Genomic DNA, 168,209 nt, shown 5'->3' on the forward strand with positions numbered 1-168,209 from the left:
GCCTGGCGGCTTTAGCGCGGTGGTCCCACCTGACCCCATGCCGAACTCAGAAGTGAAACGCCGTAGCGCCGATGGTAGTGTGGGGTCTCCCCATGTGAGAGTAGGGAACTGCCAGGCATCAAACAAGTGAAGAGGCCATCCGAAAGGATGGCCTTTTTGCGTTTCTGCGCTGCACAAACAGATCCCCCAACGCCCTGCTTATACGGTAAACTACCTGCGTTTTTGCATCAGGATAGCGTCTATGAACCACTCCCTTAAGCCCTGGAATACCTTTGGCATTCAACGCAATGCTAATCAAATTGTACGTGCCGATACTGCACAGCAACTGCTGGATGCATGGCAAAGCGCAACAGAAAATAACGAACCCGTACTGATTTTGGGCGAAGGAAGTAATGTCCTGTTTCTCGACGATTTTGCGGGAACGGTGATTATTAACCGCATCATGGGAATTGATGTGGAAGAGCATGCCGATAGCTGGCATCTGCACGTGGGTGCCGGAGAAAACTGGCATCACCTGGTGCAATTTACCCTCGCAAAAGAGATTCCGGGTCTGGAAAACCTTGCGCTTATTCCAGGCTGCGCCGGCTCGTCACCCATTCAAAACATCGGCGCCTACGGCATCGAACTGAAGCACGTCTGTGACTATGTCGACTGCATCGAACTGGCGACCGGAACGGCCACGCGTTTAACGGCAGAACAGTGCCGTTTTGGCTATCGTGACAGTATCTTCAAGCATGAATATCAGGATCGCTACGTGATTGTCGCCGTGGGCCTGCGTCTGTCTAAGAACTGGCAGCCCGTATTGACCTACGGGGATTTAACGCGTCTCGATCCGGCTACCGTTACCGCCCGCGACGTTTTTGACTCGGTTTGCCATATGCGGATGACCAAGCTTCCCGATCCCAAACTTAACGGAAATGCAGGAAGCTTCTTCAAAAACCCGGTGATCGGCGGCGAAAATGCCCGACGTTTTCTGGAGGAGTGGCCAACCGCGCCACATTACCCTCAGGCGGATGGCAGCGTGAAGCTGGCAGCAGGATGGCTTATCGATCAATGCCAGCTAAAAGGCACTTCAGTCGGCGGGGCAGCCGTTCACCGACAGCAGGCTCTGGTGCTGATTAACCAGCGCGATGCAACCAGCGACGATGTGGTACAGCTGGCTCATTATGTTCGTCAGCGTGTGGGCGAAAAATTTAACGTCTGGCTGGAGCCAGAAGTCCGCTTCATTGGTCGCACAGGTGAAGTCAACGCCGTGGAGACTATCGCATGAAGGACAATACGGTCCCGTTAACCCTGATTGGTATCCTGGCGGATGGTGAATTCCATTCCGGCGAGCAGCTGGGTGAACAGCTTGGCATGAGCCGCGCCGCCATTAATAAACATATCCAGACGCTTCGCGACTGGGGGGTTGATGTGTTCACGGTTCCTGGAAAAGGGTACAGCCTGCCGGAGCCGATACAATTATTGAATGAAGACACGATCCGCAGCCAGATTGGATACGGTAATGTGGCGGTGCTGCCGGTGATTGATTCGACGAACCAGTATCTGCTGGATCGTCTGCCTGAGCTGAAATCCGGCGATGCCTGCGTTGCTGAGTATCAGCAGGCCGGTCGCGGCCGTCGTGGCCGCAAGTGGTTTTCCCCCTTTGGTGCCAACCTCTATCTGTCTATGTACTGGCGACTCGATCAGGGCCCGGCCGCTGCCATTGGCCTGAGTCTGGTCATCGGTATCGTTATGGCGGAGGTGCTTCACGATCTGGGGGCGGATCAAGTGCGTGTTAAATGGCCTAACGATCTGTACCTCAACGATCGTAAACTTGCCGGCATTCTGGTCGAACTGACGGGCAAAACGGGCGATGCGGCGCAAATCGTCATTGGCGCGGGCCTCAATATGGTGATGCGCAATGTCCAGAATGATGTGGTGAATCAGGCCTGGACTAACCTCCAGGAGGCGGGGATCGTCATCGATCGTAACACCCTTGCCGTACGTATGATTAAAGAGCTGCGCAGCTCGCTCACGCTTTTTGAGCAGGAAGGGCTGGCACCGTTCCTGTCTCGTTGGGAAAAACTGGATAACTTCATCAACCGCCCGGTGAAATTGCTGATTGGGGATAAAGAAATCTACGGCATTTCCCGCGGTATTGACGCTCAGGGCGCGCTGCTCCTGGAGCAAGATGGTGTGATCAAACCCTGGATGGGCGGTGAGATTTCCCTGCGGAGTGCCGAATAACCGGATGGAGTGAATGATGCGAAAAACCGTCTGCGCGACGCTGGCCGTCATGATGAGCGTGTTGTTCTCACCCCTCTCTCAGGCGGGTCAGGCCTGGGAGAGTTATAAGGCACGCTTTTTCAAACCGGAAGGCCGCATTGTCGATACCGGCAATGGCGGCGTGTCGCATACGGAAGGTCAGGGATTTGCCATGCTGATGGCAGTGGCCAACGACGATAAGGCCACGTTCGATAAGCTCTGGCAATGGACAAACCGTGAGCTGAAGAACAAAGAGAACGGTCTGTTTTACTGGCGCTATAACCCCGCAGAGTCCAACCCGGTCGCTGACAAAAACAATGCCGCCGATGGCGATGTGCTGATTGCCTGGGCGCTGCTTAAAGCCGATGCCCGCTGGCACGAAAAACGCTACGGTGCCGCATCGGATGCCATTACAAAAGCGCTGGTTGCCCATAGCGTCATCCGCTATGCGGGTTACCGCGTGATGCTGCCCGGCGTCCAGGGATTTAAGCTTGACGGTGAAGCGATCCTTAACCCTTCCTACTTCGTGTTTCCGGCCTGGCAGGCCTTCGCCGGACGCAGTCATTTACCGGTCTGGCGCGATTTGATTAAGGACGGGAAGCGCCTGCTGGGAAAAATGGGCTCGGGTAAAGCGGATCTGCCCGCTGACTGGGTCTCGCTGGCATCAGATGGCAAGCTGGAACCTGCCAAAAGCTGGCCGCCGCGGATGAGCTATGACGCGATTCGTATTCCGCTGTATCTTGCCTGGTCTGATAAGCAAAGCCCGCTGCTGGCGCCGTGGAAAGCCTGGTTTGGGCAATTCCCCCGGGAACAAACGCCCGCCTGGGTTAACGTCATGACCAACGAATATGCGCCCTACATGATGGAAGGCGGCCTGTTGGCTGTACGCGATTTAACGATGGGACAGTCTTCCGGAGAACCCGAAATCACCTCTAAAGACGACTACTATTCGGCAAGTCTGAAAATGCTGGTGTGGATTTCGGCGCAATAACAACGCACTGACTATCCCCTCTCCCTAATGGGGAGAGGGTTAGGGGTAAATCAGTTACTGCGGATACGGTACCCAATCCCCGCCGTTCAGGCGAACGTACGGTTTGTTCTGATACTGAATGACGACCGCGTTGGCGTTCTCAGAGACTTCTGCCGTTTGCGGCAGGTTGCTGGTGAGCTGATCCCAGTTCACGCTATCTTCCACAAACAGCTTCCCGTCAACGGCACGGGCAACCAGTTCAGAGATCGCCAGATAGCTGGTCGGCTGGGTGATTTCAATCGGTGCGCCCTGATGGGGTGCTTTCATACCAAAGAATTTAATGCCAGCAGGCACGTTGGTGATGGACGGGCTTGGGATATCACGCAGACCCGACACCTGCATTCTGTCGCCTTTCAGCGCGCCGCCGTGCTCAGGTACCACAACCACCATCACTTTACGGCCTGATTTTTCCAGCTCCGTGAAGAACGCGTCCAGCTCGTCGAAGAACTTCTGCGCACGCACTTTATAATCTGCCGTTTTGCTCACGCCCGGGAAATGGTTACCGTCGTGGAGCGGCAGGGTGTTAAAGAAGGTCGCACTGCGCGGATTACTGTCTTTCTCGATGGTCTGAAGCCAGCGCTGCAGCACGGCGGTATCGTCATAAACCGGCGAGCCGTCGAAGCCCAGCAGAGTAACGGGAAGACCAGTTTGATCCATCAACGGTGCCTGCATACCACCCTGTTCACGCACCTCTTTCAGGACGTTACCGAACTGGCCGTTATGTCCCAGCATCAGATGCTGCGTAAAGCCCAGTTTGGCGAGGTTATCAAACAGATAACACTGATTGCCGGCAGGCTGATACAGATTCTTATGCGATGCCTGACCGCAGCTTGCACGCAGCAGGCGGATTGCTGCCGGGCCGCTGTACGAGGTGGCAGAGTTAAAATCTTTAAACTGAATGTCGAAATGCGACCACAGCGGATGGGACATCAAACCGGCTGCATCCACGTCGGCCCATGAGAGAGAGCAGATGTTGATCACCAGCAATTCAAACGGCTGAGCATCCGCCGGCAGCGCGTCCGGGAATTTGGTCTGTCGCTTGTCTTCCGCAGTGTAGAAGCTGGAGAGCCAGGCGTTCAGATTTGTGGAGGTCGGCGGTGCGGTCTGGGTTGGGATATCGCCCACTACAGGCGTATCGCCAGCCGTGGTAACGGTTGCTGCTGCGCTTCCCCCTGTGGTGGTCACCGTGGTGGTCGGTTGACCAGCAGGCCACAGCGAAAAGCCCGGACCAGCCAGCGTCAGCACGTTCAGCCAGATCATAATCGCGACGACAAACACCGTGATACGGATCCACTGTGACAGGAACAGCCAGGCTACCAGCAGCACAAATACCGCGCCAATCATCTGCCAGTTAATAAACCGCTCGGTCAGATCGAGAACATAGCTGGCGCTAAAGCCCGCCACCTGCGACCCCTGGCTCATAATGCTATCCGGCCCCGGTAGCCAGGTATCATGCCAGAACAGCGCAAAGCCGACAGGGATGGCTATCCAGTGACGCAAGCGATGCAGCCTGATATTCGGCAGGGGCATCAGCAGGAAGGCCATAAACACCAGGTTGAGAAGGGGATGGAAATTCAGATAGCCTGCCCACAGCAGACCAAACTTCACGAGAAAGTAGAAGTTCCAGCCGGAAAGGCCGCGCCAGTATTGCCAGAGCGGCGAGGGTGACGAAGCGGTATAGGTAGAATTAGTCATGTTTTCGGTCTGCCTTGACGTGTGATGCCCGTGTCAGTGTTCCGGCTGGTTTTACATAGCGAGGTTTTATAAACAGCACTCTGGCCGTATCACGGATACGACGTATGGAATGGCGTGCATAGTAGCCAAGCGGGAAAAAAATCAGCGCACAGAATATAACCAGTTGGATGATATCGCTGATATTCATGATGGTGCGTTCTCCGCGTTGTCCGTTAATAAGCGAAGGGGCTCCGGAACCCGGCGCCAGATATGGCCATCATGTCTGGCATTGAGGATCGGTTTCGCATCGCTCTTAATTGCGAGCGGTTTAGCCCATTGTTCAGGCTGGAGCGCACGCATCTGTACCAGCTCCGCGCTGATCGTATTATCTTCGAACCAAATCATACGGTTCGAGAAAATATCCCCGGTAGGCAGGGGGAAGATATGGTTTAGCGCCGTATCGAGATCGTTGACCCGGCAGAAGGACAAAAACAGTACCAGGCGATTGTCGCCAATGGTCATGATATCTCCCGTACGGTTGGGGCGACACAAGGTGAGCGCCTGTTCAACGCGGATACCCGGTACAGGACGCAGGGCAACCATAACCCCTTTTCCGTCTGCAGGAAGAAGCGTATTGCTCATCATGTTGCCGACGGCGTCGCAGAAGGTATCCCATTTTTGATATCCACGCAGCTTCATCGGCTGCGTCATAGAGAGCAGCGTGGAAATGTCTTCCGGTACATGGCGGCTAAACTGCTGGCCCTGAACGCTTTCGATCAGCGTCAGGCAGCGTGACAGCGGCGCATTCCACGGAATAACCATATTTGCCCCGCAGCCAAGAAGCAGGCGCTCATCGGTGGCGCGCAGGCTGGTATTGTTTTCGCGCACGATGATTTTTAACGCGCTTCCGCGCTGGCGGCGCAGGGTGTGGATTTGCCTTGCCAGCGTCTCAATCTGGTTATTCTGCATCAATGAGAAAATTAGGGTCGCCGCCTGGGTTGTGCGGGCTTCGTGGAAAAGGTCTTCGTTAGATTCAAACAGCGACCAGTTTTCCGACAGGGCCGGTGCTCCCTCTAAAACCGCGATATGGCTCAGGATACGTTTTTCATCACTGCGCGGTTGCACCACGGTTTCTTCCTGCTGTGCCAGGTGCCACTTACCCTCGATATGTTTCAGCGTAAGTTGTTGTCTGGCGCTCACACCTTTTTCATTACACCAGAATGCAATATCGTAGAGATAGCTGCCCACCTGGTCACGAACGCTTGCCAGACCGAACAGAGAACGATATTCACCCATTAAAAGTGAGAACAACTTGTCATTATTACTGCCGGGATTGACTATCAGTAGCGTGCAATTTTGAAATTTTGCCCATTTATTGATTTTTTCCAGCCAGGGCAGCAGTTTTTCAGCAGGGATATTTTGCAGGACGTTATTTGCACATTTAAGAATCACTAAATAGTGATCCGGATCAATAGTGCACTGAACGTCGCGGGACAAAAAGTATAGACTATCGGCTTCCGATGTCATGGAAAATAATCGCACCGTCTGAGGGCCGCGATCGTTTTCCAGCGTGATAATTTTCTGCGGATCTTCGCCCATGCTAATGACAGCCACGCGGGAATCCTTATCCTGGGCAGCAATTGTCTGGTTTACCAGACTGATAGCATCTTCATTACGGTCCGTATTAATCCACCAGACTCCTCCGACTGGCATGTGGCTCAATTCGTCCCATAATGACTGGATGCCAATAGAAAATATGGAGTCCACGGTGTCCCTCTTTTCGTCTAATTTATCTGTATCTCAGTTTACTAGCGAAAGCGTAGAAATAAACCTAACATTGAAATTAAAGAACATCAGATTTAGCATGTAAATGAAATTTCATAGGGCAGGATGCCTCGCTACTTCTGAACTGGCGATTTTACGCAAAGGGATGGAAAAAGAATGGATAATAACGAACCCGGAACCCCAGTCGACTCGACCCTGGGTTACACATTCCAAAACGATTTTCTGGCGCTGACGCAGGCCTTTTCTTTACCTGAAATAGATTACACCGATATTTCCCAGCGGGAACAGTTGGCTGCGGCTATTAAACGCTGGCCGTTATTAGCTGAATTCGCCCATCAACAATAAGGGAGCCATTGATGGCCATACTCGGATTACAGGGTGTCCGTGGGGGTGTGGGTACCACATCTGTTACCGCGGCGCTGGCGTGGTCATTACAGCTTTTAGGTGAATCGGTGCTGGTTATTGACGCCTGCGCCGATAATTTGCTGCGTATGTCGTTTAACGTCGACTTTACTCGCGAAGAGGGCTGGGCCCGCGCGCTGCTTGACGATAAAGACTGGCAGGATGCAGGTATGCGCTATACCTCCCTTCTTGACCTGCTGCCGTTTGGTCAACTGACCACTACGGAACGCGAGAATGAAGCCGCGTACCAGCGCCTGTTTTCACAATTCACGCTGGCACTGCAGAGCCTGAGGGAAAAGGGGCACTACAAGTGGATCTTGCTGGATCTGCCGCACGGTGCCGGCACGCTGACACGACAGCTTATTGCCCAGTGCGATCATGTCCTCTCGATCGTTAACGTCGATGCGAACTGCCATATCCGCCTGCACCAGCAGGGACTGCCTCAAAATGGCCATATCCTGATTAACGATTTGCGCATTGGCAGCCAGATCCAGGACGATCTCTATCAGGTCTGGCTGCAAAGCCAGCGCCGCCTGCTTCCGATTGTCATCCATCGTGATGAGGGAATGGCGGAATGCCTTGCGTCTAAGCAACCGCTCGGTGAATACCGCAGCGATTCACTGGCGGCAGAAGAGATCCTGACGCTGGCTAACTGGTGTCTGCTGAACTTCGCCAACAGGGCGGAGCATGCAGGGAGTGCTGTATGAGTCGTCTCGCCAGCTGGTTACTCATCCCACCGGTCAGTTCGCGTTTGAGCGAACATTACCGGCATTTTCGCCGTCACGGTGCGTCGGCATTTAGCGCCGCGCTCGGCTGTTTCTGGATGATTCTGGCCTGGATGTTTATACCGCTTGAACACCCGCGCTGGCAGCGCATACGTGCACGGCACAGCGAGCTATATCCGCACATTAATCCTGACCGGCCGCGTCCACTGGATCCGGCGCGCTATCTCATTCAGGCCATCTGGCTGGTGGCAACCTCCTCCCGCGCGGAGACAAAAACGCCGCACTGGCGGAGCTTCTCCCGCGTGCAGCAGTTACGTGAACGCTACCATCAGTGGCTGGACAGACTGCCCGACAGCGTGAGCGATAAGACCAGCCATCTGGATAACCATAAAGAGCTCGGGCATCTCCACCCGGGCTTGCGGCGTTTTATCCTCGGCGTAATCGTCGTGTTCTCGCTCATTCTGGCGCTGGTCTGCATTACGCAGCCTTTCAACCCTCTGGCGCAGTTCACTTTCCTGATCCTGCTGTGGGGCGTGGCGCTGCTGGTGCGCCGAATTCCGGGTCGCTTCTCGGCGCTGATGCTGATCGTGTTGTCGCTGACCGTCTCCTGCCGCTACATCTGGTGGCGTTATACCTCGACGCTGAACTGGGACGACCCGGTGAGTCTGGTGTGCGGCCTGGTGCTGCTGTTTGCTGAAACCTATGCCTGGATTGTGCTGGTGCTGGGCTATTTCCAGGTGATTTGGCCGCTCAACCGCCAGCCGGTTCCGCTGCCAAAGGACACGACCCAGTGGCCAACCGTCGATCTCTTCGTGCCGACCTACAACGAAGACCTGAGCGTGGTGAAAAACACGATTTATGCTGCGCTGGGCATCGACTGGCCGAAAGACAAGCTCAAGGTCTGGATCCTGGATGACGGCAACCGCCCGGCGTTCCGCCAGTTCGCGGAGGAGGTCGGCGTCGAATACATCGCCCGTCCGACGCACGAACACGCTAAGGCGGGGAACATCAACAACGCGTTGAAGTATGCCACCGGGGAGTTTGTTTCGATTTTTGACTGCGACCACGTGCCGACGCGCTCGTTCCTGCAGATGACCATGGGCTGGTTCCTGAAGGAGAAAGAGCTGGCGATGATGCAGACGCCGCACCACTTCTTCTCGCCGGACCCGTTTGAACGTAACCTTGGCCGCTTCCGCAAAACTCCGAACGAAGGCACGCTGTTCTATGGCCTGGTACAGGACGGAAACGACATGTGGGACGCCACCTTCTTCTGCGGCTCATGCGCGGTTATCCGCCGTAAACCGCTGGATGAAATTGGCGGTATCGCCGTCGAAACGGTCACTGAAGATGCGCACACCTCACTGCGCCTGCACCGTCGTGGCTATACCTCTGCCTATATGCGTATCCCGCAGGCGGCCGGTCTGGCAACCGAGTCACTGTCGGCGCACATTGGTCAGCGTATTCGCTGGGCGCGCGGCATGGTGCAGATCTTCCGTCTTGATAACCCCCTGATCGGGAAAGGACTCAAGCTGGCGCAACGTCTTTGCTACGTCAATGCCATGTTCCACTTCTTGTCCGGCATTCCGCGGCTGATCTTCCTGACCGCGCCGCTGGCGTTCCTGCTTCTTCACGCTTATATCATCTACGCTCCCGCGCTGATGATTGCGCTGTTCGTTCTGCCGCACATGATCCACGCGAGCCTGACGAACTCGAAGATTCAGGGGAAATACCGCCACTCCTTCTGGAGTGAAATCTACGAAACGGTGCTGGCCTGGTACATCGCGCCGCCGACGATGGTGGCGCTGATTAACCCGCACAAAGGTAAATTCAACGTCACCGCGAAGGGCGGGCTGGTGGAGGAGGAGTACGTCGACTGGGTGATCTCCCGGCCGTATATCTTCCTGGTGCTGCTGAATATCGTGGGCGTCATTGCGGGTATCTGGCGCTACTTCTACGGCCCGGAAAACGAAATCCTGACCGTCTTCGTGAGTATGGCGTGGGTCTTCTACAACCTGATTATCCTCGGCGGCGCGGTGGCGGTGTCGGTGGAGAGCAAACAGGTTCGTCGCGCGCATCGCGTGGAAATCTGCATGCCAGCGGCGATCGCCCGTGAAGATGGCCATCTCTTCTCCTGTACCGTGCACGACTTCTCTGACGGCGGTCTGGGGATCAAAATCAACGGCCAGGCGAAGGTGCTGGAAGGGCAAAAAGTTAACCTGCTGCTTAAGCGCGGCCAACAGGAGTATGTCTTCCCGACGCAGGTCGTTCGCGTGGTGGGCAATGAAGTCGGCCTGCAGCTGATGCCGTTGACCAAAAAGCAACATATCGATTTTGTGCAGTGTACGTTTGCCCGCGCGGATACGTGGGCTCTCTGGCAGGACAGCTTCCCGGAGGATAAGCCTCTGGAAAGCCTGCTGGATATTCTGAAGCTGGGGTTCCGTGGCTATCGTCACCTTGCAGAATTTGCCCCGTCGTCGGTGAAATTAATTTTCCGGTCACTTACTTCGCTGGTTTCCTGGGTCGTGTCGTTCATTCCTCGTCGTCCTGAGCGGGATGAGGCGAAGCAGGCGGACCCGGTTATGGCTCAACAATGATGATAACGCGATGAAAACAAAACTTTCCTGGTTATGTGCAGTGGCAATGGGGATGAATGCGATCCCCGCAACAATGGCTAACGCAGCCCCGGGTAACGCAGCGGCAACGCCTGCGCCAACCGTACCTGTCGTCGCGCAAGCAACCGATCCGGTTGTCACCGCGGCACCGGGTCAAACTGAAAACATCATGCCGAACCAGCCAACGGAGGGGAACACCCTGCCGGGAGACGGCCAGGTCATCGGGCAGGTGATGCCGGGCGTCCGGGGGGCCAATGCGCCCGTCGTTGCGGACAATGCGCCGTCGCGTGACGTGAAGCTGACCTTCGCGCAAATTGCGCCGCCTCCGGGCAGCATGGTGCTGCGCGGCATCAACCCTAACGGCGGCATTGAATTTGGCATGCGCAGCGACGAGGTCGTCTCTAATGCGGTGCTGAATCTCGAATACACGCCGTCGCCATCACTGCTGCCGACCCAGTCTCAGCTGAAGGTCTATCTGAATGACGAGCTGATGGACGTTCTGCCGGTCACGAAAGAGCAGCTCGGCAAGAAAACGCAGGCGCAGGTGCCGATCAACCCGCTGTTTATCACCGACTTTAACCGTATCCGCCTGGAGTTTGTCGGCCACTACCGCGATGTCTGCGAAAACCCGGCCAGCAACACGCTGTGGATGGACGTCGGGCGTAACTCCTCGCTGCAGATGACCTACCAGTCGCTGGCGCTGAAAAACGATCTCTCGGCCTTCCCGGTTCCGTTCTTCGATCCGCGTGATAACCGTCCGCTCACGCTGCCGATGGTATTTGCCTCGTCCCCGGACGTGACCGAGCAGCTGGCGGCGACCATTGTGGCCTCCTGGTTTGGTTCACGTGCGGGCTGGCGCGGCCAGAGCTTCCCGGCGATGTATGACAAACTGCCGGACAGAAATGCCATTGTGTTTGCCACCAATGCGAAACGTCCGGCCTTCCTGCGCGATCATCCGGACGTCAACGCGCCGACCGTTGAGATGATAAGCCACCCGGAAAACCCGTACGTGAAGCTGCTGGTGGTCTTTGGTCGTGATGATAAAGATCTGGTTCAGGCAGCAAAAGCCATTGCCCAGGGCAACGTCCTTTTCCGCGGCAACAGCGTCGTGATAGATGAGGTCAAACCGCTGCTGGCGCGTAAACCTTATGATGCGCCAAACTGGGTACGTACCGACCGTGCGGTCACCTTTGGCGAGCTGAAAACCTATGAAGAACAGCTGCAGGCGACGGGGCTTGAGCCAGCGCCGATTAGCCTGTCGCTGAATCTGCCGCCGGATCTGTACCTGCTGCGTACCAACGGCATTGATATCAATCTGAACTACCGCTATACCGCGCCAGCCACTAAAGACAGCTCGCGCATGGATATCAGCCTGAACAACCAGTTCCTGCAATCCTTCAGCCTGCAAAGCACGCAGGATACGAACCGCCTGATGCTTCGCCTGCCGGTGCTGCAGGGGCTGCTGGACGGTAAAACGGATGTTTCTATTCCGGCACTGAAGCTGGGTGCGATAAACCAGCTGCGCTTTGATTTCCAGTACATGAACCCAATGCCTGGCGGCTCGGCGGAAAACTGCATCACCTTCCAGCCGGTGCAGAACCACGTGGTGATTGGCGATGAGTCGACCATCGACTTCTCGAAGTACTATCACTTCCTGGCGATGCCGGACCTGCGCGCCTTTGCTAACGCGGGCTTCCCGTTCAGCCGTATGGCCGATCTCTCTGAGTCCATTGTGGTAATGCCAAAAGCGCCAAACGAAGGTCAGGTTACGACCCTGCTCGACACCATGGCGACCGTTGGAGGACAAACAGGATTACCGGCCATTAACGTCACGTTAACGGACGATGGCAGCCAGATTCAGAACAAAGATGCTGACATCATGGTGATCGGGACCATCCCGGATAAGCTGAAGGATGACAAACGTATCGATCTGCTGGTGAAAGCGGCCCAGTCCTGGGTTAATACGCCGCTGCGACAGACCGAGTTCCCGAGCATTATGCCGGATGTGAACGATCGTCAGGCCAGCGCGCAGACGACGGTAACGTCTCAGGGGGCGATGGCCGCGGTGGTGGGCTTCCAGTCGCCTTACAACGAACAGCGCAGCGTGGTGGCTCTCCTCGCGGACAGCCCGCGCGGGTATGAACTGCTCAATACGGCCATGAACGACAGCGGTAAACGTGCCGCGATGTTTGGTTCCGTGTCGGTGATCCGTGAGTCCGGCGTCAATAGCCTGCGCGTGGGGGATGTGTACTACGTGGGCCATCTGCCGTGGTTCGAACGCCTGTGGTATGCGCTGGCTAACCATCCGGTTCTGCTCGCTATCCTGGCTGCGGTCAGCGTGGTCTTGCTGGCATGGGTGCTGTGGCGTCTGCTGCGAATCATCAGCCGTCGTCGTCTGAACCCGGATGAGTAAGATGTGATGAAAGCCTTTCGCTGGTGTGTATTAGCAGCGGTGATGCTGGCGGCGCTTCCTCTTCGCGCCGCCTGTACCTGGCCTGCCTGGGAGCAGTTTAAAAAGGACTACATCAGTGAAGGCGGGCGCGTCATTGATCCCAGTGACACGCGCAAAATTACGACCTCGGAAGGGCAAAGCTACGCCCTGTTCTTTGCCCTGGCGGCGAACGATCGCAAAGCCTTTGACCTGCTGCTGACGTGGACGCGCGATAATCTCGCCAGCGGCGATCTCAACGCCCATCTGCCTGCCTGGCTATGGGGTCAGAAAGATAAAGACGCCTGGGCGGTGATTGATAACAACTCCGCCTCAGATGCCGATGTCTGGATCGCCTGGTCACTGCTCGAAGCGGGTCGGCTGTGGAAAGATCGGGACTATACCCGCACGGGTAAGGCGCTGCTGAAACGCATTGTCAGCGAGGAAGTGGTCAACGTCCCGGGGCTCGGCGCAATGCTGCTTCCTGGTAAAGTCGGTTTTGCCGATGAGAACGCCTGGCGTTTTAACCCCAGCTATCTTCCTCCGCAGCTAGCGGCTTATTTCACGCGCTTTGGTTCCCCGTGGACCCAGCTTCGTGAAACTAACCTGCGCCTGCTGCTGGAGAGTGCGCCGAAAGGTTTTTCGCCGGACTGGGTGCAGTATCAGAAAAACAAAGGCTGGCGGTTACAGCAGGAGAAAGCGCTGGTGGGCGGCTACGACGCCATCCGCGTGTATCTCTGGGTGGGCATGATGAGTGATAAAGATCCTCAGAAAGCCCGGCTCCTGACGCGCTTCCAGCCGATGGCGGCAAAGACCATGAAACGGGGTGTGCCGCCGGAGAAAGTGGATGTGGCGACGGGGAAACGTACCGGTGACGGCCCGGTCGGTTTCTCTGCCGCTATGCTGCCGTTTTTACAACAACGTGATGCCCAGGCGGTTCAGCGCCAGCGCGTTGCAGACCATTTTCCCGATAACAATGCCTATTACAGCTATGTGCTGACGCTTTTTGGGCAAGGATGGGATCAGCATCGTTTTCGCTTCACCGCAAAAGGTGAATTAATACCGGATTGGGGCCAGGAATGCGCAAGTTCACAGTAAATCTACTCAGTTTATCGCTTGGCCTGGCGCTTATGCCGTGGGCACAGGCCGCCAACTCTCCGCAGCAGAAACAGCTGCTGGAGCAGGTCAGGCTGGGCGAATCGACACAGCGTGAGGATTTGGTTCGTCAGTCGCTCTATCGCCTTGAGCTGATTGACCCCAACAACCCTGACGTCATTGCCGCCCGCTTTCGCTACCTGCTGCGTCAGGGCGATAACGCCGGCGCGCAAAAAGAGCTGGATCGTCTGAAAGGGATCGCCCCGGATTCGAGCGCTTACCAGTCCTCACGCAACACCATGCTGCTTTCTACTCCGGATGGCCGACAGCAGCTCCAGCAGGCGCGACTGCTCGCCACTACGGGGCACACGCAGGAAGCGATTGCCGCCTATGACAAGCTGTTTGACGGCAACCCGCCGGGTGGCGACGTGGCGACGGAATACTGGAACGTCGTGGCGAAAGATCCAGCTCGCCGCGGGGCGGCCATTAACCAGCTGAAAAAAATTAACAGCAGCAGCCCCGGGAATACGCAGCTGCAGACAACGCTGGCCCAGCTTCTGTTCCAGAGCGGACGACGTGATGAAGGCTTTGCGGTATTGCAGGAGATGGCCAAATCCACCAATGGCCGCAGCCAGGCGTCTGATATGTGGTATGACCAAATCAAAGACCAGCCTGCCAGCAGCGCCAGCGTCAGCGCGCTGCAAAAATATCTGAGCGTATTCAGCGACGGGGATAGCGTCGCTGCGGCGCGTGCCCAGCTTGAAGCGCAGCAAAAACAGCTCGCCGATCCGGCGTTCCGCGCGAAAGCGGAAGGGCTCGCGGCGGTGGACGCCGGGCAGGGCAGTAAGGCGGTGGCCGAACTGCAAAAAGCCGTCAGCGCCAACCATGCCGACAGTGAAGCGGTGGGTGCCCTGGGGCAGGCGTATTCCCAGAAGGGCGACCGTGCCCGCGCGGTAGCGCAGTTTGAAAAGGCGATTGCCCTCGATCCGCAGAGCGATAATCGGGGTAAGTGGGATAGTCTTCTGAAGGTTAACCGCTACTGGCTGCTGATCCAGCAGGGCGATGCGGCGCTGAAGGCGAATAACCCGGCGCAGGCAGAGCGTTACTATCAGCAGGCGCGTAACATCGACAATACCGACAGCTACGCGGTGCTGGGGCTGGGCGACGCCGCCGCGGCGCGTAAAGATAACGACGCGGCGGAGCGTTATTACCGTCAGGCGCTGCGAATGGACAGCGGCAACAGCAACGCGGTTCGCGGCCTGGCCAATATTTACCGCGCGCAGTCCCCGGAGAAAGCCTCGCAGTTTATCCAGTCGCTTTCCGCCAGCCAGCGTCGGAGCATTGATGATATCGAGCGTAGTCTGACCAACGAGCAGCTCTCTGCCCAGGCCGAACAGCTGGGAAAATCAGGGGAAATACGCCCAGGCAGCAGAAATCCAGCGTCGTCGTCTGGCGCTCTCTCCCGGCGACGTGTGGATAACCTATCGTCTTTCGCGCGATCTCTACAGCGCGGGTCAGCGCAGCCAGGCGGACACCCTGATGCGTCAGCTTGCCCACCAGAAACCGTCCGACCCGGATCAGGTCTATGCCAGCGGGCTCTACCTTTCCGGAAACGATCAGGACCGTGCCGCGCTGGCGCATCTGGACACGCTGCCGCGCAGCCAGTGGAACAGCAATATTCAGGAACTTGCCGACCGCCTGCAAAGCAATCAGGTGCTGGAAACCGCCAACCGCCTGCGGGACAGCGGTAAAGAGCAGGAGGCGGAGAATCTTCTTCGCCAGCAGCCAACCTCCACCCGCATCGACCTGACGCTGGCGGACTGGGCACAGCAGCGTGGCGATCTGAACTCCGCGAAAACGACGTACAACGCCGTCCTGCAGCGTGAGCCGCAGAACGAAGACGCGATCCTCGGCCTGACCGAGATTTACAGCGCCCAGGGTAACAAAGATGCCGCGCGCGCGGAGCTGGCGAAGCTGCCCGCCGCGCAGAACGGCCAGCCGCTGTCGCTCAATATGCAGCGCCGCATCGCGATGGCGCAGGCGGGGCTGGGTGATTCCGCCGCGGCAGAACAGACCTTCAGTAAAATCATCCCGCAGGCTAAATCGCAGCCCGGATCCATGGAAAACGCGCTGGTGCTGCGTGATGCCGCGCGTTTCCAGGCGCAGAACGGGCAGCCTCAGCAGGCGCTGGAAACCTATAAAGATGCGATGGTATCGACGGGTATCACCACGACGCGTCCGGCTGATAACGACAGTTTCACCCGTCTGACGCGTAACGATGAAAAAGACGACTGGCTGAAGCGCGGCGTGCGCAGTGATGCCGGTGAGTTGTACCGCCAGCAGGATGTTAACGTCACGCTGCAGCACGATTACTGGGGCTCCAGCGGCACGGGCGGCTATTCCGATCTGAAAGCGCATACCACCATGCTGCAGGTGGATGCGCCGCTCTCTGACGGGCGCATGTTCTTCAGAAGCGATCTGGTCAATATGGACGTCGGATCATTCGATACCAGGAACGGGACTTACGACCCTAAATGGGGAACCTGCTACGAAACGCCGTGTAGCGGTAACACCCATCAGTCAGACAATGGCGCAAGCGTCGCTGTCGGCTGGCAGAATAAAACCTGGGCGATGGATATTGGCACCACGCCGATGGGCTTTGACGTCGTCGACGTGGTGGGCGGCATCAGCTACAGCAGCGATCTGGGGCCCATCGGCTATACCGTTAACGCCCATCGTCGGCCAATCTCCAGCTCTCTGCTGGCCTTCGGCGGGCAAAAAGACACCAACACCGGCACCACCTGGGGCGGCGTACGCGCGACCGGTGGCGGCGTGAGCATCAGCTATGACAAAGGGGAAGCGAACGGCGTCTGGTCAAGCCTGAACGCGGAAACGCTGACGGGTAAAAATGTGGAGGATAACTGGCGCGTCCGCTGGATGACGGGTTACTACTACAAGCTCATTAATAAAAACAATGAGCGCCTGACGGTCGGCGTCTCCAACATGCTCTGGCACTACGACAAAGACCTGAGCGGTTATACCCTGGGTCAGGGCGGCTATTACAGCCCGCAGGAGTATGTCTCCTTCGCCTTGCCGGTGACCTGGCGTAAGCGCACGGAAAACTGGTCCTGGGAGCTGGGGGGCTCGGTCTCCTGGTCTCACTCCAAAACCAAAGACGAACTGCGCTACCCGATCCAGAATCTGATCCCGACCGATGAGCCAGACCGCTATACCGACCGGGGCGCGATGGAAACCGGCAGCAGCTCCTCAGGCACGGGTTATACCGCGCGGGCCATTATTGAGCGCCGGGTTACGTCCAACTGGTTTGTTGGCATGGGCGTGGACATTCAGGAAGCGAAAGACTATACCCCAAGCCATGCGCTGATCTATGTGCGCTACTCTGCTGCAGGCTGGCAGGGCGATATGGACTTACCGCCGCAACCGCTCATCCCTTACGCGGACTGGTAATCGGATTTTCCTTAATCCATTTGTAAGTCTCTCTTAACAGCGCAGCAATCGGGTATACTCAGGCGCGCCAGGTTTACACCCTGGCGCGCCCTGCGCTTCGAGTTTTGTGGAGAGTCATTTTGCGTGTCAGCCGTTCCTTAACAATCAAACAGATGGCGATGGTCTCTGCCGTCACCATGCTGTTTGTCCTGCTCTTCTGCGTAATTTTGCTGTTTCATTCCGTACAGCAGAATCGCTATAACACGGCTTCGCAATTAGAAAGTATCGCCCGCTCGGTACGCGGCCCGCTGTCTGCCTCCATTCTGAAAGGGGATATCCCCGAAGCGGAAACCATTCTAAAACGTATTCAGCCGGCCGGTGTTGTGAGCCGGGCGGACGTCGTGCTACCCAATCAGTTTCAGGCGCTGCGGATGAGCTTTATCCCGGAGCGTCCCGTCCCGATGATGGTGATGCGCCTGTTTGAACTGCCGGTGCAAATTTCGCTTCCCGTCTATTCGCTTGAGCGCCCTGCGAATCCACAGCCTCTGGCCTACCTGGTGTTACAGGCAGACTCCTACCGCATGTATAAATTCGTCATGAGTTGGGTGGTTACGTTAGTGACCACTTGCTTACTTATGACGCTTATTCTCAGCGTTGCGCTGACATGGTGCATTAACCGGCTGATTGTCCATCCCCTGCGCCGTATCGCCCGCGAGCTGAACACGCTTGCGCCGCAGGATCAGATGGGACATCAGCTTGAGCTGCCGCGTCTGCATCATGACGATGAGATCGGCATGCTGGTGCGCAGCTACAACCTCAACCAGCAGCGCATCCAGCGTCAGCAGGATGAGATGAACAGTAGCGCCACCCGTTTTCCGGTATCGGAGCTTCCCAATAAAGCGTTCCTGATGGCGATGCTGGAGCAAACCGTTGAGCGCCAGCAAACCACCGCGCTGATGGTCATTGCCTGTGAAACCCTGCAGGACACTGCTGGCGTGCTTCAGGAGAGCCAGCGAGAGATGCTGCTGCTCACCCTGGTGGAAAAGATCAAATCTGTCCTTGCCCCGCGCATGGTGCTGACCCAGGTCAGCGGTTACGACCTGGTGGTGATTGCCAACGGCGTAAAAGAACCCTGGCATGCGATCACGTTAGGTCAGCAAGTACTCACTGTCATTAATGAGCGGCTGCCGATTCAGGGTATCCAGCTTCGCCCGAGTGCCAGTATCGGGATTGCCATGTTCTATGGCGACCTGACCGCGGAACAGCTTTATCGCCGCGCCTTCTCGGCGGCCTTTACCGCCCGGCGCAAAGGGAAAAATCAAATCCAGTTCTTCGACCCGGCGCAGATGGAAAAGGCGCAGCAGCGCCTGACGGAAGAGAGCGACATCCTGACCGCGCTGGATAACCGCCAGTTTGCCCTCTGGCTGCAGCCGCAGGTGGATCTGCGGACGGGAGAGGTAAAAAGCGCCGAGGCCCTGCTGCGTCTGCAGCAGCCGGATGGCACATGGGAGCTGCCGGAAGGGCTGATTGAGCGCATCGAGTCCTGCGGCCTGATGGTCACCGTCGGCTACTGGGTGCTCGAAGAGTCCTGTCGTCAGCTTGCCGCCTGGCAGGAGCGCGGCGTAACGCTGCCGCTGTCGGTCAATTTGTCTGCCATGCAGCTTATGCACCCGACCATGGTTTCTGAGATGCTGGAGCTGATCCATCGTTACCGGATCAAGCCCGATACGCTGACGCTGGAAGTGACGGAGAGCCGACGCATTGACGATCCTAACGACGCGGTTGCCATCCTGAAGCCGCTGCGCAATGCCGGCATTCGCATTGCCCTGGACGATTTTGGCATGGGCTACGCCGGGCTGCGCCAGCTTCAGCACATGAAGACGCTTCCGGTGGATGTACTGAAAATTGACAAAGCGTTTGTCGACGGTCTGCCGGACGACAGCAGCATGGTGCAGGCGATTATCCAGATGGCGCGCAGCCTCGACCTGCATCTTATTGCCGAGGGAATTGAAACCGACGCGCAACGCGCCTGGCTGGCAGAGGCGGGCGTGGAGAGCGGGCAGGGTTTCCTGTTTGCCCCCGCAGTGCCTTCGGATGTCTTTGAAGAACGATACCTTTCTGGTGCTGACAATAACGCAAAAGTGTAATTTTGTTGCTGGCTTGTGCGAGCCAGCTCAAATTTCTTAACATTTGTGTTTCAAATTTGAACTGAGTTTATTTCTGTCCTGTTATGCGGGTGTTATTTTAAAGCCGCAGGTTAACCATAACCTTACAAAGCCTGTGGTTTTTCTTCCCAAGGACACCCTATGAAAACCTCACTCTTCAAAAGTCTTTATTTCCAGGTCCTGACAGCCATCGCCATCGGTATTCTGCTGGGTCACTATTACCCTGAACTGGGCGCGCAAATGAAACCGCTTGGCGACGCGTTCGTTAAGCTCATCAAAATGGTCATCGCGCCGGTGATCTTCTGTACGGTCGTCACGGGCATCGCTGGCATGGAAAGCATGAAGGCGGTTGGCCGTACCGGTGCAGTGGCGCTTCTCTATTTTGAAGTGGTCAGTACCCTTGCGCTGATTATTGGTCTGGTCATCGTTAACGTGGTGCAGCCAGGTGCGGGGATGAACGTCGATCCCTCGACGCTGGATGCCAAAGCGGTTGCGGTCTATGCCGAACAGGCGAAGGATCAGGGCGTGGTGGCCTTCCTGCTGGACGTCATTCCTGGCAGCGTCATTGGCGCGTTCGCCAGCGGAAACATCCTCCAGGTGCTGCTGTTCGCCGTGATGTTTGGCTTTGCCCTGCACCGCCTGGGGAGCAAAGGCCAGCTTATCTTTAACGTGATCGAAAGCTTCTCGCAGGTCATCTTCGGCATCATCAATATGATCATGCGCCTGGCGCCCATCGGTGCCTTCGGTGCGATGGCCTTCACCATCGGTAAGTATGGCGTCGGTACGCTGGTCCAGTTGGGTCAGCTGATTATCTGTTTCTATATCACCTGTATTCTTTTCGTGGTGGTGGTGCTGGGCTCCATCGCCCGCGCGACCGGTTTCAGCATCTTCAAATTTATCCGTTACATCCGCGAAGAGCTGCTGATTGTTCTGGGAACCTCCTCGTCAGAATCGGCGCTGCCGCGCATGCTCGATAAGATGGAGAAACTCGGGTGTCGTAAATCGGTGGTGGGGCTGGTGATCCCGACGGGCTACTCCTTCAACCTGGACGGCACCTCGATATACCTGACGATGGCGGCGGTGTTTATCGCACAGGCCACCAACAGCCATATGGATATTTTCCATCAGATCACCCTGCTGGTGGTGCTCCTGCTCTCCTCTAAAGGCGCGGCGGGCGTAACGGGCAGCGGCTTTATCGTGCTGGCTGCCACTATCTCTGCAGTGGGGCACCTGCCGGTGGCGGGCCTGGCGTTGATTCTCGGTATTGACCGCTTTATGTCAGAGGCGCGTGCGTTAACCAACCTGGTGGGTAACGGCGTGGCAACGGTAGTGGTCGCGAAATGGGTGAAAGAGCTGGATCACAAAAAGCTCGACGATACTCTGAATAATCGTTCAACTGACAGCAAAAATCCTGGCTTATCCTCTTAATCTTGTCACAAATGCCCGTATTCCCTTGTGGGGATGCGGGCTCCTGCGCATAATAACTGTTCATACCTGTCATAATTCGACAAGATTTTTTTTGGGTATATTTCACTTCGGACCGTGACGTTTTGCCGAACGCGCGGTCTAATCGACGTGTTTTCATCGTCATCTTTAAGAGTGAAGCGCGTCGCGAGGCACTCTTTTTTTACCAGGAATGTTGATCAGGGGTTCACATGCAGGGCACAAAAATTCGACTCTTAACCGGCGGTTTGCTGATGATGGCAGCAGCCAGTTATGTGCAGGCAGATGCGCTCCAGCCAGACCCGGCCTGGCAACAAGGGACACTAGCGAACGGTTTTCAGTGGCAGGTGTTAGCCACGCCGCAACGTCCCAGTGACCGTATTGAAATCCGTCTGTCTGTTAATACCGGTTCTCTTACGGAAAGCACCCAGCAAACCGGTTTCAGCCACTTTATTCCCCGGCTGGCGCTCACGCAGAGCGGCAGCCTGCAAGCGGTTCAGGTGCGTTCGCTCTGGCAACAGGCCATCGATCCGAAACGCCCGCTTCCTCCGGCTGTGGTCTCGTATGACTACACCATGTTTAACCTGAGCCTGCCTAATAACCGCAACGATCTGCTTAAAGAAGCCCTGACGTATCTCTCCGATGCCTCCGGCAATCTGGCGATTACGCCGGACACCGTCAACTATGCGTTGAGCAACAGCGACATGGTGGCGACCTGGCCTGGTGATACCAAAGAGGGCTGGTGGCGTTACCGCCTGAAAGGCTCGACGTTGCTGGGACATGACCCTGCCGAGCCGCTAAAACAGCCGGTGGACGCCGAACAGGTGAAATCGTTCTACCAGAAGTGGTACACCCCGGACGCGATGACGCTGATCGTGGTGGGTAATGTGGACAGCCGCGCGGTGGTGGAGCAGATCAACAAAGCGTTTGGCGATCTGAAAGGCAAGCGTGAATCGCCTGCCCCTGTTCCGACACTCTCCCCGCTGCGTGCAGAGCCTGTCAGCATTATGACGGACACCGTGCGTCAGGACCGACTCTCCGTGATGTGGGATAACGCCTGGCAGCCCATCCGTGAGTCCGCGGCGCTGTTGCGCTACTGGCGTGCCGACCTGGCGCGTGAAGCGCTGTTCTGGCACGTTCAGCAGACGCTCAGTAAGAATAACGTGAAGAATATCGGTCTTGGCTTTGACTGCCGCGTGCTGTTCCAGCGTGCGCAATGCGCCATTAACGTTGAATCACCGGGCGATAAGCTGAATGCCAATCTGGGTGTCGTCGCGAAAGAGTTGGCAAAAGTGCGTAAAGAGGGGCTTTCCGAAGAGGAATTCAACGCGCTTGTGGCGCAGAAAAAACTCGAGCTGCAGAAGCTGTTTGCGACCTACGCGCGCGCCGATACCGATATTCTGATCAGCCAGCGTATTCGCTCTTTGCAGAATCAGGTGGTGGACATTGCGCCGGAACAGTACCAGAAGCTTCGTCAGGATTTCCTGAACGGTCTGACCGTCGAAATGCTCAACCAGGATCTCCGTCAGCAGCTGTCGCAGGAGATGGCGTTGATCCTTCTGCAGCCGAAGGGCGAACCGGAATATGACATGAAGGAACTTCAGAAGACCTGGGATTCCATCATGGCGACCGCGCCGCAGCCGACGCAGGCCGCGACGGCTGATGATTTACACCCGGACGCGACGGATATCCCGCAAGGGCAGTAAGACGTAGACATTCCCTCTCCCTGTGGGAGAGGGTTAGGGTGCGGGCATCAGCCCGCACCCTACTTAAACAGGCATTGCCTCACGCGGAATAATCGCCCCGCGATACTGAATCACCGTGCTGGCCGTCAGATGTCCACGCTGTGCCGCCGCTTCCGGCGTTCCGCCCGTCAGGCGTACTGCCAGATAGCCCGCGCTGAATGAATCACCCGCCGCCGTGGTATCAATCACTTTCTCTTTGGCAAGCTTCACCGCCGGGACCTCAATCGCCGCTTCACCCGTAATCGCGACCAGGCACGACTCCGCACCGCGCTTAATCACCACTTCGCTCACGCCAGCCGCTTGCGTGCGTGCAATCACGTCCTCTACCGGTTTCTCCCCCCAGAGGGCGTCTTCATCATCGAGCGTCAGGAAGGCGATGTCGGTGCATTGCAGCATCTGCTGATAGACCTGCTGCGTCTCTTCACGGCTGGCCCACAGGCGCGGGCGGTAGTTGTTATCGAAAATGACCTTGCCGCCGTTGGCACGGCATTCGCGCAGCAGCGAGAGCAGCTTTTCACGGCTGGTGGGGCTCAGGATCGCCAGGCTGATCCCGCTCAGATAGAGATAGTCGAAGGTCGACAGCGCTTCGCAGATGGCCGCGGCGGCCTCGCTCTCCAGCCAGAATTTGGCCGCGGCTTCGTTACGCCAGTAATAAAACGTGCGTTCGCCGGTATCGTCGGTCTCAATGTAATACAAACCCGGCAGGCGGTTTTCCATACGCTGGATCAGCGAGGTATCAATATGTTCACTTTGCCAGGCCTCAAGCATCTGCTGGCTGAAGCTGTCCGTCCCCAGGGCGGTAACGTAGTTCACGGTGAGCGCCTCAGGCGCAACCTGGCGGGCAATATAAACGGAGGTGTTTAACGTATCGCCACCAAATCCGCGGCTCACTTCCGCGCCTTTTTGTGACAGCTCAATCATGCATTCGCCAATCACGGCAATTTTTTTAGACATAATCGTGAACCTGAACAGAAGAATGATCAGCAGTGTGCGCTGAGTGAATTAACAGGTCAACTATATTAAAACAACGTTCCATTATTTTATTTGAGCCAGCGCGTGTTCCTGCGCATTTCTGTCATCTTAATTTCATTTTCCCGGTGAATTGAACATAAAGTTCTCAATTGTCGCGCCGATAATCCTGTGACGAGTCCAGAAAGGCCATCCCAACAACAGGACATCTGAAATGAAGTCAGAGCAGGTTATCCAGCGGCTGAGCACCACGCCTGAGGCAAGTATTGAGAACTTGCAGGAGCATCGCTACTGGCTGCAATGTGAGCGTGCGTATACCTATCAGCCGATATACCGAACAGACGGTCGACTGATGGCCATTGAAATTTTGACCGTCGTGACGCATCCCTCAAACCCTACCCAGCGTATCGCACCGGATCGCTATTTTGCCGAAGTGGCCGTTCGCCAGCGTCTTGACGTGCTGGAAGAGCAGCTCCGTATGCTTGCAACGAAGCAGGCCTTTTTCGAACAGCACGATATCCTCGCCTCAGTGAATGTCGATGGCCCCACTCTGCTGGCGCTGCGTCAGAACGCGAAATTGCAGGCGCTGATCGCCACTCTGCCGTGGGTGCGCTTTGAGCTGGTGGAGCATGTCCGCCTGCCGCAGGACTCCTCGTTTGCCTCCATATGCGAATACGGCCCGCTATGGCTGGATGACTTTGGCACCGGCATGGCGAACTTTTCGGCTCTGAGTGAAGTGCGTTATGACTACATTAAAGTGGCCCGCGATCTGTTCATTATGCTGCGTCAGACCCCGGAAGGGCGGAACCTGTTTACGCTGTTATTACAGCTGATGAACCGCTATTGCCAGGGCGTGATTGTTGAAGGTGTGGAAACGCTGGAAGAGTGGCGTGATGTGCAAAGCTCGCCTGCCGCGGCGGCGCAAGGCTATTTCCTCTCCCGACCGGTACCCATGGATCGCCTCGATAGCGTGATAACTACCCTCTGATAAGCCCGCTTCCCTTTGTCTGGACTATAGTTTTACAGGACAGGTCATCAGGAAAGGGGATAAAAATGACAAGAACAACCAGGGTAATCTCCTGGACAGCAGGGATTTTCTTGTTGTTGTTCGTGGTCGTCGCCATCATTATCGCGACGTTTGACTGGAACCGTCTTAAGCCGACCATCAACCAGAAAGTCTCAACCGAACTAAACCGCCCCTTCGCCATACGCGGTGATTTAGGGGTCGTGTGGGAGCGTCAGAAAGAGGAGCCCGGCTGGCGAAGCTGGATCCCCTGGCCGCACGTCCACGCCGACGACATCATTCTCGGTAACCCGCCGGATATCCCGGACGTCACCATGATCCACCTGCCGCGCGTTGAGGCCACGCTGGCCCCGCTCGCGCTGCTGACCAAAACGGTCTATCTGCCGTGGATCAAACTTCTGCAGCCCGATGCGCGCCTGATCCGCCTCTCTGAAAAAAACAATAACTGGACGTTTAACCTTGCCAGCGACGGCGAAAAGGATCCGAATGCCCAGCCCTCTTCGTGGTCATTCCGTCTGGACAATATTCTTTTCGATCGCGGGCGGATCGCCATCGACGATAAGGTCAGCAAGGCCGACGTGGAGATCCTGGTCGATCCGCTGGGCAAGCCGCTGCCGTTTAGCGAGGTCACGGGGACGAAAGCCAAAGGTGACACGGCAAGCGTGGGCGACTATGTCTTCGGCCTGACGGCAAAAGGACGCTACAACGACCAGCCGCTCAGCGGTAAAGGGAAAATAGGCGGCATGCTGGCGCTCCGGAGCGAAGGCACGCCGTTCCCGGTGCAGGCGGACTTCCGCTCCGGTAACACCCGCGTGGCGTTCGTGGGAACGGTCAACGACCCGATGAACATGGGCGGCGTCGATCTTCAGCTTAAATTTGCCGGTGATTCGCTGGGCGAGCTGTATGAGCTGACCGGCGTGCTGCTGCCGGATACCCCGCCGTTCGAAACGGACGGGCATCTGGTCGCCAAAATCGACAGCGAAAAATCGTCGGTTTTTGACTACCGTGATTTTAACGGCCGCATCGGCGACAGCGATATCCACGGCTCGCTGACCTACACCACCGGAAAACCGAGACCGAAGCTGGAAGGGGACGTTGAGTCCCGCCAGCTGCGTCTGGCCGATCTCGGCCCGCTGATCGGCGTGGATTCCGGTAAAGGTACGAAGTCAAAAGAGGTGAAAAAGGACATTCAACCTGCGGGAAAAGTGCTGCCTTACGATCGCTTTGAAACCGATAAGTGGAACGTGATGGATGCGGATGTGCGCTTCAAAGGGCGTAAGATTGAGCATGGCAGCACGTTGCCGCTGAGCGATCTGTCGACGCATATCATCCTGAAAAATGCCGATCTGCGCCTGCAGCCGCTGAAGTTTGGCATGGCGGGCGGGACGATTTCCTCCAACATTCACCTGGAAGGCGATAAAAAGCCGATGCAGGGGCGCGCGGAGATTCAGGCCCGCAGGCTTAAGCTGAAAGCGCTGATGCCGAACGTCGAGCTGATGCAGAAGACCCTCGGCGAGATGAACGGCGATGCCGACATTCGCGGCGTGGGGAACTCCGTGGCGGCGCTGCTGGGCAGCGGTAATGGCAACCTGAAGCTGCTGATGAACGACGGGCTGGTGAGCCGCAACCTGATGGAAATCTTGGGCCTGAACGTCGGGAACTATATCATCGGGCAAATCTTCGGTGATGATGAGGTGCGGGTGAACTGCGCGGCGGCCAATCTGGATCTGGTTAACGGCGTGGCGCGTCCGCAGATTTTTGCCTTCGACACGGAAAATGCGGTGATTAACGTGACCGGTACCGCCAGTATGGCGTCCGAACAGCTGGATTTGACCATCGATCCGGAAAGTAAGGGGATCCGTATCATCACGCTGCGCTCGCCGCTGTACGTGCGCGGAACCTTCAAAAATCCGCAGGCGGGCGTGAAGCCCGGACCGCTGATTGCGCGTGGTGCGGTGGCTGCGGCGCTTGCGACGCTGGTTACCCCCGCCGCAGCGCTGCTGGCGTTGATATCGCCGTCAGAGGGCGAGGCGAATCAGTGCCGGACCATTTTGTCACAGATGAAGAAGTAAGGTGCGGCCTGTTTTTGCCGGGTGGCGCTGCGCTTACCCGGCCTACATTTGAATCGTAGGCCGGGTAAGGCGTAGCCGCCACCCGGTATTAGCTTACAGAGCCTGGTGCTTCGTCTCGTGCGTCAGCAGCAGCGCAATCAGCGTCAGTGCCGCCATGGCAGCCAGATAAACGCCCACATAGAACAGGCCGTAGTTTGCCTGCAGCCAGGTGGCGATATACGGCGCAACGGAGGCGCCCAGAATAGACGAGACGTTGTAGGAGAACGACGCGCCGGTATAACGCACTTCCGTCGGGAACAGCTCTGGCAGCAACGCCCCCATCGGGCCGAAGGTCAACCCCATCAGGCTCAGGCCAATCAGCAGGTAGGCCATCACCAGCGCCGGGCTACCTGAACCCAGCAGCGGCGGGAAGACGAACAGAGCAAACAGAACGATCAGCGTGGTGATGGTGATCATGCTTGCGCGACGACCGAACTTATCCGCGAGCAGGCCCGCAATCGGCACCATCACGCCAAACCCGATCACCGCCATCATCAGCATCCACAGCACTTCGTTACGCGGCAGACCCAGCCCAACCGGCGCGGCGGCGGTACTGAAGGTCATGGAGTAAACGGTCATGATGTAGAACAGCGTGTAGGTGGCCAGCATGATAAACGTGCCCAGTACGGTCACGCGGACGTGCTTGGTCAGCAGCGTGCCCAGCGGCACTTTCACCTGCTTGTTCGCCGCGGCCACTTTCGCGAAAACAGGGGTCTCATGCAGAGAAACTCGCACGTACAGGCCAATCAGCACCAGCACGGCTGAGAAGACAAACGGGATACGCCAGCCCCAGCTCATGAACTGTTCATCCGTCAGCAGCCAGGAGAGCAGCAGGAACGTCCCGTTGGCGAAGAAGAAGCCAATCGGTGCGCCAAGCTGCGGGAAGGAACCATACAGCGCGCGCTTGCGCGCCGGGGCGTTTTCGGTGGCCAGCAGCGCCGCGCCACCCCATTCACCACCCAAGCCCAGACCCTGACCAAAACGCGCCAGCGCCAGCAGGACCGGCGCCAGAATGCCGATGGTCTCATACGTCGGCAGCAGGCCGATGGCCACGGTGGAGATCCCCATCGTCAGCAGCGAGGCCACCAGCGTCACTTTGCGTCCGATGCGATCGCCAAAGTGTCCAAACAGCGCGGAGCCAATCGGACGCGCAACAAACGCGATAGCAAAGGTCGCCAGGGACTGCAGCGTGGCCGCCGTCGGATCGCCCTGCGGGAAGAAAATGTGCGGGAAGACGATGACCGCCGCGGTGGCGTAAATGTAAAAGTCGAAGAACTCGATGGCGGTGCCAATCAGCGAGGCGACGACAACTTTATTTCGCGAATTTACCGGAACGTTTTCCGTTTCTGAGTCGAGTGTGGTGGCGGTTGCTTGCATAATATTTTCTTATTTTTGTCGAACGAAAGGCCATATTACGCACAGCAAAAGCGACATTTCAATCTGTAACAAAGCCGCGACCTGGTGATAAAAGCAACAAAAAGCGGATAATTTTCAGGCCAGCCAAAACACGTCTATGAAATGCTTCACAGATTTTAAATATCAGTCAATAAAACTGGTTTTCGGTTAAATAAAAGTTACGGACTGGATTTATATGCTGAAATGATGAATCGGGCTGAAATTTCAGCCCGGGAGAGGGGTTAACGGTGCGTTTTGCCCGGCATTCGCGGGTCGTCTTTGTACTCGGCAGTGGCGATCCACGCTGCGCAGAACAGGGTTAAACGTGCGAAGAAGTAGAAGAACGCCATTAACCCCAGCACCGAGCCGAACGCCGCGCCGGAAGGGGATTTCACCAGCGACGGCAGGGTGTAGGTCATCACGATTTTGATCACCTCAAAGCCGATCGCCGCGATCAACGTGCCGCGGATCAGCGCCTTCTTGCGGGGACGATGACGGGGCAAGCGCCAGAAGATCCAGAAGAACAGCAGGTAGTTGGCGAAGATGGAAATGGCCAGCCCAATGCTGCGCCAGGCGGGCTTCAGCCATTCGATGTAATCAAGGTAGAGCGCGGAGATGATCATCTGCTGCGCGGAGCCCGCCACGGAGGTAATGGACAGCGTCACGATGAGCGCGACGAGCAGGCCAATCAGCGAAACAAAGTCGCGGAGATACTTCACCCAAATCTTCTCCTGATCCTGCGGCTTACGCTCCCAGACATCGCGCGACTGGGCGCGAATGGCCTCGCGCAGGTTGCCCATCCAGTTAACGCCGGAGTAAAGGGCAATCAGCAAACCGACGATACCGACGGTGGTGCGCTGCTGGACGGCGGTATTGATGGTGCTTTTGAGCGTGCTGGCAAGGGTTGGATCACTGACGTTATTCAGGATTTTGTTAAAGATATCCTGCAGCAGCGTCGGGTGCGACGCGAGCACAAAACCGGCCGCCGCAAACGACACCATCAGGATCGGGATCATCGACAGGAAGGAGAAATAGGTGATAGCGGCACCAAACTGGTTTCCCATGCGGTCATTAAAGCGTTCGGTCGCACGTATCAGATGCGCAATCATGGGAAACTGCTGAATTCTGGCGATAATGCCGGTGACGGTCCCCAGCGCTTTGCTGGCGGTACCTGGAGACCTGGTCTCTTCCGGCTCGGTCTCCATCTTCTTGATGGGTTCATACTCTAAATGTTGGGTGGGTCGTTGCGGGTTATTTTCCGGCGTCACGCGTCTTTTCCTTTTCGTTTGGCTGGATGTTACTGAATTATAGCTTGCGACTAGTCCACGTAAGCTTTTGTGAGTTCGGTCAGCCACTCCATGAACAGATGTACCCGGCGGGAGAGGTTGCGCCGGTGGGGATAAATCAGGGAGACAGGCATTGGTTCGGCCCGGTATTGCGGGAGAATTTCAATCAGTTTCTTCGCGCGCAGTAAATCTCGCACCCCAACCCGCGGAACCTGAATGATGCCCAGCCCGGCGAGGCAGGCAGCCTGGTAAGTTTCGGTGCTGTTAACAGTTAACACCCCTCCCGTTTTTATCCACTGCGTCGTACTGCCGTTATAAAACTCAAAGCCCTGTGGGCGAGTTCCCAGCGTAGCGGTGTAGTGAATGACGGCGTGCGAGCCTAAATCGTCCAGCGTTTCCGGGTAGCCAAAACGCGCCAGATAATCCGGGCTGGCGCAGTTAATCACCGACAGCTTGCCCAACGGTCGGGCAATAAGCCCTGAATCTTTCAGGGTGCCGACGCGTACCACGCAGTCAAACCCTTCGCGGATCACATCCACCAGACGATCGCTGCTGCTGAGCTCCAGCTCGATGCCCGGATAATGCTGCAGAAAAGCAGGCAGTTTGGGGATGACTAAATTTCGAGCTACGGCGACGGGCATATCCACGCGGAGCCGTCCGCTGATGCTGGAGGGATCGTGCAAAAACATACCGTCCAGCTCATCGAGGTTTGCCAGCAGATCTTTTGCCCGTTCGTAATAGACCATACCGTCCTGCGTCAGGCTGACGCGGCGGGTGGTGCGGTGCAATAGCTGGGTGCCAAGCCGGTTTTCGAGGGCCTGAATCTGTCGTGACACGCTGCCTTTCGGCAACGTTAATGTTTCTGCCGCGCGGGAAAAACTCTCCAGTTCCGCGACGCGAACAAACAGCTGCATTGCGTGAATTTTATCCATAGATATAGCTCATTGTTGTTTGTGCTGAAACAGTGAAGCGTTTTAACTCATCTTTATTGATTTTCTATCACCTAATAAGCTCTTACTCAATCTCCATAACAGCCAAAACGAGGTTTATGATGACTGAACGTATCGCATTAGTGACGGGTGGTAGCCGTGGTTTGGGTAAAAACGCTGCCTTAAAGCTGGCGGCAGACGGCACGGGAATTGTGCTGACCTACAACCGCAGCCAGCAGGAAGCGCTGGACGTTGTGCATGAAATTCAGGAAAAAGGCGTCAACGCGGCGGCATTGCAGCTCAACGTCGGGGATATCACGAGCTTTGAGCATTTTGCCCAACAGCTTCAGGAAACCCTTAAGAGCGTCTGGCAGCGTGAAACGTTTGACTATTTATTGAACAATGCCGGGACGGGTTTATATGCGCCTTATACCGACACGACGGAAGCCCAGTTTGACGAGGCGCTGAACGTTCATTTCAAAGGACCTTTCTTCCTGACGCAGCGCCTGCTGCCGCTGCTTAACGACGGCGGACGGATCCTCAACGTCTCCAGCGGGCTGGCCCGTTTTACCCAGCCGGGATCGGCGACCTACGCGGCGATGAAAGGAGCAATGGAAGTGTTGACGCGTTATCAGGCGAAAGAGCTGGGCGCGCGCGGCATCTCCGTCAATATCATTGCGCCTGGTGCGATAGAAACCGACTTTGGCGGCGGACACGTGCGCGACAACGCGGAGCTCAACCAGATGCTGGCGTCCCAGACGGCGCTGGGGCGGGTGGGGCTACCTGACGATATCGGCGATGCCATTGCGGCACTGCTCAGCGACAAACTGGGCTGGATGAATGCGCAACGTATTGAAGTATCAGGCGGTATGTTCCTGTGAGGTACGCGCTTGAGTAAATCCTTAAGATAAATGTGTCTAAATACTGACAGATATAAAGAACACCGGGGATTTGTAACGTATCCATTCGTTGAGTTTTTTCTTAAATAATGCCTCTGTAGAATCCCCCTTCGCTATTCTCAGAGGGGAAAAAACGATGCGAGTAATCATGTTTGACAGGCAGTCACTCTTTATTCACGGAGCGATACACAGTCTTCAGAGGTTGATTCCGGAAATAAATATAACTGGGACCTGTCAGGCAGAAGATTTATGGACTCAGATTTCTGCTTCACCGTCGGCTATCGTCATGATTGATGGGAATTTAATTCAGGACGAAGGGAGCACTTTGCTGGAAGCGATCCTGCATCGCTTTCCGGCGATACGTGTGATTCTGATTTTGGCGAAAAAAGAGGCCAAATGTGCTGAGCAGCTGCGGCAGCGAAACGTCATGGCCATTGTTCCCCGAAACGCCAATCCCGAACGGTTTTCCGCCGTACTGGATTCGGTATCCAGAGGGATGGTCTGTTTTCCCGGAGAATGGGTCAGAGAGCCGACGTCGCCTCAGGCATTATTATCCTTGAGCGAGCGCCAGCGCGAAGTCTTGAAATTGCTGGCGGCGGGGGAGTCGAATAAAGAGATTGGCCGCAATCTGAACATCAGTGCGGCCACGGTAAAAGCGCACCTCGAGGCGCTTTTCCGGCGGCTGGACGTGAAAAACAGAACGCAGGCAGCCATGTATTATACCCGGGCGACGGCCTGAAAAAGCGCGTTTGGGAGCGACGTTATCTCTCCGAAACTGAATATCATCATCACCAGCGCATCATGCTGCTGTTGGGTTAATGGACGTGTCATATTTTCCCGCAGCAGCGCTTCACACAACCGGATATCTTCGCGCAGCAAAGTCTCAGCCTCCAGAGGTGTGACAGGGCCGTGAAAATGCTCCTGATCGCGGATAACGTGGCCATAGCCGATAACCCATAATCCTTTTTCGTCACGATATTTTTCCAGAGAAAGACCCTGATGTTTCTTTATTAACGCGATGGCGGCAGAAGATATTTTCAGCGCATGCTCTTTCATATTCATTTCCTCTTAATGGCGACACTGTAGAGGAAATGAGGTACGAGAAATATCCGCCAAATGGCTATTGATCAGGGATTGTTATTCAGATATTCCTGCCGCAATAAACCAAATAACCAGTCATTATGCCAACGTCCCGCAAGGTAATAGCTCTCGCGTAATTCGCCCTCCAGGCAAAAGCGGGCTTTTTCCAGCAGACGTCGTGAGGCGACATTCCCGGCGGTGACGGTGGCGGTAAGTCGACGTATACCGCCCTGATGAAAAGCGTAATCGCAAAGCGCTTTCAGGGATTCAAAGCCGTAACCTTTCCCCTGCGCCTCGGGAGCGAAAAGAAAACCGACCTCAGCGCAATCCTCCTCCCGATGAATATACCCGGTGACGCCCAACGGAGCCCTGGAAGCGGCGTCACGCACGACGAGGCACAGCCAGTGCGCGCTCCCTGGCGTCCAGGGCGTCAGGCGCGAATCAAACGCCTCGCGGATCGCCGCGACGGGGCGGTCTTCCGCCACAAAGCGCATGACGTCGGGATGCTGCTGTAGCGCCAGAAAAAAGGGCCAGTCTTCTTCTCGTAAAGGCGAGCAGTTCAGGCGAGGGGTAATTAAAACCGGCATTCAGATTCTCCTGAAACATTTTAAATGATTTTAGGGTTGTCACTTTATTTCAACAGAAAGTCAGGTATGGTTAACCGCGTATAAATAAAAAGAAAAAAGGCCGTTACGTGCCAATCCGGATGTCTTCGTTGTCGCTTAAGGAAAACAATGACTCTCAGCACATCACATCATATTCGCGAACAGTTCGAACACTGTCTGGCGGTCATTCGCCATGCGTCGGTGGAAATTTTGCTTCTTCTGAATGTACATGCTTCTGAGGGCAAAGATCCACGCTGGTTTCTGGAACAACTGGACAGCGCGCGATTAGCCCTGGGCGGCTGGGGAGCCGTGGCGAAAAAACTCAACCTGAATGATGCCGAGATGTCGGAATTTACGCTCCAGCTGCGCCTGCTGCAGCAGCGCGTGCCGCAGTATGAAAGCGGACAGGATGTGAGTGAAAACCAGCTGATTGCGGCGATGCGCTTTGTCACCGCGCTGGAGCACCTTCGCCTGCAGCAGCCGCTGTTGACCTACAGCACGGAGCTGACTCCGGGCAGCGAACTTCAGCAGCAGCAGGCGCATAAGCAGGTGCGGGCGATAGAGCTCATGATAAAAGGGCTCATCCAGCAGGCCTGGCCCGATCAGGTAAGGCTGAATAACCATCTCAAGACTTTGTTTAACGCCGACCGCGTACGGCGCTGGCTGAAGTTGGGCGAGATCAACGATGTCCTGAGCGGCATGATGTTCAGCGAACTGGCGCAAATGCTGGTGGATAAAAAAGAGTTCAGCCGCTATTACGCTTCGCTGTTCAGCGACCCGTCCATGCTGACGCTGCTGGTTGAACCGCGTAAAACGCTGCAAACCTTCCTCGATGACATTCGGCAAATTCGCAACAACATCACCGTCCAGAAAACGTTAAGCTCGGCGCAAATCCAGCTGCTGGATAACTACTATGCGCAGATCGCGCGGCCCGTTCAACGCGCGTTTGAAGAGGGGAGAACGCGCGTCAATCCGGCGGGATTCATGGCGGTAGATGCCAGCGAACTGCATACCTTCTGGGAAAAGGCGCAGAAAATGGATCGGGTCACCGGTGGGGATCTGTTTGAAGTCCGTGACACCATTGAAAAGCCGACCCAGCGCGCGCCGCGCACCCCCGAACAACGCGAGCAGCTCATTTCCGGTGCGTTATGGGGGGCGGTTGGCGTTATGGTGATTGCCATCGTGGCGGGAGGCTTCTGGCTGGTGACCAGCAGTAAACCGCAGCCTGCGGCCGTCAGCGCGGCTGAAGCGGCGCCGCCACAGGAAATGCGTGAGACACCTTCCTCGCGCGAAACGCTCACGCGCTTGGGAGTGACCTGGGACGAGAATAATTTCCGCTCGGCCATTAACCGCAACGACACCCGCGTGACCCAGCTCTTTTTGCAGGGCGGTATGGACTGGAAGCTGTCCTGGACCGAAGAGGCGATGTCGGCAGGCTATGACGACGTGCTGGAGCTGATGCTACGCTACCGGCAAAACATGGTGGAGGAGAAGCCGTGTCGGCGCTTCATCAACACGCTCAGCCACGCGATGTCGAACGGCGAGTCTCTGACCTCGGTACGTAAAGAGTACCTCAAAGCTTTCTGCACCGTGCCAGCGGTGGTGAAACGCCAGCAGCACGATCTCGACATGGCCACACGCCGTGCGAAGTCACAGCCGGATGCCACCACCAAAAAATGGCAGTCTATTCAGAGCGCCATTTATGAGGTGATTCGCTGATCTCTCCTCCCTCTCCCCGTGGGAGAGGGCCGGGGTGAGGGCACCAGACCGCACCCTATTCAAGGCTCCCCATACAACCCAATCAGCCGCCGCACCACGCCGTTCGTCCAGCCGAAACCATCCTGCAGCGGATACTCACCCCCGCCCCCTTCGCGTGGCGTGCTGCTGGCGATGTGGTACTTCTCAATCAGCTTATGATGCGTCTGATAAAAATGGTTCACCGTATGCAGCCAGCTCCAGGCGATTTCATCCCCCAGCGAGTCGTTGCCGTACTGCTTGAACCCCTGGATCGCCATCCACTGCAGCGGCGCCCAGCCGTTGGGTTTATCCCACTGCTCGCCGGTTTCGTACTCGGTCGCCAGAATCCCGCCCGGCGTCAGCAGTCGCGCTTTGACCGCATCAGACAGGCGCTCGGCCTGCTCATGGGTCGCCATGCCGACATACAGCGGCACAATGCTGGCGGCAGAAAACAGCGCCAGCTCTTCGCGTCGCCAGTCGTAATCTCGGTAACAGCCGCTCTCCTCGTCCCACAGATAGCGGTTCACCGCCTCGCGGCGATCGCTGGCTTTCTGGCGGAACAGGTCGGCCGTCTCTTTATCCCCTTTCGACGCCGAGATGTTGGCGATTGCGCTTTCCAGCTTGAACAGGAAGGCGTTCAGATCGATGGGGATAAACTGCGTCGTGCGGATGCTGGCGAGCCGCGACGGATCGCGCAGCCAGCGGGAGGAATAGTCCCAGCCGGACGCCGCCCCGGCGCGCAGGTCGCGATACACCTCGTTTGGCGGACGGCCCGAATGGCGGGCAGTTTCCACGTCCTCAATCCACGATTCATCGCGCGGGGTATCACGGTCATCCCAGTAGCGGTTGAGCAACGAGCCGTCCGGCATACGCACGGCGCTGCGGTAGGCCTGGTTAAGCAGGAGCGACTCCGCGCCGTCCATCCAGAAGGCGTACTCCATTTTGAGGTGTTCCAGATAGCGTTTCGCACCGCGCACGCCGTCCTCCTCAAACAGCTCCACCATCAGCGCAAAGACCGGCGGCTGGGAGCGGCTGAGATAATAGGTACGGTTGCCGTTGGGAATATGCCCGTAGCGTTCAATCAGCCAGGCGAAGTTATCCGCCATACATTTCAGCAGATCGTTACGACCGCTCTCCGCCAGCCCCAGCATGGAGAAATAGGAATCCCAGTAGTAGGTCTCGCTGAATCGTCCGCCGGGAACGATATAGGCTTGGGGCAGCGCCAGCAGGGAAGACCAGGGAATATGATCTTGCGGCTCGCGCGTCAGCACCGGCCACAGGCTGTCAATGTGCTCTTTGAGGGACAGACCGGGGTCGGAGACATATTCCGTACTGTAGGTCTCCGGCAGCCAGAAGTGGTTTTCCACAAACTGGCGCAGGTCGAAATCCCGGTGGCGTCTGACCTTGCGATAGCGGATCAGGATATCCAGCGGATCCATCTTCGGCGCGCAGTCGGGAAAGGTTTTGCTGTCCGTGAACAGGCGCGAGGACTGCACGTGCTCAAACAGTTCAAGATAGCGGTCTGCGGGCGTCAGTGCATCGGAGGCGGGTAGCCCCTCGATCATCTCGGGTTCCGGCTCCGCCTCAATCATTTCATCCAGTTTCAACTCGCAGGGATCGGTCTCGTAGCGCAGCTCTTCTGCAATCTCGAATTCGATGTTCTCGGTAGCCTGTAGTTTCTGGTTGAACATGGTGATAGGGACCTCCGGTTGTGTGTTCAAAAGACAGGTTTATCCGGGCGTCTTATAAGCGTAGACATTCGCTTCGGTAGATGTGGAGGGATATGTGCGGTAGATCACTCTTTTCGGAGCATTCGTTTTGCAACGATTTATGAATGTGAATAAAAAAAGCCCCTCCGGAGAGGGGCTTATGCATTAACGCATGGTGACAAACTCTTCGGCGGCCGTTGGGTGGATCGCCACGGTATTGTCGAAATCTTTCTTGGTCGCGCCCATCTTCAGCGCTACCGCAAAGCCCTGCAGGATCTCATCCATGCCGAAGCCAATGCCGTGGATACCGACAATCTTCTCTTCCGGGCCGACGCAGACCAGCTTCATGCGGCACGGCTGACGGTGGGAGGTAACGGCGGTATACATCGCGGTAAACGCGGATTTATACACTTTCACCTGGTCGTCGCCATACTGCTCGCGCGCCTGCGGCTCGGTTAAGCCGACGGTGCCGATTGGCGGGTGGCTGAAGACCACGGTCGGGATGTTGCTGTAGTCCAGATGCTCGTCCGGCTTGTTATTGAACAGGCGCTCGGAGAGACGGCGGCCCGCCGCAACGGCAACCGGGGTAAGCTCAACGGCACCGGTGTTATCGCCGACCGCATAAATGCCCGGTACGCTGGTGTTCTGGAATTTATCGACGACGATATAGCCTTTTTCGTTGGTTTTCACGCCGGTCACGCCCAGGTTGAAATTATCGTTCGCCGGTTCACGGCCAATCGCCCAGATCAGGCAATCGACGGTCTGGCTGCGACCATCCTCCAGCTCCAGGGTCAGGCTGCCGTCTGCATTTTTCACCACCGCTTTTGGCACGGCGTTGGTATGCAGGGTTGGGCCTTCGGTGTTCATCACTTCAACCAGCGTATCAACGATCAGCGGATCGAAGCTGCGCAGCGGCGCGTGTTTACGCACGAACAGGTGCGCTTCGGCGCCCAGACCGTTAATCACGCCAGCCAGCTCCACCGCGATGTAACCCGCGCCCACCACGGCAACGCGCTTAGGCAGGGCAGGCAGTTCGAAGAAACCGTCAGAGTCGATGCCGTATTCCACGCCCGGGATGTTCGGGTGGCTCGGACGGCCGCCGGTGGCGATCAGGATGTGATCGGCGGTGATCGTCTCACCGTTCACTTCGATCGTTTTCGCGTCCATAAAGCGGGCGAAACCGTGGATAACGTCGACGTTATTTTTACCCAGCACGTTGTCGTACGAGGTGTGAATACGGTCGATGTAGGCGGTACGGCTGGCGATCAGTTTGTCCCAGTCGAAGTGGTTGATGGTGGTGTCAAAGCCGTAGTCCGGGCCATACATATGGATAGCTTCACGGATTTGCGCCGCATGCCACATCACCTTTTTCGGTACACAACCCACGTTCACGCAGGTGCCGCCCAGCGCTTTGGCTTCAATCAGCGCACACTTCTGGCCGTACATGGCCGCGCGGTTGATGGAGGCGATGCCGCCGCTGCCACCGCCGATGGCGATGTAGTCATAATGCTTAGTCATAGCTTTTGTCCTTAATCGTGAATTGCCGCGATTGTATACCTGAAATCAATAGTTTCCACCGATGGCTGCGATTACTCCGGCACGATCCAACTGACGGAGGTATGACCCGTACCGGCTGGCACCAGCGTTTTGTGCAGCCACGGCAGCACGTTGTTCATCTGCGCTTCGAGCTTCCACGGCGGGTTAATGACGATCATGCCCGAGGCGGTCATGCCGCGCTGGTCGCTGTCCGGACGCACGGCCAGCTCGATCTGCAGGATTTTGCGGATGCCGGTGGCTTCCAGGTCTTTGATCATGCGCTTGATTTGCGCGCGCAGCACCACCGGATACCACAGGGCGTATGTTCCGGTGGCGAAGCGTTTGTAGCCTTCGTGAATACCCGTCACCACCGCCTGATAGTCGGTTTTGATTTCGTACGGCGGGTCGATCAGTACCAGGCCGCGACGGGAAACCGGCGGCAGCTTGGCTTTCAGCTGCTGATAGCCGTCGGCTTTTTCCACGCGGGCGCGGCTGTCTTTCTGGAATTCAGAACGCAGCAGCGGGAAGTCGCTCGGATGCAGCTCGGTCAGCTGGATGCTGTCCTGCTCGCGCAGCAGCTGGCGGGCAATCAGCGGGGATCCCGGGTAGTAGCGCAGCTGGCCGTTGCGGTTGAAGTGATTCACCACGCCGATATACGGCTCCAGCTCGGCAGGCAGGTCGTCCTGCTGCCAGATGCGGGCGATCCCTTCCAGGTATTCACCGGTACGCTCGGCATGCTCACCGCTCAGCTGATAACGGCCCGCGCCCGCGTGGGTGTCCAGATAGAGAAACGGCTTCTCTTTCTCTTTGAGCGATTCGATGATCAGGCTCTGAACAGTGTGTTTAAGGACGTCGGCGTGGTTGCCTGCGTGGAAGCTGTGGCGATAACTGAGCATGGGTAATGATATTCCGCTGAATTGACGATTTGCCACAGTTTACAGCAGAACGGCGCAGATTACCCGTAGGCCCGGTAAGCGCAGCGCCACCGGGCTCTTTTCGACAACGTCTGGCATTGAAATCCTCTACACTTAACCCCATTCTAGATCGCATATGCACAGCGCCGGATGCGCGCTTCATTCATCTTATTCAACAGGACAGCGTTTATGACCAATCCATTACTGACGCCTTTTTCGTTGCCGCCGTTTTCTAAAATCCTCCCCGAGCATGTGGTTCCAGCGGTTACGCAATCGCTGGACAACTGCCGCGCGGCGGTAGAAAGCGTGGTCGCGCAGGGCGGGCCGTACACCTGGGAAAATCTGTGTCAGCCGCTGGCCGAAGTGGACGACGTGCTGGGGCGTATCTTCTCCCCGGTGAGCCACCTGAACTCGGTAAAAAACAGCCCGGAACTGCGTGAAGCCTACGAGCAAACCCTGCCGCTGCTCTCTGAGTACAGCACCTGGGTCGGCCAGCACGAAGGGCTCTACAAAGCCTACCGCGACCTGCGCGACGGCGATCACTACGCCGAGCTGAACACCGCCCAGAAAAAATCGGTCGATAACGCCCTGCGTGATTTTGAGCTGTCCGGGATTGGCCTGCCAAAAGAGAAGCAGACCCGCTACGGTGAAATCGCCGCGCGCCTGTCCGAGCTGGGCAACCAGTACAGCAACAACGTCCTTGACGCCACCATGGGCTGGACGAAGCTGATTACCGACGAAGCTATGCTTTCCGGCATGCCGGAAAGCGCCCTGGCGGCGGCAAAAGCGCAGGCCGAAGCGAAAGAGCAGGACGGCTACCTGTTAACCCTGGATATCCCAAGCTATCTGCCGGTGATGACCTACTGCGAAAACCAGGCGCTTCGCGAAGAGATGTACCGCGCCTACAGCACCCGCGCTTCCGATCAGGGGCCGAATGCCGGTAAGTGGGACAACAGCCCGGTGATGGCGGAAATCCTCGCCCTGCGCCACGAGCTGGCTCAGCTGCTGGGCTTTGAAAACTATGCTGATAAATCCCTCGCCACCAAAATGGCGGAAAATCCGCAGCAGGTGCTCGACTTCCTGACCGATCTGGCGAAACGCGCCCGTCCGCAGGGTGAAAAAGAGCTGGCCCAGCTGCGCGCCTTCGCGAAAGCGGAGTTCGGCGTGGACGAGCTGCAGCCGTGGGACATTGCTTACTACAGCGAAAAACAGAAGCAGCACCTCTACAGCATCAGCGACGAGCAGCTGCGCCCGTACTTCCCGGAAAACAAAGCCGTTAACGGCCTGTTTGAAGTGGTGAAGCGCATCTATGGCATCACCGCCAAAGAGCGTACCGATATCGACGTCTGGCATCCGGACGTGCGCTTCTTCGAGCTGTATGACGAGAAAAACGAACTGCGCGGCAGCTTCTACCTCGATCTCTACGCGCGTGAGAACAAGCGCGGCGGGGCGTGGATGGACGACTGCGTGGGCCAGATGCGTAAAGCAGACGGTTCCCTGCAGAAGCCGGTCGCCTACCTGACCTGTAACTTCAACCGTCCGGTGAACGGCAAACCTGCGCTCTTTACCCACGACGAAGTGATCACCCTGTTCCACGAGTTCGGTCACGGTCTGCACCATATGCTGACCCGCATCGAAACCGCAGGCGTGGCAGGCATCAGCGGTGTACCGTGGGATGCGGTCGAGCTGCCAAGCCAGTTTATGGAAAACTGGTGCTGGGAGCCGGACGCGCTGGCGTTTATCTCCGGCCACTACGAGACCGGCGAACCGCTGCCGAAAGAACTGCTGGATAAAATGCTGGCGGCGAAGAACTACCAGGCGGCGATGTTTATCCTGCGCCAGCTGGAGTTCGGCCTGTTCGACTTCCGCCTGCACGCCGAGTTCAGCCCGGAGCAGGGGGCGAAAATCCTTGAAACCCTGGCCGAGATTAAAAAGCAGGTCGCGGTTATTCCAGGGCCAACCTGGGGCCGCTTCCCGCACGCGTTCAGCCACATCTTCGCGGGCGGCTATGCGGCAGGTTATTACAGCTACCTGTGGGCCGACGTGCTGGCGGCGGATGCCTTCTCTCGTTTCGAAGAAGAGGGGATTTTCAACCGCGAAACCGGCCAGTCGTTCCTCGACAACATCCTGACCCGCGGCGGTTCCGAAGAGCCAATGGTGCTGTTCAAACGCTTCCGTGGGCGCGAGCCGCAGCTGGACGCGATGCTTGAGCATTACGGGATCAAAGGCTGATTGTTACGTGAATATCTGCTTAGTGGATGAAACAGGCGCCGGAGACGGCGCCTTATCTGTTCTGGCCGCCCGCTGGGGGCTGGAGCACGATGAAGATAACCTGATGGCGCTGGTGATGACACCAGAACATCTCGAATTACGTAAGCGCGACGAACCGAAGCTCGGCGGGATTTTTGTCGATTTTGTCGGCGGGGCCATGGCGCACCGGCGCAAGTTCGGCGGCGGTCGCGGCGAAGCGGTGGCGAAAGCGGTTGGGATTAAAGGAAGCTATCTGCCGGACGTGGTGGATGCCACGGCGGGGCTGGGGCGCGATGCGTTTGTGCTGGCGTCTGTCGGCTGTCATGTGCGGATGCTGGAGCGCAATCCGGTGGTGGCAGCCCTGCTCGACGACGGTCTGAGCCGTGGCTACGCGGACCCGGAAATCGGGCCGTGGTTGCAGGAGCGTTTGCAGCTGATCCATGCCTCGAGCCTGACGGCGCTGACCGATATCACCCCGCGCCCGCAGGTCGTCTATCTCGACCCGATGTTCCCGCACAAGCAGAAAAGCGCGCTGGTGAAGAAAGAGATGCGGGTGTTTCAGTCTCTGGTGGGGCCTGATCTGGATGCGGATGGCCTGCTGGAACCGGCTCGTCAGCTCGCGACGAAGCGGGTGGTGGTGAAGCGCCCTGACTATGCGCCGCCCCTGGCGGACGTTGCCACGACCAATGCGGTGACCACCAAAGGGCACCGGTTTGATATTTATTCGGGGACACCGGAATAAAAAAAGCCGGGTGGCGGCTTCGCCTTACCCGGCCTACATTTCGGGCCGCCTGTAGGCCCGGTAAGCGTTAGCGCCACCGGGCTTTTTTGCGCTTACTCGTCTTCTTCGTCACGCAGCGGAACAATCAGCATATCCACGTGAACGGTATTAATCAGCTGGCGAGCGGAAGACATCAGCTTGCTCCAGAAGTCCTGATGGTGACCGCACACCACCAGATCCATGTCGTATTTCTTGATCGCATCAACCAATACCTGGCCCAGGTCGCCGCTGCCGCTCAGGGTTTCGGTAATCGGGTAGCCCGCGTTGGTGGACAGTTCGCTCAGGGCGTGGTGCGTCTCTTCGGAGATACGCTTCTGCATATCGCCCAGATTGACGTCGATCAGACCGGTGTAGAGGTCGGAGTAATTCACATCAACGTGAATCAGCGAAACTTTCGCGTTGTAGGGACGTGCCATGGATACCGCTTTATCAACCAGCACTTTGCTCTCCGGGGAGAGGTCTACCGCGATGAGAATGTGTTTGTAAGCCATAGTGTTACTCCTTCCTTAAGTTATCGATGACTAAATGGGAAAGCCGTCGTCTGATGCTTTCATTACGGCCCAGTTAAACATATTTTTCAAGCTTTGGTGTTGATAACGATTAACCTTGTGGCAAAAAAATTAACGGATCTCCTACACTATTAAATGAGCCGTTCGGATATTAAAACGCGAACCGGATCGACTTTTGGTCATTCTTTCACTGAACTGTCTGTCAGGGCATTGGGGTGCGGTAGCTCAGAAGCCTTGCTTCGTGGGCGGACGCCGGGGAGGATGTATGATTAGCACCGTCGCATTGTTTTGGGCGTTATGCGTAGTTTGCATAGTGAATATGGCGCGCTACTTCTCATCGTTACGTGCGCTGTTAGTGGTACTTCGTGGTTGCGATCCGTTGCTTTATCAGTATGTGGACGGTGGAGGGTTCTTCACCTCGCATGGACAGCCCAGCAAACAGATGCGTCTGGTGGGATATATTTACTACCAGCGCTACCGCGATCATCACGATGAAGAGTTTATCCGTCGCTGCGAGCGCCTGCGTCGTCAGTTCATTTTAACCAGCGCCCTGTGTGGCCTGGTCGTGGTCAGCATGATTGCATTGATGATTTGGCACTGAGCATAAAAAAAGCGGGTCAGTTTCCTGACCCGCTTTTTTGTCGCCTTTAACCGATTAAATCAGCTTCAGCGAAATCCAGTACAGCCCGCCAGACAGCAGGATGGACGCCGGAAGGGTGAACACCCAGGCCATCAGAATGTTGGTCACGGTTTTGCGCTGCAGACCGCCACCGTCAACAATCATGGTACCTGCCACGGACGAGGAGAGTACGTGGGTGGTCGATACCGGCATACCGGTATAGCTCGCCAGACCGATAGACACTGCCGCCGTCATCTGCGCGGACATACCCTGCGCATAGGTCATGCCTTTCTTACCGATCTTCTCGCCGATGGTGGTCGCCACGCGGCGCCAGCCAATCATCGTACCGATACCGAGTGCCAGCGCGACCGCCATGATGATCCAGATTGGCGCGTACTCAATGGTGTTGAGCATATCGCCTTTCAGTTTCTTCAGGAGACGCTGGTCGTCAGCATTCACGTCTGGCAGCTTCGCCACTTTATCCGTCACATCAGAGATGCACAGCATAATGCGACGCAACTGACCACGCTGCTCAACGGTCAGTTTGTCATAGCTTTCGATATTGCCCAGCATGCCTTTCGCACGTTCCAGCGCGTTAATCGCGTTTGCCGGATGGCAGTGGAACTCGCCTGGCGCAGTCGTGGCACCCGCTTCCGGAGACGGGATTAACTGGTCAACGCCGGTCGCTTTTTTCAGCAGTTCAGGGTGCTGCTGGAAATAAGTTTCAACGTTGTTGACCGCATCGCGGGTACGGGTGATTTCGTAGCCGGAGGCGTTCATGTTAACCACGAAGCCTGCCGGAGCAACACCGATCAGTACCAGCATCACCAGACCAATGCCTTTCTGACCATCGTTCGCGCCGTGTGAGAAAGCCACGCCGATAGCGGAAATGATCAGGGCAATACGCGTCCAGAATGGCGGCTTTTTCTTGCCGTCTTTCTTTTCACGCTCTGCCGGCGTCAGGTGAATACGGGAGCGTTTTTTGGTATTGCTCCAGTAACGACGCAGGATGAAGATCAGCCCGCCCGCCACCACCAGACCCACGATAGGGGAGACGATGAGAGAGGCAAAGATCCCCAGTACTTTCGGGATATTTAACGCATCAACAACCGATGTACCGGTCATGAGGGCGTTGGTTAACCCGATACCGATAATCGCGCCGATGAGGGTGTGAGAACTGGATGCAGGCAGGCCGAAATACCAGGTACCGAGGTTCCAGATAATTGCAGCAAGCAGCATTGAGAACACCATAGCGAGGCCATGGCCAGAACTTACGTTAAGCAGCAGATCTGTTGGCAGCATATGCACAATCGCATACGCAACGCTCAGTCCGCCCAGGAGGACACCAAAAAAGTTAAATACCGCCGCCATAACAACCGCAAGCTGCGATCGCATTGCGCGAGTGTAGATAACCGTCGCTACTGCGTTTGCAGTGTCGTGGAAGCCGTTGATCGCTTCGTAAAACAGTACAAAAACCAGAGCAAGCAAGAGTAAAAGCCCGGTATGTAAATCCAGGCCGGCAAACAAATGTAGCATAGGACGTTACGCCATTTTGAGGACATGAACGCGGCGCATTATCCAGGACAAATGCGCAACGGGCAAAGTGAAATATAGACTTTTTTTGACATACCACCTGAATTGAGAAAAGTGCCTGAAAGGATATTCTTTAAATTTCAATGGAATGGCTTTGTAATATCTTTTTACGCTGGTGTGACCACAGAGGAAACTTTACAATCCGCGGCAGTTAACAAAGAGGGTTTTGACGTGGAAAGGTTTGATGCCGTGGTAATTGGCGCCGGTGCGGCGGGTATGTTTTGTGCGGCAATGGCCGGACAGGCGGGTCGTCGCGTGCTGCTGCTGGATAACGGTAAAAAGCCAGGCCGCAAGATCCTGATGTCCGGCGGCGGGCGCTGCAACTTTACTAACCTGTATGTTGAACCCGCGGCCTATTTGAGCCAAAACCGTCATTTTTGTAAATCTGCGCTGGCGCGTTATACCCAGTGGGACTTTATCGACCTGGTGGGTAAGCACGGTATCGCATGGCATGAGAAGACGCTGGGCCAGCTGTTCTGCGACGACTCCGCGCAGCAGATTGTCGATATGCTGGTGGCCGAGTGCGAGAAGGGCGGCGTGGTCATGCGCCTGCGCACCGAAGTGCTGGACGTTTCCCGCGATGACCAGGGCTACACGCTGCAGCTCAACGGTGAAACCGTCAGCGCCGATAATCTGGTGATTGCCAGCGGCGGCCTGTCTATGCCGGGGCTGGGCGCTTCCCCGTTCGGCTATAAAATCGCCGAGCAGTTTGGCCTGAAAGTCCTGCCTACGCGCGCCGGGCTGGTGCCGTTCACGCTGCATAAACCGCTTCTGGAACAGCTTCAGACGCTGTCTGGCGTGTCCGTTCCCGCCGTTATCACCGCCGAAGACGGCACGGTGTTTCGCGAAAACCTGCTCTTTACCCATCGCGGCCTCTCCGGCCCGGCGGTCCTGCAAATCTCGAGCTACTGGCAGCCGGGAGAGTTTGTCACGGTTAACCTGCTCCCGGACTGCGATCTCGATGCCTTCCTCAACGAGCAGCGTACCGCGCACCCGAATCAAAGCCTGAAAAACACCCTCGCAATGCAGCTGCCGAAGCGTCTGGTGGAATGTTTGCAGGTGCTGGGGCAGATCCCCGACGTGTCGCTCAAGCAGCTTAACAGCCGCGAGCAGGAAACGCTGGTCGAGACGCTAACAAACTGGCGCGTGCAGCCAAACGGCACGGAAGGCTACCGCACGGCGGAAGTCACGCTGGGCGGAGTCGACACGAATGAACTCTCTTCCCGTACCATGGAAGCGCGCAACGTGCCGGGGCTCTACTTCATCGGTGAAGTGATGGACGTGACCGGCTGGCTCGGCGGGTATAACTTCCAGTGGGCCTGGGCAAGTGCCTGGGCGTGTGCTCAGGCGCTGGCAGAAGACAAGTGACATCAGCGCGCTGCCACTCGTCACGCTTGGCTTTACGGGCTGACGGTGGTGGCATCCGTCACGGCCAGAATATTGCCCGCGGCCACGGTCCCCATCTTGATGTATGACGCGGCGGTAACGCCGCCAATATGCGGTGAAATCACCACGTTTTCTACGGACTGCCAGAGGTGCGGCGCCGTCAGCGGCTCCTGGGTAAAGCTGTCCAGCGCTGCGCTGTGCAGCGTGCCATCCCGGAGCGCCGCCAGTAACGATTCACTGTGGATCAGTCCACCGCGTGCCGTATTGACCAGAATGGCGTTCCGTTTGCAGTGTGCGAGCGCCTCGCTATTGATCATTCCCCGATTCTCATCGGTTAGCGGACAGTGCAAAGAGATGACATCGGAACGGGAAAGAAGTCCGATCAGCGTCTCTGCGCGTTCGCACAGGGCAGGCATGGACTTCGCATAAGGATCGTAAGCCAGCACCTTCATACCGAAGGCATGACCAATAGTTGCCACGCGCGAGCCGATAGCGCCCAATCCGATTAGCCCCAGGGTTAATCCCTCCAGCTCAATGGATTTATGCGTTGCCTTATCCCAGTGCCCGTCTCGTAACCGCTTGTCCAGAGGCACTACAGACTTTGCGCAGGCGAGGATCAGCGCCCAGGTATGTTCAGCCACTGCCGCCGCGTTTGCGCCTGGGGCCGCGCGGACGGCGATATTGCGCTCGGCCGCTGCCGTCTGGTCTATCACATCGATCCCGCTTCCGTGCTTGGAAATAACCTGCAGAGCCGGGGCGGCATCCATGACTTTCGCGGTGATCCGGCCGTAACGAACCAGAATCGCCACGGGATTGTGTCGTTTACACAGCGCGATCAGGTCATCTTCTGTCGGCTGGCGGCCCGCAAACACCACCTCAAAGCCCTGCAGCATCACCATGGCCTGCTCCGCCAGGTCGCTTCCGGTAACCAGAATTACGTCTTTGCCCCCCATCACAGCGTCTCCCCGTCAGCTAACATACCTGCCTTACGAAGCGCGTCATCTAGCCAGTGTGGACGCAAATCGCCTTCACGGATGGCGGCAAGACGCCGGGTCTCCATCTCCAGCTTTTCTTTTGCCAGCGCGATGACCTGCTGAACCTCATCACGCGGGATGACGACCACGCCGTCGATATCCGCGACAACCAGATCCCCGGCCTGAACCGTCGCCCCGGCGACTGAAATGGGATGATTAACCCGGCCAGAAATTAACTTTGTCGGGCCGCAGGGGTTCAGACCGGCAGAAAAGACAGGGTAGTGACCTTTGCTCAGGGAATCGGCGTCACGTACAGCGCCGTCAATAATGATGCCCGCAATGCCGCTCGCCTGAGCCTGAGTGGCCATGATTTCGCCCAGCAGCGCGCAGCTCAGGTCGCCTTTGCCGTCGACGACCAGGACATCGCCGGGTTGCGCAACCGCCATCGCGGCATGAATCGCCAGATTATCACCCGGACGGACTTCCACGGTGATGGCCGGACCCGCAACGGACATGTGAGGAGCCAGCGGTTTGATGCGGCCGTGAAGCGTACCGCGGCGACCGGCGACGTCGGCCAGAATGGCGGCCTGATACTCGGCAGCCCGACGAACGTCCTCGGCAGAAACGCGTTCGAACTGGCGATTAATCGGTTTTTTTTCAGAAACGGACATGAATGCCTCCATATTGTTTTACTGAGTACAATGTAGGTGTACAGAACAAAACAACTATAGCGGTGTTGCTTTCCTTTTAGCCAGACCCGAGGTGGCGTTTGTGATGTAAACACGAAGTGACTCACAAAATTTGAGGTACACTCACTGCCGGGCTAACAAGGAGATAATGATGGGGAATGAAGGCGTTGTAGCGGTTGAAAAAGCGCTGGCTTTACTGGATTGCTTCCGTCCTGGGGATGAGAGCCTGACGCTGACCGCGCTGGCACAGCTGTCGGGTTATCACAAAACCACGGTTTACCGCTTGATGAATTCTCTTGAACGGATGAATTACGTCGTCAGGCATGAAGACGGCAATTATGCGCTTGGCCCACGTCTGCTTTACCTCGGCAAGCTGTATGAACAATCTTTCCATCTTTCGCGGGTGGTTCAGCCAGAGCTTCAGGCCTTATCCCTGGCGTCTCAGGAGAGCGCCAGCTGGTATGTGCTGGAGGGCGGGCAGCGCCTTTGCCTGTTTCGCGCTGAAGCGTCGCACGGCCTGCGACACAGTAATCTTCCCGGCAGCCAGTTCCCGCTTGATAGTTCGGCCATCAGTAAGGTCTTGCGCCACTGGGGGCTCAATGAGAGCCTGCCGGAGGGCGATGCTGAACTCCCTTTCTACACGTCAGGCGCACGCGATCCCCATACCGCTGCGTTTGCGATGCCTGTCTTCGGCGATCACGACAAGCTGGTTGCGGCGTTAGCCCTGACCGGCCCCATCTCACGGCTGACGGAAGATCGTCGTGAGAAGGAGATAGGCCCGTTGATGAAGGCGGCGGCCAGCCGTCTGTCGCAGAAAATGGGAGCCAGTAAGCCCTTCTGTCAGCAGTTCTTTGGTGAAACGAGCGACGCGGCGGAAGAAAATCTTTAAACGCAGAAGCGGGACATGTGTCCCGCTTCTGTCATCACGAATGTGTGACCTGTTTTTCGTGTAGCTGAGCGTTGCGTGCCTGCCGTCCCATAATGAGTACCGCGATACCCCCGGCCAGGCACAGCACGGCCAGCGGGAGCATAGCCAGCGTGTAGCTGCCCGTTTGCTCGCTGATCATGCCGTAGGCATTTACCATGACCGCCCCGCCAATCAGGTTCGCGATGGCACCAATCGCGGCCAGCCCTGCCGCCGCCGAGGAGCTGCTCATCCAGCCGGACGCCAGCGCCCAGAAAGGCCCTTTCATTGAATACGCGCCCGTCAGGATAATGCTCAGGATCGCGAGAGTGGCAAAGAGCGAGACGCTGACAAAGGCAGCGAACACACCGGCGGCAATCATGAACAGCGTCAGCGCAGTATGCCAGCGGCGTTCATTGGTGCGATCGGAGTGTCGTCCCCAGACAATCATCAGAACCGATGCCAGACCGTAAGGAATGGCGTTAAACAGACCGGTTTGCAGATTATCAAGATGGAAGGATTTCAGCAGCTGAGGAGACCAGACGCTAATAGTGGTGCCCGCGGACGATGCGCCCGCGTAAATCAGCGCCATCAGCCAGATTTGGCGATGCTTCAGCAGCTGCCACGTCGTCTGGTGTCCAATGTTCTTTTGCTGGCTACGCTCGGTCTCAAGGGTGGTTTCCAGCCACTTTTTCTGTTCATCGCTGAGCCATTTCGCCTGATGAGGGCGATCCCGGAGAATAAACCAGGCCGCAATACCCAGCAGCACCGCAGGTAAGCCTTCAATGATGAACAGTAGATGCCAGCCGCGAAGACCCAGCCAGCCATCCAGCGACAGTATCAATCCGGAAAGAGGGGAGCCGATGAAGTTAGCGAGCGGGATGGCAACCATAAAGGACGCAATAATGGGCGCGCGGTAGCGGGCAGGGATCCACCAGGTCAGATACAGCACGACGCCCGGGAAGAAGCCTGCTTCCGCTGCTCCGAGAAGAAAACGGACGATATAGAGCGACGTGGTATTTTGAACCAGCGCCATGCCCATGGAGACGATGCCCCAGCTGATCATAATGCGCGGTATCCACAGCCGGGCGCCGACTTTCTGCATGGCCAGGTTGCTCGGCACCTCAAACAGGAAATAGGCCACGAAGTAGAGGCTGCTGGCGAAGCCAAACGCCGCTTTGCTGAGGCCAAGGTCCTCATTCATCTGCAGCGAAGCCATGCCGATATTCCCGCGATCGATAATGGAGACCAGGTAACTGACAATCAGAAACGGAAGAATACGCCAGATCACCTTCCGCATCGTCTCTCTTTCTATGTCCTCGGTGGCGGTCGCGCCGTTACGTAAATGTTCTGTCATTGTATCCTCGCAGGGTGTGTTCTTTGTTTTATTAGGTACAACTTAGTTTTATTAAACAAAACCACTATAGCGACGGCGCGTTCTTTTTATCCAGTTAATGGAAGGTTTAAATGATGTAAATAAGAGGTGACTCACAGATAGTGCGCTGCGGATATCGCTCAAGGCTGCTGGCCAGCCGCAAGCAGGACGTGCTGGCAGAGAAATAATCACGTAGCGCAATTATTGCACCAACTTTTCCTCTCCCTTCGACTAAGCTTCGACCAGATGCCCCGCCGCGCTCGCGGGGCCATACTCCTTTTGGTCAGAGCACGTACCATGCAGCTACTCAGCATTATTATTTTGCTTACCCTAACCGTGGTCATTCATTCGCTGTGGATGTTTGGCGTTTTAAAATTCATCACGTTAGACGTCGATTCTGCGGTACGCATTGTTTTACGCAATGTCGGTATCGTTATCTCTATGATTTTCGCCCATCTCCTGGAGGCCGGGCTGTTTGCTGCCTTTTATTTTGTCATCGACGCGTTTAATGACTGGAACACCAGCTTCTATTTTTCACTGGTCAGCTACGCGACGGTAGGGTACGGCGACGTCACGTTACCCCAGCACTGGCGGCTCATCGGCGGGGTGGAAGGACTGGTGGGCGCATTGATGGTAGGTTGGTCTGTGGCGGTTCTGGTCGCAGTGCTGCAGCGTTTGCGTGGCATGAGCGCCTAAACGGTAGATGTGCAATCCCCATCTGGTAAGGTAAAGTACACCCCTTACGCGGCCGTCGCGCTGCGGTTTTGAGGGTGGATGTGATAAACAGCCCACCCTTTTTCTCTGCTGGTTTACGCCAGCCTGCATGGTGCTGTGCTTTGCCTCTATAAAAGGGTTATGTATGTCTGCTGCTCATCTCGGTTTCCCGACGGAAACCGTTGTTGTCTTTGTGGTGATGGCCGTTGGGGCGATGTTTATCGACCTCTTTATGCACCGTCACGATAAACCGATCTCGCTGAAAAGCGCCGCAATGTGGTCCCTCTTCTGGGTCATGATGGCGATGGCCTTCGCCGGGTTCCTGTACGTTCACCACGGCGCCGAGATGGCGAGCCTGTTCCTCACCGGTTATGCGCTGGAGGAGGTGCTCTCCGTCGATAACCTGTTTGTGATGATGGCGATCTTCGCCTGGTTCGGCGTGCCGGATAAGTACCGTCACCGCGTGCTCTACTGGGGCGTGCTGGGGGCGATTGTCTTCCGCGGTATTTTCGTGGCTATCGGCACCAGCCTGTTAAGTCTGGGGCCTTACGTCGAGGTGATTTTCGCGCTGGTCGTCGGCTGGACGGCGGTAATGATGCTCCGACGCAATGAAGAGAGTGACGAAGTGGAAGATTACTCGGGTCATCTCGCCTATCGCCTGGTGAAACGCTTCTATCCGGTCTGGCCGAAAATCAGCAGCAACGCCTTTATTCTGACGCAGAAAGAGGTGGATGCGGAGCTTGAAAAGCCGGAAAACCAGGACGTGATGGTCGGACGCGTGAAGAAGGCGAAGCGCTATGCGACCCCGCTGCTGCTCTGCGTGGCGGTGGTGGAACTCTCAGACGTGATGTTCGCGTTTGACTCCGTGCCGGCCATTATCGCCGTCAGCCGCGAGCCGCTGATTATCTACAGCGCCATGATGTTCGCTATCCTCGGCCTGCGTACCCTTTACTTCGTGCTGGAAGCGCTGAAGCAGTATCTGGTGCATCTCGAGAAAGCGGTGGTGCTGCTGCTGTTCTTCGTGGCGTTCAAGCTGGGGTTAAATGCCACCGATCACTTCTGGCATCACGGTTACAGCATTGGCGCGACCGCCAGCCTGTTTGTGGTATTGGGCGTGCTGGCGCTGGGAATTATTGCGAGCGTGATGTTCCCGGGGAAACGAGAAGCCTGATGTACCGCCCGGTGGCGCTTCGCTTACCGGGCCTACAGTTCGAATGTAGGCCGGGTAAGGCGCAGCCGCCACCCGGCAAAAAGGCTACTTGATGGGTGAATTGCGGCGCTTGCGCGGCGGGTGGAAGTGCCGCCAGTGCGGATCCTGCGCCGCCGCCAGCAGCTCGTGGTCGCCGCGGGTGTCCCCCCAGGCGCGCAGGTGATAGGCGTTCAGATCGCCATACACTTTTTCCAGCCTGGCCACCTTCTGGGCGCAGCGGCAGTTATGGCCCGTGATGCGCCCCGTCAGCTTGCCGTCTTTCACTTCCAGCTGCGTGCCAATCAGCTTAATGCCCAGTTTGTCAGCCCACGGCTGAAGCACCAGCGCCGGAGACGCGGAACAGATGGTCACCTCCGCACCGGAATTCACCTCTGCCGCCACGGCCAGAACCCCTTCGGGGCGCATCAGCTTGCTCCAGTATTTTTCGCAAAACGCTTCCGCCTGCTGGCGCAACCAGTGTTCATCCACGCCCGTCAGGAACGTTTTGATCAGCACTTCCTTTAGCTCATCGCGCGTCAGCTTGCGACGCACGCAGTGGAGCGTGGGCAGCGCCATACGCACCAGACGGCCCGCGAAGTAGCGTTTCCCGAAGGCAAAGCGCAGGAAAGGAATAAAGCTGTCGTGGTGTGTTAACGTCCCATCAAAGTCAAAGACAGAGAGCACGCTGGATTTCGCCACCGTCTCGTCGGCAATCATATTGGTCATAAATACGTCTTAGCTGAAATACACATTCTGTGGATCAGTTTACCTGCTTTACCAGGACAGTCCTTACATCACCACCATTTTTTTCTCGATCTTGCGATCTCAAAGTGAGTCCATTTTTGGCCTCAATAAGAATTGGTGAAAAAACGATCTGTCTATATTATCGCCACATCGCACGATATTCAGGGGAACCCTTTGGCCCCACAGGTAAGGAAAAACTCACTCACTACTGCTTTCTTGATATGACTCTTAGATCGTTTATTTCAATCCTGACGTTAAGTTTTGCTTCGTTTTCTGCATTCAGTTTTCAACTCCCCGCGTCGATGCTATCGATGAACAGTGACCTGGCCGTCTCGCCAGCGAAATCTGCACTGATGCAACAGGATACGGGCCCGCTGCGCGCGCGCATCCTTGATCAATACCAAAAGTGGAAGGGGACCCAGTATCAGTGGGGCGGAACCACGCGCCGCGGGGTGGACTGCTCCGCGCTGATGCAGCACCTGTTCAGCGATGTAGCGCATCTTAACTTACCGCGCACGACCGGCGAGCAGATCCACCGCGGGGTGCAGGTGACGCAATACCGCCTGAGGCCCGGAGATCTGGTGTTCTTCCAGACGGGTCCGAACCGCAGGCATGTCGGCGTGTATATTGGCAATAGCCAGTTTATTCATGCCTCAAGCAGCCAGGGCGTCACGGTCTCAACCCTGACGGATGCTTACTGGCAGGCGCACTACATTACTGCCCGTCGGGTTGCAGGCAGTGCGGCCTGACAGCCTCAGATGATGTCATCTACCACGCCGCCATCGACGCGCAGCGCCGCGCCCGAGGTGGCGGAAGCCTGGGGCGAACAGACATAAATCACCATATTGGCCACCTCTTCTACCGTGGCCGCGCGCTGGATCACCGAGCTGGGGCGGTTGGCCATCACAAACTCTTTCGCCAGCTGCTCCAGCGATTTACCGGTTTTTTCGATTTCATCCTTCATCATCTCTGCGAAACCGTCCGACATCGTTGGCCCCGGCAAGACGCTGTTGACCGTCACGCCGCTTCCCGCCACGAACTTCGCCAGCCCGCGCGCCAGGGAGAGCTGCGCCGTTTTGGTCACGCCGTAGTGGATCATATCCGCCGGGATATTGCAGGCCGACTCGGAGGAGATAAACACCACCCGTCCCCAGCCCTTTTGCACCATGCCCGGCAGGAGGGCGCGGGAAAGACGCACGCCGGACATCACGTTGGTCTGCCAGTAACGCTCCCAGGTCTCATCGTCGATGCCATAGAAATCCTGCGGGCCGTAAATCCCGGCGTTGTTAACCAGAATATCAACGTTATTCGCCACCTTCAGCAGCGACTCGACCCCTTCCGCCGTGCTGAGATCGGCAATCGCGGCGCGCACCTGCACGCCCGGCACCACCTGCTGCAGCTGCTGAATGCCTTTATTCACCGATTCCGTGCTGCGGCCATTAACGATCACCTCGGCACCGCTTTCTGCCAGCCCTCTGGCAATGGCGAACCCGATCCCGCCGGTTGAGGCGGTCACCAGCGCCACTTTCCCCGTAAAGTCGATTTTCATCATCCGCTCCTTATCATTTTAACGTTCGGACCTTAAAGCGTAGCAGGTGAGGATGACGGCTCCTGGCTAAAAAGGCGCAGCAGCGTCTCCACCTGCTCGTCAAGCGGGGCGAGGGAGCGCTTAACAATCAGGTGAAGCGGCGTCGCTCTGCGTGCACCGTGGCTCAGCGGCAGGCGTTTCAGGATGCCTTGATCCAGCTGGGTCTGGATGCGTTCCTCCGGCAGCCAGCCGTAGCCGACCTGAGAGAGGACGGCCTCAATGGCGGCATCGATGGTGGAGAAGGTCCATGACTCACCGGCCGCGCGCGCGGCGGGCTGACTGTCCGCAATCTGAATGAGCGGCCACGGGCGTAGCATGTCGTCGTTAAGCGGCGCGTCGAGGTGAAAGAGAGGATGCTGATGGTGGGCCACGGCAACAAAGTCGATATTCATCAGCCATTCGCCGAGCCCGGTCATGTCCTGGCGGCGGGTGAGAACCATCGCATCGGCTTCGTCGTTAATGGCATCGTCCCGGGTGTTTTCCAGCACCTCGGTGAGGCGTACCTGGGTTTGCGGATACTGCTGCTGGAACTGGCGCAGAATGGCAAACAGGCGGCGGCGGGGGAAAATGGAATCCACCACCAGATCCAGCCGCGTGCGCATTCCGTTGCGAAGGGTCGCTGCGCGCGTCTCAACGTACGAAAAGGCTTTCAGCAGCGGTTTAACCTGGTTGAGCAGCAGTTCTCCTGCCGGCGTTAACACCGCCCGTCGTCCTTCCGGCACCAGGAGGGCCACGCCCAGCCGCTCCTGCAGCAGCGACAGGTTATAGCTCACCGAGGACTGGCTGCGGTGGGTTTCTTCTGCGGCTTTGGCAAAGCTGCCCGCCTCGACCACTCTTTCCAGTAAAGACCATTGTTCCAGCGTCGTCTTATGCATAATTTATCTAAAATTTGGATGAATTTGATTAAAAAATAGCGTTATTCATTCATTTTTTGAAGGGGTACGATCGTCTCATCAAAACAAAGGAGACATCTTATGAACACCTTCGACAAACACGACTTAAGCGGCTTCGTTGGCAAACACCTTGTTTACACCTACGACAACGGCTGGAACTACGAGATTTACGTCAAAAACGAGACGACCCTGGATTACCGTATTCACAGCGGTCTGGTGGCAAACCGTTGGGTGAAAGATCAGCAGGCTTACATCGTGCGGGTAGGGGAGAGCATCTATAAAATTTCCTGGACCGAGCCAACCGGCACCGACGTCAGCCTGATTGTGAACCTGGGCGACAAACTGTTCCACGGCACCATCTTCTTCCCGCGCTGGGTCATGAACAACCCGGAAAAAACCGTCTGCTTCCAGAACGATCATATTCCGCTGATGAACAGCTACCGAGATGCGGGCCCGGCGTATCCAACCGAAGTGATTGATGAATTTGCCACAATCACCTTTGTACGCGACTGCGGTGCCAATAATGAAAGCGTGATCGCCTGTGCGGCCAGTGAATTACCGAAAAACTTTCCAGATAACCTGTAATAAGCGCGACAATTAACTAAATAGAAAAGTTCCCGGCTATTTCATATTATTTTGAAATGGCCGGGATTTTTTTTGTTTGTTGAGGATTGGTTTAAATGTTTCCATTTCAAAATGTTGCGGAAGATCACATCAAAAATATTTAATATAAAATTAACTTGTTGTTTTTCAATTGGCTGCTAGTTGTCTTATAACGTTGTAAACGTTGTCTTAATTTTTCCCTAAGGAAAGAGAGCTACTTTGATATGAGTTTATGGTTCGTTGAAATAAGCGGGCTGGCATTTGGTTAATATCAAAAACATGCCATTTTGATTGCAAGGAAATTAATAATGAGTGATTTTCTGCCTTTTTCGCGGCCGTCGATGGGCGCTGAGGAAATTGCGGCGCTTCAGGACGTTTTGATGTCGGGCTGGATCACCACAGGGCCTAAGAATCAGCAACTTGAAGAGGCATTCTGTCAACTTACCGGGAATCAGCATGCGATTGCCCTCTGTTCCGCCACCGCGGGCATGCACGTTACGCTGATGGCGCTGGATATTGGCCCGGGCGATGAAGTTATTACCCCTTCCCAGACCTGGGTCTCCACGCTGAATATGATCGTATTGCTGGGCGCCACGCCGGTCATGATTGATGTGGATAAAGATACATTAATGGTGGCGCCAGAAGCCGTGGAAGCCGCTATTACCCCGCGCACTAAAGCCATTATTCCCGTTCACTATGCCGGCGCGCCGTGTGATATCGACGCAATTCATGCCATCGGTGAACGTCACGGTATTCCGGTGATTGAAGATGCGGCCCATGCCGCCGGAACGTATTACAAAAACCGTCACGTGGGCTGGAAAGGAACGGCAATTTTCTCCTTCCACGCCATTAAAAACATGACCTGCGCGGAAGGCGGCCTGGTGGTCACCGATAACGCGCAGCTGGCACAGCGGATCCGCAGTCTGAAATTCCATGGCCTGGGCGTAGATGCCTATGATCGCCAGACGCACGGTCGCGCGCCGCAGGCGGAAGTGATCGCGCCGGGCTATAAATACAACCTGGCGGACATCAACGCCGCTCTGGCGCTGGTGCAGCTAGGCAAACTGAAAGAGGCCAACAGGCGCCGTGAGGAAATAGCACAACGCTACCTGCGGGAGCTTGCCGATACGCCGTTCCAGCCGCTCACTATTCCGTCATGGCCGCATGTTCACGCCTGGCACCTGTTTATTATTCGCGTGGATGAAGCGCGCTGCGGGATCTCACGCGACAACCTGATGGCGGCGCTGAAAGAGAAAGGTATCGGTACCGGCCTCCATTTCCGCGCGGCCCACACGCAAAAATACTACCGCGAGCGTTTTCCTGATGTATCGCTCCCGAATTCTGAATGGAATAGCGCACGTATTTGTTCTCTCCCTCTTTTCCCGGACATGACTCATGACGACACAACCCGCGTCATTACCGCACTCCATCAGCTTGCAGGACATTGATATGTTCAGTGCACCGCCTGTACAAAAAGTATCCGTGGTCATCCCGGTTTATAACGAGCAGGAGAGCCTGCCCGAACTGATCCGCCGTACAACGGCCGCCTGTGACACGATGGGCAAGGCCTACGAAATTCTGCTGGTGGATGATGGCAGTAGCGATAATTCCGCGCTGATGATGACCGAAGCCGCGCAGGCCGAAGGCAGCCACATCGTTGCCGTGCTGCTCAACCGTAACTACGGCCAGCACTCGGCGATTATGGCGGGGTTTAGCCACGTCACGGGCGATCTGATTATCACCCTGGACGCGGACCTGCAAAACCCGCCGGAAGAGATCCCGCGCCTGGTGGCCAAAGCCGACGAAGGCTATGACGTGGTCGGCACGGTACGTCAGAACCGCCAGGACAGCCTGTTCCGCAAGCTGGCCTCGCGCACCATCAACCGTCTGATCCAGCGCACGACAGGTAAAGCGATGGGCGATTACGGCTGCATGCTGCGCGCCTACCGCCGCCATATCGTCGACGCCATGCTGCATTGCCACGAGCGCAGCACCTTCATTCCGATTCTGGCGAATACCTTTGCCCGTAAGGCAACGGAAATCCCGGTCCTGCACGCCGAGCGCGAGCACGGGGAGTCGAAGTACAGCTTTATGCGCCTCATCAACCTGATGTACGACCTCATCACCTGCCTGACCACCACGCCGCTGCGTCTGCTGAGCGTGTTCGGCAGCATCATCGCCGTGGCCGGTTTCGCGCTGTCCGTTCTGCTGGTGGTGCTGCGACTGGTCTTTGGCCCACAGTGGGCGGCGGAAGGGGTCTTCATGCTCTTTGCCGTGCTGTTTATGTTCATCGGCGCCCAGTTTGTCGGGATGGGGCTCCTCGGTGAATACATTGGCCGAATCTATAACGACGTTCGCGCGCGTCCGCGCTACTTTATTCAACGTGTTGTCCGTCAGGAACACAAAGCATCTCAAGAGGAAATTCACCCATGAAAGCTGTTGTATTTGCCTATCACGATATGGGGTGCACGGGCACGCAGGCCCTGCTGGAAGCGGGCTATGACATTGCGGCAATCTTTACCCATCCGGACACGGCTGGAGAGAATAACTTTTTCGGCTCCGTGGCGCGTATCGCCGCCGAGCGCGGTATCCCGGTTTATGCGCCAGACGACGTCAACCACCCGCTGTGGGTGGAGCGCATCCGCGCCCTCGCGCCTGACGTCATCTTCTCGTTTTACTATCGCAACCTGCTCTCCGACGAGATCTTAGGCCTGGCTGCAAAAGGCGCCTTTAATCTTCATGGTTCTCTGCTGCCTGCCTACCGTGGCCGCGCCCCGCTGAACTGGGTGCTGGTGAACGGTGAAACGGAAACGGGCGTGACGCTGCACCGCATGGTGCGCCGTGCGGATGCGGGCGCTATCGTGGCGCAGCAGAAGGTCGCTATTGATGCGGACGATACCGCGCTGCAGCTGCATCAAAAGCTGAACGCGACGGCACAGACGCTGCTGCGCGATGCGCTGCCGGGCATCCTTAACGGCACCTTCAGCGAGACCGCGCAGGACGAGAGCAAGGCAAGCTGCTTTGGCCGCCGCGCACCGGAAGATGGTCGTCTGGACTGGAACAAACCGGCCCGCCAGCTGCACAACCTGGTGCGCGCCGTGACCGACCCGTGGCCGGGCGCCTACAGCTTTGCGGGCGTCAGCAAGTTCATCGTCTGGAAATCCCGCGTGCGTGACGACATTCCGGCGGCAAAACCGGGCACCGTCGTCTCCGTCTCCCCGCTGATTGTGAGCTGCGGCGAGCAGGCGCTGGAGATCGTTACCGGCCAAACCGACAACGGCCTGTACGTTCAGGGCACCCAGCTGGCGCAGTCGCTGGGGCTGGTGGCCGGGGCGCTGATCACCAGCGCGCCGGTGGTGGCCATCAAACGCCGTACCCGCGTGCTGATCCTCGGCGTGAACGGTTTTATCGGTAACCACCTGACCGAACGTCTGCTCAAAGACGATAACTACGAAATCTACGGCCTGGATATTGGCGCGGATGCGATCAGCCGTTTCCTCGACAACCCGCGCTTCCACTTCGTGGAAGGGGATATCAGCATCCACTCCGAGTGGATTGAATACCACATTAAAAAATGCGACGTGGTGCTGCCGCTGGTCGCTATTGCCACGCCAATCGAGTACACCCGTAACCCGCTGCGCGTGTTTGAGCTGGACTTCGAAGAGAACCTGAAGATCATCCGCGACTGCGTGAAATACGACAAGCGCATCATCTTCCCGTCCACCTCTGAAGTGTACGGCATGTGTACCGATAAGAATTTCGATGAAGACACCTCCAACCTGGTGGTCGGGCCGATCAACAAGCAGCGCTGGATTTACTCCGTCTCCAAACAGCTGCTGGACCGCGTGATTTGGGCCTACGGTGAGAAAGAGGGCCTGCGCTTTACCCTGTTCCGTCCGTTCAACTGGATGGGTCCGCGTCTGGATAACCTGAACGCGGCGCGTATCGGCAGCTCCCGTGCGATCACCCAGCTGATCCTGAACCTGGTGGAAGGCTCGCCAATCAAGCTTATCGAAGGCGGGAAACAGAAACGCTGCTTTACGGATATCAGCGACGGTATCGAAGCGCTGTTCCGCATCATCGAAAACAAAGATAATCGCTGCAACGGTGAAATCATCAATATCGGCAACCCGGACAACGAAGCGAGCATTCGCGAACTGGCCGAGATGCTGCTGGCCAGCTTTGAGCGCCACCCGCTGCGCGATAAATTCCCGCCGTTTGCCGGCTTCCGCGAAGTGGAAAGCAGCAGCTACTACGGTAAAGGGTATCAGGACGTTGAGCACCGTAAGCCAAGCATTCGCAATGCGAAGCGCTGCCTGAACTGGACGCCGACGGTGAAGATGGAACAAACCATTGATGAAACGCTTGATTTCTTCCTGCGCACCGTGGAGCTGTCGGAACAGGTCTCATGAAAAAAGTCGGTTTACGCATTGATGTCGACACCTTCAGGGGAACGCGTGACGGCGTACCCAAACTGCTGGAACTGCTGAGCAAGCACGGCGTGCGCTCCAGCATTTTCTTCAGCGTGGGGCCTGACAACATGGGACGCCATTTATGGCGTCTGGTTAAACCGGCATTTCTGTTCAAAATGCTGCGCTCGCGCGCAGCATCCCTCTACGGCTGGGATATTTTGCTGGCCGGCACCGCCTGGCCCGGCAGACGCATCGGCGCGGGTAATGAAGCGGTTATCCGTGAAGCGGCGCAGCATCATGAGGTGGGTCTGCACGCCTGGGATCACCATGCCTGGCAAGCCTGGGCGGGCGTCTGGGATATCCCGCGCCTGTCCCGTGAGGTCGAGCGTGGGATGCTGGAGCTGGAGGCCATTATCGGTCAGCCCGTGTGCTGCTCCGCCGTGGCGGGATGGCGTGCGGATCAGCGCGTCGTGAAGGCCAAAGAAGCCTTTGCGTTTCGCTACAACAGCGATTGCCGCGGAACCGGGCCCTTTTTGCCGCTGTTGGGCGAAAATCGCTACGGTACGGTGCAAATTCCGGTCACGCTTCCCACCTGGGATGAAGTGGTCGGGCGCGAGGTCAAAGCTGATGAGTTCAATCGCTACATCCTGGACCGCATTCATCGTGACGCCGGTACGCCGGTGTATACCATCCATGCCGAAGTGGAAGGGATTGCGTATCAGCATGATTTCGACGAACTGCTGACGATGGCCGCTCAGGAGGGCATTGCGTTTTGCCCGTTAAGCGAGCTGCTGCCAGACGACCTCAGCACCCTCCCCGTGGGCAAAGTGGTCCGCAATGAACTGGCTGGCCGGGAAGGCTGGCTTGGCTATCAACAAACCGTGAGTCCGGTCCAATGAAAACAGCCCGTTATGGCTTAGCGCTTCTCGCACTGTTTATCGTTTACTACCTCATCCCGGTTGATATCCGCCTGCTTTGGCAGCCTGATGAAACGCGCTATGCGGAAATCAGCCGCGAAATGCTGGCCTCCGGAGACTGGGTTGTCCCGCATTTTTTGGGGCTGCGTTACTTTGAAAAGCCGATTGCCGGCTACTGGATCAACAGCATCGGGCAGATGCTGTTCGGGCACACGAACCTCGCCGTGCGCGCCGGGTCTATCTTCTCCACCGGTTTAGCGGCGCTGCTGGTCATCTGGATGGCCTGGCGTCTCTGGCGGGATAAGCGGACAGCCCTTTTCTCCGGCCTGATCTTCCTGACCCTGTTCCTGGTGTATGGCATCGGCACGTATGCGGTGCTGGATCCCATCATCACCCTGTGGCTGGTGGCGGCGATGTGCAGCTTCTGGCTGGCGTCACAGGCCAAAACCGTTGCCGGAAAAGCGGGGGGCTATGTGCTGCTTGGGCTGGCCTGCGGGATGGGGGTGATGACCAAAGGCTTCCTGGCGCTGGCGGTACCGGTGATTGGCGTGCTGCCGTGGGTGATCGTCCAGAAGCGCTGGAAAGAGGTGCTGATTTTTGGCTGGCTCGCGATCCTGAGCTGCGTGCTGATTGTTCTGCCATGGGGGCTGGCGATTGCGCAGCGTGAGCCTGACTTCTGGCGTTACTTCTTCTGGGTTGAGCATATTCAGCGTTTCGCCCAGAGCGACGCGCAGCACAAAGCCCCGTTCTGGTACTACGTGCCGTTCCTGATCGCGGGTAGCCTGCCGTGGCTGGCGCTGCTGCCCGGCGCGTTCCGTCTCGGCTGGCGTGACAGACAAAACGCGGGCGGCGGATTCTATCTGCTGGGATGGGTGATAATGCCGCTGCTGTTCTTCAGCATCGCCAAAGGCAAGCTGCCGACCTATATCCTGCCGTGCTTTGCCCCGCTGGCGATCCTGATGGCGCGCTATGCCTGCCTCGCGGCGGAGAAGGGCGCCAGAGCGTTACGCATTAACGGCGGGATCAACCTGGCGTTTGGCGTTATTGGCATGGTGGCGGCGCTGGTGGTCTCTCCGTGGGGGCTGGCTAAGCATCCGGTCTGGTCCTCGGTTGAACTGTATAAAGTGTTCTGCGCGGTGGTCGCGTTCCTCATCTGGGCCGCGGTCGGCTGGTTTACGTTCAGGCAGAGTCAGCAGCGCTGGTGGCTTGCGGCGCTCTGTCCTGCGGGCCTGGCGCTGCTGATCGGTTTTGCCATTCCTAACCTGGTGGTGGATTCCAAACAGCCGCAGTCGCTGGTCGACACCGTGCGCGAGCCGCTTCAGGACAGCCGATTTGTCTTGGCCAATAACGTGGGCCTGGCCGCTGGCCTGGCGTGGGAGCTGAAGCGCAATGACATCACGCTGTTTGGTCAGAGTGGCGAACTGCGCTACGGGCTGGATTATCCTGATGTGAAAGATCGTTTTGTCGGTAAAGATGACTTCGCGCAGTGGCTGGCTGAGCACCGTCAGCAGGGACGCGTATCGCTGGTTATCCTGCTGTCAAAACGCGATGACCTTTCGCGGGCGGATCTGCCAGAACCGGACAGCCTGTATATCCAGGGCCGTCTGGCCTACCTGCAGTATCTGCCGAAGTGATGACCTGGATCTGGCTGATACTGGCAAGCCTGCTCAGCTGTGCAGGACAGCTGTGCCAGAAACAGGCTACCCGTCCGGCGAAAGCCGGGCGGCGTGGCGTGCATATCGCGCTGTGGCTTGGCCTGGCTCTGCTGGCGCTGGGCAGCGGGATGCTGGTCTGGCTGGTGGTGCTGCAGCGCCTGCCTGTCGGCATTGCCTACCCCATGCTGAGCCTCAATTTTGTCTGGGTGACGCTGGCGGCGAAGGTATTCTGGCGTGAAAACGTCGCCTTGCATCACTGGCTGGGGGTGGGGTTGATCATCATTGGGATTGTTATCCTGGGAGGGAGCCTGTGAAAGGGGCGTTCTGGGCCTTATGCAGCGTGCTGTTAGTCAGCGCCGCGCAGCTGTTGCTGCGCGAGGCCATGCAGGCTCTGCCTCCGGTCAGCGAGCTTCTGACGTTTATTTCCGCGCTGTGGCACGTCTCGTCCGGCACGGGCGCGCTGCTGCTGGGGTTGATGGGGTATGTGGCTTCTATGGGCTGCTGGTACCTGGCGCTGCATCGCATGGCGCTCAGCAAAGCGTATGCCTTGCTGAGTCTTAGCTATATCCTGGTGTGGGGCGCCGCGATCCTGCTGCCGGGCTGGGGAGAAAGCTTCTCCTGGCACGGGCTGGTCGGCGTCGTGTTTATTATGTTGGGTGTACTGGTGATTTTCCTGCCCCGACGTGGATAATCGACTCGGTGGTCAGGGTGTAAGGGGTCGACGTACAAACGGCCAGGCTGAGTGAGCCGATCTGCACCTGGCTGACCGAGTGCGACGATGCCGTGCTGTCAATGCTGACAATCTGCCAGGCGCTACCGCCACGCTGTTTGATGATTGCCTCTTTTCGCGTCCAGATACGCCAGAAGGCGGCAAGCCGTTCCTCTGGCGCTTCGCGCTCAAGCTCATCATGCTCCGTCATGCTGAAGACGGCATTCGCCAACGCCTGCCAGTTCTTCCTGGGGCGAATCACTTCGATATCACAGCCGACTTCGCCTTCATCGCTCATCAGCAAGGCGATATCGTCACCGCTGTGGCTCAGGTTGAACCACAGCGGATGGCCCTCCGCAAAGGCCGGTTTCCCCTGCTCGCCGTAAATAATGTCGGGGAGCGGATGAGGGGATAACGCTCTGGCGAGCAGCATCCTGCCAGCCAGCCATGAGGCATTGCGAGCACCCTGAGGTGCGCTGTCTGCGAGCGTTGACGCCAGCGGGTCCGCGCAAAGGGTGGATATTTTTCCCAGTACAAACTGGTACATAGTTACGCCCAGCGTTTAATGATAATCGAGGTGTTGATGCCGCCAAACGCGAAGTTATTGCTCTGCAGGTACTCGCAATCGATCTGGCGGGCTTCTCCCATAATATAATCTAAAGCACCACATTGCTCATCCGGTTGCCTTAAATTGAGTGTCGGGGCAAACCAGCCTTCACGCATCATCTGTAAACTCATCCATGCTTCCAGCGCGCCGCAGGCTCCGAGCGTGTGGCCAAAATAGCTCTTCAGCGATGAAATCGGCACGTTGTCACCATAGATGGCGGCAGTGGCCTGGCTTTCAGCAATATCACCGCGATCGGTGGCAGTACCGTGTGCGGAGATATACCCCATATCCAGGGCGCTTAATCCCGCCATGGCCAGCGACTGCTCCATACAAATCTGCATGGTTTCACGCTGAGGCTGGGTGATATGGGCCGCATCACAGTTAGTGGCAAAGCCCACGATTTCGCCGTAGATAGTGGCCCCGCGCGCTTTGGCATGCTCCAGCTCTTCGAGTATCAGGGTGCCCGCGCCTTCCCCAATCACCAGACCATCGCGCTGCGTATCAAATGGCGAAGGGGTGGTTTTGGGTTCATCGTTACGCTGGCTGGTGGCAAACAGCGTGTCAAACACCGCCGCTTCAGACGGACACAGCTCCTCAGCGCCCCCCGCAACCATAACGGTCTGATAGCCGTGACGAATCGCCTCCCAGGCGTAGCCAATTGCCTGGCTGCCGGACGTACAGGCGCTTGAGGTCGGGATGACGCGGCCACGTAATCCAAAGAACAGTCCGGTATTCACCGCGGTGGTGTGCGGCATCATCTGCACGTAGGTTGTGCCGGTGATGTTATTGGTGTGCTTTTCGGTGAGCATAGTGGCGAATTCGCTGACGGGCCCGGTACTGCCTGTGGATGAGCCATACGCGATACCCGTTTGCCCATTGGTGAGCACCGCCTCGCCAATCAGCCCCGCCTGCTCCAGCGCCAGCTCGGTGGCGCGGGTCGACATCAACGACACGCGGCCCATGGCGCGGATCCGTTTGCGGGTATAATGTTCCGGCAGCGTGAAGTCATCAATCGGCGCGCCCAGCAGGGTGTGCAGGCCATCATAGACCTGCCATTCCGGCATTTTACGCACCGCGTTTTCATACGCCAGCAGCCTGCTGGACACGGATTGCCAGTTTTCGCCAAAGGCGGTCACGCCGCCCATGCCCGTAATCACCACGCGACGCGTCATAGCATTCCTCCGTTAATGGAAATGACCTGGCGGGTGACGTAACCCGCAATATCTGACATCAGATAGCTTGCGAGCCCGGCGACCTCCTCAGCCTGGCCCATGCGTTTCATTGGAATGATGGACATCGCTTCTTTCAGCGCGGCCTCTTCCATTTCAATCATTCCGGTATCAATCAGCCCCGGTGCAATGCAGTTCACGGTGATTTTGCGTTTTGCCAGCTCAATCGCCAGCGCTTTGGTGGCACCGATAATGCCCGCTTTTGCCGCGCTGTAGTTCACCTGCCCGCGGTTACCCATCACGCCGGACACGGACGATAGGGTGATAATGCGTCCCCCTTTACGGGTGCCAATCATCGGCATAATGCAGGGGTGAATGACGTTATAAAAACTGTCGAGATTGGTGTGGATCACGCTGTCCCAGTCGTCTTCACTCAATGCCGGAAAGGCGCCATCGCGGGTGATACCCGCGTTGCTGACCACGCCATACCATGCGCCATGGGCTTCAATGTCCTGTTCCAGCACCTCGCGGCACTGCTCGCGGTTGCCCACATCAAACGAGAGTAAACGGCCGTTGCCGCCCGCCTGCGTGATGGCGTCCAGCGTCTCCTGCGCGCCTGCAGCATCACGATGGTAATGCACGCCTACGGTAAACCCGTCGGCGGCAAGCTGGCGGGCGATGGCGCGCCCTATGCCTTTGCTGGCCCCGGTGACCAGTACGGAACGACTCATGCGTTAGATCCCTGATTAAAAAGCGAGGTTAATTCTTCTGCGCTTGGCTGGAAGGTGTTGACCCGGCCCGTGGCCAGCGTCTCTTCATTAGCGGAAATTGCGCATTCAAAACTGCCGAAGCGTTCGTCCTGCATCAGCAGCTTAACGGTGATGTCCAGCGTCAAGCCTGCGGCGAAACGCCCGCTGGCGCAGATCAGTTCACGCGCGCCGAGCACCATGCCCAGCGCAATATGCTCCTGCCCCTGCTGCTGGCGATGCCAGCCGGACCAGACGCCGACGGTCTGCGCCATCAGCTCGAGCGCGTACCAGCCCGGCAGGTCGCCATCGGCATTCAGAAAGGGTGCCAGCACGCTTTGTCTGTCTATCGCGACGCGGCATACCGCCATGTCGTCCGTCACATTCTCAACGGACTCCAGCAACATCATGGGCGCATCGTGCGGCAAATAGGCTTCGGGTGATAAGTAGCTCATGACGCTCTCCCCAGCAGAATACTGGCGTTGTTGCCGCCAAACGCGAACGAGTTAGACAGAATGACCGGCTTTGTCAGCGCTGTGCGCTGGTGCAGCAGACCGCACGGCGCCAGCGTGTCGTCCGGTGCGTAGCGGGTGAAGTCCTGCGGCGGTAAGGGCAGATCGCGCGTCAGAATCAGCCAGCTCAGGGCCGCTTCGGTGATACCGGCAGCGCCCAGCGTATGGCCGGTAAGGTGTTTGGTAGAGCTACAGGGCACGCTCTCCCCAAAGAGATCGTGTACCACCTGCGATTCAATCTGATCGTTAAGCGGCGTGGCCGTGCCGTGCAGGTTGATGTAGCCGATATCCTCCGGCTGCATACCCGCTTCGTTGAGCGCCTGCGTGATGGCCCTGATCGCCCCTTCGCCCTGCGGATGCGGAGCGGAAATATGGTACGCATCGCTGGATTCACCCGTCCCGAGCAGCGCCACGTCCGCGGGCTCACGGCTAAGCACCATCAGCGCGGCGGCTTCACCGATGGTGATCCCCCGACGGTCGCGACCAAAAGGCTCGCAGAGCGTAGGGGAGAAGGATTCAAGGCTGTTAAACCCGTTGACGGGCATCCGGCTCAGGGTATCTGCTCCGCCAACAATGGCAATGTCCACCAGCCCGGCTTCAATCAGACGTTTGCCGCCGATCATCGCCCGCGCGCTGGAAGAGCAGGCTGTCGAGATCGTATAGGCCGGGCCTTCGAGCTGAAGCCAGTTGGCGAGGAAGCGGGACGGATCGCCGAGCTCCTGCTGCGGGTACTGCCAGTGCGTGCTCGCTGCGCCATGGGTCATGCGCTGCACGTGCTCATCGCCTTCATCCAGCCCAGAGGTGCTGGTCCCCAGCACCACGGCCACGCGATCGCGGCCGACGCGGGCGATAGCCTCGTCGACGGTCGACTGAATCTGCGCCAGCGCGGCCAGCAGAAGCTGGTTGTTGCGGGTGCGGTGAGCGGACAGCGTTTCCGGGATGGGCGGCAGTTCGCCTTCCACACCGCCCAGCACGGCGTCGGGTGAACCCTGTAACCAGCCGGTTCGGGCATGCATACCCGGCGCTACGCCCGTCACCAGGTTAGCAGCGATTTCATCATGCGAGTTGCCCAGCGCGTTGACCATGCCAACAGCGGAAATATAAATCATCTCAGTCACCCAGATATTGAATGGTGATGTGGTATTTAAAAACGTGTTGCTCGATGCTGATCGGCTCGCGCTTGCCTTTACGCTGCAGGTAGACAATCTCCGTCACCAGCTTGCCGCTGGCGTTACGCAGTTCGCGCCGATCGCCCGTGTCAGTCAGCGTCCAGCCCTTCGGCAACTGCGGCTGCCAGGCGCTAATCGGCCAGTGGCTGAGCATCACGTCGGCCAGCACCTGGCTGGCGGGCGGCAACTGCGGCACAACGATCGACTGCTCGGTATGAATACCGGTCTCATCGTACGTCGCCAGGAACAGACGAATGCCCACGGAAGAGAGCCCGGCCAGCGTCACTTTATGCGCATCCGCGTTGAGCATCACCAGCAGGGACTGCGTTTGCCCGTTAAAGCTGCCGGTCAGCAGCTGCTGGGAGCTTACCGCCGGGCTAATGCCGGGCGGTGGGAGCGTAACGCGGGTTCCCGGCTGGAGCCAGGCCTGGGGACGCGTCTCTTGGGTATCGGTCGAATGGCTGCAGCCTGCCAGCAGCAGCGCCGCGGTTAGCGCGACGGCGCGGTAAAAAGCGTTCATTTACGTTTTCTCTCTTTCTTATCCGGCATCGCCAGCGGCGCCAGCAGGAAGGCGGTAAAAATACCGCTCACCAGCACGATACCAAAGCTGCTGATGGCCTGCGTGGCGCTGAAGACGAGCATGCCCAGCGTCAGCAGCGTGGTCATCATCGCCAGCGTAATCGCCAGCATCGAGGTCAGCGGCGTGCCGCGCGGGTTGCTGAAAAACAGCGTGTAGTTAATGCCAATGCCGAGCACCAGCACCAGCGCCAGCAGTGAAAACAGGTTTACCGGGTGGCCCGTTGCGGCCAGTACTGCCAGCCCGCAGCTCAGCGAGAGCACGGACGGCACCAGGCTTATCAGCCCCTTACGCCAGCCGAGGCGCACCATCGCCCCGCAGGCAATCACCCCCAGCGCGGCAAACAGGAGCCCCGTCAGCAGCGTGCGGTAGAGGGCAAACAGGGTGTCAAAACTGGCTTTGCGATCGACCCAGACGACGCCGTCATGGCGCGCGGCCAGCTCGCCGAGGGCCGCGCTGTTTTTTGCGCCGTCCACCGGTACGAGCACGCCGCTTTGACCGTCGGGCAGGGTCAGCCAGAGCAGACGCCAGCCTTCGCTGGCCGGGCTTTTAAGCCACGCGTCCACGCTGACCGGCATGGCGTCCAGATTCGGGGAGACGGCGTTGAGCCCTGCGCTTTTCAGCACGTTCGTTACCGCAGGCGCGGCGTTTTGCAGCAGCGTAAGATCGCTTTTCTGACGGGCCAGTGAGTTCAGCGGCAGGGTGCGCCAGCGGGTAATTTCTCCCGCTTTCTGCGCCTCTGCCAGCGCCGGGGTAAAGGCTTCCAGCCGCTCCAGCGTTTGCTGAGGCGAAGCGCCATGAACCACAAACCATTTCTGATCCACGCTCTGTCCGGTCAGGGCGGTAATGGCCTTCTCCTGCGCCAGAATATCTTTCGGCAGCGCCTGCAGCTGGGCGATGTCGTCGTCCACCTTCAGCGTGCTTATTCCCACGGCGGAGAGCAGCGCCAGCGCGATGGGAAGACCAATTGACAGTTTTTTACTGCGTCGCCAGGCGGCCAGCCAGCGCAACAGCAGGACCATAAAGGGAACCGGGCGCACCGGCAAACCCCGGCACAACCACGGATGCCAGAAAATCACCGTCAGGCAGGAGGCGCTGAGTCCCACGGCAGCGAACACCGCCATCTGGCGGATCCCGGGGAAGGGGGCCAGCATCATAATCAGGTAGGCGGCGACGGTCGTCAGCAGCGCCAGCAGCAGCGCATTGCGAACTTTGGCCAGGCTTTGCCAGGGAGTATGCTCCGCGCCGTGTACCATCCGTTCGGTCAGGTAGTAAAGCGTGTAGTCTGCCGAAATTCCGATGATGCTCATGCTCATCACCAGCGTCATCAGGTGCAGCTCGCCAAAGAGCAGCAGCGTCACCACCGTCCCCGCCAGCGCGCCGATGGCAATGGAGAGCACGCTCAGCAGCAGCGGGCGCAGAGAGCGGAACACCGCCACGATGAGCAGGAACACGCCAAGCAGGGTGGCGATACCCAGCGTCGAAACATCACGTTTGGCCTGCTGGCTGGCGTAATCGCTGTAGAACACGGTCCCGCGGGAAAGCAGCTGTGCCTGAGGGTAGCGGGCTTTCAGCGTCTCCTGCAGCACGTTAAGCGTCGTCACAAGCCGGTGGGTCTGCTGCATATCAAATGATGAGCCCGCCAGCTCGCCGTGGAGCAGATACCAGTAGTTTCCCGCCTCATCTTTTGCGACCAGCCAGCCGTCCATCAGCCGCAGCTTCTGGCCGTTTTGCGCCAGAGCGAGCTGCGAGCCGCGCATCAGCATCAGGGGATCGTTTTGCAGCTCTTTGCCGCTGACGCCGGAAAAGGCCGAATAGAGCTGAGATAAAATCCACTGCGCCTGCGCTTCTCCGCCGTTTTGCAGGCGGGCGCGGGTGGCGGGGTCAATCAGGCCATTTCGGTGCTGCCAGAAGAACTCTCCCCAGGCCTTTTGCCCGGCGGCGTCCATCGGGCCTTTGACCTCGCTGAGCGAATCAGTGCTTTGCAGCAGCGCCAGCCACTGCTGTGCCACGCGCGGATCCGGCTCTTTGCCGGGGCTGACCAGCCAGACCAGCTGGCGGTCGAGACGCTGCATAAACCCGTCGTTGAGCGCCGGCGGGATAGCCCCCAGCGTCTGCTTCGGCAGCATGGCCAGCACGCTGCTGTTCAGTCGCGCGCCGGGCAGCAGCGACAGCAACACGCCCAGCAGAATCAGGCATAGCGTGGCCCACAGCAGCGCCGGGCGCAGGGATTTACGGTGCGGCAAAGCGTTGGCGTTCGTCATCGGTCAGGCTGGCGGGCGTCAGTTGGTGGCGAGAAAGGGCGATATCGGTACGGTCGCCCTGTTTGTCGTTGAGGCGAATCGTTTCCAGATAGGTCGCGCCCCCCAGATCGAGGGTGGCGAAAATCTTGTCCAGCGGCGTCGTTTTTGGCGTAAGCACCAGCGACCAGCGGCCCGCTCCCAGGTCTTTAAAATCGATGCGGAAGTTCTCTTCCAGCACCTTGCGGTCCGCCTGGAACAGGGCGCGCAGAAGATGGTTGAACTGGAACATCTGCGGATTATTGTCGGCAGTGATGGTTTGCGGCGGCTGGCCGTTAATCGCCTGAACCATCCGCTTGTCGTCCAGCAGGAGCGTCATCGGAAACGGCGCTTTTTGATCCCACAGCAGGCCGCTGTCGCGGGCGATCAGCATTTCGCCCTGCGAGCGCAGCGGCTGCGGCATATCTTTTATCGTGCGAACCTGTTCGAAATGCGCGCGCACCACGGGCTGCTCGGTGAAGCGCTGCTGCAGCTCATCCAGCGTCACGGCGCTGACCAGCGGGCTGACGATCAGCGCCAGTAAAGGCAACCATTTCATGGTGTTACTCCCATACGTTCAAACAGTATTGCCGGGCTTACAAAGCACATTTCGCGGGTCGCTTCTTCCACCGCCACCTGAATGGTGTAACCGGTGGTCGTGCGTTTGCCGGTCTGCGCATCGAAAATTTGATAGGCAATGCGCAGGCGGTTTTCATACTCTTCAATGTGCGCGCGGACGCGAATACGCTGCTCAAAGGTCACCGCATCGCGGTATTTCACCCGGGTGTCGACGACGGGCCAGACGTAGCCGGAGGCCTTCATCTGGCGATAGCCATAATCAAACTGATTGAGCAGCGCCTCGCGGGCGATCTCAAAGTAGCGGAAATAGTTACCGTGCCAGACCACGCCCATCATATCGACGTCGTGGAACGGAACGGTGATCTCGACTTCAGTCGTAAAGCGGGGATCGGTCAGCACCCTTTACTCCTTCTCACTGGACTCTGGCAGATGCCAGAAATCGAAAAAATTAAACCAGTCGAGCGGCGACATGAGGGCGTAATGTTCCAGCCGCTGCGCATAGCGATCGACGGTATCTTGCAGTGCCTGCTGGCGTTCACCGCGCGGCAGGCGCAGCGGGTCGGCAAACGGCTCGCAGTGCAGGACGAGCTTACCCTGCTGGCGCAGGGCGAAAATCAGCACCACCGGGCAGCGGAGGATGGAGGCCAGGATAAACGGCCCCTGTGGGAACGGTGCAGGCTGGCCCATGAATCGGCTCCAGATCACGCGCCATTCGCCGCCGCGCTGCGGATTCACCGCGATGCGATCCCCCACAATCGCGACCCATTCACCGCGCTCAAGCTTCTCTTTGATGGCAATGGCGGTGTCCGGGCCGATGTCGGTGACCGACATCAAATTCACGCCAGCTTCGGGCGCCATTTCGCTCATGATTTGCTTAAAGCGCTGGGCGTTCTCGCTGAAAACCAGGGCGTTGATGATTTTACTGCCTTCCAGCTGAGCCAGGGCCCGGCAGGCCTCTACGTCGCCAAGGTGCGAGGCCAGCAGCAGTTTGCCCTGTGGAGCCGCGATGTTTAACGCTTCGCTCGCGCCGGGGGCAAAGACAATATCGCGATGAAGCTTCAGCTCGCCGCGCCAGCTGGCGACTTTATCCAGCATCGCGTTGCCGAAGCGCATGAAATGGAAAAAGCTGTTAAGCCGTGAGGGAACAGGCATGCTCCGCTGACGCAGTTCTTGCTTCACTCTCGCCATCCACTGCCGCGAGGCCTGCCGCGCCGGACGCGCGATAAGCCAGTACACGCCGATAACCGGCCACAACAGCACGGTAAAGGCCCGCCGACCCAGCCGTTCCCAGACGCGCAGCATCAGGCGCATCCCCCACAGACCCTTGACCTCGTCCTGCTGCGCCCAGTGCTGGCGGCGTCGACGGAAAAGCAGGCCGGGCATGCGGGGCAGCATGCCGAAGAAGAGCCGGGTATGCATCAGGGAGATCCGCACGTTATCTTTTAGCGCGTCGAAGTGGGACAAACCGTCCTGCGGATAGGTCACGCGCGTGGGCAGAAAGACGCTGGTGTTGCCCTGCCAGTAGAGACGAACCATCACTTCGGTGTCAAAGTCCATCCGCTTGCCGAGCGGTTCGCGCGCGGCCAGCCGCAGCGTGGGTGAAACCGGATAGACCCGAAAGCCGCACATGCTGTCTTTAAGCTGCAGCGATAAGGTTTCAATCCACACCCAAACGTGGGTGATCCAGCGTCCGTAAAGTCGGGAGCGCGGAATAGAGTCATCGTAAATGGGCTGGCCGGAAATCAGCGCGTCCGGGTGGCGCTCCGCCAGCGCCAGCAGTTTGGGGATATCTTCAATGGCGTGTTGACCGTCCGCATCCACCTGCACGGCGTGGGTGTAACCCGTCCGCGCGCACTCCTCCAGCCCTCTGATGACCGCGGCACCTTTTCCGGCGTTTTGCGCCAGACGAACCAGCGTCATCTGTGGCTCCGCCGCCGCCAGGCGCTCAAGCTCCTGACGGGTGACTGCGTCGCTGCCGTCATCCACCACCAGGCACGGCAGGCCGAACGGCGCGAGACGTGACAATACGCTGGCAATCATCGCGCCGTGGTTGTAGCACGGGATCAGCACGCAGGGACGAAAGATTACTGACATAGACGAATTTTCCCGCTGCTGGCGGTGTGGCGCTCAGCCCCGGCATGGCGTTGATAGCTGAAGGTCAGCATCTGACGTTCGGCATGCCACTCAAGCATCAGCGTCACCGTGGTTTCCGGCAGCAGGGGTGCCTGAAACTTCACGTTTTGAATGCTGTGAAAGCGATAGCCCGGTGCCAGTAACGTCGTGGCGTAGTGCATCACCCAGTCAAGCTGCGCAACGCCGGGCAGCAGCGGTTGTACGGCGAAATGGCCCTGAAACCAGAACAGCGTTGCGTCGAGATGCAAAACGATCTCCAGCTTCTCCGGCTGTGTCTGGTGGCGCTCAATTTCATGAATTTTCATGAAATAACTCCTCTAACTGCGCATAGACACGCTTGTTCATACTGTTTACCGGCATTTCATCAACGATGCGCCAGTAGCGCGGCACCGCGACAGGTTCAAGCCACGGCAGTAGGGCGCGACGCCAGGCGAACTCCTGCGCTTTTTTATCCTGCACATACCCGCGCTGACGGGCCGTTTCATCCAGAACCAGCAGGGCGCCAATCCCCTGACGACCCCCGCGCGTGACCGGCAGTGCGGCCGCTTCGCAAATACCGTCGAGCTCCAGCAGGCGGCGTTCGATCTCGTTAAGCGAGATGCGTTTTTCTTCAATTTTGACCACCCGCCCGCGGCGACCGGCGATGCTGAAAAGCCCCTCGCTGTCGAAGTGCAGGATATCGTCGAGCTGGAGCCCCTCTGGCTCATGGATCAGTGGCGACGTAACGCGACAGGCGTCATCTTCCTGATGGAAGATCACGCCGGGGAACGGTAGCCAGGGCACGTTATCCTCCTGACGATGGCGCCAGGCGAGGATCCCGGTTTCGGTACTGCCATAAATTTCATCCGGCCAAAGGTTAAGCCAGCCGGAGGTGGTCGAGACGTCACGCCAGGGCAGCATTCCACCTGCTGAAATCAGCATCCTGACGGGCGGCGCGGCAAGCTCGGTATCCAGGCGCTTCAGGAACGCCGGGCTGCTGATGAACAGGTATTGCCTGTCAGGAGGCAGAGCGGCCAGCTGTTCTGCGTAATAGAGCATCGCGGCATGCAGCGGCAGGCCCAGCGCCATCGGCAAGACGATACGGAATGTCAGGCCATACAGATGTTGCGGTACGACCGAGGCCACAATGCTGCATCCGGCCAGACGCTCACCAAAGCGGTTAGCCAGCAGGCGGGCTTCGCGATCCAGACTGACGATGTGCTTAACCACCCGGCGCGGCGTGCCCGTGGAGCCTGAGGTGAACAGTTCAACGAAGCGGTTTTCGTCAATGGCCGGCAGAGGCACCCAGTGGCTGGCTGTCTGGTGGCTGGAGGCCACCACAATCTGTTTCCCATGAAAACCAAGCGTTCGATCGCTCAGAACGCCGCTAAACAAAGATTGCTGTTCTTCAAGCTGCGAGACGCGGCTATGGCCGGGAATGACCGGTGTTTTACCGGCATGCAGCGAGGCCAGCAGCGCAACAATAAACAGGTAGCTGTTTTCAAAGCACAGCGCCCAGCGCTCGCCTTCCTGCTGACGCAGGGTCTCGACCAGTAAGGTTACATCGTGGCGCAACTGGCCCAGCGTCCAGGTACGATCGTCAAGCCAGGCAACAGGCGTGTCGTCAGGGCGCGGCGCATTTAACCACTGGCCCAGCGGAAGGGGGTTAGTCATTGTGCATCTCTTTTTTTATCACCCGCTGGCGCACCAGCCACTCTGCTGCCATCAGCATCCCCATCAGGATGTAAGCCACCATACCGTTCCATAGCGTCCACATATGCATGTCGCCGTGGAGGACGGTAAACAGCGCCATCGTGCCGTTGCCGACGAAAAAACCGCACCAGACGAGGGTCACCTTACGGGTATAGCGCACGCCCTCCGGGGGCAAGTTTGGCTCGCGCAAGCGCGCCAGTCGTTCGACAAGCGGCATCGCTGTCCACAGCGAACCGCCAAACACGGCCAGCATGACAAGGTTGACGACCACCGGGTAGAGCAGCAGCCACTGGTGGGCTTTCAGCAGGTAGCTTGCCGTGCAGAGGGCGATCCCCGCCAGCGCCACGCACTGCACCACATACCGCATCGGGCTTGTGTTCCGCTGCGCCTGACGCAGCCGCAGCAGTAACACCAGAGCCATCACGGGTAATAGCCACTGCAGGCTGTTATGCGCCAGCCCAAATCCAATCAGGAAGGGCCACGCCAGCAGCATCAACCCCGTCAGAAGTGGGATGATCGGGAATGTCCGTCCGCCGCGCACGACGTCTTACTCTTCGCGCAGAAGCTGTTCGACGGCGTCTACCACATCCTGAACGGTACGAACCGATTTGAAGGTTTCCGGCTTGATTTTCTTGCCCGTTTTCTTCTGCAGATGAACAATCATGTCCACCGCATCAATGCTGTCCAGCTCCAGGTCTTCGTAAAGACGGGCTTCAGGGGTAATATCCTGCGGGTCGATTTCAAACAGTCGGGTCAGAAGGCCACAGACTTCCTGATAAATGGTTTCTTGTTCGGTCATCGTGATCACATCTCAGGCGCGTTGAGCGTTGATAAAGGACGCCAGCGTGGCGACGGAAAAGAAGTGCTGGCGCATCTCTTCGCTTTCAGCGGAAAGCACCACGCCATACTGGTTTTTCACGGCCAGACCCAGTTCCAGCGCGTCGATAGAGTCGAGACCCAGCCCATCGCCAAACAGCGCGGCATCGGTATCAATATCCTCTGCGGTAAGCTCGTCCAGATTCAGCGTGGTGATAATGAGATTCTTAATTTCAAGATAAAGCGCTTGCATCATTAATTCCTGACAAAGATTGAAGGCCTGATGTTAATCGATGCTGTAGATGCCGGTTTAACTGCCTTGCCGCCAGCGCCGGTTCTTGTTCATTTGCATCGTAAAATTCGTCGATGTTCACGCGGTCGCGGACATCCACGGTGAAGACAGGTTTTTCTGGCGGCACATCATACCAGCGACTTTTTTTATCCAGCAGATGTTCGCTACAGTGGATCAGCACCACCCGCAGATCGCTGTTACAGCGCACGGCGATATTTGCTGCGCCGCGCTGGAGGGAAATAGCTTCGCCAGACCGGGTACGTGTGCCTTCCGGGAAGATTAACAGCGTGTCGCCCTGAGCCAGCCGCTGCTGGCTTGCAGCCAGCAGAGGCTCGGCTTCGCTGTTAATCAGGTAATCCGCCGCGCGGATGACGCCGCTGACAAACGGATTGCGCAGCAGCGCGCTTTTCACCAGACAGTCGGTTTCTGGCATCACCGATGCCAGAATCACGTAGTCAATTAACGTGGGGTGGTTAGCCACCACCAGACAACCCCGATCGTTGCGCAGGGCGTCAAGATTGTGAATGCGATAGTCCAGTACCCCGAGGCCACGGGCAACGGTCAGGAAGAAGCGGAAGCTGGCCGCAATGCTGCGCCGCGCAAGGCGACGGCGGTTGGTGCGGTCGCGTTGGACGATCAGCAGCAGGTTGAACCATACCAGTGACAGCAGCAGCCCGCCCACGCCAAACAGCACGAAGCAGAATCCGGTCATCACCAGACGCCATAACCAGTTAATTCGGGCAGTCAGGCGGTTCATGCGCGCGTCCATTGCCACAGCAAACGTTCGCCGGGTACCACAAACTGGCGTGCCTCGCTGAGATAGCGTTGCAGGAACACCAGGCTTTGCGGAAGGGCGGGTTCATCCCCCGTGCTGCCGCTGCGGGTTTCACACTGCAATTCCTTGCCGGATTCAATCACCAGCGCCAGCGCGTAGGGCCAGTTGGGCATCTGGTGCGGTAACGCTGGGTGGTAAAATTCCGGCAGTGCGCCGTCAAAATCGACCAGCAAGACGCGGGAGTAGCCCGCCTGCAGCAGGCTCAGGACTTCACATAATGCCTGCTGGAAGGTGTCCAGCCCGGCAGAAATGGATGACGAGACGATTGCCTGGCGTGCGGTAATCGTGAGATTGCCCACCGCCGAGTTGTGCACGGACATGGCGAAGTCGGTAGGCGATACGGATTGCCCCGTCGCCAGAGCATGCAGAATACGGTAGTTGCGCTCCAGCTCGCCGTGGCGGCTGGAATAGACGACGGCATCAATGGCGTGGTGTTGCAGCATAGCGAGACCAATGTCCACCGCCAGCTTACTGCCTGAATTGAGGCGGCGCGCGGTCATCATGGGTAAAGCGGTCAGCCGGGGAAGCGGGGCCGCTGGATCGACGGGCAGCTGCAGGCGTGACCACGCCTGCCACTCTGTGGCATCGCTGAGTCCTGGGGCTCTCGCCTGCCAGTCGATAATGTTCAGTGAAAATTTCATCTACGCGCGTCCGCGAAAAAAAACCGTATTCAAAGGGCAGACCTGGCCACCCGGGCAGCTAAGCTGCTCTATTGTTCACGTTTGGTGCATATCAGCAGGGTATGACCGACCCCAAGGTTATCCAGACGCTGTTCAACGCTGAAACCTGCGCTCTCCAGGTAACGATAAAACGCCTCTACGCTGTAAAACCGGCTATTGCCATTCGCCATACAGGTGAAATAGAGCGAGGTGGCATTCAGGCTGAAAGAGGCCGCTTCAAACTTCTGGGCATCCCAGAAAAGCTCCATGATGCACAAACGTGCGCCTGGCTTCATGACCTGTGCGACGCGCGTCAGCATGGCGACAATCTGATCCGGAGAGAAACAATCCAGAAACTGGCTCATCCACCAGACGTCGGCCTCACCCGGCAAGGCTGCTGGGCTAAGCATATCGACAGCATGGAATCCAATACGATGAGAAAAACCTGCTTTTGCGATGTTTTCCTGCGCCAGCGCTATCTGCTGCGGCAGGTCGAGGATCGTCACGGCAACATTTTCGTCATAGCGGCAGCAGCGTAACGCCCATTTACCCGTATTTCCGCCCACATCGTACAATTTTGTCGGCGAGCTTGCGAATATATATGGCAAAGCGGCGTCAAACGCGGCGTCGGAATAGTAATGATCAAAGGCGAACCAGCTCTCTTTCGCCTGAGCCGGTAATTGGGATAATGCCGGATAGATGGTTGGCCAGTTGCCAAACACCGCTAATCCCGCAGGTTTTTCTTCCTTCAGGGCGTCCGCCAGGTGAAATAGCCCTTTGTAACAAACGTCCTGAGTGAAATCCATATTTACGCGGGTCATTTCATCGTGCAGTAAAAAGTGGCCCACTTTCGCCAGAAAATAACGTCCATGCTGTTGGGTAACGATCCGCCCGCTTAATCCCATATCCAGCAGTACGCTGACGGCATAGCTGCCGAGCGTGCTGTGTTCGGTTATTTCCTCGAGGCTGGCACCCTCTTTACCTTGTTTATCGAGCCAGGCGAGAATGCCTGAGTTACGCAGACAAAGCGCGGTCTGAAATAACATCGGAGCAAAAGCGATGCGTTGCGCTTCGGTAATGGCATCCAGTGCGCTGAGCGTATCCTTTTCGTACATTGCTGCGTAACCTTTCAGGGCAAGAAATAAGGGTTATCGGGCCATATGCGGCCCGACTTTAGAAAAATATTACAGTGCGGCGCCCGCGGAGAGGTTCAGCTGAATATCGTGGTCGAGGTTATTCACCCAACGGTTATAATTTTTGTGAATTTTACCGTCAGCCGCTTTCAGGTTCATACTGCTTTCGTAGTTAATGGAATAGCTTGTTGCGGAATAAGGAATACGAACGTCGACCGAGTGGTCGCGCGCCTGCAGACGACCTTTGATAACGCCCGGACCGGCTTCCGTCATGATCCAGTCACGTTTTTGTCCTGCTTTCAAAATCGCGGTTTTTACCTGGTCGGCGGTATGACCCGCGCTCACAGTAGAGTGAACCTGAGCGATTGGGGCAGTACGCGCACAGCCTGCCAGTGCGCCAACGAATACGGCGGCAGCACACCATTTAACGATCTTTTTCATCAACAACTCCATATCAATAATAACAATTAAAGGTAGTGGTTTTTACAAATAATATTTATCCGGCGTTTCTTATGTGCCAGATGTTTTTTTAATCAATATTAAGGTTTGCATTACGTTGACGCGAAGGCGGGCATAATAACATGGAAAATAATTAACAATTTCATTTTTTTTAATTTGCGTTAAATCATGATTTGCGTTTCAACGTAATGCGACCGACGTAAACAAAAACAGAATTAATATTTCCTTAACGCAAATAAAAATACCGCGTCAGGTAATGAACGCGGTAATTTAAGGCGGATTATTGGCGGTTTAAACCTACCTATAAAGGTAGGTCAGCTACCCAGGCAACCGGCTTTTCGGCCTTCCCGGCCCGAGCAAAATGGCCAGCTTGCTGCCGCCTTTGGTGGTCTCCATCCAGATCTTACACACGCTGGTCAGGGGGACCGAGAGCAGCATACCGACCGGGCCCAGCAGCCATCCCCAAACCAGTAAGGATAAAAAGACGACCAGCGTCGACATGCCGAGCCGGTGCCCCATCATGCGTGGTTCGAGAATATTGCCCAGCACCATATGCACGACGAGAAATAACGCGCCGACCAGCATACATTCGTAGAAACCGTTAAACAGAAACGCCTGAATCATCGGCGGCACGGCGGAAAGCACCGCGCCAATGTTGGGCACGTAGTTCAGCAGAAACGCCAGCACGCCCCACATCAGCGCGAACTGCACGTTCATCAGCATCAGCCCCAGCCAGACGATGATCCCGGTCCAGACGCTCAGCAGCGTTTTCAGCGCCAGATATTTAGAGACGCCCTTCAGCGCCCGGTGTAAGCCAGCAATGTGAATTTGTGGGTTATTCAGTGCAAAGCGCAGCTTATAGGGGACGTGACGGACTTCAAACAGCATAAACACCACCGTCATGACCAGCAGCAGAATGCTGGCCATCGCGCCGGAAAGCCCCGTCATCAAGGTGGTGGCGTAGGTCATGACCTTCTCGGAGTCCATCCTGCGCAGCATCCGTTCGGGTGAGATATGCAGATTAAGGAAAGGCACCATCTCCTGGAGTGCGACGATCTTCCGCGTCAGCTCTTTGTTGTACTGCGGCAGCATGGTGGAGAATTCACTCAGCGAGGCCGCCAGCACGCCGAAGAGCGCCGTCAGGGCAATCAGCATCACGATGACGACGATAGTGATGGCTACCGGGCGGCTAACGCCCCGGCGCAGAAACCAGGTGACCAGAGGATTAAGCACAATGGCAAAAAAGAGCGCCAGCAGGAGCTGAACTATGATGTCGGCGGCCGCATGGATACCCGCAAGGATAACCACCAGACAGGCGAGCTTTAATAAGATGTGGAGTCCTGCTTTGTCGGACGGGTTAGCGATCATGCGCGTTCCTTAATGTGATGACCCGGTAAGTGTAGTGCCCGGGCCTCGCTTCGTCTGGCACCGTTAATCTGAAAGTCGCTGCTGATTTTCTTATTGGGGCGTGGTAATAGTGAAACACTGTTGTAAAAAATCCAGGTAGAACCCCATGCCCGAACCTGCCGCTGAACCGGCACTGAGCGGACTGCGCCTCAATCTGCGCATCGTTTCCGTTGTGATTTTTAACTTTGCCAGCTATCTCACCATCGGCCTGCCGCTGGCGGTTCTGCCGGGCTATGTCCATGACGTGATGGGCTTCAGTGCCTTCTGGGCGGGGCTGGTGATTAGCCTGCAGTATTTCGCCACGCTCCTGAGCCGCCCACATGCCGGGCGCTACGCGGACACGTTCGGTCCAAAAAGCATCGTGGTGGTGGGATTGTGCGGCTGCTTCCTCAGTGGTCTGAGCTACCTGCTGGCTGCCTCAGCCAGCCACTGGCCGCTGGTCAGCCTGGCGCTGCTCTGCCTGGGCCGCGTCATCCTCGGTATCGGGCAAAGCCTGGCGGGAACCGGCTCGACGCTCTGGGGCGTGGGGGTTGTCGGGACGCCACACATTGGTCGGGTGATCTCCTGGAACGGGATTGTCACCTACGGCGCGATGGCGCTCGGCGCGCCGCTTGGCGTGGCCTGCTATGCCTTTGGTGGGCTGTATGGCCTGGCCGTCACCATTATGGCGGTCGCGCTTGTGGCGATACTGTTTGCGCTGCCGCGCCCGACAGTGAAGGCCAGCAAGGGCAAGCCGCTGCCGTTCCGGGCGGTGCTCGGGCGGGTCTGGCCATACGGGATGGCGCTGGCGCTGGCGACCACCGGCTTCGGTGTCATCGCCACCTTCATTACCCTGTTCTATGACGCCAAAGGCTGGGACGGCGCGGCCTTTGCGTTAACCCTGTTCAGCTGTGCGTTTGTTGGTGCGCGCCTGCTTTTCCCTAACGGCATCAACCGTCTGGGCGGGCTGAACGTGGCGACGATCTGCTTTGCGGTAGAGATTGTCGGGCTGCTGTTGACCGGCGTAGCCAGCGCGCCCTGGATGGCGAAAATGGGCGTATTTCTCGCGGGAGCCGGTTTTTCACTGGTCTTTCCGGCGCTGGGCGTGGTCGCGGTGAAAGCGGTGCCGCAGCAGAACCAAGGGGCGGCGCTGGCGACCTATACGGTATTTATGGATATGTCGTTAGGCATTACCGGCCCGCTGGCGGGACTGGTGATGGCCCGGGCGGGCGTGCCGGTGATCTATCTTGCCGCGGCCGGCCTGGTCATGATGGCATTGCTGCTGACGTGGCGGCTAAAAAAATGGCCCCCGGTGCAGGCACCGGAGGCCACGTCATCATCGTGAAACGTTACTGGATTACGATGGTGTTAATGATGTTTTCAGCAGCCGTCTGCGCTTTCTGCTGATCTTCCGCTGGCAGGGTGATCTGCAGGGTCAGGAGTTTGTTATCGACCTTGCCCAGCACGACAGAGGAGTAAGCGGTCTGGCCTTTCGCAGAGATGATGCTGTCCAACTGCTGCAGCTTATGGCCTTTCAGCTCGATGGATTTGTTGGTCACGACCTGCAGCTGCGGGTCGCGGCCGCGCTGCTGATCTTCCAGACGTTTGGACAGGACGGCCAGATCTTCGCTGGTGTCGTCGCCCACAATCACAATGACCGCTTTCTGCCCGGTTGCGTCGGAGTAAACGTGCATGTTGTTCGCCTGAGTGCCCAGCTTGCCGCTCTGGTCAGTCATATCGGCTGGCAGAGAGAAGCTAAGTTTGCCATCCATCAGATTCACCGGCTGGCCGGTCGCATTGCTTTCTGCGGATGCGCCCTGAGCAGGCGTTTTCGTGTCGCTGTTATCACAGGCTGCAAGACCCACAACCAGCAGGCCAATCCCGACATATTTAACCAGATTGCGCATTGACTTCTTCCTTTCGATAAACGGCCATAACGGCTCATTCGCTCATCTTATCACAACTGATAAAGCGAACCCTTAACCAGCCTGCAATGCCGTGATTTCAGATTTATCTGCCAGCCTTTTCAGCAGCATATTCAGCAGCACGCCGTACATGGGTAGGAAGAACACAATGCTGATGAGCACCTTGAAGCAGTAGTCCACCAGCGCGATTTCCATCCAGTGTTCGGCCATGAACGCATCCGGGCTACGCCAGAAGGCGATGAAGAAGAAGGCCAGCGTATCGCTCACGTTACCGAACAGCGTGGAGGCGGTGGGTGCCATCCACCAGCGATGATTCTGACGCAGGCGATTAAACACGTGCACGTCCAGAATCTGCCCCAGCGCGTAGGCCATAAAGCTTGCTGCGGCGATACGGGCGACAAACAGGTTGAAGTGGGTTAACGCCTCAAAACCCTGCCAGCTTCCCATATAAAACAGGGACGAAACCCCGTACGAGATGAACAGCGCCGGGAGCATGACCGCAAAAATAATGCGGCGAGCCAGCGGTGCGCCAAAAATACGCACGGTCAGATCGGTGGCGAGGAAAATAAACGGAAAACTGAACGCGCCCCAGGTGGTATGAAAACCAAAGATGGAGATAGGGAGCTGCACCAGATAGTTGCTGGAGGTGATCACCAGCAAATGGAAAAGCGAAAGCCAGAACAACGCTTTTACGCGCTGTGATTGAGAAAACTGCGTCATATTGTGACCTTTTTATACGTTGGGGTGAGGGAACCCAATAAAAACCGCAGCATGATACTGCTTTGGCGGGACATTGCAATGGTTAGTTTTTACGCAATCGTTAACCTGGTTTGCATTGACCGCAACGGGGCGTAAACTACAGCCGTTTTTACCTGACCGAGAAGATCATGACCGACCTGTTTTCCAGCCCAGACCACACTCTTGATGCCCAGGGCCTTCGCTGCCCGGAACCGGTAATGATGGTACGTAAAACCGTGCGCAACATGCAGACCGGTGAAACGCTGCTGATCGTTGCCGACGACCCTGCCACCACGCGCGACATTCCCGGTTTTTGTACCTTTATGGAGCATGAGCTGGTGGCGCAGCAGACGGAAACGCTGCCGTACCGGTATTTGATTCGTAAGGGGTAGCCCTCACTTATTTGGGGGGAGGTTGAGGGTATCAGGCCGCACCCATGCTTGAACCTGTTCCTGAATATTTAAAAGCGAGTTTAACGGTAGATGACCTGCCTCTGGACGTCCCTGCCTTCGAACCGGAAGTTGAACAGTTGGGAAGCTATTGCCCGCTATTAACGCAGTTGCTGTTGGCTCGTTCACTTTCAGAAAGTGATGAAAGAGTGGCTGGAGATTTTTTGCAAGGCTTAGTTGGGCTGTATAGCGGTATGTTGAAAGCACCGCGCTGGTTGCGTACAAATGAAGGCATCTTGCCACTGTGAAAAAAGTCGGGTGGCGCTAACGCTTACCCGACCTACGGGACTAGAGCCGTTGTAGGCCGGGTAAGGCGAAGCCGCCACCCGGCAAGAATACGGCCTCTGCGGCCTGATGCCCTCTCCCACAGGGAGAGGGAGAACGTCATCCTTTCATCCACGCCCTGATCCCATCCAGGAACATCTGCGTTGCCATCATGACCAGAATGAGCCCCATCAGGCGCTCCAGCGCGTTTACCCCTTTTTCGCCCAGCAGGCGCAGGAACAGGGACGACTGCAGCAGGATGATAAACGTCCCGCCCCAGGCAATCAGCAGGGCAATGACCAGATGGCTCATCTGGTTCGGATACTGGTGCGACAGCAGCATCAGCGTCGCCAGAATGGTTGGCCCCGCGACGAGCGGGATCGCCAGCGGCACAATAAACGGCTCTTCACCCGCAGGCAGGCCGCTGCTGCTGCCTTCCGCGCTCGGGAAAATCATCTTAATCGCAATCAGGAACAGAATAATCCCGCCGGAAATCGACACGGTTTCAGCGCGCAGGTTCAGGAAGGCGAGGATTTTTTCACCCGCAAACAGGAAGATAAACATCACCAGCAGGGCGATGAGCAGCTCGCGGATCATGATCGCCCGACGGCGCTTCGGCTCGGTGTGCTTCAACACCGACATGAATATCGGCAGGTTACCCAGGGGATCCATTATCAGGATCAATAAAACCGCTGCGGAAATGATTTCACTCATGTAAATTATCCCTGAATTTCTCTAAGGTTATTATGATAATTAGCTGTATTTCTGATTGCCGGACAATCATCGATTAATTTCGCTTGCGACTTTGGCAGCATTTTGTAATGTGAAGCATATCCCAGTTCAATACTGGCTTGCACAATCAGCACACACCCTCAGCAGGAAAAAAATGCTATGAAAAACGTTGGTTTTATCGGCTGGCGCGGTATGGTCGGCTCTGTACTCATGCAACGCATGGTTGAAGAGCGCGATTTCGACGCTATCCGCCCGGTCTTCTTCTCCACTTCTCAGCTCGGCCAGGCTGCTCCGTCCTTTGGTGGTACCACAGGCACGTTGCAGGATGCTTACGATCTGGAAGCGCTGAAGGCACTCGACATTATTGTGACCTGCCAGGGCGGCGATTATACCAACGAAATCTATCCAAAGCTGCGTGAAAGCGGCTGGCAGGGCTACTGGATTGACGCGGCCTCGTCGCTGCGCATGAAAGACGATGCCATTATCATTCTCGACCCGGTTAACCAGGGCGTGATCGCCGATGGCCTGAACAACGGCGTAAAAACCTTTGTTGGCGGTAACTGCACCGTCAGCCTGATGCTGATGTCCCTCGGCGGCCTGTTCGCGCAGGATCTGGTGGAGTGGGTCTCCGTGGCGACCTACCAGGCGGCGTCCGGCGGCGGCGCGCGTCACATGCGCGAGCTGCTGACCCAGATGGGCCAGCTGCACCAGAGCGTTGCGACCGAGCTGGCAAACCCGGCGTCGGCTATTCTGGATATCGAGCGTAAAGTGACCGAGCTGACCCGCAGCGGCGAGCTGCCGGTGGATAACTTTGGCGTACCGCTGGCCGGCGGCCTGATCCCATGGATCGACAAACAGCTGGATAACGGCCAGACCCGCGAAGAGTGGAAAGGCCAGGCCGAGACCAACAAAATCCTCAATACCGCGAACACCATTCCGGTTGACGGTCTGTGCGTGCGTATCGGCGCGCTGCGCTGCCACAGCCAGGCTTTCACTATTAAACTGAAAAAAGATGTGTCTATTCCGACCGTGGAAGAGCTGCTGGCCGCGCACAACCCGTGGGCGAAAGTGGTGCCAAACGATCGCGATATCACCATGCGCGAGCTGACCCCGGCAGCGGTGACCGGCACGCTGACCACGCCGGTTGGCCGTCTGCGTAAGCTGAACATGGGGCCGGAGTATCTCTCCGCGTTCACCGTTGGTGACCAGCTCCTGTGGGGCGCCGCTGAGCCGCTGCGCCGCATGCTGCGCCAGCTGGCGTAATAATTTGTTAAATACCGGGGGTGATTTTCACCCCTTTTTTTTGCGTACTACATGGAGTAACACGCGTATGTCTTATTTTTTATCAGGAGTCATTTAGAGCGTTGGCTATGCTTTAAGGAAGAGTCATTTCTTACCTGAGGTTCGAACGGAGCAGAATGGATGCACATTTTTGTGCTGTCCCGTTCAGGTCACATTAAAAGTCGTCCCGGAGCGCTTAAAAAGGACGACATAAAAACAGGATGAATACCATGTCCGATCGTGTGGATAGAGACGTGATTAATGCGCTTATTGCGGGTCATTTCGCTGACCCCTTTTCTGTGCTTGGGATGCACCGTACTGAGGCAGGTCTGGAAGTTCGTGCCCTGTTGCCGGATGCCACAGAAGTCTGGGTGATTGAACCCAAAACCGGCCGCAAAGTCGGTAACCTTGAATGCCTCGATTCCCGTGGCTTCTTCTCGGGCGTGATGCCCCGTCGTAAAAACCCTTTTCGCTATCAGCTCGCCGTTCTCTGGCACGGCCAGCAGAACCTGATTGACGATCCCTACAGCTTCGGCCCTCTGCTTAAAGAGATGGATGCCTGGCTGCTCTCCGAGGGGACCCATCTGCGTCCTTATGAAACGCTGGGTGCCCATGCCGATACCATGGACGGCATCACCGGCACGCGGTTCTCCGTGTGGGCGCCCAATGCCCAGCGCGTCTCCGTTGTCGGCCAGTTCAACTACTGGGACGGCCGCCGTCACCCGATGCGCCTGCGTCGGGAAACCGGCATCTGGGAGCTGTTTATCCCCGGGGCGCACCACGGGCAGCTTTATAAGTTCGAGATGATCGACGCCCACGGCAAGCTGCGCATTAAAGCCGACCCGTATGCCTTCGAAGCGCAGATGCGCCCGGATACCGCGTCGCTGATCTGCGGCCTGCCGGAGAAGGTCGTCCAGACGGAGGAGCGTAAACAGGCCAACCGTTTTGATGCGCCAATATCCGTTTATGAAGTCCATCTCGGCTCCTGGCGCCGCCATACCGATAACAACTTCTGGCTGAGTTACCGGGAGCTTGCCGACCAGCTGGTGCCATACGCCAAATGGATGGGCTTTACCCACCTTGAGCTGCTGCCGGTCAACGAGCATCCGTTCGACGGCAGCTGGGGCTATCAGCCCACCGGGCTGTATGCGCCGACCCGCCGCTTCGGCACCCGCGACGACTTCCGCTATTTCATTGATGCCGCGCACGCCGCCGGGCTGAACGTGATCCTCGACTGGGTGCCGGGCCATTTCCCGGCGGATGATTTTGCGCTGGCAGAGTTTGACGGCACGAAGCTGTACGAGCATAGCGATCCGCGCGAGGGCTATCACCAGGACTGGAACACGCTGATCTACAACTACGGTCGCCGTGAGGTCTCAAACTACCTGGTCGGGAATGCCCTGTACTGGATCGAGCGGTTTGGCATTGACGCCCTGCGCGTGGATGCGGTGGCGTCAATGATCTACCGCGACTACAGCCGCAAAGAGGGGGAGTGGATCCCGAACGAGTTTGGCGGCCGCGAAAACCTGGAAGCGATTGAATTCCTGCGTAATACCAACCGCATTATCGGCGAGCAGGTGGACGGTGCCGTGACCATGGCGGAAGAGTCGACCGACTTTGCGGGCGTCTCCCGTCCGCCGTCATTGGGCGGCCTGGGGTTCTGGTATAAATGGAACCTGGGCTGGATGCACGACACGCTCGACTACATGAAGCTGGATCCGGTTCATCGTAAGTATCATCACGATAAGCTGACGTTCGGGATGCTCTACAACTACACCGAAAACTTCATGTTGCCGCTGTCGCACGATGAAGTGGTACACGGTAAAAAATCGATTCTCGACCGCATGCCGGGCGACGCGTGGCAGAAGTTTGCCAACCTGCGCGCCTATTACGGCTGGATGTTTGCCTTCCCGGGCAAGAAACTGCTGTTCATGGGCAATGAGTTCGCCCAGGGTCGCGAGTGGAACCACGACGCCAGCCTCGACTGGCATCTGCTGGAAGGCGGCGACAACTGGCACCACGGCGTGCAGCGTCTGGTGCGCGATCTGAACCTGACCTACCGCCACCACAAAGCGCTGCACGAGCTCGACTTCGATCCGTACGGCTTTGAATGGCTGGTGGTGGACGACCACGAGCGCTCGGTGTTTGTCTTTGTGCGTCGTGACAAAGCGGGTAACGAGATCATCGTCGCCAGCAACTTTACGCCGGTGCCGCGCGAACATTACCGCTTCGGCATTAACCAGCCGGGCAAATGGCGCGAAATTCTGAATACCGACTCGATGCACTACCACGGCAGCAACGCCGGTAACGGTGGGCTGGTACAGAGCGACGCCATTGAAAGCCACGGGCGACCCAACTCCCTGAGCCTGACGCTGCCGCCGCTTGGCACCATCTGGCTGATGCGGGAGGGCGAATGACGCAGCTTACGGCAGGTAAACCCGAACCGCTCGGGGCGCATTTTGACGGAAAAGGGGTGAACTTCGCCCTCTTTTCCGCTCACGCCGAGCGGGTTGAACTGTGCGTGTTTGACGGGGAAGGTAACGAGCACCGTTACGATTTACCCGCGCGCACGGGGGATACCTGGCACGGCTACCTGGCCGGAGGACGGCCCGGTATGCACTATGGCTTTCGCGTTCACGGTCCGTGGGATCCCGCGCAGGGGCACTGGTTTAACCCGGCGAAGCTGCTGATTGATCCGTGCGCGCACCGCGTGGACGGCGAATTTAAAGATGATCCGCTCTTCCACGTGGGCTACGGCGAGCCCGACCACCGCGACAGCGCGCCCGTCGCGCCAAAAAGCGTGGTGGTGAACGATCTTTATGACTGGGAAGACGATGCCCCGCCGCAGACGCCGTGGGGCAAGACCGTCATTTATGAAGCCCACGTCAAAGGGCTGACGTACCTGCATCCGTCGATCCCCAAAGAGATGCGCGGCACCTACAAGGCGCTCGGGCATCCCACCATGATCGCCTACCTGAAACACCTCGGCATCACCGCCCTGGAACTGCTCCCCGTCGCCCATTTTGCCAGCGAGCCGCGTCTGCAGCGGCTGGGGCTGAGCAACTACTGGGGCTATAACCCGCTGGCGATGTTCGCGCTCGAGCCGCGCTATGCCGTCCATCCGGAAAAGGCGCGGGAAGAGTTCCGCGATGCGGTGAAGGCGCTCCACGCGGCGGGCATTGAGGTCATTCTGGACGTGGTGCTGAACCACAGCGCAGAAAGCGATCTCGACGGCCCGACGCTCTCCATGCGCGGAATTGATAACCGTAGCTATTATTGGATCAGGCACGATGGCGATTATGAGAACTGGACCGGCTGCGGTAACACGCTCAATCTCAGCCATCCGGCGGTCACGCATTTTGCGTATGAATGCCTGAAATACTGGGTGGAGACGTTCCACGTCGACGGTTTTCGTTTCGACCTGGCGCCCGTCATGGGACGCACGCCGGCGTTCAGCCAGCAGGCGCCATTGTTTGAGGCGATAAAAAACTGTCCGGTGCTCTCGCAGGTGAAGCTGATTGCCGAGCCGTGGGACATTGGTGAAGGCGGTTATCAGGTCGGGAATTTCCCGCCGCTGTTTGCCGAGTGGAACGACCACTACCGCGACGCCGTACGCCGCTTCTGGCTGGAGCGGAACCTGTCGCTGGGGGAGTTTGCCGGGCGCTTTGCCGCGTCGAGCGATCTCTTTAAGCGCGACGGCAAACGCCCGTCGGCCACCGTTAATCTGTTGACGGCGCACGACGGTTTTACGCTCAGGGACTGCGTTTGTTTCAATCAGAAACACAATGAGGCGAATGGCGAAGAGAATCGCGATGGCACTAACAATAACCATAGCTTTAATCATGGTATAGAAGGGTTAGGCGGAAGTCTGGATGTGATAGAGCGGCGACGCGCCAGCGTTCATGCGCTGCTGACAACGCTTTTACTGTCGCAGGGCACGCCGATGCTGCTGGCAGGCGACGAGCATGGTCACAGCCAGCACGGTAACAACAACGCCTATTGCCAGGACAACACCTTAACCTGGCTCGACTGGGGTGAAGCCAACAGCGGGCTGATTCATTTTACCGCTGCGCTGATCCATCTTCGCCAGCAGATCCCCGCGCTGACCGCCAACAGCTGGTGGGAAGAGGGTGACGGCAACGTTCGCTGGCTGAATAAAGACGCGCAACCGTTAAGCGCGCAAGAGTGGCAACACGGCGTACCACGCCTGCAAATCCTGCTGTCGGATAAATGGCTGGTCACGCTGAACGCGACGGATGACGTCGCAGAGATTGTTTTACCTGACGGGGAGTGGCGAGCCGTTCCCCCCTTTGCCGGAGCGGATAATCCGGTAGTAATGGCTGTCTGGCACGGGCCTGCGCACGGAGTGTGCGTATTCCAAAGATGATAAAAAAGGAGTTAGTCATGGTTAGATTAGAGAAGAACGATCCCTTAATGTTGGCACGCCAGCTACCATTAAAAACGGTTGCCCTGATACTTGCGGGCGGGCGTGGTACCCGTCTGAAAGATTTGACCATCAAGCGCGCCAAGCCGGCCGTTCACTTTGGTGGTAAGTTCCGTATTATCGACTTTGCGCTCTCCAACTGCCTGAACTCGGGCATTCGCCGCATTGGCGTCATCACGCAGTATCAGTCGCACACCCTGGTGCAGCATATTCAGCGCGGCTGGTCATTCTTCAGCGAAGAGATGAACGAATTTGTCGATCTCCTTCCTGCGCAGCAGCGCGTTCACGGCGAGAACTGGTATCGCGGGACAGCGGATGCGGTGACCCAGAACCTCGACATCATTCGTCGCTATAACGCGGAATACATTGTGATCCTCGCCGGGGACCACATTTACAAGCAAGATTACTCCCACATGCTCATCGACCACGTCGAAAAAGGGGCGCGCTGCACCGTGGCGTGTCTGCCTGTGCCCGTTGCTGAAGCGACGGCGTTTGGCGTCATGCACGTGGATGCCGACGACAAAATTATCGACTTCGTTGAAAAACCGGCGAACCCGCCAACCATGCCGGGCGATGACACCAAATCGCTCGCCAGCATGGGGATCTATGTCTTTGACGCAGATTATCTTTATGAGCTGCTGGAAGAAGACGACAAAGACGAAAACTCAAGCCACGACTTCGGTAAAGACATCATTCCGAAAATCACCAAAGCTGGCATGGCGTATGCACATCCTTTCCCGCTGTCCTGCGTGCAGTCCGACCCGAATGCGGAACCGTACTGGCGCGATGTGGGCACGCTGGAAGCGTACTGGAAAGCGAACCTCGATCTGGCATCGGTCACGCCTGAACTGGATATGTACGACCAGAACTGGCCGATTCGTACCCATATGGAGTCGCTGCCGCCAGCCAAATTCGTGCAGGACCGCTCCGGTAGCCACGGTATGACGCTGAACTCGCTGGTGTCCGGCGGGTGCATCATCTCCGGTTCGGTCGTGGTGCAGTCGGTGCTGTTCCCGCGCGTGCGGATAAATTCATTCTGTAATATCGATTCGGCAGTCTTATTGCCGGACGTCTGGGTAGGGCGCTCGTGTCGTCTGCGTCGTTGCGTGATCGACCGTGCCTGCGTCATCCCTGAAGGGATGGTCATTGGGGAGAATGCGGAAGAAGACGCGCGTCGTTTCTACCGTTCGGAAGAGGGGATCGTGTTAGTCACACGGGAAATGTTGCGGAAGCTGCAAATCAAACAGGAGCGATGATGCAGGTTTTACACGTATGTTCTGAGATGTTCCCGTTATTAAAAACGGGCGGTCTGGCAGATGTGCTTGGCGCATTACCGGCGGCACAAATCGCCGGAGGCGTGGATACCCGAGTCCTGCTGCCCGCCTTTCCGGATATCCGGCGCGGTATACCTGATGCAAAAGTGGTGACCCGCCGTGAAACGTTTGCCGGACGCATTACCCTGCTGTTTGGACATTACAATGGCGTAGGGATTTACCTGATCGACGCGCCGCATTTATACGATCGCCCGGGCAGCCCGTATCACGATACGAACCTGTTCGCCTATACCGACAACGTGCTGCGCTTTGCGCTCCTCGGCTGGGTTGGAGCAGAAATGGCGACGGGGCTGGATCCGTTCTGGCGTCCGGATGTGGTGCATGCGCACGACTGGCACGCCGGGCTTGCTCCGGCGTATCTCGCGGCGCGCGGCCACCCGGCGAAATCGGTCTTTACCGTGCATAACCTGGCCTATCAGGGGATGTACTACGCCCATCACATGAATGACATCGATCTGCCATGGTCGTTCTTTAACATGCACGGTCTGGAGTTTAACGGGCAGATCTCGTTCCTGAAGGCGGGGCTGTACTACGCCGATCACATCACGGCGGTGAGCCCAACCTACGCGCGTGAGATCACCCAGCCGGCATTTGGCTACGGCATGGAAGGGTTGCTGCAGCAGCGCCACCGCGAAGGCCGCCTGTCGGGCATTCTGAACGGCGTGGATGAACAGATCTGGAGCCCGGAAACCGATCTCCTGCTGGCGGCGCGCTACGGTCGTGATTCCGTGGAAGACAAAGCGGAAAACAAACGCCAGCTGCAGATTGCGATGGGCCTGAAGGTTAACGACAAAGTGCCGCTGTTCGCCGTCGTAAGCCGCCTGACCAGCCAGAAAGGGCTGGATCTGGTGCTGGAGGCGTTGCCCGGTTTACTGGAGCAGGGCGGGCAGCTGGCGCTGCTCGGCGCGGGCGACCCGGTATTGCAGGAAGGTTTCCTTGCCGCCGCCGCGGAACATCCGGGGCAGGTGGGCGTACAGATTGGTTACCACGAGGCGTTTTCGCACCGCATTATGGGCGGCGCGGACGTCATCCTGGTGCCGAGCCGTTTCGAACCCTGCGGCCTGACGCAGCTTTACGGCCTGAAATACGGCACCCTGCCGCTGGTTCGCCGCACGGGCGGGCTGGCGGATACGGTATCGGATAGCTCACTGGAAAACCTGGCGGACGGTATCGCCAGCGGGTTTGTCTTTGAGGACAGTAATGCCTGGTCGCTGCTTCGGGCGATTCGGCGTGCTTTCGTCTTGTGGTCCCGTCCATCGCTGTGGCGCTACGTCCAACGCCAGGCGATGTCCATGGACTTTAGCTGGCACGTTGCGGCGCAGTCATACCGCGATCTCTATCAACGCTTGATGTAACGAGGCGAAGTTACTGATATGAACGCTCCATTTAGCTACTCTTCACCCACGCTCAGCGTTGAGGCGTTAAAGCACTCCATCGCCTACAAGCTGATGTTCACCATCGGGAAAGATCCGGTTATTGCCAACAAGCACGAGTGGCTGAACGCCACCCTGTTTGCGGTGCGCGACCGCTTAGTTGAACGCTGGCTGCGCTCAAACCGCGCCCAGCTCTCGCAGGAGACGCGTCAGGTTTACTATCTGTCGATGGAATTTTTGATTGGCCGCACGCTGTCCAATGCGCTGTTGTCGCTCGGTATTTATGACGACGTCAAAACCGCACTGGAAGAGATGGGGTTAGATTTAGAAGAACTGATCGACGAAGAGAACGACCCGGGCCTCGGTAACGGCGGTCTGGGACGTCTTGCCGCCTGCTTCCTCGACTCGCTGGCGACGCTGGCGCTGCCGGGCCGCGGCTACGGTATTCGCTACGATTACGGCATGTTCAAGCAAAACATCGTCGACGGGCGTCAGAAAGAGTCCCCGGACTACTGGCTGGAGTACGGCAACCCGTGGGAGTTCAAGCGCCACAACACGCGCTACAAGGTGCGCTTTGGCGGGCGTATTCAGCAGGAAGGAAAAAAATCCCGCTGGGTGGAAACGGAAGAGATCCTGGCCGTGGCATACGACCAGATCATCCCCGGCTACGACACCGATGCCACCAACACGCTGCGCCTGTGGAGCGCTCAGGCCAGTAGCGAAATTAACCTCGGTAAATTTAACCAGGGTGACTACTTCGCGGCGGTGGAGGATAAAAACCACTCCGAGAACGTGTCCCGCGTGCTGTACCCGGATGACTCGACCTACTCAGGCCGCGAGCTGCGCCTGCGTCAGGAGTATTTCCTCGTTTCGGCGACCATTCAGGACATCCTCAGCCGCCACCATCAGCTGCACAAAACCTACGCCAACCTGGCGGAGAAAACCGCGATCCACCTTAATGACACCCACCCGGTGCTCTCCATTCCGGAGCTGATGCGCCTGCTGATCGACGAGCATAAGTTCAGCTGGGACGACGCCTTTGAGGTGACCTGCCAGGTGTTCTCGTACACCAACCACACGCTGATGAGCGAAGCGCTGGAGACGTGGCCGGTGGACATGCTCGGCAAAATCCTGCCGCGCCATCTGCAGATTATCTTTGAGATTAACGACTACTTCCTCAAGACGCTGCAGGAGCAGTATCCAAACGATACCGGCCTGCTGAGCCGCGCGTCCATCATTGATGAGTCGAACGGCCGCCGCGTGCGCATGGCCTGGCTGGCGGTTGTCATCAGCCACAAGGTCAACGGCGTGTCCGAGCTCCACTCGAACCTGATGGTGCAGTCGCTGTTTGCGGACTTCGCGAAGATCTTCCCGACGCGGTTCTGCAACGTGACCAACGGCGTCACCCCGCGCCGCTGGCTGGCGCTGGCTAACCAGCCGCTCTCTGAGGTGCTGGACGAGAATATCGGCCGCACCTGGCGTACCGATTTGAGCCAGCTGAGCGAGCTGGAACAGCATATTGATTTCCCGACGGTGAACAAAGCCGTGCGCGAAGCCAAGCTGCTGAACAAAAAGCGTCTGGCGGTCTGGCTGGCGATGCACCTGAACGTGGTGGCAAACCCGAAAGCGCTGTTCGACGTTCAGATCAAACGTATCCACGAATACAAGCGTCAGCTGATGAACGTGCTGCACGTGATCACCCATTACAACCGCATTAAGGCCGACCCGACGGCCGAATGGGTGCCGCGCGTGAAGATCTTCGCCGGTAAGGCGGCGTCGGCCTACTACATGGCGAAGCATATTATTCATCTTATCAACGACGTGGCGAAGGTGGTTAACCAGGATCCGGACATTGGCGACAAGCTGAAGGTGGTGTTCATTCCGAACTACAGCGTCAGCCTGGCGCAGCTGATCATCCCGGCAGCGGATCTCTCTGAGCAGATTTCTACGGCGGGCACGGAGGCATCCGGCACCAGTAACATGAAGTTTGCCCTTAACGGCGCGCTGACCATCGGCACGCTGGACGGGGCGAACGTCGAGATGCTGGAGCACGTGGGCGAAGAGAATATCTTTATCTTCGGTAATACGACGGAAGAGGTAGAGGCGCTGCGCAGGAAAGGCTACTCGCCGCGTCAGTATTACGAAGAGGATGAAGAGTTGCGTCAGGTGCTGACGCAGATTGCAACCGGCGTGTTTAGCCCTGATGAACCGAGCCGCTACCGCGATCTGGTGGATTCGCTGATTAACTTTGGCGATCACTACCAGGTGCTGGCGGATTACCGCAGCTACGTCGACTGTCAGGATAAGGTGGACGAACTGTATCGCCAGCCTGAGAAGTGGACCAGCGCCGCGATGTACAACATCGCCAATATGGGCTATTTCTCGTCAGACAGGACCATCAAGGAGTATGCCGAGACGATCTGGCATATTGATCCGGTGAGGTTGTAAAAACAAAGCCGGGTGGCGGCTTCGCCTTACCCGGCCTACTTGATCCCGTAGGCCCGGTAAGCGTAGCGCCACCGGGCGTTTTTTTGCATCAAGACGCCAGCGACAGCTCGCGTTTCGCCGCATGTTGCAGCAACCACTGCGCCACGCGAGACTGCTGTTCGGCGTTGAGCCACATCCCTTCTTTGGTACGGCGCCAGATAGCATCATCCAGACGACGCACCCACTCGTGCTCAACCAGATAACGCAGCTCGGCTTCGTACAGCTCGTGGCCGAAATGCTCGCCCAGATCGGCAATCTCTTTTGCATCACCCAGGATCAGCTCGGTATTGCTGCCGTAGGTGCGGGCATAGTGGCGCGCCATCCCTTCGGTGATGAACGGGAAGCGACGGCGCAGCTTCGCGGCGTAATCATCGCGGTTATCGCCGATATCACCGCCGGGCAGTACCGCGCCTTTGGTCCATGCCGGGCCAATGCCTTTGTAGTACGGCGCCAGTTTTTCCAGCGCGTGCTCGGCCAGCTTGCGGTAGGTGGTGAGCTTGCCGCCAAACACGGACAGCAGCGGCGCCTGACCGTCTACGTCGTGAATATCGAGCGTATAGTCGCGGGTGATGGCCTGCGGTGAGTCGGATTCGTCATCGCACAGCGGACGCACGCCGGAGTAGGTCCAGACCACGTCGTCGCGCGACAGCTGTTTCTTAAAGTGCGCGTTATACACTTTAAGCAGGTAGTTCACTTCGCTCTCGTCGATCTCGACGTTCTTCGGATCGCCTTTGTACTCCACGTCGGTGGTGCCGATGATGGAGAACTCGTCCATCCACGGGATCACAAACACGATGCGCTTGTCTTCGTTCTGCAGGATGTAAGCCTGCTTCTGGGTATGCACGCGCGGCACCACAATGTGGCTGCCCTTGATCAGGCGGATGCCGTACGGGGAGGGCAGATGCATGCCGTCGTCAAAGAACTGCTTCACCCATGGGCCGGTGGCGTTCACCAGGCCGCGCGCTTTCCAGCTGAACTTCTCGCCGGTATCGATATCTTCCGCCTCGACAATCCACAGGCCGTTTTCACGACGGGCAGCGGTCGCGCGGGTGCGGGTTTTCACCTCGCCGCCTTTCTTCTCAACCATCTGCGCGTTCGCCAGCACCAGGCGGGCATCATCCACCCAGCAGTCGGAATATTCGAATCCGCGCACGATTTCCGGCTTAAGGACCGATTCTGAGCCAAAACGCAACCCTTTCGAACCCGGGAGGCTGGTGCGTTTACCCAGATGATCGTACATAAACAGACCAATGCGGATCATCCACGCCGGACGCAGATGCGGGCGATGGGGCAGGCGGAAGCGCATCGGAATCGCCAGATGCGGGGCCATTTTCAGCAGCACTTCACGTTCGGCCAGCGCTTCGCTGACCAGGCGGAATTCGTAGTGTTCCAGGTAGCGCAGGCCACCGTGAATCAGTTTGGAGCTGGCGGACGACGTCGCGCAGGCGAGATCGTTAGCTTCCAGCATCAGTACGGATAAACCGCGTCCTGCGGCATCGACCGCAATACCGGCACCGTTGATGCCACCGCCTATCACAATCAGATCTTTGGTTTCCATAACACCCTCATGCACTTTCGTTAAAGCTCAGAAATGTTCGATATCGCTCATAATAGCAAAGGAACGCGCTTTTGGTAACATCAAAAAAACAATTTAGAGTGATATGGATAACATAATGGCGTTTACCCGCCGCCAGGACGTACACTACGGGGTAAAATCTTGTCGTTGACCACTGTTAAGAGAACACCATGGATCAGTTTGAATGTATTAACGTAGAAGAAGCCCACCAGAAGATGCACCAGGGAAAAGCGGTGCTGGTGGACATCCGCGATCCGCAGAGTTTTGCGATGGGCCATACGCCGGGCGCGTTTCATCTTACCAACGACACGCTGGGCGCGTTTATGCGCGATAACGACTTCGACACGCCGGTGATGGTCATGTGCTACCACGGCAACAGCAGCAAAGGCGCGGCGCAGTATCTGCTTCAGCAGGGTTACGACGCGGTTTACAGCGTCGACGGCGGTTTCGATGCCTGGCATCGTCATTTCCCGGCGGAAGTGGAATACGCGTTTGAGCGCTGATCCCGCTATACTGTCCCCTTTTGTGTGGAAATAAGCGACCACTGCCCATGTTGATGATCACCTCTTTTACCAACCCGCGCGTCGCCCAGGCGTTTGTCGACTATATGGCGACGCAGGGCGTTATTCTTACTATTCAGCAACATACGCAGACCGACGTCTGGCTGGCCGATGAGAGCCAGGCCGGGCGGGTAAACGAGGAGCTGGCGCGTTTTCTTGAGAACCCTGGCGACCCGCGCTATCTCGCGGCCAGCTGGCAATCCGGCCAGACCGGCAGCGGATTGCACTACAGCCGCTTTCCCTTCCTTGCCACCCTTCGCGAGCGCGCGGGCCCGTTTACGCTGCTGCTGATGGCGGCCTGCATCATCGTCTTTATTATCATGAACGTGGTCGGCGACCAGAGCGTGATGATTGCCCTGGCGTGGCCCTATGATCCGTCGCTTGAGTTTGACGTATGGCGCTACTTTAGCCACGCGCTGATGCACTTCTCGGTGATGCATATCCTCTTCAACCTGCTCTGGTGGTGGTATCTCGGCGGTGCCGTTGAAAAGCGTCTGGGCAGCGGCAAGCTGATCGTTATCACCATCATCAGCGCCCTGTTGAGCGGCTACGTACAGCACAAGTTCAGCGGCCCGTGGTTTGGCGGGCTGTCGGGTGTCGTCTATGCCCTGATGGGCTACGTCTGGCTTCGCGGGGAGCGCGATCCGCAAAGCGGCATCTATCTGCAACGCGGATTGATAACCTTTGCGTTAATATGGCTAATTGCCGGATGGTTTGATCTGTTTGATATGTCTATCGCCAACGGTGCGCACGTCGCCGGGCTGGCCGTGGGGCTGGCGATGGCCTTTGCCGACACGCTCCATGCGCGAAAACGAACATAATTCTCAGGGATAATTGATGAAACAAACACAACGTCATGACGCCATTATCGAACTGGTAAAAAAACAGGGATACGTCAGCACCGAAGAGCTGGTGGAGCAGTTTGCCGTCAGCCCACAAACCATCCGTCGTGACCTGAACGACCTGGCCGATCAGAACCGCATCCTTCGCCACCACGGCGGCGCGGCGCTGCCGTCCAGCTCGGTCAACACCTCCTGGCACGACCGAAAAGCGACGCAGACGGCGGAGAAAGAGCGCATTGCCCGCAAGGTCGCCAGCCAGATCCCGAACGGGGCGACGCTGTTTATTGATATCGGCACCACGCCGGAAGCGGTCGCCCATGCGCTGCTGGATCACGAGAACCTGCGCGTGGTCACCAACAACCTGAACGTCGCCAATACCCTGATGCAAAAAGACGATTTCCGCATCATCCTCGCGGGCGGCGAGCTACGCAGCCGCGACGGCGGGATTATCGGTGAAGCGACCCTCGACTTTATCTCTCAGTTCCGCCTCGACTTCGGCATTCTGGGCATCAGCGGCATCGACAGCGACGGTTCGCTGCTGGAGTTTGATTACCACGAGGTGCGCACCAAGCGCGCGATCATTGAAAACTCACGCCACGTGATGCTGGTGGTGGATCACTCGAAGTTTGGCCGTAACGCGATGGTGAACATGGGCAGCATCAGCATGGTGGATGCGGTCTATACCGACGTGATGCCGCCGGCGGGCGTGATGCAGGTAATTAAAGATAATAATTTGCAGCTGGAATTGTGCTAGCGGTTGTGTCGGGTGGCGCTGCGCTTACCCGACCTACAAATTGTTTTCCCTCTCCCTGTGGGAGAGGGCATCAGACCGCACAAAACTAAACGCCGTACCCCATCATCTTCAACAGCTGCTGCGCATGCTGCACCGCATCCTGTCGATGCGCCACGCCCAGCTTCTGGTACAGGTTGCGGATATGCGTTTTGATGGTGGTCGCCGCCACCGCCAGCTCGCCGGCAATCTGCTCGTTGCTGTAGCCTGAATAGATCAGCCCCAGAACCTGCCATTCGCGCTGGGTAAGCGGACTGGTGCGGATAAGCTCCGGCACTTCAGGGTGGTTTAGCAGACGTTCAACGAAGTTCTCATCGAAATGCGCAAACTTGTGGCGATGATGCTGGTTAATCTCGCGCAGAATACGCTGGGCGCGATGCTGATCCAGCTCCGGCAGCGTGTTGAGCTGAATCAGCTGACGCAGCTGCTGGGCCATCACTTCCCCTTCAATCACAAAGTGGCTGATAAACCCGGTGCGGTTAGCCAGCTGTAGCGCCTCCAGCAGCACGCGCTGGGCATCGTTTTTACGGCCCGCCTGCCAGTAGAGCTGATTTTGCAGCAGCAGGTTGCGGTTCAGGTCGCTCATCAGGCGCAGGCTGCGCGCGTTCTCGTTCAGCTCTTCCAGCACAATCTCTGCGGGCTCTAATTCACCCAGCAGGATCTGCGCGCGGGCAATGTTGCGCCACTGGCTCTGCAGGAAGTGGTTGTTGGCAAATTCCGGTTTTGGCGTCTGACGCAGCCAGTTGGCGGCGGATTTTTTATCGCCGGTCATCTGCCAGTAAATCACCCGGACCTTGTCGGCGTTTGACACCCAGTCGCTATGATACTGGCCGTTGCCGAGCAGGTTTTCCAGGCGGTTAAGATGGTTGCGGGCGTTATCGAGATCGCCGCGCGCCAGCGAGCACTGCACCAGCAGCGCCAGGCACTGCAGCTGCTGCTGAGGCTGGAAACTGGAAAGAACATCCACACCCTGGCGGGCGCAGCTTTCTGCTTCATCCAGACGCGACCATGCCCACAGTAATTGAGCGCGAATACGCAGCAGGAACTCGTGCATCGGCAGCTGTTCCAGATGCTGCTCGCGAATCAGCTGGAACGCTTTCTCCTGGTTTTCCCAGGCGGCCTGCAGGAACCCCTGCGCGAATAAAATCTCGCTCTGCTGGATCAGGCTCCACAGCGCGTAGTGCCAGACATCATGACGACGCGCCATCTGTTCGGTTTGCTGCATCAGTGAAAGCGAGCGCGTGAGATCGCCTTTGCAGTGCAGCACTTCGCCGTGGACGGAGGTCGCCACGATGCGGCTGTAGAAGTTGGCCAGCGGCAGTTCATCCAGCGCGACCATCGCCAGCCGTTCCGCTTCGTCCGGGTCGCCGTCGTTAATGGCCACCTGAGCGCGCAGCGCGTTGAACTCGCCGTGCAGGGTGGTATCCATCTCGCTTTCCATCTCCTGCTCGGCGCGCGCCAGCAAGGTGTTCACTTCGCTGTAGCGATGCTGGCTCTGCATCAGCCAGGCCTGCAGCAGCACCAGACGCGGATTCTCCAGCAGGCTTTCCCACGGCAGGGCTTTCAGGGACTCTTCCAGCAGGGTCAGCTCGCTGTGGTTAAACAGGCCCCACGCGTGATTGAGGAGGATATCGCGCAGCATGCTGGCGTCACCGGCGGCGAGCGCGTGGTGGATGGCCTCGCTCGGGAAGCCCTGTGCCATCCAGCTTTCGGCAGCGGCACGGTGGATCTCCGGCAGTTCAACCGCCAGCTCCCACTGACAGCGCTGGCGCAGGAAGCTACCAAACAGCGGATGATAGCTAAACCACTCGCCGGGATCGTCCATGCGCGTCAGGAAAAGACCCTGACGTTCAATCTCTTCGAGCTGAAGCTGACCGTTTTCACAGCCCGTTACCCGCACGATCAGCGCATCGTTCATGGAGCGCAGCAGCGAGCTTTTCAGCAGGAAATTACGCGTCGAGGGATCGACGCTGTCCAGCACCTCATCCACCAGGTAATCAGAAAGGTGGCTGGCGTTGATGCCGGCCAGACGGCGCGCTGACTGGTGTGCCGGGCTGTTGTTTTGTCGGGCAGAGAGGGCAATCAGCTGCAGCGCCGTTGCCCAGCCCGCGACGTCATCACACAGACGGCTGCTTTCGGCGGCCTCAATCGGTGAGTTCAGGCGGCAGTCGAAGAACTGTTTCGCTTCCTGGTGGGTAAAAGCAAGCTGTTGGCTACCCACTTCCAGAAGCTGATCGCGCACGCGCAGGTTGGCAATACCCAACTGCGGCAGGTTGCGTGACAGCACCACTAACGTCAGGTTTTCCGGCTGATGGCGCAGGAAGAAACGCATCGATTCATGAATCACCGGGTTAGTGATGAGATGGTAATCATCAATCACCACGTAAAGCGGGCGATGCCATTCAGCCAGTTCGATAAACAGCTGAGAGAAAAGGGAGGACAGGCTGGCGTACTGGCGCTTTTGCACCATCACCTCACTGGCGACGCAGTGTCCATGGGTAGCTTGCTGTATGGCGGCAATCAGATAGCTGGCAAAACGTTCTTGCTGGTTATCGCCCTCATCAAGGGAGTACCAGCCAAGATCGCTCTTACCTGCGGCCCATTGCGAGATGAGCGTTGTTTTTCCATAACCTGCAGGGCTCGTAACCAGCGCCAGTCGGAAATTATGCGCGCCGGAAAGTTTAGCCAACAGACGCTCGCGGACCACTGTATGGTCAAGACGAACCGGGCGACTTAATTTAGACGGAATCAACATAGGTTTCACTTCACTGTGGGGAACGAGAGATTTTATTTTTTTTGCGCTTCGTAATTAATACGATATAAGGTCGGTCAGAAAGAGAACTATTGCAAGTTATGTCTGGATTTGGTGGCTCTGAATTTGCACTCTGTCACAAAACATTCAGGCAGATGATGGAACTTTCTGGAAAGGGCTTTAATGCCGCGTCAATGCTGGCTTGTATGGTTGTGCTGCGGCTGCGCTGAAACTGGTTTCAGGAAGAGATAGTGACGTCAAATTTAATAAAGTGTGGGTAAAGTTCAGCGAGAATAATACCTTTCCTGGTCATGACATCCTGTTGCAAAATTATTATTCCAGGTAAGTAATTATTTCGGCAGGGTTTAATTTCATCCGAAACTGCATTTCATTTCTTTGACATTCTCCTCGGTTACTTTTTTATCTTCCGGGCACACTCGAACTATGCTCTGAGAGTGGCCTTGATCACACTTTTCTGCTCATCCCCGCTACTCCTCCCTGTCTAATCCCCTACGGGAGGAGGAAGAGGTGAAATGAGCCAGGCACACTAGCGCCAACTTGTGTTTTCTTTCTAAAGGATGCCGATCCCCTATGTCACAGCCTACCTTCAACAAAGCTCAATTCCAGGCTGCCCTGACGCGTCAGTGGCAGCGTTTTGGCCTTCATGCTGCTAACGAGATGACGCCTCACCAGTGGTGGCAGGCAGTGAGCGGTGCGCTCGCAGAGCAGCTGGATGCTCAACCTCTGGCAAAACCGGCAAACGGGCAGCGCCATGTAAACTACATTTCAATGGAGTTCCTGATTGGCCGTCTGACGGGCAACAACCTGTTGAACCTCGGCTGGTATCAGGAGGTTGGTGACGTTCTTAAAGAACACGACATTAACCTGACCGATCTGCTGGAAGAAGAGATTGACCCGGCGCTGGGCAACGGTGGCCTGGGGCGTCTGGCGGCCTGTTTCCTGGATTCCATGGCGACCGTCGGCCAGTCGGCGATTGGTTACGGTCTGAACTACCAGTACGGCCTGTTCCGTCAGTCCTTCGCTGACGGCCATCAAATGGAAGCGCCGGACGACTGGCATCGCAATACCTACCCGTGGTTCCGTCATAACGCGCAGCTGGACGTGCAGGTTGGCATTGGCGGGAAAGTGACGAAGCAAGGCCTCTGGGAACCTGCGTTCACCATTACCGGCGAAGCCTGGGATCTGCCGGTGCTTGGCTACCGTAACGGCGTGGCGCAGCCGCTGCGTCTGTGGCAGGCGAAGCACGCCCATCCGTTTAACCTGACCAAATTTAACGACGGCGATTTCCTGCGTGCCGAGCAGCAGGGCATCGACGCCGAGAAGCTGACCAAAGTTCTCTACCCGAACGACAACCACCTGGCCGGTAAAAAGCTGCGCCTGATGCAGCAGTACTTCCAGTGCGCCTGCTCCGTGGCGGACATTCTGCGTCGCCATCACCTGGCGGGCCGCAAGCTGGCGCAGCTGCCGGACTTCGAAGTGATTCAGCTCAACGACACGCACCCGACCATTGCCATCCCGGAACTGCTGCGCGTGCTGATTGACGAGCATCAGCTGAGCTGGGACGACGCCTGGGCCATCACCAGCCGTACCTTTGCCTACACCAACCACACCCTGATGCCAGAAGCGCTTGAGTGCTGGGATGAGAAGCTGGTGAAAGCGCTGCTGCCGCGCCACATGCAGATCATCAACAAGATTAACGACCAGTTTAAAACCCTGGTGGATAAAACCTGGCCGGGCAACAAAGCGGTCTGGGCGAAGCTGGCGGTGGTTCACGATAAGCAGGTACGCATGGCGAACATGTGCGTAGTAAGCGGCTTTGCGGTGAACGGCGTGGCGGCGCTGCACTCGGATCTGGTGGTCAAAGATCTGTTCCCGGAATACCACCAGCTGTGGCCGACCAAATTCCACAACGTGACCAACGGCATTACGCCGCGTCGCTGGATCAAGCAGTGCAACCCGCTGCTGGCTGGCCTGCTGGACAAGACCCTGAAGAAAGAGTGGGCGAACGATCTGGACCAGCTCATCAACCTGGAAAAATACGCTGACGACGCGAAATTCCGCGAACAGTACCGCGCGATCAAGCTGGAGAACAAAGTTCGCCTGGCGGCGTTCGTGAAAGCGCGCACCGGGATTGAGATCAACCCGAATGCGATTTTCGATATCCAGATCAAACGCCTGCACGAGTACAAACGTCAGCACCTGAACCTGCTGCACATTCTGGCGCTGTACAAAGAGATCCGCGAGAACCCGCAGGCTGACCGCGTGCCGCGCGTGTTCCTGTTCGGCGCGAAGGCGGCGCCGGGCTACTACCTGGCGAAAAACATTATCCTCGCCATCAATAAAGTGGCGGAGGCGATCAACAGCGATCCGAACGTGGGCGACAAGCTGAAGGTGGTGTTCCTGCCGGATTACTGCGTCTCGGCGGCTGAAATGCTGATCCCGGCGGCGGATATCTCCGAGCAGATCTCAACCGCAGGAAAAGAAGCCTCCGGTACCGGCAACATGAAGCTGGCGCTGAACGGCGCGCTGACCGTCGGCACGCTGGACGGGGCGAACGTCGAAATCGCCGAGAAGGTGGGCGAAGAGAATATCTTTATCTTCGGCCACACCGTGGAAGAGGTGAAAGCCATCAAGGCCAAAGGCTACGACCCGGTGAAATGGCGTAAGAAAGACAAAGTGCTGGACGCGGTGCTGAAGGAGCTGGAGAGCGGCAAATACAGCGACGGCGACAAGCACGCGTTTGACCAGATGCTGCACAGCATGGACAAACACGGCGGTGACCCGTATCTGGTGATGGCGGACTTCACGGCCTACGTTGAAGCGCAAAAACAGGTCGACGTGCTGTATCGCGACCAGGAAGCGTGGACCCGGGCGTGCATTCTGAACACCGCGCGCTGCGGCATGTTCAGCTCTGACCGCTCAATCCGTGATTATCAGGCCCGTATCTGGCAGGCAAAACGCTAAGGAAGCGCGATGGATAGTAAACGTCTGGACAGTGCCGCGCAGGCGGCGGGAATTAGCCTCAGTTACATTAATGCTCACGGCAAACCACAGTCTATTGGCGCCGACACCAAAAGACGTTTGCTGGATGCCATGCACAAAACCGACGCGAAAGCGTCGGCTGCGCCGGTACCGAACGTGAAGGTATTCACCGCAGGTAAAAAGATGCCGCTCGCGGTGGAAGGGCGCGGCGAGTTTAGCTGGCTGCTCACGACCGAAGAGGGGCATCAGCACAAAGGCCACGCCACCGGCGGCAAAACCCTTAACCTTCCGGCGAAGCTGCCGGAGGGCTACCACACCCTGACGCTCACCCAGGACGATCGGCGTTTCCACTGCCGGGTGATCGTCGCGCCAAAACGCTGCTACGAGCCGCAGGCGCTGCTCGAAGGGAAAAAGCTGTGGGGCGCCTGCGTGCAGCTCTACACGCTGCGTTCCGACAGCAACTGGGGGATCGGTGATTTTGGCGATCTGAAGAACATGCTGGCATCCGTGGGCGAGCGCGGCGGCGCGTTTATCGGCCTCAACCCGATCCACGCCCTCTATCCGGCCAACCCGGAGAGCGCCAGCCCGTACAGCCCGTCCTCCCGTCGCTGGCTGAACGTGATTTATATCGACGTTAACGCCTTAGATGATTTCAAAAACAGCAAAGAGGCGCAGGCCTGGTGGAAACTCAGTACCACGCAGCAGGCGCTGAAGCAGGCGCGCGAAGCCGACTGGGTGGATTACTCCACCGTCACGGCGCTGAAAATGGCCGCGCTGCGTCTGGCGTGGAAAGGCTTTTCGCAGCGCGATGACGAGCAGATGGCGGCGTTCCGCCAGTTCGTGACGCAGGAGGGCGAGAGCCTGTACTGGCAGGCGGCGTTCGATGCGCTGCACGCGTATCAGGTGAAAGAGGACGAAATGCGCTGGGGCTGGCCGGTCTGGCCTGAAGCGTATCAATCCGTCGACACGCCGGAAGTGAAAGCGTTCTGTAAAAAATATGCTGATGAAGTGGACTTCTACCTGTGGCTGCAGTGGCTGGCGTACAGCCAGTTTGCCGCCTGCTGGCAGGTGAGCCAGGGCTATAAAATGCCGATTGGCCTGTACCGCGATCTGGCCGTAGGTGTGGCAGAGGGCGGCGCGGAAACCTGGTGCGACCGTGAACTCTACTGCCTGAAGGCCTCCGTCGGCGCGCCGCCGGATATCCTTGGCCCGCTCGGCCAGAACTGGGGCTTGCCGCCGATGGATCCGCACGTGATGGCGGCGCGCGCCTACGAGCCGTTTATCGACCTGCTGCGCGCCAACATGCAGAACTGCGGGGCGCTGCGTATCGACCACGTGATGTCCGTGCTGCGCCTGTGGTGGATCCCGTACGGTGAAACGGCGGATCACGGGGCATACGTGCAGTATCCGGTTGACGATCTGCTGTCGATCCTGGCCCTGGAAAGCAAGCGTCACCAGTGCATGGTGATCGGTGAAGATCTCGGTACCGTGCCGGTGGAGATTGTCAGCAAGCTCCGCGACAGCGGCGTCTACTCCTATAAAGTGCTCTATTTTGAAAACGACCATGAGAAAACCTTCCGCGCGCCGCAAGCGTACCCTGAACAGTCAATGGCAGTCGCGACGACGCATGACCTTCCTACGCTTCGTGGCTATTGGGAAAGCGGCGATCTGACCCTTGGCAAAACGCTGGGCCTGTATCCTGACGAAGAGGTGTTACGCGGCCTGTATCAGGATCGCGAGCTCTCCAAGCAGGGGCTGCTGGATGCGCTGCATAAGCATGGCTGTCTGCCGAAGCGCGCCGGGCATAAAGCGTCGCTGATGGCGATGACTGCGACACTCAACCGCGGTTTGCAGCGCTATATTGCCGACAGCAACAGTGCGCTGCTGGGCCTGCAGCCGGAAGACTGGATTGATATGGCGGAGCCGGTGAACATTCCGGGTACCAGCTATCAGTACAAGAACTGGCGTCGCAAGCTGTCCACCACGCTTGAGGCGATGTTTGCCGATGACGGGGTGAACAGGCTGATCAAGGATTTGGATAAGCGGCGAAAAGCTGCTGGTAAGAAGTAATAAAAACCCCGCCAGTGGCGGGTTTTTTATTATCAGGTGGTGCTCATGTAGGTCGGGTAAGGCGTAGCCGCCACCCGACTTAGGGCATCAGACCACCATATTCAGCAGCAGCACCCCGACCAGACCGCACACCGAAATAATGGTTTCCAGCGCGGACCAGGACTTGATGGTTTCACCGATCGTCAGGTTGAAGTACTCCTTGAACAGCCAGAAGCCCGGATCGTTTACGTGAGAGAAAATCACGCTACCGGAACCGACGGCGATAACCATCAGCTCAGGGCTCACGCCCGTGGTGGCAATCAGCGGCGCAACGATGCCGCCTGCGGTGATCGCTGCAACGGTCGCAGAACCCAGCGCAATACGCAGAACCGCGGCAATAGACCAGGCCATCAGGAGCGGCGACACGTTGGTTTCATGCATCATGGCAGCGATGTATTTGTCCACGCCGCTGTCGACCAGAACCTGTTTGAACGCACCGCCACCGCCGATGATCAGCAGCATCATGGCAATGATTTTGATGGAAGAGGTCAGCGTGTCGTTGATCTGATCCATGGAGCGGCCGCGGTTCAGACCGAAAGTGAACATCGCGATCAGCACGGCAATCAGCGTTGCCATCACCGGGTCACCCAGGAATTCTGCAACGGACAGGAACGCATGACCTTTTGGCAGAACCATCTCTGCCACGGCGCGCATCGCCATCAGGATCACCGGTACCAGAGAGGTCCAGACGCTGACGCCAAAGCCAGGCATCTCTTCTTCGGTGAAGGTTTTGGCGCTGTACAGACCTTCCGGAATCGGCTTATCAATGCCTTTCAGGAAGCGGGCATAAACCGGGCCTGCCAGAATCACCGTTGGGATCGCCAGAATCGTACCGAACAGCAGGGTTTTACCCATGTCGGCGTGGAAGATGGTGGCGATAGCGGTTGGGCCCGGGTGCGGCGGCAGGAAGCCGTGGGTCACGGACAGCGCCGCGGCCATTGGCACACCGACATACAGCAGCGGGATGCTCGCGGCAGCCGCAATGGTGAACACCAGCGGCAGCATCAGCACGAAGCCTACTTCATAGAACAGCGCGAAACCAACGGTAAAGCCGGTTAACACCACTGCCCACTGAATGTTCTTCTTACCAAATTTGTCGATAAGCGTGGTGGCAATACGCTGCGCGCCACCGCAGTCCGCCAGCATTTTACCGAGCATGGCGCCGAAGCCCATGATCAGCGCCAGGCTGCCGAGCGTGCCGCCGACACCGGCTTTAATCGAGCTGATAACTTTAACCAGCGGCATCCCCTGCATCAGACCGACTGCAAGTGCCACCAGAACCAGAGCGATAAATCCGTTCATTTTGAAGCGGATCATCAAGAGCAGTAATAACACAACACCGATAGCAACGATGACTAATGGCATGATTTACCTGGCCTTTGAATTGTTATGGGTAACGTCATTGTTTCAACGACAAATTCCGGTTGTCCCAACTGGGAACAGAGAAGTAACGGCACTAATACTGATGCCTTTTAAACGATTAAGTTTAGTCGGCTGTTATGAGTGTGCTTAGTGCCCATGAGAATGATACGGGTAACATGGCGTGATTGAGAATCACCCTGGAAGGCAAAATGTGAATTATGAGACGCAGGTCAACATATAGAGGGGAGCGAAGAGGGGGAGCAGGGTTTTGTAGGCCCGGTAAGCGCAGCGCCACCGGGCAATACAGACGGGCAATGAATCAGTAGTAAGAGTGCTCGCCGCGCTGGTGTTCGGTCAGGTCACGCACGCCTTTCAGTTCCGGGAACTCGTTCAGCAGCTGCTTCTCGATCCCTTCTTTCAGGGTGACATCGACCATTGAACAGCCGTTACAGCCGCCGCCAAACTGCAGAATGGCAAAACCTTCGTCGGTGATTTCCATCAGGGAAACACGACCGCCATGGCCAGCCAGCTGCGGGTTAATCTGGGATTGCAGCAGATACTCAACGCGCTCCATCAGCGGGGCATCGTCAGACACTTTACGCATTTTCGCGTTCGGCGCTTTCAGGGTCAGCTGAGAACCCAGCTGATCGGTGACGAAGTCAATCTCCGCATCTTCAAGATACGGTGCGCTCAGCTCATCAACATAGGCGGTGAGCTGTTCAAATTTAAGGGCAGTGTCGGTGGCTTCCACGGCGTCCGGAGGACAATAAGAAACACCACATTCTGCATTCGGCGTGCCTGGATTGATCACAAACACACGGATCTGCGTCCCTTCTTCCTGATTTGCCAGCAGTTTGGCAAAGTGCGCTTGTGCAGAATCGGAAATACGGATCATAGCTTTGGCCTAATAGTTGACTAAATTACCTGGGTATAATCATACGCCCATTGAAGAAGGGCTACAAGGTACGGCACAGACACCATACCTGAACCGACGCGGCGCCGCTTTGCAAAAGCAGTCGGGAAAGTTCAGCAACGGTACTGCCTGTGGTGACGACATCATCCACAATCGCGATATGGAGACCGTCGACCGGCAATTCAAGGCGAAAGGCATTTTTGAGGTTTCTTTTGCGAAGCCGGGCGCTGAGCTGATGCTGGATGGCGGTGGCATGAACACGCGTCAGCGCGCGGGCATCATACTGACAGCCAAGCCACCGGGCGAGGGGACGGCAGATCAGGTCACTCTGGTTATAGCCCCGCCGCCAGTGCCGACGTCGGTACAGGGGGACATTTACCACCCTGTCGATTTTCGGCAATGCGCGGTGGCGCCGCGCCTGCAAAACCGCCAGCAGTAGCAGTCGCGCAAGGGGCTGTGCCAGTGAACTTTGACCAGAAAACTTCAGCGCGTGAATCAGCCTGCTCAGCGGCGGAACATAATTATCCACCGCCACCAGCGCGCTCCACGGCGGGGATTTTTTCAGGCACCGGCCACAGGGCAAAGAGGGATTTGTGGCCGGTAAACCACATTGTGGACAGATCCCGATACGCCATTGCAGCGATCGCGTACAGACGGAGCAGATGCCCCACCTGCTGAGTGCCAGCGGCATTCGGCATAGCCAGCACAACCCAGGTACTGTTAGCATGTGCAACCTCCATGTGAAAAAGAGAACAGTAACTGATGAAGACGCTGTGGTGGCAGACCGTCGGAACGGGAAATTGCCATCTTGTGCTGCTGCACGGATGGGGACTGAATGCTGAGGTGTGGCGTTGCGTAAGCGAGGAACTTGCCTCGCAATTTACGCTGCATCTGGTGGATTTGCCGGGTTATGGCCGCAGCCGCGGCTTTGGCGCGATGTCGCTTGATGAGATGGCGCAGCAGGTTCTGGACGCCGCGCCGCAAAACGCTGTCTGGCTGGGCTGGAGCCTGGGCGGGCTGGTGGCAAGCAAGATTGCGCTGGATAACCCCGGGCGCGTGAGCGCGCTGGTTACCGTTGCCTCGTCACCCTGCTTTAGCGCGCAGGACGCGTGGCCGGGGATCAAGCCTGAAGTGCTGGCAGGATTCCAGCAGCAGCTAAGCGACGATTTCCAGCGGACGGTGGAGCGTTTTCTCGCGCTGCAGACGATGGGTACAGAAACCGCGCGTCAGGACGCGCGCACGCTAAAGCAGACCGTGCTGTCGCTGCCGATGCCTGACGTTGAGGTGCTTAACGGGGGGCTTGAGATACTCAAGACGATCGATCTGCGTGAACCGCTGGCGTCGCTGGCGCTTCCGCACCTGCGTATGTATGGCTATCTGGACGGGCTGGTTCCGCGTAAGGTGGTTCCACTGCTGGATAACCTGTGGCCGGAAAGCCAATCAATGGTGGTCGCTAAAGCGGCACACGCGCCATTTATTTCACATCCTGGCGAGTTTTGTTCGGCGCTGTCCGCCTTTATTCGCGCAGTGCCCACCACTCCCTGAGGCAGGCTTTTCCTTCCGGGCAATGTTTACAGCTGCCGGACAGACAACCGTCCGTCTCTTCCTGAATGCGCACCGCTTTCCCCATGGCTTCCAGTCTTTCCAGCATGGCGTCGATCATCGGCTGCGGCGTATGCAGGCTGAGGCTCAGCTGTTTCGCCTCCATTCGCCCCTGCAGTGCCAGCAGGTCACGAACCTGAATCAACGATGCCATGGGGTGTGCTCCTTAGTGACAGTCGCCTGCCGGGCTGTTGCAGCAGGTTGCGGCGGTTTTACGGTTTGCCAGCAGGTCGATGTCGACGCGGCTGCGTGCCCGCCGCAGCAGGCCGAGAACGATCACGTTAAACAGCACAACCGCGAGAATGCAGACCAGGCTGTAGCGCGGGTGCTGGCTGAAATTAACGGTTTGATAAAACAGCGTCGCCAGCGAATACGCGATGTTTAATCCCCACAGGATGGAGAAGCCCATCCAGCCGCGGCTGGACTCGCGGGCAATCGCCCCCATCACGGAGATGCATGGAATATAGAGCAGAACGAAGATGAGGTAGCTGTAGGCCGCGGACGCGCTGCCAAACTTCTCGCCCATCACGCCCATGGCACCGGTCGCCATCTCGCCGTCGCCTTTGCTCGCCTCAATCGGGTTCGCCAGCACGCTCAGGCTGAAGGTGTCCTTCAGGCTCTGCCAGGTTTCCTCTACGGCACCCAGCAGTTCGTCACCGAGGTGAAACTCCGCCGGGTTAAATTCCTGCTCCTGAATGTTCTCGGCGGTGTAGAGCGTGTTCAGGGTACCGACAACCACCTCTTTTGCCATCGCGCCGGTAAACAGCCCGACGGTTGCCTGCCAGTTATCCTCATGCACGCCAATTGGTTTGAAGACCGGCGTGATGACGCGGCTGACGGAGGTGAGGGCAGAGTCGTTAATGTTATCCGCTGCCTGTCCACTCAGGGTAAAGCTGTTCAGCGCGCTCAGGAAAACGCTGACGATGACAATCACCTTACCGGCGCGCAGGACGAAGCCTTTCAGGCGCTGCCAGGTCTGGATCGCCAGGCTTTTCAGATGGGGGACGTGGTACACCGGCAGCTCCATCACGAACGGTGACGCTTCACCGCGCATGATGGTGTGTTTCAGCATTAAGCCGGTCAGGATCGCCATCACGATGCCCAGGACATACAGCGAGAAGACCGCCAGCGCGCCCTGCTGGCCAAAGAAGGCTGCCGCAAAGACCGCAAAGATCGCCAGTCGGGCACCGCAGGACATAAACGGCGCCATCATGATGGTCATCAGACGCTCGCGCGGGGCATCCAGCGTGCGCGCGCCCATCACCGACGGCACGTTACAGCCGAAGCCGACGATCAGCGGGACGAAGGATTTGCCCGGCAGGCCCAGCGCCTGCATCAGACGATCCATCACGAACGCCGCGCGCGCCATGTAGCCGGAATCTTCCAGGAACGAGAGGAACAGGTACATCATGCCGATCTGCGGCACCAGCGGCAGAACGGTATTGATACCGCCGCCGATCCCCTGCGCGAGGAAGATGGTGAGCCATTCCGGGAAGTGCAGAGTGTAGCCCACCCACTGAATGCCGTGCACGAAGACCGCGACGGAACCGGCGTCAAAAATCGGCTGCAGCGCGCCACCGATGTTAATGGCGAGCAGGAACATCACGTACATCACCAGCAGGAAGATCGGCAAACCGAGGAAGCGGTTGAGCACAATCTTATCCACCGCCGCCGTAAAGCGGCTGGGTTCTGCCGTCAGCGCGTTACTGACCACGTCGCAGATCGAGGCGATAGCCTGGTAACGGGCATCGGCGATGTGCAGCGCCGGGTCTTCCAGCTCGTCGCTAAGACGGGCCACCGTCACGTCCAGCTTATCGGCCGCATGACCGGCATAAGCGCGGCTGTAGATATCCCCTTCCAGCATCTGCAGGCCAAGCCACAGGCGCTGTTTCGCAGGCATGGCTTTGTCCATCTCCTGCGCCAGGACGTTGGCTTCGCGCAGGAGAGGCTGGGCGTAATGCACCAGCTCAACGTCGCGATTTCCCGCGTGACGGTCAATGGCCAGCTTCAGCGCATCAATACCGCGCGCGCGCGTCGAGACCAGCGGAACGACCGGGCACCCGAGGCGCGCGGAGAGGGCATCAACGTCGATGCGTAGCTTTTGTTTCTCTGCGATGTCGAGCATGTTGAGCGCCACGATGCAGGGGATACCCAGCTCCAGCAGCTGCAGCGTCAGATAGAGGTTACGCTCGAGGTTCGAGGCATCGACCACGTTGATCAGCAGATCCGCATCGCCGCCAAGAATGTAGTGACAGGCGATTTGCTCATCGAGCGAAGTTTGCGACGAAATGGTGGTTAAGGAGTAGGTGCCGGGAAGGTCAACCAGCGTCACCTGGTTGTCTGTCGTCGTGAACTGGCCCTCTTTACGTTCAACCGTTACGCCCGCCCAGTTGCCCACGCGCTGGCGAGCCCCGGTCAGCTGGTTAAAAAGCGTAGTCTTGCCGGAATTAGGATTGCCAATTAAGCCAATAGTTAACTTTTTCATTTTTCTGGACTCACTGAAACCGCTGGCTTGTTATCGGGATAAGGCTTCGACTTCTATTAACGCGAGGTCTTTTTTACGCAGGACCAGATTCACGCGTCGGGTTTCGATATGAACCGGATCGCCTAACGGCGCCACGCGTACGACCTGGAATGACGAGCCGGGCAGCATGCCAAGCGACAGCAGCTTTTGCCGATAGGCCGGGCTAATTTCGCGGGTAAAACCGGTAATCTTCCATGCACTGTCTGGAGTGAATTGCATAACGCCTGATTCCACGAAAGGTTAAATTATCTACTATGCGATGATAATGAGAATAGTTTTTATCAGCAATATTAAAACTGTGACGGAATGTTGTTTACGGTATTAATTTACGGCCTGTTTGACCTTGCTCAATATTTGCTGAAATGCCGGGAAAACGAAAAGAGAGGTATTTGTTAACGGGGTGATAATTCGTGGTTTAAATATGGCTACACGCTATTTATTTTAATTCCCTGCGGCCTGCTTGCCGGGCGGCACTGCGTTTGCCCGGCCTACAAAACCGTAGGCCCGGTAAGCGTAGCGCCACCGGGCATGTACAACCTTAGCGTTTTTTACCCATCGCGGCCGCCAGCGCATCCATCATCGCGCTGTTGCCTGCAGGCTGGGCGTCACGTCCACGCGGCTTCGCGGCTTTCGCGGCCGGACGCTGCGGCTCGCGGCCCCCGCCGTTGCCGCCGCGGCGCGCGCTGGTGTCACCCGGCTGCTCGTCCAGACGCATGGTCAGGGCGATACGCTTGCGCTGCAGATCCACTTCCAGCACTTTGACCTTCACGATGTCGCCCGCTTTGACCACGGTGTGCGGGTCTTCAACGAACTTGTCGGCAAGGGATGAGATATGGACCAGGCCATCCTGATGCACGCCGATATCCACAAACGCGCCAAAGTTGGTGACGTTGGTCACCGCACCTTCCAGCACCATCCCTGGCAGCAGGTCGTTCATGGTCTCGATACCGTCAGCAAAGCTCGCCGTTTTGAACTCAGGACGCGGATCGCGGCCCGGTTTTTCCAGCTCTTTAATAATGTCGGTAACGGTTGGCACACCAAATTTGTCGTCAGTGAAATCAACGGCTTTCAGGTTGCGCAGGGCGCTGCTGTCGCCCATGAGATCCTTCAGCGCCTGCTGGGTGGCGGCCAGAATGCGTTCCACCACCGGGTACGCTTCCGGGTGAACGGTGGAGGCATCGAGCGGGTTATCGCCGTGGTTGATGCGCAGGAAGCCCGCGCACTGCTCAAACGCTTTTGGCCCCAGACGGCTTACCTTCAGCAGCTGCTGACGGTTCTGGAACTGGCCGTTCTCATCGCGCCAGGCGACGATGTTTTGCGCCATCATGCGGGTTAAGCCCGCTACGCGGGTCAGCAGAGGGACGGAGGCGGTGTTCAGGTCAACGCCAACGGCGTTTACGCAGTCTTCCACCACCGCATCCAGCTTGCGCGCCAGCTGAGTCTGGCTCACGTCATGCTGATACTGGCCCACGCCGATCGATTTCGGGTCGATCTTCACCAGTTCCGCCAGCGGATCCTGCAGGCGGCGAGCGATCGAGACCGCACCGCGCAGGGAAACGTCCAGGTCCGGGAACTCCTGGGCCGCCAGCTCGGACGCGGAATAGACGGACGCCCCGGCCTCGCTGACGATCACTTTCTGCGCCGTCACTTTCGGGAACTGCTTCTGCACGTCGAGGTAGAAACGTTCGGTTTCGCGGGACGCCGTACCGTTGCCGATGGCGACAAGTTCGACGTTGTATTTTTCGCACAGCGCCGCTACCACAACGGCCGCTTTCGCTGCCTGGCCGGTATGCGGATAGATGGTGTCTGTGGCGACCAGCTTGCCGGTGCCGTCAACGACAGCGACTTTTACACCGGTACGCAGACCCGGATCGAGACCCATGGTCGCGCGCAGGCCAGCAGGGGCGGCCATCAGCAGGTCGTGCAGGTTGCGGGCGAAGACGTTGATGGCTTCATCTTCGGCGCGTTCGCGCACGGTGCCCATCAGCTCGGTTTCCAGGTGCATCAGCACCTTGATGCGCCAGGTCCAGCTCACCACGCCTTTGCGCCAGCTGTCAGCCGGGGCGTTGTTCAGGCGCAGGCCAAGATGGTCGATGATGATCTGCTCGCAGTGGCTCTCTTTCGGCGGCTCGTCAAACTGCGGGTCGGCGTTCAGGGAGAGCTGCAGCACGCCTTCGTTGCGGCCGCGGAACATTGCCAGCGCGCGGTGGGAAGGGGTGGTGGAAATCGGTTCGTGGTGATCGAAGTAGTCGCGGAATTTCGCGCCTTCTTCCTCTTTACCCGCGACGACGGTAGAGACGATGTGGGCGTTCTTCCACAGATAATCACGCACTTTAGCGAGGAGGGCGGCATCTTCAGCGAAGCGCTCCATCAGAATGTAGCGTGCGCCGTCGAGGGCGGCTTTGGTGTCCGCTACGCCTTTGTCGGCGTCGATGAATTTCGCCGCTTCGGTATCCGGATCGTGGGACGGCTCGTTCCACAACAGGTCGGCCAGCGGCTCAAGACCCGCTTCAATTGCAATCTGTCCGCGCGTGCGGCGCTTCGGCTTGTACGGCAGATAGAGGTCTTCGAGTTCGGTTTTGCTCAGGGTGCCGTTAATGGCGCTTTCCAGCTCGCTGGTCAGCTTGCCCTGTTCGCCGATAGATTTGAGGATCGCCTGACGACGTTCTTCCAGTTCGCGCAGATAACCGAGACGGGTCTCCAGGTTACGCAGCTGCGTGTCGTCCAGACCGCCGGTGACTTCCTTACGATAGCGTGCAATAAACGGCACGGTGTTCCCTTCATCAAGCAGGCGAACGGCAGCTTCTACCTGTTCGGCTCTGGCCTGAAGTTCACCCGCAATAATGCGGCAGAGCGAATCTTTCATCATGGCTTTATCATCTGTTGAGTCGAAAAAATCAGGGGATAGTTATACGGGCTGACACGGCAAAATGCCAGCCGGGGAGGGCGCTCTCGGACTATTTTACGTAGACGATCTCATTAACGTACCAGCTGGCTTCACCGGCTGGGGTTTGCACGACGGCCAGATCGCCCACTTCCTTTTTCAGCAGCGCGCGGGCCATCGGGGAGTCGATGGAGATGTAATCCTTACGACCAAAAATTTCATCGTAGCCGACGATGCGAAAACGCAGGGTGTCACCGTCGTCGTTTTCAATCTCCACCCACGCGCCGAAGAAGACCTTGCCCTCCTGCTGCGGGGAGTAATCGACGATTTTCAGGTTCTCAAGGCACTTCGTCAGATAGCGTACACGGCGGTCAATTTCGCGCAGCCGCTTCTTGTTGTACTGGTAGTCAGCGTTTTCGCTGCGATCGCCCAGGCTCGCGGCCCAGGTCACCTTTTTGGTCACCTCAGGACGCTCTTCGCGCCAGAGGAAATCCATCTCTTTTTTGAGCTTCTCGTACCCTTCGCGGGTGATCAGGGGCGTTTTCATGGTGCTGCCTTTGCTGCCGGTTCTCTGTTTTGCGCACAATACGTACCACACAGTGTAACAGACAGGATTAATAATAATTTATGTGGTGAAATGAAAAGATAAGCTGCTGTTAAATATGCTTTGTAACAATTTCGACTAGAATTTATACCAGAATTAACTGGTCGAATACGTGCACTTTTTTAGAATACGCTGTTACAAAGACTATCCGAACCTTTGGGAGTACACACAATGCAAGAAAACTATAAAATTCTGGTCGTGGATGACGACATGCGCCTGCGTGCGCTGCTGGAGCGTTATCTGACCGAGCAGGGCTTCCAGGTTCGCAGCGTCGCGAACGCTGAGCAAATGGATCGTCTGTTGACCCGTGAATCTTTCCATCTGATGGTTCTCGACCTGATGCTGCCAGGCGAAGACGGGCTCTCTATCTGCCGCCGTCTGCGCAGCCAGAGCAACCCGATGCCGATCATTATGGTAACGGCGAAGGGCGAAGAAGTTGACCGTATCGTGGGCCTCGAAATCGGCGCCGACGACTACATTCCAAAACCGTTTAACCCGCGTGAACTGCTGGCGCGCATTCGCGCCGTGCTGCGCCGTCAGGCGAACGAGCTGCCGGGCGCACCGTCGCAGGAAGAAGCCGTTATTGCCTTCGGCAAGTTCAAGCTGAACCTCGGCACGCGCGAAATGTTCCGTGAAGACGAGCCAATGCCGCTCACCAGCGGCGAGTTTGCGGTGCTGAAAGCGCTGGTCAGCCACCCGCGTGAGCCGCTCTCCCGCGACAAGCTGATGAACCTGGCGCGCGGTCGCGAATACTCCGCAATGGAACGCTCTATCGACGTGCAGATCTCCCGTCTGCGCCGCATGGTGGAAGAAGATCCGGCGCATCCTCGTTATATTCAGACCGTGTGGGGTCTGGGCTACGTGTTCGTCCCGGACGGCTCTAAAGCATGAGGCGAATGCGCTTCTCGCCGCGAAGCTCGTTTGCCCGCACCCTGTTACTGATCGTCACCCTGCTGTTCGTCAGCCTGGTGACGACCTACCTGGTGGTGCTAAACTTTGCGATCCTGCCGAGCCTCCAGCAGTTTAATAAGGTCCTGGCCTACGAAGTGCGTATGCTGATGACCGATAAGCTGCAGCTGGAGGACGGCACGCAGCTGGTTGTTCCCCCGGCGTTTCGTCGTGAAATCTACCGTGAACTGGGCATCTCGCTCTACTCGAATGAAGCGGCGGAAGACGCGGGTCTGCGCTGGGCGCAGCACTATGAATTCCTCAGCCAGCAGATGGCGCAGCAGCTGGGTGGCCCGACGGAAGTGCGCGTCGAGGTCAACAAAAGCTCGCCCGTTGTCTGGCTGAAAACCTGGCTGTCACCCAACATCTGGGTGCGCGTCCCGCTGACCGAAATCCATCAGGGCGATTTCTCGCCGCTGTTCCGCTATACCCTGGCGATTATACTGCTGGCGATAGGCGGAGCCTGGCTGTTTATCCGAATACAAAACCGACCGCTGGTCGACCTGGAGCACGCTGCGCTGCAGGTCGGTAAAGGCATTATTCCACCTCCGCTGCGCGAGTATGGCGCCTCGGAAGTCCGCTCGGTGACGCGTGCGTTTAACCATATGGCGGCAGGCGTGAAGCAGCTGGCGGATGACCGTACGCTGCTGATGGCGGGGGTGAGCCATGACCTGCGCACCCCCCTGACGCGTATTCGTCTGGCGACGGAGATGATGGGGGAAGAGGATGGTTACCTTGCCGAGTCCATCAACAAGGACATCGAAGAGTGCAACGCCATCATCGAGCAGTTCATCGACTACCTGCGCACCGGCCAGGAGATGCCGATGGAAATGGCGGACCTGAACGCGGTGCTGGGTGAAGTGGTGGCGGCAGAAAGCGGCTACGAGCGTGAAATTGATACTGACCTTCAGGCCGGTGAAATTCAGGTTCGTATGCACCCGCTCTCCATTAAGCGCGCGGTGGCGAACATGGTGGTCAACGCGGCGCGCTACGGTAACGGCTGGATTAAGGTCAGCAGCGGGTCTGAGCTCAACCGCGCCTGGTTCCAGGTGGAAGACGACGGTCCGGGCATCAAGCCCGAGCAGCGTAAGCATCTGTTCCAGCCGTTTGTGCGCGGCGACAGCGCACGCAGCACCAGCGGTACGGGCTTAGGCCTGGCGATTGTGCAGCGTATTGTGGATAACCATAACGGGTTGCTGGAGATTGGTACCAGCGAGCGGGGCGGGTTGAGCATTCGCGCCTGGTTGCCGGTTCCGGTCACGCGGGGGCAGGTGAAAGAGAGTTGAAAAAAGGGTGGCACGAGCCACCCTTTTTTGCAGGTCGGGTAAGGCGAAGCCGCCACCCGACATGGACTACAGTTTTGGACCCGCGCTCACCAGCGCAGCACCTGCCGGGGTATCGGTATACTTCTCGAAGTTCTCGATAAACAGCTTCGCCAGCGATTCCGCTTTCTCGCGCCACTGTTCAGGCGAACCGTACGTATTGCGCGGGTCGAGGATATGCGTATCCACACCCGGCAGCGACGTTGGGATCGCCAGGTCAAACATCGGCAGCGTGAAGGTTTCGGCGTCGTCCAGAGAACCATCCAGAATAGCGTCGATAATGGCGCGGGTATCTTTGATGGAGATACGTTTGCCGGTACCGTTCCAGCCGGTGTTCACCAGGTATGCCTGCGCGCCGGATGCCTGCATGCGTTTCACCAGCACTTCAGCGTACTGCGTCGGGTGCAGCGACAGGAAGGCTGCGCCGAAACAGGCGGAGAAGGTTGGGGTTGGCTCCGTCACGCCGCGCTCGGTACCCGCCAGCTTGGCGGTGAAACCGGAGAGGAAGTGGTACTGCGTCTGGCTGGCCGTCAGGCGAGACACCGGCGGCAACACGCCGAACGCATCCGCCGTCAGGAAAATAACCTTCGTGGCATGACCCGCTTTTGACACCGGCTTCACGATGTTGTCGATGTGGTAGATCGGATAAGAGACGCGGGTGTTTTCCGTTTTCGACGCATCGTCGAAGTCGATGGAGCCGTCGGCACGCACGGTGACGTTTTCCAGCAGCGCATCGCGACGGATCGCGTGGAAGATATCCGGCTCGGCCTCTTCAGACAGGCGAATGGTCTTCGCGTAGCAGCCGCCTTCAAAGTTGAATACGCCGTCGTCATCCCAGCCGTGTTCGTCATCACCAATCAGACGACGTTTTGGATCGGTAGACAGGGTGGTTTTCCCGGTGCCGGACAGGCCGAAGAATACCGCCACGTCGCCTTTTTCACCGACGTTAGCCGAGCAGTGCATGGAGGCGATGCCCCGCAGCGGCAGCAGGTAGTTCATGACCGAGAACATCCCTTTCTTCATTTCGCCGCCGTACCAGGTACCGCCGATCAGCTGGATACGCTCGGTCAGGTTGAAGGCAACAAAGTTTTCGGAGTTCAGACCCTGCTCTTTCCACTGTGGGTTGGTGCATTTCGCGCCGTTCATCACGATGAAATCAGGGGTGAAGTCCTGCAGCTCTTCGTCGGTTGGACGAATAAACATGTTTTTCACGAAATGCGCCTGCCAGGCCACTTCGGTTATAAAACGTACGGAGAGACGGGTGTCGGCGTTAGCGCCGCAGAAAGCGTCGACAATAAACAAACGCTTGCCGGAAAGTTGATGGGTGACGAGCCCTTTCAGGTGCTGCCAGGTTTCCGGAGAGAGCGGTTTGTTGTCGTTCTTCCCTTTGCCCTTGTCAGCCCACCACAGCGTATCGCGGGTGGTTTCGTCTCGGACGATATACTTATCTTTCGGCGAACGACCGGTAAAAATACCGGTATCGACGGCGATAGCACCAAGATTCGTCAACACACCGCGCTCGTATCCTTCCAGTGCTGGATTGAGCTCTTCCTGATACAGCGTATCGTAGTCGGGGTTGTAGACGACTTCCTGGACGTCGTGAATACCATAAGCCTTGAGATCTTGCGGGGTTAAACCAGTAACACGCATATCACTGCTCCTTAGCCAATATGTACTGCCTGAAATTGTAGGGTTTTTCTGAGGTTGTTTACCGCGACGGGGCTCATAGATTCACGCATCTGGACAAAACCCTTACTAACGGAAAACGCTGCGACTCCAGTCACAGCGCAGGCGGATTATCGCAGGAATCGCTTTTTTGTTGGGGAAAATGTTCCGAAAAGGTTAAAGGCTGGTGATTTTATCGGAAAGAATGTGAATGTAATCGCATACACGTAAGAAAATTACGTAAGAGTTACATTGGGAAAACGATTCAGCTTGGGGGGTGTTTTTTACCCCTCAACCCAGCCCTCTTCCCAAACGGAAGAGGGTGAGGGGAAAGAGGTTTAGTGAACCTGCGGATCCGCCGGGGAGGCGTTGTTGCGGATCTCAGCGATATCCATCGAATTGAACACATAGTGCGTACCGCAGTAGTCACAGTGCATATCAATTTCGCCGTCTTCCGCCATGATGCTGTCGATCTCTTCATCCGGCAGGGTTTTCAGTGCGCCAGCGCAGCGCTCGCGGGAGCAGGTGCACTTAAACTCCACGGACTGCGGGTCGTAGACGGTCACTTCTTCTTCGTGGTACAGACGCCACAGCACGTCGGTCGCCGACAGGTTGAACAGCTCTTCCGCCTTGATGGTTTCGGTCAGCGTCGCCAGGTGCTCAAAATCATTGGTCTGCGCGTCCTGCGCAGGCAGAACCTGCAGCAGCATCCCGCCAGCAGCTGGCTGGCCGTCCACTTCACCGGTGCGGATGAAGAGACGCGTCGGCAGCTGTTCAGAACGCATGAAGTAATCTTCCAGGCAGGCTGCCAGGGTATCGCCTTCCAGGCCGACCACGCCCTGATAGCGTTCACCTTCCTCCGGGGAGATGGTGATCACCAGGTAGCCATTACCTACCAGCGTTTTGAGGTCAGCATTTTCAGGCACGTCGCCCTGAACGCGCGCCACGCCGCGCATCTGCTGCTGGTTATTGCCGTTGATCACCGCCAGCGACATTGGGCCGTCACCCTGCAGCTGCACGGTGATATCGCCGGCAAACTTCAGCGTTGCGGTCAGCAGGCTGGTGGCAACCAGCAGTTCGCCCAACAGGGTCTTCACCGGCAGCGGGTAGTTGTGGTTTTCCAGAATCTGTTTCCAGGTTTCGGATACGGTGACCAGCTCGCCGCGCACGGCGAATTGTTCAAACAGATAGCGGTGTAATTGGTCGTGTTGGGCCATTTTCATCTCTCGTGCGGGTGAGGGTTACTCGCTCTCACCGTGTTTAAATTTCATCAGATCGCGGCGCTCTTTTTTATCCGGTCGCCGGTCCGGGTGGGGCATGGTCAGCGCATTCATTTTGCGCGCCAGCGCGGTCTTCTCGCGCTTTTCAATGCTTTCCGCCGTCTCTTCATAAAGCAGGACGGCTTCCGGGGCGGGCCGTCGTTGTTCGGTAATGGCTTTAATCACTACCGTACGTTCATCGTTGCCCTGACGCAGCGTTAAGGTGGCATTCAGCTCAACCAGCTTGCTTGGTTTGCTGCGCTGGCCGTTGTAATGCACCTTTCCGCCGTCAATCATCTCGCGGGCAAGGGCGCGCGTTTTATAAAAACGCGCCGCCCACAGCCATTTATCCAGTCTTACCCCGTCAGAGGGTTTTTCTTTCATGGCCTCTCCTTCACGGTCAGTGAGGGGATCATCTGGCGGTAGTCGTTCAGTCCCGGGTGGCGCAGATAGCTTTTTTCAGCCAGGCCAGAGTCAGGATTGGTGACGCCCAGACAATAGCGAATGCCAAACCTTGCCGCGGAATCCAGAATGGGCTCGCTGTCGTCAATGAACAGCGTACGTTCCGGCTGCAAGCCCGTCTCTTCCTTCACCGCATGCCATAACCGCTGATCCTCTTTCGGATAACCAAATGTGTGGGTGGAAAGTAATAAATCAAGGTGTGATGCCAGACCCGTATGCTCTAGCTTCACGGCCAGGTTATGGGGATGCGCATTGGTCAGCAAAATACGGCGTTTGCCGCTGGCTTTCAGCGCATCCAGGAACGGAACCGTATCCTCGCGCAGTATGGCGCGTGGACCCTGGGCGGTGGTCATGGCACAAATATCCAGACCGAGGCGCTCGCTCCAGTAGTCCAGACAGTACCAGTTTAGCGTATGTTGCACGGCGCTATATTGCGAACGAATGAATGCCTGCGCTTCTGCCGGGGAGATTCCCTGCTGCTCGCCATAGGTTTCCGGCACCAGCGTTTGCCAGAAATAGTTATCAAAGGCGAGATCGAGCAGCGTGCCGTCCATATCCAGCAGAACGGTGTCGACCTGCTGCCAGTCGATATCAAGATGCATAGGGGGGAACTCCAGCCAGAAGAAACGTGCGCGACAGGGTAGCACATCTTGTCGCGCAACGACGTTATCAGATCAGGCTCTCAGAGGAGGGGATCAGCTTAGGATTGAGGCAATTTTCATAATATTGCTGGATCTCTGCAAGCCGGGTGCGCGAGCGCTGGTAGCGTCGCAGGGCCATAAAGCCGTTCCAGAAAATGGCGATCAGCATCGCGGTCATCAGCAGAGAGGTACCGATGTAGCGCCATAAACCTGCGCTATCCGGCATCCGGTGCAGGCCGATATGGCGAGTGCCGTTGGCGTCGGTATAAACACTCGTGACAATCCCTTCTGCGCTGAACGGCGTTTGCATCAGCATCTGCGCCAGGCGCTGGAACTGGCTCCACTGCTCCTGCGCCGGGTAGTCATAAAGCGCCACCTGCGGGTAAGGCTGATCGACCAGGTCGCTGCCTTCATCGCTTGCAATCACAAAGCCTCCCGGTGCCGGGCTGTTCAGCGCCTGAGCCGCCCGGGTGGTTTCGCGCATCATAAACGGTGATGTGGAGGTGGCGACCAGGTTATCCAGCGATTCAGCACTCACCGGACGCAGCAGCACGTTGACGCCATCCAGTCGTCCCGCTTCGGCGCGCTTTACCAGCGAGTCCCAGTCTTTACTGTTCCCCAGGTTGACCAGGGCATTTTTAAGACGTATGCACTCATCCTGCGAAGAACAGAGATCCTGCGTTTTCAGAACGATGTCACCAAAATCATCCAGCAGAACCATGCCTGATTTTTGAATGGCCGAACGCAGTGCGGGACTAACGCGTGAATCATCGTCCGGTTTCGGGTGCAGCTGGCGGTTAACCGTCTGGGTAAGCGCCGTGGCTTTATTCACCACTTCTGATTCCGGCAGCGGCAGCGGCGGTGCGTCGTTCCAGATAATTTGCGAGCAATCGAAAGGCATGAACGGCGAGTTCTGACGCGTGTTCCATGCCCCCGGCGTGTGAATATTACACATCCCGGTTCCCTTCAGGCGCAGCGTGTCCCCCACGCGCACACCGGCTTCATCCAGCTTGTTGACGCTGGTCGCTTCAATGGTTTGCGCCCCTTTGATCCACGACAGGGTGAATTTGATGGGCATATCCAGCGGTACGAAAAGCAGCAGCATGACTAAGACCAGCGCCGCGCCCCCGGCAATGACCGTGCTGCGAAGCCAGTGCTGAAGCGGGAAATTTTTCACTTCATCATGCAGGGATAAGAAGCGTCCCTGACGCACGACGTGGCGGTCAAGGTAGATATCAATATCGGTTTTCTGGCCTAAATCCTGCGCGATCCACGGTTGCCAGTGGCGCGGGTAAATCAGATCAATAATCCCGAGCGAGATATTGTTGAGGTGTTCCTGATCGTTTTCACCGAACAGACCCCAGCGCTTTGGCGTCCCGCGCAGGCAGTGGATCTCGCGCAACGAGGTTTTGGCCGGTGGAGCAAAGAGCCCCCAAAGCCCGCCCGCCAGCAGCAGCACCGCACCGCCCGCCAGCCAGGGGACAAACACATCCGGCGTCAGCAGGCAGAAAAAAAAGAGCAGGAAGGCGGCGACGATCAGCAGGGCTTCACGAATGCCGTCCGGGCGGCTCAGGGCGTACTCTTCATGCGTCTCCTGACGAATGTTCAGCAGTTCAATCTGCTCTGTCTCTTCGCCACGAATAGAAGCCTGCGTCGAACTGGCGCGCTCCAGCGCAAAACGCGGGGCTTCCTGAAGATATTCATTCAGCGTGTGGCCGTTAAGCGAGATAACCAGAGGCAATGAATCGGTGTGAATCAGCTCAACGCTGTTTTCGTCATTAATGTATTGCTCCCAGGACGGAGGGAGATGCACTTCGACGGAATCAAGGTAATAGCGCCACTTGTTGGGGTCATCAGTCGTGATGCCGTAGCGCGTGATGGATCGCGTCACGCAGAGCACGGTATCACTCTGCGCATTAAGCTTTAACGCCACGGGCGCAGCGGTGGCACCCGTTGGCCCAGGCGTGAGCTGAGTACGGTTCAGGATTTCGAGATAGTTTTCAACCGCATCGCGCTCGTCTTGCGTGAGTTTACGCGTGGTCGCGCCCGCAAATGCAGTTAAAAAAGGCAGGCGATAACGGCGCTGTATGCGGCGCCTGTACAACCACCCTGCAACCAATGCGCTGGCCAGCATAGCAGCGAGAACAATCAAAATGGTGCTCATGCTTTCCCCATCTTACTTATCTTCTTACAGGTGTAGTCAGTAGCACCTTTACATTGAATGAGAGTCTGTGGCTGGCTATCGGCAAGTATGGAGTCGAACTTGAGCATTCTGAAGCGCATCCCAGTGACCGGTGATGATAGCAAAGCCTGTTATGGCGCGATATCAGCAAATTCCTGGAAACATTTCAACCTCTTGACATTTGTTTTGAATTGAGGATTGATCCCTGCTACGTTGCATAAATGTAAATAAAGAACGATTGACATTGCCGAAACCGTGCGGCGTATCGCACAATAACGCCAGTTCTCACTGCTAAGACCCATCACGATGAGCAAACCACTACAAAAACCCACCATTCTGAATGTTGAAACAGTCGCCAAATCGCGCCTGTTTAATGTCGAAAGTGTGGATCTGGAGTTCAGCAACGGTGTGCGTCGCGTTTATGAACGTATGCGCCCCTCGTCGCGCGAAGCGGTGATGATTGTGCCGATTGTCGACGATCATCTGATTTTGATCCGCGAATACGCTGTGGGAACGGAATCTTACGAGCTTGGGTTCTCGAAAGGGCTGATCGACCCGGGCGAAACCGTCTTTGAAGCGGCAAACCGCGAGCTGAAAGAAGAGGTGGGGTTCGGGGCGAATGAGCTTTCATTCCTGAAAAAACTGAGCATGGCGCCGTCCTATTTTTCCAGCAAAATGAATATCGTGGTGGCTGAAGATCTCTATCCTGAATCGCTGGAAGGGGATGAGCCGGAGCCGCTGCCGCAGGTTCGCTGGCCGCTGGCGCATCTGATGGACCTCCTGGAAGACCCTGACTTTAATGAGGCTCGCAACGTGAGCGCGCTGTTCCTGGTACGGGAGTGGCTGAAGGGGCAGGGGCGACTGTAGGCCATAAAAAAGCCGGGTGGCGGCTTCGCCTGACCCGGCCTACGCTGTATTGCCCGGTTTTTACCGGGCATTTTTACATTTAGAACAGCTCGTGCGTTTCGCCGTTATCGATAATCTCTGTACCCACCTCATGCACCGCCTGTGTGGTTGGCTGTGTGCCCTCGATGAAATACTCCTCGCGACTATTACCGCCGTTGGCGAGCTGGCCCGTGCTGCGGTCGATATTGACCGTCACCACGCCTGGCGGTGGCGTCAGCGGCTGCTCCGGCACGCCTTCAAGAACGGCCTTCATGTAGGCGTCCCAGGCTGGCTGCGCGCTCTTCGCGCCGCCTTCATAGCCGGAAATCTGATCTTTAATTGCGCCGGAGGCCGTGGTACGCCCTAAATCGCGGCGGTGATCGTCGAAGCCGATCCAGACCGAGGTCACCACGCCCGGACCGTAACCGGAGAACCACGCGTCTTTCGAGCTGTTGGTTGTCCCCGTTTTACCGCCGATATCATGGCGCTGCAGATCGCGTCCTGCGCGCCAGCCGGTACCCTGCCAGCCTGGCTCACCGAAGATGTTGGTGTTCAGCGCGCTTTTGATCAGGAAAGACAGCGGCGTGTTGATCACATGCGGGGCGTATTCCTGCGCGCCGGTCTGCGCCACCAGCGCCTGGTTCGCCTGCTCGAGCTGCGGCTGCGGCACCACGCCGTTCTGCTGCTCCTGCGACACGGCAGGATCTTCCATGTCCTTGTTTTCAAGTACTTCAGATTTCGGCGTATTGCCATAAATGACCGGAATATCGCAGTCAGGGCAGGCAATTTTCGGCTTCGCCTCGAACAGCACGCCGCCCTGATCGTTCTCGATCTTGCTGATGAAGTACGGGTCAATCAGGAAGCCGCCGTTGGCCATCACCGAGTATCCACGCGCGACCTGAAGCGGCGTAAAGGAGGCTGAGCCTAACGCCAGCGACTCGGTGCGAACGATGTTCTGCGCCGGGAAACCGAAGCGCTGCAGATACTCTGCGGCATAGTCGACCCCCATGGCGCGCATGGCACGCACCATCACCACGTTTTTCGACTGTCCCAGACCCTGACGAAGACGAATCGGGCCGGCATATTCCGCAGGGGAGTTTTTCGGCTGCCAGTCGGAACCCGCCCCCGCATCCCAGCGGGAGATTGGCACGTCGTTGAGGATGCTGGCGAGGGTCAGGCCCTTATCCATCGCGGCCGTGTAGAGGAACGGTTTGATATTCGAACCGACCTGACGCAGCGCCTGGGTGGCACGGTTAAATTTGCTCTGGTTGAAATCGAACCCGCCTACCAGGGCCAGTACAGCGCCGTTCTGCGGATTGATAGAAACCAGGGCCGAGTTGACGTCCGGCACCTGCGCCAGCCACCAGGATTCGCCAACCTTGCGCACCCAGATTTGCTGCCCGGTCTGTACCGCATCGGTCACTTTACGCGGCGTGACGCCCTGCAGGGTATCCGAGCGGTACGGACGCGCCCAACGGATACCGTCCATGCGCAGGGAGACGGACGTACCGTCCGCGAGCGTTGCAACGGCTTCCTGAGGATCGGCCTGCGTCACCACCGCAGGAAGGAGCGGCCCGTAGGTAGGCAGTGCTCTCAGCGTACTGATGATTTTTTTGCTGTCCCACGCGCTTTCGCCCACCTTCCAGAGCACGTTTGACGGGCCGCGATAGCCGTGACGCATATCGTAGTCCATCACGTTGTTGCGCACCGCGTCCTGCGCCGCCTGCTGCACTTTACGGGTGACGGTGGTGTACACGCGATAGCCATCTTCATAGGCCTTGTCGCCATAACGGTTCACCATCTCCTGGCGAACCATTTCGGTCAGGTAAGGCGCAGAGAAGGCGATCTCCGGGGCGTGGTAGTTAGCGTCAATGACGTCGTTGCGCGCCTGGTCGTACTCGCTCTGGCTGATATAGCCTTCGCTCAGCATACGTGACAGGACGACGTTACGACGCGCGGTGGCGCGATCGAGCGAGTAGAGCGGGTTAAACGTGGACGGCGCTTTTGGCAGACCGGCGATGGTGGCCATTTCGCTTAAGGTGAGTTGCTCCACAGGCTTACCGAAGTACACCTGCGCGGCCGCCCCCACGCCATAGGCACGGTAGCCCAGGTAGATTTTATTGAGGTACAGCTCAAGGATCTCATCTTTGCTCAGCAGCTGCTCAATACGGATCGCCAGGAACACCTCTTTGATCTTACGGGTCAGCGTCTTTTCAGGGCTGAGGAAGAAGTTACGCGCCAGCTGCTGCGTAATGGTACTCGCCCCCTGAGAGGCGTGACCAGAGAACAACGCAATGCTCGCGGCACGGAAAATCCCCACCGGATCGACACCGTGGTGCTCGTAAAAACGGCTGTCCTCCGTGGCGATAAAGGCTTTCACCATCACGGGTGGAATTTGGTTTAAGGTCAGCGGGATACGACGCTTCTCGCCATACTGCGCCATGAGCTCGCCATCGGCGCTATAGACCTGCATCGGGATCTGGAGACGCACATCGCGAAGCGTGGCGACATCAGGTAGCTGTGGCTCAATATATTTGTACAAACCGTAAATCGAGCCTGCTCCCAGCAGAATGCAACAGACTGCAAGGATGAATAAATACTTTACGAACTTCACCGGAGATTTCCCATTTGGTTTCACTTGGGCAGTTTCTAAACAATCGCGCGGTAGTATAAAGGCAAGCCTGATTCATTGATATAGCCGTCAGGGCGACGGGCGATAAGGAGATCGTGAAGCATGGCCTTCAAAACATGGCAAACGGGCGTTCATATTCAACAGGATAGGGTGCTGATCGTGGCGCTGGACCGGGATAAGTCCGGCAGGCGTCTGCGGCGCTGGTGGGCAATCCCGCTGGGCGAAGGCATCATTCGTGACGGCAAAATTTGCCAGCCAGAACAGCTGGTTGATGCGTTGCGCGACTGGCGAAAAACGCTGCCGCACGCCCATCGGGTGTTCCTCTCTTTCCCGGCAGCACGTACCCTGCAGCGGTCGCTTCCCCGCCCGACCGTTGCGCTGCGCGACAGCGAGCAGCTCTCATGGCTGGGTAGCGCGCTCGCCCGCGAACTGGAGATGTCTGCCGATACCCTCTGTTTCGATTACGCGCAGGATACCTTCAGCAATACCTTTCACGTGACGGCCGCACAAAACAACGAGATCGATACCCTTCTGGCGCTGGCGAAAACGCTGCGTTTGCGGCTGGTGACCATTACCCCGGATGCCAGCGCGCTGACGAATCTTCTTTCCGCAGTGGCGCCAGCGCAGTGCGTTGCCTGGCGGGACGATCGGCAGTGGCTCTGGGCGATGCGCCACCAGTGGGGACGCCGCTTAACTACCGAAGCAGAAAACGTGGCCGAGCTGGCGGCGCTGCTGGCGCTTGGTCCGGATGACATCGCGCTGTTTGATTGCCAACGTGATCCGTGGGAAATCCTGGAACGCTGCCATGCTCCGCTGCCGGAATGCGGGGCTGATTATACCGTCGCGCTGGCGTTGGCCATGAGCGAGGTGCCCGGATGAGCATCCTGAATTTTCTGCCCTGGCGACAGCAGCGGCGCGCGCGATGCCTGCGCTTCTGGGGCGCAATGTGTATCGGCACAGTACTGTTAATGTTCGTAGTCATTGTTTGTCTGCGGATGAACCAGTTCGTGAAACTGCGCGCGCTGCAAACGGATCTGACGGGAATGCAGTCCGTGCAGCACACGCTTGTCGCCCGGCAAAAACTGGCCGCACAGGCGCAGCTCCCCGTGCAAACCAGGCAACGACGCGCATGGCAACCGGTGCTGGCCTCCCTTTCCCGCGCCATTCCTTCACAGGTCTGGCTGACAGAGCTGCGCTATCAGCCGCCTGCGCTGATTTTGACCGGTTACGCCATCACCCTGCCGGCCCTCTCTGCCCTGCGCGATGGGCTGGGACAACTCGCGGGCTTTACGCCCGGGACGCCGGGCGAGCTTCGTCAGGATAGCCGGGGGCACTGGATGTTTACGCTTCATCTCAAAAGTGAGGGGTAACGCGTGAATACCTTGTTAGAACGCTGGTGCGAAAGCCGTCCCTGGCATCGGGTACTCTGCTGGTGCCTGGGGAGTCTCCTGGCAGGGCTGGTCGCGTGGGGGGCGTTGCTCAGACCGGTAGACAGGCAGTGTGCTGAACAACAACGCCAGCTGATTGAGAATGTAAGCACTAATGCATCGTTATGGCCTGTTGTCAGAAAGGGGCCGTTTCTTCCGGACGCTGCAAAGGCACGGGCGCTGACGCCATTCTCCCCGCTCGATTTTCAGAACGATGAGACGACGCTGGTTCACTGGAAGCCGCTGCAGAATGGAGGGGAACTGACGCTGGATACGGAGTGGCAGGCCATTCCGGAACTTTTTTCCCGTCTGGCACAGCAGGATGTGCAGATCGCCGCTTTCGCGATTGCGCCACAAGGTACGGCGTTACGCCTGCAGCTGGAGCTGGAACATGCGAAATAGCGCGCGATGTTTGCTGGTTTGCTCAGTGCTGCTATTGACCGGTATGCGCGATCCGTTTCGTCCCCCGGACGATCCTTGCGCCATTGGCGAGCTGGCGCAGTGGCGCTTTCGCGGCCTGGTGGAAGGGCAGGAGACTATCGGCATTTTACAGGATGGGGAAAAGCGCTGGCACCGGCTGAAAATGCATGAGCGCTTCCCGGCTGGCTGGAGGATAACCGCCGTCAATGCAGCGGAGCTGGCGGTTGATGTGGGTGACACCTGTGACCCGGGAAAATGGACGTGGCAACGAGAAGGAACGGACAAAAATGAATTTACGGATAATGCTGTGGCTGCTGGCGTTCAGCCAACCGCTGTGGGCCGCCGCGCCAAAACCGGTCACGCTGGTGGTGGATGACGTGCCTGTGGTCCAGGTGTTACAGGCCCTGGTCGCACAGGAGAACCGTAATCTGGTGGTATCGCCTGATGTCAGCGGTACGCTTTCGCTTAACCTGACGCGCGTCCCCTGGAGGCAGGCGTTACGAACGGTCGTCTCCAGCGCCGGACTCGTCTTGCGCGAGGAGGGCGGTATTTTTTATGTGCATACCGCGGCCTGGCAGCGTGAACAGCGGGAGCGTTCAGAGCAGGAACAGGCGCGTCGACAGCTTGATGCCCCGCTGGTCACTCAGGGCATTCCCTTTTCTTATGCGGATGCCGGGGAGCTGCAAAAAGCCGCGGAAAAACTCCTGAGCCCAAAGGGGAGCTTATCCGTCGACAAACGTACTAACCGCCTGCTGATTCGGGATAACCAGGCTGCGGTGGATACGCTGCGGCGCTGGGCCGCCGAGATGGATATTCCCGTCGAGCAGGTCGAACTGGCGGCGCATATTGTGACCATCAACGAAAAAAGCCTGCGCGAGCTGGGGGTGAAGTGGAATCTCGCCGACGCTACCGACGCGGGCAAGGTGGGACAGCTCACGACGCTGGGCAGCGATCTTTCTGTTGCCAGCGCCACCAGCCACGTGGGGTTTAATATCGGTCGGATTAACGGCAGGTTGCTTGATCTGGAACTTTCAGCGCTGGAGCAAAAACAGCAGGTCGATATTATCGCCAGCCCGCGGCTGTTGGCCTCGCATATGCAACCTGCCAGCATTAAGCAGGGCAGTGAGATCCCGTATCAGGTCTCAAGCGGGGAAAGCGGCGCCACCTCCGTTGAGTTTAAAGAGGCGGTACTCGGAATGGAGGTCACACCGGTGGTATTGCCGGGGGGACGCGTGCGCCTGAAACTACACATCAGCGAAAATATGCCGGGACAGGTTCTGCAGCAGGCCGATGGCGAAACGCTGGCTATCGACAAGCAGGAGATAGAAACCCAGGTGGAAGTAAAAAGTGGAGAAACGCTGGCGTTGGGCGGAATATTTTCCCAGAAGAACAAAACCGGCAGTGACAGCGTACCCGGTCTGGGAAGCATCCCCTGGATTGGGTCGCTTTTTCGCCATGACGGGAAAGACAACGAACGGCGTGAATTAGTGGTGTTTATTACACCACGTCTGGTCGGTATTCGCTGACGGGTAACGATCCCCGCAATGATTTTGCATTCAGTTTGTTGCAGATGTTTGACGTGGGGCATGAATTAGCATACAAGGAGTACCGATTTGAGTTGGACTTACGTCTTATTACCTTATGCGCCCAGCGCGGTGATTTAATCAGTTGCCAAACAAGCCGGAGTATTGAGATAATTTTTAGTCTGACTCTCGCTCTATTGCATATGAGGTTTCAGTTCATGTCCTGCTACGCCGGGTGTCTGCGAAGCGGGGATTACCATTAACGAATAGTCTTAGTAGTACCGATAAAATGGCAGAGAAACGCAATATCTTTCTGGTTGGGCCTATGGGTGCCGGCAAAAGCACTATTGGGCGTCAGTTAGCTCAACAACTCAATATGGAATTTTACGATTCTGATCAAGAGATTGAGAAACGAACCGGAGCTGATGTGGGCTGGGTTTTCGACGTAGAAGGCGAAGAAGGTTTCCGTGACCGAGAAGAAAAAGTGATCAACGAACTCACGGAAAAACAGGGCATCGTTCTGGCAACAGGCGGCGGCTCTGTGAAATCTCGCGAAACCCGCAACCGTCTCTCCGCCCGTGGCGTAGTGGTCTATCTTGAGACGACCATTGAGAAACAGCTGGCACGTACGCAGCGCGATAAAAAGCGCCCGCTGCTGCAGGTTGAAACGCCACCACGCGAAGTTCTGGAAGCGTTGGCCGATGAACGCAATCCGCTGTATGAAGAGATTGCCGATGTGACCATTCGTACCGACGACCAGAGCGCTAAAGTGGTTGCAAACCAGATTATTCATATGCTGGAAAGCAACTGATTCTGGCTTTATATACACTCGCCTGCGGGTAAAAGCATTAAAGGTGGATGTCGCGTCATGGAGAGGATTACAGTTACTCTCGGGGAACGTAGTTACCCTATCACCATCGCGGCTGGTTTGTTTAACGACCCAGCTTCCTTTTTACCACTGAAAGCGGGTGATCAGGCGATGCTGGTCACCAACGAGACGCTGGCTCCGCTTTATCTCGACCGCGTACGCCACCTGCTTGAGCAGGCGGGCGTAAAAGTCGACAGTGTGATTCTCCCCGATGGCGAGCAGTATAAAAGCCTGACGGTACTGGATACCGTCTTTACCGCATTGCTGCAAAAACCGCATGGTCGCGATACAACACTGCTTGCCCTGGGCGGCGGTGTTGTGGGCGATCTGACCGGCTTTGCGGCCGCAAGCTATCAGCGTGGTGTCCGCTTTATTCAAATCCCAACCACGTTGCTGTCCCAGGTCGACTCCTCTGTCGGTGGTAAAACGGCAGTGAACCATCCGCTCGGCAAAAACATGATTGGCGCGTTCTACCAGCCCGCATCGGTGGTGGTGGATCTCGACTGTCTGAAAACCCTGCCCAAGCGCGAGCTGGCTTCGGGTCTGGCGGAAGTGATCAAATACGGCATTATTCTGGACGGCGAGTTCTTTAACTGGCTTGTAGAGAATATGGATGCGCTGCTGGGCCTCGATGAGGCAAAACTGGCATACTGTATTCGTCGTTGCTGTGAGCTGAAAGCAGAAGTTGTTGCCGCAGACGAGCGTGAAACGGGCTTACGTGCTTTACTGAATCTTGGGCATACGTTTGGTCACGCGATTGAAGCCGAAATGGGTTACGGCAACTGGCTGCACGGTGAAGCCGTCGCGGCCGGCATGGTGATGGCTGCCCGCACCTCTGAACGCCTTGGGCAGTTCAAACCGGAAGAGACGGCACGTATCATTGCGCTGCTTGAGCGTGCAGGTTTGCCGGTGAACGGGCCGCAGGAGATGTCGGCGCAAGCGTATTTACCCCACATGATGCGCGATAAAAAAGTATTGGCAGGTGAGATGCGTCTTGTACTCCCGCTTGCAATAGGGAAGAGTGAAGTGCGCGGCGGAGTGCCGCACGATGTCGTTCTTGGCGCTATCGCTGACTGTCAGCAGGCGTAACAACTAGAAAGGTCAGGCCACTGTCGCAGGTGGTCGTTTAGCTTCAGGTGAAATGCAAAGTCGTTGGCATAAGCCTTTGAGTGGGGTGTTAAATGGATGAATTCAAACCAGAAGACGAGCTGAAACCCGATCCCAGCGATCGTCGTACTGGTCGTTCTCGTCAATCTTCAGAACGTGATAACGAGCCGCAGATCAACTTTGACGATGTTGATCTGGATGCAGACGATCGTCGCCCTTCGCGCAGCCGCAGCGCGCACGAAGAGCGAGCAGAAGAGGATTATGAGTCCGAAGAAGATTCAATGGACGAACAGCCTGTAGAGCGTCGCCCGCGTAAACGTAAAAAAGCCGCTGCGCCAAAACCGGCGTCCCGCCAGTACATTATGATGGGCCTTGGCGTTCTGGTGCTTGTGCTGCTGATTGTCGGCATTGGCTCCGCGCTTAAAGCACCGTCAACGAACTCAACCGAGCAAACGGCTTCCGCTGAGAAGAGCATCAACCTTTCCGGTAACGATGCGTCCAATCAGGCGAATGGCGCACAGCCAGCGCCGGGTGCTACTTCCGCAGAGCAGACCGCCGGTAACACCACAGCGCCGCAGGATGTTTCTCTGCCGCCCGTTTCTTCAACCCCAGCTCAGGGTCAGGCACCTGTTGCGCCAGAAGGTCAGCAGCGTGTGGAAGTTCAGGGAGACCTGAACAATGCGCTGACGCAGCCGCAGAACCAGCAGCAGGTTGATAACGTCGTGGTTAACTCTACGCTGCCAACTGAACCTGCAACCGTTGCCCCGATTCGCGGCGGTAACGCTCAGCCGCAAACGGCCGCGACGGAAACCAAACCGCACCAGACGCAGACTACAACACGTCCTGAGCGTAAGCAGGCAGTGATTGAGCCTAAGCGTGAAACCAAACCTCAGGCAGTGGTAAAAACGCCTGAAGTGAAAGCCGTACCGACCCAGCCGAAACGCACGGAAACGGCTGCGGTGAGCGAGCCTGCTAAAGCGCCCGTCACGCAGACTGCGCCGAAAGCCACGGCGACCACCACGGCACCGGCTGCCACAGCGGCACCAGCCGCGACGGCAACCGCATCCAGCAGCGCGGCAGGTAAAACGGCAGGTAACGTCGGTTCGCTGAAGTCTGCGCCTTCCAGCAACTACACGCTGCAGCTGAGCAGTTCGTCTAACTACGACAACCTCAACAGCTGGGCGAAGAAATCAAATCTGAAAAACTATGTTGTTTATCAGACGACCCGTAACGGTCAGCCGTGGTATGTGCTGGTGAGCGGTGTTTATTCGTCAAAAGATGAAGCAAAACGTGCCGTAGCGGCGCTGCCAGCTGACGTTCAGGCGAAGAACCCATGGGCGAAGCCGATTCATCAGGTTCAGGCCGATCTGAAGTAATGTTTAAAGCGCAGGATGCTGTCGGAGCTTTCTCCACAGCCGGAGAAGGTGTAATCAGTTAGTCAGCATGAAAAAAAATCGCGCTTTTCTGAAATGGGCAGGGGGGAAATACCCCCTGCTCGATGATATTAAAAAGCACCTGCCTGAAGGCGAGTGTCTTATCGAACCTTTCGTGGGTGCGGGATCGGTGTTCCTCAACACCGATTTTTCTCGTTATATCCTGGCGGATATCAACAGCGACCTTATCAGCCTCTATAACATCGTTAAGCTCCGTACCGATGAGTATGTCGCAGAGGCGCGCAAGCTGTTTACGCCCGAGAACAATAACCCGGACGTTTACTACCAGTTCCGCGCGGAGTTTAACCAGAGCCAGGATCCGTTCCGCAGAGCCCTGCTGTTCCTCTATCTCAATCGTCATGGTTACAACGGCCTGTGCCGGTATAACCTGCGCGGGGAATTTAACGTGCCGTTTGGTCGCTACAAGCGCCCGTATTTCCCACAGGACGAGCTTTATCACTTTGCTGAAAAAGCGCAGAACGCGGAGTTTCATTGCCTCTCCTATGAAGAGTGTATGGAACTGGCAGGCGTTAATTCGGTGGTTTACTGTGACCCGCCATACGCGCCGCTGTCTGCGACGGCGAACTTCACCGCCTACCACACCAACAGCTTCAGCCCTGCCGAGCAGGCGCGTCTGGCGGAGATGGCGGAAAAGCTGGTCAGCAAAAGAATTCCGGTGTTAATTTCGAATCACGACACGCCTGATACGCGCGAATGGTACAAAGCCGCGAAGCATTTTCAGGTTAAGGTGCGGCGTAGCATTAGCAGCAACGGCGGCACACGTAAAAAGGTGGACGAACTCCTGGCTCTTTATCGCCCCTGAGCCGTTTTGCCCGCCGGTAAACACATTTCAAGGAGAAGCGGATGAAACAGTTTTTGATTGCTCCCTCAATTCTGTCGGCCGATTTTGCCCGCCTGGGTGAAGATACCGCCAACGCACTGGCGGCTGGCGCGGATGTCGTCCATTTCGACGTGATGGATAACCACTACGTTCCTAACCTGACCATCGGTCCGATGGTGCTCAAGGCGCTGCGTAACTATGGCATTACCGCCCCGATCGACGTTCACCTGATGGTGAAACCGGTTGATCGCATCGTGCCTGACTTCGCCGCGGCGGGTGCCAGCATCATCACCTTCCATCCGGAAGCCTCTGAACATGTGGATCGCACGCTGCAGCTGATCAAAGAGAACGGCTGTAAAGCGGGTCTGGTGTTTAACCCGGCCACGCCGCTGAGCTATCTCGACTATGTCATGGACAAGCTGGACGTGATCCTGCTGATGTCCGTTAACCCCGGTTTTGGCGGCCAGTCATTCATTCCTCACACGCTGGATAAGCTGCGTGAAGTCCGCCGTCGTATCGACGAGTCAGGCTACGACATTCGTCTGGAAGTAGACGGCGGCGTGAAAGTGAATAACATTGGTGAAATTGCGGCGGCAGGCGCGGATATGTTCGTTGCCGGTTCTGCCATTTTCGACCAACCGGATTACAAAAAAGTCATTGATGAAATGCGCCGCGAGCTGGCGAAGGTAAGTCATGGATAAATTACAGGCTATTCGGGGGGTGGCATTCGACCTCGACGGCACGCTGGTTGACAGCGCGCCGGGCTTAACGAGCGCCGTCGACCAGGCGCTGTATGCACTTGAACTCCCCGTTGCGGGTGAAGAGCGCGTCGTCACGTGGATTGGCAACGGCGCCGATGTTCTGATGGCGCGCGCGTTGACGTGGGCGCGTCAGGAGCGTGCGTCGCAGCGTTCCGCCCAGGGTAAACCGAGCGTCGATCACGCGGATATCCCGCAGGAAGAGCAGCTGCGTATTTTGCGCAAACTGTTCGATCGTTTCTATGAAGAGACCGTCGAGGAGGGCAGCTTCCTGTTCCCGGACGTTCAGGAAACGCTGAGCGCGCTGCACGCGAAGGGCATCCCGCTGGGTCTGGTGACCAACAAACCCACGCCGTTTGTCGCACCGCTGCTGGAAGCGCTCAATATCGCGAAGTATTTCTCCGTGATTGTGGGCGGCGACGATGTGCAAAACAAAAAGCCCCATCCGGAACCGCTGCTGCTGGTGGCAGGAAAATTATCCTTAACGCCTGCGGAGCTGCTCTTTGTCGGCGATTCCCGCAATGATATTCTGGCTGCCCGCGCGGCCGGGTGTCCTTCCGTGGGGTTAACCTATGGCTACAACTACGGTGAAGCCATCACGCTGAGTGAGCCGGACGTCGTTTTCGACCACTTCAAAGATTTGTTGCCCGCACTCGGGCTTTCGCACAGTGAACATCAGGAATTGAACAATGACTAAGCCCATCGTTTTTAGTGGCGCACAGCCTTCAGGTGAATTGACCATTGGTAACTACATGGGCGCGTTACGTCAGTGGGTCAGCATGCAGGATGACTACCATTGCATTTACTGCATCGTCGATCTCCATGCGATTACCGCCCGTCAGGATCCTGAGAAGCTGCGCAAAGCCACGCTGGACACCCTGGCGCTGTATCTGGCCTGCGGTATTGATCCAGAGAAGAGCACCATCTTCGTTCAGTCTCACGTGCCGGAGCACGCGCAGCTGGGCTGGGCGCTGAACTGCTACACCTATTTCGGCGAGCTGAGCCGCATGACGCAGTTCAAGGATAAGTCCGCGCGCTACTCTGAAAACATCAACGCCGGCCTGTTTGACTATCCGGTGCTGATGGCGGCAGACATTCTGCTGTATCAGACAAACCAGGTCCCTGTGGGCGAAGACCAGAAGCAGCACCTGGAGCTGAGCCGCGATATCGCCCAGCGCTTTAACGCGATCTACGGCGATGTGTTTAAAGTACCAGAGCCATTTATTCCGAAGTCCGGCGCACGCGTAATGTCGCTGCTGGAGCCGACCAAGAAGATGTCCAAGTCTGACGATAACCGCAACAACGTTATCGGCCTGCTGGAAGATCCGAAATCGGTGGTGAAAAAACTCAAGCGCGCGGTGACCGATTCCGACGAGCCGCCAGTCGTGCGCTACGACGTGCAGAACAAAGCGGGCGTCTCCAACCTGCTGGATATCCTCTCCGGCGTCACCGGCCAGAGCATCCCAGAGCTGGAAAAACACTTCGAAGGCAAGATGTACGGCCACCTGAAAGGCGAAGTGGCAGATGCCGTTTCCGGCATGCTTACCGAGCTGCAGGAGCGTTATCACCGCTACCGTAACGACGAAGCGTTCCTGCAGAAAGTGATGAAAGAGGGCGCGGAAAAAGCCAGCGCGCGCGCGTCCGAAACCCTGAAAGCGGTGTATGAAGCGATTGGGTTTGTGGCGAAACCTTAAGCCGCTGTGCCGGGTGGCGGCTTCGCCTTACCCGGCCTACGGGACCGTGTAGGTCGGGTAAGCGTCAGCGCCACCCGACAAAAAACACACTCTCCAAAACTAAAAAACCGGGATATCCCGGTTTTTTTATGCCTGTAAAACGCTTACTGCTGTGCCGCCGGGCCGCAACCACCGATGATCTTCGAAATGGAGATCGCCGGGTGCAGCAGATAATCGTAGCTGCAGTTATTTTTGGTGTTCTGTACGTGACCGGTGCAGGCCGTCAGCGTCGATAACAGGCCAACCAGAACGGCGGCTTTTGCCAGTTTGAACATATGCATTCCTTGTCTAAAAATGGATGTAATACGAGGGAATAAATGGAAAAGTTCCACTATGCGAGCGGTATGGTATCGGTAGGCGTAAGAGGGGAGTAGTCCGCTTAAGGACTACTCCAGGAAGGGAGAATATGCGTTAGTGATTCGAGAACCAGTTCAGCCTGTCGCGCAGTTCAACCACGCGGCCCACCACAATCAGCGCCGGGCTTTCGACCTGCTGCGCCAGCTCGCCTAACTGCGTCAGCACGCCATCCACCACGCGCTGCGTAATGGCGGTGCCGTTTTCGACCAGCGCGACGGGCATATCCGCATTCATACCGTGCTCCAGCAGCTTCGCCTGAATCGTGGCGGCCTGATTGAGCCCCATGTAGAACACCAGCGTCTGCTTTTCGGCGGCCAGGTTATGCCAGTCCAGCTCGCTGCCGGTCTTCAGGTGGCCCGTCACCAGACGCACGCTCTGAGCGTAGTCGCGGTGGGTCAGCGGAATGCCAGAGTACGCTGAACAGCCGGACGCCGCCGTAATGCCGGGCACCACGGAGAACGGAATACCCGCGTCGCACAGGGTTTCCAGCTCTTCACCGCCGCGTCCAAAGATAAACGGATCGCCCCCCTTCAGGCGGACCACGCGTTTTCCCTTTTGCGCTTCGCGCAGCAGGATCTGGTTAATCTCCTCCTGCGGCACGCAGTGGTAGCCCGCGCGCTTGCCCACGAAGACGCGGTCGGCGTCGCGGCGCACCAGGTTCATGATGTCATCGGAGACCAGACGGTCGTACACCACGATATCCGCCTGCTGGATCTGCTGTAGCCCTTTCAGCGTCAGCAAACCCGCATCTCCGGGGCCTGCGCCTACCAGCACCACTTCGCCGCGATGGTCCAGCGGTTCGCTTAGCAACTGCTCAGTCGTCTCTTCAACGGCTTTGGTGTCCTGATTCGCCAGCGACTGCGCCAGCCTGTCGTTCACAAAGAATTTTTCCCAGAAGCGACGGCGCTCGCCCACGGTCGCGAAGGTTTGCTTCACGCGTGAACGCAGCTGCCCGGCATAATGCGTAATCTGGCCAAGGTGTTGAGGCAACAGGGCTTCCAGTTTTTCCCGCAGCAGACGCGCGAGAACCGGCGAACGTCCCCCGGACGAGACCGCAATCATCAGCGGCGAGCGGTCGATAATCGACGGCATGATAAAGCTGGCCTCTTTCGGCGCATCCACCACGTTGCAGAAGATACGGCGCGCTTCGCAGGCGTCGCTCACGCGCTGGTTCACTTCATCGTCATCCGTCGCGGCAATGGTCAGCCAGCAGGTGTCCAGCAGGGATTCATTAAACGCGCCCTGTTCCAGCGTGAGCATCCCTTCCTGGGCCCAAACCTCAAACTGGGGGGCGAAGGACAGGGCATTCACGGTCAGGCGGGCGCCAGCCTCTAGCAGCAGGCGCGCTTTGCGCTCGGCCACGTCGCCGCCGCCCACGAGCAGGCAGTCGCGGTTGCGTAATTGACAAAAAATCGGCAGGTGATCCACGACGTTACCTCACAGCATTCATGGCGGGGGAAGAATTGACGTCAGGATAACAGCAGGAATCGTACAGAACATACGGTTTTTCCTGCCGTTACCCATAAGGGGTCATAAGCCTTTCCTATTGAAAAGGCGAGGGGTTACGCTTTCAGCTGCACCTCGCCGTCCTTCACGCGGACGTCGTAGTGTTTGACCGAGAAGCTTTCATCTTCCATGCAGAGTCCGTCGGTTAAGCGGAAACGCTGCTTTTTCAACGGGCTGGCGACCCACAGTTCACCCTGGTGCTCGGCAATCAGTCCGCGGGAGAGCACGCTGGCCTCAAAGAACGGGTCGATATTGCTGATGGCAAAAACCTGTTCATCGTGGCGAGGGCGGAAAATCGCCACCTGCTCGTTGCCCAGCAGCGCACAGACGCCGGTGGCGGGGAGAATGTCGTTAATATTGCAGATGTTTACCCACTGGCTCATGCGTTTTCCTCCACCAGCGTGACCGGAATACGTTCATACGGCGTCGCCGGACGATGCTGTTCGCGCTCCGGCACAACCTGTACGTTCGGGTCGCGCTGGGTGCTGTTGATAAAGTGTTTGAAGCGCGTCTGCGCCGCCGGGGTGTTGACGGTTTCCGTCCACTCGCAGATCACCGCCTCGCGCAGGCGCGCCATTTCCGCTTCCAGATGTTCGTTCAGGCCCAGCTTGTCGTCGATAATGACCGATTTCAGGTAGTCGATGCCGCCCTCGAGGTTATCGAGCCAGGAGGCGGTACGGGTCAGCTTATCGGCGGTACGGATGTAGAACATCATGAAGCGGTCGAGATACTGAATCAGCGTGTCGCGATCGAGATCCGCCGCCAGCAGGTCCGCATGGCGCGGTTTCATCCCGCCGTTGCCGCACACATACAGGTTCCAGCCTTTCTCGGTGGCAATAATACCCACGTCTTTACCCTGCGCTTCCGCACATTCGCGGGTACAGCCGGAGACGCCGAACTTCATTTTGTGCGGGGTACGGATGCCTTTGTAGCGGTTTTCCAGCTCAACGCCGAAGCCCACGCTGTCGCCGACGCCGTAGCGGCACCAGGTGCTGCCCACGCAGGTTTTCGCCATGCGCAGCGCTTTGGCGTACGCGTGGCCGGTTTCGAAGCCCGCTTCAATCAGCTGACGCCAGATTTCAGGCAGGTCGTCCTTCTGCGCGCCAAACAGGCCGATACGCTGGGAGCCGGTAATTTTGGTGTAGAGGTTAAATTCACGTGCGATACGGCCCACCGCGACCAGCCCTTCCGGCGTGATTTCACCACCGGCCGAGCGTGGAATCACGGAGTAGGTGCCGTCTTTCTGGATGTTGGCCAGGAAGTTGTCGTTGGTGTCCTGCAGCGGCGTGTGTTCCGGCTTGAGCACGTACTCGTTCCAGCAGGAGGCCAGCAGGGAGCCGACGGTGGGTTTACACACCTCACAGCCGTAGCCCTGGCCGTGCTTCGCCAGCAGTTCGTCGAAGGACTTGATGCCTTCCACGCGGATCAGATGGTACAGCTCCTGTCGAGAGTAAGCGAAGTGCTCGCACAGGTTGTTGTTCACTTCGATGCCCTGTTTCGCCAGCTCGGCGTTCAGCACCTGAGTGACCAGCGGAATACAGCCGCCGCAGCCGGTACCGGCTTTGGTTTCCGCTTTCAGCGCCGCAACGGTGTGGCACCCTTTGTTGATCGCGGAGATCAGCATGCCTTTGGTGACGTCGAAGCAAGAGCAAATCTGCGCGCTGTCCGGCAGTTTATCCACGCCGATGGACGGCTTACCGCTGGAGGCATGCGCCGGGAGGATCAGCGCGTCCGGGTTTTCCGGCAGCTCGATGGCGTTGAGCACCAGCTGGAGCAGGTTGCCGAAGTCGCTGGTGTCGCCCACCAGCACCGCCCCGAGCAGGGTCTTGTTGTCCTGGCTGACGATGAGACGTTTGTAGACCTCTTTGCTTTCGTCGAGGTAGACATAGCTGCGCGCGCCGGGCGTGCGGCCATGCGCATCGCCAATACCGCCTACGTCCACGCCCAGCAGCTTCAGCTTGGCGCTCATGTCTGCGCCGGTGAAGGCGTTTTCGCTGCCCAGGATATGATCCACGGCGACCTGCGCCATTTTGTACCCGGGCGCGACCAGGCCGAATACGCGGTTGTTCCAGCTGGCGCATTCGCCGATGGCGTAAATATCCGGGTCGGAGGTCTGGCAGGTGTCGTTAATCATGATCCCACCGCGCTGCGCGACGGCCAGGCCGCACTGCGTTGCCAGCTTGTCGCGCGGGCGGATGCCGGTGGAGAAGACGATGAAGTCCACTTCCAGCTCGCTGCCGTCGGCAAAGCGCATGGTTTTGCGTGCTTCAGTCCCTTCCTGAACGATCTCTTTGGTGTTTTTGCTGGTGTGAACCTTCACGCCCATGCTTTCGATCTTACGACGCAGCTGGTCACCACCCATGTGGTCCAGCTGTTCGGCCATCAGCATCGGCGCAAATTCGATGACGTGGGTTTCAACGCCGAGGTTTTTCAGCGCGCCCGCGGCTTCCAGGCCCAGCAGGCCACCGCCAACAACCGCGCCGCGTTTGCTTCGACGCGCACAGGATTCAATGGCGTTGAGGTCTTCAATGGTACGGTAAACGAAGCAATCCTGCGTTTCCGAGCCTTTAATCGGCGGGATCCACGGATACGAGCCAGTCGCCATGATCAGCTTATCGTAAAAAACCGTACGGCCGGCGCTGGAGTGGATCACTTTTTCCTGACGGTTGATGGTGATAGCGCGTTCGCCCACCAGCACTTTTACGCCATGCTTCTCGTAGAAACCTTCACGCACCAGAGAGAGCTCTTCGGCGGTATGATGGGAGAAGTAGGAAGACAGGTGCACACGGTCGTATGCCTTGCGGGGTTCTTCACAGAACACGGTAATATCGAACTGCTCAGCATCGGCTTTATCGAGAAGATCCTCAATAAAGCGGTGGCCGACCATGCCGTTACCGATGATAGCGAGTCTGACTTTGCTCATTATTGCCTCGATTTCTTTTCTATTATTGCCTACCTTAACGATTCAGCAGGGGCGCTTATTGATGCAAATCAAATACGCCTTCGCCTACTCCTTAGGTGGTATATGACTGATTTGTCAGGATTTTTATAAGTGGCGGAAATCGCAGGCTTTTCGTGTTCGTTGAATTTGTGTACAAATCAGGGGCGGTTTTGCAAAAATCGATACGCCTGAATATCAGCTGCGTTTATGAGGGGAAAGTTATGTCTACATCACCGTTATGGCTTGTTCAGAATGTGCGTTTACCGGGTCGGGATGGGCTGTGGCAACTTGCCATCGAGAACGGGCGATTTGGTGACATCACCCCCATGGACGACACCCACGCCGAAAGTTATGAGGTACTGAACGCGCGCGGTGGGCTGGCTATTCCCCCGTTCATCGAGCCGCATATTCATCTTGATACCACCCAGACGGCGGGTGAGCCGAACTGGAACCAGTCCGGCACGCTGTTCGAAGGCATTGAACGCTGGGCGGAGCGCAAGGCGCTGCTCAGCCATGAGGATGTGAAAGCACGCGCCTGGAAAACGCTGAAGTGGCAAATCGCTAACGGCATTCAGTTTGTCCGCACCCATGTGGATGTCTCTGACCCAACGCTTACCGCCCTGAAGGCGATGCTGGAGGTGAAGCAGGAGGTGGCCCCGTGGGTAACGCTGCAAATCGTCGCGTTTCCTCAGGAAGGTATTCTCTCTTACCCGAACGGCGCGGCGCTGCTTGAAGAGGCGTTAAAACTGGGGGCCGACGTGGTGGGGGCGATCCCACATTTTGAGTTCACCCGTGAGTACGGCGTCCAGTCGCTGCATATCGCTTTTGAGCTGGCGAAGAAGTATGACCGCCCGCTGGATATCCACTGCGATGAAATTGACGACGAACAGTCGCGGTTTGTCGAGACGGTGGCCACGCTGGCGTATGAGGCCGGCATCGGCCCGCGCGTGACGGCCAGCCACACCACCGCCATGCACTCCTATAACGGCGCTTACACCTCGCGGCTCTTCCGTCTGCTGAAGATGTCGGGGATTAACTTCGTTGCGAACCCGCTGGTCAACATCCACCTGCAGGGGCGCTTTGATGACTATCCGAAGCGTCGCGGCATCACCCGGGTGAAAGAGCTGCAGGAAGCAGGTATTAACGTCTGCTTTGGTCACGACGATGTCTTCGATCCGTGGTACCCGCTCGGCACCGGCAATATGCTGCAGGTGCTGCATATGGGGCTGCACGTCTGCCAGATGATGGGCTATCCGCAAATCGACAGCGGCCTGAACCTGATTACCCATAACAGCGCCCGCACCTTTGGCCTGAGCGATTACGGTATTGAAACGGGAAATCCGGCAAACCTGATTATTCTGCCTGCGGAGAGCGGGTTTGAAGCGGTGCGCTGCCAGGTGCCGGTGCGCTGGTCAATCCGTCAGGGGAGGGTGATTGCTACTACGCAGCTGGCGCAGACGTGGATCCAGATGGATATCGGGGGAGAAGAGGTGAGCTTTGCCAGAAACAGCCCCTCTGCCGAGCGCAAAGGGGCGTAGGGATTAGTGAGACGCCGCTGTCGCGTTGTGCTGGCGGTGGCGGGTCACAAAGCCCAGGATGAAGCACATGATGAATACCACGGCGTACAGACCGTTCGCGGTGTGCAGCGCGGCCAGCGGGCCGCTGTGGGCAACGATCGGGCCCGTCACCACGAAGGTCAGCATGGTACCGATGGTGCCGCAGGTCAGAACGAAGTTAACCAGCTTCGGCGAGGCCACTTTGGTCTGCAGTGAGCCCAGGGTGATGATCGAGGTATAAATGGCGCTGGAGAAGAAGCCCAGGGTCAGAATGAACCATGGCATATGCTCCGGGGAACCGTTGATGAACAGATACATCAGCACGGTCGCCAGGCCCGCCAGCACGGTCAGAATGCGCTGCAGGTCGAAGAAGCGCAGGATGAAGCTAAACGCCCACATGCCGAACATGTAGGACATCCAGAAATCGCTCACCAGTTTGCCCGCGTTGTTCAGGCTCATGCCCAGACCTTTGGCATATTCCGGTACCCAGGAGATAAAGCCCAGCTGGCCCAGGATGTAGCACAGGGCGGCGATGGAGAGGAACAGCACGCCGATACCCCATTTCTCTTTCGCCACAGGCTCTGCCGTGGTTTGCGCTTTTTTACCCAGAACCGGGAAGTCGCAGCCGAAGGTCAGAATGAAAATAGCAACGTAGACCAGACCGATGCAGGCGTAGACCCAGTACCACTCAATGCTGCGCGCCAGCAGAACAGCAGCGACCATCGGGAAGATCATTCCGGCCATGCTGAAGAAGGAGTCGGTAAACAGCAGGCGCGCGCCGCGCTGGCGGCCTTCATACATATGGGTAATCAGGAACGTCCCGATCGACATGGTGATCCCGCTGACCAGGCCGAGCACGAACATGGCGGCTGAGAACAGGGCGATGCTGTGGCTCAGCATCAGACCCGCCACGGCGGCGACCATCAGCACGAAGCCGAAGCGAAGCTGGGTTTTCAGCGGCACGATTTCCATCAGCCAGGCATTCAGGAAGATAGAGATCAGGATCCCTGCGTTGAGGAAGGTGAAGGTGTTGCTCATGCTGGAAACGGGCAGCTGGAAGTAGTCTGCGATATTCCCCATCACCATCCCGGTGACGATCACCAACGCGCCGGTCAGGGCGTAGGAGAAGAAGCTGATCCATGTGAGCTTGATGCGATTGCTGTTAGTCATGTCTGGCCTGTTCAAAAAAAGAAAAGCGCCGAAGGGGCGCTGAGAGCGGGCAGATTTTAGTCGCTAAAGTGATCCATTCCTATCTTTTAAGGGTAATGATTATGTCATTGCAGGTTTTAATGTGATCTAAATCACATTAAGTGGCGGTCTAACCAATCGTTTGCGCAGTAATAATTGTTTCAATTTCGTAAAATTAGGTAAAAGGCTGGTCTACGTTCATACTGCTCTTTAGAATCAAGCCATTCGCTTTTTATACTGCGCTTTGTTAAGGAATTCTCATGCTCAAATCAACACTGGCGGCTGTCGCAGCTGTGTTTGCTCTTTCTGCCGTTTCCCCTGCTGCGCTGGCAGCAAAAGGGGACCCTCACGTTCTGCTGACCACCTCCGCCGGGAATATTGAGCTGGAACTGAATAGCCAGAAAGCTCCGGTTTCTGTGAAAAACTTCCTCGACTATGTGAACAGTGGTTTCTATAACAACACCACCTTCCACCGCGTGATCCCGGGCTTCATGATTCAGGGTGGCGGCTTCAACGAGCAGATGCAGCAGAAACAGCCGAACCCGCCAATCAAAAACGAAGCGGACAACGGCCTGCTGAACAAACGCGGCACGATCTCTATGGCGCGTACCGCAGACAAAGATAGCGCGACCAGCCAGTTCTTCCTCAACGTGGCGGATAACGCCTTCCTCGACCACGGCCAGCGCGACTTCGGCTATGCGGTGTTCGGTAAAATTGTGAAAGGAATGGATGTGGCCGATAAGATTTCTCAGGTGCCTACCCATGACGTCGGTCCGTATCAGAATGTGCCGTCCAAACCTGTCGTGATCCTCTCCGCAAAAGTTCTGCCGTAACGTTCTTCGACGCGGGCGAGGCTCGCCCGTGTTGTGACCCCTCCCTGCGAAAGCGCGTTTTGCTGCTTATACTTGTGGCAAACGGACTATTCAGGGAGGCGTTAAGTGAAAAAGCTCACCGACAAGCAAAAATCCCGTCTCTGGGAGCAGCAGCGTAGCGTCAACTTTCAGGCCAGTTGTCTCCTTGAGAAAGGTAATGGTCCATCGGATCCCGAGATTGAGAGCCTGGCGCTTGGGCCTTCCGCGCCCGGGTTACCCCATCTGTGCCTTATTCACCGCCATCTCTACCGCAGAGAGATGAAGCGGGCAGGTGAGTTCCGGACCGACGATATTTTCAAAGGTGATATTCCCTTCTGCCATTTCGAATACATCGAAAAGATGGGTAATGAACTGATGGCGGCGCTGGAAAGCGAAAAGTATCTGGCTGGCCTTGAGAAAGCGGCGTTCATTGAAAAAATTAGCCATTATTATTGTGAAATCAACATGCTGCATCCTTTTGCGCGTGGTAACGGTATTGCTCAGCGCGTTTTCTTTGAGCAGCTGGCGATCCATGCGGGCTATTCACTTGACTGGCGCGATATCGATCCCGAGGAGTGGGTGTCCGCTAACCGCAGCGGCGCAACGGGGGATTTAACCGCGCTAAACGCGATCTTTGCCAAAGTAGTGAGCGAAGCGCGGGAATCTGAGTAGAATAGGGCGGCATTTTTTTCGGGAGCCGCCATGATTCTGCTGATTGATAACTACGATTCCTTCACCTGGAACCTTTACCAGTATTTTTGCGAACTGGGTGCAGAGGTGGTTGTCCGACGTAACGACGAGATTGGCCTGGCCGATATCGAGACGCTGGCTCCGCAGAAAATCGTGATTTCACCCGGCCCCTGCACGCCGTCGGAATCAGGTATTTCGCTGGAGGTTATCCAGCACTATGCCGGCAAGCTGCCGATCCTCGGCGTTTGTCTGGGCCATCAGGCGATTGCTCAGGCCTTTGGTGCCACCATCGTGCGCGCCGCCAAAGTCATGCACGGCAAAACCTCGCCGGTCACCCACACGGGCACCGGAGTGTTCACGGGGCTCAATAATCCGTTAACCGTGACGCGCTACCATTCGCTGGTGATTGACCCGTCGACGCTGCCCGACGGCTTTGAGGTGACCGCCTGGAGCGATACGCAGGAGATCATGGGGATTCGTCACCGCGAATGGGATCTCGAAGGCGTGCAGTTCCATCCGGAAAGCATCCTCAGCGAGCAGGGGCACGCGCTGCTGGCAAATTTCCTCCATCGCTGAATATCTGTTGCCTTGCTATGATTTTTTATGCATATTTTGTGATTATATTTTCACAATCAATGTGACATAAATGGATGGGCATGACATGGCAACTGAACAACCAGCAATTACCCGCGCGACATTCGATGAAGTGATTCTGCCGATTTATGCACCGGCTGAATTTATCCCGGTGAAGGGGAAAGGCAGCCGCGTCTGGGATCAGCAGGGCAAGGAGTATGTGGATTTCGCGGGCGGGATTGCGGTCACGGCGCTGGGTCATTGCCATCCCGCGCTGGTGGAGGCGCTGAAAACCCAGGGTGAAACCCTGTGGCACACCAGCAACGTGTTCACCAACGAACCGGCGCTGCGCCTGGGCCGTAAGATCATTGATGCCACGTTTGCCGAGCGCGTGCTGTTTATGAACTCCGGCACCGAAGCCAACGAAACCGCCTTTAAGCTGGCGCGCTACTACGCGACCACGCGCCACAGCCCGTACAAAACCAAAATCATCGCCTTCCACAATGCCTTCCACGGGCGCTCCTTCTTTACCGTCTCCGTTGGCGGCCAGCCGAAGTATTCCGACGGGTTTGGTCCGAAACCAGCCGACATCATCCACGTGCCGTTTAACGATCTGCACGCGGTGAAAGCGGTGATGGACGACCACACCTGCGCGGTGGTGGTCGAGCCTATTCAGGGGGAAGGCGGCGTGACCGCGGCAACCCCGGAATTCCTGAAAGGGCTGCGCGCGCTGTGCGACGAGCATCAGGCGCTGCTGGTGTTTGATGAAGTGCAGTGCGGGATGGGGCGTACCGGGGACCTGTTTGCCTATATGCACTACGGCGTGACGCCGGATATTTTGACCAGCGCGAAAGCGCTCGGCGGCGGTTTCCCGGTAAGTGCGGTTCTGACGACGCAGGAGATCGCCTCCGCGTTCCACGTCGGTTCTCATGGCTCTACCTACGGCGGTAACCCGCTGGCGAGCGCCGTAGCGGGGGCCGCGTTCGACATCATCAACACGCCAGAGGTGCTAAACGGCGTTAGCGCGAAGCGCGAGCTGTTTGTGAAGCACCTGAAGCAGATTGACGAGCAGTACGACGTGTTCAGCGAGATCCGCGGGATGGGGCTGCTGATTGGCGCCGAGCTGAAGCCGCAGTACAAGGGCCGCGCGCGCGACTTCCTGCACGCCGCCGCTCGCGAAGGGGTGATGGTGCTCAACGCCGGGCCGGACGTGATGCGCTTTGCGCCGTCGCTGGTGGTGGAAGACAAAGACATCGAAGACGGCTTAACCCGCTTTGCCGCGGCGGTTGCAAAGATCGTTAAAGGCTAATATTCGGTTCGTTTCAACCGGCGCGTTAACCAAACCCCATGTTGCGGACGCTGACGCCATGCCACCGACGAAATAGTGTGCATGGTGTTCAGATGCCCCAGCACGCGCTGCAAGTGTTGCTCCAGGGTGCTCATTGGCCCGTGGGTTAACGTCTCCGGCGCTTCCAGAATATTTAAATCCCCCGACTCGCCCGGTGAGTCATACTCCAGACGCTGCTGGCAGCGCTGCAACGCAATTTCACACGACTGCAGGTAGCGCTGCGCCAGATCCGGCGTCAGCATCGTGTGCTCGCGCGCCAGCGTCGTCATGGCGTTAATGTGCTCAACGATAAACTGACTGTGCGTTACCCACAGCTTCATATCGGCCAGATAATGTGAGTTAAAGCCCGGCTCCTGCATCGCCTGGTTGAGCGAGTTGAACAGAGCGTTGTGCGCCTGGTTGACCTTCATGCGCTGATACGCCAGCGGGGAGGGCTGCGGGTCGTCGCTCAGGATGAGGCGAATGGCCTGCTGGTCGGCCTCCAGCGCGTCGTGGGCGTTCTGCCTGAGCAGCCCGCTCTGCCACTGCGGCCACAGCCAGACCATGCCGCCGAAGGCAATCAGGCAGCCGATCAGGGTATCAATCAGCCTGGCGACAATAAACTGTTCGCCGTTCAGCGTAAGCAGCTGCAGGGTGTATACCGCCGTCACCGTAAAGCCCACCATCGCCCAGCCGTAATTTTTGCGGATAATCAGGTAGCTCACCAGCGTGATCGCCAGCATGCCTGCCAGGGTATAGCCTTCCGGCACGTGGAAGTGCAGCGTTACGCCTGCAATGATCAGCCCTGCCATCGTGCCGCCCGCCCGGTGCAGGATACGCACCCGCGTGGCGCCGTAGCCGTTCTGGGTGACGAACAGCACGGTCATTAAGATCCAGTAGGGCTTCGGCAGATGCAGCGCCATGCCCATCAGGCTGGCGATACTGAGCATGACGCTAATTCGTGCGGCATTGCGCAGGGCGGACGATTTGAGAGACAGATAGCTTTTGAGCGCGGGCAACAGGGGAAGCCGTTTTTGTTTATCCGCCATCAGGTCGCGGGAATAAAGCGGGCGCTGGGTGCGCAGCACGCGGGCGATGCGGCTGAAGTGCCAGGCGGCAAACTGGCCGACCGGGTTATCCGGATGCTGACGGGCGATTTTCTCCAGCGCGCCGAGCTGTTTTTCCATATTAAAGCGCGTGGGATAGCGGTGGTAGAGAATATCGTCAGCCAGCACGCGCAGGCGTGCCGAGACGGTCTGCGCGTTCCAGCGGATCACCGCTTCGGCGTGGCTGCGCTCAACCAGCTTTTGCACCTCCTGCGGGTGGTGCAGGCTAACGGAGATATGCTCCTGCAGATCCAGGCCTACCTGGAAGGTGCGCAGCAGCCGTTTGTATTCGTGGTTCTTGTTGGCGGCGAGCATATGCAGCTGCTGATAGCACTGGCTTATCAGATCCACCACCTTCTGCTGGCGCGTCAGCAGCGGCGGTAAGGCTTTTTCCGGATCGGTATGCTGGGTGAGCAGGGTGTATTTGGCTTCGCAGTATTCCGCCAACTGCACATAGAGCAGGCTCAGGGATTCGCGCAGCGGCTGTTCCCGCCACAGCCAGAACCAGAACCAGTTAAACAGCCCGTACCACAGTGTCCCCAGCGCGTAGATCAGCAGCGGCTCCCACACCGGCATATTCCCGGCGAGGCTCAGCGTGAAGATGGCCGCAATCAGCGAGGCGGGAAGCAGGCGGGCGTGCAGCGAGCTGATTTCCGCCGTGACGCCGAGCGTCATCGCCAGCACCGTCAGGATCAGCGGCAGCGGGATATCCCGGGCCAGTAAAAGCTGTACGGCAAGGCTACAGCCAGCAAAAAGGCAGCCGCCCACGATCAGTCGTTTGAAAAAGCGCTTATGCGGTGTGTCCAGGCCAGCAATGTTGCAGCAGGCGGGCACGAGGGAAAAGAGCAGGCCTTGCTGAAGGTGTCCGAGGATCAGGCCGATGGCCACGGGTAGACACAACACCAGCGTTTGTCGCAGTGCGTAGTTAACTTCCGGGTGATAGATCAGCCTGCGCCACATGAGGAGTAGAGACAAAAACGGCGTGACACCTTGCGATGGCACGCCGTTTAAGCGGAATTAACGCGTTCCGTAGACCACGATGGTTTTACCGTGGGCGGAGATCAGGTTTTGATCTTCCAGCATTTTCAGGATACGGCCCACTGTTTCACGAGAGCAACCGACGATCTGACCAATTTCCTGACGGGTAATTTTAATTTGCATGCCGTCCGGATGGGTCATGGCGTCCGGCTGTTTCGCCAGGTTCAGCAGAGTTTGTGCGATGCGGCCCGTCACGTCCAGGAAGGCGAGGTTGCCCACTTTCTCTGAGGTGACCTGCAGACGGCGCGCCATCTGGGAAGAGAGACGCATCAGAATGTCAGGGTTAACCTGAATCAGTTGACGGAACTTCTTGTAAGAAATTTCAGCCACTTCACATGCTGTCTTTGCACGAACCCAGGCGCTACGTTCCTGGCCCTCTTCAAACAGGCCCAGTTCACCGATGAAATCGCCCTGGTTCAGATAAGAAAGGATCATCTCTTTCCCTTCTTCATCTTTGATCAGCACTGCCACCGAGCCTTTAACGATGTAATACAACGTTTCCGCTTTTTCACCCTGGTGAATCAGCGTGCTCTTTGATGGGTACTTATGAATGTGGCAATGAGACAAGAACCATTCGAGAGTCGGGTCTGTTTGCGGTTTGCCAAGCACCATGCGCTGTTATCCTCTGTTATAAGCTGTCACCAGAGTCATCAGATGCATCCGGACTCTGGGGTTGCAATCGAATTCTTACCCATACCCTGGGAAGTCGGCTACCGTAACGTTTCGCAGCCAGTAAAGTTTGATGTCCTCTGCATACATGTGTAACGTCAATGTATTACTGTAGCATCCTGAGTGTTTTAGCATAGCTTTCGCCGCGTGTCTCCTGGTGTCTCGCTTCAGCATGATGCAGGTCGCCTTCCATTGCGAGAAATGTAACGCACGCGTAATCTGTCACCAAAAATGCAACGTTGGAGTTTAAGAATATGCAAGCGCGCGTGAAGTGGGTTGAAGGTTTAACGTTCCTGGGCGAGTCCGCGTCAGGACATCAGATTTTGATGGATGGTAACTCCGGCGATAAAGCGCCCAGCCCAATGGAAATGGTGCTGATGGCGGCAGGGGGATGCAGTGCCATTGACGTGGTGTCGATTCTGCAAAAAGGCCGTCATGACGTGACGGATTGTGAGGTCAAACTCACGTCAGAACGCCGCGAAGAGGCGCCACGCCTGTTCACCCACATCAATCTGCACTTTGTAGTCACCGGTAAAGAACTGAAAGACGCGGCGGTTTCACGTGCGGTGGACCTGTCTGCGGAGAAGTACTGCTCTGTGGCGTTAATGCTGGAGAAAGCGGTAAAAATCACCCATTCGTATGAAGTGATCGAGGCTTAATGTTTTGGCGGGTGGCGCTTCGCTGACCCGCCCTACAAAAGCACGACCATAGGCCCGGTAAGCGCAGCGCCCCGGGCAAAAAACTCACGCGATCTGTTTCCCTTCCATCAGTCGCTCCACCAGCGGCGTCATGATGAGCTCCATCGCCAGCCCCATTTTTCCGCCCGGTACGACTAATGTATTCATGTGAGAAATAAACGAGCCCTGCAGCATCGCCAGCAGCCAGGGGTAGTCAATGCCTTCGAGATTGCGGAAATGGATCACCACAAAGCTCTCATCCAGGGATGGGATACTTTTGGCCGCGAACGGGTTGGAGGTGTCCACCGTCGGCACGCGCTGGAAGTTGATATGGGTGCGGGAAAACTGCGGCGTCAGGAAGTTGATGTAGTCTTCCATGGAGCGCACCACCGAATCCATCACTGCTTCGCGCGAGTGGCCGCGCTCGCTCATGTCACGCGTCAGCTTCTGGATCCACTCCAGGTTAACGATAGGCACCACGCCAACCAGCAGATCCACGTGGCGCGCCACGTCGTGCTGCGGCGTGACCACGCCGCCGTGTAATCCTTCGTAGAACAGCACGTCGGTAGGTTCCGGCAGGGGCTGCCAGGGGGTAAAGGTGCCAGGCACCTGATTCCAGGGAACGGCTTCATCATAGGTATGCAGATACTTGCGGGACTGCCCTTTACCGCTCTGGCCGTACTCAATAAAGGTTTGTTCCAGCAGGCCGAAGTCATTGGCTTCCGGACCGAAGTAGCTGATGTGTTTACCCAGATCGCGCGCCTTACGGATGGCCATGTCCATCTCCGGGCGCGTGTAGCGGTGAAAGCTGTCGCCTTCGACCTCCGCCGCACGGAGATTCAGCTGGGCGAAAATCTTGCGAAATGCGAGGCTGGTGGTGGTGGTTCCCGCACCACTTGACCCCGTAACGGCAATAACCGGATGTCTGGCAGACATAGCAACTCCCTGACTGAAAAGGGTGGAAGATCAGCCGTGAAACGCGTTGCGGGGCATGATATTGACCGTCTCATGCAGTTCTGACCACACCAGCACCACGTCGCCGCTTTTCAGCTGGCGCTTTACATCGTTGACCTTTTGCTCAAGCGAGCGTTCCTGTTCACCATAATCGGTGCCTTCGCGTAATACAAAGCTTTCAATCAGATTATCGAGCGTTTCGGGAGCCAGATCCTGCCAGGGAATAATCATGTTGCACCGTCCAGATAAGGGGTTAGCCAGTCAGGAATACGCGCCTCAAGCCACATTTTCGGGCGGCGCAGCGTGCCGCCGATAAACCCGACGTGGCCGCCGTGCTCGGTCAACTGATAGTGAACATTGTCGGGCAGGAATTCCTGAGCGGGAATCGAGTGATGATCCATAAAAGGGTCATCTTTGGCGTGAATGATCAGCGTTGGCTGCGTGATCTTGCTGAGCAGCGGCATGGCGCTGCACTGACGATAATAGTCAATCGCATCGGCGAAGCCGTGGATTTTCGCGGTGATCAGGTCGTCGAATTCGCGAATGCGGCGCACTTTTTTCAGCTGGCGCAGGCTGACCGGGAGAGTATCCGGGTAGGCTTTCAGTTTACGCGCGGCATTGGCCTTCAGCAGGTTGAGCAGGTAGCGCTGATAGACGCGGGAAAAGCCTTTGTCCATGTGGTAGCTGCACTGCTCCAGCATGAACGGGGCGGAGACGATGACGGCGGCATCCAGCGGGACGCTTTCCCCTTCTTTAGCTAACAGGCAGGCCAGCATATTGCCGCCCAACGAGTAGCCTACGGCCGCGGTGGGCACGGTGCCAAAGTTGTCCCGCAGCCAGTGTAAAAACCACGTGCCGTCTTCTGTTTCACCCGAGTGATAGATACGCTTCTGCCGGTTCGGCTCGCCGCTGCAGCCGCGAAAATGCATCACCACGCCGAGCCAGCCGCGCGCTTTGGCCGCCTCAATGAGCCCGTGTGCATACGGGCTGTGCAGGCTGCCTTCCAGACCGTGAAAAACCACCAGCCGCGGCTTATGTCGAGCCTGATCCGGCGCTTCGCTCCAGGCGAGATCCAGAAAGTCACCGTCTGGCAGATCTAGCCGCTGCCAGTGAGGGGTGAACTGTACCTTGCGGCGGATCAGTCGCGGCAGCATGGTCTGCAAATGGCGATTGGCGACGCCGCGCATAGGCACGAACTCAGTGCTGTCTTCGGCTGCAATCTCGAAGCCTGATGGAATGATTTGGGTCATAAGCGCGATGCTGATTCTTGTCGGAAATTAACGATACTTTCCGAATTGTACCCCGTTTAGCCTGGTTTTCCGAACCAGGCTAAACGGAGCAATGAATTCAGTCAGCCTGCAGCATTGTTTCCAGCTGTTCCTGCGCGTCCAGCCACGCCATCTCACACTCTTCAAGGCTGGATTTGGTCTTCGCCTGCGTTTGCAGGCAGTCCGTCAGTTCCGCTTTACGGCTCTGGTCATACAGACCGCTGTCGCCCAGCTTCTCTTCAACGGTAGCAAGCGTGGCGTTGAGCTTTTCCATCTCTTTTTCGAGACGGGCAATCTCTTTACGCAGCGGCTGCGTCTGGGTGCGCAGCTCCGCTTCACGGCGCTTCTGGTCTTTACGTGCCTGCGCGCTGTTGGCGTTGTCTTTCGCCGACTCTTCCGGCTGGTTTTCCTGCTTCTGCACGTCCGTCAGCCACTGCTGGTAGTCTTCCAGATCGCCGTCGAACGGTTCGACTTTGCCGTCGTGCACTAAGTAGAGCTCGTCCGTGGTGGAGCGGATCAGGTGACGATCGTGCGAAACGACAACCAGCGCCCCTTCGAATTCAATCAGCGCTTCGGTCAGCGCCTGACGCATGTCGAGATCCAGGTGGTTGGTCGGTTCATCGAGCAGCAGCAGGTTCGGGCGCTGCCAGACGATCAGCGCCAGCACCAGACGGGCCTTTTCGCCGCCGGAGAAGCGCTCGGTGTTTTCGGTGACCTTATCGCCCTGGAAGCCGAAGCCGCCGAGGTAGTCGCGCAGCTTCTGCTCCATCTCCTGCGGCGCCAGACGCGCGAGGTGCTGAATCGGGGATTCATCCGCGCGTAAAAATTCCAGCTGATGCTGGGCGAAGTAACCCAGCTTGATGCCCTTCGCCAGGCCGATTTCACCCTTGACCGGATTAAGCTCGCCCGCCAGCAGTTTGATCAGCGTGGATTTACCGGCACCGTTGCGTCCGAGCAGACCAATACGTGAACCCGGCACCAGGTTGAGCTTGATGGAGTCGAGAATAATGCGGTCGGCATAACCCGCGCTGACCTTTTCCATTTTCAGCAGGGGATTTGGCAGGCTTTCCGGGGCCCGGAAGCTGAAGTGGAACGGGTTGTCGACGTGCGCCGGGGCGATCATCTCCATGCGCTCCAGCATCTTGATGCGGCTCTGGGCCTGCTTTGCTTTTGACGCTTTGGCCTTGAAGCGATCAACAAAGCTCTGCAGGTGCGCCACGCGCTGCTGCTGGCTTTCGTACATTGACTGCTGCTGGGCAAGACGCGTCGCGCGCTGGCGCTCGAAGGAGCTGTAGTTGCCGGTGTACTCGAACATCGTTTGCTGTTCGATATGAATGATTTTATCCACCACCGGGTCGAGGAAGTCTCGGTCGTGGGAGATCAGAATCAGAGTGCCCTGATAGCTCTTGAGCCACTTCTCCAGCCAAATAACCGCATCGAGATCGAGGTGGTTAGTCGGTTCATCGAGCAGCAGCAGGTCAGAGCGGCAGATCAGCGCCTGCGCCAGGTTGAGGCGCATGCGCCAGCCGCCCGAGAAGTCGCTGACCGGGCGTTCCAGCTGTTCATTGCTGAAGCCCAGGCCGTGAAGCAGGCTGGAGGCGCGGGAGCGAATGGTCCACGCGTCAATGGCGTCCAGCTTGCCGTGAACGGTGGCGATGGCGTGGCCGTCGTTGCGCTCGTTAGCGGCGTTAAGTTCCGCCTCGAGCTTGCGGTATTCCCGGTCGCCGTCGATAACATAGTCGAGTGCCGGTTCGCTCAGGGCTGGCGTCTCCTGGTTCACCCAGGCGAGCTGCCAGTTCCCCGGGAAGGTGAAGTTACCGCCATCCGCGCTAATCTCGTTTTTCAGCAACGCCAGCAGCGTGGATTTACCACAGCCGTTTTTGCCGACCAGACCCACTTTTTGGCCTGGGTTGATGGTAGCAGTGGCGTTATCCAGCAGGACGCGCACGCCGCGACGAATTTGTAACGAGGAGAAAACAATCATAGAAGCGCCGTATGTTCCGACTATGTTAATTTGTCATTATGATAATGTAAGGTGTGGGCCGTTTTCCGCACCGGGCCGCCATGGTAGCCCAAAACAGCGACGATACACAAAAACAGAAACAAGACCGGGAGGGGAATGATGTCTCAGACAGCAAAAGTGCTGCTGCTGTATGCCCATCCGGAATCTCAGGACTCGGTGGCAAACCGGGTGCTGCTTAAGCCGGCTACTCAGCTCAGCAACGTGACGGTGCACGATCTCTACGCGCACTATCCTGATTTCTTTATTGATATTCCTTATGAGCAGGAACTGCTGCGTCAGCATGACGTGATTGTGTTCCAGCATCCGCTTTATACCTACAGCTGTCCGGCGCTGCTCAAAGAGTGGCTGGACCGCGTGCTGAGTCGGGGCTTCTCCAGCGGGGTGGGGGGCAACCAGCTGGCGGGAAAGTACTGGCGTAGTGTGATTACGACCGGTGAACCCGAAAGCGCCTACCGCCACGACGGGCTGAACCGCTATCCGATGAGCGACATTCTGCGGCCTTTTGAGCTGACGGCGGCCATGTGCCGTATGCACTGGATGAGCCCGATTATTGTCTACTGGGCCCGTCGTCAGGATCCGAAAGAGTTGGCCAGCCACGCCAGAGCCTACGGCGAATGGCTGGCGTCACCGATTCCGGCAGGAGGGCGTTAATGGAAGGATCGAATTTGCTCCTCGCCGGGGTGCTGTTTTTATTTGCGGCCGTCGTCGCGGTGCCGCTTGCCGCCCGTATCGGCATCGGGGCGGTGCTGGGGTATCTGCTGGCGGGGATCGCGATTGGCCCCTGGGGACTGGGATTCATCAGCGATGTGGATGAAATTCTCCATTTCTCCGAGCTGGGCGTGGTGTTCCTGATGTTCATCATTGGCCTTGAGCTCAACCCTTCTAAATTGTGGCAGCTCCGACGCTCCATCTTTGGCGTAGGTGCCGCTCAGGTGTTGCTCAGCGCCGCGATTCTGGGTGGCCTGTTAATGCTGACGAATTTCTCCTGGCAGGCGGCGGTGATCGGCGGGATAGGCCTTGCGATGTCGTCGACGGCGATGGCCCTGCAGCTGATGCGCGACAAGGGGATGAACCGTAACGAAGCCGGTCAGCTGGGTTTTTCGGTGCTGCTGTTCCAGGATTTGGCGGTCATCCCGGCGCTGGCGCTGGTGCCGCTGCTGGCGGGCTCCGGGGACGATCATTTCGACTGGGCTAAAATCGCCATGAAGGTGCTGGCCTTCGCGGGCATGCTCATTGGCGGACGTTTCCTGTTACGTCCCGTATTCCGCTTTATTGCCGCGTCCGGCGTGCGCGAGGTGTTTACCGCCGCGACGCTGCTGCTGGTGCTGGGGTCGGCATTGTTTATGGACGCGCTGGGGCTGTCGATGGCGCTCGGGACCTTTATTGCCGGGGTGCTGCTGGCGGAAAGTGAATACCGCCACGAGCTGGAAATTGCCATCGATCCCTTCAAAGGATTGCTGTTGGGGCTGTTCTTTATTTCGGTGGGGATGGCGCTCAACCTTGGCGTGCTTTATACCCATCTCCTGTGGGTTGTGGTGAGCGTGGCCATCCTGGTGGCGGTGAAAACGCTGGTGCTGTACGTTATGGCGCGCATTTACGGCCTGCGCAGCTCGGAGCGCATGCAGTTTGCGAGCGTGTTGAGCCAGGGAGGCGAGTTCGCGTTTGTGCTGTTCTCTACCGCCTCGTCCCAGAAGCTGTTTAAAGACGATCAGATGGCGCTTTTGCTGGTAACGGTCACGCTGTCCATGATGACCACGCCGCTGCTGATGAAGCTGGTGGATAGACTGCTGTCGCGCCGCCTGAACCCGGCAGACGACGAAGACGAAGCGCCGTGGGTGGAAGACGATAAGCCCCAGGTGATCGTGGTGGGCTTTGGCCGTTTTGGACAGGTAATCGGCCGTTTGCTGATGGCGAACAAAATGCGCATTACGGTGCTGGAGCGGGATATCAGCGCGGTCAACCTGATGCGCAAATATGGCTACAAGGTTTACTACGGCGACGCGACCCAGCTTGAGCTACTGCGCTCGGCGGGGGCAGAGGCGGCAGAGTCCATCGTCATTACCTGTAACGACCCGGAAGACACGATGAAGCTGGTGGATCTCTGCCAGCAGCATTTCCCGCATCTGCATATTCTGGCGCGTGCGCGGGGACGTGTTGAAGCTCACGAATTATTGCAGGCGGGTGTGAAACACTTCTCCCGTGAGACGTTCTCCAGCGCGCTGGAGCTGGGGCGCAAGGCGCTGATCTCGCTTGGCATGCATCCGCATCAGGCGCAGCGCGCCCAGATGCACTTCCGCCGGCTGGATATGCGGATGCTGCGCGAGCTGATGCCGGTACATACCGATACGGCGCAGATCTCCCGCGTGCGGGAAGCCCGTCGCGAGCTGGAGGAGATCTTCCAGCGCGAGATGCAGCAGGAACGACGCCAGCTCGATGGCTGGGATGAATTTGAATAAAGGGTAACGAAAGATGGCTGTACGTAAACGCTTTATCGCGGGTGCAAAATGCCCGACCTGCCAGGCGCAAGATACCCTGGCGATGTGGCGGGAAAATAATATTGATGTTGTTGAGTGTGTTAAGTGCGGTCACCAGATGCGTGAGGCCGACAAAGAGGCGCGCGAGCACGTTCGCAAAGAAGAGCAAGTTATCGGGATTTTTCATCCGGACTAGCGATATGCCCTGAGTTTTTTTAAGCTAAAGGGTACACAGGTGCAGATTTCCGCTACAATCTGCGCCAGCAATTTTCCCACGCTCAGGAGATATCATGAAAGTAGCAAAAGACCTGGTGGTCAGCCTGGCCTATCAGGTACGTACAGAAGACGGTGTGTTGGTTGATGAGTCTCCGGTGAGTGCGCCGCTTGACTACCTGCATGGTCACGGTTCCCTGATTTCCGGCCTGGAAAACGCGCTGGAAGGTCATGAAGTTGGCGACAAATTTGACGTTGCTGTAGGCGCGAACGACGCTTACGGTCAGTATGACGACAACCTGGTTCAGCGCGTTCCTAAAGACGTATTCATGGGCGTTGACGAACTGCAGGTTGGCATGCGCTTCCTGGCGGAAACCGACCAGGGCCCGGTTCCAGTTGAAATCACCGAAGTGGAAGATGACCACGTCGTGGTTGACGGCAACCACATGCTGGCTGGCCAGAACCTGAAGTTCAACGTAGAAGTTGTTGCGATCCGCGAAGCGACCGAAGAAGAGCTGGCTCATGGCCACGTTCACGGTGCGCACGGTCACGACCATGACCACGATCACGGCCACGACGGCTGCTGCGGTGGTCACGGCCACGACCATGGTCATGACCACGGCCACGGTAAAGGTGGTTGCGGTAACGGCGGCTGCGGCTGCCACTAATTCCGTCATGCGGAAAATAAAAAAGCGGGATTATCCCGCTTTTTTTTACGCCTCAATAATGAGGCGGTGGCGTCTCTTCTGACTGAGAGGCGATGTTCGACGGCTGCGTAGCCTTCAGCTTTTCCGTCAGCAGGCGCATATGATCCCGTAGTTTCGCCATTTCGAGTTCATGTGCGGTCACGGTCTGGTTTAGCTCTTCGATGGTGATGTCCTGAAAAGCCAGGCGGCTTTCCAGCTCAGCCATTCTCGCTTCTAATGCTGTATCCTTCATCATTCACCTCGTTTATTTCAGATTCGCCATAATGGCCCAGCGGCGGGGCAGTTTAACTGAGTTTATCCTTAAGTACAGTTCGCATCCCTCTGGCAAGAAACTTATTTAAACAAAAATAGTCTGAAAAGTGGCGAGAATTGGACGTGTCTGTCTGTAGATTTCTTCTGCAACGTTTTATAGTACGTCACTCATTTACGTTTAACGCTGGGGTGAGAGTCCCCAGGCCCTGGAGATATGGATGAAATCACTGTTTAAAGTAACGCTGCTGGCGACGACGATGGCTGTTGCGCTGAACGCGCCGCTGTCATTCGCTGCTGATACTGCTGCGAAGCCTGCTGCCACTGCAGACAGCAAAGCAGCGTTCAAAAATGACGACCAGAAATCCGCCTACGCACTGGGCGCATCTCTGGGTCGTTACATGGAAAACTCTCTGAAAGAACAAGAGAAACTGGGCATCAAACTGGATAAAGCTCAGCTGATCGCAGGCGTTCAGGACGCATTTGCCGATAAGAGCAAGCTGTCTGACCAGGAAATTGAACAGACTCTGCAGGCGTTCGAAGCGCGTGTGAAGGGCGCCGCGCAGACTAAGATGGACGCGGACGCTAAAGACAACGAAGCGAAAGGCAAAGCCTACCGCGATGCCTTCGCTAAAGAGAAGGGTGTGAAAACCTCTTCGACTGGCCTGGTATACAAAGTTGAGAAAGAAGGCACCGGCGATGCACCTAAAGACAGCGACACGGTTGTCGTGAACTACAAAGGTACGCTGATCGACGGTAAAGAGTTCGATAACTCTTACACCCGTGGTGAGCCGCTCTCCTTCCGTCTGGATGGTGTGATCCCTGGCTGGACTGAAGGTCTGAAAAACATCAAGAAAGGCGGCAAGATCAAGATGGTCATCCCACCGGATCTGGCCTATGGCAAAACCGGCGTTCCGGGGATCCCTGCCAACTCTACGCTGGTCTTTGACGTAGAGCTGCTGGACATCAAACCGGCACCGAAAGCGGATGCCAAGGCAGACGCACCGGCTGACGATAAAGCCGCTGCTGCTAAGAAGTAATGCTGAAAAAAAACCGCCGCCTTTAAGGCGGCGGTTTTTTATTGTGGGGCAGATATAATTAACACTGGAAAGCGTTAGGCACGCTGTATTAATTTAGTTGTCCGTGTAGATAATGAGCCTGCCCTGAAAACCTAACGACAGGCTCCTGAAAAGGAGTGTTTTTTTCATGTCCAGGTCGCTTTTAACCAACGAAACCAGTGAACTTGATTTGCTGGATCAACGTCCTTTTGACCAGACCGACTTCGATATTCTGAAATCCTATGAAGCGGTAGTGGACGGGTTAGCGATGCTCATTGGCTCCCACTGCGAAATCGTATTGCACTCCCTGCAAGATCTGAAGTGTTCCGCCATCCGCATTGCGAATGGTGAGCATACTGGCCGTAAAATTGGCTCGCCAATTACCGACCTTGCATTGCGTATGTTGCATGACATGACCGGCGCGGACAGCAGCGTCTCCAAATGCTATTTCACCCGCGCCAAAAGCGGCGTGCTGATGAAATCAGAAACCATCGCGATTCGAAACCGCGAGCATCGTGTTATTGGGCTGCTGTGCATCAACATGAACCTTGATGTGCCTTTCTCGCAGATCATGAGCACCTTTATTCCACCAGAAACGCCGGATGTTGGCTCTTCTGTTAACTTTGCCTCTTCCGTCGAAGATCTCGTCACGCAGACGCTTGAGTTCACCATTGAAGAGGTGAATGCCGACCGCAGCGTCTCGAACAACGCCAAGAATCGCCAGATCGTGCTCAATCTCTATGAAAAAGGGATTTTTGATATTAAAGACGCTATCAACCAGGTGGCCGATCGTCTCAACATCTCCAAGCACACGGTCTACCTCTATATTCGCCAGTTCAAAAGCGGTGATTTCCTGGGACAAGACAAGTAATGCGTTTTGCGTTAATGGTGACAGGCCCGGCGTACGGGACTCAGCAGGCCAGCAGCGCGCTGCAGTTTGCGCATGCGCTGCTGGCAGCCGGACATGAGCTGGCGAGCGTCTTCTTCTATCGGGAAGGGGTGTATAACGCGAACCAGTTTACGTCGCCGGCGAGCGATGAGTTTGATGTGGTGCGCGGCTGGCAGGCATTAAACGAAAAGCAGGGCGTAGAACTGCACATCTGCGTGGCGGCGGCACTGCGCCGCGGCGTGACCGATGCAACCGAAGCCGCCCGTCTTGGTTTGTCGGGTTCTAACCTGCAGCCCGGTTTTTCGTTAAGCGGTTTGGGCGCGCTGGCACAGGCGGCGCTCACCTGCGACAGAGTGGTGCAATTCTGATGAAGCGCGTGGCATTTGTTTTTGCGTCTGCGCCGCACGGGAGCGCTTCTGGCCGCGAAGGGCTGGATGCGTTACTTGCGACGTCCGCGCTGACCGAAGATATCGGCGTCTTCTTTTTAGGGGACGGTGTGTTTCAGCTTCTGGCGGGTCAGCAGCCACAGGCCATTCTGGCGCGGGATTACATCGCTACGTTTAAAGTGCTGCCGCTGTATGACATTGAAACCCTTTATGTCTGCGCCGACTCGCTGGCCGCTCGCGGTTTGGATGAGAAGACGCCTTTCGTGCTGGATGTGACCGTCGTCTCTTCTGCGGCATTGCGCGAACACCTTTCCCACTACGACACCGTTCTGACTTTCTGAGGCTGCCATGCTCCATACTCTGAGCCATTCACCATGGCAATGTGATATCGACGCGTTACTGAGTATGCTGCGCGACGGTGATGACCTGCTGCTGATTCAGGACGGCGTGCTTGCCGCACTTGAAGGCAGCCGCTTCGTTGAAATGCTCACGAATGCCCCCATAACAGTTTCTGCGCTGAAAGACGATCTGGATGCGCGGGGTCTTTCTGGTCAAATTTCAGCCAAAATTGACGTGGTTGGCTATACTGATTTCGTCAATCTTACTGTGACGCACGCCAGTCAAATGAACTGGTGATTTGAGATCGCTGTATATTTCTTGACACCTTTTCGACGTAGCCCTAAAATTTCGCGTCCTCATATTGTATGAGGTCGTTTTATTACGTGTTTACGAAGCAAAAGCTAAAACCAGGAGCTATTTAATGGCAACAGTTAACCAGCTGGTACGCAAACCACGTGCACGCAAAGTTGCGAAAAGCAACGTGCCTGCGCTGGAAGCCTGCCCGCAGAAACGTGGTGTATGTACTCGTGTATATACCACCACTCCTAAAAAACCAAACTCCGCACTGCGTAAAGTATGCCGTGTGCGTTTGACTAACGGTTTCGAAGTGACTTCCTACATCGGTGGTGAAGGTCACAACCTGCAGGAGCACTCCGTGATCCTGATCCGTGGCGGTCGTGTTAAAGACCTTCCGGGTGTTCGTTACCACACCGTTCGTGGTGCGCTGGACTGCTCAGGTGTTAAAGACCGTAAGCAGGCTCGCTCCAAGTACGGCGTGAAGCGTCCTAAGGCTTAATGGTTCTCCGTTAAGTAAGGCCAAACTGATTTATCTTAATGTCATACTAAACTCTTTGAGTTTTGGACAATCCTGAATTAACAACGGAGTATTCCCATGCCACGTCGTCGCGTCATTGGTCAGCGTAAAATTCTTCCAGATCCGAAATTCGGATCAGAACTGCTGGCAAAATTTGTAAATATCCTGATGGTAGATGGTAAAAAATCTACTGCAGAAGCAATCGTATACAGCGCGCTGGAGACCCTGGCTCAGCGTTCTGGTAAAAATGAACTGGAAGCTTTCGAAGTCGCTCTCGACAACGTTCGCCCAACTGTAGAAGTTAAGTCCCGCCGCGTTGGTGGTTCTACTTATCAGGTTCCAGTTGAAGTTCGTCCGGTTCGTCGTAATGCCCTGGCAATGCGTTGGATCGTTGAAGCTGCTCGTAAACGCGGTGATAAATCCATGGCTCTGCGTCTGGCGAACGAACTTTCTGATGCTGCAGACAACAAAGGTACTGCAGTTAAGAAACGTGAAGACGTTCACCGTATGGCAGAAGCCAACAAGGCGTTCGCACACTACCGTTGGTAATCCCTTCGGAGTCTTAGTCACCAGGCGGGCGCTTCAGAGAAGCCGCCCGCTCTGGGTAACTTAACTGAACGCCTAAAGATATAAACGAGGAATCAAATGGCTCGTACAACACCCATCGCACGCTACCGTAACATCGGTATCAGTGCGCACATCGACGCCGGTAAAACCACTACTACCGAACGTATTCTGTTCTACACCGGTGTAAACCACAAAATCGGTGAAGTTCATGACGGCGCAGCCACCATGGACTGGATGGAACAGGAGCAGGAGCGTGGTATCACTATCACCTCCGCAGCGACTACTGCATTCTGGTCAGGTATGGCTAAGCAGTACGAACCGCATCGCGTAAACATCATCGACACCCCAGGGCACGTTGACTTCACCATCGAAGTAGAACGTTCCATGCGTGTTCTTGACGGCGCGGTAATGGTTTATTGCGCAGTTGGTGGTGTTCAGCCACAGTCTGAAACCGTATGGCGTCAGGCGAACAAATATAAAGTTCCACGCATCGCGTTCGTTAACAAAATGGACCGTATGGGTGCTAACTTCCTGAAAGTTGTTGGTCAGATCAAAACCCGTCTGGGCGCGAACCCTGTTCCGCTGCAGCTGGCAATTGGTGCTGAAGAAGGCTTCACCGGCGTTATCGACCTGGTGAAAATGAAAGCCATCAACTGGAACGATGCAGACCAGGGCGTTACCTTCGAATACGAAGATATCCCAGCTGCAATGCAGGACCTGGCTGACGAATGGCACCAGAACCTGATCGAATCCGCTGCTGAAGCTTCTGAAGAGCTGATGGAGAAATACCTGGGTGGTGAAGAACTGACTGAAGAAGAGATCAAAAAAGCTCTGCGTCAGCGCGTTCTGAACAACGAAATCATCCTGGTAACCTGTGGTTCTGCGTTCAAGAACAAAGGTGTTCAGGCGATGCTGGATGCGGTAGTTGACTATCTGCCATCCCCGGTTGACGTTCCTGCGATCAACGGCATCCTGGACGACGGTAAAGATACCCCGGCTGAGCGTCACGCAAGCGACGAAGAGCCATTCTCTGCACTGGCGTTCAAAATTGCTACCGACCCATTCGTGGGTAACCTGACCTTCTTCCGCGTTTACTCTGGTGTGGTTAACTCCGGTGACACCATCCTGAACTCCGTGAAAGCGGCGCGTGAGCGTTTTGGCCGTATCGTACAGATGCACGCTAACAAACGTGAAGAGATCAAAGAAGTTCGTGCGGGCGACATCGCTGCAGCTATCGGTCTGAAAGACGTGACCACTGGTGACACCCTGTGTGACCCGGATCACCCAATCATTCTGGAGCGTATGGAATTCCCAGAGCCGGTAATCTCCATCGCAGTTGAACCAAAAACCAAAGCTGACCAGGAAAAAATGGGTCTGGCTCTGGGCCGTCTGGCGAAAGAAGACCCATCATTCCGCGTATGGACTGATGAAGAATCTAACCAGACCATCATCGCTGGTATGGGTGAACTGCACCTTGACATCATCGTTGACCGTATGAAGCGTGAATTCAACGTTGAAGCGAACGTGGGTAAACCTCAGGTTGCTTACCGCGAAGCGATTCGCGCGAAAGTTACCGACATTGAAGGTAAACACGCTAAGCAGTCTGGTGGTCGCGGTCAGTACGGTCACGTTGTGATCGACATGTACCCACTGGAGCCGGGCTCTAACCCGAAAGGTTACGAGTTCATCAACGACATCAAAGGTGGTGTAATTCCTGGCGAATACATCCCAGCCGTTGATAAAGGCATCCAGGAACAGCTGAAAGCGGGCCCTCTGGCTGGCTATCCGGTTGTTGACATGGGTATCCGTCTGCACTTCGGTTCTTACCACGACGTTGACTCCTCTGAACTGGCGTTTAAACTGGCTGCGTCTATTGCCTTTAAAGAAGGCTTTAAGAAAGCAAAACCAGTTCTGCTTGAGCCAATCATGAAGGTTGAAGTAGAAACTCCTGAAGAGAACACCGGTGACGTTATCGGTGACTTGAGCCGTCGTCGCGGTATGCTGCGTGGTCAGGAATCCGAAGTAACTGGCGTTAAGATCCACGCTGAAGTTCCGCTGTCTGAAATGTTCGGATATGCAACTCAGCTGCGTTCTCTGACCAAAGGTCGTGCATCATACACCATGGAATTCCTGAAGTATGATGATGCGCCTAACAACGTTGCTCAGGCCGTTATTGAAGCCCGTGGTAAGTAATCCACAGGATTAAAACCTAAGTCCCGTGCTCTCTCCAGAGGGGAGAGCACTATAGTAAGGAATATAGCCGTGTCTAAAGAAAAATTTGAACGTACAAAACCGCACGTCAACGTTGGTACTATCGGCCACGTTGACCATGGTAAAACTACCCTGACTGCTGCAATCACTACCGTTCTGGCTAAAACCTACGGTGGTTCTGCTCGTGCATTCGACCAGATCGATAACGCACCAGAAGAAAAAGCTCGTGGTATCACCATCAACACTTCCCACGTTGAATACGACACCCCGACTCGCCACTACGCACACGTAGACTGCCCAGGCCACGCCGACTATGTTAAAAACATGATCACCGGTGCTGCGCAGATGGACGGCGCGATCCTGGTTGTTGCTGCGACTGACGGCC

General features: G+C 57.2%; 152 protein-coding genes, 1 rRNA gene and 1 pseudogene. 83 read left to right on the forward strand and 71 right to left on the reverse strand.

The features are described from left to right. Position 1 precedes the first annotated feature (1 nt). The 4 genes from rrf to LLF79_RS19045 all read left to right on the forward strand — a co-directional run bounded on the left by rrf (position 2) and on the right by LLF79_RS19045 (position 3,238). Positions 2–117, forward strand: a 5S ribosomal RNA gene (gene rrf / locus LLF79_RS19030). 124 nt (positions 118–241) lie between these two features. Further along, the gene (gene murB, locus LLF79_RS19035; RefSeq protein WP_032664780.1) at positions 242–1,270 is read left to right on the forward strand and encodes a UDP-N-acetylmuramate dehydrogenase; all 1,029 of its coding nucleotides are present in this window, start codon (positions 242–244) and stop codon (positions 1,268–1,270) included. Next, positions 1,267–2,229, forward strand: coding sequence for a bifunctional biotin--[acetyl-CoA-carboxylase] ligase/biotin operon repressor BirA (gene birA / locus LLF79_RS19040; RefSeq protein WP_032664779.1), 963 nt, complete (start codon positions 1,267–1,269; stop codon positions 2,227–2,229). Before murB ends, birA begins: the two co-directional genes overlap by 4 nt. 16 nt (positions 2,230–2,245) lie before the next feature. Then, the gene (locus tag LLF79_RS19045) at positions 2,246–3,238 is read left to right on the forward strand and encodes a glycosyl hydrolase family 8 (protein WP_063452697.1); all 993 of its coding nucleotides are present in this window, start codon (positions 2,246–2,248) and stop codon (positions 3,236–3,238) included. 54 nt (positions 3,239–3,292) lie between these two features. Here the strand turns inward: LLF79_RS19045 and bcsG are convergent, their stop codons facing one another. Genes bcsG through bcsE form a run of 3 tightly spaced genes read right to left on the reverse strand, consistent with a single transcriptional unit; the run spans position 3,293 to position 6,718 of the window. Beyond that, a complete protein-coding gene (gene bcsG, locus LLF79_RS19050) occupies positions 3,293–4,972 on the reverse strand; it encodes a cellulose biosynthesis protein BcsG (protein ID WP_227880172.1) in 1,680 nt (559 codons plus the stop codon). Next, a complete protein-coding gene (gene bcsF / locus LLF79_RS19055) occupies positions 4,965–5,162 on the reverse strand; it encodes a cellulose biosynthesis protein BcsF (RefSeq protein ID WP_024908822.1) in 198 nt (65 codons plus the stop codon). The genes bcsG and bcsF overlap by 8 nt, the downstream gene beginning before the upstream one ends. After that, positions 5,156–6,718 carry a cellulose biosynthesis c-di-GMP-binding protein BcsE gene (bcsE, locus tag LLF79_RS19060; protein WP_045353335.1) on the reverse strand — a complete coding sequence of 521 codons (1,563 nt, stop codon included), beginning with the start codon at positions 6,716–6,718 and terminating at the stop codon, positions 5,156–5,158. Before bcsE ends, bcsF begins: the two co-directional genes overlap by 7 nt. Before the next feature lie 174 nt (positions 6,719–6,892). On the opposite strand from bcsE, the gene bcsR reads away from it, so the two are divergent. The 9 genes and pseudogenes from bcsR (at position 6,893) to LLF79_RS19105 (ending at position 22,759) form a co-directional block, all read left to right on the forward strand. Further along, on the forward strand, positions 6,893–7,081 hold the full coding sequence (gene bcsR, locus LLF79_RS19065; RefSeq protein ID WP_008503237.1) for a cellulose biosynthesis protein BcsR: 189 nt from the start codon (positions 6,893–6,895) through the stop codon (positions 7,079–7,081). A gap of 11 nt (positions 7,082–7,092) precedes the next feature. Further along, positions 7,093–7,845: a cellulose biosynthesis protein BcsQ gene (gene bcsQ / locus LLF79_RS19070; protein WP_008503236.1), complete on the forward strand. Its 753-nt coding sequence runs from the start codon at positions 7,093–7,095 to the stop codon at positions 7,843–7,845. Then, positions 7,842–10,457 carry a UDP-forming cellulose synthase catalytic subunit gene (bcsA, locus tag LLF79_RS19075; protein ID WP_021242136.1) on the forward strand — a complete coding sequence of 872 codons (2,616 nt, stop codon included), beginning with the start codon at positions 7,842–7,844 and terminating at the stop codon, positions 10,455–10,457. Before bcsQ ends, bcsA begins: the two co-directional genes overlap by 4 nt. A gap of 10 nt (positions 10,458–10,467) precedes the next feature. Then, the gene (bcsB, locus tag LLF79_RS19080) at positions 10,468–12,888 is read left to right on the forward strand and encodes a cellulose biosynthesis cyclic di-GMP-binding regulatory protein BcsB (protein ID WP_227880174.1); all 2,421 of its coding nucleotides are present in this window, start codon (positions 10,468–10,470) and stop codon (positions 12,886–12,888) included. Between the two features lie 6 nt (positions 12,889–12,894). Next, complete coding sequence (gene bcsZ / locus LLF79_RS19085) at positions 12,895–14,001, forward strand: cellulose synthase complex periplasmic endoglucanase BcsZ (RefSeq protein ID WP_159125899.1); 1,107 nt, start codon at positions 12,895–12,897, stop codon at positions 13,999–14,001. After that, positions 13,983–17,466, forward strand: a pseudogene (gene bcsC / locus LLF79_RS19090) (cellulose synthase complex outer membrane protein BcsC). Before bcsZ ends, bcsC begins: the two are co-directional and overlap by 19 nt. 119 nt (positions 17,467–17,585) lie before the next feature. After that, positions 17,586–19,592, forward strand: coding sequence for a biofilm formation regulator HmsP (hmsP, locus tag LLF79_RS19095; RefSeq protein ID WP_227880180.1), 2,007 nt, complete (start codon positions 17,586–17,588; stop codon positions 19,590–19,592). 159 nt (positions 19,593–19,751) lie between these two features. Beyond that, complete coding sequence (locus LLF79_RS19100) at positions 19,752–21,038, forward strand: dicarboxylate/amino acid:cation symporter (RefSeq protein ID WP_021242141.1); 1,287 nt, start codon at positions 19,752–19,754, stop codon at positions 21,036–21,038. Positions 21,039–21,265: 227 nt separating this feature from the next. Beyond that, a complete protein-coding gene (locus LLF79_RS19105; RefSeq protein ID WP_008503229.1) occupies positions 21,266–22,759 on the forward strand; it encodes a pitrilysin family protein in 1,494 nt (497 codons plus the stop codon). Positions 22,760–22,822: 63 nt separating this feature from the next. Here the strand turns inward: LLF79_RS19105 and LLF79_RS19110 are convergent, their stop codons facing one another. Beyond that, positions 22,823–23,752: a sugar kinase gene (locus tag LLF79_RS19110; protein ID WP_025910181.1), complete on the reverse strand. Its 930-nt coding sequence runs from the start codon at positions 23,750–23,752 to the stop codon at positions 22,823–22,825. 229 nt (positions 23,753–23,981) lie between these two features. On the opposite strand from LLF79_RS19110, the gene pdeH reads away from it, so the two are divergent. Both pdeH and LLF79_RS19120 read left to right on the forward strand, forming a co-directional pair. Then, on the forward strand, positions 23,982–24,755 hold the full coding sequence (pdeH, locus tag LLF79_RS19115) for a cyclic-guanylate-specific phosphodiesterase (protein WP_128301972.1): 774 nt from the start codon (positions 23,982–23,984) through the stop codon (positions 24,753–24,755). Between the two features lie 65 nt (positions 24,756–24,820). After that, positions 24,821–26,863 carry an AsmA family protein gene (locus LLF79_RS19120; RefSeq protein WP_227880183.1) on the forward strand — a complete coding sequence of 681 codons (2,043 nt, stop codon included), beginning with the start codon at positions 24,821–24,823 and terminating at the stop codon, positions 26,861–26,863. A 93-nt stretch (positions 26,864–26,956) separates the two neighbouring features. On the opposite strand, the gene LLF79_RS19125 is transcribed toward LLF79_RS19120, so the two are convergent. From LLF79_RS19125 to LLF79_RS19135, 3 genes are all read right to left on the reverse strand, one after another. Next, on the reverse strand, positions 26,957–28,279 hold the full coding sequence (locus LLF79_RS19125; protein WP_008503129.1) for an MFS transporter: 1,323 nt from the start codon (positions 28,277–28,279) through the stop codon (positions 26,957–26,959). A gap of 260 nt (positions 28,280–28,539) precedes the next feature. Then, positions 28,540–29,565, reverse strand: coding sequence for an inner membrane protein YhjD (yhjD, locus tag LLF79_RS19130; protein WP_008503128.1), 1,026 nt, complete (start codon positions 29,563–29,565; stop codon positions 28,540–28,542). 50 nt (positions 29,566–29,615) lie between these two features. Next, positions 29,616–30,515 (reverse strand): LysR family transcriptional regulator, encoded by a 900-nt coding sequence (locus tag LLF79_RS19135; RefSeq protein WP_008503127.1) that lies wholly within the window; start codon positions 30,513–30,515, stop codon positions 29,616–29,618. 119 nt (positions 30,516–30,634) lie between these two features. Between LLF79_RS19135 and LLF79_RS19140 the strand changes: the two genes are divergently transcribed. Both LLF79_RS19140 and LLF79_RS19145 read left to right on the forward strand, forming a co-directional pair. Beyond that, positions 30,635–31,393, forward strand: coding sequence for an SDR family NAD(P)-dependent oxidoreductase (locus LLF79_RS19140; RefSeq protein WP_008503126.1), 759 nt, complete (start codon positions 30,635–30,637; stop codon positions 31,391–31,393). A gap of 154 nt (positions 31,394–31,547) precedes the next feature. Beyond that, positions 31,548–32,150: a response regulator transcription factor gene (locus tag LLF79_RS19145; protein ID WP_023294761.1), complete on the forward strand. Its 603-nt coding sequence runs from the start codon at positions 31,548–31,550 to the stop codon at positions 32,148–32,150. Here LLF79_RS19145 and LLF79_RS19150 read toward each other — a convergent pair. Beyond that, a complete protein-coding gene (locus LLF79_RS19150) occupies positions 32,129–32,467 on the reverse strand; it encodes a lysozyme (protein ID WP_008503124.1) in 339 nt (112 codons plus the stop codon). The genes LLF79_RS19145 and LLF79_RS19150 overlap by 22 nt on opposite strands. 71 nt (positions 32,468–32,538) lie before the next feature. Beyond that, positions 32,539–33,078 (reverse strand): GNAT family N-acetyltransferase, encoded by a 540-nt coding sequence (locus LLF79_RS19155; protein ID WP_087450015.1) that lies wholly within the window; start codon positions 33,076–33,078, stop codon positions 32,539–32,541. 147 nt (positions 33,079–33,225) lie between these two features. On the opposite strand from LLF79_RS19155, the gene LLF79_RS19160 reads away from it, so the two are divergent. After that, the gene (locus LLF79_RS19160) at positions 33,226–34,815 is read left to right on the forward strand and encodes an STY4199 family HEPN domain-containing protein (protein ID WP_227880185.1); all 1,590 of its coding nucleotides are present in this window, start codon (positions 33,226–33,228) and stop codon (positions 34,813–34,815) included. Between the two features lie 59 nt (positions 34,816–34,874). On the opposite strand, the gene LLF79_RS19165 is transcribed toward LLF79_RS19160, so the two are convergent. The 3 genes from LLF79_RS19165 to LLF79_RS19175 form a co-directional block, all read right to left on the reverse strand. Next, positions 34,875–36,524 (reverse strand): alpha,alpha-trehalase, encoded by a 1,650-nt coding sequence (locus LLF79_RS19165; RefSeq protein ID WP_021242149.1) that lies wholly within the window; start codon positions 36,522–36,524, stop codon positions 34,875–34,877. Positions 36,525–36,707: 183 nt separating this feature from the next. Further along, positions 36,708–38,060 (reverse strand): glutathione-disulfide reductase, encoded by a 1,353-nt coding sequence (gene gorA, locus LLF79_RS19170; RefSeq protein ID WP_227880186.1) that lies wholly within the window; start codon positions 38,058–38,060, stop codon positions 36,708–36,710. 71 nt (positions 38,061–38,131) lie between these two features. Beyond that, positions 38,132–38,974: a 23S rRNA (adenine(2030)-N(6))-methyltransferase RlmJ gene (locus LLF79_RS19175; protein WP_008503119.1), complete on the reverse strand. Its 843-nt coding sequence runs from the start codon at positions 38,972–38,974 to the stop codon at positions 38,132–38,134. Between the two features lie 207 nt (positions 38,975–39,181). Here LLF79_RS19175 and prlC point away from each other — a divergent pair, with 207 nt between their 5' ends. Together prlC and rsmJ are read left to right on the forward strand one after the other, a co-directional pair. Beyond that, positions 39,182–41,224, forward strand: a complete 2,043-nt coding sequence (prlC, locus tag LLF79_RS19180) for an oligopeptidase A (protein WP_023294757.1) — start codon at positions 39,182–39,184, stop codon at positions 41,222–41,224. Positions 41,225–41,231: 7 nt separating this feature from the next. Beyond that, positions 41,232–41,984, forward strand: coding sequence for a 16S rRNA (guanine(1516)-N(2))-methyltransferase RsmJ (rsmJ, locus tag LLF79_RS19185; protein WP_227880187.1), 753 nt, complete (start codon positions 41,232–41,234; stop codon positions 41,982–41,984). 92 nt (positions 41,985–42,076) lie between these two features. Here rsmJ and uspA read toward each other — a convergent pair whose 3' ends face one another. Further along, a complete protein-coding gene (gene uspA, locus LLF79_RS19190; RefSeq protein WP_003861223.1) occupies positions 42,077–42,514 on the reverse strand; it encodes a universal stress protein UspA in 438 nt (145 codons plus the stop codon). 283 nt (positions 42,515–42,797) lie between these two features. Here uspA and uspB point away from each other — a divergent pair, with 283 nt between their 5' ends. Next, entirely contained in the window at positions 42,798–43,133 is a 336-nt protein-coding gene (gene uspB / locus LLF79_RS19195; protein ID WP_003861224.1) for a universal stress protein UspB, read from the forward strand. A gap of 54 nt (positions 43,134–43,187) precedes the next feature. Here the strand turns inward: uspB and pitA are convergent, their stop codons facing one another. Beyond that, positions 43,188–44,687: an inorganic phosphate transporter PitA gene (gene pitA / locus LLF79_RS19200; RefSeq protein WP_008503116.1), complete on the reverse strand. Its 1,500-nt coding sequence runs from the start codon at positions 44,685–44,687 to the stop codon at positions 43,188–43,190. Between the two features lie 228 nt (positions 44,688–44,915). Between pitA and LLF79_RS19205 the strand changes: the two genes are divergently transcribed. Continuing rightward, the gene (locus LLF79_RS19205) at positions 44,916–46,112 is read left to right on the forward strand and encodes an NAD(P)/FAD-dependent oxidoreductase (protein WP_023326258.1); all 1,197 of its coding nucleotides are present in this window, start codon (positions 44,916–44,918) and stop codon (positions 46,110–46,112) included. 32 nt (positions 46,113–46,144) lie between these two features. Here the strand turns inward: LLF79_RS19205 and LLF79_RS19210 are convergent, their stop codons facing one another. Next, positions 46,145–47,083: an NAD(P)-dependent oxidoreductase gene (locus LLF79_RS19210; protein ID WP_227880242.1), complete on the reverse strand. Its 939-nt coding sequence runs from the start codon at positions 47,081–47,083 to the stop codon at positions 46,145–46,147. After that, positions 47,083–47,775: an RraA family protein gene (locus tag LLF79_RS19215; RefSeq protein ID WP_023345059.1), complete on the reverse strand. Its 693-nt coding sequence runs from the start codon at positions 47,773–47,775 to the stop codon at positions 47,083–47,085. The genes LLF79_RS19210 and LLF79_RS19215 overlap by 1 nt, the downstream gene beginning before the upstream one ends. 169 nt (positions 47,776–47,944) lie before the next feature. Here LLF79_RS19215 and LLF79_RS19220 point away from each other — a divergent pair, with 169 nt between their 5' ends. Then, positions 47,945–48,682, forward strand: coding sequence for an IclR family transcriptional regulator (locus LLF79_RS19220; protein ID WP_059364266.1), 738 nt, complete (start codon positions 47,945–47,947; stop codon positions 48,680–48,682). 34 nt (positions 48,683–48,716) lie between these two features. On the opposite strand, the gene LLF79_RS19225 is transcribed toward LLF79_RS19220, so the two are convergent. Next, complete coding sequence (locus LLF79_RS19225) at positions 48,717–50,054, reverse strand: MFS transporter (protein ID WP_227880190.1); 1,338 nt, start codon at positions 50,052–50,054, stop codon at positions 48,717–48,719. Positions 50,055–50,369: 315 nt separating this feature from the next. On the opposite strand from LLF79_RS19225, the gene LLF79_RS19230 reads away from it, so the two are divergent. Both LLF79_RS19230 and LLF79_RS19235 read left to right on the forward strand, forming a co-directional pair. After that, the gene (locus LLF79_RS19230; protein ID WP_008503110.1) at positions 50,370–50,768 is read left to right on the forward strand and encodes a potassium channel family protein; all 399 of its coding nucleotides are present in this window, start codon (positions 50,370–50,372) and stop codon (positions 50,766–50,768) included. 163 nt (positions 50,769–50,931) lie between these two features. Further along, positions 50,932–51,957: a TerC/Alx family metal homeostasis membrane protein gene (locus LLF79_RS19235; RefSeq protein WP_008503109.1), complete on the forward strand. Its 1,026-nt coding sequence runs from the start codon at positions 50,932–50,934 to the stop codon at positions 51,955–51,957. Between the two features lie 84 nt (positions 51,958–52,041). On the opposite strand, the gene LLF79_RS19240 is transcribed toward LLF79_RS19235, so the two are convergent. Continuing rightward, entirely contained in the window at positions 52,042–52,701 is a 660-nt protein-coding gene (locus LLF79_RS19240; RefSeq protein WP_008503107.1) for an HAD family hydrolase, read from the reverse strand. Positions 52,702–53,021: 320 nt separating this feature from the next. Here LLF79_RS19240 and LLF79_RS19245 point away from each other — a divergent pair, with 320 nt between their 5' ends. Continuing rightward, a complete protein-coding gene (locus tag LLF79_RS19245; RefSeq protein ID WP_008503106.1) occupies positions 53,022–53,468 on the forward strand; it encodes an NlpC/P60 family protein in 447 nt (148 codons plus the stop codon). 5 nt (positions 53,469–53,473) lie between these two features. On the opposite strand, the gene LLF79_RS19250 is transcribed toward LLF79_RS19245, so the two are convergent. Both LLF79_RS19250 and LLF79_RS19255 read right to left on the reverse strand, forming a co-directional pair. Beyond that, on the reverse strand, positions 53,474–54,268 hold the full coding sequence (locus LLF79_RS19250) for an SDR family NAD(P)-dependent oxidoreductase (protein WP_227880243.1): 795 nt from the start codon (positions 54,266–54,268) through the stop codon (positions 53,474–53,476). Between the two features lie 32 nt (positions 54,269–54,300). Next, entirely contained in the window at positions 54,301–55,182 is an 882-nt protein-coding gene (locus tag LLF79_RS19255; protein ID WP_227880191.1) for a LysR family transcriptional regulator, read from the reverse strand. Between the two features lie 99 nt (positions 55,183–55,281). Between LLF79_RS19255 and LLF79_RS19260 the strand changes: the two genes are divergently transcribed. The 8 genes from LLF79_RS19260 to arnF all read left to right on the forward strand — a co-directional run bounded on the left by LLF79_RS19260 (position 55,282) and on the right by arnF (position 63,478). After that, positions 55,282–55,785 (forward strand): phenolic acid decarboxylase, encoded by a 504-nt coding sequence (locus tag LLF79_RS19260; RefSeq protein WP_008503103.1) that lies wholly within the window; start codon positions 55,282–55,284, stop codon positions 55,783–55,785. A 326-nt stretch (positions 55,786–56,111) separates the two neighbouring features. After that, positions 56,112–57,251 carry a UDP-4-amino-4-deoxy-L-arabinose aminotransferase gene (gene arnB, locus LLF79_RS19265; RefSeq protein WP_227880193.1) on the forward strand — a complete coding sequence of 380 codons (1,140 nt, stop codon included), beginning with the start codon at positions 56,112–56,114 and terminating at the stop codon, positions 57,249–57,251. 1 nt (position 57,252) lies between these two features. After that, positions 57,253–58,236 (forward strand): undecaprenyl-phosphate 4-deoxy-4-formamido-L-arabinose transferase, encoded by a 984-nt coding sequence (gene arnC / locus LLF79_RS19270; RefSeq protein WP_008503101.1) that lies wholly within the window; start codon positions 57,253–57,255, stop codon positions 58,234–58,236. Beyond that, positions 58,233–60,215 carry a bifunctional UDP-4-amino-4-deoxy-L-arabinose formyltransferase/UDP-glucuronic acid oxidase ArnA gene (gene arnA, locus LLF79_RS19275; protein ID WP_008503100.1) on the forward strand — a complete coding sequence of 661 codons (1,983 nt, stop codon included), beginning with the start codon at positions 58,233–58,235 and terminating at the stop codon, positions 60,213–60,215. The genes arnC and arnA overlap by 4 nt, the downstream gene beginning before the upstream one ends. Continuing rightward, positions 60,212–61,114, forward strand: a complete 903-nt coding sequence (gene arnD, locus LLF79_RS19280) for a 4-deoxy-4-formamido-L-arabinose-phosphoundecaprenol deformylase (protein ID WP_008503099.1) — start codon at positions 60,212–60,214, stop codon at positions 61,112–61,114. Before arnA ends, arnD begins: the two co-directional genes overlap by 4 nt. Then, positions 61,111–62,766 carry a lipid IV(A) 4-amino-4-deoxy-L-arabinosyltransferase gene (arnT, locus tag LLF79_RS19285; RefSeq protein WP_227880195.1) on the forward strand — a complete coding sequence of 552 codons (1,656 nt, stop codon included), beginning with the start codon at positions 61,111–61,113 and terminating at the stop codon, positions 62,764–62,766. Before arnD ends, arnT begins: the two co-directional genes overlap by 4 nt. Then, positions 62,766–63,101 (forward strand): 4-amino-4-deoxy-L-arabinose-phosphoundecaprenol flippase subunit ArnE, encoded by a 336-nt coding sequence (gene arnE / locus LLF79_RS19290; protein WP_023294741.1) that lies wholly within the window; start codon positions 62,766–62,768, stop codon positions 63,099–63,101. The genes arnT and arnE overlap by 1 nt, the downstream gene beginning before the upstream one ends. Beyond that, positions 63,098–63,478, forward strand: coding sequence for a 4-amino-4-deoxy-L-arabinose-phosphoundecaprenol flippase subunit ArnF (gene arnF / locus LLF79_RS19295; protein ID WP_063616681.1), 381 nt, complete (start codon positions 63,098–63,100; stop codon positions 63,476–63,478). The genes arnE and arnF overlap by 4 nt, the downstream gene beginning before the upstream one ends. Here arnF and acpT read toward each other — a convergent pair. The 20 genes from acpT to LLF79_RS19395 form a co-directional block, all read right to left on the reverse strand. Then, positions 63,435–64,043 carry a 4'-phosphopantetheinyl transferase AcpT gene (acpT, locus tag LLF79_RS19300; protein WP_227880201.1) on the reverse strand — a complete coding sequence of 203 codons (609 nt, stop codon included), beginning with the start codon at positions 64,041–64,043 and terminating at the stop codon, positions 63,435–63,437. The genes arnF and acpT overlap by 44 nt on opposite strands. A 2-nt stretch (positions 64,044–64,045) precedes the next feature. Beyond that, positions 64,046–65,275: a beta-ketoacyl-ACP synthase gene (locus tag LLF79_RS19305; RefSeq protein WP_021242168.1), complete on the reverse strand. Its 1,230-nt coding sequence runs from the start codon at positions 65,273–65,275 to the stop codon at positions 64,046–64,048. Then, complete coding sequence (locus tag LLF79_RS19310; protein ID WP_008503093.1) at positions 65,272–66,003, reverse strand: 3-ketoacyl-ACP reductase FabG2; 732 nt, start codon at positions 66,001–66,003, stop codon at positions 65,272–65,274. The genes LLF79_RS19305 and LLF79_RS19310 overlap by 4 nt, the downstream gene beginning before the upstream one ends. Continuing rightward, positions 66,000–66,473 carry a 3-hydroxy-fatty acyl-ACP dehydratase gene (locus LLF79_RS19315; protein ID WP_008503092.1) on the reverse strand — a complete coding sequence of 158 codons (474 nt, stop codon included), beginning with the start codon at positions 66,471–66,473 and terminating at the stop codon, positions 66,000–66,002. The genes LLF79_RS19310 and LLF79_RS19315 overlap by 4 nt, the downstream gene beginning before the upstream one ends. Continuing rightward, entirely contained in the window at positions 66,470–67,639 is a 1,170-nt protein-coding gene (locus tag LLF79_RS19320) for a beta-ketoacyl-[acyl-carrier-protein] synthase family protein (RefSeq protein ID WP_227880202.1), read from the reverse strand. Before LLF79_RS19320 ends, LLF79_RS19315 begins: the two co-directional genes overlap by 4 nt. Before the next feature lies 1 nt (position 67,640). Then, complete coding sequence (locus LLF79_RS19325; RefSeq protein ID WP_008503090.1) at positions 67,641–68,219, reverse strand: DUF3261 domain-containing protein; 579 nt, start codon at positions 68,217–68,219, stop codon at positions 67,641–67,643. Further along, positions 68,216–70,540, reverse strand: a complete 2,325-nt coding sequence (locus LLF79_RS19330) for an MMPL family transporter (protein ID WP_227880206.1) — start codon at positions 70,538–70,540, stop codon at positions 68,216–68,218. The genes LLF79_RS19325 and LLF79_RS19330 overlap by 4 nt, the downstream gene beginning before the upstream one ends. Next, positions 70,509–71,114, reverse strand: coding sequence for an outer membrane lipoprotein carrier protein LolA (locus tag LLF79_RS19335; protein ID WP_008503088.1), 606 nt, complete (start codon positions 71,112–71,114; stop codon positions 70,509–70,511). The genes LLF79_RS19330 and LLF79_RS19335 overlap by 32 nt, the downstream gene beginning before the upstream one ends. Next, positions 71,111–71,533, reverse strand: a complete 423-nt coding sequence (locus LLF79_RS19340) for a thioesterase family protein (RefSeq protein ID WP_008503087.1) — start codon at positions 71,531–71,533, stop codon at positions 71,111–71,113. The genes LLF79_RS19335 and LLF79_RS19340 overlap by 4 nt, the downstream gene beginning before the upstream one ends. Before the next feature lie 3 nt (positions 71,534–71,536). After that, a complete protein-coding gene (locus tag LLF79_RS19345; protein ID WP_045353303.1) occupies positions 71,537–73,228 on the reverse strand; it encodes a glycosyltransferase in 1,692 nt (563 codons plus the stop codon). Further along, entirely contained in the window at positions 73,219–73,572 is a 354-nt protein-coding gene (locus LLF79_RS19350; RefSeq protein ID WP_008503085.1) for a hydroxymyristoyl-ACP dehydratase, read from the reverse strand. The genes LLF79_RS19345 and LLF79_RS19350 overlap by 10 nt, the downstream gene beginning before the upstream one ends. After that, positions 73,559–74,920, reverse strand: coding sequence for an acyl-CoA synthetase (locus LLF79_RS19355; RefSeq protein WP_023326243.1), 1,362 nt, complete (start codon positions 74,918–74,920; stop codon positions 73,559–73,561). The genes LLF79_RS19350 and LLF79_RS19355 overlap by 14 nt, the downstream gene beginning before the upstream one ends. Then, complete coding sequence (locus LLF79_RS19360; RefSeq protein WP_255642785.1) at positions 74,913–75,452, reverse strand: hypothetical protein; 540 nt, start codon at positions 75,450–75,452, stop codon at positions 74,913–74,915. Before LLF79_RS19360 ends, LLF79_RS19355 begins: the two co-directional genes overlap by 8 nt. A 54-nt stretch (positions 75,453–75,506) precedes the next feature. Beyond that, entirely contained in the window at positions 75,507–75,758 is a 252-nt protein-coding gene (locus LLF79_RS19365) for an acyl carrier protein (protein WP_008503082.1), read from the reverse strand. A 12-nt stretch (positions 75,759–75,770) separates the two neighbouring features. Then, a complete protein-coding gene (locus tag LLF79_RS19370; protein ID WP_008503081.1) occupies positions 75,771–76,028 on the reverse strand; it encodes a phosphopantetheine-binding protein in 258 nt (85 codons plus the stop codon). Continuing rightward, the gene (locus LLF79_RS19375; RefSeq protein ID WP_008503080.1) at positions 76,009–76,824 is read right to left on the reverse strand and encodes a 1-acyl-sn-glycerol-3-phosphate acyltransferase; all 816 of its coding nucleotides are present in this window, start codon (positions 76,822–76,824) and stop codon (positions 76,009–76,011) included. The genes LLF79_RS19370 and LLF79_RS19375 overlap by 20 nt, the downstream gene beginning before the upstream one ends. Continuing rightward, entirely contained in the window at positions 76,821–77,543 is a 723-nt protein-coding gene (locus tag LLF79_RS19380) for a beta-ketoacyl synthase chain length factor (protein WP_039267162.1), read from the reverse strand. Before LLF79_RS19380 ends, LLF79_RS19375 begins: the two co-directional genes overlap by 4 nt. A 68-nt stretch (positions 77,544–77,611) precedes the next feature. After that, a complete protein-coding gene (locus LLF79_RS19385) occupies positions 77,612–78,676 on the reverse strand; it encodes a class I SAM-dependent methyltransferase (RefSeq protein WP_227880212.1) in 1,065 nt (354 codons plus the stop codon). Positions 78,677–78,745: 69 nt separating this feature from the next. After that, positions 78,746–79,135, reverse strand: a complete 390-nt coding sequence (locus tag LLF79_RS19390) for a hypothetical protein (RefSeq protein WP_008503076.1) — start codon at positions 79,133–79,135, stop codon at positions 78,746–78,748. Positions 79,136–79,471: 336 nt separating this feature from the next. Continuing rightward, on the reverse strand, positions 79,472–80,521 hold the full coding sequence (locus LLF79_RS19395) for an AI-2E family transporter (RefSeq protein ID WP_008503075.1): 1,050 nt from the start codon (positions 80,519–80,521) through the stop codon (positions 79,472–79,474). 145 nt (positions 80,522–80,666) lie between these two features. Between LLF79_RS19395 and LLF79_RS19400 the strand changes: the two genes are divergently transcribed. After that, positions 80,667–81,884 (forward strand): MFS transporter, encoded by a 1,218-nt coding sequence (locus LLF79_RS19400; RefSeq protein WP_045336722.1) that lies wholly within the window; start codon positions 80,667–80,669, stop codon positions 81,882–81,884. Positions 81,885–81,888: 4 nt separating this feature from the next. Here LLF79_RS19400 and LLF79_RS19405 read toward each other — a convergent pair whose 3' ends face one another. Both LLF79_RS19405 and LLF79_RS19410 read right to left on the reverse strand, forming a co-directional pair. Continuing rightward, positions 81,889–82,446: a DcrB family lipoprotein gene (locus tag LLF79_RS19405; protein ID WP_008503073.1), complete on the reverse strand. Its 558-nt coding sequence runs from the start codon at positions 82,444–82,446 to the stop codon at positions 81,889–81,891. Positions 82,447–82,518: 72 nt separating this feature from the next. After that, positions 82,519–83,184, reverse strand: a complete 666-nt coding sequence (locus LLF79_RS19410) for a 7-cyano-7-deazaguanine/7-aminomethyl-7-deazaguanine transporter (protein ID WP_023294732.1) — start codon at positions 83,182–83,184, stop codon at positions 82,519–82,521. 167 nt (positions 83,185–83,351) lie between these two features. Between LLF79_RS19410 and tusA the strand changes: the two genes are divergently transcribed. Both tusA and LLF79_RS19420 read left to right on the forward strand, forming a co-directional pair. Next, a complete protein-coding gene (gene tusA, locus LLF79_RS19415) occupies positions 83,352–83,594 on the forward strand; it encodes a sulfurtransferase TusA (protein ID WP_017693840.1) in 243 nt (80 codons plus the stop codon). 44 nt (positions 83,595–83,638) lie between these two features. After that, positions 83,639–83,899 carry a hypothetical protein gene (locus tag LLF79_RS19420; RefSeq protein ID WP_039267160.1) on the forward strand — a complete coding sequence of 87 codons (261 nt, stop codon included), beginning with the start codon at positions 83,639–83,641 and terminating at the stop codon, positions 83,897–83,899. Positions 83,900–84,035: 136 nt separating this feature from the next. Here LLF79_RS19420 and yhgN read toward each other — a convergent pair whose 3' ends face one another. Beyond that, on the reverse strand, positions 84,036–84,629 hold the full coding sequence (gene yhgN, locus LLF79_RS19425; RefSeq protein ID WP_003861574.1) for an NAAT family transporter YhgN: 594 nt from the start codon (positions 84,627–84,629) through the stop codon (positions 84,036–84,038). A 177-nt stretch (positions 84,630–84,806) separates the two neighbouring features. Here yhgN and asd point away from each other — a divergent pair, with 177 nt between their 5' ends. The 6 genes from asd to glgP all read left to right on the forward strand — a co-directional run bounded on the left by asd (position 84,807) and on the right by glgP (position 95,527). Further along, entirely contained in the window at positions 84,807–85,910 is a 1,104-nt protein-coding gene (asd, locus tag LLF79_RS19430) for an aspartate-semialdehyde dehydrogenase (RefSeq protein ID WP_021242179.1), read from the forward strand. Between the two features lie 248 nt (positions 85,911–86,158). Continuing rightward, positions 86,159–88,345, forward strand: a complete 2,187-nt coding sequence (gene glgB / locus LLF79_RS19435; protein WP_045416955.1) for a 1,4-alpha-glucan branching enzyme — start codon at positions 86,159–86,161, stop codon at positions 88,343–88,345. After that, a complete protein-coding gene (gene glgX, locus LLF79_RS19440) occupies positions 88,342–90,315 on the forward strand; it encodes a glycogen debranching protein GlgX (protein ID WP_227880214.1) in 1,974 nt (657 codons plus the stop codon). Before glgB ends, glgX begins: the two co-directional genes overlap by 4 nt. A 17-nt stretch (positions 90,316–90,332) precedes the next feature. Beyond that, positions 90,333–91,628 carry a glucose-1-phosphate adenylyltransferase gene (glgC, locus tag LLF79_RS19445; RefSeq protein ID WP_008503066.1) on the forward strand — a complete coding sequence of 432 codons (1,296 nt, stop codon included), beginning with the start codon at positions 90,333–90,335 and terminating at the stop codon, positions 91,626–91,628. Further along, positions 91,628–93,061, forward strand: a complete 1,434-nt coding sequence (glgA, locus tag LLF79_RS19450) for a glycogen synthase GlgA (protein ID WP_008503065.1) — start codon at positions 91,628–91,630, stop codon at positions 93,059–93,061. The genes glgC and glgA overlap by 1 nt, the downstream gene beginning before the upstream one ends. Positions 93,062–93,079: 18 nt before the next feature. Then, entirely contained in the window at positions 93,080–95,527 is a 2,448-nt protein-coding gene (gene glgP / locus LLF79_RS19455) for a glycogen phosphorylase (protein WP_008503064.1), read from the forward strand. A gap of 88 nt (positions 95,528–95,615) precedes the next feature. On the opposite strand, the gene glpD is transcribed toward glgP, so the two are convergent. Beyond that, positions 95,616–97,124, reverse strand: a complete 1,509-nt coding sequence (gene glpD / locus LLF79_RS19460; RefSeq protein ID WP_021242183.1) for a glycerol-3-phosphate dehydrogenase — start codon at positions 97,122–97,124, stop codon at positions 95,616–95,618. 188 nt (positions 97,125–97,312) lie between these two features. Between glpD and glpE the strand changes: the two genes are divergently transcribed. Genes glpE through LLF79_RS19475 form a run of 3 tightly spaced genes read left to right on the forward strand, consistent with a single transcriptional unit; the run spans position 97,313 to position 99,298 of the window. Continuing rightward, positions 97,313–97,645, forward strand: a complete 333-nt coding sequence (gene glpE / locus LLF79_RS19465; RefSeq protein ID WP_008503062.1) for a thiosulfate sulfurtransferase GlpE — start codon at positions 97,313–97,315, stop codon at positions 97,643–97,645. A 47-nt stretch (positions 97,646–97,692) separates the two neighbouring features. Continuing rightward, positions 97,693–98,523, forward strand: a complete 831-nt coding sequence (gene glpG / locus LLF79_RS19470) for a rhomboid family intramembrane serine protease GlpG (protein WP_227880215.1) — start codon at positions 97,693–97,695, stop codon at positions 98,521–98,523. A gap of 16 nt (positions 98,524–98,539) precedes the next feature. After that, positions 98,540–99,298: a DeoR/GlpR family transcriptional regulator gene (locus LLF79_RS19475; RefSeq protein WP_008503060.1), complete on the forward strand. Its 759-nt coding sequence runs from the start codon at positions 98,540–98,542 to the stop codon at positions 99,296–99,298. 85 nt (positions 99,299–99,383) lie between these two features. Here the strand turns inward: LLF79_RS19475 and malT are convergent, their stop codons facing one another. Beyond that, positions 99,384–102,089 carry an HTH-type transcriptional regulator MalT gene (gene malT / locus LLF79_RS19480; RefSeq protein WP_008503059.1) on the reverse strand — a complete coding sequence of 902 codons (2,706 nt, stop codon included), beginning with the start codon at positions 102,087–102,089 and terminating at the stop codon, positions 99,384–99,386. Between the two features lie 588 nt (positions 102,090–102,677). Between malT and malP the strand changes: the two genes are divergently transcribed. Then, positions 102,678–105,071, forward strand: coding sequence for a maltodextrin phosphorylase (gene malP / locus LLF79_RS19485; protein WP_045353292.1), 2,394 nt, complete (start codon positions 102,678–102,680; stop codon positions 105,069–105,071). A gap of 9 nt (positions 105,072–105,080) precedes the next feature. Continuing rightward, positions 105,081–107,159, forward strand: a complete 2,079-nt coding sequence (gene malQ / locus LLF79_RS19490) for a 4-alpha-glucanotransferase (RefSeq protein WP_227880216.1) — start codon at positions 105,081–105,083, stop codon at positions 107,157–107,159. 87 nt (positions 107,160–107,246) lie between these two features. Here malQ and gntT read toward each other — a convergent pair whose 3' ends face one another. The 3 genes from gntT to gntX form a co-directional block, all read right to left on the reverse strand. Then, positions 107,247–108,563, reverse strand: coding sequence for a gluconate transporter (gene gntT / locus LLF79_RS19495; RefSeq protein ID WP_013099097.1), 1,317 nt, complete (start codon positions 108,561–108,563; stop codon positions 107,247–107,249). A 316-nt stretch (positions 108,564–108,879) separates the two neighbouring features. Then, positions 108,880–109,455, reverse strand: a complete 576-nt coding sequence (gene nfuA / locus LLF79_RS19500; protein ID WP_008503055.1) for a Fe-S biogenesis protein NfuA — start codon at positions 109,453–109,455, stop codon at positions 108,880–108,882. Between the two features lie 61 nt (positions 109,456–109,516). Next, entirely contained in the window at positions 109,517–110,200 is a 684-nt protein-coding gene (gene gntX / locus LLF79_RS19505) for a DNA utilization protein GntX (protein ID WP_032664748.1), read from the reverse strand. 35 nt (positions 110,201–110,235) lie between these two features. Here gntX and bioH point away from each other — a divergent pair, with 35 nt between their 5' ends. Next, positions 110,236–111,018, forward strand: a complete 783-nt coding sequence (gene bioH / locus LLF79_RS19510) for a pimeloyl-ACP methyl ester esterase BioH (protein WP_008503053.1) — start codon at positions 110,236–110,238, stop codon at positions 111,016–111,018. Here bioH and feoC read toward each other — a convergent pair. The 5 genes from feoC to greB form a co-directional block, all read right to left on the reverse strand. Next, entirely contained in the window at positions 110,990–111,229 is a 240-nt protein-coding gene (gene feoC, locus LLF79_RS19515; RefSeq protein ID WP_227880218.1) for a [Fe-S]-dependent transcriptional repressor FeoC, read from the reverse strand. The genes bioH and feoC overlap by 29 nt on opposite strands. A 12-nt stretch (positions 111,230–111,241) precedes the next feature. Continuing rightward, positions 111,242–113,560 carry a Fe(2+) transporter permease subunit FeoB gene (feoB, locus tag LLF79_RS19520; RefSeq protein WP_227880220.1) on the reverse strand — a complete coding sequence of 773 codons (2,319 nt, stop codon included), beginning with the start codon at positions 113,558–113,560 and terminating at the stop codon, positions 111,242–111,244. A 30-nt stretch (positions 113,561–113,590) separates the two neighbouring features. Further along, on the reverse strand, positions 113,591–113,818 hold the full coding sequence (feoA, locus tag LLF79_RS19525) for a ferrous iron transporter A (RefSeq protein WP_008503050.1): 228 nt from the start codon (positions 113,816–113,818) through the stop codon (positions 113,591–113,593). Positions 113,819–114,137: 319 nt separating this feature from the next. Next, the gene (locus LLF79_RS19530) at positions 114,138–116,468 is read right to left on the reverse strand and encodes a Tex family protein (RefSeq protein ID WP_227880221.1); all 2,331 of its coding nucleotides are present in this window, start codon (positions 116,466–116,468) and stop codon (positions 114,138–114,140) included. Between the two features lie 88 nt (positions 116,469–116,556). Beyond that, on the reverse strand, positions 116,557–117,030 hold the full coding sequence (greB, locus tag LLF79_RS19535) for a transcription elongation factor GreB (protein ID WP_008503048.1): 474 nt from the start codon (positions 117,028–117,030) through the stop codon (positions 116,557–116,559). Positions 117,031–117,258: 228 nt separating this feature from the next. Here greB and ompR point away from each other — a divergent pair, with 228 nt between their 5' ends. Next, complete coding sequence (gene ompR, locus LLF79_RS19540; protein ID WP_001157751.1) at positions 117,259–117,978, forward strand: two-component system response regulator OmpR; 720 nt, start codon at positions 117,259–117,261, stop codon at positions 117,976–117,978. After that, on the forward strand, positions 117,975–119,321 hold the full coding sequence (gene envZ / locus LLF79_RS19545; protein ID WP_227880225.1) for a two-component system sensor histidine kinase EnvZ: 1,347 nt from the start codon (positions 117,975–117,977) through the stop codon (positions 119,319–119,321). Before ompR ends, envZ begins: the two co-directional genes overlap by 4 nt. A 66-nt stretch (positions 119,322–119,387) precedes the next feature. Here envZ and pckA read toward each other — a convergent pair whose 3' ends face one another. The 5 genes from pckA to LLF79_RS19570 form a co-directional block, all read right to left on the reverse strand. Continuing rightward, a complete protein-coding gene (pckA, locus tag LLF79_RS19550) occupies positions 119,388–121,007 on the reverse strand; it encodes a phosphoenolpyruvate carboxykinase (ATP) (protein WP_021242192.1) in 1,620 nt (539 codons plus the stop codon). 353 nt (positions 121,008–121,360) lie between these two features. Next, positions 121,361–122,245, reverse strand: coding sequence for an Hsp33 family molecular chaperone HslO (hslO, locus tag LLF79_RS19555; protein ID WP_161958630.1), 885 nt, complete (start codon positions 122,243–122,245; stop codon positions 121,361–121,363). An 18-nt stretch (positions 122,246–122,263) separates the two neighbouring features. Beyond that, positions 122,264–122,665, reverse strand: coding sequence for a ribosome-associated heat shock protein Hsp15 (gene hslR, locus LLF79_RS19560; RefSeq protein ID WP_008503044.1), 402 nt, complete (start codon positions 122,663–122,665; stop codon positions 122,264–122,266). Beyond that, positions 122,662–123,345 (reverse strand): GMP/IMP nucleotidase, encoded by a 684-nt coding sequence (gene yrfG / locus LLF79_RS19565; protein ID WP_032653737.1) that lies wholly within the window; start codon positions 123,343–123,345, stop codon positions 122,662–122,664. Before yrfG ends, hslR begins: the two co-directional genes overlap by 4 nt. Positions 123,346–123,412: 67 nt before the next feature. Beyond that, positions 123,413–125,548 carry an intracellular growth attenuator family protein gene (locus LLF79_RS19570; protein WP_227880227.1) on the reverse strand — a complete coding sequence of 712 codons (2,136 nt, stop codon included), beginning with the start codon at positions 125,546–125,548 and terminating at the stop codon, positions 123,413–123,415. Positions 125,549–125,872: 324 nt separating this feature from the next. On the opposite strand from LLF79_RS19570, the gene nudE reads away from it, so the two are divergent. Beyond that, complete coding sequence (gene nudE, locus LLF79_RS19575) at positions 125,873–126,433, forward strand: ADP compounds hydrolase NudE (RefSeq protein WP_008503041.1); 561 nt, start codon at positions 125,873–125,875, stop codon at positions 126,431–126,433. A 79-nt stretch (positions 126,434–126,512) separates the two neighbouring features. On the opposite strand, the gene mrcA is transcribed toward nudE, so the two are convergent. Further along, the gene (gene mrcA, locus LLF79_RS19580) at positions 126,513–129,065 is read right to left on the reverse strand and encodes a peptidoglycan glycosyltransferase/peptidoglycan DD-transpeptidase MrcA (RefSeq protein ID WP_008503040.1); all 2,553 of its coding nucleotides are present in this window, start codon (positions 129,063–129,065) and stop codon (positions 126,513–126,515) included. Positions 129,066–129,185: 120 nt separating this feature from the next. On the opposite strand from mrcA, the gene LLF79_RS19585 reads away from it, so the two are divergent. The 12 genes from LLF79_RS19585 (at position 129,186) to trpS (ending at position 139,154) form a co-directional block, all read left to right on the forward strand. Next, positions 129,186–129,962 carry a hypothetical protein gene (locus tag LLF79_RS19585; protein WP_045353573.1) on the forward strand — a complete coding sequence of 259 codons (777 nt, stop codon included), beginning with the start codon at positions 129,186–129,188 and terminating at the stop codon, positions 129,960–129,962. Continuing rightward, positions 129,959–130,453 (forward strand): PilN domain-containing protein, encoded by a 495-nt coding sequence (locus tag LLF79_RS19590; protein ID WP_045353572.1) that lies wholly within the window; start codon positions 129,959–129,961, stop codon positions 130,451–130,453. The genes LLF79_RS19585 and LLF79_RS19590 overlap by 4 nt, the downstream gene beginning before the upstream one ends. Positions 130,454–130,456: 3 nt before the next feature. Then, positions 130,457–130,912, forward strand: a complete 456-nt coding sequence (locus tag LLF79_RS19595; RefSeq protein WP_219283368.1) for a HofO — start codon at positions 130,457–130,459, stop codon at positions 130,910–130,912. Continuing rightward, positions 130,902–131,306, forward strand: a complete 405-nt coding sequence (locus LLF79_RS19600) for a HofP DNA utilization family protein (RefSeq protein WP_032664745.1) — start codon at positions 130,902–130,904, stop codon at positions 131,304–131,306. The genes LLF79_RS19595 and LLF79_RS19600 overlap by 11 nt, the downstream gene beginning before the upstream one ends. Next, positions 131,218–132,456 carry a DNA uptake porin HofQ gene (gene hofQ / locus LLF79_RS19605; protein ID WP_227880230.1) on the forward strand — a complete coding sequence of 413 codons (1,239 nt, stop codon included), beginning with the start codon at positions 131,218–131,220 and terminating at the stop codon, positions 132,454–132,456. The genes LLF79_RS19600 and hofQ overlap by 89 nt, the downstream gene beginning before the upstream one ends. Before the next feature lie 286 nt (positions 132,457–132,742). Then, positions 132,743–133,264 carry a shikimate kinase AroK gene (gene aroK, locus LLF79_RS19610; RefSeq protein ID WP_003861630.1) on the forward strand — a complete coding sequence of 174 codons (522 nt, stop codon included), beginning with the start codon at positions 132,743–132,745 and terminating at the stop codon, positions 133,262–133,264. 57 nt (positions 133,265–133,321) lie between these two features. Beyond that, positions 133,322–134,410, forward strand: a complete 1,089-nt coding sequence (gene aroB / locus LLF79_RS19615) for a 3-dehydroquinate synthase (RefSeq protein ID WP_063453065.1) — start codon at positions 133,322–133,324, stop codon at positions 134,408–134,410. A 92-nt stretch (positions 134,411–134,502) separates the two neighbouring features. After that, positions 134,503–135,804, forward strand: a complete 1,302-nt coding sequence (damX, locus tag LLF79_RS19620) for a cell division protein DamX (protein WP_227880235.1) — start codon at positions 134,503–134,505, stop codon at positions 135,802–135,804. Between the two features lie 67 nt (positions 135,805–135,871). Next, the gene (gene dam / locus LLF79_RS19625) at positions 135,872–136,684 is read left to right on the forward strand and encodes an adenine-specific DNA-methyltransferase (protein ID WP_008503033.1); all 813 of its coding nucleotides are present in this window, start codon (positions 135,872–135,874) and stop codon (positions 136,682–136,684) included. Positions 136,685–136,725: 41 nt separating this feature from the next. Further along, the gene (gene rpe, locus LLF79_RS19630) at positions 136,726–137,403 is read left to right on the forward strand and encodes a ribulose-phosphate 3-epimerase (protein WP_008503032.1); all 678 of its coding nucleotides are present in this window, start codon (positions 136,726–136,728) and stop codon (positions 137,401–137,403) included. Beyond that, positions 137,396–138,157, forward strand: a complete 762-nt coding sequence (gph, locus tag LLF79_RS19635) for a phosphoglycolate phosphatase (RefSeq protein ID WP_023326223.1) — start codon at positions 137,396–137,398, stop codon at positions 138,155–138,157. The genes rpe and gph overlap by 8 nt, the downstream gene beginning before the upstream one ends. Then, a complete protein-coding gene (trpS, locus tag LLF79_RS19640; RefSeq protein ID WP_024907925.1) occupies positions 138,150–139,154 on the forward strand; it encodes a tryptophan--tRNA ligase in 1,005 nt (334 codons plus the stop codon). The genes gph and trpS overlap by 8 nt, the downstream gene beginning before the upstream one ends. A gap of 143 nt (positions 139,155–139,297) precedes the next feature. Here trpS and LLF79_RS19645 read toward each other — a convergent pair whose 3' ends face one another. From LLF79_RS19645 to nirB, 4 genes are all read right to left on the reverse strand, one after another. Continuing rightward, positions 139,298–139,468: a YhfL family protein gene (locus tag LLF79_RS19645; RefSeq protein WP_008503029.1), complete on the reverse strand. Its 171-nt coding sequence runs from the start codon at positions 139,466–139,468 to the stop codon at positions 139,298–139,300. A gap of 136 nt (positions 139,469–139,604) precedes the next feature. Next, on the reverse strand, positions 139,605–140,978 hold the full coding sequence (gene cysG, locus LLF79_RS19650; RefSeq protein WP_227880237.1) for a siroheme synthase CysG: 1,374 nt from the start codon (positions 140,976–140,978) through the stop codon (positions 139,605–139,607). Positions 140,979–141,112: 134 nt separating this feature from the next. Then, positions 141,113–141,439, reverse strand: a complete 327-nt coding sequence (nirD, locus tag LLF79_RS19655; RefSeq protein WP_008503027.1) for a nitrite reductase small subunit NirD — start codon at positions 141,437–141,439, stop codon at positions 141,113–141,115. Then, positions 141,436–143,979, reverse strand: coding sequence for a nitrite reductase large subunit NirB (gene nirB, locus LLF79_RS19660; protein ID WP_021242204.1), 2,544 nt, complete (start codon positions 143,977–143,979; stop codon positions 141,436–141,438). The genes nirD and nirB overlap by 4 nt, the downstream gene beginning before the upstream one ends. Positions 143,980–144,218: 239 nt before the next feature. Between nirB and LLF79_RS19665 the strand changes: the two genes are divergently transcribed. After that, positions 144,219–145,535, forward strand: coding sequence for a cytosine deaminase (locus tag LLF79_RS19665; RefSeq protein WP_227880238.1), 1,317 nt, complete (start codon positions 144,219–144,221; stop codon positions 145,533–145,535). A gap of 3 nt (positions 145,536–145,538) precedes the next feature. Here the strand turns inward: LLF79_RS19665 and tsgA are convergent, their stop codons facing one another. Beyond that, positions 145,539–146,723, reverse strand: a complete 1,185-nt coding sequence (gene tsgA / locus LLF79_RS19670; protein WP_227880239.1) for an MFS transporter TsgA — start codon at positions 146,721–146,723, stop codon at positions 145,539–145,541. A gap of 278 nt (positions 146,724–147,001) precedes the next feature. Between tsgA and ppiA the strand changes: the two genes are divergently transcribed. The 4 genes from ppiA to LLF79_RS19690 all read left to right on the forward strand — a co-directional run bounded on the left by ppiA (position 147,002) and on the right by LLF79_RS19690 (position 150,164). Further along, complete coding sequence (gene ppiA, locus LLF79_RS19675; protein WP_014885514.1) at positions 147,002–147,574, forward strand: peptidylprolyl isomerase A; 573 nt, start codon at positions 147,002–147,004, stop codon at positions 147,572–147,574. A 105-nt stretch (positions 147,575–147,679) separates the two neighbouring features. Beyond that, a complete protein-coding gene (locus LLF79_RS19680) occupies positions 147,680–148,264 on the forward strand; it encodes a putative adenosine monophosphate-protein transferase Fic (protein ID WP_008503022.1) in 585 nt (194 codons plus the stop codon). Between the two features lie 30 nt (positions 148,265–148,294). Further along, a complete protein-coding gene (pabA, locus tag LLF79_RS19685) occupies positions 148,295–148,858 on the forward strand; it encodes an aminodeoxychorismate synthase component 2 (protein ID WP_008503021.1) in 564 nt (187 codons plus the stop codon). Between the two features lie 85 nt (positions 148,859–148,943). Then, positions 148,944–150,164: an aspartate aminotransferase family protein gene (locus tag LLF79_RS19690; protein WP_021242207.1), complete on the forward strand. Its 1,221-nt coding sequence runs from the start codon at positions 148,944–148,946 to the stop codon at positions 150,162–150,164. On the opposite strand, the gene LLF79_RS19695 is transcribed toward LLF79_RS19690, so the two are convergent. Next, entirely contained in the window at positions 150,161–152,248 is a 2,088-nt protein-coding gene (locus LLF79_RS19695; RefSeq protein WP_165557375.1) for a YccS/YhfK family putative transporter, read from the reverse strand. The genes LLF79_RS19690 and LLF79_RS19695 overlap by 4 nt on opposite strands. A gap of 57 nt (positions 152,249–152,305) precedes the next feature. Beyond that, positions 152,306–152,938 (reverse strand): cAMP-activated global transcriptional regulator CRP, encoded by a 633-nt coding sequence (gene crp / locus LLF79_RS19700; protein WP_000242758.1) that lies wholly within the window; start codon positions 152,936–152,938, stop codon positions 152,306–152,308. A 311-nt stretch (positions 152,939–153,249) separates the two neighbouring features. Between crp and LLF79_RS19705 the strand changes: the two genes are divergently transcribed. Further along, positions 153,250–153,654, forward strand: a complete 405-nt coding sequence (locus LLF79_RS19705; RefSeq protein ID WP_008503018.1) for an OsmC family protein — start codon at positions 153,250–153,252, stop codon at positions 153,652–153,654. Between the two features lie 84 nt (positions 153,655–153,738). Here LLF79_RS19705 and LLF79_RS19710 read toward each other — a convergent pair whose 3' ends face one another. The 4 genes from LLF79_RS19710 to LLF79_RS19725 all read right to left on the reverse strand — a co-directional run bounded on the left by LLF79_RS19710 (position 153,739) and on the right by LLF79_RS19725 (position 157,878). Further along, positions 153,739–154,608, reverse strand: coding sequence for a phosphoribulokinase (locus tag LLF79_RS19710; RefSeq protein WP_008503017.1), 870 nt, complete (start codon positions 154,606–154,608; stop codon positions 153,739–153,741). A gap of 30 nt (positions 154,609–154,638) precedes the next feature. Then, on the reverse strand, positions 154,639–154,857 hold the full coding sequence (locus tag LLF79_RS19715; RefSeq protein ID WP_008503016.1) for a YheU family protein: 219 nt from the start codon (positions 154,855–154,857) through the stop codon (positions 154,639–154,641). Beyond that, entirely contained in the window at positions 154,854–155,876 is a 1,023-nt protein-coding gene (locus tag LLF79_RS19720; RefSeq protein ID WP_023294713.1) for a hydrolase, read from the reverse strand. Before LLF79_RS19720 ends, LLF79_RS19715 begins: the two co-directional genes overlap by 4 nt. 97 nt (positions 155,877–155,973) lie before the next feature. Continuing rightward, positions 155,974–157,878: an ABC transporter ATP-binding protein gene (locus LLF79_RS19725; protein ID WP_206804835.1), complete on the reverse strand. Its 1,905-nt coding sequence runs from the start codon at positions 157,876–157,878 to the stop codon at positions 155,974–155,976. Between the two features lie 135 nt (positions 157,879–158,013). On the opposite strand from LLF79_RS19725, the gene kefG reads away from it, so the two are divergent. From kefG to slyD, 4 genes are all read left to right on the forward strand, one after another. Beyond that, positions 158,014–158,568 (forward strand): glutathione-regulated potassium-efflux system ancillary protein KefG, encoded by a 555-nt coding sequence (kefG, locus tag LLF79_RS19730; protein ID WP_021242220.1) that lies wholly within the window; start codon positions 158,014–158,016, stop codon positions 158,566–158,568. Beyond that, positions 158,568–160,373, forward strand: coding sequence for a glutathione-regulated potassium-efflux system protein KefB (kefB, locus tag LLF79_RS19735; protein WP_070531841.1), 1,806 nt, complete (start codon positions 158,568–158,570; stop codon positions 160,371–160,373). Before kefG ends, kefB begins: the two co-directional genes overlap by 1 nt. 13 nt (positions 160,374–160,386) lie before the next feature. Continuing rightward, complete coding sequence (locus LLF79_RS19740) at positions 160,387–160,587, forward strand: YheV family putative zinc ribbon protein (RefSeq protein WP_008503011.1); 201 nt, start codon at positions 160,387–160,389, stop codon at positions 160,585–160,587. Between the two features lie 94 nt (positions 160,588–160,681). Next, on the forward strand, positions 160,682–161,272 hold the full coding sequence (slyD, locus tag LLF79_RS19745) for a peptidylprolyl isomerase (RefSeq protein WP_008503010.1): 591 nt from the start codon (positions 160,682–160,684) through the stop codon (positions 161,270–161,272). A 52-nt stretch (positions 161,273–161,324) separates the two neighbouring features. On the opposite strand, the gene LLF79_RS19750 is transcribed toward slyD, so the two are convergent. Beyond that, positions 161,325–161,543, reverse strand: coding sequence for a protein SlyX (locus LLF79_RS19750; RefSeq protein ID WP_024907948.1), 219 nt, complete (start codon positions 161,541–161,543; stop codon positions 161,325–161,327). A 238-nt stretch (positions 161,544–161,781) separates the two neighbouring features. Here LLF79_RS19750 and fkpA point away from each other — a divergent pair, with 238 nt between their 5' ends. From fkpA to LLF79_RS19795, 9 genes are all read left to right on the forward strand, one after another. Further along, positions 161,782–162,600 (forward strand): FKBP-type peptidyl-prolyl cis-trans isomerase, encoded by an 819-nt coding sequence (gene fkpA, locus LLF79_RS19755; RefSeq protein ID WP_008503008.1) that lies wholly within the window; start codon positions 161,782–161,784, stop codon positions 162,598–162,600. 166 nt (positions 162,601–162,766) lie between these two features. After that, positions 162,767–163,489, forward strand: coding sequence for a transcriptional regulator (locus tag LLF79_RS19760; protein WP_227880240.1), 723 nt, complete (start codon positions 162,767–162,769; stop codon positions 163,487–163,489). Further along, entirely contained in the window at positions 163,489–163,875 is a 387-nt protein-coding gene (tusD, locus tag LLF79_RS19765) for a sulfurtransferase complex subunit TusD (RefSeq protein ID WP_023294706.1), read from the forward strand. The genes LLF79_RS19760 and tusD overlap by 1 nt, the downstream gene beginning before the upstream one ends. After that, positions 163,875–164,234, forward strand: a complete 360-nt coding sequence (gene tusC, locus LLF79_RS19770) for a sulfurtransferase complex subunit TusC (protein ID WP_008503006.1) — start codon at positions 163,875–163,877, stop codon at positions 164,232–164,234. Before tusD ends, tusC begins: the two co-directional genes overlap by 1 nt. A gap of 7 nt (positions 164,235–164,241) precedes the next feature. Next, positions 164,242–164,529: a sulfurtransferase complex subunit TusB gene (tusB, locus tag LLF79_RS19775; protein WP_008503005.1), complete on the forward strand. Its 288-nt coding sequence runs from the start codon at positions 164,242–164,244 to the stop codon at positions 164,527–164,529. Positions 164,530–164,653: 124 nt separating this feature from the next. Then, on the forward strand, positions 164,654–165,028 hold the full coding sequence (gene rpsL / locus LLF79_RS19780; RefSeq protein WP_000246815.1) for a 30S ribosomal protein S12: 375 nt from the start codon (positions 164,654–164,656) through the stop codon (positions 165,026–165,028). Between the two features lie 96 nt (positions 165,029–165,124). Then, positions 165,125–165,595 (forward strand): 30S ribosomal protein S7, encoded by a 471-nt coding sequence (rpsG, locus tag LLF79_RS19785; RefSeq protein ID WP_004106370.1) that lies wholly within the window; start codon positions 165,125–165,127, stop codon positions 165,593–165,595. 96 nt (positions 165,596–165,691) lie between these two features. Beyond that, positions 165,692–167,806 (forward strand): elongation factor G, encoded by a 2,115-nt coding sequence (gene fusA, locus LLF79_RS19790; RefSeq protein WP_021242224.1) that lies wholly within the window; start codon positions 165,692–165,694, stop codon positions 167,804–167,806. 69 nt (positions 167,807–167,875) lie between these two features. After that, positions 167,876–168,209, forward strand: a 334-nt coding sequence (locus LLF79_RS19795) for a GTP-binding protein (protein WP_227647127.1), incomplete at its 3' end; no start/stop codon positions are given.

The organism is Enterobacter cloacae complex sp. 2021EL-01169 (genome assembly GCF_020733125.1).
Taxonomy (GTDB): domain Bacteria; phylum Pseudomonadota; class Gammaproteobacteria; order Enterobacterales; family Enterobacteriaceae; genus Enterobacter; species Enterobacter roggenkampii.

What these genes read in the sequence shown, in the direction of transcription:
- yhgN (WP_003861574.1), bottom strand. Translation starts at nt 84,629, where the DNA reads ATGAGTGAAATCATTTCCGCAGCGGTTTTATTGATCCTGATAATGGAT.
- LLF79_RS19150 (WP_008503124.1), bottom strand. Translation starts at nt 32,467, where the DNA reads ATGAAAGAGCATGCGCTGAAAATATCTTCTGCCGCCATCGCGTTAATA.
- gntX (WP_032664748.1), bottom strand. Translation starts at nt 110,200, where the DNA reads ATGCTAACAGTACCTGGGTTGTGCTGGCTATGCCGAATGCCGCTGGCA.
- feoC (WP_227880218.1), bottom strand. Translation starts at nt 111,229, where the DNA reads ATGGCATCGTTGATTCAGGTTCGTGACCTGCTGGCACTGCAGGGGCGA.
- LLF79_RS19305 (WP_021242168.1), bottom strand. Translation starts at nt 65,275, where the DNA reads ATGACGCGTCGCGTGGTGATTACGGGCATGGGCGGCGTGACCGCCTTT.
- acpT (WP_227880201.1), bottom strand. Translation starts at nt 64,043, where the DNA reads ATGTACCAGTTTGTACTGGGAAAAATATCCACCCTTTGCGCGGACCCG.
- LLF79_RS19695 (WP_165557375.1), bottom strand. Translation starts at nt 152,248, where the DNA reads ATGTGGCGCAGGCTGATCTATCACCCGGAAGTTAACTACGCACTGCGA.
- LLF79_RS19710 (WP_008503017.1), bottom strand. Translation starts at nt 154,608, where the DNA reads ATGTCTGCCAGACATCCGGTTATTGCCGTTACGGGGTCAAGTGGTGCG.
- LLF79_RS19665 (WP_227880238.1), top strand. Translation starts at nt 144,219, where the DNA reads ATGTCTACATCACCGTTATGGCTTGTTCAGAATGTGCGTTTACCGGGT.
- LLF79_RS19120 (WP_227880183.1), top strand. Translation starts at nt 24,821, where the DNA reads ATGACAAGAACAACCAGGGTAATCTCCTGGACAGCAGGGATTTTCTTG.
- glgC (WP_008503066.1), top strand. Translation starts at nt 90,333, where the DNA reads ATGGTTAGATTAGAGAAGAACGATCCCTTAATGTTGGCACGCCAGCTA.
- LLF79_RS19740 (WP_008503011.1), top strand. Translation starts at nt 160,387, where the DNA reads ATGGCTGTACGTAAACGCTTTATCGCGGGTGCAAAATGCCCGACCTGC.
- LLF79_RS19570 (WP_227880227.1), bottom strand. Translation starts at nt 125,548, where the DNA reads ATGAGCACCATTTTGATTGTTCTCGCTGCTATGCTGGCCAGCGCATTG.
- prlC (WP_023294757.1), top strand. Translation starts at nt 39,182, where the DNA reads ATGACCAATCCATTACTGACGCCTTTTTCGTTGCCGCCGTTTTCTAAA.
- bcsQ (WP_008503236.1), top strand. Translation starts at nt 7,093, where the DNA reads ATGGCCATACTCGGATTACAGGGTGTCCGTGGGGGTGTGGGTACCACA.
- glgP (WP_008503064.1), top strand. Translation starts at nt 93,080, where the DNA reads ATGAACGCTCCATTTAGCTACTCTTCACCCACGCTCAGCGTTGAGGCG.
- LLF79_RS19705 (WP_008503018.1), top strand. Translation starts at nt 153,250, where the DNA reads ATGCAAGCGCGCGTGAAGTGGGTTGAAGGTTTAACGTTCCTGGGCGAG.
- gntT (WP_013099097.1), bottom strand. Translation starts at nt 108,563, where the DNA reads ATGCCATTAGTCATCGTTGCTATCGGTGTTGTGTTATTACTGCTCTTG.
- LLF79_RS19145 (WP_023294761.1), top strand. Translation starts at nt 31,548, where the DNA reads ATGCGAGTAATCATGTTTGACAGGCAGTCACTCTTTATTCACGGAGCG.
- LLF79_RS19160 (WP_227880185.1), top strand. Translation starts at nt 33,226, where the DNA reads ATGACTCTCAGCACATCACATCATATTCGCGAACAGTTCGAACACTGT.
- arnT (WP_227880195.1), top strand. Translation starts at nt 61,111, where the DNA reads ATGAAAACAGCCCGTTATGGCTTAGCGCTTCTCGCACTGTTTATCGTT.
- malQ (WP_227880216.1), top strand. Translation starts at nt 105,081, where the DNA reads ATGGATAGTAAACGTCTGGACAGTGCCGCGCAGGCGGCGGGAATTAGC.
- hofQ (WP_227880230.1), top strand. Translation starts at nt 131,218, where the DNA reads ATGAATTTACGGATAATGCTGTGGCTGCTGGCGTTCAGCCAACCGCTG.
- pabA (WP_008503021.1), top strand. Translation starts at nt 148,295, where the DNA reads ATGATTCTGCTGATTGATAACTACGATTCCTTCACCTGGAACCTTTAC.
- glpG (WP_227880215.1), top strand. Translation starts at nt 97,693, where the DNA reads ATGTTGATGATCACCTCTTTTACCAACCCGCGCGTCGCCCAGGCGTTT.
- LLF79_RS19320 (WP_227880202.1), bottom strand. Translation starts at nt 67,639, where the DNA reads ATGATTTATATTTCCGCTGTTGGCATGGTCAACGCGCTGGGCAACTCG.
- LLF79_RS19360 (WP_255642785.1), bottom strand. Translation starts at nt 75,452, where the DNA reads ATGCTGCTGGCGTGGCCCTTCCTGATTGGATTTGGGCTGGCGCATAAC.
- gph (WP_023326223.1), top strand. Translation starts at nt 137,396, where the DNA reads ATGGATAAATTACAGGCTATTCGGGGGGTGGCATTCGACCTCGACGGC.
- arnE (WP_023294741.1), top strand. Translation starts at nt 62,766, where the DNA reads ATGACCTGGATCTGGCTGATACTGGCAAGCCTGCTCAGCTGTGCAGGA.
- tusA (WP_017693840.1), top strand. Translation starts at nt 83,352, where the DNA reads ATGACCGACCTGTTTTCCAGCCCAGACCACACTCTTGATGCCCAGGGC.
- ppiA (WP_014885514.1), top strand. Translation starts at nt 147,002, where the DNA reads ATGCTCAAATCAACACTGGCGGCTGTCGCAGCTGTGTTTGCTCTTTCT.
- arnA (WP_008503100.1), top strand. Translation starts at nt 58,233, where the DNA reads ATGAAAGCTGTTGTATTTGCCTATCACGATATGGGGTGCACGGGCACG.
- nfuA (WP_008503055.1), bottom strand. Translation starts at nt 109,455, where the DNA reads ATGATCCGTATTTCCGATTCTGCACAAGCGCACTTTGCCAAACTGCTG.
- uspB (WP_003861224.1), top strand. Translation starts at nt 42,798, where the DNA reads ATGATTAGCACCGTCGCATTGTTTTGGGCGTTATGCGTAGTTTGCATA.
- rpsG (WP_004106370.1), top strand. Translation starts at nt 165,125, where the DNA reads ATGCCACGTCGTCGCGTCATTGGTCAGCGTAAAATTCTTCCAGATCCG.
- LLF79_RS19330 (WP_227880206.1), bottom strand. Translation starts at nt 70,540, where the DNA reads ATGACGAACGCCAACGCTTTGCCGCACCGTAAATCCCTGCGCCCGGCG.
- murB (WP_032664780.1), top strand. Translation starts at nt 242, where the DNA reads ATGAACCACTCCCTTAAGCCCTGGAATACCTTTGGCATTCAACGCAAT.
- LLF79_RS19210 (WP_227880242.1), bottom strand. Translation starts at nt 47,083, where the DNA reads ATGGGGGGCAAAGACGTAATTCTGGTTACCGGAAGCGACCTGGCGGAG.
- feoB (WP_227880220.1), bottom strand. Translation starts at nt 113,560, where the DNA reads ATGAAAAAGTTAACTATTGGCTTAATTGGCAATCCTAATTCCGGCAAG.
- arnC (WP_008503101.1), top strand. Translation starts at nt 57,253, where the DNA reads ATGTTCAGTGCACCGCCTGTACAAAAAGTATCCGTGGTCATCCCGGTT.
- crp (WP_000242758.1), bottom strand. Translation starts at nt 152,938, where the DNA reads ATGGTGCTTGGCAAACCGCAAACAGACCCGACTCTCGAATGGTTCTTG.
- LLF79_RS19380 (WP_039267162.1), bottom strand. Translation starts at nt 77,543, where the DNA reads ATGAAATTTTCACTGAACATTATCGACTGGCAGGCGAGAGCCCCAGGA.
- LLF79_RS19215 (WP_023345059.1), bottom strand. Translation starts at nt 47,775, where the DNA reads ATGTCCGTTTCTGAAAAAAAACCGATTAATCGCCAGTTCGAACGCGTT.
- LLF79_RS19045 (WP_063452697.1), top strand. Translation starts at nt 2,246, where the DNA reads ATGCGAAAAACCGTCTGCGCGACGCTGGCCGTCATGATGAGCGTGTTG.
- pitA (WP_008503116.1), bottom strand. Translation starts at nt 44,687, where the DNA reads ATGCTACATTTGTTTGCCGGCCTGGATTTACATACCGGGCTTTTACTC.
- LLF79_RS19125 (WP_008503129.1), bottom strand. Translation starts at nt 28,279, where the DNA reads ATGCAAGCAACCGCCACCACACTCGACTCAGAAACGGAAAACGTTCCG.
- LLF79_RS19475 (WP_008503060.1), top strand. Translation starts at nt 98,540, where the DNA reads ATGAAACAAACACAACGTCATGACGCCATTATCGAACTGGTAAAAAAA.
- LLF79_RS19395 (WP_008503075.1), bottom strand. Translation starts at nt 80,521, where the DNA reads ATGATCGCTAACCCGTCCGACAAAGCAGGACTCCACATCTTATTAAAG.
- LLF79_RS19225 (WP_227880190.1), bottom strand. Translation starts at nt 50,054, where the DNA reads ATGACAGAACATTTACGTAACGGCGCGACCGCCACCGAGGACATAGAA.
- LLF79_RS19105 (WP_008503229.1), top strand. Translation starts at nt 21,266, where the DNA reads ATGCAGGGCACAAAAATTCGACTCTTAACCGGCGGTTTGCTGATGATG.
- ompR (WP_001157751.1), top strand. Translation starts at nt 117,259, where the DNA reads ATGCAAGAAAACTATAAAATTCTGGTCGTGGATGACGACATGCGCCTG.
- LLF79_RS19240 (WP_008503107.1), bottom strand. Translation starts at nt 52,701, where the DNA reads ATGACCAATATGATTGCCGACGAGACGGTGGCGAAATCCAGCGTGCTC.
- LLF79_RS19385 (WP_227880212.1), bottom strand. Translation starts at nt 78,676, where the DNA reads ATGTACGAAAAGGATACGCTCAGCGCACTGGATGCCATTACCGAAGCG.
- gorA (WP_227880186.1), bottom strand. Translation starts at nt 38,060, where the DNA reads ATGACTAAGCATTATGACTACATCGCCATCGGCGGTGGCAGCGGCGGC.
- rpsL (WP_000246815.1), top strand. Translation starts at nt 164,654, where the DNA reads ATGGCAACAGTTAACCAGCTGGTACGCAAACCACGTGCACGCAAAGTT.
- bcsZ (WP_159125899.1), top strand. Translation starts at nt 12,895, where the DNA reads ATGAAAGCCTTTCGCTGGTGTGTATTAGCAGCGGTGATGCTGGCGGCG.
- LLF79_RS19585 (WP_045353573.1), top strand. Translation starts at nt 129,186, where the DNA reads ATGGCCTTCAAAACATGGCAAACGGGCGTTCATATTCAACAGGATAGG.
- glpD (WP_021242183.1), bottom strand. Translation starts at nt 97,124, where the DNA reads ATGGAAACCAAAGATCTGATTGTGATAGGCGGTGGCATCAACGGTGCC.
- glgX (WP_227880214.1), top strand. Translation starts at nt 88,342, where the DNA reads ATGACGCAGCTTACGGCAGGTAAACCCGAACCGCTCGGGGCGCATTTT.
- LLF79_RS19250 (WP_227880243.1), bottom strand. Translation starts at nt 54,268, where the DNA reads ATGAAAATCGACTTTACGGGGAAAGTGGCGCTGGTGACCGCCTCAACC.
- uspA (WP_003861223.1), bottom strand. Translation starts at nt 42,514, where the DNA reads ATGGCTTACAAACACATTCTCATCGCGGTAGACCTCTCCCCGGAGAGC.
- kefB (WP_070531841.1), top strand. Translation starts at nt 158,568, where the DNA reads ATGGAAGGATCGAATTTGCTCCTCGCCGGGGTGCTGTTTTTATTTGCG.
- LLF79_RS19370 (WP_008503081.1), bottom strand. Translation starts at nt 76,028, where the DNA reads ATGCAAGCGCTTTATCTTGAAATTAAGAATCTCATTATCACCACGCTG.
- yrfG (WP_032653737.1), bottom strand. Translation starts at nt 123,345, where the DNA reads ATGCATCTTGATATCGACTGGCAGCAGGTCGACACCGTTCTGCTGGAT.
- LLF79_RS19140 (WP_008503126.1), top strand. Translation starts at nt 30,635, where the DNA reads ATGACTGAACGTATCGCATTAGTGACGGGTGGTAGCCGTGGTTTGGGT.
- arnD (WP_008503099.1), top strand. Translation starts at nt 60,212, where the DNA reads ATGAAAAAAGTCGGTTTACGCATTGATGTCGACACCTTCAGGGGAACG.
- nudE (WP_008503041.1), top strand. Translation starts at nt 125,873, where the DNA reads ATGAGCAAACCACTACAAAAACCCACCATTCTGAATGTTGAAACAGTC.
- LLF79_RS19355 (WP_023326243.1), bottom strand. Translation starts at nt 74,920, where the DNA reads ATGACTAACCCCCTTCCGCTGGGCCAGTGGTTAAATGCGCCGCGCCCT.
- aroB (WP_063453065.1), top strand. Translation starts at nt 133,322, where the DNA reads ATGGAGAGGATTACAGTTACTCTCGGGGAACGTAGTTACCCTATCACC.
- pdeH (WP_128301972.1), top strand. Translation starts at nt 23,982, where the DNA reads ATGAAGTCAGAGCAGGTTATCCAGCGGCTGAGCACCACGCCTGAGGCA.
- feoA (WP_008503050.1), bottom strand. Translation starts at nt 113,818, where the DNA reads ATGCAATTCACTCCAGACAGTGCATGGAAGATTACCGGTTTTACCCGC.
- slyD (WP_008503010.1), top strand. Translation starts at nt 160,682, where the DNA reads ATGAAAGTAGCAAAAGACCTGGTGGTCAGCCTGGCCTATCAGGTACGT.
- LLF79_RS19175 (WP_008503119.1), bottom strand. Translation starts at nt 38,974, where the DNA reads ATGCTCAGTTATCGCCACAGCTTCCACGCAGGCAACCACGCCGACGTC.
- LLF79_RS19725 (WP_206804835.1), bottom strand. Translation starts at nt 157,878, where the DNA reads ATGATTGTTTTCTCCTCGTTACAAATTCGTCGCGGCGTGCGCGTCCTG.
- arnB (WP_227880193.1), top strand. Translation starts at nt 56,112, where the DNA reads ATGAGTGATTTTCTGCCTTTTTCGCGGCCGTCGATGGGCGCTGAGGAA.
- LLF79_RS19230 (WP_008503110.1), top strand. Translation starts at nt 50,370, where the DNA reads ATGCAGCTACTCAGCATTATTATTTTGCTTACCCTAACCGTGGTCATT.
- glgB (WP_045416955.1), top strand. Translation starts at nt 86,159, where the DNA reads ATGTCCGATCGTGTGGATAGAGACGTGATTAATGCGCTTATTGCGGGT.
- bcsR (WP_008503237.1), top strand. Translation starts at nt 6,893, where the DNA reads ATGGATAATAACGAACCCGGAACCCCAGTCGACTCGACCCTGGGTTAC.
- birA (WP_032664779.1), top strand. Translation starts at nt 1,267, where the DNA reads ATGAAGGACAATACGGTCCCGTTAACCCTGATTGGTATCCTGGCGGAT.
- LLF79_RS19410 (WP_023294732.1), bottom strand. Translation starts at nt 83,184, where the DNA reads ATGACGCAGTTTTCTCAATCACAGCGCGTAAAAGCGTTGTTCTGGCTT.
- tusD (WP_023294706.1), top strand. Translation starts at nt 163,489, where the DNA reads ATGCGTTTTGCGTTAATGGTGACAGGCCCGGCGTACGGGACTCAGCAG.
- LLF79_RS19720 (WP_023294713.1), bottom strand. Translation starts at nt 155,876, where the DNA reads ATGACCCAAATCATTCCATCAGGCTTCGAGATTGCAGCCGAAGACAGC.
- dam (WP_008503033.1), top strand. Translation starts at nt 135,872, where the DNA reads ATGAAAAAAAATCGCGCTTTTCTGAAATGGGCAGGGGGGAAATACCCC.
- greB (WP_008503048.1), bottom strand. Translation starts at nt 117,030, where the DNA reads ATGAAAACGCCCCTGATCACCCGCGAAGGGTACGAGAAGCTCAAAAAA.
- LLF79_RS19165 (WP_021242149.1), bottom strand. Translation starts at nt 36,524, where the DNA reads ATGTTCAACCAGAAACTACAGGCTACCGAGAACATCGAATTCGAGATT.
- LLF79_RS19590 (WP_045353572.1), top strand. Translation starts at nt 129,959, where the DNA reads ATGAGCATCCTGAATTTTCTGCCCTGGCGACAGCAGCGGCGCGCGCGA.
- hslO (WP_161958630.1), bottom strand. Translation starts at nt 122,245, where the DNA reads ATGAAAATGGCCCAACACGACCAATTACACCGCTATCTGTTTGAACAA.
- LLF79_RS19135 (WP_008503127.1), bottom strand. Translation starts at nt 30,515, where the DNA reads ATGGATAAAATTCACGCAATGCAGCTGTTTGTTCGCGTCGCGGAACTG.
- LLF79_RS19235 (WP_008503109.1), top strand. Translation starts at nt 50,932, where the DNA reads ATGTCTGCTGCTCATCTCGGTTTCCCGACGGAAACCGTTGTTGTCTTT.
- damX (WP_227880235.1), top strand. Translation starts at nt 134,503, where the DNA reads ATGGATGAATTCAAACCAGAAGACGAGCTGAAACCCGATCCCAGCGAT.
- nirD (WP_008503027.1), bottom strand. Translation starts at nt 141,439, where the DNA reads ATGAGCCAGTGGGTAAACATCTGCAATATTAACGACATTCTCCCCGCC.
- LLF79_RS19375 (WP_008503080.1), bottom strand. Translation starts at nt 76,824, where the DNA reads ATGAACCGCCTGACTGCCCGAATTAACTGGTTATGGCGTCTGGTGATG.
- LLF79_RS19260 (WP_008503103.1), top strand. Translation starts at nt 55,282, where the DNA reads ATGAACACCTTCGACAAACACGACTTAAGCGGCTTCGTTGGCAAACAC.
- LLF79_RS19220 (WP_059364266.1), top strand. Translation starts at nt 47,945, where the DNA reads ATGGGGAATGAAGGCGTTGTAGCGGTTGAAAAAGCGCTGGCTTTACTG.
- LLF79_RS19110 (WP_025910181.1), bottom strand. Translation starts at nt 23,752, where the DNA reads ATGTCTAAAAAAATTGCCGTGATTGGCGAATGCATGATTGAGCTGTCA.
- glpE (WP_008503062.1), top strand. Translation starts at nt 97,313, where the DNA reads ATGGATCAGTTTGAATGTATTAACGTAGAAGAAGCCCACCAGAAGATG.
- bcsA (WP_021242136.1), top strand. Translation starts at nt 7,842, where the DNA reads ATGAGTCGTCTCGCCAGCTGGTTACTCATCCCACCGGTCAGTTCGCGT.
- LLF79_RS19245 (WP_008503106.1), top strand. Translation starts at nt 53,022, where the DNA reads ATGCTATCGATGAACAGTGACCTGGCCGTCTCGCCAGCGAAATCTGCA.
- LLF79_RS19345 (WP_045353303.1), bottom strand. Translation starts at nt 73,228, where the DNA reads ATGTCAGTAATCTTTCGTCCCTGCGTGCTGATCCCGTGCTACAACCAC.
- LLF79_RS19420 (WP_039267160.1), top strand. Translation starts at nt 83,639, where the DNA reads ATGCTTGAACCTGTTCCTGAATATTTAAAAGCGAGTTTAACGGTAGAT.
- LLF79_RS19750 (WP_024907948.1), bottom strand. Translation starts at nt 161,543, where the DNA reads ATGAAGGATACAGCATTAGAAGCGAGAATGGCTGAGCTGGAAAGCCGC.
- trpS (WP_024907925.1), top strand. Translation starts at nt 138,150, where the DNA reads ATGACTAAGCCCATCGTTTTTAGTGGCGCACAGCCTTCAGGTGAATTG.
- LLF79_RS19315 (WP_008503092.1), bottom strand. Translation starts at nt 66,473, where the DNA reads ATGAGCTACTTATCACCCGAAGCCTATTTGCCGCACGATGCGCCCATG.
- LLF79_RS19645 (WP_008503029.1), bottom strand. Translation starts at nt 139,468, where the DNA reads ATGTTCAAACTGGCAAAAGCCGCCGTTCTGGTTGGCCTGTTATCGACG.
- LLF79_RS19690 (WP_021242207.1), top strand. Translation starts at nt 148,944, where the DNA reads ATGGCAACTGAACAACCAGCAATTACCCGCGCGACATTCGATGAAGTG.
- LLF79_RS19155 (WP_087450015.1), bottom strand. Translation starts at nt 33,078, where the DNA reads ATGCCGGTTTTAATTACCCCTCGCCTGAACTGCTCGCCTTTACGAGAA.
- LLF79_RS19530 (WP_227880221.1), bottom strand. Translation starts at nt 116,468, where the DNA reads ATGATGAAAGATTCGCTCTGCCGCATTATTGCGGGTGAACTTCAGGCC.
- bioH (WP_008503053.1), top strand. Translation starts at nt 110,236, where the DNA reads ATGAAGACGCTGTGGTGGCAGACCGTCGGAACGGGAAATTGCCATCTT.
- LLF79_RS19310 (WP_008503093.1), bottom strand. Translation starts at nt 66,003, where the DNA reads ATGAGTCGTTCCGTACTGGTCACCGGGGCCAGCAAAGGCATAGGGCGC.
- tusB (WP_008503005.1), top strand. Translation starts at nt 164,242, where the DNA reads ATGCTCCATACTCTGAGCCATTCACCATGGCAATGTGATATCGACGCG.
- tsgA (WP_227880239.1), bottom strand. Translation starts at nt 146,723, where the DNA reads ATGACTAACAGCAATCGCATCAAGCTCACATGGATCAGCTTCTTCTCC.
- bcsB (WP_227880174.1), top strand. Translation starts at nt 10,468, where the DNA reads ATGAAAACAAAACTTTCCTGGTTATGTGCAGTGGCAATGGGGATGAAT.
- envZ (WP_227880225.1), top strand. Translation starts at nt 117,975, where the DNA reads ATGAGGCGAATGCGCTTCTCGCCGCGAAGCTCGTTTGCCCGCACCCTG.
- LLF79_RS19335 (WP_008503088.1), bottom strand. Translation starts at nt 71,114, where the DNA reads ATGAAATGGTTGCCTTTACTGGCGCTGATCGTCAGCCCGCTGGTCAGC.
- LLF79_RS19255 (WP_227880191.1), bottom strand. Translation starts at nt 55,182, where the DNA reads ATGCATAAGACGACGCTGGAACAATGGTCTTTACTGGAAAGAGTGGTC.
- rpe (WP_008503032.1), top strand. Translation starts at nt 136,726, where the DNA reads ATGAAACAGTTTTTGATTGCTCCCTCAATTCTGTCGGCCGATTTTGCC.
- bcsG (WP_227880172.1), bottom strand. Translation starts at nt 4,972, where the DNA reads ATGACTAATTCTACCTATACCGCTTCGTCACCCTCGCCGCTCTGGCAA.
- LLF79_RS19715 (WP_008503016.1), bottom strand. Translation starts at nt 154,857, where the DNA reads ATGATTATTCCCTGGCAGGATCTGGCTCCCGAAACGCTCGATAATCTG.
- aroK (WP_003861630.1), top strand. Translation starts at nt 132,743, where the DNA reads ATGGCAGAGAAACGCAATATCTTTCTGGTTGGGCCTATGGGTGCCGGC.
- LLF79_RS19600 (WP_032664745.1), top strand. Translation starts at nt 130,902, where the DNA reads ATGCGAAATAGCGCGCGATGTTTGCTGGTTTGCTCAGTGCTGCTATTG.
- malP (WP_045353292.1), top strand. Translation starts at nt 102,678, where the DNA reads ATGTCACAGCCTACCTTCAACAAAGCTCAATTCCAGGCTGCCCTGACG.
- LLF79_RS19390 (WP_008503076.1), bottom strand. Translation starts at nt 79,135, where the DNA reads ATGAAAAAGATCGTTAAATGGTGTGCTGCCGCCGTATTCGTTGGCGCA.
- LLF79_RS19350 (WP_008503085.1), bottom strand. Translation starts at nt 73,572, where the DNA reads ATGAAAATTCATGAAATTGAGCGCCACCAGACACAGCCGGAGAAGCTG.
- pckA (WP_021242192.1), bottom strand. Translation starts at nt 121,007, where the DNA reads ATGCGTGTTACTGGTTTAACCCCGCAAGATCTCAAGGCTTATGGTATT.
- LLF79_RS19405 (WP_008503073.1), bottom strand. Translation starts at nt 82,446, where the DNA reads ATGCGCAATCTGGTTAAATATGTCGGGATTGGCCTGCTGGTTGTGGGT.
- malT (WP_008503059.1), bottom strand. Translation starts at nt 102,089, where the DNA reads ATGTTGATTCCGTCTAAATTAAGTCGCCCGGTTCGTCTTGACCATACA.
- asd (WP_021242179.1), top strand. Translation starts at nt 84,807, where the DNA reads ATGAAAAACGTTGGTTTTATCGGCTGGCGCGGTATGGTCGGCTCTGTA.
- hslR (WP_008503044.1), bottom strand. Translation starts at nt 122,665, where the DNA reads ATGAAAGAAAAACCCTCTGACGGGGTAAGACTGGATAAATGGCTGTGG.
- tusC (WP_008503006.1), top strand. Translation starts at nt 163,875, where the DNA reads ATGAAGCGCGTGGCATTTGTTTTTGCGTCTGCGCCGCACGGGAGCGCT.
- LLF79_RS19760 (WP_227880240.1), top strand. Translation starts at nt 162,767, where the DNA reads ATGTCCAGGTCGCTTTTAACCAACGAAACCAGTGAACTTGATTTGCTG.
- fusA (WP_021242224.1), top strand. Translation starts at nt 165,692, where the DNA reads ATGGCTCGTACAACACCCATCGCACGCTACCGTAACATCGGTATCAGT.
- glgA (WP_008503065.1), top strand. Translation starts at nt 91,628, where the DNA reads ATGCAGGTTTTACACGTATGTTCTGAGATGTTCCCGTTATTAAAAACG.
- LLF79_RS19325 (WP_008503090.1), bottom strand. Translation starts at nt 68,219, where the DNA reads ATGAACGCTTTTTACCGCGCCGTCGCGCTAACCGCGGCGCTGCTGCTG.
- kefG (WP_021242220.1), top strand. Translation starts at nt 158,014, where the DNA reads ATGATGTCTCAGACAGCAAAAGTGCTGCTGCTGTATGCCCATCCGGAA.
- nirB (WP_021242204.1), bottom strand. Translation starts at nt 143,979, where the DNA reads ATGAGCAAAGTCAGACTCGCTATCATCGGTAACGGCATGGTCGGCCAC.
- LLF79_RS19400 (WP_045336722.1), top strand. Translation starts at nt 80,667, where the DNA reads ATGCCCGAACCTGCCGCTGAACCGGCACTGAGCGGACTGCGCCTCAAT.
- fkpA (WP_008503008.1), top strand. Translation starts at nt 161,782, where the DNA reads ATGAAATCACTGTTTAAAGTAACGCTGCTGGCGACGACGATGGCTGTT.
- LLF79_RS19100 (WP_021242141.1), top strand. Translation starts at nt 19,752, where the DNA reads ATGAAAACCTCACTCTTCAAAAGTCTTTATTTCCAGGTCCTGACAGCC.
- LLF79_RS19365 (WP_008503082.1), bottom strand. Translation starts at nt 75,758, where the DNA reads ATGACCGAACAAGAAACCATTTATCAGGAAGTCTGTGGCCTTCTGACC.